At 67.7% G+C, this 222,969-nt stretch carries 208 protein-coding genes, 6 tRNA genes, 1 other RNA gene and 1 pseudogene (1 of these 216 only partly in view); 109 read left to right on the top strand and 107 right to left on the bottom strand.

Annotation, left to right across the window (positions count from 1 at the left end):
- Positions 1 to 644, top strand: partial view of a pyruvate dehydrogenase (acetyl-transferring) E1 component subunit alpha gene (gene pdhA / locus G524_RS0101075; protein WP_027442044.1) — the 3' portion only. 442 nt of this gene lie to the left of the window's left edge; only the last 644 of its 1,086 coding nucleotides appear in the window; its start codon lies beyond the left edge, outside the window; its stop codon occupies positions 642 to 644.
- Between the two features lie 3 nt (positions 645 to 647).
- Entirely contained in the window at positions 648 to 2,024 is a 1,377-nt protein-coding gene (locus G524_RS0101070; protein ID WP_027442043.1) for a pyruvate dehydrogenase complex E1 component subunit beta, read from the top strand.
- Between the two features lie 30 nt (positions 2,025 to 2,054).
- Here G524_RS0101070 and G524_RS14600 read toward each other — a convergent pair whose 3' ends face one another.
- From G524_RS14600 to G524_RS0101055, 3 genes are read right to left on the bottom strand one after another with little or no spacing between them, the layout of a single operon-like run.
- Positions 2,055 to 2,762 carry a TadE/TadG family type IV pilus assembly protein gene (locus G524_RS14600; protein ID WP_245561250.1) on the bottom strand — a complete coding sequence of 236 codons (708 nt, stop codon included), beginning with the start codon at positions 2,760 to 2,762 and terminating at the stop codon, positions 2,055 to 2,057.
- Positions 2,762 to 3,373 carry a TadE/TadG family type IV pilus assembly protein gene (locus tag G524_RS0101060; RefSeq protein WP_027442042.1) on the bottom strand — a complete coding sequence of 204 codons (612 nt, stop codon included), beginning with the start codon at positions 3,371 to 3,373 and terminating at the stop codon, positions 2,762 to 2,764. The genes G524_RS14600 and G524_RS0101060 overlap by 1 nt, the downstream gene beginning before the upstream one ends.
- On the bottom strand, positions 3,370 to 5,358 hold the full coding sequence (locus tag G524_RS0101055; protein WP_027442041.1) for a Tad domain-containing protein: 1,989 nt from the start codon (positions 5,356 to 5,358) through the stop codon (positions 3,370 to 3,372). The genes G524_RS0101060 and G524_RS0101055 overlap by 4 nt, the downstream gene beginning before the upstream one ends.
- A gap of 211 nt (positions 5,359 to 5,569) precedes the next feature.
- Between G524_RS0101055 and G524_RS14595 the strand changes: the two genes are divergently transcribed.
- Positions 5,570 to 6,232, top strand: coding sequence for a hypothetical protein (locus G524_RS14595; protein WP_156893971.1), 663 nt, complete (start codon positions 5,570 to 5,572; stop codon positions 6,230 to 6,232).
- Positions 6,233 to 6,278: 46 nt separating this feature from the next.
- Positions 6,279 to 6,740, top strand: coding sequence for an EF-hand domain-containing protein (locus G524_RS0101045; protein WP_027442040.1), 462 nt, complete (start codon positions 6,279 to 6,281; stop codon positions 6,738 to 6,740).
- 4 nt (positions 6,741 to 6,744) lie between these two features.
- Here the strand turns inward: G524_RS0101045 and trmFO are convergent, their stop codons facing one another.
- The gene (gene trmFO, locus G524_RS0101040) at positions 6,745 to 8,130 is read right to left on the bottom strand and encodes a methylenetetrahydrofolate--tRNA-(uracil(54)-C(5))-methyltransferase (FADH(2)-oxidizing) TrmFO (protein WP_027442039.1); all 1,386 of its coding nucleotides are present in this window, start codon (positions 8,128 to 8,130) and stop codon (positions 6,745 to 6,747) included.
- A gap of 75 nt (positions 8,131 to 8,205) precedes the next feature.
- Between trmFO and G524_RS0101035 the strand changes: the two genes are divergently transcribed.
- On the top strand, positions 8,206 to 8,871 hold the full coding sequence (locus G524_RS0101035) for a lysoplasmalogenase family protein (RefSeq protein ID WP_027442038.1): 666 nt from the start codon (positions 8,206 to 8,208) through the stop codon (positions 8,869 to 8,871).
- Here G524_RS0101035 and gyrA read toward each other — a convergent pair.
- Entirely contained in the window at positions 8,864 to 11,629 is a 2,766-nt protein-coding gene (gene gyrA, locus G524_RS14590; protein WP_051220808.1) for a DNA gyrase subunit A, read from the bottom strand. The genes G524_RS0101035 and gyrA overlap by 8 nt on opposite strands.
- 317 nt (positions 11,630 to 11,946) lie before the next feature.
- Between gyrA and G524_RS0101025 the strand changes: the two genes are divergently transcribed.
- The 3 genes from G524_RS0101025 to G524_RS0101015 all read left to right on the top strand — a co-directional run bounded on the left by G524_RS0101025 (position 11,947) and on the right by G524_RS0101015 (position 14,829).
- Positions 11,947 to 13,281, top strand: a complete 1,335-nt coding sequence (locus G524_RS0101025; RefSeq protein ID WP_156893970.1) for a hypothetical protein — start codon at positions 11,947 to 11,949, stop codon at positions 13,279 to 13,281.
- Positions 13,282 to 13,408: 127 nt separating this feature from the next.
- Positions 13,409 to 14,368: a lipoyl synthase gene (gene lipA, locus G524_RS0101020; RefSeq protein ID WP_027442036.1), complete on the top strand. Its 960-nt coding sequence runs from the start codon at positions 13,409 to 13,411 to the stop codon at positions 14,366 to 14,368.
- Positions 14,368 to 14,829 carry a type II toxin-antitoxin system RatA family toxin gene (locus tag G524_RS0101015; RefSeq protein WP_027442035.1) on the top strand — a complete coding sequence of 154 codons (462 nt, stop codon included), beginning with the start codon at positions 14,368 to 14,370 and terminating at the stop codon, positions 14,827 to 14,829. The genes lipA and G524_RS0101015 overlap by 1 nt, the downstream gene beginning before the upstream one ends.
- Here the strand turns inward: G524_RS0101015 and G524_RS0101010 are convergent.
- The 3 genes from G524_RS0101010 to G524_RS0101000 are packed head-to-tail and all read right to left on the bottom strand — an operon-like array spanning position 14,790 to position 17,031.
- On the bottom strand, positions 14,790 to 15,302 hold the full coding sequence (locus G524_RS0101010) for a CinA family protein (protein ID WP_027442034.1): 513 nt from the start codon (positions 15,300 to 15,302) through the stop codon (positions 14,790 to 14,792). The two genes, G524_RS0101015 and G524_RS0101010, sit on opposite strands and share 40 nt — an antisense overlap.
- Entirely contained in the window at positions 15,302 to 15,862 is a 561-nt protein-coding gene (locus G524_RS0101005) for a hypothetical protein (RefSeq protein WP_027442033.1), read from the bottom strand. The genes G524_RS0101010 and G524_RS0101005 overlap by 1 nt, the downstream gene beginning before the upstream one ends.
- Before the next feature lie 11 nt (positions 15,863 to 15,873).
- Positions 15,874 to 17,031, bottom strand: coding sequence for a bifunctional 2-C-methyl-D-erythritol 4-phosphate cytidylyltransferase/2-C-methyl-D-erythritol 2,4-cyclodiphosphate synthase (locus G524_RS0101000; protein WP_051220807.1), 1,158 nt, complete (start codon positions 17,029 to 17,031; stop codon positions 15,874 to 15,876).
- 79 nt (positions 17,032 to 17,110) lie between these two features.
- On the opposite strand from G524_RS0101000, the gene dusB reads away from it, so the two are divergent.
- The 7 genes from dusB (at position 17,111) to hflX (ending at position 26,491) form a co-directional block, all read left to right on the top strand.
- Positions 17,111 to 18,127, top strand: coding sequence for a tRNA dihydrouridine synthase DusB (gene dusB / locus G524_RS0100995; RefSeq protein WP_027442031.1), 1,017 nt, complete (start codon positions 17,111 to 17,113; stop codon positions 18,125 to 18,127).
- 3 nt (positions 18,128 to 18,130) lie between these two features.
- Entirely contained in the window at positions 18,131 to 19,237 is a 1,107-nt protein-coding gene (locus G524_RS0100990) for a two-component system sensor histidine kinase NtrB (RefSeq protein ID WP_027442030.1), read from the top strand.
- 4 nt (positions 19,238 to 19,241) lie between these two features.
- Positions 19,242 to 20,672, top strand: a complete 1,431-nt coding sequence (locus G524_RS0100985) for a sigma-54-dependent transcriptional regulator (RefSeq protein ID WP_027442029.1) — start codon at positions 19,242 to 19,244, stop codon at positions 20,670 to 20,672.
- Positions 20,673 to 20,757: 85 nt separating this feature from the next.
- Positions 20,758 to 22,995 carry a HAMP domain-containing histidine kinase gene (locus G524_RS14585; protein WP_051220806.1) on the top strand — a complete coding sequence of 746 codons (2,238 nt, stop codon included), beginning with the start codon at positions 20,758 to 20,760 and terminating at the stop codon, positions 22,993 to 22,995.
- A 45-nt stretch (positions 22,996 to 23,040) separates the two neighbouring features.
- Complete coding sequence (gene ntrX, locus G524_RS0100975) at positions 23,041 to 24,423, top strand: nitrogen assimilation response regulator NtrX (protein ID WP_027442028.1); 1,383 nt, start codon at positions 23,041 to 23,043, stop codon at positions 24,421 to 24,423.
- Positions 24,424 to 24,572: 149 nt separating this feature from the next.
- Entirely contained in the window at positions 24,573 to 25,169 is a 597-nt protein-coding gene (gene hfq / locus G524_RS0100970; protein WP_027442027.1) for an RNA chaperone Hfq, read from the top strand.
- A gap of 26 nt (positions 25,170 to 25,195) precedes the next feature.
- A complete protein-coding gene (gene hflX / locus G524_RS0100965) occupies positions 25,196 to 26,491 on the top strand; it encodes a GTPase HflX (protein ID WP_027442026.1) in 1,296 nt (431 codons plus the stop codon).
- 6 nt (positions 26,492 to 26,497) lie between these two features.
- Here hflX and mazG read toward each other — a convergent pair whose 3' ends face one another.
- Genes mazG through G524_RS0100920 form a run of 9 tightly spaced genes read right to left on the bottom strand, consistent with a single transcriptional unit; the run spans position 26,498 to position 34,472 of the window.
- Positions 26,498 to 27,283, bottom strand: a complete 786-nt coding sequence (mazG, locus tag G524_RS0100960; protein WP_051220805.1) for a nucleoside triphosphate pyrophosphohydrolase — start codon at positions 27,281 to 27,283, stop codon at positions 26,498 to 26,500.
- A 27-nt stretch (positions 27,284 to 27,310) separates the two neighbouring features.
- Positions 27,311 to 27,514, bottom strand: coding sequence for a hypothetical protein (locus G524_RS14580; RefSeq protein ID WP_036857048.1), 204 nt, complete (start codon positions 27,512 to 27,514; stop codon positions 27,311 to 27,313).
- Positions 27,511 to 28,293, bottom strand: a complete 783-nt coding sequence (locus G524_RS0100950; protein ID WP_027442024.1) for an MBL fold metallo-hydrolase — start codon at positions 28,291 to 28,293, stop codon at positions 27,511 to 27,513. The genes G524_RS14580 and G524_RS0100950 overlap by 4 nt, the downstream gene beginning before the upstream one ends.
- The gene (locus G524_RS0100945) at positions 28,290 to 29,066 is read right to left on the bottom strand and encodes a TatD family hydrolase (RefSeq protein ID WP_027442023.1); all 777 of its coding nucleotides are present in this window, start codon (positions 29,064 to 29,066) and stop codon (positions 28,290 to 28,292) included. Before G524_RS0100945 ends, G524_RS0100950 begins: the two co-directional genes overlap by 4 nt.
- A gap of 9 nt (positions 29,067 to 29,075) precedes the next feature.
- Positions 29,076 to 30,635 (bottom strand): methionine--tRNA ligase, encoded by a 1,560-nt coding sequence (gene metG / locus G524_RS0100940; RefSeq protein ID WP_027442022.1) that lies wholly within the window; start codon positions 30,633 to 30,635, stop codon positions 29,076 to 29,078.
- Positions 30,628 to 31,584, bottom strand: a complete 957-nt coding sequence (locus G524_RS0100935) for a DNA polymerase III subunit delta' (protein WP_027442021.1) — start codon at positions 31,582 to 31,584, stop codon at positions 30,628 to 30,630. The genes metG and G524_RS0100935 overlap by 8 nt, the downstream gene beginning before the upstream one ends.
- Complete coding sequence (gene tmk, locus G524_RS0100930) at positions 31,581 to 32,228, bottom strand: dTMP kinase (RefSeq protein ID WP_027442020.1); 648 nt, start codon at positions 32,226 to 32,228, stop codon at positions 31,581 to 31,583. The genes G524_RS0100935 and tmk overlap by 4 nt, the downstream gene beginning before the upstream one ends.
- Positions 32,225 to 33,376, bottom strand: coding sequence for a D-alanyl-D-alanine carboxypeptidase family protein (locus G524_RS0100925; RefSeq protein ID WP_036857045.1), 1,152 nt, complete (start codon positions 33,374 to 33,376; stop codon positions 32,225 to 32,227). The genes tmk and G524_RS0100925 overlap by 4 nt, the downstream gene beginning before the upstream one ends.
- Positions 33,377 to 33,434: 58 nt before the next feature.
- Entirely contained in the window at positions 33,435 to 34,472 is a 1,038-nt protein-coding gene (locus tag G524_RS0100920) for a lytic murein transglycosylase (RefSeq protein WP_027442018.1), read from the bottom strand.
- Between the two features lie 234 nt (positions 34,473 to 34,706).
- Here G524_RS0100920 and G524_RS0100915 point away from each other — a divergent pair.
- A tRNA-Ser gene (locus tag G524_RS0100915) sits at positions 34,707 to 34,796 on the top strand.
- Between the two features lie 22 nt (positions 34,797 to 34,818).
- Here the strand turns inward: G524_RS0100915 and G524_RS0100910 are convergent.
- From G524_RS0100910 to G524_RS0100900, 3 genes are all read right to left on the bottom strand, one after another.
- Positions 34,819 to 35,673 carry a class I SAM-dependent methyltransferase gene (locus G524_RS0100910; protein ID WP_027442017.1) on the bottom strand — a complete coding sequence of 285 codons (855 nt, stop codon included), beginning with the start codon at positions 35,671 to 35,673 and terminating at the stop codon, positions 34,819 to 34,821.
- Positions 35,673 to 37,085 carry a dihydrolipoyl dehydrogenase gene (gene lpdA / locus G524_RS0100905; RefSeq protein ID WP_027442016.1) on the bottom strand — a complete coding sequence of 471 codons (1,413 nt, stop codon included), beginning with the start codon at positions 37,083 to 37,085 and terminating at the stop codon, positions 35,673 to 35,675. The genes G524_RS0100910 and lpdA overlap by 1 nt, the downstream gene beginning before the upstream one ends.
- An 84-nt stretch (positions 37,086 to 37,169) precedes the next feature.
- A complete protein-coding gene (locus tag G524_RS0100900; RefSeq protein WP_027442015.1) occupies positions 37,170 to 38,615 on the bottom strand; it encodes a 2-oxo acid dehydrogenase subunit E2 in 1,446 nt (481 codons plus the stop codon).
- Between the two features lie 150 nt (positions 38,616 to 38,765).
- On the opposite strand from G524_RS0100900, the gene G524_RS0100895 reads away from it, so the two are divergent.
- On the top strand, positions 38,766 to 39,218 hold the full coding sequence (locus G524_RS0100895; RefSeq protein ID WP_027442014.1) for a universal stress protein: 453 nt from the start codon (positions 38,766 to 38,768) through the stop codon (positions 39,216 to 39,218).
- Between the two features lie 7 nt (positions 39,219 to 39,225).
- Here G524_RS0100895 and rnr read toward each other — a convergent pair whose 3' ends face one another.
- The 9 genes from rnr to radA all read right to left on the bottom strand — a co-directional run bounded on the left by rnr (position 39,226) and on the right by radA (position 50,385).
- Positions 39,226 to 41,517 (bottom strand): ribonuclease R, encoded by a 2,292-nt coding sequence (rnr, locus tag G524_RS0100890; RefSeq protein WP_027442013.1) that lies wholly within the window; start codon positions 41,515 to 41,517, stop codon positions 39,226 to 39,228.
- A 45-nt stretch (positions 41,518 to 41,562) separates the two neighbouring features.
- Entirely contained in the window at positions 41,563 to 42,909 is a 1,347-nt protein-coding gene (locus G524_RS0100885) for a M28 family peptidase (protein ID WP_036857041.1), read from the bottom strand.
- A 51-nt stretch (positions 42,910 to 42,960) separates the two neighbouring features.
- Positions 42,961 to 44,505 carry an aminoacyl--tRNA ligase-related protein gene (locus G524_RS0100880; RefSeq protein ID WP_027442011.1) on the bottom strand — a complete coding sequence of 515 codons (1,545 nt, stop codon included), beginning with the start codon at positions 44,503 to 44,505 and terminating at the stop codon, positions 42,961 to 42,963.
- A 62-nt stretch (positions 44,506 to 44,567) separates the two neighbouring features.
- The gene (gene phaR, locus G524_RS0100875) at positions 44,568 to 45,137 is read right to left on the bottom strand and encodes a polyhydroxyalkanoate synthesis repressor PhaR (RefSeq protein WP_027442010.1); all 570 of its coding nucleotides are present in this window, start codon (positions 45,135 to 45,137) and stop codon (positions 44,568 to 44,570) included.
- Between the two features lie 84 nt (positions 45,138 to 45,221).
- The gene (gene alr / locus G524_RS0100870; RefSeq protein WP_051220803.1) at positions 45,222 to 46,307 is read right to left on the bottom strand and encodes an alanine racemase; all 1,086 of its coding nucleotides are present in this window, start codon (positions 46,305 to 46,307) and stop codon (positions 45,222 to 45,224) included.
- Complete coding sequence (locus G524_RS0100865) at positions 46,300 to 47,931, bottom strand: MFS transporter (RefSeq protein ID WP_027442008.1); 1,632 nt, start codon at positions 47,929 to 47,931, stop codon at positions 46,300 to 46,302. Before G524_RS0100865 ends, alr begins: the two co-directional genes overlap by 8 nt.
- A gap of 58 nt (positions 47,932 to 47,989) precedes the next feature.
- Positions 47,990 to 48,433: an iron-sulfur cluster assembly scaffold protein gene (locus G524_RS0100860; RefSeq protein WP_027442007.1), complete on the bottom strand. Its 444-nt coding sequence runs from the start codon at positions 48,431 to 48,433 to the stop codon at positions 47,990 to 47,992.
- A 6-nt stretch (positions 48,434 to 48,439) separates the two neighbouring features.
- The gene (locus G524_RS0100855) at positions 48,440 to 48,994 is read right to left on the bottom strand and encodes a CvpA family protein (protein ID WP_027442006.1); all 555 of its coding nucleotides are present in this window, start codon (positions 48,992 to 48,994) and stop codon (positions 48,440 to 48,442) included.
- Between the two features lie 11 nt (positions 48,995 to 49,005).
- Complete coding sequence (gene radA / locus G524_RS0100850) at positions 49,006 to 50,385, bottom strand: DNA repair protein RadA (RefSeq protein WP_027442005.1); 1,380 nt, start codon at positions 50,383 to 50,385, stop codon at positions 49,006 to 49,008.
- 73 nt (positions 50,386 to 50,458) lie between these two features.
- Here radA and G524_RS0100845 point away from each other — a divergent pair, with 73 nt between their 5' ends.
- On the top strand, positions 50,459 to 52,774 hold the full coding sequence (locus G524_RS0100845) for a patatin-like protein (protein ID WP_027442004.1): 2,316 nt from the start codon (positions 50,459 to 50,461) through the stop codon (positions 52,772 to 52,774).
- 80 nt (positions 52,775 to 52,854) lie between these two features.
- Here G524_RS0100845 and dnaJ read toward each other — a convergent pair whose 3' ends face one another.
- Positions 52,855 to 54,006, bottom strand: a complete 1,152-nt coding sequence (gene dnaJ / locus G524_RS0100840; protein ID WP_027442003.1) for a molecular chaperone DnaJ — start codon at positions 54,004 to 54,006, stop codon at positions 52,855 to 52,857.
- A 91-nt stretch (positions 54,007 to 54,097) separates the two neighbouring features.
- Positions 54,098 to 56,020, bottom strand: a complete 1,923-nt coding sequence (gene dnaK, locus G524_RS0100835; protein ID WP_027442002.1) for a molecular chaperone DnaK — start codon at positions 56,018 to 56,020, stop codon at positions 54,098 to 54,100.
- A gap of 187 nt (positions 56,021 to 56,207) precedes the next feature.
- On the opposite strand from dnaK, the gene G524_RS14575 reads away from it, so the two are divergent.
- Together G524_RS14575 and G524_RS0100825 are read left to right on the top strand one after the other, a co-directional pair.
- Positions 56,208 to 56,738: a copper chaperone PCu(A)C gene (locus tag G524_RS14575; protein ID WP_051220802.1), complete on the top strand. Its 531-nt coding sequence runs from the start codon at positions 56,208 to 56,210 to the stop codon at positions 56,736 to 56,738.
- Positions 56,739 to 56,794: 56 nt separating this feature from the next.
- Positions 56,795 to 57,226, top strand: a complete 432-nt coding sequence (locus tag G524_RS0100825; RefSeq protein ID WP_245561249.1) for a vgr related protein — start codon at positions 56,795 to 56,797, stop codon at positions 57,224 to 57,226.
- A 27-nt stretch (positions 57,227 to 57,253) separates the two neighbouring features.
- On the opposite strand, the gene G524_RS0100820 is transcribed toward G524_RS0100825, so the two are convergent.
- Both G524_RS0100820 and hrcA read right to left on the bottom strand, forming a co-directional pair.
- On the bottom strand, positions 57,254 to 57,865 hold the full coding sequence (locus G524_RS0100820) for a nucleotide exchange factor GrpE (RefSeq protein WP_027442000.1): 612 nt from the start codon (positions 57,863 to 57,865) through the stop codon (positions 57,254 to 57,256).
- 16 nt (positions 57,866 to 57,881) lie between these two features.
- Positions 57,882 to 58,925, bottom strand: coding sequence for a heat-inducible transcriptional repressor HrcA (hrcA, locus tag G524_RS0100815; RefSeq protein ID WP_027441999.1), 1,044 nt, complete (start codon positions 58,923 to 58,925; stop codon positions 57,882 to 57,884).
- 82 nt (positions 58,926 to 59,007) lie between these two features.
- On the opposite strand from hrcA, the gene rph reads away from it, so the two are divergent.
- Genes rph through G524_RS0100795 form a run of 4 tightly spaced genes read left to right on the top strand, consistent with a single transcriptional unit; the run spans position 59,008 to position 62,407 of the window.
- Positions 59,008 to 59,721, top strand: coding sequence for a ribonuclease PH (gene rph / locus G524_RS0100810; protein WP_027441998.1), 714 nt, complete (start codon positions 59,008 to 59,010; stop codon positions 59,719 to 59,721).
- Positions 59,718 to 60,359, top strand: a complete 642-nt coding sequence (gene rdgB / locus G524_RS0100805) for an RdgB/HAM1 family non-canonical purine NTP pyrophosphatase (protein ID WP_027441997.1) — start codon at positions 59,718 to 59,720, stop codon at positions 60,357 to 60,359. The genes rph and rdgB overlap by 4 nt, the downstream gene beginning before the upstream one ends.
- 9 nt (positions 60,360 to 60,368) lie before the next feature.
- A complete protein-coding gene (gene hemW, locus G524_RS0100800; RefSeq protein ID WP_027441996.1) occupies positions 60,369 to 61,520 on the top strand; it encodes a radical SAM family heme chaperone HemW in 1,152 nt (383 codons plus the stop codon).
- Complete coding sequence (locus tag G524_RS0100795) at positions 61,517 to 62,407, top strand: tyrosine recombinase XerC (RefSeq protein WP_027441995.1); 891 nt, start codon at positions 61,517 to 61,519, stop codon at positions 62,405 to 62,407. The genes hemW and G524_RS0100795 overlap by 4 nt, the downstream gene beginning before the upstream one ends.
- Here the strand turns inward: G524_RS0100795 and G524_RS0100790 are convergent.
- The 4 genes from G524_RS0100790 to rsmI are packed head-to-tail and all read right to left on the bottom strand — an operon-like array spanning position 62,404 to position 65,321.
- Positions 62,404 to 63,030 carry a DedA family protein gene (locus G524_RS0100790; RefSeq protein ID WP_027441994.1) on the bottom strand — a complete coding sequence of 209 codons (627 nt, stop codon included), beginning with the start codon at positions 63,028 to 63,030 and terminating at the stop codon, positions 62,404 to 62,406. The two genes, G524_RS0100795 and G524_RS0100790, sit on opposite strands and share 4 nt — an antisense overlap.
- Before the next feature lie 36 nt (positions 63,031 to 63,066).
- Complete coding sequence (gene gshB / locus G524_RS0100785; RefSeq protein ID WP_027441993.1) at positions 63,067 to 64,035, bottom strand: glutathione synthase; 969 nt, start codon at positions 64,033 to 64,035, stop codon at positions 63,067 to 63,069.
- Positions 64,036 to 64,056: 21 nt separating this feature from the next.
- A complete protein-coding gene (locus tag G524_RS0100780; protein WP_245561248.1) occupies positions 64,057 to 64,434 on the bottom strand; it encodes a YraN family protein in 378 nt (125 codons plus the stop codon).
- Positions 64,431 to 65,321: a 16S rRNA (cytidine(1402)-2'-O)-methyltransferase gene (gene rsmI, locus G524_RS0100775; RefSeq protein ID WP_027441991.1), complete on the bottom strand. Its 891-nt coding sequence runs from the start codon at positions 65,319 to 65,321 to the stop codon at positions 64,431 to 64,433. Before rsmI ends, G524_RS0100780 begins: the two co-directional genes overlap by 4 nt.
- Before the next feature lie 161 nt (positions 65,322 to 65,482).
- Between rsmI and G524_RS14570 the strand changes: the two genes are divergently transcribed.
- The 8 genes from G524_RS14570 (at position 65,483) to G524_RS0100735 (ending at position 73,645) form a co-directional block, all read left to right on the top strand.
- The gene (locus tag G524_RS14570; protein WP_051220857.1) at positions 65,483 to 66,571 is read left to right on the top strand and encodes a penicillin-binding protein activator; all 1,089 of its coding nucleotides are present in this window, start codon (positions 65,483 to 65,485) and stop codon (positions 66,569 to 66,571) included.
- A gap of 58 nt (positions 66,572 to 66,629) precedes the next feature.
- Entirely contained in the window at positions 66,630 to 68,630 is a 2,001-nt protein-coding gene (parE, locus tag G524_RS0100765) for a DNA topoisomerase IV subunit B (protein WP_027441990.1), read from the top strand.
- On the top strand, positions 68,623 to 68,991 hold the full coding sequence (locus G524_RS0100760) for a hypothetical protein (RefSeq protein ID WP_027441989.1): 369 nt from the start codon (positions 68,623 to 68,625) through the stop codon (positions 68,989 to 68,991). Before parE ends, G524_RS0100760 begins: the two co-directional genes overlap by 8 nt.
- A 73-nt stretch (positions 68,992 to 69,064) precedes the next feature.
- A complete protein-coding gene (locus tag G524_RS0100755; RefSeq protein WP_027441988.1) occupies positions 69,065 to 69,589 on the top strand; it encodes an RNA polymerase sigma factor in 525 nt (174 codons plus the stop codon).
- Positions 69,586 to 70,179, top strand: coding sequence for a hypothetical protein (locus tag G524_RS14565; protein ID WP_051220800.1), 594 nt, complete (start codon positions 69,586 to 69,588; stop codon positions 70,177 to 70,179). Before G524_RS0100755 ends, G524_RS14565 begins: the two co-directional genes overlap by 4 nt.
- A gap of 30 nt (positions 70,180 to 70,209) precedes the next feature.
- The gene (locus G524_RS0100745) at positions 70,210 to 71,532 is read left to right on the top strand and encodes a serine hydrolase (RefSeq protein ID WP_027441987.1); all 1,323 of its coding nucleotides are present in this window, start codon (positions 70,210 to 70,212) and stop codon (positions 71,530 to 71,532) included.
- A gap of 95 nt (positions 71,533 to 71,627) precedes the next feature.
- Positions 71,628 to 72,488 carry an AAA family ATPase gene (locus tag G524_RS0100740; protein ID WP_027441986.1) on the top strand — a complete coding sequence of 287 codons (861 nt, stop codon included), beginning with the start codon at positions 71,628 to 71,630 and terminating at the stop codon, positions 72,486 to 72,488.
- 95 nt (positions 72,489 to 72,583) lie between these two features.
- On the top strand, positions 72,584 to 73,645 hold the full coding sequence (locus G524_RS0100735) for a hypothetical protein (protein ID WP_027441985.1): 1,062 nt from the start codon (positions 72,584 to 72,586) through the stop codon (positions 73,643 to 73,645).
- Positions 73,646 to 73,774: 129 nt separating this feature from the next.
- On the opposite strand, the gene G524_RS0100730 is transcribed toward G524_RS0100735, so the two are convergent.
- Together G524_RS0100730 and G524_RS0100725 are read right to left on the bottom strand one after the other, a co-directional pair.
- Positions 73,775 to 75,175 (bottom strand): methyl-accepting chemotaxis protein, encoded by a 1,401-nt coding sequence (locus tag G524_RS0100730; RefSeq protein ID WP_027441984.1) that lies wholly within the window; start codon positions 75,173 to 75,175, stop codon positions 73,775 to 73,777.
- Positions 75,176 to 75,252: 77 nt separating this feature from the next.
- Positions 75,253 to 76,644, bottom strand: a complete 1,392-nt coding sequence (locus tag G524_RS0100725; RefSeq protein ID WP_036857034.1) for a methyl-accepting chemotaxis protein — start codon at positions 76,642 to 76,644, stop codon at positions 75,253 to 75,255.
- Positions 76,645 to 76,776: 132 nt separating this feature from the next.
- Here G524_RS0100725 and G524_RS0100720 point away from each other — a divergent pair, with 132 nt between their 5' ends.
- Both G524_RS0100720 and G524_RS0100715 read left to right on the top strand, forming a co-directional pair.
- Positions 76,777 to 77,961 carry a vWA domain-containing protein gene (locus G524_RS0100720; protein WP_027441982.1) on the top strand — a complete coding sequence of 395 codons (1,185 nt, stop codon included), beginning with the start codon at positions 76,777 to 76,779 and terminating at the stop codon, positions 77,959 to 77,961.
- The gene (locus tag G524_RS0100715) at positions 77,958 to 78,809 is read left to right on the top strand and encodes a DUF817 domain-containing protein (protein WP_027441981.1); all 852 of its coding nucleotides are present in this window, start codon (positions 77,958 to 77,960) and stop codon (positions 78,807 to 78,809) included. Before G524_RS0100720 ends, G524_RS0100715 begins: the two co-directional genes overlap by 4 nt.
- Here G524_RS0100715 and G524_RS0100710 read toward each other — a convergent pair.
- Both G524_RS0100710 and G524_RS0100705 read right to left on the bottom strand, forming a co-directional pair.
- The gene (locus G524_RS0100710; RefSeq protein WP_027441980.1) at positions 78,806 to 80,101 is read right to left on the bottom strand and encodes a spinster family MFS transporter; all 1,296 of its coding nucleotides are present in this window, start codon (positions 80,099 to 80,101) and stop codon (positions 78,806 to 78,808) included. The two genes, G524_RS0100715 and G524_RS0100710, sit on opposite strands and share 4 nt — an antisense overlap.
- A gap of 93 nt (positions 80,102 to 80,194) precedes the next feature.
- Positions 80,195 to 81,394: an exo-beta-N-acetylmuramidase NamZ family protein gene (locus G524_RS0100705; RefSeq protein WP_027441979.1), complete on the bottom strand. Its 1,200-nt coding sequence runs from the start codon at positions 81,392 to 81,394 to the stop codon at positions 80,195 to 80,197.
- A 97-nt stretch (positions 81,395 to 81,491) separates the two neighbouring features.
- Here G524_RS0100705 and G524_RS0100700 point away from each other — a divergent pair, with 97 nt between their 5' ends.
- Entirely contained in the window at positions 81,492 to 81,992 is a 501-nt protein-coding gene (locus tag G524_RS0100700) for a TspO/MBR family protein (protein ID WP_027441978.1), read from the top strand.
- Here G524_RS0100700 and G524_RS0100695 read toward each other — a convergent pair.
- A complete protein-coding gene (locus G524_RS0100695; protein ID WP_036857166.1) occupies positions 81,989 to 82,492 on the bottom strand; it encodes a DOMON-like domain-containing protein in 504 nt (167 codons plus the stop codon). The genes G524_RS0100700 and G524_RS0100695 overlap by 4 nt on opposite strands.
- Positions 82,493 to 82,581: 89 nt before the next feature.
- On the opposite strand from G524_RS0100695, the gene tyrS reads away from it, so the two are divergent.
- From tyrS to G524_RS17275, 5 genes are all read left to right on the top strand, one after another.
- Positions 82,582 to 83,823 (top strand): tyrosine--tRNA ligase, encoded by a 1,242-nt coding sequence (tyrS, locus tag G524_RS0100690; RefSeq protein ID WP_027441976.1) that lies wholly within the window; start codon positions 82,582 to 82,584, stop codon positions 83,821 to 83,823.
- A 121-nt stretch (positions 83,824 to 83,944) separates the two neighbouring features.
- On the top strand, positions 83,945 to 84,283 hold the full coding sequence (locus tag G524_RS0100685) for a PilZ domain-containing protein (protein ID WP_027441975.1): 339 nt from the start codon (positions 83,945 to 83,947) through the stop codon (positions 84,281 to 84,283).
- Positions 84,284 to 84,349: 66 nt separating this feature from the next.
- The gene (locus tag G524_RS14560; RefSeq protein WP_036857031.1) at positions 84,350 to 85,618 is read left to right on the top strand and encodes an MFS transporter; all 1,269 of its coding nucleotides are present in this window, start codon (positions 84,350 to 84,352) and stop codon (positions 85,616 to 85,618) included.
- Positions 85,615 to 86,535 (top strand): cysteine synthase A, encoded by a 921-nt coding sequence (gene cysK, locus G524_RS0100675; protein ID WP_027441974.1) that lies wholly within the window; start codon positions 85,615 to 85,617, stop codon positions 86,533 to 86,535. Before G524_RS14560 ends, cysK begins: the two co-directional genes overlap by 4 nt.
- Before the next feature lie 246 nt (positions 86,536 to 86,781).
- On the top strand, positions 86,782 to 87,327 hold the full coding sequence (locus G524_RS17275) for a hypothetical protein (protein ID WP_051220798.1): 546 nt from the start codon (positions 86,782 to 86,784) through the stop codon (positions 87,325 to 87,327).
- A gap of 49 nt (positions 87,328 to 87,376) precedes the next feature.
- On the opposite strand, the gene G524_RS0100665 is transcribed toward G524_RS17275, so the two are convergent.
- The 4 genes from G524_RS0100665 to G524_RS14550 form a co-directional block, all read right to left on the bottom strand.
- Positions 87,377 to 89,182: an acyl-CoA dehydrogenase C-terminal domain-containing protein gene (locus G524_RS0100665; RefSeq protein ID WP_027441973.1), complete on the bottom strand. Its 1,806-nt coding sequence runs from the start codon at positions 89,180 to 89,182 to the stop codon at positions 87,377 to 87,379.
- A gap of 59 nt (positions 89,183 to 89,241) precedes the next feature.
- A complete protein-coding gene (locus G524_RS0100660; protein ID WP_027441972.1) occupies positions 89,242 to 89,721 on the bottom strand; it encodes a MerR family transcriptional regulator in 480 nt (159 codons plus the stop codon).
- A gap of 30 nt (positions 89,722 to 89,751) precedes the next feature.
- Entirely contained in the window at positions 89,752 to 90,201 is a 450-nt protein-coding gene (gene hisI / locus G524_RS0100655; protein ID WP_084624994.1) for a phosphoribosyl-AMP cyclohydrolase, read from the bottom strand.
- A 283-nt stretch (positions 90,202 to 90,484) separates the two neighbouring features.
- Positions 90,485 to 91,225, bottom strand: coding sequence for a ComF family protein (locus G524_RS14550; RefSeq protein ID WP_051220797.1), 741 nt, complete (start codon positions 91,223 to 91,225; stop codon positions 90,485 to 90,487).
- 56 nt (positions 91,226 to 91,281) lie between these two features.
- On the opposite strand from G524_RS14550, the gene G524_RS0100645 reads away from it, so the two are divergent.
- On the top strand, positions 91,282 to 92,049 hold the full coding sequence (locus G524_RS0100645) for a methyltransferase domain-containing protein (RefSeq protein WP_027441970.1): 768 nt from the start codon (positions 91,282 to 91,284) through the stop codon (positions 92,047 to 92,049).
- Here G524_RS0100645 and ppdK read toward each other — a convergent pair.
- The 3 genes from ppdK to G524_RS0100630 form a co-directional block, all read right to left on the bottom strand.
- Positions 92,046 to 94,727: a pyruvate, phosphate dikinase gene (gene ppdK / locus G524_RS0100640; RefSeq protein ID WP_027441969.1), complete on the bottom strand. Its 2,682-nt coding sequence runs from the start codon at positions 94,725 to 94,727 to the stop codon at positions 92,046 to 92,048. The genes G524_RS0100645 and ppdK overlap by 4 nt on opposite strands.
- Before the next feature lie 72 nt (positions 94,728 to 94,799).
- Positions 94,800 to 96,812, bottom strand: coding sequence for a glycine--tRNA ligase subunit beta (gene glyS, locus G524_RS0100635; protein ID WP_027441968.1), 2,013 nt, complete (start codon positions 96,810 to 96,812; stop codon positions 94,800 to 94,802).
- Positions 96,812 to 97,777 carry a glycine--tRNA ligase subunit alpha gene (locus G524_RS0100630; RefSeq protein WP_036857029.1) on the bottom strand — a complete coding sequence of 322 codons (966 nt, stop codon included), beginning with the start codon at positions 97,775 to 97,777 and terminating at the stop codon, positions 96,812 to 96,814. Before G524_RS0100630 ends, glyS begins: the two co-directional genes overlap by 1 nt.
- A gap of 187 nt (positions 97,778 to 97,964) precedes the next feature.
- Here G524_RS0100630 and G524_RS0100625 point away from each other — a divergent pair, with 187 nt between their 5' ends.
- The 10 genes from G524_RS0100625 to ychF all read left to right on the top strand — a co-directional run bounded on the left by G524_RS0100625 (position 97,965) and on the right by ychF (position 105,043).
- Positions 97,965 to 98,339 (top strand): hypothetical protein, encoded by a 375-nt coding sequence (locus G524_RS0100625; protein WP_027441966.1) that lies wholly within the window; start codon positions 97,965 to 97,967, stop codon positions 98,337 to 98,339.
- 4 nt (positions 98,340 to 98,343) lie between these two features.
- Complete coding sequence (locus G524_RS0100620) at positions 98,344 to 98,547, top strand: helix-turn-helix transcriptional regulator (RefSeq protein WP_027441965.1); 204 nt, start codon at positions 98,344 to 98,346, stop codon at positions 98,545 to 98,547.
- Positions 98,544 to 98,996 carry a hypothetical protein gene (locus tag G524_RS0100615; RefSeq protein ID WP_027441964.1) on the top strand — a complete coding sequence of 151 codons (453 nt, stop codon included), beginning with the start codon at positions 98,544 to 98,546 and terminating at the stop codon, positions 98,994 to 98,996. The genes G524_RS0100620 and G524_RS0100615 overlap by 4 nt, the downstream gene beginning before the upstream one ends.
- A 77-nt stretch (positions 98,997 to 99,073) precedes the next feature.
- Positions 99,074 to 99,991, top strand: a complete 918-nt coding sequence (locus G524_RS0100610) for a TraB/GumN family protein (RefSeq protein WP_027441963.1) — start codon at positions 99,074 to 99,076, stop codon at positions 99,989 to 99,991.
- Positions 99,992 to 100,008: 17 nt separating this feature from the next.
- Positions 100,009 to 100,968, top strand: coding sequence for a TraB/GumN family protein (locus G524_RS0100605; RefSeq protein WP_084625014.1), 960 nt, complete (start codon positions 100,009 to 100,011; stop codon positions 100,966 to 100,968).
- A 109-nt stretch (positions 100,969 to 101,077) separates the two neighbouring features.
- Positions 101,078 to 101,686: a 50S ribosomal protein L25/general stress protein Ctc gene (locus G524_RS0100600; protein ID WP_027441961.1), complete on the top strand. Its 609-nt coding sequence runs from the start codon at positions 101,078 to 101,080 to the stop codon at positions 101,684 to 101,686.
- Positions 101,687 to 101,773: 87 nt separating this feature from the next.
- Positions 101,774 to 102,355 (top strand): aminoacyl-tRNA hydrolase, encoded by a 582-nt coding sequence (pth, locus tag G524_RS0100595; RefSeq protein ID WP_027441960.1) that lies wholly within the window; start codon positions 101,774 to 101,776, stop codon positions 102,353 to 102,355.
- A gap of 119 nt (positions 102,356 to 102,474) precedes the next feature.
- Positions 102,475 to 102,738: a PEP-CTERM sorting domain-containing protein gene (locus G524_RS16175; protein ID WP_051220795.1), complete on the top strand. Its 264-nt coding sequence runs from the start codon at positions 102,475 to 102,477 to the stop codon at positions 102,736 to 102,738.
- A gap of 141 nt (positions 102,739 to 102,879) precedes the next feature.
- A complete protein-coding gene (locus G524_RS0100585) occupies positions 102,880 to 103,875 on the top strand; it encodes an SDR family oxidoreductase (protein WP_051220794.1) in 996 nt (331 codons plus the stop codon).
- Positions 103,876 to 103,942: 67 nt separating this feature from the next.
- Positions 103,943 to 105,043, top strand: a complete 1,101-nt coding sequence (gene ychF, locus G524_RS0100580) for a redox-regulated ATPase YchF (protein WP_027441957.1) — start codon at positions 103,943 to 103,945, stop codon at positions 105,041 to 105,043.
- Between the two features lie 9 nt (positions 105,044 to 105,052).
- Here ychF and mutL read toward each other — a convergent pair whose 3' ends face one another.
- A complete protein-coding gene (mutL, locus tag G524_RS0100575; protein WP_027441956.1) occupies positions 105,053 to 106,942 on the bottom strand; it encodes a DNA mismatch repair endonuclease MutL in 1,890 nt (629 codons plus the stop codon).
- Between the two features lie 204 nt (positions 106,943 to 107,146).
- Here mutL and G524_RS0100570 point away from each other — a divergent pair, with 204 nt between their 5' ends.
- From G524_RS0100570 to G524_RS14540, 9 genes are all read left to right on the top strand, one after another.
- Positions 107,147 to 108,190 carry a rod shape-determining protein gene (locus G524_RS0100570; RefSeq protein WP_027441955.1) on the top strand — a complete coding sequence of 348 codons (1,044 nt, stop codon included), beginning with the start codon at positions 107,147 to 107,149 and terminating at the stop codon, positions 108,188 to 108,190.
- Positions 108,191 to 108,241: 51 nt separating this feature from the next.
- Positions 108,242 to 109,213 (top strand): rod shape-determining protein MreC, encoded by a 972-nt coding sequence (gene mreC, locus G524_RS0100565; RefSeq protein WP_027441954.1) that lies wholly within the window; start codon positions 108,242 to 108,244, stop codon positions 109,211 to 109,213.
- A complete protein-coding gene (gene mreD / locus G524_RS0100560) occupies positions 109,210 to 109,767 on the top strand; it encodes a rod shape-determining protein MreD (RefSeq protein WP_245561247.1) in 558 nt (185 codons plus the stop codon). Before mreC ends, mreD begins: the two co-directional genes overlap by 4 nt.
- Complete coding sequence (mrdA, locus tag G524_RS0100555) at positions 109,767 to 111,902, top strand: penicillin-binding protein 2 (RefSeq protein WP_027441952.1); 2,136 nt, start codon at positions 109,767 to 109,769, stop codon at positions 111,900 to 111,902. The genes mreD and mrdA overlap by 1 nt, the downstream gene beginning before the upstream one ends.
- Positions 111,899 to 113,032: a rod shape-determining protein RodA gene (rodA, locus tag G524_RS0100550; protein WP_027441951.1), complete on the top strand. Its 1,134-nt coding sequence runs from the start codon at positions 111,899 to 111,901 to the stop codon at positions 113,030 to 113,032. The genes mrdA and rodA overlap by 4 nt, the downstream gene beginning before the upstream one ends.
- Positions 113,033 to 113,153: 121 nt before the next feature.
- Positions 113,154 to 113,229: transfer RNA gene (locus tag G524_RS0100545), tRNA-Lys, on the top strand.
- A 134-nt stretch (positions 113,230 to 113,363) separates the two neighbouring features.
- Complete coding sequence (gene ribB, locus G524_RS0100540) at positions 113,364 to 114,611, top strand: 3,4-dihydroxy-2-butanone-4-phosphate synthase (RefSeq protein ID WP_027441950.1); 1,248 nt, start codon at positions 113,364 to 113,366, stop codon at positions 114,609 to 114,611.
- 5 nt (positions 114,612 to 114,616) lie between these two features.
- Entirely contained in the window at positions 114,617 to 115,036 is a 420-nt protein-coding gene (gene ribH / locus G524_RS0100535) for a 6,7-dimethyl-8-ribityllumazine synthase (RefSeq protein ID WP_027441949.1), read from the top strand.
- A gap of 587 nt (positions 115,037 to 115,623) precedes the next feature.
- Entirely contained in the window at positions 115,624 to 116,022 is a 399-nt protein-coding gene (locus tag G524_RS14540) for a MarR family winged helix-turn-helix transcriptional regulator (protein WP_051220793.1), read from the top strand.
- Positions 116,023 to 116,072: 50 nt separating this feature from the next.
- On the opposite strand, the gene eno is transcribed toward G524_RS14540, so the two are convergent.
- Positions 116,073 to 117,359 carry a phosphopyruvate hydratase gene (gene eno / locus G524_RS0100525; protein ID WP_027441948.1) on the bottom strand — a complete coding sequence of 429 codons (1,287 nt, stop codon included), beginning with the start codon at positions 117,357 to 117,359 and terminating at the stop codon, positions 116,073 to 116,075.
- 180 nt (positions 117,360 to 117,539) lie between these two features.
- On the opposite strand from eno, the gene G524_RS0100520 reads away from it, so the two are divergent.
- The 6 genes from G524_RS0100520 to G524_RS0100495 all read left to right on the top strand — a co-directional run bounded on the left by G524_RS0100520 (position 117,540) and on the right by G524_RS0100495 (position 120,486).
- Positions 117,540 to 118,169 (top strand): hypothetical protein, encoded by a 630-nt coding sequence (locus tag G524_RS0100520; protein WP_036857025.1) that lies wholly within the window; start codon positions 117,540 to 117,542, stop codon positions 118,167 to 118,169.
- A gap of 41 nt (positions 118,170 to 118,210) precedes the next feature.
- The gene (locus tag G524_RS14535) at positions 118,211 to 118,645 is read left to right on the top strand and encodes a hypothetical protein (RefSeq protein WP_051220792.1); all 435 of its coding nucleotides are present in this window, start codon (positions 118,211 to 118,213) and stop codon (positions 118,643 to 118,645) included.
- Complete coding sequence (locus G524_RS0100510; protein ID WP_027441946.1) at positions 118,642 to 119,082, top strand: hypothetical protein; 441 nt, start codon at positions 118,642 to 118,644, stop codon at positions 119,080 to 119,082. Before G524_RS14535 ends, G524_RS0100510 begins: the two co-directional genes overlap by 4 nt.
- Positions 119,079 to 119,657 carry a hypothetical protein gene (locus G524_RS16170; RefSeq protein WP_051220791.1) on the top strand — a complete coding sequence of 193 codons (579 nt, stop codon included), beginning with the start codon at positions 119,079 to 119,081 and terminating at the stop codon, positions 119,655 to 119,657. The genes G524_RS0100510 and G524_RS16170 overlap by 4 nt, the downstream gene beginning before the upstream one ends.
- Positions 119,658 to 119,764: 107 nt before the next feature.
- Positions 119,765 to 119,995: a DUF4170 domain-containing protein gene (locus G524_RS0100500; RefSeq protein WP_036857149.1), complete on the top strand. Its 231-nt coding sequence runs from the start codon at positions 119,765 to 119,767 to the stop codon at positions 119,993 to 119,995.
- A gap of 8 nt (positions 119,996 to 120,003) precedes the next feature.
- Positions 120,004 to 120,486: a GNAT family N-acetyltransferase gene (locus G524_RS0100495; protein WP_027441944.1), complete on the top strand. Its 483-nt coding sequence runs from the start codon at positions 120,004 to 120,006 to the stop codon at positions 120,484 to 120,486.
- A gap of 108 nt (positions 120,487 to 120,594) precedes the next feature.
- Here G524_RS0100495 and G524_RS14525 read toward each other — a convergent pair whose 3' ends face one another.
- The 5 genes from G524_RS14525 to carA all read right to left on the bottom strand — a co-directional run bounded on the left by G524_RS14525 (position 120,595) and on the right by carA (position 126,589).
- Positions 120,595 to 120,867 (bottom strand): hypothetical protein, encoded by a 273-nt coding sequence (locus G524_RS14525; RefSeq protein WP_156893969.1) that lies wholly within the window; start codon positions 120,865 to 120,867, stop codon positions 120,595 to 120,597.
- A gap of 33 nt (positions 120,868 to 120,900) precedes the next feature.
- A complete protein-coding gene (gene greA / locus G524_RS0100485; RefSeq protein ID WP_027441943.1) occupies positions 120,901 to 121,377 on the bottom strand; it encodes a transcription elongation factor GreA in 477 nt (158 codons plus the stop codon).
- Positions 121,378 to 121,485: 108 nt separating this feature from the next.
- Positions 121,486 to 124,812, bottom strand: a complete 3,327-nt coding sequence (gene carB / locus G524_RS0100480; RefSeq protein WP_027441942.1) for a carbamoyl-phosphate synthase large subunit — start codon at positions 124,810 to 124,812, stop codon at positions 121,486 to 121,488.
- Positions 124,812 to 125,390, bottom strand: coding sequence for a hypothetical protein (locus tag G524_RS0100475; RefSeq protein ID WP_027441941.1), 579 nt, complete (start codon positions 125,388 to 125,390; stop codon positions 124,812 to 124,814). Before G524_RS0100475 ends, carB begins: the two co-directional genes overlap by 1 nt.
- Positions 125,391 to 125,407: 17 nt before the next feature.
- Complete coding sequence (gene carA / locus G524_RS0100470) at positions 125,408 to 126,589, bottom strand: glutamine-hydrolyzing carbamoyl-phosphate synthase small subunit (RefSeq protein WP_027441940.1); 1,182 nt, start codon at positions 126,587 to 126,589, stop codon at positions 125,408 to 125,410.
- 143 nt (positions 126,590 to 126,732) lie between these two features.
- On the opposite strand from carA, the gene G524_RS0100465 reads away from it, so the two are divergent.
- From G524_RS0100465 to rpoD, 3 genes are all read left to right on the top strand, one after another.
- On the top strand, positions 126,733 to 127,185 hold the full coding sequence (locus tag G524_RS0100465; protein ID WP_027441939.1) for a GatB/YqeY domain-containing protein: 453 nt from the start codon (positions 126,733 to 126,735) through the stop codon (positions 127,183 to 127,185).
- Between the two features lie 105 nt (positions 127,186 to 127,290).
- Complete coding sequence (gene dnaG / locus G524_RS0100460; RefSeq protein ID WP_036857020.1) at positions 127,291 to 129,183, top strand: DNA primase; 1,893 nt, start codon at positions 127,291 to 127,293, stop codon at positions 129,181 to 129,183.
- 70 nt (positions 129,184 to 129,253) lie between these two features.
- Positions 129,254 to 131,152 carry an RNA polymerase sigma factor RpoD gene (gene rpoD, locus G524_RS0100455; RefSeq protein ID WP_027441937.1) on the top strand — a complete coding sequence of 633 codons (1,899 nt, stop codon included), beginning with the start codon at positions 129,254 to 129,256 and terminating at the stop codon, positions 131,150 to 131,152.
- 30 nt (positions 131,153 to 131,182) lie between these two features.
- Here the strand turns inward: rpoD and G524_RS0100450 are convergent, their stop codons facing one another.
- Entirely contained in the window at positions 131,183 to 132,334 is a 1,152-nt protein-coding gene (locus G524_RS0100450) for a sterol desaturase family protein (protein WP_084624992.1), read from the bottom strand.
- A gap of 118 nt (positions 132,335 to 132,452) precedes the next feature.
- Here G524_RS0100450 and G524_RS0100445 point away from each other — a divergent pair, with 118 nt between their 5' ends.
- From G524_RS0100445 to G524_RS0100415, 7 genes are all read left to right on the top strand, one after another.
- Positions 132,453 to 132,932, top strand: a complete 480-nt coding sequence (locus G524_RS0100445; protein ID WP_027441935.1) for an RpiB/LacA/LacB family sugar-phosphate isomerase — start codon at positions 132,453 to 132,455, stop codon at positions 132,930 to 132,932.
- Entirely contained in the window at positions 132,929 to 134,257 is a 1,329-nt protein-coding gene (glyA, locus tag G524_RS0100440) for a serine hydroxymethyltransferase (RefSeq protein ID WP_027441934.1), read from the top strand. The genes G524_RS0100445 and glyA overlap by 4 nt, the downstream gene beginning before the upstream one ends.
- 8 nt (positions 134,258 to 134,265) lie before the next feature.
- Positions 134,266 to 134,484, top strand: a complete 219-nt coding sequence (locus G524_RS0100435) for a hypothetical protein (protein ID WP_027441933.1) — start codon at positions 134,266 to 134,268, stop codon at positions 134,482 to 134,484.
- Between the two features lie 8 nt (positions 134,485 to 134,492).
- Positions 134,493 to 134,954, top strand: a complete 462-nt coding sequence (gene nrdR / locus G524_RS0100430) for a transcriptional regulator NrdR (RefSeq protein WP_027441932.1) — start codon at positions 134,493 to 134,495, stop codon at positions 134,952 to 134,954.
- 7 nt (positions 134,955 to 134,961) lie between these two features.
- Positions 134,962 to 135,720, top strand: coding sequence for an RNA methyltransferase (locus tag G524_RS0100425; RefSeq protein WP_027441931.1), 759 nt, complete (start codon positions 134,962 to 134,964; stop codon positions 135,718 to 135,720).
- A 178-nt stretch (positions 135,721 to 135,898) separates the two neighbouring features.
- A complete protein-coding gene (gene rpsD, locus G524_RS0100420; RefSeq protein ID WP_027441930.1) occupies positions 135,899 to 136,513 on the top strand; it encodes a 30S ribosomal protein S4 in 615 nt (204 codons plus the stop codon).
- 115 nt (positions 136,514 to 136,628) lie between these two features.
- A complete protein-coding gene (locus G524_RS0100415; protein WP_027441929.1) occupies positions 136,629 to 137,267 on the top strand; it encodes an NAD(P)H-dependent oxidoreductase in 639 nt (212 codons plus the stop codon).
- On the opposite strand, the gene G524_RS0100410 is transcribed toward G524_RS0100415, so the two are convergent.
- From G524_RS0100410 to G524_RS0100365, 10 genes are all read right to left on the bottom strand, one after another.
- Positions 137,257 to 137,571 (bottom strand): chorismate mutase, encoded by a 315-nt coding sequence (locus G524_RS0100410; RefSeq protein WP_027441928.1) that lies wholly within the window; start codon positions 137,569 to 137,571, stop codon positions 137,257 to 137,259. The two genes, G524_RS0100415 and G524_RS0100410, sit on opposite strands and share 11 nt — an antisense overlap.
- Before the next feature lie 3 nt (positions 137,572 to 137,574).
- A complete protein-coding gene (tgt, locus tag G524_RS0100405) occupies positions 137,575 to 138,705 on the bottom strand; it encodes a tRNA guanosine(34) transglycosylase Tgt (RefSeq protein WP_027441927.1) in 1,131 nt (376 codons plus the stop codon).
- 105 nt (positions 138,706 to 138,810) lie between these two features.
- Entirely contained in the window at positions 138,811 to 139,353 is a 543-nt protein-coding gene (locus G524_RS16165) for an outer membrane beta-barrel protein (protein ID WP_051220790.1), read from the bottom strand.
- 168 nt (positions 139,354 to 139,521) lie between these two features.
- Positions 139,522 to 140,292, bottom strand: a complete 771-nt coding sequence (locus G524_RS0100395) for an ABC transporter permease (RefSeq protein ID WP_027441926.1) — start codon at positions 140,290 to 140,292, stop codon at positions 139,522 to 139,524.
- Entirely contained in the window at positions 140,289 to 141,230 is a 942-nt protein-coding gene (locus G524_RS0100390; RefSeq protein ID WP_027441925.1) for an ABC transporter ATP-binding protein, read from the bottom strand. The genes G524_RS0100395 and G524_RS0100390 overlap by 4 nt, the downstream gene beginning before the upstream one ends.
- A 9-nt stretch (positions 141,231 to 141,239) precedes the next feature.
- Positions 141,240 to 142,277 carry a tRNA preQ1(34) S-adenosylmethionine ribosyltransferase-isomerase QueA gene (queA, locus tag G524_RS0100385; RefSeq protein ID WP_027441924.1) on the bottom strand — a complete coding sequence of 346 codons (1,038 nt, stop codon included), beginning with the start codon at positions 142,275 to 142,277 and terminating at the stop codon, positions 141,240 to 141,242.
- Positions 142,278 to 142,318: 41 nt separating this feature from the next.
- Positions 142,319 to 143,056, bottom strand: coding sequence for a peptidylprolyl isomerase (locus G524_RS0100380; RefSeq protein ID WP_027441923.1), 738 nt, complete (start codon positions 143,054 to 143,056; stop codon positions 142,319 to 142,321).
- An 80-nt stretch (positions 143,057 to 143,136) separates the two neighbouring features.
- Positions 143,137 to 143,649, bottom strand: a complete 513-nt coding sequence (coaD, locus tag G524_RS0100375) for a pantetheine-phosphate adenylyltransferase (RefSeq protein WP_027441922.1) — start codon at positions 143,647 to 143,649, stop codon at positions 143,137 to 143,139.
- 35 nt (positions 143,650 to 143,684) lie between these two features.
- Positions 143,685 to 144,599 carry a polyprenyl synthetase family protein gene (locus tag G524_RS0100370; RefSeq protein ID WP_027441921.1) on the bottom strand — a complete coding sequence of 305 codons (915 nt, stop codon included), beginning with the start codon at positions 144,597 to 144,599 and terminating at the stop codon, positions 143,685 to 143,687.
- Positions 144,600 to 144,602: 3 nt separating this feature from the next.
- Positions 144,603 to 144,872 carry an exodeoxyribonuclease VII small subunit gene (locus tag G524_RS0100365; RefSeq protein ID WP_027441920.1) on the bottom strand — a complete coding sequence of 90 codons (270 nt, stop codon included), beginning with the start codon at positions 144,870 to 144,872 and terminating at the stop codon, positions 144,603 to 144,605.
- 86 nt (positions 144,873 to 144,958) lie between these two features.
- Between G524_RS0100365 and G524_RS0100360 the strand changes: the two genes are divergently transcribed.
- From G524_RS0100360 to purL, 3 genes are read left to right on the top strand one after another with little or no spacing between them, the layout of a single operon-like run.
- A complete protein-coding gene (locus tag G524_RS0100360; RefSeq protein WP_027441919.1) occupies positions 144,959 to 145,378 on the top strand; it encodes a DUF2177 family protein in 420 nt (139 codons plus the stop codon).
- A gap of 1 nt (position 145,379) precedes the next feature.
- Complete coding sequence (locus G524_RS0100355) at positions 145,380 to 146,054, top strand: hypothetical protein (protein WP_027441918.1); 675 nt, start codon at positions 145,380 to 145,382, stop codon at positions 146,052 to 146,054.
- A gap of 32 nt (positions 146,055 to 146,086) precedes the next feature.
- Positions 146,087 to 148,327: a phosphoribosylformylglycinamidine synthase subunit PurL gene (gene purL, locus G524_RS0100350; RefSeq protein WP_027441917.1), complete on the top strand. Its 2,241-nt coding sequence runs from the start codon at positions 146,087 to 146,089 to the stop codon at positions 148,325 to 148,327.
- A 7-nt stretch (positions 148,328 to 148,334) separates the two neighbouring features.
- On the opposite strand, the gene G524_RS0100345 is transcribed toward purL, so the two are convergent.
- The 4 genes from G524_RS0100345 to serB form a co-directional block, all read right to left on the bottom strand.
- The gene (locus G524_RS0100345) at positions 148,335 to 149,132 is read right to left on the bottom strand and encodes a Coq4 family protein (protein WP_027441916.1); all 798 of its coding nucleotides are present in this window, start codon (positions 149,130 to 149,132) and stop codon (positions 148,335 to 148,337) included.
- Positions 149,133 to 149,145: 13 nt separating this feature from the next.
- Positions 149,146 to 149,991 carry a Coq4 family protein gene (locus G524_RS0100340; protein WP_027441915.1) on the bottom strand — a complete coding sequence of 282 codons (846 nt, stop codon included), beginning with the start codon at positions 149,989 to 149,991 and terminating at the stop codon, positions 149,146 to 149,148.
- 117 nt (positions 149,992 to 150,108) lie between these two features.
- The gene (locus tag G524_RS14515) at positions 150,109 to 151,977 is read right to left on the bottom strand and encodes an acyltransferase family protein (protein ID WP_051220788.1); all 1,869 of its coding nucleotides are present in this window, start codon (positions 151,975 to 151,977) and stop codon (positions 150,109 to 150,111) included.
- Positions 151,977 to 152,861: a phosphoserine phosphatase SerB gene (gene serB, locus G524_RS0100330; protein WP_027441914.1), complete on the bottom strand. Its 885-nt coding sequence runs from the start codon at positions 152,859 to 152,861 to the stop codon at positions 151,977 to 151,979. The genes G524_RS14515 and serB overlap by 1 nt, the downstream gene beginning before the upstream one ends.
- Between serB and miaA the strand changes: the two genes are divergently transcribed.
- The 11 genes from miaA (at position 152,854) to G524_RS0100275 (ending at position 164,880) form a co-directional block, all read left to right on the top strand.
- Positions 152,854 to 153,810: a tRNA (adenosine(37)-N6)-dimethylallyltransferase MiaA gene (miaA, locus tag G524_RS0100325; RefSeq protein WP_027442354.1), complete on the top strand. Its 957-nt coding sequence runs from the start codon at positions 152,854 to 152,856 to the stop codon at positions 153,808 to 153,810. The two genes, serB and miaA, sit on opposite strands and share 8 nt — an antisense overlap.
- A 168-nt stretch (positions 153,811 to 153,978) precedes the next feature.
- Positions 153,979 to 155,772, top strand: a complete 1,794-nt coding sequence (gene ilvB, locus G524_RS0100320; RefSeq protein WP_051220787.1) for a biosynthetic-type acetolactate synthase large subunit — start codon at positions 153,979 to 153,981, stop codon at positions 155,770 to 155,772.
- Positions 155,773 to 155,787: 15 nt separating this feature from the next.
- Positions 155,788 to 156,303, top strand: coding sequence for an acetolactate synthase small subunit (ilvN, locus tag G524_RS0100315; protein ID WP_036857014.1), 516 nt, complete (start codon positions 155,788 to 155,790; stop codon positions 156,301 to 156,303).
- 38 nt (positions 156,304 to 156,341) lie between these two features.
- On the top strand, positions 156,342 to 157,361 hold the full coding sequence (ilvC, locus tag G524_RS0100310; protein ID WP_027441911.1) for a ketol-acid reductoisomerase: 1,020 nt from the start codon (positions 156,342 to 156,344) through the stop codon (positions 157,359 to 157,361).
- A 91-nt stretch (positions 157,362 to 157,452) separates the two neighbouring features.
- Positions 157,453 to 158,106, top strand: a complete 654-nt coding sequence (locus G524_RS0100305; protein WP_027441910.1) for a YceI family protein — start codon at positions 157,453 to 157,455, stop codon at positions 158,104 to 158,106.
- Between the two features lie 45 nt (positions 158,107 to 158,151).
- Complete coding sequence (locus tag G524_RS0100300) at positions 158,152 to 159,300, top strand: alpha-hydroxy acid oxidase (protein WP_027441909.1); 1,149 nt, start codon at positions 158,152 to 158,154, stop codon at positions 159,298 to 159,300.
- Between the two features lie 94 nt (positions 159,301 to 159,394).
- Positions 159,395 to 159,871, top strand: coding sequence for a hypothetical protein (locus G524_RS0100295; RefSeq protein WP_027441908.1), 477 nt, complete (start codon positions 159,395 to 159,397; stop codon positions 159,869 to 159,871).
- 213 nt (positions 159,872 to 160,084) lie between these two features.
- Positions 160,085 to 161,773, top strand: coding sequence for a 2-isopropylmalate synthase (leuA, locus tag G524_RS0100290; RefSeq protein ID WP_027441907.1), 1,689 nt, complete (start codon positions 160,085 to 160,087; stop codon positions 161,771 to 161,773).
- A 75-nt stretch (positions 161,774 to 161,848) separates the two neighbouring features.
- Positions 161,849 to 162,658 (top strand): DUF2189 domain-containing protein, encoded by an 810-nt coding sequence (locus G524_RS0100285; RefSeq protein WP_084624991.1) that lies wholly within the window; start codon positions 161,849 to 161,851, stop codon positions 162,656 to 162,658.
- Positions 162,659 to 162,736: 78 nt separating this feature from the next.
- Positions 162,737 to 163,783: an amidohydrolase family protein gene (locus G524_RS0100280; protein WP_027441905.1), complete on the top strand. Its 1,047-nt coding sequence runs from the start codon at positions 162,737 to 162,739 to the stop codon at positions 163,781 to 163,783.
- Between the two features lie 92 nt (positions 163,784 to 163,875).
- Positions 163,876 to 164,880 carry an NAD(P)H-dependent flavin oxidoreductase gene (locus G524_RS0100275; RefSeq protein ID WP_027441904.1) on the top strand — a complete coding sequence of 335 codons (1,005 nt, stop codon included), beginning with the start codon at positions 163,876 to 163,878 and terminating at the stop codon, positions 164,878 to 164,880.
- Between the two features lie 16 nt (positions 164,881 to 164,896).
- Here G524_RS0100275 and G524_RS0100270 read toward each other — a convergent pair whose 3' ends face one another.
- From G524_RS0100270 to G524_RS0100260, 3 genes are all read right to left on the bottom strand, one after another.
- Complete coding sequence (locus G524_RS0100270) at positions 164,897 to 165,412, bottom strand: AHH domain-containing protein (RefSeq protein ID WP_027441903.1); 516 nt, start codon at positions 165,410 to 165,412, stop codon at positions 164,897 to 164,899.
- A complete protein-coding gene (locus tag G524_RS16160; protein WP_156893968.1) occupies positions 165,413 to 166,123 on the bottom strand; it encodes a hypothetical protein in 711 nt (236 codons plus the stop codon).
- 184 nt (positions 166,124 to 166,307) lie between these two features.
- On the bottom strand, positions 166,308 to 166,796 hold the full coding sequence (locus G524_RS0100260; protein ID WP_027441901.1) for a flavodoxin family protein: 489 nt from the start codon (positions 166,794 to 166,796) through the stop codon (positions 166,308 to 166,310).
- Between the two features lie 82 nt (positions 166,797 to 166,878).
- On the opposite strand from G524_RS0100260, the gene recJ reads away from it, so the two are divergent.
- The 8 genes from recJ (at position 166,879) to phoB (ending at position 175,286) form a co-directional block, all read left to right on the top strand.
- The gene (gene recJ, locus G524_RS0100255; RefSeq protein ID WP_036857011.1) at positions 166,879 to 168,681 is read left to right on the top strand and encodes a single-stranded-DNA-specific exonuclease RecJ; all 1,803 of its coding nucleotides are present in this window, start codon (positions 166,879 to 166,881) and stop codon (positions 168,679 to 168,681) included.
- A gap of 96 nt (positions 168,682 to 168,777) precedes the next feature.
- Positions 168,778 to 168,852, top strand: a tRNA-Glu gene (locus tag G524_RS0100250).
- A 129-nt stretch (positions 168,853 to 168,981) separates the two neighbouring features.
- A complete protein-coding gene (locus G524_RS0100245) occupies positions 168,982 to 170,253 on the top strand; it encodes a sensor histidine kinase (RefSeq protein WP_027441899.1) in 1,272 nt (423 codons plus the stop codon).
- Between the two features lie 112 nt (positions 170,254 to 170,365).
- The gene (gene pstC / locus G524_RS0100240; protein ID WP_027441898.1) at positions 170,366 to 171,751 is read left to right on the top strand and encodes a phosphate ABC transporter permease subunit PstC; all 1,386 of its coding nucleotides are present in this window, start codon (positions 170,366 to 170,368) and stop codon (positions 171,749 to 171,751) included.
- Positions 171,748 to 173,040 carry a phosphate ABC transporter permease PstA gene (gene pstA / locus G524_RS0100235; RefSeq protein ID WP_027441897.1) on the top strand — a complete coding sequence of 431 codons (1,293 nt, stop codon included), beginning with the start codon at positions 171,748 to 171,750 and terminating at the stop codon, positions 173,038 to 173,040. The genes pstC and pstA overlap by 4 nt, the downstream gene beginning before the upstream one ends.
- Positions 173,041 to 173,057: 17 nt before the next feature.
- Positions 173,058 to 173,825, top strand: a complete 768-nt coding sequence (gene pstB, locus G524_RS0100230; RefSeq protein WP_036857009.1) for a phosphate ABC transporter ATP-binding protein PstB — start codon at positions 173,058 to 173,060, stop codon at positions 173,823 to 173,825.
- Complete coding sequence (gene phoU, locus G524_RS0100225; protein ID WP_027441895.1) at positions 173,825 to 174,493, top strand: phosphate signaling complex protein PhoU; 669 nt, start codon at positions 173,825 to 173,827, stop codon at positions 174,491 to 174,493. Before pstB ends, phoU begins: the two co-directional genes overlap by 1 nt.
- 103 nt (positions 174,494 to 174,596) lie before the next feature.
- The gene (gene phoB, locus G524_RS0100220) at positions 174,597 to 175,286 is read left to right on the top strand and encodes a phosphate regulon transcriptional regulator PhoB (RefSeq protein WP_027441894.1); all 690 of its coding nucleotides are present in this window, start codon (positions 174,597 to 174,599) and stop codon (positions 175,284 to 175,286) included.
- Between the two features lie 29 nt (positions 175,287 to 175,315).
- On the opposite strand, the gene G524_RS0100215 is transcribed toward phoB, so the two are convergent.
- The 7 genes from G524_RS0100215 to G524_RS0100185 form a co-directional block, all read right to left on the bottom strand.
- The gene (locus tag G524_RS0100215; protein WP_027441893.1) at positions 175,316 to 178,768 is read right to left on the bottom strand and encodes an error-prone DNA polymerase; all 3,453 of its coding nucleotides are present in this window, start codon (positions 178,766 to 178,768) and stop codon (positions 175,316 to 175,318) included.
- On the bottom strand, positions 178,769 to 180,208 hold the full coding sequence (locus G524_RS0100210; RefSeq protein ID WP_027441892.1) for a UdgX family uracil-DNA binding protein: 1,440 nt from the start codon (positions 180,206 to 180,208) through the stop codon (positions 178,769 to 178,771).
- Positions 180,205 to 181,458 carry a putative DNA modification/repair radical SAM protein gene (locus tag G524_RS0100205; protein WP_027441891.1) on the bottom strand — a complete coding sequence of 418 codons (1,254 nt, stop codon included), beginning with the start codon at positions 181,456 to 181,458 and terminating at the stop codon, positions 180,205 to 180,207. The genes G524_RS0100210 and G524_RS0100205 overlap by 4 nt, the downstream gene beginning before the upstream one ends.
- Before the next feature lie 91 nt (positions 181,459 to 181,549).
- Positions 181,550 to 181,882 (bottom strand): PilZ domain-containing protein, encoded by a 333-nt coding sequence (locus tag G524_RS0100200; protein WP_245561246.1) that lies wholly within the window; start codon positions 181,880 to 181,882, stop codon positions 181,550 to 181,552.
- Positions 181,883 to 181,938: 56 nt separating this feature from the next.
- A complete protein-coding gene (locus G524_RS0100195; RefSeq protein ID WP_281170481.1) occupies positions 181,939 to 183,477 on the bottom strand; it encodes a DUF6504 family protein in 1,539 nt (512 codons plus the stop codon).
- Positions 183,440 to 184,198: a recA-like protein gene (locus tag G524_RS17120; RefSeq protein ID WP_245561245.1), complete on the bottom strand. Its 759-nt coding sequence runs from the start codon at positions 184,196 to 184,198 to the stop codon at positions 183,440 to 183,442. The genes G524_RS0100195 and G524_RS17120 overlap by 38 nt, the downstream gene beginning before the upstream one ends.
- Positions 184,199 to 184,313: 115 nt before the next feature.
- On the bottom strand, positions 184,314 to 185,876 hold the full coding sequence (locus tag G524_RS0100185) for an amino acid permease (RefSeq protein WP_027441887.1): 1,563 nt from the start codon (positions 185,874 to 185,876) through the stop codon (positions 184,314 to 184,316).
- 227 nt (positions 185,877 to 186,103) lie between these two features.
- On the opposite strand from G524_RS0100185, the gene panB reads away from it, so the two are divergent.
- Together panB and G524_RS0100175 are read left to right on the top strand one after the other, a co-directional pair.
- A complete protein-coding gene (gene panB / locus G524_RS0100180; RefSeq protein ID WP_027441886.1) occupies positions 186,104 to 186,976 on the top strand; it encodes a 3-methyl-2-oxobutanoate hydroxymethyltransferase in 873 nt (290 codons plus the stop codon).
- A gap of 44 nt (positions 186,977 to 187,020) precedes the next feature.
- A complete protein-coding gene (locus tag G524_RS0100175; protein WP_211219258.1) occupies positions 187,021 to 188,073 on the top strand; it encodes a DUF475 domain-containing protein in 1,053 nt (350 codons plus the stop codon).
- Here the strand turns inward: G524_RS0100175 and G524_RS0100170 are convergent.
- The 6 genes from G524_RS0100170 to G524_RS14490 all read right to left on the bottom strand — a co-directional run bounded on the left by G524_RS0100170 (position 188,070) and on the right by G524_RS14490 (position 196,871).
- Positions 188,070 to 189,026: a bile acid:sodium symporter family protein gene (locus G524_RS0100170; protein WP_027441884.1), complete on the bottom strand. Its 957-nt coding sequence runs from the start codon at positions 189,024 to 189,026 to the stop codon at positions 188,070 to 188,072. The genes G524_RS0100175 and G524_RS0100170 overlap by 4 nt on opposite strands.
- A gap of 53 nt (positions 189,027 to 189,079) precedes the next feature.
- Positions 189,080 to 190,561, bottom strand: coding sequence for a tetratricopeptide repeat protein (locus G524_RS16155; RefSeq protein ID WP_051220785.1), 1,482 nt, complete (start codon positions 190,559 to 190,561; stop codon positions 189,080 to 189,082).
- Positions 190,545 to 191,909 (bottom strand): PEP-CTERM-box response regulator transcription factor, encoded by a 1,365-nt coding sequence (prsR, locus tag G524_RS0100160; protein ID WP_027441883.1) that lies wholly within the window; start codon positions 191,907 to 191,909, stop codon positions 190,545 to 190,547. Before prsR ends, G524_RS16155 begins: the two co-directional genes overlap by 17 nt.
- Positions 191,909 to 194,017: an XrtA/PEP-CTERM system histidine kinase PrsK gene (gene prsK / locus G524_RS14495; protein ID WP_051220784.1), complete on the bottom strand. Its 2,109-nt coding sequence runs from the start codon at positions 194,015 to 194,017 to the stop codon at positions 191,909 to 191,911. Before prsK ends, prsR begins: the two co-directional genes overlap by 1 nt.
- Entirely contained in the window at positions 194,017 to 195,402 is a 1,386-nt protein-coding gene (locus tag G524_RS0100150) for a TIGR03013 family XrtA/PEP-CTERM system glycosyltransferase (RefSeq protein ID WP_027441882.1), read from the bottom strand. Before G524_RS0100150 ends, prsK begins: the two co-directional genes overlap by 1 nt.
- Before the next feature lie 122 nt (positions 195,403 to 195,524).
- Positions 195,525 to 196,871: a helix-turn-helix domain-containing protein gene (locus G524_RS14490; protein WP_036856999.1), complete on the bottom strand. Its 1,347-nt coding sequence runs from the start codon at positions 196,869 to 196,871 to the stop codon at positions 195,525 to 195,527.
- Positions 196,872 to 197,046: 175 nt separating this feature from the next.
- Here G524_RS14490 and G524_RS0100140 point away from each other — a divergent pair, with 175 nt between their 5' ends.
- Both G524_RS0100140 and G524_RS0100135 read left to right on the top strand, forming a co-directional pair.
- Entirely contained in the window at positions 197,047 to 198,645 is a 1,599-nt protein-coding gene (locus G524_RS0100140; RefSeq protein ID WP_027441881.1) for an isocitrate lyase, read from the top strand.
- A gap of 95 nt (positions 198,646 to 198,740) precedes the next feature.
- Entirely contained in the window at positions 198,741 to 198,923 is a 183-nt protein-coding gene (locus G524_RS0100135; protein WP_027441880.1) for a hypothetical protein, read from the top strand.
- A gap of 148 nt (positions 198,924 to 199,071) precedes the next feature.
- Here the strand turns inward: G524_RS0100135 and G524_RS0100130 are convergent, their stop codons facing one another.
- The 5 genes from G524_RS0100130 to efp form a co-directional block, all read right to left on the bottom strand.
- The gene (locus G524_RS0100130) at positions 199,072 to 200,394 is read right to left on the bottom strand and encodes an amidohydrolase (protein WP_027441879.1); all 1,323 of its coding nucleotides are present in this window, start codon (positions 200,392 to 200,394) and stop codon (positions 199,072 to 199,074) included.
- A 61-nt stretch (positions 200,395 to 200,455) separates the two neighbouring features.
- Positions 200,456 to 202,291 (bottom strand): SLC13 family permease, encoded by a 1,836-nt coding sequence (locus G524_RS0100125; RefSeq protein WP_027441878.1) that lies wholly within the window; start codon positions 202,289 to 202,291, stop codon positions 200,456 to 200,458.
- Positions 202,292 to 202,358: 67 nt separating this feature from the next.
- Positions 202,359 to 202,443 (bottom strand) — tRNA-Leu (locus tag G524_RS0100120).
- 157 nt (positions 202,444 to 202,600) lie between these two features.
- The gene (locus tag G524_RS0100115) at positions 202,601 to 203,419 is read right to left on the bottom strand and encodes an inositol monophosphatase family protein (protein WP_027441877.1); all 819 of its coding nucleotides are present in this window, start codon (positions 203,417 to 203,419) and stop codon (positions 202,601 to 202,603) included.
- Positions 203,420 to 203,433: 14 nt separating this feature from the next.
- Complete coding sequence (gene efp / locus G524_RS0100110; protein WP_027441876.1) at positions 203,434 to 203,997, bottom strand: elongation factor P; 564 nt, start codon at positions 203,995 to 203,997, stop codon at positions 203,434 to 203,436.
- Positions 203,998 to 204,178: 181 nt separating this feature from the next.
- Between efp and G524_RS0100105 the strand changes: the two genes are divergently transcribed.
- Entirely contained in the window at positions 204,179 to 204,583 is a 405-nt protein-coding gene (locus tag G524_RS0100105; protein WP_036856994.1) for a hypothetical protein, read from the top strand.
- A gap of 51 nt (positions 204,584 to 204,634) precedes the next feature.
- Here the strand turns inward: G524_RS0100105 and G524_RS0100100 are convergent, their stop codons facing one another.
- The 9 genes from G524_RS0100100 to tkt form a co-directional block, all read right to left on the bottom strand.
- Complete coding sequence (locus G524_RS0100100; RefSeq protein WP_169447822.1) at positions 204,635 to 206,746, bottom strand: TonB-dependent receptor; 2,112 nt, start codon at positions 206,744 to 206,746, stop codon at positions 204,635 to 204,637.
- A 126-nt stretch (positions 206,747 to 206,872) separates the two neighbouring features.
- Entirely contained in the window at positions 206,873 to 207,292 is a 420-nt protein-coding gene (locus G524_RS0100095; protein ID WP_027441873.1) for a DUF2946 family protein, read from the bottom strand.
- Positions 207,293 to 207,305: 13 nt separating this feature from the next.
- Positions 207,306 to 207,983, bottom strand: coding sequence for a thiamine phosphate synthase (gene thiE / locus G524_RS14485; RefSeq protein WP_051220852.1), 678 nt, complete (start codon positions 207,981 to 207,983; stop codon positions 207,306 to 207,308).
- A gap of 31 nt (positions 207,984 to 208,014) precedes the next feature.
- Positions 208,015 to 208,416: a hypothetical protein gene (locus tag G524_RS0100085; RefSeq protein ID WP_156893967.1), complete on the bottom strand. Its 402-nt coding sequence runs from the start codon at positions 208,414 to 208,416 to the stop codon at positions 208,015 to 208,017.
- Positions 208,417 to 208,498: 82 nt separating this feature from the next.
- The gene (locus G524_RS0100080; RefSeq protein WP_027441871.1) at positions 208,499 to 209,386 is read right to left on the bottom strand and encodes a fructose bisphosphate aldolase; all 888 of its coding nucleotides are present in this window, start codon (positions 209,384 to 209,386) and stop codon (positions 208,499 to 208,501) included.
- 124 nt (positions 209,387 to 209,510) lie between these two features.
- The gene (locus G524_RS0100075; protein ID WP_027441870.1) at positions 209,511 to 209,963 is read right to left on the bottom strand and encodes a PaaI family thioesterase; all 453 of its coding nucleotides are present in this window, start codon (positions 209,961 to 209,963) and stop codon (positions 209,511 to 209,513) included.
- On the bottom strand, positions 209,960 to 211,177 hold the full coding sequence (locus G524_RS0100070; protein WP_027441869.1) for a phosphoglycerate kinase: 1,218 nt from the start codon (positions 211,175 to 211,177) through the stop codon (positions 209,960 to 209,962). The genes G524_RS0100075 and G524_RS0100070 overlap by 4 nt, the downstream gene beginning before the upstream one ends.
- Positions 211,178 to 211,269: 92 nt before the next feature.
- Positions 211,270 to 212,277, bottom strand: a complete 1,008-nt coding sequence (gap, locus tag G524_RS0100065) for a type I glyceraldehyde-3-phosphate dehydrogenase (protein ID WP_027441868.1) — start codon at positions 212,275 to 212,277, stop codon at positions 211,270 to 211,272.
- A gap of 15 nt (positions 212,278 to 212,292) precedes the next feature.
- Positions 212,293 to 214,239, bottom strand: a complete 1,947-nt coding sequence (gene tkt, locus G524_RS0100060; protein ID WP_245561270.1) for a transketolase — start codon at positions 214,237 to 214,239, stop codon at positions 212,293 to 212,295.
- Positions 214,240 to 214,520: 281 nt separating this feature from the next.
- Between tkt and G524_RS0100055 the strand changes: the two genes are divergently transcribed.
- From G524_RS0100055 to G524_RS0100040, 5 genes are all read left to right on the top strand, one after another.
- Positions 214,521 to 214,766 carry a hypothetical protein gene (locus G524_RS0100055; protein ID WP_027441866.1) on the top strand — a complete coding sequence of 82 codons (246 nt, stop codon included), beginning with the start codon at positions 214,521 to 214,523 and terminating at the stop codon, positions 214,764 to 214,766.
- Entirely contained in the window at positions 214,763 to 215,245 is a 483-nt protein-coding gene (locus tag G524_RS16150) for a cell division protein ZapA (RefSeq protein ID WP_051220783.1), read from the top strand. The genes G524_RS0100055 and G524_RS16150 overlap by 4 nt, the downstream gene beginning before the upstream one ends.
- An 11-nt stretch (positions 215,246 to 215,256) precedes the next feature.
- A non-coding RNA gene (ssrS, locus tag G524_RS16450) (6S RNA) lies at positions 215,257 to 215,428 on the top strand.
- A gap of 120 nt (positions 215,429 to 215,548) precedes the next feature.
- Positions 215,549 to 216,127, top strand: coding sequence for a 5-formyltetrahydrofolate cyclo-ligase (locus G524_RS0100045; protein ID WP_027441865.1), 579 nt, complete (start codon positions 215,549 to 215,551; stop codon positions 216,125 to 216,127).
- Positions 216,127 to 216,378 (top strand): DUF2842 domain-containing protein, encoded by a 252-nt coding sequence (locus G524_RS0100040; RefSeq protein WP_027441864.1) that lies wholly within the window; start codon positions 216,127 to 216,129, stop codon positions 216,376 to 216,378. The genes G524_RS0100045 and G524_RS0100040 overlap by 1 nt, the downstream gene beginning before the upstream one ends.
- A 39-nt stretch (positions 216,379 to 216,417) precedes the next feature.
- Here the strand turns inward: G524_RS0100040 and G524_RS0100035 are convergent.
- From G524_RS0100035 to thyA, 5 genes are all read right to left on the bottom strand, one after another.
- Positions 216,418 to 216,494 (bottom strand) — tRNA-Asp (locus G524_RS0100035).
- Between the two features lie 117 nt (positions 216,495 to 216,611).
- Complete coding sequence (locus tag G524_RS0100030; protein WP_027441863.1) at positions 216,612 to 217,916, bottom strand: dihydrolipoamide acetyltransferase family protein; 1,305 nt, start codon at positions 217,914 to 217,916, stop codon at positions 216,612 to 216,614.
- 8 nt (positions 217,917 to 217,924) lie between these two features.
- Complete coding sequence (locus tag G524_RS0100025) at positions 217,925 to 218,995, bottom strand: alpha-ketoacid dehydrogenase subunit beta (RefSeq protein WP_027441862.1); 1,071 nt, start codon at positions 218,993 to 218,995, stop codon at positions 217,925 to 217,927.
- A complete protein-coding gene (locus G524_RS0100020; RefSeq protein ID WP_027441861.1) occupies positions 218,992 to 220,302 on the bottom strand; it encodes a 3-methyl-2-oxobutanoate dehydrogenase (2-methylpropanoyl-transferring) subunit alpha in 1,311 nt (436 codons plus the stop codon). The genes G524_RS0100025 and G524_RS0100020 overlap by 4 nt, the downstream gene beginning before the upstream one ends.
- Before the next feature lie 119 nt (positions 220,303 to 220,421).
- On the bottom strand, positions 220,422 to 221,390 hold the full coding sequence (thyA, locus tag G524_RS0100015) for a thymidylate synthase (RefSeq protein WP_027441860.1): 969 nt from the start codon (positions 221,388 to 221,390) through the stop codon (positions 220,422 to 220,424).
- Positions 221,391 to 221,503: 113 nt separating this feature from the next.
- Between thyA and G524_RS0100010 the strand changes: the two genes are divergently transcribed.
- A tRNA-Pro gene (locus G524_RS0100010) sits at positions 221,504 to 221,580 on the top strand.
- Between the two features lie 207 nt (positions 221,581 to 221,787).
- On the opposite strand, the pseudogene G524_RS14475 reads toward G524_RS0100010, so the two are convergent.
- Positions 221,788 to 222,969: pseudogene (locus G524_RS14475) on the bottom strand (IS5 family transposase); the annotation flags it as partial.

Genomic DNA, 222,969 nt, shown 5'->3' with positions numbered 1-222,969 from the left:
TTTACGGCGGGCACGGCATCGTCGGCGCGCAGGTGGCGCTTGGCGGGGGCCTCGCGCTCGCACACAAATACAACGAGGATGGCGGGATCTGCCTTGCCTATTTCGGTGATGGCGCGGCCAACCAGGGGCAGGTCTATGAGACCTTCAACATGGCCGCCTTGTGGCAATTGCCAATCGTCTTCGTGGTCGAGGACAACCAGTATGCCATGGGCACGGCCACCCGGCGTTCCTCGGCCGAAACCCGCTTCTATCGCCGCGGCACCGCCTTCCGCATCCCGGGCATGGAGGTGAACGGCATGGACGTGCTCGAGGTGCGCGCCGCGGCAGAAGTCGCCTTTGCCCATGTGCGCGCCGGCAAGGGGCCGGTACTGATGGAGTGCAATACCTATCGCTACCGCGGCCATTCGATGTCCGACCCGGCCAAGTATCGCACCCGCGAGGAGGTGCAGGAACAGCGCGAGCTGCACGACCCGATCGAGGGCCTGAAGAAGGTGCTGCTCGCCGCTGGCAAAAGCGAGGAAGATCTCAAGGCGATCGACAAGGCGGTGCGCGCCGAAGTCGCTGCCGCAGCCGATTTTGCCGAAAGTGCGCCAGAACCCGATCCGTCCGAACTCTACACCGACGTGCTGGTGGGGAGCTATTGAGCCATGGGAATCGAACTGAAGATGCCGGCGCTGTCGCCGACGATGGAGCGCGGCACGCTGGCGCGCTGGCTCAAGCAGGAGGGTGATCGGATCGAGCCGGGCGACATCATCGCCGAGATCGAGACCGACAAGGCGACGATGGAATTCGAGGCGATCGACGAGGGCGTGCTCGAGAAAATCGTCGTGCCCGCCGGCACCGAGGATGTCGCGGTCGGGGCGGTGATCGCCTTGATCGCGGGAGAAGGGGAGGCAGCGGCCGCGCCTGCCCCTGCCATTGCCGCCACCAGCGCGCCCGAGCCGGTGCGCGCAGCGGCTCCCACGCCGGCGCCTGCGCGCCCGGCCCAGGCAGCTGCGGCTGCTCCCGCCGCTGCGGACCCGGCAATTCCGGCAGGCACGGCCCTTGTCAGCACCACCGTGCGCGAGGCGCTGCGCGATGCCATGGCCGAGGAGATGCGCCGCGATCCGCGGGTCTTCGTGATGGGCGAGGAGGTGGCCGAATACCAGGGCGCCTACAAGGTCACGCAGGGCCTGCTTGCCGAATTCGGCCCCAAGCGGGTGATCGACACTCCGATCACCGAATATGGCTTTGCCGGGATCGGCACCGGCGCGGCGATGGGTGGCCTCAGGCCCATCGTCGAGTTCATGACCTTCAACTTCGCCATGCAGGCGATCGATCACATCATCAATTCGGCCGCCAAGACCAATTACATGTCGGGCGGGCAGATGCGCTGTCCGGTGGTGTTCCGCGGGCCCAATGGTGCGGCGAGCCGGGTGGCGGCACAACATTCGCAAAACTTTGCCCCCTGGTATGCCAATGTGCCGGGGCTGATCGTGATTGCGCCCTATGATGCGGCTGACGCCAAGGGCCTGCTCAAGGCGGCGATCCGATGCGAGGATCCGGTGGTCTTCCTCGAGAACGAATTGGTCTATGGCCGCAGCTTCGATGTGCCACAGGTCGAGGACTATGTGCTTCCCATCGGCAAGGCCCGGATCGTGCGCGAGGGGCGCGATGTCACCATCGTGAGCTATTCGATCGGGGTGGGCCTTGCGCTCGAGGCCGCAGGGATGCTGGCGGGGGAGGGCATCGATGCCGAGGTGATTGACCTTAGAACCCTGCGCCCGCTCGACAAGCAGGCCGTGCTCACCAGCCTTGCCAAGACCAACCGCCTCGTCATCGCCGAGGAAGGCTGGCCGACCTGCTCGATCGCCGCAGAGATCATGGCACTATGCATGGAGGAGGGTTTTGACCACCTCGATGCCCCGGTGCTCAGGGTGTGCAACGAGGATGTGCCGCTGCCCTATGCCGCCAACCTTGAAAAGCTCGCGCTGATCGATGCTGACCGCATCGCCGCGGCGGTGCGCAAGGTGTGCTATCGCTAGGCCGGCACGCGGCGGCGCCCCGATCCGCGATCAGGTCGGGCGCGCCGCCGAATAGACGTTGCAGCGGGCGACCGGCCCGCCGGTGTAGAGCCCGTTCCCATCCGGCCCGCCGGTGAGGTCGCGGTTGTCGCGCACGTTGAAGGCGGCGGTGTAGGTAAGCGTCTTGCCTTCAAAGATGTTCACCGGCGTGAGCGAGCGATAATCATAGGCGACCTCTACGAACATCACCGCGGTGCCCGGCGCTGCGGTGACCTGCCGGCCCGGCTCGCCCATGCCGGGAAAGCCCGTGCCGGTCTTGCCGTCACCCTCGCGGCCATAGGCCGAGTTATAGACCTTGGCCCCGCGGCAGCGCTGCCAGGCGATCCACTGCCCGCCCTGGGCATTGCGCTGCAGGCTCGAGATGATGACGCGGCCTTGCTCAAAGATGCTGATCCCCTCGCCCAGCTTTTCCGCACCGATCAGGGTCTCGGCAATGTCGCGCTCATAGACCTTGCGGGCCGAAAGCATGGTGTCGTCACCAACGCGCGAGGCATTGTCAGCAACCTGCATGGCCAGCTGGCTCACCTGCATGTGGGTGACCACCAGAAACGCTGTCTCGGCGCCCATCAGCCCGGCGGTCAGCACGATCGGCATGGCGAAGGCAAACTCGATCATCGCCACGCCGGATCGGTTTCGCGCAAGCCGACCGAGCAGGCCGCGGCGACGCTTCACGGTGGAAGCCTGGGCTGCCATCATCATCAGCAATCCCTCTCGATGGTGGAGCGATCCTGCTCGTCATAGGGCTGGTTGCGCAGCACCGTGGAGGCGCGAAGCGTAACATCGCGCGGCATTCCCGCCAGTGCGAAGACGGGAAACAGCCGCGGATAGGTGACATTTGCCGTATAGAGCACCGCGTCGCGCGCCCCGCCGATGCCGGTCTTCCCGCGGTCTGCCTCCCATGCGCCCGATTCATTGATATCGACGTAACGCTCGCCCGGGTCGCAGCGGTTATTGCCGTTGTCGCCAAGGATCGGCTCGGGTTCTCCGATGTCGGCAAAGTCGAAGTGCGACAATTTCTCGAAGGTGATGGTGGCGCCGGCAGGGACGACCACCTCGAGCTTGTCACGCACCCGTGCATCGATGTCGGCCTGACGTGTCAAGGCACTTTCAAGCGTCATGTCCCGCCCGGCCTTTTGCAGCGCGCCGTTCAGCATCGCGTTGGTGAACTGGGTGTGGGCCATGTCGAAGACGCCCAGGATCAGCAGGATCAGCACGGGGGCGACAAAGGCGAACTCCACAATCGTCGCACCCTCGCTTTCACGGGTGAGGCGCCGCAGCAAAGCGGCGCAAGGCGTGAAACGCGGCATCATGACGTCAGCCTCAATGCTGCAATCTTCTGGGCAATCTCCTGGAACCGCGCGTTAAGCGTGGCGCTGTCATTCGCCTGGAACGCACGGCCCGGGGAAGCACAGTCGATCAGGTTTTGCGTCAGCGTCGTGCCGAAGGCCACGACCCACACGGTGATATTCTCCTGCTTCGCCGCCCGGCAGATGGCCTGCAGGCGCGCCGCCCGGCGGTTGAATTCGCGAGTGCTGTTGCCATCGCCGGTGATCCGCCGATCCCACCACTCGATCCCGTGGGTCGAGTAGTTCTCGACATTGTTGACCTGCGCACCGTCGGTCATGAACACGATGTGCCGAGCGATCGCATCACCATTGGGAGCGCTGGTGTTGTCGGCCGCGAACATGCCGCGCGGCGAGATGAACCGTGCGCCCCACAGCATACCGATATCATGATAGGTATTGCCGGTGGCGACCAGCGCGTTGACATAATTGACCACATCGGTGCGGCTCATTTCTGCCAGCCGGCGGGCCGGGCGCGGACATGACCAGCCTGGTCGGTCCTGCGTCGTCGAGCGGCCAGCAGCGATGCGCTCGGAATCGGTGACCGGATTTGTCGTGCGGTTGTTGGCCCCGTCGCGCCGCTCCCATACGGCCGAATTGAGCGAGGGCTTCCAGCGCTGCGCCTCGGTGGTAGGGACGAGATTGATGTTGATGTCATGGGCGCCTGGCGGGATCGGATCATAAGTGTCGGTCAGAACCGTCGCCGCTTCCTCGATGCAGCCGGTCCATGTCTGGGTGGTCATCGCACCGTTGGTGCCCACCGGGATCTGCAGCGTGTTGTTGGTGTAGATATCGGCAAGGTTGACCGATTCCCATCCAGGCGGGCTGTTGGGCGGGTTGACCACCCCGCAGGGGTTGGCCTCGCCCGGTGTCACCTGGCAATAGACCCACTCGCGGAACTTGGGAGTGACATCGGCGCTGGTGAGCGTACGGGTCTTGCGCACGCGGCCACGGCAACCAGCGCGGTTGTTGGAAGACCCACCCGACCATTGGTTCAGCACGATCTGGGGCGTGGGAAAGACCTGCCAGGTCTGCGGCTTGCCCCCGACCGTGACGGTGTAGGTGCCAGGCAAACTGCTCTGACAGAAATTGCGTGCCGTGGTGCCGGCCGAGCCATCCGTGCGGAAGCGATAGTGATCGACGTTGGTCGAATTGAAATTCGAGGTCGACCGCGGGAGCCATTCTTCCTGATCGGAAATCAGAATGACATCCCCCTCCTGGTTGTTGGGGAAATCCGCGGGGTCATAGCGTGCGACGCGCGATTGATAGGAGTGGGTGCTCGCCATGTAGGCACGGGGGATCTGGAAGCCCACGTTGACCTGCTGTGAATAGGGCACAAAGCCATAGCGCACCTGCGCGCTGTCTGAAGTCGCAGCATCGACGGTGTCGTAGAAATTGATCACGGCCTGACGCAGCGCCACGATCTTGGAGCCAGGGCCCGAGCTGCACGGCGTGCCATCGGGGCACTCGGCCATCGATCCAGTCGTGTCGAGCACGAACATGATGTCGGAATTCGATATGTTGATCTCGGCGGTGCAGCTTACCGCGATTTCAAACGAGTCGAAGCCGAAAATCTGCATGATGCTGGTGGGAAGGGTTCCGCTTGCCTGACCGATCACCACGCCTTTGCCGTCGCTGGTGTAATCACGGGTGCGATCCTCCAGACCGAACATGCCCTCCTCGAAATTCTGATCGAAGAAGCTCAGCCCGATCTGGCGGTGGGCGGTGGTGAAGGTGTCGTTGGTCATTGCCTGGCGGGCGGCAAGGGCGCCGGAGTCGCAGGCCGCCTGAAGGCGCGAGGCCGCCATGTAATAGCGGCTGGCATCAATGCCGCTGCCAACCATGGCGATAATCGGAAACATCGCTGCGGCGGAGATCGCCAGCGTGTTCGCGGTCCGGTCATGCAGCAGCTTGCGCATGAAGGTCGCGTGCTTTTGCCGTTCGTGCTCCATCGGATCGATGCCTTTCCCCCGCTGGCGAGCGCAGGCATGCGCCGCCATCCCGGATGCAACTTCCGCGCATAGGCCAGTCTGGTAAGCGGAACGCGAAAGATCATGGTTGACAGAGGGTTAAAGTAGGCAAACCAAGCCCTTGTGCCGCCGCTGTCCCGCCACAGGACAGTTTGCTTGCCAAACCTATATGGGCATCACTAAAGGCTGCGCCGTGCATTCCCCCAGTCTTGAACCCCTGCCGCCCGAGGCCCGGATGGCGCTCGCCTGGAGCCCGCCGCCGCTGCGCGCCCGGCTCGTTACCGCCCTTGCGCTTGATCGGCGTCTGGCGCGCATCGCGATGCGCACACGCGAGCCGATGCTGGGGCAGATGCGCCTTGCGTGGTGGCGTGAGGCGCTCGGCAAGCCGGTCGCCGATCGCCCGCGCGGCGATCTCGTGCTTGATAACGCCGGCCAGCACTGGGCCGGGCGCGAGGCGGGGCTGATCGCGCTGGTCGATGGCTGGGAGGTGCTGGTGAGCGCCCCGCGCATCGGAGCGGATGAGGCCGAGGCCTTCGCGCGCCAGCGCGCCGCCTTCTTTGCCCTGTTGCCGAACGAGGCGGCGCCGCCGGCCGTGGCCGAAGCGGTGGCGGCAGCGGCACGGGTGTGGGCGCTGGCCGATGCCGCCGCCGCGGTTTCCGATCCGGCCGAACGCGCGGTGCTGGTGGCCGCGGGACAGACAGCGGCTGCGCGGCCGGCGCGCCTTCCTGCCGCGCTGCGCGGCCTTGCGGTGCTCGCCGCGCTGGGGCGCCGCGCGCTGGCACGGGGCGGGCGCCCCCTGATGGAAGGCAGGGCGGCCGCGCTGAGCGCGCTCAGGGGCGCTATCTTTCTGAGGTGATTGCGGTTATTCAAGAAACCTCGTCAGCAACGCGGGGAGCAGAGCGATGCGGCAGGCCGTGCTGGGAGCATTGGGAGCGCTGGTGCTGGTGGGCATCGGGTTGTTCTGGTGGCAGGGCCGCGCCAGCATCGAGAGCCGCGCCCCGCCGCCACCGCCCGCCGCGCCCATCACCGATCCCGAGGTGTTGCCGATTGCCGATCCGGGCACGATGAAGGGCCCGGCGCCGCCCGAGGTGAGCGAACTATCGCGCGAGGAACAGCGCTTCTTCCGCTATGATCGCAATCGCGACCGGGTGATCTCGCGCAACGAGATGCTCTCCACCCGCACCGCGGGCTTTCGCGCACTCGATGTCGATGGCAACAACCTCCTGACCTTCGAGGAATGGGCGGTGACCACGGTGAAGCGCTTCGAGGGTGCCGACAAGGACGGCGACGGGCGCCTGACCCCACAGGAGTTTGCCACCACCGCGCCCAAGCCCGCCCCGAAGAAACCGGCCTGCAAGTGCTGAGGCTTCAGGCGGGCACCACCTCGCGGTTGGCGGCGATCCAGCGCGCCAGATCGGCCTTGGCCCGCGCGGTATAGGCTTCCTTGCGCGCCTTCTTGCCGATCTCGTGCAGCGGCGGGAACAGGCCGAAATTGATGTTCATGGGCTGGAAGGTCTCCGCTTCGGCATCGCCGGTGATGTGGGCGAGCATGGCGCCAAGCGCGGTGGTTGGCGGGAGCGGCTGCCAGGCGCGCCCGGCCAGCTCAGCTGCTGCCATCAGCCCGGCGACAAGGCCGACCGCGGCGCTTTCGACATAGCCCTCGCAACCTGTCACCTGCCCGGCAAAGCGGATATGCGGCGCGGCCCTCAGCCGCAGCTGGCGATCGAGCACCAGCGGGGAGTTGAGGAAGGTGTTGCGGTGCAGCCCGCCGAGCCGGGCAAACTCGGCCTTCTCCAGCCCCGGAATGGTGCGGAACAGGCGGATCTGTTCGGCATATTTGAGCTTCGTCTGGAAGCCCACCATGTTCCACAAGGTGCCAAGCTTGTTGTCCTGCCGCAGCTGCACCACCGCATAGGGCCAACGGCCCTGCGGATATTCGGGCGTGCGGTCGAAGGGATTGTCGAGCCCCACGCCCTTCATCGGCCCGAAGCGCAGCGTATCGACCCCGCGCTCGGCCATCACCTCGATCGGCATGCAGCCTTCAAAATAAGGCGTGTCCTTCTCCCACTCGCGAAAGCTGGTCTTTTCCGCTTCGAGCAAGCCCTTGTGGAAGGCGAGATATTGCTCCCGCGTCAGCGGGCAATTGATGTAGTCGCCGCCATCGTTCGAGGCATGGGTGGTCTTGTTCCAGCGCGACTGCACCCAGCATTTGCTCATGTCGATGCTGTCACGATAGACGATCGGCGCGATCGCATCGAAGAAGGCGAGCCGCTCGGCCCCCGTCACCCTGACGATGCTGGCGGCAAGGCTTTCCGCAGTGAGCGGGCCGGTGGCGATGATCGTCGGGCCTGCAGCGGGCAGGGCATCGATGCGCTCGCGCACGATGGTGATATTGGGATGTTCGCTCAGAGCCCTTTCCACTTCGGCCGAGAACACCTCGCGATCAACCGCCATGGCGCTGCCCGCCGGCAGGCGCGCGATTTCGCCCGCGCGCATCACCAGGCTGCCGAGCATCCGCATCTCGTGATGCAGGAGGCCGACGGCGTTGCTGGTGTCATCATCCGAACGGAAGGAATTGGAGCACACCAGTTCGGCAAGGCCATCGGTCTGGTGCGCAGGGGTTGTGGCGCCGCTGCCACGCATCTCGGAAAGGCGCACGCGAAAGCCACGCTGCGCCAGTTGCCAGGCCGCCTCGCTGCCAGCGAGCCCGCCGCCGATGATGTGGATGTCGTGCACAGATGATGCTGGCGCCATGGCGGGGCAGGTAATTGCATGATAGCGCCGCGGCAAGCCCTGCAGGGCCGCAGGAAGGGGAGGAGAGCGCGCAAGATGGCACACCAGGCGCTGATCGAGCGCAGACCGTGGCTGCTCGCCAGCATCATCGCGGCGAGCGCCTATTATGTGCTCAGCGACAATCCGGTGTTCGAGGGCCTGTGGGGGCTGATCGCCAAGGGGTCGGCCGTGGGCCTGCTCGCAATATATGTTTTGCTGCGCGTGCCAGCGGGCCGCCACCGTGCCGACGGGCTGCTGCTGGCAGGCGCGCTCGCCCTTGCAGCGGCGGGCGATGTGGCGATCGAACTCGATTTTCGCGCCGGCGGCGCGCTCTTCGCCGCGGCGCATGTGGTCGCGGTGGTGCTCTATCTCAGGAACCGCCACCCGCGCCCTTCACCGATGCAGAAGCTGATCGGGGCGGGCCTGCTGGTCGCCACCCCGCTGGTAAGCTGGCTGCTGAGCGCGCGCAGCGAGGCGGCGATCTATGCGCTGTTCCTCGGCGCCATGGCTGCGACGGCGTGGATGAGCCACTATCCCCGCTACCGCGTGGGCAGCGGGGCGGTGTTGTTCGTGGTGAGCGACTGGCTGATCTTTGCGCGCATGGGCGCCTTCGATCTGGCTCCGCTGCCCGATCTGCTCATCTGGCCGCTCTACTATGCCGGGCAGGTGATGATCGCCACGGGGATCGTGCAATGCCTGCGCGGCGAACAGCCGGTCAGGTAGAGGGCGGGGCGCTCGCGCTTTCGGGTGCCTCGTCCGCCTCGTCCGCATCGATCAGTGCTGCGCCGACGATGTGCTCACCCTCGGCGACGTTGAACAGGCGGATCCCCGAGGAGGCGCGGCCCGAAATCGCGATACCCTTGGGAGGCTGGCCAAAACCGCCTTCGACAAGGTGGCGCAAGTCGATACTGAGGCGAATGAGCTTGGCCTGATCGGTCACCAGCATCACCTGCGCGCCGTGGCGCACCGGGAAGCTCGCCACCACGGGGCCATTGCGATCCGGGTTGCTCTCGGGCACGCCGATATTGGTGATGCCCTGTCCGCCGCGTGCAGTGACGCGATATTCATAGGCCGAGGAGATCTTGCCATAGCCATTGGCGGTGACGGTGAGGATGAACTCCTCGGCTGCCGCCATCGCTGCCATCTGCTCGGGCGGCAGGGTGGGGGCGGCATCATTGTTCTTCCATGGCGCTGCGCGCAGATAGGCCTCGCGGGTTTCGAGATCGGCGGTGAAAGGCTCGAGCACCGCCATCGAGACCACCTTGCCGCCTTTCTTGAGGCTCATGCCGCGCACCCCGATGCCGGTGCGGCTCTTGGTCTCGCGCGCCTCGGTCGCGGCAAAGCGGATCGCCTTGCCGCTGTCGCTGGCAAGGAAGATGTGCTGATCTTCCCGGAGCAGCGCCACCCCCACGAGCCGGTCACCCGAACCCTCGACAAAGCCCATGGCATATTTGCCCGCGGTGGGGATGTTTGCAAAGGCATCCATGGCGTTGCGCCGCACCATCCCCTGCTCGGTGGCAAAGACGATGTGGAGCCGCGCCCAAGAGCTTTCATCCTCGGGCAGGGGCAGCACCTTGGTGATCCGCTCCTCGGGGCCGAGCGGCAGCAGGTTGACCATCGGGCGCCCCTTGGTGGCCGGCCCGCCCTCGGGCAACTTCCAGACCTTGAGGCGATAGACCCGCCCGGTGTTGGTGAAGAACAGCACCGGATTGTGGGTGGAGGTGACGAACAGCTCGGCCACCGCATCCTCATCCTTGGTGGCCATGCCCGAGCGGCCCTTGCCGCCGCGGCCCTGGGCGCGGAAGGCGGCAAGCGCGGTGCGCTTGATATAGCCATCGTGGGTGACGGTGACGACCATCTCCTCGCGCTCGATCAGGTCTTCATCCTCGAAGCCTTCGACCGGCGGGGCGATCTCGGAAACCCGCGGGGTGGCGTAGGTCGCCTTGATCTCGGCAAGCTCGGCACGCATCACCTCGTAGAGCCGCGCGCGGTTGCCGAGGATCGCCAGATATTCCTCGATCGCGCGGGCAAGCCCGGCAAGCTCGTCGCCGATCTCGTCGCGCCCCAGCGCGGTGAGGCGGTGGAGGCGCAGCTCGAGGATCGCCCGCACCTGCCGCTCGGACAGGCGATAGGCGCCGCCAAGTTCGGCCGCGCTCGGCTCGATCGCCTCGACAAGGCGGATATAGGGCGCGATCTCGCCGATCGGCCATTCCTTGGCCAGCAGCCGGGCGCGCGCCTCGGCCGGGTTGGCCGCCCCGCGGATCATCGTCACCACCTCGTCGAGGTTGGAGACCGCCACCACCAGGCCAAGCAGGATATGCGCCCGTTCGCGCGCCCGGGCGAGCTCGAACTTCGTGCGGCGGGTGATCACTTCCTCGCGGAAGGCGATGAAGGCGCTGATGCAGTCGCGCAAGGTCAGCACCTCGGGCCGCCCGCCGCGAATCGCCAGCATGTTCGCCGGGAAGGAGGCCTGGGCCGGGGTGTGGCGCCAGATCTGGTTGAGCACCACTTCGGGCGTGGCATCGCGCTTGAGGTCGATCACCACCCTGACGCCCTCACGCGAGGATTCGTCGCGGATGTCGGCGATCCCCTCGATGCGCTTGTCCTTGGCCGCCTCGGCGATCTTTTCCACCAGCGTCGCCTTGCCGACCTGGTAGGGGATCGAGGTGAAGACGATGCTCTGCCGCTCGCCCCGGCCGGTCTCGATCTCGTGACGGCAGCGCATCAGGATCGACCCGCGCCCGGTGGTGTAGGCCGCCCGCGCGCCCTGGGTGCCAAGGATCAGCGGTGCGGTGGGAAAGTCGGGCCCGGGGATATGTTCGATCAGATCTTCGGAGGTGATGTCCGGATTGTCGATGAAGGCAAGGCAGGCATCGATCACTTCCCCCAGATTGTGGGGCGGCACGTTGGTGGCCATGCCCACCGCGATCCCGCCCGCGCCGTTGACAAGCAGGTTGGGAAAGCGCGCCGGCAGCACCGTCGGTTCCTTGCGGCTGCCGTCGTAATTGTCCTGGAAATCGACCGTGTCCTTGTCGAGATCGTCGAGCAGCGCGCTTGCCACCCGGGCAAGGCGCGCCTCGGTGTAGCGCATCGAGGCCGGGGGATCGGGGTCCATCGAGCCGAAATTGCCCTGGCCGTCGATCAGCGGCAGGCGCATCGACCATGGCTGGGTCATGCGTGCGAGCGCATCATAGATCGCCGCATCGCCGTGCGGGTGATAATTGCCCATCACGTCGCCGACGATCTTGGCGCTCTTGCGATAGGGACGCCCGGCGACAAAGCCGCCTTCCTGGCTGGCAAAGAGGATGCGGCGATGAACCGGCTTCAACCCGTCGCGCACATCGGGAAGCGCCCGGGAGACGATCACGCTCATCGCATAGTCGAGGTAGCTCGACTTCATCTCATCGACGATGTCGATGCGTTCGAAGGCGCCCATCGGGGCAGGGGCGGGGGAATCGAGGATATCGGTATCGTCGCTCAAGGCTGGGGCCGTTTCTGTTCGTGTTCGATGCGCCGCGCTGCGGCGCCAAGCGGCCGCGAGCGGCCGGGTCCCCCCCCATTTAGGAGCTTGGCCGTGATTTCGCCACTAGAGCCACGGAACAGGCCGCGAACGCTGCCAATTTTTCCACATATGCGCTGATGCGGCGCTGCCTGCGCCGGGCGGCCATTCAAAGCCGGTTCAGCACCGCCCGCCTAGCGGCGATTGCAAATTGGCCGTGAGCCGTTCAAAGGCTGCGCCATGGTTGTGGCAGGAGGCGCCCTCAGGGTCTTTCTGCCGGGTATTTGCTGGAGGACCCCGTGATCAAGCCCACTTCGCTTCGCCGCCGCTCGGCCGGTCTTGCTCGTCACTTCGCTCTGGCGCTTGCGCTTGCTGCGGGCGGAGCGGTGCTGACTGTGCCCGGCCTTGCCGATCCTGCCATGGCGCAGAAGAAGAAGGACGAGCCCAAGGGCGCGGCCAAGCCTGTCATTTCCAAGGAGTTTCTTGCTGCCTATCAACCGCTGAACAAGGCGCTGGAGGCTCCCGGTGCGGATATTCCTGCACTCAAGCCGCAGCTGCTGGCACTCAAGCCGCTGGCCCAGTCGGCAGACGAGAAGCAGGCGCTTGGCGCAATGATCTTCAATGCCGGGATCACCGCCAAGGACGAGGATCTGGAGATCGAGGGCATCGACCTGATGCTGTCCAGCGGCAAGTTGGCCCAGGCCGAAGCGGCCCGCTTCAACGTCGTCGGCTTCCAGATCGCGACGGGGCGCAAGCAATTTGATCAGGCACGCGCCTATCTCCAGGCCGCGATCGACCTCGGCTTCAGCTCGCCCAATGCCTCGACCGACGATCTCAGGCTCAATTATGCCGAGCTTTATTTCAGCGAGGAACGCTATGCCGATGGCCTCACCTACCTTGCTGATCTGATTGCCGCACGCAAAGCTGCCGGCAGCGAGGTGCCGCTGAAGTGGTATCGCCGCGCGGTCTCGGTCGCCTACACCAACGAGATCGTGCCGCAGGTCTATGAGTTCGCGGCGGGCTGGGTGACGGACTATCCCTCGCCCGAAAGCTGGCGTGATGCGGTCAACCTCACCCGCAACCTCAACGAGTTCGAGTCCCAGCCGCTGCTCGATCTGCTGCGCCTCGGGCGCAAGATCGGCACCTTCAAGGGCAAGAACGACTACATCGCCTATATCGAGTCCGCCGATGCGCGGCGCCTGCCGGGTGAAGTGAAGGCGGTGATCGAGGAGGCCTACGCCAATGGGACCATCCCGCGCGGATCGGACAGCTTCGTCGATGACCAGTATCGCCTCGCAAGCGACCGGGCCGGGGCCGAAAGAGCGGAGATGGTCGGGCTCGAGCGCGATGCCAATGCAGCAAGCGCCCAGTTGCGCACGGTGGTGGCCGCCGGCGATGTGTTTCTGAGTAATGGCGAGAATGCCAAGGCCGCGGGCTTCTATCAGAAGGCGCTCGGCATGGCCGGGGTGGACCGCGATCACGTGCTCACCCGGCTCGGCATGGCGCTGATCGGCACCGGTGACATCGCCGGGGCGCGCGAGGCGCTCGCCAATGTTGGCGGCGCGCGGCTGCCCGTGGCGCGGCTGTGGGCGGCCTATGCCGCACAGCAAGGCGCTGCGGCCTCCGGCGGCTAAGCAACCGCTTTACCGCTTCACGACAAGGCGCGCGTCGGGGCGATCCGGCGCGCGCCTTCGCTTGTGGGGGTAGGGCCTTGATGGAAGGCGCTGCGCCGCGCTTGCGGCAGGGCGGCTTGGCGCCTAAATGGCACCCATGAACGATCTTGCCAGCACGCCGCCACCCGCAGCGCGCCCCGCGCGCCAGCGCAAGCCCGACTGGATCCGCGTGCGCGCTCCGGTGAGCGAGGGCTATCACCAGACCCGGCGGCTGATGCGCGAGCTCAATCTCAACACCGTGTGCGAGGAGGCCGCCTGCCCCAATATCGGCGAATGCTGGAGCAAGAAGCACGCCACGGTGATGATCCTTGGCGATGTCTGCACCCGCGCCTGTGCCTTCTGCAACGTGAAGACCGGGATGCCGCGCGCGGTCGATCCGCTCGAGCCCGAGCATGTCGCCATCGCCGCAGCGCGCATGGGGCTCGAGCATATCGTCGTCACCTCGGTTGACCGGGACGACCTGCCCGATGGCGGCGCTGCGCAATTCGTCAAGGTGATCGAAGCGCTGCGCCGCACCACGCCGACGACCACGATCGAGATCCTCACCCCCGATTTCCGCGGCAAGATGCGCCGCGCGGTGGAGATGATCTGCGCGGCGGGCCCGGACGTTTACAACCACAATCTCGAAACCGTGCCGAGGCTCTATCCGACGATCCGCCCCGGCGCGCGCTACTATGCCTCGCTGCGCCTGCTCGAGGAGGTCAAGGCGCACAACCCGCTGATCTTCACCAAGTCGGGGATCATGCTTGGCCTTGGTGAACAGCGGCTCGAGGTGCACCAGGTGATGGACGACATGCGCAGCGCCGATGTCGATTTCATCACCATGGGCCAATATCTCCAACCCACGCCGCGGCACGCCAAGGTCGAGGAATTCGTCACCCCCAAGGCCTTTGCCGCCTATGGCGTGATCGCGCGGGCCAAGGGATTCCTGCAGGTCGCCTCGAGCCCGCTCACCCGCTCGAGCTATCACGCGGGCGAGGATTTTGCCCAGATGCGCGCGGCGCGCGAGGCCAAGCTGGCGCGCGGCGGAGCCATGGCAGGCGCCTGATGCCAGGCATCCGCGAGACCCGCCGCCTGCCCTACAGCGCCGAACAGATGTTCGACCTCGTGGCGGACGTCGGGCGCTACGCCGAGTTCCTGCCCTGGGTGATCGCCACCAGGGTGCGCAGCAATTCGGACACCGAGATGCTGGCTGACATGGTGGTGGGCTTCAAGGCGATCCGCGAAAGCTTCACCTCGCGGGTGAAGAAGACCTGCCCGCGTGAGATTGATGTCCACTATGTCGATGGGCCACTCAGCGATCTCGACAATGTCTGGACCTTTCGGGCGATCGATGCGCATAGCTGCGAGATCGACTTCATGGTCGATTTCACTTTCAAGAACCGTCTGTTTGAAAAGCTCGCCGGGCAATATTTTGACAAGGCCTTCCGCAAGATGGTGGAGGCCTTCGAGGCGCGCGCGGCGCAGCTTTACGGCAGCAGCAGCTCGAGCGCGCAGAGCGTTGCCTGACGGCGGATCGCGGCGCGGCCATCGGGGCCTTCGCCGCCGGGGAAGAACCTGAGCTCGCCCTCGGGCTCGGCCTCGCCCTCGCGGGTGACGCGGGCAAAGACCACCGTTCCGACCGGCTTTTGTGCGGTGCCGCCGCCGGGCCCCGCAATCCCGCTGATCGCCACGGCGACATCGGCCTTCGAGCGCTCGAGCGCGCCCTTGGCCATCGCCCAGGCGCAGGCCACCGAGACCGCGCCGAAGGTCTCGATAATGTCTGCGGCAACGCCCAGCAGCTCCATCTTGGCCTCGTTCGAATAGGTCACGAAGCTGCGATCGAGCACCGCCGACGAGCCGGCGATCTCGGTCAGCGCCGCGGCCACCAGCCCGCCGGTGCAGCTTTCGGCGAGGGTCACCACGCGCCCGGCGGCGGCATTCTCGGCAATCACCCGTCCGGCAAGAGCGGCGATGTCGTCAGGCAGAAGGTGAGCCGCCATCACTTCCTCGGCGCGCCAGCAGCGGTCGGGCAGATCGAGGGGTTCTTGAGATCGGCCATTTCGGCAATGAAGGCGACGAGGCCACCGACATTCTCGATCGGCAGCGGGCTGATCAGTTCCACCCCGCGCTCGATACGGCTGCAATCATCGCCCTTGATCTCCTCGGCGATGACCTGGCCGATCATAGCATCGACGAAGGGCCGCAGCGCATCCTCGGGCATCGACGAGAGCATGGCGAGCATATCCGGCCCGCCATTGCCGGCATTCTTGGGATCGCTCGCCATGAAGGTCTTGAGTAGACGGAAGGCGCCGGGCCAGGCCGCGTCCTGCCGGGCCCTGAAGGGCGTGATGAAGCCTTCGCCGCGGGCGCTGATGAAGCCATCGCGCGCAAGCCGATTGGCGCAGGCGCTGCGCACCGCCTCATAGGCAATCGGCATGGCATAGACCACGCCGTCGCCGAGATCGGCGGGCGCGACACAGGCCTGGGTTTGTGCCGCAGCAGCCTCGCCGGTGAGCAGTGCGGCAAAGGCAAGCACGGGGGCAAGGAGCGATCGGGTCATGGCAGGGTCCCTCAGGTTGTGCGCAGAAGCATGACGATGGCCTGGGCGGCGATGCCTTCGCCGCGGCCGGTAAAGCCGAGCCTTTCGGTGGTGGTCGCCTTGATGCTGACCGCAGGCTCATCCACGCCCATCAGGCGCGCCAGCTCGGCCCGCATCGCAGGGCGGTGGGGGCCGATCTTGGGCGCCTCGCAAATGAGCGTCAGATCGACATTGCCCACCGCATAGCCCGCCGCGCGGGCAAGGCCCAGGGCATGTTCGAGAAAGCGCCCGGAACGCGCACCCTTCCACTGCGGATCGCTCGGCGGAAAGTGGGTGCCGATATCGCCCGCCCCGATCGCACCCAGCACCGCATCGGTAATGGCATGGAGCGCGACATCGGCATCGGAATGGCCGACAAGCCCTCGATCATGAGGAATGCGCACCCCGGCAAGCCACAGTTCCTCGCCCGGGGCAAGGCGGTGCACATCAAAGCCCTGACCGATGCGGCAGGGGGGAAGGGCGCTCTCGTCCATCAGGTCCTCGGCGAAGGTGATCTTCTTGAGCCGCTCGTCCCCCTCGACCAGCGCCACCGCGCCCCCGGCCGCGCGCAGCACCTGAGCATCATCGCCGGCATCGGCCGGGCCCTGCCAGGTGCGGTGCGCGGCGAGGATCGCATCATAGCGGAAGGCCTGCGGGGTCTGCACCCGGCGCAGGCGCTCGCGCGGGGCGCTGCCCGCCATCAGCCCGCCCTCGTCGCGCGCGAGGCTGTCCACCACCGGCATCACCGGGATCGCCCCGGGATGGTGCGCGAGCGCGGCGAGCAGGCGGGCGATAACGCCATGGGGCAGATCGGGGCGCGCGGCATCGTGGATCAGCACACGCGCGGGCGCGCTCGTCGTCAGCGCCTCAAGCCCGGCGCGCACCGATTCCTGCCGGGTCGCCCCGCCACGAACGATCCGCACGCCCGGCGTGCCCGCCAATACCTGGCGCGCGGCATCCTCATGCTCTGGGCTGACCACCGCCACGATCACATCGGCGCCCGCCCGTGCGAGGCTGTCGATGGACCACAGGAGCACAGGCCTCCCGCGCAACATCCTGAATTGTTTCGGGGTCTCTCCGCCAGCGCGCAGGCCTTTGCCGGCCGCCACGACCACGGCGGCAAAGGCGGGAAGGGGGGCGGCGGTCTCCATCGCAGCGGCTCGCTTAGGGTCTGGACGGGCCTTGGGCAATCCATTATGCGCCTGCCCATATTTTAGGCAAGCTTCCACCATGACCGCGCTTCCCGCCCCTCCGCCCCTGCGGCCCATCGCCATCGGCCCGGTGTGCGTGGCCGAGCCGGTGCTGCTTGCGCCGATGACGGGGGTGACGGACCTGCCCTTCCGCACCCTGGTGCGGCGCTATGGCTCGGGCCTCAATGTCACCGAGATGGTGGCGAGTGAGGCGGCGATCCGCGAAACCCGCCAGTCGCGCCAGAAATCCGCCTGGGACCGGATCGAGGAGCCGGTCTCGATGCAGCTGGTCGGCTGCGATCCCAACAGCATGGCCGAGGCGGCCAAGCTTCAGGAAGGCAATGGCGCGGCGATCATCGACATCAATTTCGGCTGTCCGGTGCGCAAGGTGGTCGGCCAATATGCCGGCAGCGCGCTGATGCGCGAGGTGCCGCTGGCGATCCGGCTGATCGAGGCGACGGTGAAGGCGGTCAAGGTGCCGGTGACGGTCAAGATGCGCATGGGCTGGGATCATGACAGCCTCAACGCGCCCGAGCTTGCCCGCATCGCAGAGGATCTCGGGGTGCAGATGGTCACCGTCCATGGCCGTACCCGCAACCAGATGTACAAGGGCCATGCCGATTGGGCCTTCGTGCGCAAGGTCAAAGAGGCGGTGCGCATCCCGGTGATTGTCAATGGCGATATCTGCACCATTGCCGATGCCGCCCGCGCGCTAGAGCTTTCGGGCGCGGACGGGGTGATGATCGGGCGCGGCGCCTACGGCAAGCCCTGGCTGCTTTCGCAGGTGATGCATTGGTGGCGCACCGGCCAGGCGCTGCCTGGCCCAAGCCTCGAGGAGCAATATCGTCTGGTGGTCGAGCACTATCAGCGGATGCTCGATCACTATGGGCGCGAGACCGGGGTGAAGATGGCGCGCAAGCACCTGGGCTGGTACACCAAGGGGCTGTACGGTTCGGCCGAGTTTCGCAACCGAGTCAATTTCCTCGAGGATGCGGGCGCGGTGCTGGAGGAGATCGCGCGCTTCTACGAACCCTTCCTGCTGCGCGAGGCGGCCTGAGCCTTGGCGACCCATCCGGCCGAACCGCCCGAGGCACCTGAGGCAGCGCACCCCGATGCCCGTGCGCAGATTGCCGGGCTGATCTTCGCCCTGCTGCTGATTGACGATGAGGGCCGTATCCGTGAGGTCAACCACGCTGCCGAGGATCTGATCGGTACCAGCGCCAGCCGCCTCATCGGCACCCGCCTCATCGACCGGCTCGGTCCGCTCGACCCGCGGGTCGAGGCGCGCCTTGCGGCGGGCGAGGAAGGCCTCGTGGTGCGCGATCTTGCCGTGCGGCTCTCGGGCAACGAGCTCAGGGTCAACCTCACCGTTTCGCCCCTGCCGCACCATCCGGGCTGGCGGGTGGTGACGCTTTCGCAGCTGGGGCACGATGACAGCGCGCCCCCGGGCAGCGGTGAGGCGATGCTCGGCGCCCCGGCGGTGCTGGCGCACGAGATCAAGAACCCGCTCGCCGCCATCCGCGGCGCCGCGCAGCTGGCTGCGCGCAAGCTGCCCCATGTCGATCGCAAGCTGGCGCGGATGATCACCGACGAGGTTGACCGCATCGCCCGCCTGATCGATCGGATGCAGCAGCTGGGCAGCACCCGCACCGGGCCGGTTGCCCCCTGCAACCCTCATGAGGCGGTGCGCACCGCAGTGGCGACGCTGCGCGCCGCGGAGGCCGCAGGGGAGGCGATCGAGATCCGCGAAGAGTTCGATCCCTCGCTCCCCCCGGTGCTGGCCAATCGCGACGCGCTCGAACAGGTGCTTATCAATCTGCTCTCCAATGCCCGCGACGCGGTGCGCGGCGAGGGCGGCGCGGGCTTGATCACGGTGCAGACGCGCTTTGTCAGCGGGCTGGCCTTCAGCGCTATCCGCAATGGCCGGGCGGTGCCGTTGCCGATCGAGATCACCGTCACCGACAATGGCCCCGGGATCGATCCGGCGCTGCGCGACCACGTGTTCGAGCCTTTCGTCTCGTCCAAGCCTTCGGGCCAGGGGCTGGGCCTGTCGCTGGTGCGCAAGCTGGTGCGCGACATGAACGGCAATGTCAGCCATGAACGCGATGCGCGCGCCGGGCTTACCCATTTCCGCCTGCACCTGCCGCAGGCACCCGCGGCGGCCTGAGCCCATGCCCAACCGTCTGCCGATCCTGCTGGTCGAGGACGATCCGGCGATTGCCACGGTGATCATCGCCGCGCTCGAGGACGAGGGCTTTGCCATCGCCCATTGCACCAGCATCGCGGCGCGCGACCAGCAATTGGCGCAGCGCGAATTCGGGGTGATGCTGACCGACGTCATTCTCGAGGATGGCGATGGGCTGGCGAGCCTTGCCGCGGTGCGCGCACGCGCGCCCGAGATGCCGGTGATCGTGCTTTCGGCGCAGAACACGCTCGACACCGCGGTGCGGGCGAGCGAGAGCGAGGCCTACGAATATTTCCCCAAGCCTTTTGACCTAGACGAGCTGGTGCAGGCGGTGCGCCAGGCGGCCGGGGCGCGCGCGCATGGGGGCGAGCCGGGCGAGGCGGCCGTGGGCACGGGCGAGACCATGCCGCTGGTCGGGCGCAGCCCGGCGATGCAGACGGTCTATCGGATGATCACCCGGGTGCTGCGCAATGATCTTACCGTGCTCATCACCGGGGAGAGCGGCACCGGCAAGGAGCTGGTGGCCGAGGCGATCCACGAGCTTGGCAACCGCCGCACCGGCCCATTCGTTGCGGTCAACACCGCCGCGATCCCTTCCGATCTCATCGAAAGCGAGCTGTTCGGCCACGAGAAGGGCGCCTTCACTGGCGCCATCGCCCAGGCGATCGGCAAGTTCGAGCAGGCCAATGGCGGTACGCTGTTTCTCGACGAGATCGGCGACATGCCGGCCGAGGCCCAGACCCGGCTGCTGCGCGCGCTCCAATCGGGGCGCATTCGCCGGGTGGGCGGGCGGCAGGAAATCGCGGTCAATGTGCGCATCATCGCCGCCACCAACCGCGATCTGGCGCCAATGATCGCCGCCGGTACCTTCCGCGAGGACCTGTTCTATCGCCTCAACGTGGTACCGATCCACCTGCCGCCCCTGCGCGAGCGGCGCGAGGACATCGCCGCGCTGGCCCAGCACTTTCTCATCAAGGCCGCCGAGGATGGGCTGCCGCGCCGGCACCTGACCGCCGATGCCATCGCCCTGCTCGAGGCCCGCAGCTGGCGCGGCAATGTGCGCGAGCTGCGTAATGTGATCTATCGCCTGGCGCTGATGGCGCGCGAGGAGCGGATCGATGCCGCGGCAGTGAGCGACATCATCGGCCCGGAAATCGCTCCCGCCGGCCAGCCGGGCGAGCCCGCCAGTGGCTTTGGCGCGGCGCTCAGCGCCTGGCTTGCCGCCGAAGCACCGCCGCCGGGTGCAGTCTATCACCGGGCCCTTGCCGCCTTCGAGAAGCCGCTGATCGAATACGCCCTCGGGCGCACCGGGGGCAACCAGCTTCGCGCGGCCCAGCTGCTCGGGATCAACCGCAACACCCTGCGCAAGCGGATCGGCGAGCTTGGGCTCGAGCCCGATCGTTTCGCCTCGTCCTGAGGCACCGCGCATCGGCACGGCAGGGGCGGGCAGGCAACACTTTGCCCTTGCATGAATGCCACACCGCTGTTGTAAAGTAGCAACGATGCATCGCTCTGCTCCCAGCGCGCCCACTCCGCCCACCCGGCACCCGCCGCGTTGGTGGCGGCGTGCGCTGGTGGCGGCACGCCGGGCCAATGTCTTCCTCTGGCTTGAAGTTGCCTGCGTGGTGGCGCTGGTGGCGGCGGTGGCGGCGACCTATGCCGCCTACGACCGCTCCGCCCGGCCCGACGATCTCCTGCCGACGATGCAGGTCTCGGTGCTGCTGATGGCAACGCTGGTACCGGCAATGACGCTGCTGGTGCTGATCGGACGTCGTCTCGCGCTGCGGCGCGCCGCGGGCAGCACTGCGCGGCTGCATGTGCGCCTGGTGTTCTTCTTCTCGCTGGTGGCGGCGGTGCCCACCCTGCTGGTGGCGGGCTTTGCCGCCTTCCTGTTCCAGTCGGGTGTCGATTTCTGGTTTTCCGATGAATCGCGCGGGCTGATGGAAAACGCCAATGCCCTGGCGCAGAACTATTATGACGCCAACCAGCGCGATGTCGAACAGAACACCATCACCATGGCCACCGACATGCGCGACATCCTTGCGCGGGTGCCGATCACCGATCCCGATTTTCCCGATTTCTACGCCTATCAGGCCCAGGCGCGCGAGATCTCCGAGAGCGCCATTCTCCAGCGCATGGGCGATGGCTCCCTGCGCACCGCGGCGATCCTCAACCTCACCAAGGACAACAGCCCGCTGGCCTTCAGCCGCGCCGCGCTGCCGCGGCTCGACAAGGGGGAGTTTGCCGTGGTCGTGGGCAGCCCCGAGCGGATCGAGGCGCTGGTGCCGATCGATCCGGTGAGCGGGATCTACCTCTACAACGCCCGCACCACCGAAGAGACGATGTTCAATTCCTGGTCGCGCGCGCAATCGATCGTCGCTGCTTATAATCGGCTCACCGGAAGCGCGCGCACTTTGCAGCTGCGCTTCAACATCGCGCTGGTGGCGGTCAGCCTGCTGCTGGTGGGCCTGGCGATCTGGTTTGCGCTGCGCTTTGCCGACCGCCAGGTCGAGCCGCTCACCAATCTGGTCGCCGCGGCGCGCAAGGTGGGGCAGGGCAATTTCGCGCTGCGGATCGATGGGCGCACCGGGGCTGACGAGATCGGGCTGTTGAACCGCGCCTTCAACCGCATGACCGCGCAGCTCGAAAAGCAGACCCGGGCGCTCATGAATGCCAACCGCCAGATCGATGATCGCCGCGCCTTCACCGAGGCGGTGCTCGAATCGGTCAGCGCCGGGGTGATCTCGGTCAACGCCGCGCGCGAGGTGACGCTGATGAACTCCTCGGCCCAGCGGCTGCTCGGGCCGGAGGACAGCCCGGCTTCGAGCGGTGAGATGATCGGCCAGTCGCTCGAGACGCTCTCGCCCGAACTTGCCCGCTTGATCAGCGAGGGCAAGGAGCGCGCAATCATCACCCATGCCAAGGGCAGCGAACTGCTGACCCTGGCGGTCAAGGTGGCTCCGGGAAGCGAGGGCCAGGTGATCACCTTCGAGGATATCACCCGCCAGCTGCTCGACCAGCGTCAGGCGGCCTGGTCGGATGTGGCGCGGCGGATCGCGCACGAGATCAAGAACCCGCTCACCCCGATCCAGCTCGCGACCGAGCGGCTCAAGCGCCGCTATCGCACCCAGGTGGACGCGGCCGATCAGGCGCTGTTCGACGACCTTACCAACACCATCGTGCGCCAGGTGGGGGACCTCAGGAAGATGGTCGACGAGTTCTCCTCCTTCGCCCGCCTGCCCAAGCCGGTGTTCCGCGACGAGGACGTGCTCGATCTCGTGCGCCAGGCGGTGTTCCTGCAGGAGGTCGCGCATACCGGCATCGCCTTCAGCGTGAACGCTTCGGGCTTGTCGAACCGCGAGATCCGTTGCGATCGCCACCAGTTCGGTCAGGCCATGACCAACGTGCTCAAGAACGCGGTCGAAGCGGTCGAGGCGCGCTCCGCCGAGGCCAAGGGCGCCTATGCCGGCGAGATCGCGGTGAGTTTGAGCGATCATGGCGATGCGATCAGCGTGACGATCGAGGACAATGGCATCGGCCTTCCGGCCGACCGTGAGCGGATCGTCGAGCCCTATGTCACCACCCGCGAAAAGGGCACGGGGCTGGGCCTCGCGATCGTCAACAAGATCGTCGATGAACATGGCGGTGACATGAGCTTTGCCAGCGCGCCGAGCGGCGGCACCCGCGTCACCTTGCGCTTCGCCCGCAATCCCCAGCCTCCCGAGGCGGGTGCCGCATGAGCGCGCGTTGTCCCACAACCTTCCACGCATCCGAGGAATGAGCCGATGGCGCTTGAAATCCTGATCGTCGATGATGAGCGCGACATTCGCGAACTGGTCGCAGGCGTGCTCAGCGATGAAGGCTATGTCTGCCGCACCGCGGGTGACAGCACCGCCGCGCTCGCCGCGATCGACGAGCGCCGGCCGAGCCTGGTGCTGCTCGATGTCTGGCTCCACGGCAGCCCGATGGACGGGCTCGAACTGCTCGATGCGATCAAGGCGCGCGAGCCCAACCTGCCGGTGATCATCTTCTCCGGCCACGGCAACATCGACACCGCGGTTGCCGCGGTCGGACGCGGGGCGATGGACTTCATCGAGAAGCCCTTCGAGGCCGAGCGCCTGCTGCTGCTGGTCGCCCGCGCCACTGAGACCGAGCGGCTCCGGCGCGAGAACAGCCGGCTGCGGGAAGGCAGCTGGGGCAATGCCGAGTTCACCGGCAATTCGCCTGCGATCAACGCCGTGCGCGCGACCTTGAAGCGCGTGGCCGGCACCGGCAGCCGGGTGCTGATCTCCGGCCCTCCCGGCGCCGGCAAGGAAGTGGCGGCGCGCCTGCTCCACGCCTGGAGCCCGCGGGCCAACAATGCCTTCGTGCTGGTCAATTCCGCCCGGATCACCCCCGAGCGCTTCGAGCAGGAGCTGTTCGGCGAGGAATCGGGTGGCAAGCTGGTGCGCCCGGGCCTGCTCGAACTGGCCGACGGCGGCACGCTCTATCTCGACGAGATCGCCGACATGCCGCTGTCCACTCAGGCGCGCATCCTGCGCGTTCTGACTGACCAGAGCTTTGTGCGGGTGGGGGGCACCCGCCAGATCGGGGTCGATGTGCGCGTGGTCTCCTCCACCACCCGCGATCTCAACGTGGAGATGGCGGAAAAGCGCTTCCGTGAGGATCTGTTCTACCGGCTCAACGTGGTGCCGGTGTCGATCCCCTCGCTCGCCCAGCGGCGCGACGATATCCCCGCGCTCGCCGAGCATTTCTTCACCCGCTATGCCACCGACCAGGGCCTTGCTCCGCCCGAACTTTCCGCCGAGGCGATCGCCGCGCTCCAGGCCTATGACTGGCCCGGCAATGTCCGCCAATTGAGGAACGTGGTCGAGCGCACCATCATCATGACCCCGCGCGAGAAGCTGGCCAGGATCGAGCCGGACATGCTCCCGCCCGAGATCATCGGCGGTCAGATCGCGCTTGCCAGCGAAAGCCTCTCGGCGATCATGGGCGTGCCGCTGCGCGAAGCGCGCGAGTGCTTCGAGCGCGAATATCTGGCGATCCAGATCCGCCGCTTTTCGGGCAATATTTCCAAGACCGCGAGCTTCATCGGGATGGAGCGCTCGGCGCTGCACCGCAAGCTCAAGCTGCTCGGCATGGCCGATCGGCGCGACGGCGAGGGGTAAGCGCGCAGCGCCGCGCGGCAAAGTCGCGGCAAAATCACACCTTGTCGCAGCCGGCTCGAGTCGCCATTATGCAACTCTGGCGGGCTTGGTGGACGGCTCGCCTGACCTGCGGACCGCAAGGGCGGCCGCCAAGAACAGGAGCTTAGACGATGGCCAGCGGACGAACGCTCTCTCCCCGTCCGGTTGCGCGTGCCGCGGCACCGGCCGAAGCGCGCCCCATCCCCGGGCCCGGCACCAGCGGCCCCGGCGCGCGGCCCGGCAACCTGCAGGACGCCTTTCTCAACCTGCTGCGCAAGCACAAGGTGCCGGTCACCATGTTTCTGGTGAAGGGCGTGAAACTGCAGGGGATCGTCACCTGGTTTGACAATTTCTCGATCCTGCTGCGCCGCGATGGCCAATCGCAGCTGGTCTATAAGCACGCGATCAGCACGATCATGCCCGGCCAGGCGCTCGATCCGGCGCAGTTCATCGTCCCGGCAGGCGGGAAGAAACAGCGGCTGCTTCAGGACGTGTTCCTGAGCCGCGTCGCCGAGGCGCAGGTGCAGGTGACGATGTTCCTCGTCAACGGCGTGATGCTCCAGGGCCGGATTGTCGCCTATGACCTGTTCTGCATGTTGCTCGAGCGTGATGGGGCTGTGCAACTGGCCTACAAGCACGCCGTCTCGACCATTCAGCCCGCAGCGCCGGTTGATCTCACCGTTGCCGATGATGACGCGCCGGCGAGCGATGATGGGGCCGGCGACTGAGCTTTTCCGCCGACCACGCCAATGAGGTGACCCGCGGGGCGCGGGCCCTGGTGCTGTGCCCGGATATCCGCACCCAGCACCATGACCTTGCGCCCGCCGAGCGCCTCGCCGAGGCCGAGGGGTTGGCGCGGGCGATCGGCCTTGTCATTGCCCATGCGGCGATCCTGCCGGTGCGGCGGGTACAGCCCAACACCCTGTTCGGTTCGGGCCAGGTGGCCAATATCGCGGCCTGGTGTGAACTCCACGCAGCCGAACTGGTGATCGTCGATGGCGCGCTCAGCCCGATCCAGCAGCGCAATCTCGAGGATCGGCTGAAACGCAAGGTGATCGACCGCACCGGCCTCATCCTCGAAATCTTCGGCGAACGCGCCGCCACCGCAGAAGGGCGCCTGCAGGTGGAACTGGCGCATCTCGACTATCAACAGAGCCGCTTGGTGCGCAGCTGGACCCACCTTGAGCGGCAGCGCGGCGGCTTCGGCTTTCTCGGCGGGCCGGGCGAGACCCAGATCGAGGCCGACCGGCGAATGATCCGCCAGCGCATGGCGCGTCTGAGGCGCGAGCTTGATCAGGTGCGCAAGACCCGCAAGCTCCACCGCGACCGGCGCGAGCGGGCGCCCTGGCCGGTGATTGCGCTGGTTGGCTATACCAATGCCGGCAAGTCCACCCTGTTCAACCGCCTCACCGGCGCTCAGGTGATGGCAGAGGATTTGCTGTTCGCCACGCTCGATCCGACCATGCGGGCGATCAGCCTGCCGGGGGTGGAGAAGGCGATCCTCTCCGACACCGTGGGCTTCATCTCCGATCTGCCGACGCAATTGGTCGCGGCCTTCCGCGCCACGCTCGAGGAGGTGACCGCCGCCGATGTGATCTGCCACGTGCGCGACATGGCCAACCCGAGCCACGCAGCGCAGAAGAAGCAGGTGATCGAGGTGCTCGCCGATCTTGGCGTTGCCGACCGCGAGACCGGGGCGGGTACGGTTCCGATCCTCGAGGTGTGGAACAAGTGCGATCTTCTGCCACCTCCGGCCCGGGCGGAACTGGCCGAGGCCGCCGCGGGGCAGGGGGCGGTGATGGTCTCGGCGGCAACGGGGGAGGGGGTGGAGCGGCTCGAGGCCGAGCTTGCGCGCCTGCTGACCGGCGCGGCGCGCGAGGTCAGTCTCACGGTTCCGCTTGCCGATGGCCGACGGATCGCCTGGCTTCACGCCCATGGCGAAGTGCTGGCCGAGGAGGATGCGGGGGAGAGCGACACGCTTGGCCCCTTGCGCCGCCTGCGGGTGCGGCTCAAGCCCAAGGAATTGGGGCAGTTCTCAAGACTTTCCTGAAGGTTCTCAGGCTTTCTTGACCCTCTGCCACAATTCTTCCTGGGCCTCGAGCGAAAGCTTCGGGAAAGCCTCGGGTCCGGCAAGGCCTTCCATCGCGCGGAAGCGGCGTTCGAACTTGGCATTGGCGGCGCGCAGCGCGTCCTCGGCGCTGATGCCGTGGGCGCGCAGGAAATTGACCACAGCAAAGAGCAGATCGCCGGCTTCCTCGAATTTTTCGAGATCGCTGCCTGCCGCCTTCAGCTCGGCGAGTTCCTCGGCGATCTTGGCCTCGGCGCCCGAGGGATCCGGCCAGTCAAAGCCGGTGCGTGCGGCGCGCTGCTGCAATTTCTGCGCGCGCAGCAGCGCGGGAAGCGCAAGTGCGACGCCATCGAGCGCGCTCGTCGTGCCCTTGGCGGCGCGTTCGCGGGCCTTGAGGTCTTCCCAGCGCGCGCTGTCCATGCTGCCGCCTTCGGTGCCGAAGATGTGGGGGTGGCGCGCTTCCATCTTGTCGCTGATCGCTGCGGCCACATCGGCAAAGGCAAAGTGGCCGGCTTCCTCGGCAATGCGGGCGTGGAACACCACCTGGAGCAGCAGATCGCCAAGCTCGTCCTTGAGATCGGCCATATCGCCGCGGGCGATGGCATCGGTTACTTCGTAGGCTTCCTCGATCGTGTAAGGCGCAATGCTGGCAAAATCCTGCGCCAGATCCCAGTCGCAGCCGCTTTGCGGATCGCGCAGCCGGGCCATGATCGCAAGCAGGCGGGCAACCGCACCCGTGGGCGCATCAGGGGATTGGGAGGGGTGCGCGTCCATGACGATCCTCAAGATGGATAATATATATTATGTTAAATATGCCAGGGCAGAAGAACGGCCCGGCGGCGCCGCGACCGCCTCCACCACCAGCAGCAGCCCGAGAAAAATCGCGATCCACACCAGCGCCATGCGCGCAAGCTGGCTCCAGCCGAGCCGATAGGACGCGAGCGCGCTCGCGGCGAAGAACAGCCAGGCAAGCCCGGTGATGATGGTGAGCACCTCGCCGCTCACGCGACCAGCTCCAGCCCATCGTGGCCGACGATCACGAAATCGGGCACCTCAGCGCACAGGGTGCGATAATCCATGCTCTTGTCGAGGTGGCTCAGCACCAGGCGGCGGGCCCGCGCGCGCGCGCCCAACTCGATCGCCAGCGCCAGATGCGCATGGGTGGGATGCGGCTCGCGCCGCAGACAATCGCTCACCAGAATGTCAACACCGGCGAAAAGATCCACCATTTCGGGCGTAATCGCGCTGTAATCCGTGGCATAGGCGATGGACTTGCCATCGGCTTCGAAACGATAGCCGGTGGTCTCGCCCGAGCCATGGGGCATCTGGCACCAGTCCACCGCAAAGCCGGCGATCACCTTGAGCCGATCGAGCGTGTCGAGCGTGCAGATTGCCTGATAGCCATCCTGCGCGGCAAAGACATAGCCGAAGCGCTGGCGCAGCCGCCGCACGGTTTCCGCCGAGGCGAAACCCGGGATCGGCGCGGCGCGGCCATAGCGCAGCACCCGCAAATCGTCGATCCCATGGCAGTGGTCGGCATGATCATGGGTCCAGAACACCGCATCGATGCTGGCGATGCGGTTGGCGAGCAGCTGCGCGCGGCAATCGGACGAGGTATCGACCAAGAGCCGCCGTCCCTCGGCGCTTTCGACCAGGATCGACACCCGGGTGCGGCGGTTGCGCGGCTCGGCCGGGTCGCAGGCCCCCCAGTCGCCCGCCCCGTCAGGTCCGCCGACCCGGGGCACCCCGGTGGACGTGCCCGAGCCGAGCATCACCAGCTTCACGCCCGCGCCTTTCCGAACAGGGCGAAGAAATTGGCGCTGGTCTGCGCTGCCAGGGTCTCCGCATCGGTCCCGCGCAGGGACGCGAGAAAACGGGCGGTGTCAGCCACATAGGCCGGCTCGCACACGCGGCCCCGATGCGGCACCGGCGCGAGGAACGGACTGTCGGTCTCGATCAGCAGCCGATCTTCAGGAATGATCTTCGCGACTTCCTGCAAGGCCTTGGCATTCTTGAAGGTGACGATGCCCGAAAGCGAAATGAACAGGCCCAGCGCCAGCACCTTCTCGGCAAAGTCGGCCGAGGCGGTGAAGCAATGGATCAGCGCCGGAAAGGCCCCTTCGCCCTGCTCCTCGGCGAGGATCGCATAAGTGTCCTCCTCGGCATCGCGGGTGTGGATGATGAGCGGCAGGCCGGTTTCCCGTGCAACCGAAATATGCATTCGGAACAGAGTCTTCTGCGCCTCTCTGTCGGAATGATCGTAATAATAGTCGAGCCCCGTCTCGCCGATTGCGATCACCCGCGGATGCTGCGTGGCGGCAAGCAGCGCGCCGCGCCCGAGATCGCGGTGGGCATCGGCCTCGTGCGGGTGAATGCCGACGCTGGCATAGACATCCGCCTCGCGCGCCGCGGTGGCGATCACCTGGTCCCATTCGCTCTGGCGGGTGGAGATGTTGAGCATCGCCCCCACGCCTGCGGCCCGGGCGCGTGCGAGCACCCCCGCCTGATCCTCGATGAGACCCTTGTATTCAAGATGGCAATGGCTATCGACCAGCATGGCTGCGGCTCATGCTTCTTCCGGTGCCAGTTCGAGCCTCGGGAACAGCGGCGTCGGCGGGGCAATCACGTGGCCGCTGCCTGTCAGATCGCTATACCAATCGGCGGCGATCCCCCCAAGGCTGCGCGCCGCCTCGGGCACGCCCAGCATGTCGAGCAACCTCGTGCTGCTCGCCGGAATCACCGGGCTGATCGCCATCGCGAGGCGGCCGATGGCGATGCACAGCGTCGCCAGCACGCTCTCCATCCGCGCCGGATCGGTCTTGCGCAGGGTCCACGGCGCCTCGGCATCGATATAGGCATTGCAGGCAAAGACCGCCTGGAGCCAGGCCTCGACCGCCTGTTGCAGCGCCAGCGCCGCGAAGGCCTCCGGCATCTCGCTCTCGGTCGCCCGTGCCACCGCATCGAGGAGCGCGAGATCCGCCGCGCTTTCCGCCCCGCGCTTTGGCAGCCGCCCATCGAGGTTCTTGGCGATGAAGCCGAGCGTGCGCTGCGCGAGATTGCCAAAGGCATTGCCCAGCTCTCCATTGGCCCTTTGCACAATGGCTTCGGGCGAATAGCTGCCATCCTGCCCGAAGGCGACCTCGCGGATGAGGAAGTAGCGCAAGGCATCCACCCCGAAGCGCTCGGCCAGCGCCAGCGGATCGGTGACATTGCCGAGCGATTTTGATTCCTTCTGCCCACGGTTGAGCAGAAAGCCATGGCCGAACACCTTCTGTGGCAAGGGCAGCCCTGCACTCATCAGGAAGGCCGGCCAATAGATGGTGTGAAACCGCACGATATCCTTGCCGATGAGATGCAGGCTCGCCGGCCAGAAGCGCGCCATCAGCTCGGTCTCGTCGGGATAGCCCAGCCCGGTGAGGTAGTTGGTGAGCGCATCGACCCACACATACATCACATGGCCATCGCTGCCCGGGACTTTCACCCCCCAATTAAACGAAGTGCGGCTGACCGACAGATCGCGCAGCCCCTGTTCGACAAAGGCGATCATCTCGTTGCGCCGGCTTGCCGGTTCGAGAAAGCCGGGCTGCTTCAACAATTCAAGCAATTGGCCTTCATACTTCGAAAGGCGGAAGAACCAGCTTTCCTCCACCGTCCATTCCACCGGCGTGCCTTGCGGGGAGAGCTTCTCGCCCCCCTCGCCCGTGACCAGCTCGGTCTCGTCATAGAAGGCCTCGTCGCGCACCGAATACCAGCCCTCGTAGCGATCGAGATAGAGATCACCGTTTGCCGCCATCGCCTGCCACAAGGCCTGGCTGGCGCGGTGATGATCGGGCTCGCTGGTGCGGATGAAGCGATCATAGGAGACGTTCAGTCGATCGCACATCTCCCTGAAATAGGATGACATCTCATCGGCCAACTGGCGCGGGGCCAGACCCTGCTCGGCGGCCTTGCGCGCCATCTTGAGGCCGTGTTCATCGGTGCCGGTCTGGAACCGCACCGGCCTGCCGGCGAGGCGGTGGTAGCGCGCGATCACATCGGCGGCGATCGCTTCATAGGCATGGCCGATATGCGGCCTGCCATTCGGATAGCTGATCGCGGTGGTGATGTAGAAGGGGGTGTCAGCCATGGGCCGGTTCGCTAGCCGGGGCGGCTGCGACAAGCAAGCCGCCGATCTCGAAGGCAAGCAGGCCGGGATCAAAATTGGCGGTGGGCGCCTCGGCCGCGAGCCTCACCAGCGCCGCATGGGTCTCGATCAGCTTCAGGCGGTGGGCATCCTCGGCAGTGGCGCGCGCCCGCGCGGCGACCAGCGCCTGGGCGAGCTCGAGCACCGCCTGCACCCGCTCGCGCGCGGGGCGCGGGCCGATCAGCCGGGCAAATTCGCCGCGCCCCTGAAGGCCCGTATCCCCGCTGCCGATCAGCGCGTCGATCACGCGCGCCACCGGGCCAAGCCCCTCCTCGGCAAAGCGCCGCGCGGCGCCGAAGGAGCCTTGTGCGGCAGCGATCGCCTGCGGATCGGCACCCAGCCCCTCGGCTTCGAGCATCGCCGCCAATTCCTGCGCGCTCAAGGTGGGAAAGCGCAGCATCCGGCAGCGCGAGCGGATGGTCGGCAAGAGCCGGGCCGGGCGGTGGCAGACAAGCAGGAAAAAGGTGCCTGCGGGCGGCTCCTCGAGGCTCTTGAGCAGGGCATTGGCTGCGGGCTTTTCGAGATCATCGGCCGGATCGATGATGATCGCCCGGCGGCTGCCCAGGCTCGGGCGGGTGACGAGCCGCCGCTGCATTGCGCGGATCTGGGCAATGCGGATCGAGCGGGCGCGCTCGAAGGGCTTGCCCTCGGCCATGTCGCGCGCGGCCTTGTCGTCCTTGGGGCCATAGGTGAGGGTGATGATATCGGGATGCTCGCCCTGCGGCTGCGGCACTCCCGGCTCGGCCACCAGCGCGCGGGCAGCGGCAAGGGCAAAGTCGCGCTTGCCCAGCCCCTCCTTGCCCGCAAGCAGCCACGCATGGTGCATCCGCGCGCCGGCAAGCGCCTCGCGCCACTGCCGCCAGGGCTCGGCATGGTTGGGCCAGGCGCTCACGCTTCCTCTGCGCCGATGAGATCAGCGAGCGCGGCGAGCACCCGGGCATGGACCTCCTGGGGTGAGCCGCTCGCGTCGATTCGGGCAATGCCGGAAGGATCGCGCGCCGCCATGGCATGGAAAGCCGCGGCCACTTTGCGGTGATAGGCGAGAGGGCGCCCGCCGATGGCATCGCTGCGTGCCCCGTCGCGCGCGGCAAGCCTTGCGGCGAGCGCGGCCTCGTCGGCCTCGAGCAGGATCACCCGATCGGGCCGCAGGCCGCCGCTGCCAAAGGTGTGGAGCGCACAGATCGCCTCATCACCAAGCCCGCCCGCCGCGCCCTGATAGGCCCGGCTCGAATCGACGAAGCGATCGCACACCACCACCGCGCCGCGTCCCAGCGACGGGCGGATCAGCCGCGCGACATGATCGGCCCGGGCGGCTGCAAAGAGCAGCGCCTCGGCCTCCCTCCCCCAGCCCTCACCGGGGGGCGCGAGCAGCAGGGCACGGATCGCCTCGGCTCCCGGCGTGCCGCCCGGCTCGCGGGTGAGGACGACCTCGCGCCCACGCGCGCGCAGCGCTTCGGCCAACAGGCGCGCCTGGGTGGACTTGCCTGCCCCCTCCCCACCTTCAAAGGCGATGAAGATCCCGCGCGCTGCGCTCATGCAAAGGGCTCCAGCAGCGCGTTGCGGATGCGCGCCAGCGGCCCGGCCTTCGCAACCGCTTCGGCGGCGACAAGCGGAATGCGCGCGGGAGGAAGGCCGGGGCCGGTGATCTCGAGCACCGCGATCTCCTCGCCCTTGGCAATCGGCGCGCGCAGCGGCCCGTCATAGCGGATCACGGCGCTAAGCGACGGGCTTTGCCCGCGCGGCAGGTTGATCGCCACCGGCCCGCGCGCCACCAGCCTCACATGGCGGGCCGCCCCATCCTGCACCCGCGCGCTGCCCACCACGCTGCCGGGCGCAAACAGGTGCTTGCGATCAAATGCGGCAAAGCCCCATTCGGTGTAGGCACGCGCGAGGCGCGCGCGCAGCCTGGCGCTTTCCACCCCGGCGAGCACCAGCACCAGCCGCTGGCCATCGCGCACCGCGGTGCCGAGATAGGTGAAGCCCGCCTCGTTGGTAAAGCCGGTCTTGATCCCGTCCGCCCCCGGTACGCGGCCGATCATGGGATCGTGATTGACCTGCGCGATCCCCTTGTAAGCAAACCCGGCGCGACCGACGTAATAGCCGAAAGCGTCCGGATGGCGCGTCACCAGCGCGCGGGCAAGCGTGACGAGATCGCGCGCGGTGGTGAAGGTGCGCCCTTCATCGGGCCAGCCATTGGGCGAAGCGAAATGGCTGCCATGCATCCCCAAGGATCGGGCGGTGCGGTTCATCGCCGCAGTCCAGGCGGCAATCGAGCCCGCCGCGCCCTCGGCCAGCACAACCGCGCCATCATTGGCCGAGACATTGGCAATGCCGAGCAGCAGATCGTGCACCCGCACCGGCTCGCCCGGTTCGAGAAACATGGTCGAACCCTTGCGCCGCCAGTCGCGTGCCAGCGCCGGGCTCATGGCAAAGACCTGGTCAGGATCGAGCTTGCCCGCCGCGATCTGCTCGAAGGCGAGATAGAGCGTCATCACCTTGGTAACCGAGGCCGGGACGAAGCGCCGATCGGGATCGCGCGCGTGCAGCACTTGGCCGCTGGACAGATCGACCAGCATGGCCACGGGCGCCTCCTGTGCCGTGGGAACGGCCGGCGCAGCGCGGGCGGGCACCGCGAGAGCGGCAAGGGCAAGCAAGGGGGCAAGCAGGCGCAGGATCACGGGCATGTCAGACACGCGCCCGCTATATCGCCGCAGCGGTGCCTTGGCGAGGCACGCGCCGGGCTTAATCCCGAATGGCATCGGCGAGCAGGCCGACGCTCAACGCATAATAGCTCGAGCAGTTGTATTCGAGAATGGCGCGGAAATTGCCGGTGAGCAGCCAGGCGGGCTGGCCCGGCCCATCGGGCTGAAACAATGAGGCCATGACGTCATCGCCAATGCCGGCCATGGGCTCGATGCCAAGCGCGCGCCACTCGGCAATGGTGCGCCAGCGGCTGAAGCGCTCGTGCACCCGCGGGCATTGGGGAGCGACGAGCCGGCTGCGTTGGCCCGCCAGATCGAAGCCCGGTGGCACACGCGCACGCACACCCCAGGGCTCACCGGTGCGCCAGCCGGCATCGCGCAGATAGTTGGCGATCGAGGCGAAGGTATCGGCCCGGTTGGTGAAGATGTCGGCCCGCCCATCACCATCCCCATCACTGGCAAGGCGCAGATAGACGCTGGGCAGGAACTGCGGATTGCCGAAGGCCCCGGCATAGGAGCCGACCAGCTGCGCGCGGTCATAGCCCTTCTCGGCCACCTTCATCAGCGCCACGAATTCCCCCGCGAACAGCTCGCGCCGCCGCCCCTCCCAGGCAAGCGTGGCAAGGCTGCGGGCGAGATCGAAATCGCCCTTCACCCGGCCATAGCTGGTCTCGTGCCCGAAGATCGCCACCAGGATCGACCCCGGCACGCCATAGCGCGCCTCGATTGCGGCAAGCGTGCTCTGGCTCTGGGCATAGACCGCCCTGCCCCCGGCGATCCGTGCGGCATCGACATGGGTGCGGATATAGTCGGCCATCGGCGGATAGCCGCGGGTGGTGGCACTGCCGGGCTGGTTCTGATCGAGCGCGATCACCCGCGGATTGGGGGTGAGCCCGGCGGTCATGCGTTCGATCGTCGCCTCGCTCACACCTTCGGCCCGGGCGCGGGCCTTTAGCAGCTCGAGATAGGCATCGAAGGGCAGATCAGCAGCCGCCTGCGCGGTGACGGGCGCCGAGAGGGACGGCGCGGTGGGCGCAGCAAGGGCCAGCGCGATGGCGGGAAGCAGCCGGGGAATCATGGCCCAAGGGATGTCACAGCTTGGCTGATTTCCCAACAGCCGGATTGCGCTTGTCACCCCTTGGAGAGCAAAGACGGATGACAATGCCGCGGCATCGCGCTAGCGGCGCTGGGGCGCATGGGCAGGGGGCCGAGTGCTTCCAAGGCAGCGGCCTTGGAGTCGCAGGCGCGCATGCGCCGGAGATGTCACCGCAGGTGACAATACCGCCTTCTGGCGTTAGCCAGCCGAGGCACAGGACAGGTGGCCGAGTGGTTTAAGGCAGCGGTCTTGAAAACCGCCGTAGGTGCAAGCCTACCGTGGGTTCGAATCCCACCCTGTCCGCCAGCCCGGCTTTCGCGGCCAAGGTTCAGGCCCTCGCCCGCACCAGCCAGGCCTTGCAACCCAGCATCACCCCCTCGCCGGGCCGGTGATGGCGGGCGAACATGGCTTCAAGGTCGGCGCGCGCCGCGGCAAGCACCGCCTCGCCCTGTTCGGCAAGCAGCTGGCCCGCGGCCATCGAGGCAAGCGCGAAGGCGGTGGCTTCTTCCGGCGTCGCGCCCGGGCCACCGACAGCCTGCACGCCCTGATGTGCCTCGGCCTCGAATGCGGAAAAGCCCGCAGCAGTCAGCACTTCTTCGAGATAGCCAAGATCCTCGAAGGCAAAGGGCCCGGGCGCGCGCGGCACGGCGGGGGGCACCTCGACATGGGCGCGCACAACGCCCATAATCTCCATCATCCAGACATTGTCACGCGGGTGCGCCCAGACCGCAAGGTCGATGCGCGCCCCGGGCGCAAGCATGGCCCTGAGGTTGGCAAAAGCGGGCACGGGTTCGGGGAAGAACATCGCGCCAAAGCGCGAGAACAGCCGGCCGAAGGGCGGCCCATCGATCCGGACGGTGGCCGCATCGGCGCAGACGAAGCGCGCCCTGCTTCCCGCGGCCGCGGCGCGCTCCTCAGCCGCCGCGATCAGCATCGGGGCGATGTCGAGGCCGAGCGCCTCGCCCTCCGGTCCGACCGCCTCGGCAATCGCCAGCGTGGTCGCGCCGCCGCCGCAGCCAAGGTCAAGCACGCGCTCGCCGGGCTGGTAATCCGCCCGTGCCAGCAGCGCCGCGCCGATGGGGGCGATCATGCCTTCAAAACGATCAAGATTGGCGAGCCAGCGCGCGCCCATCTCGCCGGCCCAGTCTTCACCCTGCAGGGCCTCGGGGGAAGCCTCGCCCATCAGAAGTGCAGCGTCCGCCCAAAGGCATCGAGCACGCTTTCGTGCATCATCTCCGAGAGCGTCGGGTGCGGGAAGACCGTCTGCATGAGTTCGGCCTCGGTGGTCTCGAGGGTCTTGCCGATGGTGTAGCCCTGGATCAGCTCGGTCACTTCCGCGCCAATCATGTGCGCGCCCAGAAGCTCGCCGGTGTTGGCGTCGAACACGGTCTTGATGAAGCCTTCCGCCTCGCCCAGCGCGATGGCCTTGCCATTGCCGATGAAGGGGAAGGTGCCGACCTTGACCTCATGGCCGGCCTCGCGCGCCTTGGCCTCGGTGAGACCCACGCTGGCGATCTGCGGGTGGCAATAGGTGCAGCCCGGGATGTTGCTGCGGTTGAGGGGGTGCGGGTGGACTTCGGAATTGCCGAGTTCCTGCGCGATCGCCTCGGCGCAGGTGACGCCCTCGTGGCTCGCCTTGTGCGCCAGCCAGGGCCCTGGGGTGCAATCGCCGATCGCCCACAGCCCCGGAGTCCTGGTGCGGCCATAGGGATCGATCTGGATGAAGCCGCGCTCCATCTCGACGAGGCCCTCAAGGCCGATCCCTTCGGTGTTGGGCACAATGCCGATGGCGACGATCACGTGGGTGAATTCGCTCGTTGTGCTGGTGCCCGCCTTGTCCTTGATCGTGGCGGTGATGCCGGTATCCCTTACCTTGATCGCCTCCACCCCGGCACCGGTCAGCACCTTGATGCCTTGCTTCGTGAGGCTCTTTTCCAGGAAGGCCGAGACGTCCGCATCCTCCACCGGCACGATCCGGTCGAGCATTTCGACCACCGTCACCTTGCTGCCGAGATCGTTGTAAAAGCTCGCAAACTCGATTCCGATCGCGCCCGAGCCGATCACCAGCAGCTTCTCGGGCAGTTCGGCCGGGGTCATGGCATGGCGATAGGTCCACACCCGCTTGCCATCGGCAGGGGCAAAGGGCAGCTCGCGCGCGCGCGCGCCGGTGGCGATGATGATGTGCTTGGCCGAAAGGCTCTCCTCGCCCTTCTCCCCCTTCACCGCCAGGCTGGTCGGGCCGGTGAGCCGCCCCTCGCCCATGTGCACGGCGATTTTGTTCTTTTTCATCAGGTGCGCAACGCCCTGGTTGAGCTGTTTCGCCACCCCGCGGCTGCGCTTGACGATCGCGGCAAGGTCCGCCTCGATCGCGCCGGCGACCTTGAGGCCATAATCGCCCGCATGGCGCATGTAGTGGTAGATCTCGGCCGAGCGCAGCATCGCCTTGGTCGGAATGCAGCCCCAGTTGAGGCAGATGCCGCCGAGGCTCTCGCGCTCGACGATCGCGGTCCTAAGGCCGAGCTGGGCGCAGCGAATCGCCGCGACATAGCCGCCGGGGCCGGAGCCGAGGACGATCACATCATAGGTGGCAGACATGTGGATGATCCCTTGTTTGGCACGCGGTGAGGGGGAATGGCGACGGTGTCGGGCAAGCCCGCACGGGGCCTTGCCCGGCAGTGCTCACACCACCAGCCCCAGAGGGTTTTCGATCAGCTGCTTCAGGGCTTCCATCAGCTGCGCGCCGTCCGCCCCGTCGATCGCGCGATGATCGAAACTGCCGGTGGCGTGCATCACTGTGGCGACCTCGACCGCGCCATCGACCACATGGGGCTGATGCTGGCCCGCGCCCACGGCCAGGATCATGCCCTGCGGCGGGTTGATCACCGCGTCGAACTGCTTGATCCCGTACATGCCAAGGTTGGAGAGGCTGGCGGTGCCGCCCTGATATTCATGCGGCATCAGCTTGCCCTCGCGCGCCTTGGCGGCGAGCGCCTTCATCTCGGTGGAAATCGCGGCGAGGCCCTTGGTGTCGGCCTCGGTGATCACCGGGGTGATGAGGCCCGAGGGCGCCGCCACCGCCACCGAGATATCGGCGCGGGCATATCGGCGCAGGGTGTCGCCATGATAGCTGACATTGCACTGCGGCACCCGCATCAGCGCCCGCGCCAGGGCCTTGATCAAAAGATCGTTGACCGACAGCTTGACCCCATCGGGCTCGAGCGAGGCGTTGAGCTGGCTGCGCAGCGCCAGCAGCGGATCGAGGCGGATGTCGATGGTGAGATAGAAGTGCGGAACAGTCTGCTTGCTCTCGGTCAGGCGCCGGGCGATGACCTTGCGCACATTGGAAAGCTTCTCCTCCGTGAAGGGCGCGCCGCCTTCTCCCACGGAAGCCGGTGCGGGCGCGGGTGCAGGTTCAGCGGCGCTCGCCGCAGCCGCCGGAGCCGCAGCCGGCGCAGCAGCGACACCGGCGGCAAAGGCTTCGACATCCGCCTTGATGATCCGCCCATTGGGGCCGCTGCCCTTGACCTGCGCCAGATCAATCCCCTTGTCCGCCGCGATACGCTTGGCAAGCGGCGAGGCAATGATGCGCGCTCCCGATGCTACGGGCGCGGGCGCGGGCGCTGTCGCCGGGGCAGGAGCGGGCGTTGCCGCAAGCGCGGCGCTCGCGGCAGACACGCCCTTGCCGCCGGCGATTGCCGCCTCGACATCTTCCTTGGTGATGCGCCCCTTGGGACCGGTGCCGGCAAGCGCGGCAAGATCAATGCCATGGGCCTCGGCGAGCTTGCGCGCAGTGGGCGTGGCCGAGGGGCCTTCCGTGCCGGCGGGGGCCGGGGCCGCAGCCGCCAAAGGCTGGGCAGGCGCGGGGGCGGGCGCAGCGTCCTCGCCTTCGACCGCGAGGCGCGCGATCACTTCGCCGACCTTCACCCCCTCGCTGCCCTCGGGCACGAGGATCTCGGCGATCACGCCTTCATCAACCGCCTCGAACTCCATCGTCGCCTTGTCGGTCTCGATCTCGGCCATCACGTCGCCCGCCGCGATGGTATCGCCGACCTTCACCAGCCAGCGCGCGAGCGTGCCTTCCTCCATCGTCGGCGAAAGCGCGGGCATCCTGATGTCCAAGGGCATGATCGGCTTTAACCTCCCGTGTGTGATCCCTGGCCGGTTCTCTGGCCAATTCGCGTGGCCCGGGCAAGGCCCAGAATTGCGGATCGACGCGCCCTCTTGCCAATCCATACGAATGCATTGATAGCGCCAAGGGCAACGGGGCCTTTTGGGATGCGCACATTCCTGGTGATCATCGACGAGACCGAGGAAGCCAGCGCCGCGCTGCGCTATGCCGCGCGCCGCGCGGTGGCCGTGGGGGGCGCGGTGCACCTTCTGGCGCTGGTGCCACAGCAGAACTTTTCCGCCTTTGGCGCGGTGCAGGCGACGATCGAGGCCGAGGCACGCGACCGGGCCGAAATGCTCGCCCACGGGGTGGCGGGCAACCTCCTTGCCACCAGCGGGATCATGCCGACCATCTCGGTCAAGATCGGCCCCGGGCAGAAGATCGTCAGCGAGTTTCTGGCCGAGCACCGCGAGGTCGCCGCGCTGGTGCTGGGCGCGGCCAAGGGCAACAATCCCGGGCCGCTGGTCACCCATTTCTCGAGCGCCGCCGGCTCGCTGCCCTGCCCGCTCTACATCATCCCGCCCGATTACGACGAGGCTGCGAACGAACTGCTCGCCTGAGCCGCGCCTATTTGCGCCGGCCCTGGTGGCGGATATTGGCCGGTCGGCCGCGTTTGCCGACGAGGTATTTGCTCTTGCCCCCCGGCGCAGTGCTGCGGCGGCGCGGCGCCGGTGGGGCGCCGCGCGGCTCGATCACTGCACCATCGGTCTCGGGCAGCACGAATTTGAGCGCGCCCGTGAGCGGATTGGCCTCGGCCAGGCGCAGCCGCAGGCTGTCACCCACGGCATAGGTGGTGCCGCTCTCGCTGCCCACCAGCGCTTGCGCGGCCTCCTCGTGACGGAAATACTCGCTCCCCAAGGTCGAAATCGGCACCAGCCCATCGCCACCAAGCCCGATGATGGTGGCAAAGAAGCCGAAGGCCTGCACCCCGGTGATGCGGGTCTCGAACACCTCGCCCACCCGGCCTGAAAGCCAGGCGGCGACATAGCGATCGATCGTCTCGCGCTCGGCCTCCATCGCCCGCCGCTCGGTCTGGCTGATCGCCTCGGAGACCTGTGAGAGCGAGGCACGGTCACGCTCGGAAAGGCCGGTCGTGGTCGGCAGACCGCCCGGCGGGGCGGGCTGTTCCAGCCCATAGGCATCGACGAGGGCGCGGTGCACCAGCAGGTCGGCATAGCGCCGGATCGGCGAGGTGAAATGGGCATAGGAGCCGAGCGACAGGCCGAAATGCCCGGCGTTGACGGGGCCATAATAGGCCTGGGTCTGGCTGCGCAGCACCGCCTCCATCACCAGCGCCCGCTCGGCCTCATCACCAATGTCCCTCAGCATCCGGTTGAACAGGCCGGGAGTGACGACCTGGCCGAGCGCCAGCTTCTTTCCCATCGTGGCAAGATAATCGCGCAGCGCGATCAGCTTCTCCCGGCTTGGTGGCTCGTGGATGCGATAGACCACCGGGGCCGCACGCGCCTCGAGGGCCTTGGCCGCCGCGACATTGGCCGCGATCATGAAATCCTCGACCACGCGGTGGGCATCCAGCCGTTCGCGGATGGCGATGGCAGCAATGCGTCCCTCCTCGTCGAGCACCACCCGGCGCTCCGGCAGCTCCAGCTCGAGCGGATCGCGCGCCGCCCGCGCCGCGGCAAGCGCGCGCCAGGCGTCCCAGAGGTTGGCAAGGTGCGCGGGCGCCTCGCCGGCATCGATCAGCGCCTGTGCTTGCTCATAGGCGAGGTTCTGGGCGATCCGCACCAGCGCGCGGGTAAAGCGGAACTGCGTGACCTTGCCTTCGGCGTTGATGTGCAGATGGCAGGCCATCGCAGCGCGATCCTCGCCTTCCTTGAGGGAGCACACATCCGCGCTCAGCACCTCGGGCAGCATCGGCACCACCCGATCGGGGAAATAGACCGAATTGCCGCGCTTCCTTGCCTCGCGGTCGAGCGCCGAGCCAGGACGGACATAGAAAGACACATCGGCAATGGCGATGATCGCCCTGAAGCCGCCTTCACCATCCGGCTCGGCCCAGATCGCATCGTCATGATCGCGCGCATCGGCCGGATCGATGGCGATGATCGGCAGGTGGCGCAGATCCTCGCGGGTCTTTTCGGAGAGCCTGAGCCGCGCCGCCCGAGCGGCCTCGTCAAGCACTTCCTCCGGAAAGATGTGCGGAATGCCGTGCCTGGCGATGGCGATGAGGCTGAAGGCGCGCGGGGCGAGCGGATCGCCCACCACTTCGATCACCTTGACCCCTGAGCGTTCGGAACGCCCGATCCGCTCGGCAATCACCAATTGGCCCGCCTCGGCGGCGCCGAGATCGGCAATCGGGGCGGCCTGACGCACACGCTTGTCAACCGGCGCGAGCCAGGCCCTGCCCGCTCGGTCGATCTCGACAATCCCCATCAAGCCTTCGCTGCGTGCTGGCAGCTTCTTCATCGGATGCGCGATCCAGCCCGCCGCGCTCTCCTCGGTGCGGGCAAGGATGCGATCGCCGCGCTTCAAGGCCGGGGGACGCCTGCCGCCGCGCGGCTTGGGCTCGCGCACGGTGAGACGCGGCGGTCTGCCGGGAGCCTCAGGGTCCCAGGTGTCAGGCTCGGCGATGGCTTCGCCATCCTCGATCGCCACGATCCTGAGGACTGTCACCCGCGGCAGCCCGCCCATGCGGTGATAGGCGCTTTTCTTGCCGTCGATCAGCCCTTCCTCGGCCATGTCCTTGAGCAGGGCCTTCAATCTGATCTTCTCCTGCCCCTTGAGGCCAAAGGCCTTGGCAATCTCGCGCTTGCCTGCGGGCGTGTCCGAGGCCTGAATGAAGTCGAGCACCTGCTCGCGCGTAGGCATTCCCTGGGGGCGTTTGGGTGGCTTGGACATGGACGTATGCCCTATGGCGCCGCGCGCGCCGTGTCGAGCAATGGTTCAGCGCTGCTGCACCGGCCCGAAGGCGCCGCCGGGCACGGCGCTTGCCACGGGCGAGCAGACTTCCCCGGCACAAGCCGCCACGCCAAACAGGTAATCATCCCCGCGCCGGGCAATCACCGCCGCCTGCTCGCCATCCCCCACGGTCTGGCCACCGGCAAGGGTCTCGTCTGACCACTTTGCCGCGTCGGTGGCGCGCACCTTGATGCGGAAGGATTGGGCACCATCGGGCACGCTCCAGCGCAGCAGACTGTCGCGCCGCACCGCCGCCTCCACGCGCACACTCGGCGGCATCGGTGCGCGGGCAAGCGCATCGAGCGCGCGGACATTGAGCCGCGTCACCCGGGCAAGATAGGCAAAATCCATTTCCTCGATGGTATCGCCATAGGTAACGCCGTTCTCGACGCGGATGTCCTGGTGCTGGTGGTCGTAATCCTCGACCCCGACAGTGAAGCGGATCGCCGGAAAGCCTCTCTCGAGGAAGGGCACCTGGTCGCCGCCGCGGCCCATGCGATCGGTGCGCCAGATCTGCCGCACCTGGATATCGTCCGGATGCTGCTCAGCCAGCTCGGCGACCCAGCGCGAAAGATTGCGCGAAGGGCTGTCATTCTCACCGCCAAAGCGGGTCTGCGCCGCGCGCAAGCTATCGTTGAGATCGGCGCGGGGGCCTTCGGAAAAGACCCGCACGATCATCGGCTCGCAATAGCCCTCGCCGCTGCAGGAATTGCCGACGATGTCGTTGTTGAGCACCGCCTTGACGGTGAAGCCCTGGGCGGCGGCCCAATCGGCAAGGATGCGCCCGCCAAATAGCCCCTGCTCCTCGCCCGAGAGCAGCGCATAGATGATGGTGGAGGGATATTTCCGGCCCGCAAGCACCCGGGCCGCCTCGAGCACCAGGGCGCTGCCCGAGCCATCATCATTGGCGCCGGGGGCATCGCTGGTCGCATCCATCACGTCGGAGACGCGGCTGTCGATATGGCCCTGCACGATCACGACCTCGTTCGGCCGCGCGCTGCCGCGCTGGATCGCGACGGCATTGCGCACCAGCGTCGGCGCCGGAATACGGCGGCCATCGGGCGCGATCACCTCGGCCACGGGCAGCACCTCGAGGCACCCACCACAGGTGGCGCCGATCCGCCCGAACTCAGCGAGCGCCCAATCCACCGCCGCGCCGATCCCGCGCCTGGGATCGGTCTGCGAGGACAGGGTGTGGCGGGTGCCAAAGCTCACCAGCGCCTCGACATCAGCGCGCAGGCGCTCGGCTGAAACCTTGTCGGCCGGGTGATCCTCAGCGGCGAGCGGGGCGGCGATGAGCGCGGCGGCGAAGAAAGCGAGGCGGGTGATCATGCCCCGCTGTCTGCCCGCACGAACCTGTTGGGGCAAGCCCGGACGCGCGGATCAGTAAGCCCGCGCGACGATAATCCGCTCGACCGCCTTCTCGCCGGTGAAGATGCAGGTGCCGCCCGCCGGCTCGGCCCCGCACGGCACGTTGCGGATGGTGAGCTTGGCCGCCTTGAGCTGCGCGACCACCTGCTCCAGCGCCGCGCCGCTGGGCCGCGCCCATTCGACCTCGACCCAGCCCGGATATTTGCCGCCCTGCGCGAAATGATCGACCACCGCGCGCCAATCGGTAAGCGCACGAGTGATATTGGCATCGCGCCGCGCGCGGGCCTCGGCAAAGAGGCCCTGCTGGATCGCCTCGAGCAGCGCGCCGGCCCCGGCAACGAAGTCGTCGAGCGCCGGATAGGTGAAGGCAGGCTTGCCGCTCTCGGCGTTCCACAGCCGGTCACGCCGAAGCACCGCCAGCTTGCCCTCGGCCATGTCGCGCGGGCCAACCTCGATGATCACGGGCGCGCCTCTCCTCACCCAGTCCCAGCGCTTGGCTGCGGCCTTGCCGGGCTTCACATCGAGCAGCACCCGCAGCCGTTCGCCAAAGGCGCTGTGCTGAGCAAGCTCGGCGCGCGCACGCTCGCAATAGGCGATGAGTTCGGCGTCCTCGGGTGCCTCGCGCAGCATCGGGATGACGACGATCTGCTGCGGCGCGATCTTCGGCGGCACGCGCAGCCCGTCATCATCGCCATGGGTCATGATCACCCCGCCGATGAGGCGCGTCGAAACCCCCCAGCTGGTGGTGTGGGCATATTGCTGGGTGCCCTCGCGATCCTGGAACTGGATGCCGGCGGCGCGGGCGAAATTGGTGCCGAGGTAGTGGCTGGTGCCGGCCTGCAGCGCCTTGCCGTCCTGCATCATCGCCTCGATCGACCAGGTCTCGACCGCACCCGGGAAACGCTCGTTCTCAGGCTTCTCCCCGGCGATCACCGGCAGCGCCAGATCCTCCTCGGCACAGGCGCGATACATCTCGAGCGCGCGGTGGGTTTCAGCGAGGGCATCCTCGCGGGTCTCGTGCGCGGTATGGCCTTCCTGCCAGAGGAATTCGCTGGTGCGCAGGAACATGCGGGTGCGCATCTCCCAGCGCACCACATTGGCCCATTGGTTGGTGAGCAGCGGCAGATCGCGCCAGCTCTGCACCCAGCGCGCCATGGCATCGCCGATGATCGTCTCCGAAGTTGGACGCACCACCAGCGGCTCTTCGAGCTTGGCGGCGGGATCAGGGATCAGCCCGCCCTTGCCATCGGCGATCAGGCGGTGGTGGGTGACGACCGCCATCTCCTTGGCAAAGCCTTCGACATGCTCGGCCTCGCGGGTGAAATTGGCGAGCGGAATGAACAGCGGGAAATAGCAGTTCTGCACGCCTGCGGCCTTGATGCGCTCATCCATCAGCCGCTGGATGCGCTCCCAGATGCCATAGCCCCAGGGCTTGATCACCATGCAGCCGCGCACGCCCGATTCCTCGGCCATGTCGGCAGCCGCGATCACTTCCTGATACCAGCTGGCAAAATCATCGGCGCGCCTGGTGGAGAGCGCGTGGCGGATCTGGGACACTTGGGGTGCTTTCCTGAAAATGCTCGAGAGGCAGCGCCGAGGCGCGGGGACGTGCCAAAGCGCTATTTGCCGAGTTCGTCCAGCCGCTTTTGCATCGCCGCCATCTGCGCGCGCAGCTCGGCCAGCTCATCAGCTGGCGGCGGCGGTGCCGGCTTGTCCTTGGGCTTGGACATGGCGGGCAGGAAGACATCGGCCGCGGCGCGCATCATCGCCATGTTGGTCTCGTGCAGCGCAGCGAGCGGCCCCGCGCTCATACCCTTTTCAAAGGCCTCGCGGATCTTGGCCTGGTTCTCGCGGAAATTGTTCATGCTGGCTTCGAGATAGGACGGCATCAGCGCCTGCATCGAATTGCCATACATGCCGATGAGCTGGCGCAGGAAGCTCACCGGGAGCATCTGCCCGCCATTGGCTTCCTCCTCCATGATGATCTGGGTGAGGATCGAATGGGTGATGTCATCCCCGCTCTTGGCATCGAGCACCTGGAACTCGACATTCTCGCGCACCATCCGGGCGAGGTCTTCAAGCGTGATGTAGCTCGATGACGCGGTGTTGTAGAGCCGCCGGTTGGCGTATTTCTTGATGATGATCGCTTCGCCTTCAGCGCGCGATGCTGCCTTCGCCTTTCCGACCATTGACCCGCGATCCTTGTTATGTCTCCCCGGAACTCCGCCTTTAGCACCCGCACAAGCTGCAGCGCAATAAGCGGCCCGGTGAAACTAACAGCGGCGCAGGCGTGGCCCGATGGTGGTGAGCAGCTCGTAAGGCGAAAGCCCGCCGGCCTGCCCTGCATCGGCAAGGTTCCACGGCACCTCCACCCATTCACCCGCGGCAAGATCAGGCGCAGGCCCGAGATCGACCACCACCATGTCCATCGACACCTTGCCAAGGATCGGCAGGGCGCGGCCCTGATGCAGGAGGGCATTGCCCGGCCCGCGCTGGCGCAGGAAGCCATCGGCATAGCCGATCGCCACCGTGCCGATGCGCATCGGCGCCGCAGCGGTGAAGGCGGCGTTGTAGCCCACGCTCTCGCCCGCGCCGATCTCGCGGCATTGCAAAAGCTGCGCCTCGATCCGGGCGACGGGGCGGATGTGGGGGGCAAGCTCACCCCGCGGCACACCGCCATAGAGCGCAAGCCCCGGCCGCGTGAGATCGAAGGCGAAGCGCTCGCCCAGCGCGATCCCGGCGCTGTTGGCAAGGCTCACGCGCCGATGGGGGATCGCCGGGGCGAGCGCGCGCAGCAGCTCGGCTTGCCGCGCGTTCATGGCGCTGTCCTCGTCGGCGCTGGCAAGGTGGCTCATCAGGATATCAATCTCGAGCGCGGCGATCGCCGGATCGCCCGCCTCGGCCGGGGCAATGCCGAGCCGGTTGATCCCGGTGTCGATCATCAGGTGGCAGCGCCCACCCCCCGTGGCGTTCCACAGCCGCGCCTGATCGAGCGAATTGATCACCGGCACCGCGCCGCACGCGCGGGCAAAGGCGCAGTCCGCCGCGCTCATCGGACCGTGGAGGACCGCGATTGCCTCTGCCGGGACGTGGGCCGCAAGCGCGCGCACCTCGCTCCAATGGGCAACAAAGAAGCTGCGGCACCCCGCTGCAAGGAGCACGGGCGCGCAGGTGTCGATGCCAAGGCCGTAGCAATCGGCCTTGACCGCCGCCCCGGTCTCGGCCCGCCCCGAAAGCGCGGCCAGCGCGCGCCAGTTTGCCGCAAGGGCCGCCTGATCGACAATGAGGCGCAGCTGCGGCGGCGGCACGGCCAGATCCGCTGCTGTCGCAGAGGGGCACGCGCGGCGCAGCTCAGTCATCGGCAAAGTCTCGCGGCGGCCCGCCCGGAATGCCCCACCAGGCCACCACCACCCCGAAGGCGACCACCGCCCAAGTGTACCACAGCCCGGCATAAATATCCCCGGTGCTCGCCACGATTACCCCGGCGATCAGCGGCAGGAATCCGCCAAGGTAGCCCGCGCCGATATGATAGGGGATCGACATCGAGGAATAGCGGATCTTGGCCGGGAACATTTCCGAAAGCAGCGCGGCCACCGAGCCATAGGTGAGCGCCGAGAGCATCCCCAGCACCAGCAGCACCGCGATGATCCCGAGCACATTGGCCAGCGCGGGGCGCTGCTTGGAAAAGTCAAAGCCATGCGCGGCAAGCGCGGCCTGCACTCCGGCCTTGCGCGCGGCAGCATCGGCAAACCAGGCCGGATCGATCGCAACCGGCTCGCCGCCGACGGTGAGCGAGAGTTCATCACCCGGGGTCAGGCTGTAGGCCACGCCCGAGGCGGTGAGGGTTTCGAGCAGCTTGCCGCAATCGGTCTGCTCACGCTGGAACAGCTCGGCAAAGGGATCGGTCTCGCAGGCCGGGCCGCTCACCGCCACCGGGGCGCGGCGCGCGGCTTCGGCAAGGCCGGGATTGGCAAGACCGCCCAGCGCCCAGAACAGCGGGAAAAGCAGCACCAGCGTCAGAGCCGCGCCGATGATGATCGGCAGCTTGCGCCCCACCCGGTCTGACCACTTGCCCACGACAAGGTAGAAGCTCATCGCAATCAGGCCCGAGATCAGCAGCACCCATTCGACGGTCAGGTCATCGACATGCATCGGCCCGCGCAGGAAGCTCATGCCGGAGAAGAAGGCGGTGTACCAGATCGTGGTGAGCACCCCGGTGATGCCGAAAAGCGCAACGAAGATGCGCTTCTTGTTGCCGGGATAGGTGAAGCTTTCGACAAAGGGGTTGCCGCTGGTTTCGCCCGCCGCCTTCATCGCCTGGAACACCGGGCTTTCGGACAGCTTGAGGCGCATCCACAGCGATATGCCGAGCAGGATCAGCGAGAGCAGGAAAGGCACGCGCCAACCCCAGGCGGCAAAGGCCTCGGCCGGGATCAGCGCCCGGCAGGCGAGCACCACCATGATCGAAAGGACAAAGCCCCCGGCGACGCTCGCTTGGATGAAGCTGGTGTAAAAGCCGCGCTTTTCGGGCGGGGCATGCTCGGCGACATAGATCGCCGCCCCACCATATTCCCCGCCCAGCGCCAGGCCCTGGATCACCCGCAGGCAGATGACAATGATCGGGGCGGCCATGCCGATCGTGTCCACCGTGGGGATGAGACCGACGCCCGCGGTAGCAATCCCCATCAGCGTGACAGTGACAAGAAAGGTGTATTTGCGCCCCAGCCGGTCACCCAGAAAGCCGAACAGGATCGCCCCCAGCGGGCGAAAGGCAAAGCCGACCGCGAAGGTTGACCAGACGAGGAGCAGGCCCAGCGTCTCGTTGTCGGTGGCGTAGAAGGCGTCCTTGAGGATGTAGGCCAGCGTGCCGTAGATGAAGAAATCATACCATTCAAAGATCGTGCCCGCGCTCGAGGCGGCGATCACCAGCCGGATTTCCTGTTCGCTCGGCTCGCGGGTGCCGAGCGCCTCAGCCTGTGCCATGCGTGTCTTTCCCCTTTGCACGCGCAGCAGCTGCGCTGCGCGAGACTTTCCCGCTTCCCTAGCCGCCCGCTGCCGGGCAGGAAAGCGCCTGCGCCGCCGCCTTCCACGGCAGCAGCAGCGCCTCGTGCCGCCCGGGATGTTCGCGCGCCGGTGCCAGCGCGGCAAGCCCCGGCCAATCAGGCAGCGGAGCATCACCGCCAAGCCAGGCGGCAAGCTGCGCGCCGGTGGCGGTGATCGCCGCAGCGCCTTGCCCGATCGCGCCGCGCGCCATGAGCGCGGCCGAGGCCTGGCCGATGGCGCAGGCCGAGACCATCATCCCGATCCGCTCCACCAGCCCCGCCCCATCGCAGGCAAGGCCAAGCGCGATCACGCTACCGCAGCTGCGCGAACGCGCCTCGGCCCGCAGTGGCAGGGCCGGATCGAGGGGATAAGCGGAAAGCTCGGCTGCAAGCGCGAGCAGCCCCGGGCTGTAGAGCCGTGCCGCAGGACTGGGCCTTGCCATCCCCGCTCAGCCGCCCTTGCCCCCGGCGCGCGCGGCTGCGGCATCGCGCGTCTCGGCCTCGCGCCGCAAGCGCTCACGCTGCACCGCGATCGCCGGGATCAGCTGACGCGAGAAGGCATCGGCAGCCGCATAGGTGCGCGCACCGGTGATCCATTGCGGCCTGCCGCGATATCCCCAGCTCTGATCGAAGCCGATCGCCAGCAGGGCAAAGGCAAAGACCGCGATCAGCGCGCCCTTGACCGCGCCGAAGCCGAAACCGAGCACCCGATCGATCGGGCCGAGCACCGCCCCGTCCGAGGCGCCGCTCGCAGTGCCGGTGATCACCTTCATCGCCGCATAGGGAATGAGCAGCAGGAGCACGAAGGCCAGCAGCGAGACCGCCGGCTCGGCGCGATAGACGTTGCGCAACGCCTCGGTGAGGTAGGGGTGCAGAAAGTGCAGCGCCAGCGCCGCCATCACCCACGAGGCAAGCGAGAGCACTTCCTGCACCAGTCCGCGGGTGAAGCCGCCAACTGCTGCAACGCCGACGATGATGATAATGATGATGTCAAGCCCGGCCATGGCCAGCTTGGTTATGCGCTGCCCATCACCTGGTCAACGAGGTTCGCAAGCGCGCCAAGCTCGCGGTAATCGGCCCCGCCTCCCTCGCGCCCGGCCCCGGCGAGCGCGCCGGGCGGGCCATAGCAGCGGGCAAAGCCGAGCTTGGCCGCCTCGCGCAGCCGCACCGGGGCATGGGCCACGGCGCGGATCTCGCCCGCAAGGCTCACCTCGCCGAACCAGGCGGTCTTGTCGGGCAAGGGCCGGTCCGCCAGCGCCGAGACCAGCGCCGCGGCCACGGCAAGATCGGCCGCCGGATCGGTCAGGCGATAGCCCCCGGCGACATTGAGATAGACCTCGGCGGCCGAGAAATTGAGCCCGCAGCGCGATTCGAGCACCGCAAGCAGCATTGCCAGCCGCCCGCTGTCCCACCCCACCACCGCGCGGCGCGGCGTTGCGCCCGATTGCAGCCGCACGATCAGCGCCTGGATCTCGACCAGCACCGGACGGGTGCCCTCGAGCGCAGGGAACACCGCGCTTCCCGCCACCGGGCGTTCGCGCCCGGAAAGGAACAGCAGCGAGGGGTTGGCCACCTCCTCCAGCCCCTCGCCCGCCATGGCAAAGACCCCGATCTCGTCCACCGCGCCGAAACGGTTCTTGAGCGCGCGCAGGATGCGATACTGGTGCGAGCGTTCGCCCTCGAAGCTCATCACCACATCGACCATGTGCTCAAGCACCCGCGGCCCGGCGATGCTGCCATCCTTGGTGACATGGCCAACGAGCACCAGCGCGCAGCCGCTCTCCTTGGCGTAGCGGATAAGCTCGAGCGCGCAGCCGCGCACCTGGCTGACCGTGCCGGGGGCACCCTCGATCATGTCGGCGTGCATGGTCTGGATCGAATCGATCACCAGCAGCGCCGGGGGCGGCCCTTCGGCCAGCGTGGTGAGGATGTCGCGCACCGAGGTTTCCGCCGCCAGCCGGATCGGCGCTGCCGCCACCCCCATGCGCGCCGCGCGCAGCCGCACCTGGCCGGCGGCCTCCTCGCCGCTGACATAGACGACATCAAGCCCGCTGCGGGCGATGCTGGCCGCGGTCTGGAGCAGCAGGGTGGACTTGCCGATACCCGGATCGCCGCCCAGCAGCACCGCCGATCCCGGCACCAACCCGCCGCCCAGCGCCCGATCGAACTCGGCAAGGCCGCTCGAGGTGCGCTGCGGCAGCGGCGCCGGCGCATCGAGCGGCTCGAAGGCCACGAGCCGCCCACCCTGCGAGAGATCGTGCCTTTGCGCAAAGACGCTTGCCGGCACATCCTCGACCAGCGTGTTCCACGCCCCGCAATCGCCGCATTGCCCCTGCCAGCGGTGCGCGACCGCCCCGCATTCCTGACAGACATAGCGGCGCTTGGGTTTTGCCATGATCACCTGCCTTAACCGGAACAGATGCTGAACGCAATTGCATCGCGTGCCGCTTGGCCGCTAGGGATTGTCCATGCGCCAGAAGGAACTGCGCCTTGCCCTTGTCTGCTATGGCGGCATCAGCCTTGCGGTCTACATGCATGGCATCACGAAGGAAGTCTGGCATCTTGCCCGCGCCAGCCGCGCCTTTCATCACCCTTCGGCGGTGCGGCTCGAAGGCGCGGCCGCGGCCTATCTTGATGTGCTGGCGATGATCGAGCGCGAGCACGCCATGCGCCTGAGGGTGCTGCCCGACATCCTCACCGGGGCGAGCGCGGGGGGCATCAACGCGGTGTTCCTGGCCCAGGCGATCCATGCCGGCCACAGCCTCGAGCCGCTCACGGATCTGTGGCTTGCCAATGCCGATGTCAGCGCGCTCACCGATCCCGAGGCCGAGCCCTTGTGGCGCTATGCCAAGTTCTGGGCGCAGCCGATCGCCGAATGGTTCCTCTCGCGCCCCGACAATGGGGTGAGCGCCACGGTCTCGCCCGAAACGCGCGCCGAGGTGCGGCGAAAGGTCTCGCGCTTCGTGCGCGGGCGCTGGTTTGAACCGCCCTTCTCGGGCACGCGCTTTTCCGCCATGCTCTACGAGGCGCTGGCGCGCATGGCCGAGGAGGGCGACGGCGCGCCGCTGCTACCGCCAGGCCACCCGGTCGATCTGGTGGTGACGGCGACCGATTTTCGCGGCCATCCCGAAACCCTGCGGCTCCACTCTCCCCCCGAGGTGGAGGAGACCGAGCACCGCCTGCCGATCTGCTTTCGCGCCTCGGTTGGCGCCGACCCGCCGCAGGTGCTGGCCGACCGGCTCGAACTGGTGCTGGCCGCGCGCGCCACGGCCAGCTTTCCCGGCGCCTTTCCGCCGCTGACCCTGGCAGAAATCGACGCCCTGGCTGAGGCTCAGGGGCACATCTGGCACAGCCGTGAGACCTTTCTGGCCCGGACCATGCCCGCCCATGTGCGTGCCGGCACGCTCGATCAGGTGGCGCTGATCGACGGAGCGGTGCTGGTCAACGCCCCCTTCGGCGCCGCGCTCGGGGCGCTGCACGGGCGCCCGGCGCAGCGCGAGGTCGATCGCCGCTTCGTCTATCTCGACCCGCGCCCGGAAGGCAGCGGCCCTGCCCCCGGCACGCGGCGGCGCGAGGTCGGCTTCTTCGGTGCGATCTTCGGCTCGCTTTCGACCATCCCGCGTGAACAGCCGATCCGCGACGATCTCGAACGCATTGCCCAGCAATCGCGCGAGGCGGCGCGGCTGAGGCGCATCGTCATGGCGTTGCAGCCCGATATCGACCGCGCGGTGGAACGATTGTTCGGCTATACCTTCCTGCTCGATCGGCCGACGCCCAAGCGGCTTGCGGCCTGGCGGGCCAAGGCGCAGCAGGCCGCGGCCGAGCGCGCCGGCTATGCCTTTGCCGCCTATGCGCTGACCAAGTTCGAGGCGATCCTCGATCAACTCGCCCGGCTCACGCTCAAGGCAGCAGGAACGCCGATGGCCGATCCTGCCGAGTTGGTCAGCCGGCTGCGCGCTGCGCTGGCCGAACGCGGGCTGACCGAGCTGACCGACAGCAGCGGCGGGGCAAGCGCGCAGGCGATCGCCTTTTTCCGCGCGCACGACACCGGCTTTCGCATCCGCCGCCTGCAATTGCTGACGCGCAAGCTGGCGCGCGATTGGGAGCTTGATCCGGCCATCCCTGATGAGGCGCTTGACCGGGGGCGCGACCGGATTTTTGAAATCATCGCGCTTTATCACAAGGCCGACGAGGAGGTGCTGCAATCGCCGCGCTTTGCCGCACTGGCCGCGCGTGCCCACGACGCTCCGGACGCGGTGCTCGATTTCCTCGCCACTGAAAGGCTGCTGCCCGCGACCGACCTTGCAGCCGAGGAAATGCTGATCGCCGCGCTGGAGGACAGTCCCAAGCTCCTCAAGCGACGGATGCTGCTCACCTATCTCGGCTTTCCCTTCTACGATGTCGCCACCCTACCGCTGACCCGGCGCGAGGGGCTGGATGAGTTCAACCCGGTCAAGATCGATCGCATCTCGCCCGAGGATGCGCGCAGCATCCGCGAGGGCGGCACCGCGGCGACCTTGCGCGGCATCGAGTTCTACAATTTCGGCGCCTTCTTCAGCCGCGACTACCGCGAGAATGATTATCTGTGGGGCCGGCTGCACGGGACCGAGCGGATGATCGACCTCATCGCCTCGACCGTGCCCGGGGGCGTGCCGCCCGCCAGCCTGCGCGCGGCCAAGCGCGCGCTGTTCCTCGCCGTGCTCGAGGAGGAGGAAATCGCCGGGCGCTGCGCCATGGGCCTGCTCACACAGATCCGGCGCGAGGTGCACGAAAGGCTCGGTTGACCATCGGTTGCCGTTGCGTGGGGCGGCCTGCCGAGGCCATCACGCCAAGACCCGACAAGGCGCGCCCGCGCCCGCCCCCATCAGCCGCCGAAAGCTTCCTTGAGCTTGGCAAAGAAACTGCGGCTTTCGGGGCATTCCTCGCCGGTTTCGGTGGTGCGGAACTCCTCGAGCAGCTCGCGCTGGCGGCGGGTGAGGCGGGTCGGGGTCTCGACCACGATCTCGGCCACCAGATCGCCGCGCCCGCGCCCCTGAAGCATCGGCATCCCGGCCCCGCGGATGCGCAGCTGCTTGCCCGACTGGATGCCCGGCGGAATCTCGAGTCGGTTCACCCCGCCGCCAAGATCGGGGATCTCGACGCACCCACCGAGCGCCGCGGTGGTGAAGCTGATCGGCACCCGGGTGGCAAGCGTGGTGCCATCGCGCTCGAACAGCGGGTGCGGCTTTACATGGAGGAAGATGTAAAGATCGCCCGCCGGCGCGCCGCGCTGGCCGGCCTCGCCCTTGCCGGCAAGACGGATGCGGGTGCCGGTATCGACCCCGGCGGGAATATCGACCTTGAGGGTCTGGGGCTTGTCCACCCTGCCCTCGCCCCGGCACACCCGGCAGGGGTTCTCGATCACCGTGCCGCGGCCCGAACAGGTGGGGCACGGGCGCTCGATTACGAACAGGCCCTGCTTGGCGCGGACCGAACCCATGCCATGGCAAAGGTTGCAGGTGCGCTCGCTGGTGCCGGGGGTGGCGCCGGTGCCCTCGCAGGTCTCGCACGGGGCGCTGACCTCGATCTCGATCTCGGTCGACTTGCCGTGGAAGGCCTCCTCGAGGCTCACTTGCAGGTCATAGCGCAGATCGGCCCCGCGGCGGCTGTGCTGGCGCTGCGCCCCGCCGGTGCCAAAGGCGCTGCCGAAGATGGTCTCGAAGATGTCGCCGATATCGGCAAAGTCGCCGCGCGACCCGAAGCCGCCGCCAAAGGGCCCCGCACCGCCGCCGCCGTTCATCCCCTGGGTGAAGGCCTCGTGGCCGTAGCGGTCATAGGCGGCGCGCTTTTGCGGGTCCTTGAGGCAGTCATAGGCCTCGTTGATCGCCTTGAACTTGGCCTCGCAGCTGGCATCGCCCGGATTGCGGTCCGGGTGATATTTCATTGCCAGCTTGCGATAGGCGCGCTTCAGGGTCTCGCCGTCGGCGTCACGGCTGACCTCGAGCGTCTGATAGTAATCGAGCTGGGCGCTGGACATGAGGCTGACCTAATCCGCATCGCCGGTCGCCGCCGACGGGCCGGAAAGGGGAACCGGGCCCGCCGACGACGATAGGGTTGGCATCGGGGCTTTAGCCCTTCTTGTCTTCGTCGACCTCGGAGAATTCGGCGTCGACCACGTCCTCGGCCGGCGTTTCGGGAGCCGCGGCGCCATCGCCCTCGGGCGCGGCGGAAGCCTGCTGGGCCTCGTAGATCTGCTGACCCATCTTCATCGCCGCCTGGGTGAGCGCCTGGGCCTTGGCGTTGATCTCGTCGGCATCGCCGCCTTCAAGCGCGGTCTTGACCGCCGCGATCGCGGTTTCGACCTCGGCCTTGGTGGCCGCATCGATCCGCTCGCCATGCTCGGCAAGCTGCTTTTCGGTGGCGTGCACCAGACTATCGGCCTGGTTGCGCGCCTCGGCCGCGGCCCGGCGCTTCTTGTCCTCCTCGGCAAAGCGCTCGGCATCCTTGACCATCTGCTCGATGTCGGCCTCGCTCAGCCCGCCCGAGGCCTGGATCTTGATGGTCTGCTCCTTGCCGGTGCCCTTGTCCTTCGCGCTGACCGAGACGATGCCGTTGGCGTCGATGTCGAAGGTCACCTCGATCTGCGGCACCCCGCGCGGCGCCGGGGGAATGCCGATCAGGTCGAAATTGCCGAGCAGCTTGTTGTCGGCCGCCATCTCGCGCTCGCCCTGATAGACCTTGATCGTCACCGCGTCCTGGTTGTCCTCGGCGGTGGAGAACACCTGGGTCTTCTTGGTCGGAATGGTGGTGTTGCGGTCGATCATGCGGGTGAACACGCCGCCCAGCGTCTCAATACCGAGCGAGAGCGGGGTCACGTCGAGCAGCAGCACGTCCTTGACATCGCCCTGCAGCACGCCCGCCTGGATCGCCGCGCCCATGGCGACGACTTCGTCCGGGTTGACGCCGGTGTGCGGCTTGACGCCAAAGAACTGCTCCACCACCTCACGCACCTTGGGCATGCGGGTCATGCCGCCCACGAGGATCACCTCGTCAACCTGATCCTTGGTGATGCCGGCATCGGCCAGCGCCTTCTTGCACGGCTCGAGCGTGCGCTGGATCAGGTGATCGACCAGGCGCTCAAGATCGGCCCGGGTGATGGTTTCAACCAGGTGCAGCGGCGTCGTCACCCCGCCTTCCATGCGCGCGGTGATGAAGGGCAGGTTGATCTCGGTGGTCGCCGCGCTCGAAAGCTCGATCTTGGCCTTCTCGGCCGCCTCCTTGAGGCGCTGGAGCGCGAGCTTGTCGGCCTTGAGATCCATGCCTTCCTTCTTCTTGAACTGCTCGGCAAGATATTCGACGAGGGCGCTGTCGAAGTCCTCGCCGCCCAGGAAGGTGTCGCCATTGGTGGACTTCACCTCGAACACGCCATCACCGATCTCGAGGATCGAGATATCGAAGGTGCCCCCGCCAAGGTCATAGACCGCGATGGTCTTGCCATCCTGCTTGTCGAGACCATAGGCGAGCGCCGCCGCGGTCGGCTCGTTGATGATGCGCAGCACTTCCAGCCCAGCGATCTGCCCGGCATCCTTGGTCGCCTGGCGCTGGGCATCGTTGAAATAGGCCGGCACGGTGATCACCGCCTGGGTCACCGGCTCGCCCAGATAGCTCTCGGCGGTCTCCTTCATCTTCTGCAGGATGAAGGCGGAGATCTGCGAGGGGCTGTAATCCTCGCCCCCGGCGTGCACCCAGGCATCGCCGTTCTTGCCCTTGACGATCTTGTAGGGGACGAGCTCGGCATCCTTCTTGGTCATCGGATCGTCGAACCGGCGACCGATCAGGCGCTTGACCGCAAAGATCGTGTTGTCGGGGTTGGTCACCGCCTGGCGCTTGGCCGGCTGGCCGATGAGGCGCTGGCCATCCTTGGTGAAGGCGACGATCGAGGGCGTGGTGCGCGCCCCTTCGGAATTCTCGATGACCTTGGGCTTGCCCCCATCCATCACGGCCACGCAGGAATTGGTGGTGCCGAGGTCGATACCGATTACTTTACCCATGTTTTTCCCATCCATCTGGACAATTGTTGGACACCGCTGCCGTCGGCTTCCCGGATCGCGGCAAAGCACTTTGGCGGCTCGTTTGTGAGGGCGATATAGGTGCGGATTTGCTTGGCACAAGGGACGCGCGGCACTAGACGGGCGCAGCTTGTGAAACCTTCGATGTCACTGCGAAAGGCCCCTTGCGATGCGCCTGTTCCCCCTTGCCGCCAGTTCCCCTGCGGGCGCGGGCGTTCTTGCCCTGCTCGCCGCCTGCGCGCCCGAGGCCGGCGCGCCCGAAGCCAGGAGTGAAGCGGCAAGCGCCCCTGCCGCCTCCCCCGCCCCTGCTCCCGCTGATGCCCCTCAAGGCCTTGCCATTGCCAATCCCCGGATCGTGCTTTCCCCCGTGGCCGGCAATCCGGCGGCGCTCTATTTCGATCTTTCCTACCGCGGCGCGGGCAGCCTAACGCTTGATGAGGTCACGATCGAAGGGGCTGGCATGACGATGATCCATCAGACCATCGAGAAGGACGGGGCGCGGATGATGGTGGGGGCCGATCCGGTGCAGCTCAGCGATGGCGTCAGGGTCAGCTTTTCTCCGGGCGGGCTTCATGTGATGGCGATGCAGCCGGCGCCCGACTGGAAGCCTGGCCAAAGCGTGATGGTGACGCTGCGCTTTGCCGATGGCACCACGCACAGCTTTGCCGCGCCGCTGCGCGCTGCGGGAGAGGCGCGCTGAGCGGCGCGGCGCCTGCCTGCCCGGTCGGCGGTGCGCGCGCGCTGACCGCGGGCGAGGTGGCGCTGGCGCGCAGCATCTTCGGCGATGCGATTGACTACGGCGCGGTGACCATCCGCCGCCGCACCTTCGTGCCCTTCCAACCACGCGGGGTGACGATGGCGCCGCGCGGGCATCTCCACTTCCACCCCGAGGCGCGCCACTATTGCGATGATTTTGCCGCCGCTGCGCTCAGCCTCCAGGGCCATTTCATCCACGAGATGGTGCATGTCTGGCAGGCGCAGCGGCACGGGCCGTGGTTCCTGCTGCTGCGCCGCCATCCCTGGTGCCGCTATGCCTACACGCTGAGGCCCGGCTGGAAACTCGAGCAATACGGGATCGAGCAGCAGGCCGAGATCGTGCGCCACGCCTTTCTGCTGCGCCGCGGCCGGCAGGTTGCCGGGGCCGCCCCGCTTGCCAGTTACGAGGCGATTCTGCCCTTTCGGGCCTGAAGCGCGCGGGTGCCTGGCCCGCTTGGCCTATTGTGCCGTTTGATCAGGCGCTGGCTCGCCTTCGGGCGCGACCGCCTTGGCCACCGCCACCATCGCCGCGCGCAGCAGGCGGTCCTTGATCATCCAGCCGGATTGCAATTCCGACACCACCGTGCCCGGTTCGTGTTCGGCGCTCGGCACCTCGATCATTGCCTGGTGGCGATTGGGATCGAGCGGCAGGCCGACCGCGGCAATCCGGGTGATGCCGTGGCTGGCAAAGACCTTTTCCAGCTCGCGTTGGGTCGCCTCGAGTCCGGTGATGAGGCCCTTCATGCTCTCATCCTCGCGCAGGGACTGCGGAATCGCTTCGATCGCGCGTGCGAGGTTGTCAGCCACGCTCAGGATATCGCGGGCAAAGCCAGTCGCGGCATAGGCCCGCGCCTCCTCCTTCTCGCGTTCGAGCCGGCGGCGCACGTTCTGGGTTTCGGCCTGGGCATAGAGCACGTCCTGCCGCGCAGCCTCAAGATCGCGCTTGAGGCTTTCAAGCGCTTCGTTGAGCGGCGCGGTTTCATCCGCCGCGGCGCCCTCGCGCAGTTCCTCGGGCACGCCCTGCAATTCGGCTTCCGCCGCCTGGTCGAGCGGCTTGTCGTTCTCGTTCATGTCTTGCTGCTTTCCCTCAAGCGATAAGCTTGCCCAGCGATCGGGCAGTCAGATCCACCATGGGGACAACCCGGGCGTAATTCAACCGGGTTGGCCCGATCACCCCGAGCACGCCCACCACCCGGCCCTCGCGATCGCGATAGGGCGAGGCGATCACCGCCGAGCCGGTGAGCGCAAACAGGCGGTTCTCGCTGCCGATGAAGATCCGCGTCGCCTCTGCCTCGCGCGCGCTTTCGAGCACTTCGGCGATCGCCTGCTTGTTTTCAAGGTCCTCGAGCAGCATCCGCACCCGCTCGACATCGCCAAGCGCGGCCTCATCGAGCAGGTTGGCCGCGCCGCGCACGATCAGCACCGGGCGGCGCGCGGCATCCTCGCTCCACACCGCAAGGCCCCGCTCAACGAGGTCGCGGCTGGCATCATCGAGCTGCGAGCGCCCGGCGGCGATCTCGGCACGCATAGCCTGGGCCGCTTCGGCAAGGGTGCGGCCTGCCAGCCGGGCGGTGATGAAGTTCGAGGCCCGCTCGAGCGCGCCAGGGGCGATTGCGCCGCCGAGCGAGATGATGCGGTTCTCGATCCCGCCATCCTCGCCCACCAGCACCGCCAAAGCCCGCCCCTGGCCGAGATCGACGAGGCTGAACTGGGCGAGGCGCTGCTCGCGCGGGGCGACCAGCACCATCCCGGCCGCGCCCGAGAGATCGGAGAGGATCGCGCTCGCCTGGTGCAGCGCCGCCTCGAGCGGCCCGGCCTCGGCGAGGCGCGCCTCGATCGCCGCCTGCTCCTCGCGGGTCGGCTCGGCGACGCGCATCATGCCATCGACGAAGATCCGCAGGCCCGCATCGGTGGGCATCCGCCCGGCGCTGGTGTGCGGAGCGGCGAGCAGGCCCAGCGCCTCGAGATCGGCCAGCACCGAGCGGATCGAGGCGGGCGAGAGATTGAGCGTGCCATCAGCCGCGAGCGTCTTCGAGCCCACCGGCTGGCCATGTTCGAGATATTCCTCAACCACGCGGCGGAAGATTTCGCGCGCGCGGGCGGTCAATTCGGTGACAGGCGGCGCATTCATCACTTCCCACCATAGTGTTTGCGCTTGCCGCGACAAGGGGCCGGTGCCTAAAGGCGCGCCAGTTCCCATACGGAGTTGCCCCATGCGCCCATCCGGACGCGCGCCCGATGAAATGCGCGCCATCACCATCGAGACCGGCTTTACCCGGCATGCCGAAGGCGCGTGCCTCATCGCCTTTGGCGATACCAAGGTGCTGTGCACCGCGAGCGTCGAGAAGAACGTGCCGCCGTGGCTCAGGGGCAAGGGCGAAGGCTGGGTGACGGGGGAATATGCGATGCTCCCGCGCGCCACCCACAGCCGTACGGCGCGCGAGGCGGCCAAGGGCAAGCAATCGGGCCGTACGCAGGAAATCCAGCGGCTTATCGGCCGTTCCTTGCGCGCGGTGGTCGATCTCAAGAAGCTTGGCGAGCGGCAGATCACGCTCGATTGCGATGTGCTCCAGGCCGATGGCGGCACCCGCACCGCGGCGATCTCGGGCGCCTGGGTGGCGCTGCGCCTCGCGGTCAATGGCCTGATCGCTTCGGGCGAGCTGCGCGAGGATCCGATCATGGCGCAGGTGGCGGCGGTGTCCTGCGGGATCTTCCAGGGCACGCCGGTGCTCGACCTTGATTACGATGAGGATTCGCGCGCCGAGGCCGATGGCAATTTCGTGCTGCTTTCCGGCGGGCAGATCGCCGAAGTGCAGGCCACCGCCGAGGGCGCAACCTATGACGAGGAGGCGCTGCTGCGGCTCTTGCGCCTCGCCCGGATCGGGTGCGAGCGCATCTTTGCCGCCCAGGCCGAGGCGGTGCGATGAGCGCCGATGCCGCCCGTCGCCTTGGCGCGGGCCGGTTGGTGATCGCCACCCACAATGCCGGCAAGCTCAAGGAAATCAGCGCGCTGCTTGGCCCCTACGGAGTCACCTGCCTGTCCGCCGGGGCGCTGGGCCTGCCCGAGCCGGCCGAGACCGGGCGCAGCTTTGCCGAAAACGCGCTGATCAAGGCGCGCGCCGCGGCAGAGGCCTCGGGGCTGGCTGCGCTTGCCGATGACAGTGGGCTGAGCGTTGCGGCGCTTGATGGCCGCCCCGGGGTCTATACCGCCGACTGGGCCGAGCGGCAGTGGTTTGAAGGCCCGCCGGGGCGCGATTGGTATATGGCGATGGGCAAGGTCGAAGGGATGCTGGCCGAGCGCGGCCCAGACGTCGACCGTTCCGCCGCCTTCCACTGCGCGCTGGCGCTGGCCTGGCCCGATGGCGACTATGCCATCTATGAAGGCACCTGCGCGGGGCGCCTCACCTGGCCGCCGCGCGGCACCCTGGGCTTTGGCTATGATCCGGTGTTCGTGCCGCAGGGAAGGACTGAGACCTTCGCCGAGATCGCGCCGGAAGAAAAGCACGCGATCAGCCACCGCGCTGCCGCCTTTGCCAAGCTGGTCGCCGCGCAGTTCGCCGGCTAGACTGCGCGCATGGCCCGCGCGCTCTATATCCATTGGCCCTTCTGCGCCAGGAAGTGCCCCTATTGCGATTTCAACTCGCACGTGCGTGGCGGGGTGGACGTGGCCGCCTGGCAGGCGGCGCTGATTGCCGACATGCGCTTTGAGGCGCAGCTTGCCGCAACCGGCCCGCTCACCTCGATCTTCTTCGGCGGAGGCACGCCTTCGCTGATGCCGCCCGATCTGGTCGCCGCATTGATCGCTGAGGCCGAGCAGCTGTGGGGCCTTGACCGGAAGATCGAGATCACGCTCGAGGCCAATCCCTCGTCGGTCGAGGCAGGCCGCTTTGCCGATCTCGCCGTGGCCGGGGTCAACCGCATCTCGCTCGGGGTGCAAGCGCTCGATGACGGTGAGCTTGCCTTTCTCGGAAGGCTGCACGGGGCAGATGAGGCGCTGCGCGCGCTCGAGACCGCGCAGGCCCATTTTGGCCGGGTCAGCTTCGATCTCATCTATGCCCTGCCCGGCCACACGCCCGCCTTGTGGGAGCAGCAGCTCAAGCGCGCGCTCGGCTTTGGCACCGCGCATCTGTCGCTCTACCAGCTCACCATCGAGCCGGGTACGCGCTTTGCCGCCGAGGTGCGGCGCGGGCGCTTGAGGCCGCTCGATGATGATGTGGCGGCCGAGCTTTTCGGCATCACGCAAGACCTGTGCGCGGCTGCGGGCCTGCCTGCCTACGAGATCAGCAACCATGCCCGAGCCGGGCAGGAGAGCCGCCACAACCTCACCTATTGGCGCTATCAGGACTATGTCGGGATCGGCCCCGGCGCCCATGGGCGGCGCGGCGGCGTGGCAACGGTGCGGCACAAGAAGCCCGAAAGCTTCCTCAAAGCCGTCGCCGCCCAGGGCCACGGGATCGCCGAGGCGCGCGCGCTCAGCGCCGAGGAGCAGGCCGCCGAGGCGCTGCTGATGGGCCTGCGTCTTGTCGAGGGCGTCGATCTTGCCGCGCTGGCCGCACGCTTTGGCCTTCCCCCGGAAGCGCTGGTTGACGCGGGCGCGCTCGCCCGGCTCGCACGGCTCGGGCTTGTCTGGCGCGCGGGTGCGCGCATCGGGGTGGAGCCGCAAGGCCGCAGCGTGCTCGATGCCGTGCTGGCCGAACTGGTCGCCGATGAGCTGGTGGCGGCATGAGCGGGGCCGATCTTCTCGCCGCCTGGCGCGCGCATCTGGCCGACAATCTGCGCCGCTCGCCCCACACGGTGCGCGCCTATGTCGCCGCCGCAGCGCGGCTGGTGGCGGCGCAGGCCTGCCACGACTGGGACAGCCTCGCGCGGATCGAGGCGCATCACCTGCGTGCCTTCCTCGCCGCGCGCCGGGCCGAGGGCCTTGCCAATACCAGCGCCGCGCGCGAGCTTTCGGCGCTCAAGGCCTTCATCGCCTTTGCCCGCGGCCAGGCGGGCGATCCCGATCCCGCCGCGCCGCGGCTGCGCGGGCCGCGGCTCAAGAAGGGCCTGCCCCGTCCCGTCACCCCGGACGAGGCGGTGAGCCTGGCCGAGACGGTCGAGGAAAGCGCGTCAACCGAGTGGATCGGGGCGCGCGACCGGGCGGTGCTGCTGCTGCTCTATGGCTCAGGCCTGCGGATTGCCGAGGCGCTGGCGCTCAAAGGCGGCGATCAGCCGCTCGGCGAAGTGCTGCTGGTGCGGGGCAAGGGCGGCAAGCAGCGGCTGGTGCCGGTGCTGCCGATCACCCGCGCCGCCGTGGCAGACTATGTGCGGCAGTGCCCCTGGCCGCTCACGCGCGATGCGCCGCTGTTTCGCGGCGCCAAGGGCGGGCCGCTCTCACCAGGCATGGTTCAGCGCGCCGTTGCCGCCGCGCGCCGCGCGCTCGGCCTGCCCGAAAGCGCCACCCCGCACGCGCTCAGGCATTCCTTCGCCACCCACCTGCTCGGCGCCGGGGCGGATCTGCGCGCGCTTCAGGAACTGCTCGGCCACGCTTCGCTCGGCTCGACCCAGATCTACACCAGGGTCGATGCCGCCCAGCTGCTCGACCAGTATCGCAAGGCCCATCCGCGCGGCTAGGCGCCGCTGTCCCCGCCCTCATGCGCCTTCACCGGCTTCCAGGTGATGACGCGGTAGAGATAGAACAGCACCCCGCCGAGCACGATCGCCACCACCACATAGCCGGCGAGTTTCTCGTAGCGGGTGATCAGCCCGGCCAGCGCCTGTCCGCCGAGGATGAGAAGGCCATTCCAGATCAGCGAGCCGAGGAAGGTGAAGAGGCAAAAGCGCCACAGCTTCATCCGCGCCAGGCCCGCCGGCAGCGAGACGATGGTGCGCAGTATCGGCGAAAACCGCAGGGTGAAGACAATCCCGTCCCCATATTTGCGGAACATCCGCCGGGCGGAGAGGAACTCGTCCCATTCGAAGGTAAGCCAGCGGCCCCAACGGTCGATCACCCGCTTCAGGGTCTCCTCGCTCCAGCGCGCGCCGAGCCAGAACCAGAACAGGTTACCCGCCAGCGTCCCCGCGGTGGCGACGATCCACAGGAGATAGGCGTCCATCCGCCCCTGCTCGACCAGCGCCCCCGCCCCCACGAGGATCACCTCCGAAGGGATCGGCGGAAACACGTTTTCGAGGATCATCAGCACGAAGATGCCGAGATAGCCGCCCTTGTCGAGCAGGCTGAGGAGAAACTGGGTCATGGCGCGGGGGCTTTTTGGGTTGTCTGGGCAAAGGCGTTAGGCGGCCTTGGCACGCGCGGCAAGGCGGCGTTCGATCGCGTCCCAGATCCTGCCCGCGGTATCAGTGCCGTTGAAGCGATCGATGGCGACAATGCCGGTGGGCGAGGTGACATTGATCTCGGTCAGCCACTTCTCCCCGATCACGTCGATGCCGACGAAGATGAGGCCGAGGCGCTTGAGATCGGGCCCGAGCGCGGCGCAGATCTCCTGCTCGCGCTCGGTCAGCGTGGTTGGCTGGGCGCTGCCGCCCATGGCCAGGTTGCTGCGGAACTCGCCCGCGCCCGGCAGGCGGTTGATCGCGCCCGCAACCTCGCCATCGACGAGCACGATGCGCTTGTCGCCTTGTGCCACCTCGGGAAGGAAGGGCTGCACCATGTGCGGCTCGGGCCAGGTCTGGTTGAACACCTCGAACAGGGCCGAGAGGTTCTCGCCGTTTTCGGGCACGCGGAAGATCGCCTTGCCGCCATTGCCGTGGATGGGCTTGACCACGATCGCCCCGTGCTCGGCCATGAAGCGCCGCACCTCGGCCACGCTGCGCGTCACCAGTGTGGGCGGCATGAAATGGCGATAGTTCAGCACCATCACCTTTTCCGGAGCATTGCGCACGCTCACCGGATCGTTGACCACCAGCGTCTCGTGGCGGATGCGCTCGAGCAGGTGGGTGGCGGTGATATAGCCCATGTGGAACGGGGGATCCTGGCGCATCAGCACCACATCGACATCCCGGCCAAGATCGAGCCGAACCCTCTCGCCGCGGCGGAAGTGATCGCCCTCGACGCGCTGCACGGTGACGGGCCAGGCCTCGGCATGGAGGCGATCATCGGCATCGAGCGTGAGGCTTTCGACCTGATATTCATAGAGCCGATAGCCGCGCGATTGCGCGCTCAGCATCAGCGCGAAGGAACTGTCGCCAGCGATATTGATGCTCTCGATCGGGTCCATCTGGACAGCGACGCGCAGGCTCATTGGGCAAGCTCCGTTAGGGGATCAGCAAAAGGGCATCCAGGCATTGGCGATGTGGGCGGGCTTGCGGCCGGGCGCAAGCAGGATCACGTCGATGCGGATATCCTCGCCCTCAGTCACGTAATCCTGCCACACCAGCTCGACCGCCGCGGCGACCCGCGCGAGGCGGCGCTCGTCGATCGCCTCGGCGAGCGCGGCGGCGCGGGCGCGCCACTTGACCTCGACAAAGGCGACAAGGCCGTCGCGCCTGGCGATGAGGTCGATCTCGCCTGCCCTGGTCTTGACCCGCTCGGCGAGGATCTGCCAGCCCTGCCCAGCGAGCCACAGCGCCGCCTCCGCCTCGCCCTCGCGGCCCCGGCTGTCGGCCTCGCGGCGCATCTCGGGTGTGCGGGGCGTGCTCATTCGCCCTTGAGTTCCAGCGCCCGGGCGTAGAGCGCCGCGCGGTCAAGCCCCGTTGCGCGCGCGACCTTGCCCGCCGCCTTGCCCGGCCCGGCATGGGCGAGCGCGGCGCGCAGGAGCGCGTCGGTATCCGGCGCGCTGTCGGCATGCGCGCCCGGCGCCGGGGCTTCCTGGGCAGCAGGCGGGCCGACGATCAGCACGATCTCTCCCCTTGGAGGATGGGCGGCGTAGTGCTCGGCAAGGGCCGCCGCGCTGCCGCTGCGGCATTCCTCGTGCAGCTTGGTCAGCTCGCGCGCCACCGCCACCTCCCGCCCGGGCCAGAGCGCCGCGATCGCCTGCAGGCTCTTCAAGAGCCGCGGGGCGGTCTCGTAGAAGACGAGGCTGGCAGCCACCCCCGACAACTCCTCGAGCACGGCGCGCCGCGCCCCATCGCGCGGGGGCAGGAAGCCGGCAAACAGGAAGCGGTCAGACGGCAGCCCGGCGATCGTCAGCGCGGCGATCGCAGCGCAGGGGCCGGGCACGGCGATCACCGGCACCCCCGCCGCGCGCGCCTCGCGCACCAGGCGAAAGCCGGGATCGGAGACGAGCGGCGTTCCCGCATCGCTCGCCAGCGCCACCGGGGCACCCCGTGCCTCGTCGATCACCCGGGCGCGCACTTCTGCCGGGGCATGATCGTCAAGCCGCTGGAGCCGCGCCTTGATGCCGAAATGGTTGAGGAGGCGTCCCGTCACCCGCGTGTCCTCGCAGGCCACCAGCGCCGCGCCCCGCAGCACCGCAAGCGCGCGCAGGGTGATGTCGCCAAGATTGCCAATCGGGGTGGCAACAATATAGAGCCCGGGGGTAAGCGGCTGCGCGGCAAGCGGGAGCGAAGGCAGGGCTGCAGGTGTCACGGCAGGTTCCATGGCGCAAGGGTGAGGGGTCGGCAAGAATGAAGCATCAAGGCACAACACAATCCCGGGGCTGGCGCGGCTGGCTCCAAACCTGGCGCGCGCGCCTTGGCGGGCGCAGCCTCGCGCTTGCAGGGGGAGCGCTGCTCGCAGCAGGGTGCCAGATGATCCCCAAGAGCGAGGTCGCCACTGCCCCGCCTGCCCCGACGCCCGAGCCTTCGGCCACTGTGCTTCCTACCGACAGCGGTCGGCATCGCATTGCCCTGCTCGTGCCGATGAGCGGCGAGGCCGCGCCGGTCGGCCAGGCGATCGCCAATGCCACCACCATGGCGCTGCTCGACACCAGCGCCGAGAACCTGCGCATCACCACCTATGACACCGCCACCGGCGCTGCCGAGGCCGCGCGCCAGGCGATCGCGGATGGCAACAAGCTCATTCTCGGGCCGCTGATGGCCGATGCCGTGCCGGCGGTGGCAGCGGCGGCGCGGCCGGCGCGGGTGCCGGTGATCGCCTTTGCCAATGACAGCAGTATTGCCGGGCCCGATGTCTTCGTGCTTGGCCAGCTGCCAGAGCAATCGATCCGCCGCAGCGTCGCCTTCGCCCGCGCGCGCGGTGCGAACCGCTTTGCCGCGCTGGTGCCCGAGGGCGATTATGGCACGCGCGCCGCCGCCGCGCTCGAGAGCGCGCTGCGCGAACTCGGCGGGGTGATGGTGCGGCGCGAGACCTATGCCCGCGGCAACACCTCGATCGTCAGCGCCGCCGCCCGGCTGCGCGCGGCGGGGGGCTATGATGCCGTGCTGATCGCCGACAGCGCCCGGCTCGCGCTCGAGGCGGCGGGCGAGCTGCGCCGCGGCGAGCGGGGTCGCGCGCGCCTGATCGGCACCGAGCTGTGGAGCGGCGAGGCGGCGCTTGCCAAGTCTGCCGCTGCCGAGGGCGCGCTGTTCGCCGCCGTGTCCGACCAGCGCTACCGCCGCTTTGCCGACAGCTATGCCGCGCGCTTCGGCGCCCAGCCCCACCGGGTGGCAACGCTGGGCTATGATGCGGTGCTGCTCACCTTGCGCGTGGCGCGCGACTGGAAGGTGGGCAGCCCCTTCCCCAAGGGCGAGCTGTTCGACAAGGGCGGGTTTCTCGGGGTTGATGGCCCTTTTCGCTTTGCCCGCAACGGCGTGGCCGAGCGCGCGTTCGAAGTGCGCGAGGTGGGCCGCGGCGAGGTGCGCGTGGTCGATCCGGCGCCAAGCGGCTTTGGCGGCTGAGCAAAACCGCGCCCCACAGCTTGTTCGGGGGCCGGGCGCGGGCCTATAGGCTTGCCCCATGGCCGATACCACTCCCGACGATCTGTTTGCCAACACCCCTGCCTCGAGCGGGGATTATGATGCCAGCGCGATCGAGGTGCTCGAGGGGCTGGAACCCGTGCGCCGCCGCCCGGGCATGTATATCGGCGGCACCGATGACCGCGCGCTCCACCACCTTGCCGCCGAAGTGCTCGACAATGCCATGGACGAGGCGGTGGCCGGCCATGCCACCCGCATCGAGATGCGCCTCGAGGAGGGCAACCGCCTCACCATCGCCGATAATGGCCGCGGCATCCCGGTGGAAGAACATCCCAAGTTCCCGGGCAAGTCGACGCTCGAGGTGATCCTTTCCACGCTCCATTCGGGCGGCAAGTTCTCGGGGAAGGCCTATGCCACCAGCGGCGGGCTGCACGGCGTGGGGGTGAGCGTGGTCAACGCGCTTTCGGCCCATACGCGTGTCGAGGTGGCGCGCGATCGCCAGCTCTATGCCCAGGAATTTGCCCGCGGGGTGACGCTGGGGCCGCTCCAGCAGCTTGGCCCCACGCCCAACCGGCGCGGCACCACGGTGAGCTTCACCCCCGATCCCGAGATCTTCGGTGATCGGCAGTTCAACCCCAAGCGGCTGTTCCGCCTCGCCCGCTCCAAGGCCTATCTGTTTGCCGGGGTGGAAATCCGCTGGAAATGCGCCCCCAGCCTCGCCAGCGAGGAGGTGCCAGCCGAGGCGGTGTTCCGCTTTCCCGGCGGGCTTGCCGATCACCTGGCCGAACAGCTTGCAGGGCGCGAATGTGTCACCGCCCAGCCCTTCACCGGCAGCCAGGAATTTCCGGCTCTGGACGGGGTGCCGCAGGGGCGGGTGGAATGGGCGATCGCTTGGCCGCTCTACTCCGATGGGGCAACGAGCTGGTATTGCAACACCGTGCCCACGCCCGATGGCGGCACCCACGAACAGGGCCTGCGCAGCGCGCTGACGCGCGCCTTGCGCGCCTTTGGCGAGCTGGTCGGCCAGAAGAAGGCCAAGGACATCACCGCCGATGACGTGATGACCGGCGCCGAGGTGATGCTCTCGGTCTTCATCCGCGATCCGCAATTCCAGTCGCAGACCAAGGACCGCCTGACCTCGCCCGAGGCCGCGCGCCTCGTCGAGAATGCGGTGCGCGACCATTTCGACCATTTCCTTGCCGACAATATCGAGCGGGGCAAGGCGCTGCTCGGCGAGGTGATGGAGCGCATGGACGAGCGCCTGAAGCGCAAGGCCGAGCGCGAGATCAAGCGCAAGAGCGCGACCAACGCCAGGAAGCTGCGCCTGCCCGGCAAGCTCACCGATTGTTCGGGCGAAGGCGGGCGCGAGACCGAGCTGTTCATCGTCGAGGGCGACAGCGCCGGCGGCAGCGCCAAGCAGGCGCGCGATCGCAAGAGCCAGGCGATCCTGCCGATCCGCGGCAAGATCCTCAACGTCGCCTCGGCCAGCGCCGACAAGATCCGCGCCAATTCCGAAATTGCCGACCTCGTCCTCGCGCTCGGCTGCGGCACGCGCAAGGACTGCAACCCGGATAACCTGCGCTATGACCGCATCATCATCATGACCGATGCCGATGTCGATGGCGCCCACATTGCCACCTTGCTGATGACCTTCTTCTTCCAGGAAATGCCCGAGGTGGTGCGGCGCGGGCACCTGTTCCTGGCTCAGCCGCCGCTCTACCGCCTCACCGCGGGCAAGGAGAGCCGCTATGCCCGCGATGATGCCCACCGCGCCGAGCTGGAAGCCACGGTGTTCAAGGGCAAGAAGGTCGAGGTCGCGCGCTTCAAGGGCCTGGGCGAGATGAACCCGCAGCAATTGCGCGAAACCACCATGGCGCCCGAAACCCGCAGCCTCATCCGCATCACTCTGCCGGCCGAGTACGAGCAGCGCGCCAGCGTTGCCCGGCTGGTCGATGAGCTGATGGGCCGCAACCCGGAGCACCGCTTCAACTTCATCCAGAACCGTGCCGCCGAGATCGATCCCGAGCTGATCGATGCCTGAGCGGCGCTTTCCCGATCCGCGCAAGGAGGACATCCTTGCCGGGGATCGGCGCCTCTCACGCCCCGATGCCTCGCTGCCCGATTGGGAAGTGCCCGACAGCGCCTATCGCCCGGTGCCGATCGTGTGGTTCACCGCGGCGATGATCGTGCAGGCGCTGGTGCTGGGCGGCCTGTTCGTGCTGCTGCTGCGCGCGAGTGGCATCTACACCATCGCGCTCGGCGGGTTGGCGAGCGGGTTGATCGCAGGCTGGACCTGGCGGCGCGGCATGGCCGGGGCCGCGGCGGCCTGGCGCTGGGCGACGATCATCATGCTGGGCTTGCAATTCACCCTCGTGCTGCTGGCCGTGACCCCGCGGCTCTAGGAATTGGCAGGGCCGGCGCGATTTTTCTTCGAGGCGGCGTAAGATTGGCGCCGCCGCGCCGACTAAAGGGAGCATGACGCCCACCCGAGACCAGCTCTATCGCGAGGCCGGAGCCGCTTTTGCCCCGGCGCTCGCGCGCCTTGCCCGCACGGTCGAGCGCGATCCCGAGCGAGCGCGCGATCTCGAACAGGAGATGCACTGCGCGCTGTGGGCCAGCCTTGCCCGCTTCGACGGGCGCGCCGCGCTCAAGACCTGGGTCTATCGTGTCGCCCACAATGTCGCAGCCGATCACGTCGCCCGCGCGGTGCGCGGCCCGCGGCGAGTGGCGCTCGAGGAGATCGCCGATCTGCCCGATCCCGGCAATGTCGAGGCCAAGACCGCCGAGGCGCTCGCCCTTGCCCGGCTCGGCGCGCTGATCCGGCGCCTGCCCCCGCCCGACATGCAGGTAATCGTGCTGTGGCTCGAAGGCGAAAGCGCCGCCGCCATCGCCGAGATCACCGGCCTTTCGCCGGGTGCGATCAATGTCCGGGTACACCGGATCAAGGCCCTGCTCGCCCGCCATTTCAACTTTCCCGAACAACCGGAGCAAGACCGATGAGCAGCCCTCCCCTGCCGCTGTGGCACGCCGCTGCTGGCGATGCGACCTTCACCGATCCGGCCGCCTGCGCCGCGCGTGCCGATGCCTTTGCCCGCCAGATCGCGCGGCGCAACCGCCGCGAGCGCTGGGCCGCCTATGTGCAGCTGCCGGTGTGGGGTGCGCTGGCGGCCTTCTTCGCTGCCCGGGGCGAAGCGCTGATCGCTGCCGCCCTTGTGCTGATCGCGCTCGGCCTTCTTGCCGTGCTCGCCAATCTTGCCCGCCGGGCGACGAACCTGCCCGCCCTGCCCGAGGAGCCGTGCCTTGCCCATCTTGCGCGCCAATATCGCCGCCAGCACGCCGCGCTGCGGGCGGTGCCGCGCTGGTATCTTGCCCCGCTGCTGCCCGGCATTGCCGGCTTTTATGCCGCGGTCACCGCCCGCGTGGCCGAGCGCGCGGGCTGGAGCGCGGCGCTGGAGGGCGTGCTGTGGCCCTTTGCCGTCACCTTCGGCCTCTTTGCGATCGTCCTCGTGCTCAATCGCCTCGCCGCGCGCGCACTTGCCGCGGAACTTGCCCGGATCGAGGCGCTTTGCTCGCCCCCGCCTTCGCTCTAAACCAGTGCCCAGCCCCAAGGAGACCTGCCGATGATCCCCCGTGCCCTGTTTGCCGCCGCAGCGCTCGCGCTTGCCTTGAGCCCCGCCGCGCTCTGGGCTGCGCCCGCTCCGCCCGAGCCTGCGCCGGCCGAGGCCACCGATGCTGCCAAGACCCCGCTTGCCGCCCGCGCCGAGGAGGTCGTCGCGCTGCTCAACGGCAAGGTGGAACCCGAGGCGCTGTTCACCGCGGGCTTCCTCAGGGCCGTGCCCCCCGCCCAGCTCAAGGGCCTCATCGCCAGCCTCACCGCGCAGTTCGGCCCGGCGCTTTCCGTTGCTGAGCTGACCCCGCGCGAAGGCGCCCGCGCCGCGCTCGCCATCCGCTTCGCGCGTGGCCTCGCCAAGGGCGGCATCGCGATCGATCCGGGTGAGGACAACAAGGTGAGCGAATTGCTCTTCACCGCGATCGAGCCGGTCGCCGTGGCGGGCGACACTCCCGAGGCGATCGTGGCCGAGCTTGCCGCCCTGCCCGGCAGCGTCAATGCCTGGTTCGCCCCGCTCGATGGTGGCGCCCCGGTGATCGCGCACAATCCCGACACGCCCCTCGCGCTCGGCTCGGCCTTCAAGCTCTATATTCTCGCCGCGCTGGCCGAGGAGGTGAAGGCGGGCCAGCGCAAGTGGAGCGACGTGGTGAGGCTCGGGGCAAGGAGCTATCCCAGCGGGCGCTTGCAGGACTGGCCGGGGGGCGCGCCGCTCACGCTCCACACGCTTGCCAGCCTGATGATCTCGGTCAGCGACAACACTGCGACCGACCAGCTCATCGCCACGCTGGGCCGTGAGCGCATCCTCAAGGCGATGAAGGACAGCGGCCATGCCAATCCTTCTGCCAATGATCCCTTCCTCACCACCCGCGAGCTGTTCCTGCTCAAGAGCCTCAAGAACGAGGAGATCGCCGGGCGCGGCGCCCGCGCGCTGCTGGCCGATCCGGCCATTGCCACCTTTCTTGCCAGCGGCGATCCGCCGCTCGAGACGATCACCGCCGGCTTCGCGCAAGGCCCCAAGGCGCTCCAGCTCGAATGGTTTGCCTCGCCCGCCGATCTTGCCCGGCTGTTTGCCCACATGCGCCGGACCGCCGATCCGGAGGCCTTCCGCATCATGGCGATCAACCCCTCAGCCAGCCCCGGCATCAAGGCGCGCTGGCCCTATATCGGCTTCAAGGGCGGGAGCGAGCCGGGGGTGCTCAACCTCACCTGGCTGCTTCGCGACGAGGCCGGGCGCGACTGGGTGCTGAGCCTGGGGTGGAACAATCCCGCAGCAGCGGTTGATGAAGGCAGGCTCGAGGGCATTGCCCAGCGCATCCTGCTTTTGCCTCGCTGATCTGCCCATCAGAAAAGGGGAGGCCATCCCCCCTTGCGCCGCTCGGCCGGCGCCCCTATCGCTGGCGGCCAAATTCAGTCTCCAAAGGAAACCCGATGAGCGAGCAGCAGCAGCGTTTCGAAGGCACCTCCTCCTACATCGCCACCGAGGATTTGAAGGTCGCGGTCAATGCCGCCGTCACCTTGCGCCGCCCGCTGCTGGTCAAGGGTGAGCCGGGCACCGGCAAGACCGTGCTGGCGCACGAGATCGCCAAGGCGCTGGATGCCCCGCTGATCGAATGGAACATCAAGTCCACCACCAAGGCGCAGCAGGGCCTCTATGAATATGACGCGGTCGCCCGTCTGCGCGATGGCCAGCTGGGCGATGAGCGGGTGCACGACATCCGCAATTACATCAAGAAGGGCAAGCTGTGGGAAGCTTTCACCTCGGAAAAGCTCCCCGTGCTGCTGATCGACGAGATCGACAAGGCCGATATCGAGTTTCCCAATGACTTGTTGCAGGAGCTCGATCGGATGAGCTTCGACGTTTACGAGACGCAGGAGCGCATCGAGGCCAAGGAGCGCCCGATCGTGGTCATCACCTCGAACAACGAGAAGGAACTGCCCGACGCCTTCCTGCGGCGCTGCTTCTTCCACTACATCCGCTTTCCCGATCGCGAGACGATGCAGGCGATCATCGATGTCCACTTCCCCGGCATCCAGAAGGCGCTGGTGAAGAAGGCGATGGACATCTTCTATGATCTGCGCGAGGTGCCGGGCCTCAAGAAAAAGCCCTCGACCAGCGAATTGCTCGATTGGCTCAAGCTCCTGCTCAACGAGGACATGCCGCTCGAGGTGCTGCAAAGCAGCAATCCGGCGAGCGCAATTCCCCCGCTCCACGGCGCGCTGCTCAAGAACGAGCAGGATATCATGCTGTTCGAACGGCTCGCCTTCATGGCCCGGCGCAATCCGAGCTGAGGGCTAACGAGACTGATCTCCGCCAGGTCCACAGGCGCCCCTTGCCCTGCGCGCGGCCCAATATATGGTCGGGGCGGGACTGGAGAGGGCCGATCATGCAGAATTTCCATCGCTTTGCGCTGACCTTGGGGCTGGCGGGCGCGCTTTTTGGTGGTGCGCCGGTCGTTGCCGAGGACAATGGGTCGGCGGCGCGTCCGGTGGCGACCTGGAGCCATGATCGTTCCGGCCTGACCCTGCCCGCGGCGCTGGCCGGGTTCGAGCGCGGCGACAGCGAGCAGTTCGACGAAGACGGCTACAATATCGGCATCGCCTTTGGCGATCCGGCAACGGGCAGTTGGGCAGACCTCTACATCTACCGCGCCGCCCCTGCCTCGGTCGCGGTGTGGGCCGACAGGGCGGCGGCGGGGATGTTTGCCAACCCGATCCTCGGCGATGTCAATGTGAACGCGGTCAAGGTGACACGCTTCACCCCGCCCAATCGCGCGGGCGAGAAAAGCGGCCTCAGGATCGTGACGCCCACCAAAGGCGATCTCACCGCCAGCGGCCTGGCACTGTGGCTGCACGATGGCTGGCTGGTGAAGCTCAGGATGAGTTCCAAGACGCTTGAGGCCGCGGCGCTAGAGGCGCGGATGGTGCAATTCATCAACCTCGTGGCTCTGCCCGATGCCGCCCACCCCGCCCCGGGCTTTGCCGAGATCGCGGACTGCACGGCACCCATGGCGCCGGGCAAGAGAGCAAGGCCGATCAAGCTCGACATGACGGGGAGCATCATGCTCGGCGCAATGCTCAAGGTGGCGCGCGACAAGGAGGCCAAGGCACCGGCAGGCGGAGACGCCGTGTGGTGCCGCGATACCGCCTCGCAGCCGCAATTCGGCATCTACCGCCGCGAAGGGCAGGCCGATCATTACCTGATCGCGCTGGGCGACAGCGGCACCAGCCTATGGGTGAAGGCCTATGACATGGGGCCGCTGATGAAACCGTCCAAAGGCTTTCTGGTCACGCAATCGAACGGGGTGACCGAGGCCGCCTATCCGCCTTTCGACCGGCTGCCCACGCCTCAGCAGGTGCTTGGCCTTCCGGGCAGGGTTGCCCCGATTTATTCGGCAGGGCTGCTGGAGGAGAACCAGGGCACGACGATCACTGTGCCATCCAATTAGGTGGCCTTAGGGGCCTGAGCCCCCGCCAGGCCCGGCCAAGACCCCGATCCAGCCCCCACCTCTGCGGAGCGTCAATGGCAATGTTTCACGTGAAACATTGCAAGAACGTCGCGCGATCGCGGCCAGGCGTCAATCGAAGCTGTAAGCCAGTTCGAAATCGCCCCACCGGCGCCCGCCGAACACCAGCGGGACATAGACATTGCGCACCACCTGATAGGTCTGCCCATCGCCCTCCTGGCGATAGACCGCCATCATGAAGGGCGCGGTGCTGGCCTTGGCCTTGCGATCGATCGCCTCGAACATGATCCGTCCGTTGCGGCAATATTGCGTGTCGTGGGCAAGATCGCCGGTGGGCCGGCGCGAACGTTCGGTAAGGTGGGTGGGCAGAAAGCCGTTCATGTCGGTGCAGGCCGCGGCCAATACGCGGGCATCGCTGGCCTTGGCGCGATCGAGGAAGGGGCGCCATTCGGCATCGGCCCAGTCCGACAGGCGGGTGCGATAGAGCTGCGGATTGGTGCCGGGCACCGGGACATAATCGGTGTCGAACAGCGCCGCCATGGTAAGCGTCCCGCTGGCCAGCGCCGCTTCGGTATGGGCGCGCAGCGCCTGCATGATCTCCTGCGCCTGGGCCACCATCGCGCTGTCCTCGGGCGAGAGGCCGGCCTGGACGATGCGGTCGAACATCTCGCTCGCGGTAATCTCCAGCTCCTCCATCTTGCGATGGGCGCCGTGGAGCCGATCCTCGTTGGCACGCGCGGCGGCATCGAAGCTGGTAAGCACCCGCTGAACCTTGTCGACATGGCCGCTGATCGTGCCGGTGGCGCGGGCGATGAGATCGTTCTGCCGGTCAACCTCCTCAACCAGGGCGCCGACCTTGGTGATCGTGCTTTCGATCTGCCCGACCGAGGCGCGCGCCTCGCCGCTGGCCTTCGAGCCAGCCTCGATCCGCCCGATCACCTCGGCCGCCTCGCTGCCCAGTGCATCGATCGTGGCGGCGATCTCCTCGGTTGCCTTGCGGGTATCCCCGGCAAGGCTTTTGACCTCGGCGGCGACCACCGCGAAGGTGCGCCCGGCCTCGCCCGCGCGCATCGCCTCGATCGTGGCATTCAGGGCAAGGATGTTGGTGGTCTCGGCAATCGCGTCGATATCCTGGGCGCTGCGGCGCACCTGCTCCATCGCCGCGGCAAAGCCGGTGACGTGCTGGCCAAGCGCATCGACCAGTTCGATCAGCCCGGCGATCTGCGCCAGCGAAGACTGGATCAGCGCAGTGCCCTCGCCGAGCCGCTCGATCGCGCGTTCGGAGAGCAGCCGGGCCTCGTCGCTCGCCTCGGCCACCTTCGCCTGATCGGCCTCGAGCGCGCGCACGGTTTCGGCCAGCGCCTCGTGCTCGCTGCGCAGCGCGCGCGAGGAGGCGATCACCGCTTCCACCACCCCGGCCACATCGGTGCAGCCCACCGTCACCGCACCGCAGCTCTCGGGGATCATGCCCAAGGCCCGGGCATTGGTGGTATCGATGGTGATCTCTTTCATGCGGCGCGCCCCTTGTGGTTGCGCTGCAGGCTAGAGGGCGTTTGGTTACCGCCGGGTAAATGCGGCGCCGGCCCAGGCTAGATCACGTAGGAGATCTCGAACTCGCCCCAGCGCCGGCCGGCCAGCACCAGCGGCACGCTGACGAGGCGCACCACGCGGTAATGCGCGCCGTCGCCCTCGTGGCGATAGACCGCCATCGAAAAGGGTTTGGTTGCCTGCTTCACCCACTTGTCGAAGGGCGTGGTGATGATCCGTCCGTTCCGGCAGAATTGCAGATCGTGGGTATAATCGCCGGTCGGCTGGCGGCTGCGGGCGGTGAGATGGGTAGGCATGAAGCCGTTGCGATCATCGCACACCGCCGCGATGATCGCCCCATCGCGTTCCATGGTTGCATCGAGCAGCGGGCGCCAGTGGCGATCGGCCCAGTCGGAAAGGCTGGTGCGAAACAGCTGCGGATTGGTGCCGGGGACGGGGCGGTAATCCTCGTCGAACAGCATCGCCGGGGTGAGCGTGCCATCGGCGAGCGCCGCCTCGGCAATCCGCCTGGCCTCGGCAGCGGCTTCCTCGGCGATCGCCACGATGGCGCTGTCGCGCGGGGAGAGGCCGGCGCCGACGATGTGATCGAACATCACGCTCGCCCGGTCCTCAAGCTCGGCCACCTTGGCATGGACACCGTGGAGCTTGTCCTCATCGGCCTCGCTGGCGCGCTCGAAGCGCACGAGCACATCGTGGACCCGGCCCACATGCGCGCTGATCGTGCCGGTGGCGCGGGCGATCTGGTCGTTCTGACGATCGACATCGCGCACCAGCTCGGCCACGGTGCCGATGGTCTGCTTGATCGCATCGACCGAGGCACGGGCCGAATCGCTCGCCCGGGCGCCCTCGTCGATGCGGGCGATCACCTGTTCGGCCTCGCTCCCCAGCGCCTCGATGGTGCGCGAGATCTCCTCGGTGGCCTTGCGGGTGTGGCCGGCCAGTTGCTTGACCTCGGCAGCCACCACCGCGAAGGTGCGCCCGGCCTCGCCCGCGCGCATCGCCTCGATCGTGGCGTTCAAGGCAAGGATGTTGGTGGTCCCGGCGATCGCGTCGATATCCTTGGCCGAACGCTGCACCTGGGCCATGGCAGCGGCAAAGCTGGTGACATGCTCGGCCAGCGCGCCCACCAGCGCGAGCAGATCGGCGATCCGCGCGAGCGAGGATTCGATCTGCGCCGTGCCCTGTTCGAGCCGGTGGATCGCCTCGGCCGAGATCAGCCTTGCCTCATCGCTCGCCTCGCGCACCCGCTGCTGATCGGTCTCGAGCGCGGCGAAGGTCTCGGCCAGCATCCGGTGCTCGGTGCGCAGCGCGGCGGAGGAATCGATCACCTGCCGCACGATGCCGGCGACATCGCTGCACCCGATCACCACCTCGCCGCAGCTGGCGGCGATGGCGCTGCTGTCGGGCGAGACAACTTTTGCTGCGATATTCATTGGCGATGCCTGCTCCCCCACTATGGCCCCTTCTCCAAAAGGTAGCGCTACCATGCAATTCTTAACGCAAGCCTTGTCCCCTCGCAATTGCGCGGCTGGAAAGGCGCCCCGGCTTGCGCTAGGCCCAGCTCCATGTTCTTCAATTTCGTCGATGAGCTGCGCGCTGCCGGGATCCCGGCCTCGTTCAAGGAGCACCTCACCCTGATCGAGGCGCTCGACCGGGACGTGATCGAGCAGACGCCCGAAGCCTTCTACTATCTCTCCCGCGCCACCTTCGTGAAGGACGAGGGCCTGCTCGACCGCTTCGACCAGGTGTTCAACAAGGTCTTCAAGGGGATCATCTCCGACTATGGCCAGAACCCGGTCTCGATCCCGGAAGACTGGCTCAAGGCCGTGGCCGAGAAGTTCCTCAGCCCCGAGGAGATGGAGAAGATCAAGTCGCTGGGCAGCTGGGACGAGATCATGGAGACGCTGAAAAAGCGTCTGGCTGAGCAGGAAAAGCGCCACCAGGGCGGCAACAAGTGGATCGGCACCGGGGGTACATCGCCCTTCGGCAATTCGGGCTACAATCCCGAAGGCGTGCGCATCGGCGGAGAGAGCAAGCACGGCCGCGCGATCAAGGTGTGGGAAAAGCGCGAGTTCAAGAACCTCGACAACACCCGCGAGCTTGGCACCCGCAACATCAAGATGGCGCTGCGCCGCCTGCGCCGCTTTGCCCGCGAGGGCGCGGCCGACGAGCTTGACATTCCCGGCACGATCGAAGGCACCGCCAAGCAGGGCTGGCTCGACATCAAGATGCGGCCCGAGCGCAGGAATGCCGTCAAGCTGCTGCTCTTTCTCGATGTCGGCGGCTCGATGGACCCCTTCATCAAGCTGGTCGAGGAACTGTTCAGCGCCGCCACCAGCGAATTCAAGAACATGGAGTTCTTCTACTTCCACAACTGCCTTTATGAAGGGGTGTGGAAGGACAACCGTCGGCGCTGGCAGGAGCGCACCAAGACCTGGGACGTGCTCCACAAATATGGGCACGACTACAAGACCATCTTCGTCGGCGACGCGGCGATGAGCCCCTACGAGATCACGCATCCGGGCGGCAGCGTCGAACACATGAACGAGGAAGCCGGCGCGGTGTGGCTGCAGCGCGTGGTCAACACCTATCCTGCGACCGTGTGGCTCAATCCCGTGCCCGAAAAGCAGTGGGGCTATTCGCAATCAACCAAGATGATCAAACAGATCATGAATGATCGCATGTATCCGCTGACGCTCGAGGGCCTTGATGATGCGATGCGCGAGCTGAGCCGCAAGCACGGGGCTTGAGCATAGGCACAAGAGCGCCCCACACCCGCTTCGAGGCCGTCCGCCTTCGGCTCGAAGCCTTCGATCCGGGGACGGGATGGCGGCTTTGGATTTATGAGTTACTCCTTTTCGGCTTCAAGCAAGGCTGGGCCTGCCTGTTCGGCGGCCTGCTGCTGGCGCTGCTGCTGGGCACGCACCTGTTCTATCCCGAAGGTGCCGCGCTCCACCGCTATGATTTCCTGACCCTCGCCGCGCTTCTCATTCAGACCGGGATGCTCGCCTTGCGGCTGGAGACCTGGCGCGAGGCGCGGGTGATCCTGATCTTCCACCTCGTCGGCACGGTTATGGAGCTGTTCAAGACGCAGGCCGGATCATGGACCTACCCCGAGGCGAGCGTGCTGCGCATCGGCGCGGTGCCGCTGTTCTCGGGGTTCATGTATGCGGCGGTGGGGAGTTACATCGCGCGGGTGTGGCGGATCTTCGACTTCCGCTTCACGGGTTACCCGCCTGCGTGGATGACATGGGTCTTGGCGGCGGCGATCTACATCAACTTTTTCACCCACCACTATACCATCGACATCCGCTGGGGGTTGTTCGCCGCCACGGCCGCGATCTTCTGGCGCACCCGTGTCCACTTTCGCAACTGGCGCGCGCATCGCTGGATGCCGCTGCTGGTCGGCTTCGGGCTGGTCGCGCTGTTCATCTGGTTTGCCGAGAACATCGCCACCTTCGCCAATGCCTGGAACTATCCCGGGCAGGAAAAAGGCTGGCGCATGGTCAGCCTCGCCAAATTTGGGAGCTGGTATCTGCTGATGCTGATCAGTTTCGTGCTGGTTGCGCTGGTGCAGCCTGTCCGCGAGCCGGATTAGGCGCCCTTGCGGTCCAGCTCGGCATCGAGGTGCAGGCTGCAGCGCCAGAAGAAGAACGCCGGCACCAGCCCCAGCACCGCTGCGCCATAGAGCACATAGCGCACCGAATCGGCCCCGAAGGCGGGTTGCAGCAGGTCTGACAGGACGCCGAAGAACAGCGGCCCCAGCCCCAGCCCGATGAGGTTCTGGAAGAACAGCAGCGCGGCGGCCGCGATCGCCCGGGCCCTCAGGGGCACCAGCCCCTGCGCGGCGGAATAGGTGGGGCCGTAATAGAGGGAGTTGAACACCGTCGGCAGCAGCAGCAGCGCGAGGGCCAGCGGCCAGCTCGGCGCGTGATAGGCCGCGATCGCGAGCGGCACGGCCAGCGCCATGCCGATCGCCGGGGCGCTGAGCACGTGGCGGCGGTTCTTCGCCCCGAAACGGTCGGCCAGATAGCCCCCGGCCCAGGTGCCGAGGATCCCGGCGAGGCCGCCCAATAGGCCGAACCACAGCCCCACCTCGCCAGGGGTGAGATCATGGGTGCGCTGGAAGAAGATCGTCGTCCAGGTGGTCTTGCCATAGGAGAGGAACGAGGCTGCAGAACCCGCACAGACGAGCAGCACGAAGGCGCGCGAGCGCATCACCTCGGCAAGCGCGGCACCCAGCGGCAGCGCCGGGGCATCGCTGCGCGCCCCAAGGGCTGCGGCGGCATCGGCATGGCGCGGGTCGCGCAGCACGAACCACACCACCAGCGCCAGCGCCACGCCGGGCAAGCCCACCACCACGAAGGCCTGGCGCCAGCCGAGGAAATCGGCGAGCAGCCCGCCGATCACCATCCCCATCAGCGAGCCGATGGGAATGCCGAGCGAATAGAAGGCCAGCGCCGAGGCGCGCCTTTCGGGCGGCACCAGATCGCTGATGAGCGAATGGGCCGGCGGGGTGCAGCCAGCCTCGCCCACCCCCACCCCGATGCGCGCCAGCAGCAGGTGCCAGAAGCTGTGCGCCAGACCGCAAAGCGCCGTCATCCCCGACCACAGCGCCAGCGCAAGGGCGATGAGGCGCGGGCGATGGGTGCTCGGACGGTCGGCCAGGCGGGCGATGGGAATGCCGAGGAAGGTGTAGAACAGCGCGAAGGCCAGCCCCGTCATCAGCCCGATCTGGGTGTCGGAAAGCTTCAGTTCCTGCGCGATCGGCTCGGCAAGGATGTTGACGATCTGGCGGTCGATGAAATTGAAGATATAGACCGTGAGCAGCAGCCACAAGGTCAGCCTGACCGAAGGCAGAGGGCGCGCAGGCGCTGCGGTGGTGGCCATGCCGTCATTCTCTCCCGTCTGCGGCGGCCATGTTTTGGCCCGCTCTCATATTGTCCGCCCGATCCCGCGCGCCGTGCGCAGGCGTGACGCCAATCAGTAAAGCAGGTGCGCGCGCACCTCGGCAACCCATGCCGCCTCGTCATGCGCCGCCATGGCGTCAAGATCCTCGGGGCGTGCCGCCGGATCGTCCACCCATTCGCGCAAACCCGGCCCGCCATTGATGACGTCGATGGCAAGGCGATCAAACTCGTATTCATAGGCAAAGTCACGCCACAGCGGATAGGCGGGGTGGATGAGGCGGATCGCCTTGAAGGCCAGCGCCTGGAGCCGCCACGGCTTGAAGGCATGGTGCTGGTAGAAGGGCCCTTCGGCATGGATCATTAGGGCATTGCACAGCTTTCCTTGATGCTTGTGGAAGGTCGGCTCGAACCAGCAATCGCGCAGGGCGCAGCCATCCAGCCACTCGGGCGCAAGCCGCCGCATTGCCGCCATGACGTCAGCTGCCACAAGATCAGGCGCGCCGAAGAGCACCTCGAGCGGGCGGGTGGTGCCGCGCCCTTCGGACAAGGTCGTGCCTTCGAGCATCACCGTCCCGGCATATGCGCGCGCCATGTTGAGATTCGCGGCGTTGGGCGAAGGGTTGATCCACACCCGCTCGGGCGGCCAGCCCCAGCCCGGGCCCTCGTCCGGCCGCCAGCCCTCCATCGGCACCACCCGATAGGCAAGATCGAGCCCGAAATGGGCGATGAACCAGTGCCCCATCTCGCCCATGGTCAGCCCGTGGCGCATCGGCATGGGCGCGGCGCCGACAAAGCTCTCCTGTCCCGGCACCAGCAGCGTGCCCTCGACCGGGCGTCCGGCGGGATTGGGCCGATCGAGCACCCACACCTCCTTGCCGGCTTTGGCCGCCTCCTCGAGCAGATAGAGCAGCGTGGTGACAAAGGTGTAGATGCGGCAGCCCAGATCCTGAAGATCGAACAGGAACACATCGGCGCTGTCCATCATCGCCGCGGTCGGCCGGCGCACCTTGCCATAGAGCGAGAAGATCGGGATGCCGTAGCGCGGATCGATCTCGTCGGCGGTCTCGACCATGTTGTCCTGCTTGTCGCCCTTGAGCCCGTGCTGCGGGCCAAAGGCGCTGGTGATCGGCACGCCCGCGGCGATCAGCGCATCGAGGCTGTGGACAAGCTCGGCGGTGAGGCTGGCCGGGTGCGCGACAAGGGCGACCCGCCGGCCCTTGAGCTGGCGCAGGAGCTGGGGATCGGCGAGCAGCCGGTCGATACCATTCTTCATGGCCCAAGCGTTGGAACAGCGCCGGGGCAAAGGCAATCCCTTGAGATGGCACGGACGGGAACGATGCTGCAGCGGCGCGGGTTGCATGGGCATGGAAATGGACATCAACTGGGCCAGCGCGCTGGTGGCGGCGTTGTGGGCGATCATCCTTGGCCTTGCCGGGGGCGCGCTGACCGAGATCGGCCCCTGGTATCGCGCGCTCAGGAAACCCGCCTGGCAGCCGCCCGACTGGCTGTTCGGCCCGGCCTGGACGGTGATTCTCGGCCTTGCCGGGTGGAGCTTCTATCTCGGGCTGGAAGGGGCGCCGAGCGCCTCCGCGCGCGCCGGGGTGTGGGCGCTGTTCGGTGCCAATTTCGCCGCGCATTTCGCCTGGTCGCCGCTGTTTTTCAAATGTAAGCGGCCCGATTGGGCGCTCATGGAAGGGGTCGCGCTGTGGCTCAGCGTCGCCGGGCTGGTGGCGGGCCTGCCGCGGCTGGTTGGCGACAGCTTTCCGGGTTGGCTCAACGTGCCCTATCTTGCCTGGGTGAGCTTTGCGCTGGTGCTCAACGCCCGGATCGTGGCGCTCAACCGGCCCTTCGGCAGGGATGGGGCAGCCTAACGTGCGATGATGAGGGTGCGGCCCGCCTCGGCGTGGAAATCAGGCGCCCCCGGGGGAAAGGCGAGCGCCCAATATTGCTTGCGCCCATCGGCTAGCTCGATCACGGCGCTTAAGCCCACCTGCGCCGGGCACTCCAGCGTGGCGGCGATGCTGGCCTCAAGTTCAAGCGCCCCAGCATCTTGCGCGCAGGCGATGGTGATCGCATCGAGGGGTGCATCGCGCATCCCTTCCCGCCAGGAATCAAAATCATAGGCGGCAAAGGCGCCAGAGGGTGAGAGGTTGAACTCGCGATAGGCGCTACCCCCCAGCGGCTGCCAGAAGATCTCGCAGCAGGTGGTCTGCCACAGGCCATCGCGCCGGGCCGGCGGTGCAGGCGGAGGCACGGCGATGGCCTTGATCTTGCCTTCGATCCGGAAGCGTGCCGCGCAGCCTTGCGCGCTCGACATGATCGTCGCGGTCACCGCCCGGACAGGGCCGACATCGCAGCTGCTATGGAGCATCAGCGGGTGCATCGCCGCTTCCTGCCCCCGCCCGCGCGCTGCGGCAAGCCACTTCCCGTCGCGCCCCCGCGCTGATAGGGCCGCGCCCCATGAGCACTGCCAAAGCCCGTTACGAATCCGATCTGCTGCGCCTGCTCGACGAGCGCGGCTATATCCACCAGCTCACCGATGCCGCAGGGCTCGATGCGCTCGCGGCCCGGCAGATCGTGCCCGGCTATATCGGCTTTGATGCCACCGCCCCTTCGCTCCATGTCGGCAGCCTGGTGCAGATCATGATGCTGCGCCGGTTGCAACAGGCCGGGCACAAGCCGGTGGTGGTGATGGGCGGCGGCACCACCCGCATCGGCGATCCTTCCGGGCGCGATGAGAGCCGCCGGATGCTGAGCGACGAGACGATCGAGGCCAATATCCAATCGATCTTCACAGTCTTTTCCAAGCTGTTGAAGTTTGGTGATGGACCTACCGATGCGGTGATGGTGAACAATCATGATTGGCTCGCCCGCCTCGGCTATATCGAGCTGCTCCAGGAAGTCGGCACCCACTTCACCATCAACCGGATGCTGAGCTTTGATTCGGTGCGCCTGCGGCTTGAGCGCGAGCAGCCGCTGACCTTCCTCGAATTCAATTACATGATCCTTCAGGCCTATGATTTCAGGCACCTGGCACGCGAACTTGGCGTGCGCTTGCAAATGGGCGGATCGGATCAATGGGGCAATATCGTCAACGGCATCGAGCTTGCCCGGCGCAGCGACGGGACCGAGCTGTTCGGGCTCACCACCCCTCTGCTTACCACCGCCGACGGGGCCAAGATGGGCAAGACCGCGGCGGGCGCCGTCTGGCTCAACGAGGATCAGCTGCCGGCCTATGATTTCTGGCAGTATTGGCGCAATGTCGATGACCGCGATGTCGGCCGCTTCCTGCGCCTGTTCACCGATCTGCCGCTTGACGAGATCGCCCGGCTCGAGGCACTCGAGGGCGCTGAGATCAATGCTGCCAAGGTGGTGCTGGCCAACGAGATCACCGCGCTGGTGCGTGGGACCGAAGCTGCCGCCCGGGCCGAGGCCACCGCGCGCGAGGCCTTTGCCGGCTCGGGCGCGGGCGCCGATCTGCCCAGCATCGCCACCGGGCCGGAAGGCATGCGCATCGCTGCGCTCCTCACCGAAGTGGGGCTGACCGCTTCCAACGGCGAAGCCAAGCGCAAGCTGGCCGAGGGCGCGGTGAAGCTCGAAGGCACGGCGATCACCGATCCAGCCTTCCTGGTGCTGCCCGCCGAGGGCGAAACGCTGCGTCTCAGCCTCGGCAAGAAGCGCCACGCGCTGGTGCGTCGCTAGCCCCCGGCCCACCCTTGCCCTCCGCACACGCCCGGGGTGGGCCGCGTGCGTTTTACCAATTGTCAGCCTTTCTGCGGCATTGGCCTTTTACATGCCGATACGGAGGGAAGGACTGCATCGCGTGGCTGGCGGAGCAAACCTCAGCGTGACCGAAATGCGCCGCGCGGCGCGCCATCCGGTCAACTATTCGGCGCTGGTGGAGCACTTCGCCCACGGCGACATGCACCTGCATGTGTGCAACCTTTCGGCCCACGGCTTCATGGTCGACAATGCCGAAAGGCTCCAGCGCGGCGACAGGATCATGATTCGCCTGCCGATCGTGGGGCGGATCGAGGCCTATGTCATCTGGACGCGCGACGTGCGCGCCGGCTTCCAGTTCGAACGGATCATCCGGCTCGACGATTTCCTTGCCATCATCGACCAGCTCCAGCCCAATCCGCGTCTGCGCCGCCCGCGATAGGTCAGCCTTGTCCACGCCAAGTTTCGCCTGCTTGGCAGCGGCGCGTCCGCCTGCCATGGGCGCACTGTGACCGATCCCACCTCCCCGCTCAAGATCGCCGATTACCGCCGCTACTGGCTCGCCCGCTTCCTCGCGGTGTTTGCGACCATGGCGATGGTGGTACTGCTGGGCTACCAGCTCTACGAGGTGGCGCGCGCCGATTATGGCATGAGCGTGGCCGAAGCCTCGTTCCAGCTGGGCCTTCTGGGCCTGGCGCAATTTGTGCCGCTGCTGGTGCTCACCCCCATCGCGGGGCTGGCCGCCGACCGCTTTGACCGCCGCCACGTTGCCGCCTTTGCCAATGCCATCGATGCGGCAGTCGCCGGACTGCTGGCGCTGCTGACCTGGCAGGACGCGCTGACGCTGCCGATCCTCTTTGCCTTGTCCGCCGCGCATGGCACGGCGCGGGTCTTCGTCGGCCCGGCGATGAGCGCGATTGCCCCCAACATCGTGCCGGCTGCGCTCTTGCCGCGGGCGATCGCCTTTTCCTCGATCGCCTGGCAGAGCGCGAGCGTGATCGGCCCGGCGGTGGGCGGGCTGATCTTCGCCCAGAGCGCCTGGCTGCCCCACGCGCTTTCGGCCGGGCTGCTGCTCGCGGCGGGAGGCCTGATCCTCACCGTGCGCCCGATCAGGGCCGCGCAGGAGGGGCCGCCCCCCAAACCGCTGCGCCAGATCATCGAGGGGCTGGCCTATGTCTGGCGCGAGCGCTTCCTGCTCGGCTGCATCACGCTCGACCTGTTCGCGGTGCTGCTCGCCGGGGCAACCGCGCTCTTGCCGGTGTTCGCGCGCGACATCCTCCATGTCGGGCCGGAAGGCCTGGGGCTGATGCGCGCCGCCCCGGCGCTGGGCGCGGCCGCCGTGGCGCTGTGGCTTTCCTTCCGCCCGCTCACCCGCGGGGTCGGGGCCAAGATGCTTTGGGCGGTGGGGGCCTTCGGCGCGCTCACCATCGCCTTTGCCTTCTCGCGCCACTTCCTCCTCTCGCTCGCCATCCTCGCAGCGCTCGGGGCGGTGGACATGGTCTCGGTCTTCATCCGCAGCTCGCTGGTGCAATTGTTCACCCCCGATGACCGGCGCGGGCGGGTCTCGGCGATCTCGGGCCTTGCGATCTCGGCCTCGAACGAGCTGGGCGAGCTGCAATCGGGCCTTGCCGCGGCCCTGCTCGGCGCGGTCGGCGCGGTTGTCTTCGGCGGCGCAGGTGCGATAGTCGTCACCCTGATATGGGCATGGTATTTCCCCGAATTGCGCCGGGCGACCAGCTTTGAACCCGAGGCGCTCAAGCAAGAGGTATCGACATGAAGGCTGACAGCATCCTCGCCACCATTGGCGGCACCCCGCATATCCGCCTTGCGCGGATGTTCCCCGATCACGAGGTGTGGGTGAAGTCGGAGCGGGCCAATCCGGGCGGCTCGATCAAGGATCGAATTGCGCTCGCCATGGTCGAGGATGCCGAGGCGAGCGGCGCGCTCAAGCCCGGAGGCACGATCATCGAGCCGACCAGCGGCAACACCGGGATCGGCCTTGCCATGGTCGCCGCGGTCAAGGGCTATCGCCTGATCCTGGTGATGCCCGAGAGCATGTCCATCGAGCGGCGGCGGCTGATGCTCGCCTATGGCGCGCGCTTCGATCTCACCCCGCGCGAGAAGGGCATGCGCGGGGCGATCGAACGCGCGCAGGAACTGCTCGAGGAGATCCCCGGCGCGTGGATGCCGAGCCAGTTCGACAATCCCGCGAACCCCGCCGTCCACGCCCGCACCACCGCGCGCGAGATCCTCGCCGATTTCGCCAAGGCCCCGATCGACGTGCTGATCACCGGGGTGGGCACCGGCGGGCACCTGACCGGCTGCGCCGAGGTGCTGAAGGAGCATTGGCCGGCCATGAAGGCCTATGGGGTCGAGCCGGAACTCTCGCCGGTGATCAGCGGCGGCCAGCCCGGCCCGCACCCGATCCAGGGGATCGGCGCGGGCTTCATCCCCGGCAATCTCCACACCAATGCCATCGACGGCGCGATCACGGTCGGCGCCGAGGAAGCCAAGGAGATGGCCCGCCGCGCCGCGCGCGAGGAAGGGATGCTGGTGGGGATCTCAAGCGGGGCGACGCTGGCGGCGATCGCGAAAAAACTGCCCGAGCTTGCCGCCGACAGCAGGGTGCTGGGCTTCAACTACGATACCGGCGAGCGCTACCTCTCGGTGCCCGATTTCCTGCCCGTAGAGTAGTCCGCACCAAAGCCGGGCTGGCGCGGGGCGAGAGCCTTTGCGCCCACCCGGCGTGCCCTTTTCCTTGCCCCCACGCGCGCGCGCGTCTGGCACAAGGGGGGCTGCGGCTCCCCGCCAAGGCCGGCAGCGCAGGGTGCAAGCGCAGGAGATTCGCCCCGGCGCGTAAACCCTTTGCTTATCCGATCGGGCTAGACCCTCGGCCACGCCCTGCGGCGCTTGCCTGCTCTTGCGGAAAACCTTGCGACCATGAAGTTCATCAAGCTCGAATCGCGTGGCGGAAACTACCTCGTCGTGGCCGAGAACGTCGCTTGGCTGCGCAGCGCCGAAAACGGCCAGACCAGCGTCGGGATCAAGGGCGGGCAGCCGCTGCTGGTGGTCGGCTCGATCGAGGAAGTGGCGGCCAAGCTGCTGGCCGGGGCCGCCGAGGGCGAAGCGCCTGCGCCAGCCGTAACTCCTGATGGGGCCGCACGCACCCCCGCGCCTGCCCCGACAGCCGAGCCGCTGACAACGCAGCCCGCCCCAGCGCCGGCCCCAGCGCCTGCGCCCGTTGCGCAGCCAGTTGTCGCACCTGCCGCCAAAGCGCCGCCAATAGCCGAAACGCCACCTGTCGGCCCGTCGGATGCTGCACCCTCGCCGCCACCCTCCCCTGGCCCGGGCGAGCCGCGCCCTGCCCCGCCTGCCCGACCGCGCCCGGCGCGCAGCCACGGCATGAGCCTTGCCGACCGGGTGGCGCGCGCCGCCGCTCCCAAGGTGAGGCAGGAAACCCAGCGCTTCATGGGCCTTGCCGACTAGCGCTGGCGCGGCGCCGCCTGGCGCGCTGCCAGGCGGCGCCTTTCTTGCATCAGGCGGCGGTGGCGAAGGCCTCGGGCGGCAGCTTCATCATCACCTCGCTGCCCGCCTCGAGCTTGCGCCGCAGCGCCCCGGCATCGGGGAGGAAACGCTCAGCATAGTAATCGGCCGAGACCAGCTTGGCCTCGTAAAAGGCCTTGTCCTCTGGGTTGCCGGACAGCTTCTCCAGCGCCACCTTGGCCATCTTGAGCCAGAAGAAGCCGAGCGTGACGATCCCCATGATGTGCATGTAGTGATGCGCACCCGCGCCGAGGTGGTTGGGGTTGGCAAGCGCGTTCTGCATGAACCACATGGTCGCCGCCTTCTGTTCGCCCAGCGCTTTTTCAAGCCGCTCGGCAATCGGCTTCAGGCGCTCGTCCTGCTTGGCCGCAGCGATTTCCTCATCGATCATGGCAAAGAACAGCTGGATCGCCTTGCCCCCGCCGGCGGGCAGCTTGCGGCCGCACAGATCCATCGCCTGCACGCCATTGGTGCCCTCGTAGATCATGGCGATGCGGCTGTCACGCACGAACTGTTCCATCCCCCATTCGCGCACATAGCCATGCCCGCCATAGACCTGCTGCATGTTGGTGGCGATCTCATAGCCCTTGTCGGTGCCATAGCCCTTGATCACCGGGGTCATCAGGCCGATGAGCAGATCGGCCTTCTCGCGCTCCTCGGCCGTGGGGGCCTTGTGGGTGAGATCGACCTGGAGCGCGCCCCACAGGCACAGGGCGCGCATGCCCTCGGTGAAGACCTTGGCGTCCATCAGCATCCGCCGCACATCGGGGTGGACGAAGATCGGATCGGCCTTGGCCTCGGGATCGGCCGGCCCGGTCAGCGCCCGGCCCTGGCGCCGCTCGAGCGCGTAGCGCACCGCGTTCTGATAGGCGACCTCGGCCTGGGCATAGCCCTGGATCCCCACCCCGAGCCGCGCGGCGTTCATCATGATGAACATGGCGGCAAGGCCCTTGTTCTCCTCGCCCACCATGTAGCCGGTGGCGCCATCGTAATTGAGCAGGCACGTGGCGTTGCCGTGGATGCCCATCTTCTTCTCGATCGAGCCGCAGGTGACGGCATTGCGCTTGCCCGGATTGCCGTTCTCGTCGAGCAGGAACTTGGGCACGATGAACAGCGAGATGCCCTTGGTCGAATCGGGCGCGCCCGGAGTCTTGGCCAGCACCAGGTGGATGATGTTGCTGGTGAGGTCATGCTCGCCGGCGGAAATGAAGATCTTGGTCCCGGTGATCGCATAGGTGCCATCGCCATTGGGCACGGCCTTGGTGCGGATCAGCCCAAGATCGGTGCCGCAATGCGGCTCGGTGAGGTTCATCGTGCCCGACCATTCGCCCGAGACCATCTTGGGCACATAGGTCTTCTTCTGCTCTTCAGAACCCTTGGCGAGGATCGCCGCGATCGCCCCGTTGGTAAGGCCGGGATACATCGCAAAGGCCTGGTTGGCGGTGCCGGTGTATTCCTCGAGCACGAAGGCGAGCACATGCGGCAGGCCCTGCCCGCCGAACTCCTCGGGCTGGGCGAGCGTGCCCCAGCCGCTCTCGACATAGGCCTTGTAAGCCTCCTTGAACCCCGGCGGGGTGGTGACCGAGCCATCCTCGTGCCGGGTGCAACCATGCTCGTCACCGATCTGGTTGAGCGGCGCGAGCACCTCGGCGCAGAACTTGCCGGCCTCGTTGACGACGCTGTCAATCACGTCTGGCGTGGCGTTCTCGAAGCCCGGAAGATTGCCGTAGCTGGCAAGGTCGAGCAGTTCGTTGACAACAAACCGGGTGTCGCGGGTGGGCGCGGTGTAGGTCGGCATGGTTCGTTCCCTTGAATGAACAGGCTGAAATGCTTGGCAGGCGAAGATGCAGCGATGGACTAGGCCGAGGGCGCAGGCCCCAGCTTCTCGATCATCGCCACGAATTCGGTGAGTTCCTTGATCGAGGAATCGATGTCGTCGCGCTGCTTCTTGAGCTTGGCGATATGCGCGCGGCATTTCTCGATGGTGACACGACGCTGCTCGACTCGGCCATCGCCAAGGTCATAAAGATCGATCATCTCGCGGATTTCGTTGAGCGAGAAGCCGACGTTCTTGGCGCGCATGATCCAGGCCAGCCGGGCGCGGTCGCGCTTGGAATAGACCCGGGTCAGCCCCACCCGCGCCGGGCTGATCAGCCCCTCGTCCTCATAAAAGCGCAGCGCCCGGGCGGTGCAGCCGAATTCCGAGGTGAGATCGGAAATGCTGAACTGCTCGCGCGCGTGCTTGTCGGGCCGATCAAGGTGGGCACCGTGGTGGAGCGGTTCGGCAGGCGCGCTGGCCTTGCCGGGGGTATCGTCTTGGGCGGGAGCACTGGCCATGCCTCCCCTTACCTTCCCTTTACGTGAGCGTCAAGTTTTGACCTTTACGAGAACAGGCCCCTCCGCGCGCTGCACAAGCGCGCGGTAGAAGCAGCTTGCCGCACCCGTGTGGCAGGTCGGTCCGGCCGCGCGGGCGCGGATCACCAGCGCGTCCTGATCGCAATCGACGAGGATCGATTCGACCACCAGCACATGGCCCGAGGTCTCGCCCTTCATCCACAGCCTGCCGCGCGAGCGCGACCAGAAATGCACTCGCCCGCTCGCCAGCGTTGCCTCCAGCGCCTCGGCGTTCATGTGCGCCACCACCAGCACTGCGCCCGAGGCATGGTCGGTGACGACCGCGGTGATCAGCCCGTTGGCATCGAACTTCGGGGCAAAGACGCTGCCCTGCTCGCGCTCGGCTGTGGTCAAGGGATGATCGCTCACCTTCCGGCTCCCCGGCTCCTCGTTGCGGCGCACCTGCCTTAAAGCACCGCTCATGCGCGGATTGTTGCAGCTTCACAACAGCGCGCGCAAAAAAATCCGCGAAGCTTCGTAGCTCTCTTTCGTGATCGTGCTGTCGGTGAAACAAGAGCATCAGAACCTTCGCAAGGGGTTCTCCACCAGACACAGGCACCGCCCGGTGCCAGGTTCAGGGGGTGATCGGCGGCCAGATGGCAGCGGGGTGCCAACGGCGCTGATCGAACGATGAGGGACACGATCCCGGTGGCCAAGTTAGGGGGTGGCCACCGAGGCCCGGCAAGGGCGGATCGGCTCTGTTTCGTCACGTCGCGCCCGGGGTCTTGATGGCCCCGGGCGTTGTGTTTTGCGAAAAGCCCCCATCCACCCCCGCCTCGACCCGGGCAAAACAGGCCACCGCGATGCGCGCCGGGCCTGCCGCGCGCAGCGCGGCGATGCAGGCGCGGCTGGTGGCGCCGCTGGTGAGCACGTCATCGACGAGAATCACCGCCCGGCCGGCCACCCGATGCGCCCGGCGCGGCGCGAGCCGGATCGCGCCGTCAAGCGCCTCCGCGCGCGCAACGCGTCCCAGCCCGCCAAGGCGCGGGGTGCGGCGCGGCCGCTCGAGCGCGTCTAGCAGCACCTCGCCCTTGCCGAGCCGCGCCAGCTCGCGCGCCAGCAGCGCCGCCTGGTTGAACCCCCGCTGCCACAGGCGCCAGCGATGGAGCGGCACCGGGATCAGGAGCGGCGGAGCCTCGCCGGGAGGCACCAGCGGCAGGCGCGCCGCGATCAGCTGCGCGAGCAGCCGCGCCAGGGCGGTGCGCCGGCCGTGCTTGAAGGCCAGCACCAGGTGCCGCGCGGTCGGGTTGTAGAGCGTGGCGGCATAGACGGGCACGCCTTCCCCGCCTTCCTCGAGCGGGCCGCCGGGCAGATCGAGCAGGGCCCAGCAGGCGGCGCACACCCCCACCTGGCTGGCGAGCGCCTCTCCGCAGCAAGGGCAGCGCGGCGGATAGACGAAGTCCACCAGCGGAGCGAGCGCCTCGGCAAGATCGGCGATCGTGGCCATGGCGCAAGCTCTCGCATGGCTTGCGCCGCGCTGGCAAGCGCGGCAGGGCGGCTTTGATGACCACGCCGCACGTGCCGCAGATCTTTGCCGAACGCCGCCGCCAGGCCCGGCTGGCGCGCGCCGCGGCGCGCCAGCGCCAGCGCGGCGATGCGGCGCGCTTCCTGATCGAGGAGATCGGCGCCGACATGATCGAGCGCCTCTCCTTCCTGCGCTTTGCGCCCATGCGCGCGCTGGTGATCGGCCCCTACCCCGCCCCGCTTGCGGCCTATCTTGCGCAAGGGGGCACGCCGCCGCTGATCGCCGAGCGGGCCGATCCTGCCCAGCCGCTGGAAGGCGGGCCCTTTGATTTCATCGGCGTGGTGGGCCAGCTTGATGCCGTCAACGATCTTCCCGGCGCGCTCATCCAGATCAACCGCGCGCTCGCCCCCGGCGGGCTGGCGATCGCGAGCTTCCTCGGCGGGCAGAGCCTTGCGACACTGCGCGCGGCGATGCTGGCCGCCGAGCCGGAGCGGCCCGCCGCCCGGCTGCACCCCATGGTCGATGCCCGCGCCGCCCCCGCCCTGCTCCAGCGCGCCGGATGGAAGGATCCGGTGGTTGACAGCCACGTGCTGGCGGCGCGCTATGCCAGCCTCGAACGGCTGGTTGCAGACCTGCGCGATCAGGGGCTCGGCAATGCCCTTGCCTACCCGGCCGCGCCGCTTGGCCACGCCGCGTTTGCCCGGGCGCGCGCCGCCTTTGCCGCCCGGGCCGAGGCCGATGGCAAGGTGCGCGAGACCTTCGAGATCATCACGCTGACCGGGCGGCGTTCGCGCGCCGGCACCTAGCCTGCTGCCAGCGCCGGCGCTTCAAGTGCTGCTTGGGCTGCCGCCAGCCGCGCAATCGGCACCCGATAGGGCGAGGCGCTGACATAATCGAGCCCGACCCGCTCGCAGAAGGCGATGCTCGCCGGATCGCCGCCGTGCTCGCCGCAGATGCCGAGCTTGATGTCGGGCCGGGTCTTGCGCCCGCGCGCTGCCGCCAGTTCCACCAGCTGCCCCACCCCTTCGACATCGAGGCTGACAAAGGGATCGCGCGGGAAGATGCCCTTGTCGACATAGACCGAGAGGAACCGCGCCGCATCATCCCGGCTCACGCCCAGCGTGGTTTGGGTGAGATCATTGGTACCGAAGGAAAAGAACTGGGCTTCCTCGGCGATCTCGCCGGCCATCAGCGCCGCGCGCGGCAGCTCGATCATGGTGCCAACGAGGTAATCGACGCGGGTGCCGGTCTCGGCAAAGACCGCTTCAGCTTCCCTCGCCACCAACGCCTTGAGGAGCGTCAGCTCGCGCCGCGTGGCCACCAGCGGGATCATGATCTCAGGGAGCGGCGCCGCACCGCTCGCCTGCTTGACCGCGCAGGCCGCCTCGAAGATCGCGCGGGCCTGCATCGCGTAGATTTCGGGGAAGGTGATCCCCAGCCGGCAGCCGCGGTGGCCGAGCATGGGGTTGAACTCATGCAGCTCCGCCGCCCGGCGCTTGAGGTGATCCACTCCAAGGCCGGTGGCATCGGCAAGCTCGGCAAACTCCTCGTCGGCATGGGGCAGGAATTCGTGCAGCGGCGGATCGAGCAGGCGGATGGTGCAAGGCAGGCCCGCCATGACTTCGAAGATGGCGATGAAATCGCCGCGCTGCTCGGGCAGCAGCTTGTCGAGCGCGCGCCGCCGGGCGGCCTCGTTCTCGGCCAGGATCATCTGCCTTACCAGCGAGATGCGCGAGGCTTCGAAGAACATGTGTTCGGTGCGGCACAGGCCGATCCCCTCGGCCCCGAACTGGCGCGCCATGCGGCAGTCCTCGGGCGTCTCGGCATTGGTGCGCACCTTCATCCGGCGGATCGCATCTGCCCAAGCCATCAGTGTGCCGAAATCGCCGGCCAGCTCCGGCTCGACCGTGGGGACGATCCCGAGCATCACCTGCCCGGTGCCGCCATCAAGCGTGATGGCATCGCCTTCCTTGAGCTCGGTGGTGCCGATCCTGACGGTGCGGGCGGCGCGATCGATCGAGACAGCGCCCGCGCCCGAAACGCAGGGGCGGCCCATGCCGCGGGCGACCACCGCCGCGTGGCTGGTCATCCCCCCGCGCGCGGTGAGGATGCCCTGGGCGGCGTGCATTCCGTGAATGTCCTCGGGGCTGGTCTCGACCCGCACCAGGATCACCTTCTCGCCGCGGCCCGCCCATTGCTCGGCGGTATCGGCATCGAGCACGATGCGCCCCGCCGCCGCCCCCGGTGAGGCGGGCAGGCCGGTGGTGAGCACCTGGCGTTCGGCCTTGGGATCGAGAGTCGGGTGAAGCAGCTGATCGAGCGCCATGGGATCGACCCGCCGCACCGCCTCGCGCTGGTCGATCAGGCCCTCGTGCACCATGTCCACCGCCATCTTGAGCGCTGCCTTGGCGGTGCGCTTGCCCGAACGGGTCTGGAGCATCCACAGCTTGCCGCGCTCGACGGTGAACTCGATGTCCTGCATGTCGCGGTAGTGGCGTTCGAGCAGGTCGAAGACGCGGGCGAGTTCGGCATAGGCCTCGGGCAGCGCCTCCTCCATCGAGGGCGCCTTGGCCCCCGCCGCCTCGCGCGCCGCCCGGGTGAGGTATTGCGGGGTGCGGATGCCGGCGACCACGTCCTCGCCTTGGGCGTTGATGAGATATTCGCCGTAATAGGCGCGCGCGCCCGTAGCGGGATCGCGGGTGAAGGCAACCCCGGTGGCGCTGGTCTCGCCCATGTTGCCGAACACCATCGCCTGCACGTTGACCGCCGTGCCCCAATCGCCGGGAATGTCGTTCAACCGCCGATAGACCTTGGCGCGCTCGGAATCCCAGCTTTCGAACACCGCCCGGATCGCGCCCCACAGCTGCGCGTTCACGTCCTGCGGAAAGTCGTGGCCCAATTCCTCGGCAACGATGCGCTTGTAGGCGCCGACGAGGGCCTGCCAGTCCTCCGCCGCCATCTCGGTATCGTTGATGAACCCCTTGTCTTCCTTGGCGATCTCGAGCGCTTCCTCGAACAGGCCGTGATCGATCCCGAGCACCACGTCGCCATACATCTGGATGAAGCGGCGATAGGAATCCCAGGCAAAGCGGGCATCGCCCGAGGAGGCGGCAAGGCCCTCGACCGTCGCGTCATTGAGGCCGAGGTTGAGCACCGTGTCCATCATCCCCGGCATCGAGACCCGTGCGCCCGAGCGCACCGAAACGAGGAGCGGGTTGGCCGGATCGCCAAAGCGCTTGCCCACCGCGGCCTCGATATGGGCCATGGCGACGGCGACCGCATTCTTGAGGCTATCCGAAAAATCGCCCCTGTCCTTCAGATAGGCAATGCATTCCTCGGTGGTGATGGTGAAGCCCGGGGGCACCGGCAGGCCGATGCTGGCCATTTCGGCAAGGTTGGCGCCCTTGCCGCCCACCACGGCCTTGTCCTTCTGGCGCGGATCGGAATGGTCGGCATTGCCGCCGAAGGGATAGACGGTCTGCACTTCACCTCATCCTGTCCTGCCCCGCGCCCGGCCCCGCGCGATGGGCGGGGAAGGACAGGGGAAACGCGAAACTCATCCCTCGATGCGGCTGAAATCGGCAACCCGGTGCACCGCATCGCGGAAACGGGCGAGCAGGGCAAGCCGCGCCGCGCGCTTGCTGGCATCGGGATCGTTGACGGTCACCTCATCAAAGAAACGGTCGATGGGCGCGCGCAGGGTGGCCAGCGCGGCCATGGCCTCGGTGAAGCGCTCAGCCGCTACCGCCGCCTCGGCGCGGGGCGTGGCGACAGCGAGCGCGTCGATCAGCGCCTGTTCGGCCGGTTCGGGGGTGTAGGCGACAGCAGCTTCAGCGCCTTCGGCCTCGAAGCCTTCCTTCTTGAGAATGTTGGCGGCGCGCTTGTAGCCAGCGAGCAGGTTTGCCCCGTCCTCGGTGGCGATGAAGTCCTGCAGCGCATGGACGCGGGCGAGCAGGCGGACGAGATCGTCCTCGCCGCCCAGCGCGAACACGGCGTCGATCAGATCGTGACGGACGCCAGCCTCGCGCTGCTGCACCTTGAGGCGATCGGCGAAGAAATCGAGCAACTCGCCTTCGGCCACCGACATCCTGAGGCCGTTTTCGGTGATGAGACGAATGATGCCCAGCGCCGCGCGGCGCAGCGCGAAGGGGTCCTTCGATCCGGTAGGCTTCTCGTCGATGGCAAAGAAACTTTTGAGCGTATCGAGCTTGTCCGCGAGGCTCACCGCCACCGTCACCGCGGCGGTCGGCACCTCGTCACCCTGGCCGACCGGCTTGTAGTGATCGCGGATCGCTGCGGCGACTTCGGCGGGCAACCCCTCTTTCGCCGCATAATAGCCGCCCATCAGGCCCTGAAGTTCGGGAAACTCGCCCACCATCTCGGTGACGAGATCGGCCTTGGCGAGGCGCGCGGCCTGTTCGGCCAGATCAGGATCGGCCTTGACGATCCCCTCCTCGCACAGCCAACGCGCCAGTTTGGCCACCCGCTCGACCTTGTCGGCAAGCGTGCCGAGCTTCTCGTGGAAGGTAATGCGCGAGAGCTTCCTGGCATGTTCGGCAAGCGGGGTCTTCTGATCCTGCTCCCAGAAGAAGCGCGCATCCGAAAGCCGCGCGGCGAGCACCTTGCGGTTGCCGTCCACCACCACCGCCGGATCGCGCGCGGCGATATTGGCCACACACACGAAGGCATCGGCAAGCCCGCCCTCGGGGCGCTCGCAGACGAAATATTTCTGGTTCACCCGCGCGGTGAGCTGGATCACCTCGCCCGGCACCTCGAGGAAGGCGGGATCGAAACGCCCGAGCAGCGGCACCGGCCATTCGGTCAGCCCAGCGTTCTCGACCACCAGGCCCTCATCCTCGACGAGCGTGAGGCCCGCCGCAGCCGCGGCGGCGCGCGCGCCTTCGCGGATGAGGCTTTGCCGCTCCTCATGATCAACGATCACATGGGCCGCGCGCAGCGCCGCGGGATAATCGCCAACCCGGGCGATGGTGATGGGGCCGGGCGCATGGAAACGGTGGCCCAGCGTGGTGCGCCCGGCGACAATGCCGCCGACCTCGCAGGGCACCACCTCGTCATCGAGCAGGGCCACGATGCCCGAAAGCGGGCGCACCCAGCGCAGCGAATCGGGCTTGAGTGATGCTGCCCCCCAGCGCATCGACTTGGGCCATGAAAAATCGCGGATGATCGCCGGGATCGCTTCTGCCAGCACCGCAGCGATCGGAAGCCCCGGCCGATCGATCACGGCAAACCAGGTCTTGCGGCCCTTGACCTCGCGCAGCTCGAGCGCGTCGCGGGCGACGCCCTGCTTGCGGCAGAAACCCTCGATCGCGGCATCGGGCGCGCCTTCGGGCGGGCCCTTGGCCTCCTCGCGCACTGCTTCGGTGGCAAGCGGCAGAGCGCGCGCGATCAGCGCCAGCCGCCGCGGGGTGGACCACACGGCAAGATCGCCGGGCACAACGCCGGCAGCCTCGAGTGCGCGCCGGAACAGCCTTTCGAGTTCCGCACGCGCACCGGCCTGCATCCGCGCCGGGATTTCCTCGCACAGGAGTTCGAGCAGGAAATCGGCCATCACACGAGGCTCCAGCCCGGGTGGCGCGCCTGCCATTGCGGCGCCATCATGCTGGCATAGGCCTCGCAGCTTGCCCGGGCGAGATCGCGCACCCGGCCCATGTAGCTGGCGCGTTCCTGCACGCTGATCACCCCGCGCGCCTGCAACAGGTTGAAAATGTGGCTGGCCTCGACCGCCTGTTCATAGGCCGCGATCGGCACGCCCGCGGCCAGGGCATTGCGGCATTCGGTCTCGGCCATGGCGAAGGCCTTGAACAGCCCCTCGGTACCGGCGACCTCGAAGTTCCACTTCGACATCTGCCGCTCGTTCTCGAGGAACACGTCACCATAGGTGACGAGTCCTTGTTGGCCAACCGCTTCGCCACTTGAGGCCGGAGGGCTACTAAAAACAAGGTCATAGACGTTATCGACGCCCTGGAGATACATCGCCAGGCGTTCAAGCCCATAGGTCAGCTCGCCCGAGACCGGCTTGCAATCGAACCCGCCCATCTGCTGAAAGTAAGTGAACTGGGTGACTTCCATCCCGTCGCACCACACTTCCCAGCCCAGCCCCCAGGCGCCGAGCGTGGGGCTTTCCCAGTCATCCTCGACAAAGCGGATATCATGCGCCAGCGGATCGATGCCGATCGCGGCGAGGCTTTGCAGATACAGATCCTGAATGTCCGGAGGCGAGGGCTTCAGGATCACCTGATACTGGTAATAGTGCTGCAGGCGGTTGGGGTTTTCGCCATAGCGCCCGTCGGTCGGGCGGCGGCAGGGCTGGACGAAGGCGGCGTTCCAGGCTTCCGGACCAAGCGCGCGCAGCGTGGTGGCGGTGTGGAAGGTGCCCGCCCCCATGCGCATGTCATAGGGCTGGAGAATGAGGCAGCCCTTAGCGCTCCAGAAATCGTGCAGCGTCAGGATCATGTCCTGGAACGAACGCGCTGGATCGCGGGCTGGCGGGGCAAAGGCTGGCAGGGCAGTCATGGCGGCCCGCCATGGCGCAAGGGTCGGCAAGCGTCAATGATGCAGCGCAGCACAAGGCGGGGAGTGCGCCACCCCCGCGTCACGTTGGAGCGACAAAATGTCAGGTGCGCTTGACATAGTCAGCGAATCGCGACATATAGTCATGTAAACCTGACACCAAGTCGCATTGACCTGACGGAGGTGCCCGATGCCCTACAACCCCAAGGCCTTCACACAGGACGACCGGACCTGGTCCTATAACGCCCTGTGGCTGGGGCTGCCCTTATCGATGCTGCTGCTGGCGAGCATGCATTTCGAGGCCCTGTCTTTCCTCACCACGATTACGGGAGGCTTTGTTTGCGGCACACTTATCGGAGCGGTCTTTGCCGGTTCGCAAGACGAGGTCTTCCGCGCCGAGGTTGCATTTGGCGCTAATTTTGCGCTCGCCTTTGCCGGGCTCGCCCTGTTTGTGCAGATCGTGCCGTGGACCCGCGATTATGTCTACGACCCGAGCGTGATGCTCGCGATCATGGCGCTGATCTTTCATGTGGCGATCGCCTATCGCCGAATCCGGGACCGTTGAGCGCATGAAGAACCGCCTCAAAGTCCTGCGCGCCGAACGCGACTGGAGCCAGGCGGAACTCGCCGGCCGGCTCGATGTGTCGCGCCAGGCGGTCAACGCCATCGAGACCGGCAAGCACGATCCCTCCCTCCCCCTCGCCTTCCGCATCGCCCGGCTGTTCGGCCTGCGGATTGAAGACATTTTCATCGATGATGGAGACACCCCATGATCCTCCGCAGGCCTGAGGGCCTTGGCCCCGGCGAGGTGCGCAGCCGCCAGCGCGCCCGGCGCCAGCTCGCCTATCTCATCACCGCCGGCGCTGTCGGCGGCGTGATCGGCCTCATCACCGGGGCCTTCGACGAGGGTGATGGCAACCTGTTTGCCGGGAACTGGGCCGCGCTTGCGCTCGATCCGGCGGTGGCCATCCTGCTCGCGGTGCTGCTCGCCTTCGGCTTTGTCGCGCTGCCGCTCTATGGCTTTCGCACCATCGATGAGCTCAAGCGCGCGCAGAGCCTGATCGGCTTTACCGGCGGCGTCCTTGCGGTGCTGGCGGGCTTTCCGATCTGGGCGGTGCTACACGCCGGGGGGCTTGGCGCTGCGCCCCATCCTTTCGGCGTATGGCTGCTTGCCTTTGTCGGCATGGGCCTGTCCTATCTCTACGCGCTCTGGCGGCATTGACCGCAAGAATGCCACCTTCCCTGTTTCACCTGCCCGTCCCTCCCACCCCCCAAGCCCGATTGCTGAAAGGAACTGCCATGAAACTGCGCCACCTGCTCGCCCTTGCCGCCGCGCCCTTCGCCCTGCTCGGCGCGCCCCCGATCCTTGCCGAGACGCCCGCGGCCACCGCCACCGCCAGCACCACAGCCACGCCGGCGCGCGGGCCGGCGCTGTGGCAGGTCGCCGACGAGGACACCACCATCTACCTGTTTGGCACGGTGCACGTGCTGCCCAAGGACACCGAGTGGTATGACCCGGCGATCGCCACCGCGCTCGAAGGCTCGGACATTATCATCACCGAGATTCCGATGGACGGCGAAACCCAGGCCAAGGCCCAACAGCTCACCATGGCGATGGGTCTGCTGCCGCCGGGCACCACCCTGCGCGCGCTGCTTTCCCCTGAACAGAACGAGGCCTACGCCGCAGCCCTGGCCAAACTCGGCGTGCCGGCAGAAGCCTTCGATCCAATGAAGCCCTGGCTTGCGGGGCTGACCCTTTCGATCCTGCCGCTGATGCAGCAGGGCTATGATCCCAACGCCGGGGTTGAAAAGGTGCTGCTCGACAAGGTGCCCGAAAAGCCGCGCGGGGCGCTCGAGACGCTCGAGTTCCAGCTCGGCATCTTCGATCAGATGCCGCAGGAGGCGCAGATCGCCTTCCTGATGGAGGCGGCCAATGGCATCGACGAGGCCAAGCCGATGCTCGATCGCATGGTCGCCGAATGGCTCAAGGGCGATGCCGATGCGCTGGCCGAGGTGATGAACGAGGGGCTTGACGATCCGGCGGTGGCCGAGGCGCTGCTCTACAAGCGCAACGCCACCTGGGCCGAATGGATCGATGGCCGACTCGATCTGCCGGGCACGGTGTTCATTGCGGTTGGCGCCGGGCACCTGGCTGGCCCCAAGAGCGTGCAGGATTACCTTGCCGCCAAGGGGATCGCCACCGCCCGGGTGAAGTGAGCAAGGCCGCGCCCGCGATGACCGCATGGCGCCGGGGCGGGTGGATCGCGGCGGCCCGGCGGGGGTTGCGCGCCCTGCTCGCCCATCCCCTCCGCGCGTCGCTGGCCCGCGCCCTCGCCCCAGCCCTCGCGCTCGCGCTTGCCGGGTGCAGCGGCGCTCCGGCGGGGGGCACCGCCGATGCCCCGTCGGCAAGCCCGCTGCTCTACGAGCTTGCCGCAGCCGATGGGAAGGTCGAGGGCTGGATGATCGGCACCATCCACGCCCTACCCCCCGGCACCGCGTGGCGCACCCCTGCGATCGGCCGCGTCATCGACGCGGCCGATCTGCTCGTTGTCGAGATCGGCCCGCCCTCTCCTGGCGACCGCGATGCCTACGGCGCGCTGGCGCAAAGCCCAGGCCACCCGCCGCTCGCTGCGCGCCTTCCGGCCGAGCTGCGCCCTGCACTGGCCGCGCTGCTGGAGCGCGGCGGGTTTGATGCGGATGGCTTTTCCACCGAGGAGACCTGGGCCGCGGCGCTGGCGCTTGCCCGCATCGATGCGCCGGGCGATCCGGCGCTGGGGGTGGACCGGGCGCTGATCGCAGATTTCGCCGGACGCCCGGTGCACGAACTTGAAGGCCTGCGCGGCCAGCTTGCGATCTTCGACCGCCTGCCCGAGGCGCAGCAACGCGCGCTCCTTGCCGGCGTGGTGCGCGAGAGCGCGCGCCCCGGGCGCGATCCCGAGCGACTCCAGCGCGCCTGGATCGCGGGAGATGCCACCGCGATCGAACAGGCGACCCGCGAGGGCTTTCTTGCCGATCCGGCGCTGCGCGAGGCATTGCTGGTGGCGCGCAACCGCCGCTGGGCCGAGGCGATCGCGGCGCTGCTGCAAGAGCCCCCGCGCCCCCTGATTGCGGTTGGCGCTGCCCATCTGGTCGGGCCGGAGGGGCTGGCCGCTCTGCTCGAGGCCAAGGGCTATCGCGTCCGCCGCCTGCCCTAAAGCGGTTGCCTTGGCGGCCATCTGCCTCTAAGGGGCCGCGCTTCGGCGTTCCGGTCATCCCTGGAGGCGGTTCGCCGGCTTCATCAACCCGCATTCGAAAGGCACACGTATGAGCGAGACTCTTACCCTGCCGGCCGAAGCGCGCGAACGGGCTGGCAAGGGAGCCTCCCGAGCACTTCGCCGCGAAGGCCGCACGCCCGCCGTGATCTACGGCGGCAAGGAAGAACCCACCCTGATCCATGTCGAGCAGAAGGAACTGGTCCGCCTGCTGATGACCGGGCACTTCATGAACTCGATCGTCAATATCGAGATCGGCGGCAAGACCATCCGCACCCTGCCCAAGGACGTGGCCTTTCACCCGGTGACCGACCGGCCCACCCATGTCGATTTCCTGCGCCTGACGGGCGATGCCAAGGTGGAAGTCGCGGTGCCGGTGGTGTTCATCAACGAGGACAAGTCGCCCGGTCTCAAGAAGGGCGGCGTGCTCAACATCGTGCGCCACGAGCTTGAACTGGTGTGCCCGAGCGATGCCATCCCCGACGAGATCCTCATCGATGTCACCGGCAGGGACGTGGGCGATACCATCCACATCAGCGATGTGACCTTGCCCGCGGGCGTGACCAGCGCGATCACCGATCGCGATTTCACCATCGCCACGCTGGTGGCCCCCTCGGGCCTCAAGAGCAGCGAGGCCGAGGCCGAGGCGGCATCGGAATAACCTCGCCGCGCCGCAACGCGATAAGCGCCGGGCTTCGCCAGAGGCCCGGCGTTTCGTTTTGCGGAGCGCAAGGCTAGAAGGCCAGTCATGCAGCTGTGGGTCGGCCTCGGCAATCCCGGACCGCGCTATGCGCTCAACCGGCACAATGTCGGCTTCATGGCGCTCGACGTGATCGCCGAGATGCACGGTTTCGGCCCGGTGCAGACCCGGTTTCAGGGCTGGGTGCAGGAAGGGCGCATCGCCGGGCACAAGGTGCTGCTGCTCAAGCCCGCCACCTTCATGAACGAGAGCGGCCGCAGCGTCGGCGAGGCGCTGCGCTTCTACAAGCTTGCCACCCAAGCGCTCACCGTGTTCCACGACGAGCTCGACCTGGCGCCCTTCAAAGTCAAGGTGAAGCAGGGCGGCGGCCATGCCGGGCACAATGGCCTCAAATCGATCGACCAGCACACCGCCAGTCTCGGCGCGCCGGCCTATCGCCGCGTGCGCATCGGCATCGGCCATCCGGGGCACAAGGACCGGGTGACGGGGCACGTGCTCGGCAATTTTGGTCGCGACGAACAGGACGATCTGGCCGCCATGCTGGGCGCAATCGCGGCCGAGGCCGAATGGCTGGCCAAGGGGGATGAGGCGCGCTTCATGAGCGATGTCGCGCTGCGCTTGCAGGGATAGGCCTTGCGTCCCGGACTGCCCCAGCCCGGGACAGGGACAGACAAGGCCCGTTCGCCGGCGCGGCCCTTGGCTTAGCGTGCCAGGTCACAGCTTGTGATCGATCGGGGACACTGCCAGCCATGCGCGCCATTCTTGCCAATGCCTCCCGCACCGCGCTTCTGGGCGCGCTCGCGCTCGGCGCTTTCGGCCTTGCCGCTGCGCCCGCCCAGGCGATGAAGGAGCCGCCCAAGGAACCGGTGAGCAGTAGCAGCTCGTCGGGCGGATCTTCGGGCGGCAGCTCGGGCGGCACGGCGGTGCCTGAACCTTCGAGCATGATGCTCTTCGGCGCCGGGGCGGCGGCCTTCATGATGGCGCGCCGCCGCCGCGCCGCAGCCAGGGCCTGATCGCCCGCTGACCAGCACGGCCGGCGCGGCGCCTTGAGCCACGCGCCGGAACCTTGCCCGCTCCTGCCGCTTGAGGCTTGCAGATCGGCGCCGAGCCAATAGGCTTGGCGCCGTCTTGCCGTTGCCCAAGGGATCTGCCGCATGAGCCTTGATCGTCGCACCCTGCTTGCCGGTGCCGCCGCCACCTCTGCCCTGTTCACCGCCGCGCGCGCCCGCGCGGCCGAGCCGGTCTATCGCCCCGATCTCGACCTTTCCGGCAAGAGCGTGCTCATCACCGGCTGTTCCTCTGGCTTCGGGAGGCTGGCCGCCGAACTGCTCGCACGCCAGGGCGCCAAGGTCTTTGCTACCATGCGCCGCCTGCCCCGCAGCGAGGCCGACGCTCTTCGCATCCTTGCGCTCAACGAGCGGCTCGATCTTCAGGTGATCGAGATCGATGTCACTTCCGATGCACAGGTGGCAGAGGGCGTAGCCCTGGCCGAGCAGGCCGCCGGCGGCGCGATCGACGTGCTCGTCAACAATGCCGGGATCGGCATCACCTCGCCGGTCGAGGTGCAGGACATGGAGGCAACGCGGCTGATCTTCGACACCAATGTCTTCGGCCCCCACCGCATGGCCCGCGCGGTGCTGCCCGGGATGCGCAGAAAGGGCGCGGGGCAGATCATCCAGATCTCGAGCCAGCTTGGCCGGGTGATCACGCCCTATTCGGGGCATTATTCGGCCACCAAGTTCGCATTGGAGGCGATGAGCGAACAGCTCGCCTACGAACTGGTGCCGCACAAGATCGACGTCTCGATCATCGAGCCGGGCGGCTATCCCACCAGGGTGTGGGTCAACCGCAATGCCTATTCGCAGGCGCTCAAGGACAGGGCCGAGGCGCGTCACACCGAGGGCTATCCGCAGCAGGTCGCCGCGATGGGCACCGAGGATGGCTCGGGCCGCAGCAATGATCCGATGGACGTGGCCCGCGCCATCGCCGCGCTGCTTGCCCTTGCCCCCGGCAGCCGGCCGCTGCGCCTGCCGGTCTCGCCCGGCAACAAGCCGCAGGTGCCGATCAACGAGGTCAGCGCCCGGGTGCAGACCGAATGGCTCGGCCCCTCGCGCGCCGGGCCGCTGGTGCGCGCGGTCCACGAGCGCTGAGGCACTAGCCAGCCCGCAAGCCCGCCGCTAAGGGGCTGCGCTTTGCCACCAGCCAAGAGTTTCGATCATGGGATTCCGTTGCGGGATCGTCGGCCTGCCCAATGTCGGCAAGTCCACTTTGTTCAATGCGCTCACCGAGACCCAGGCTGCCCAGGCGGCCAATTACCCCTTCTGCACCATCGAGCCCAATATCGGTCAGGTCGCCGTGCCCGATGAGCGCCTCCACAAGATCGCCGCGATCGCCAAGAGCGCCAAGGTGATCGCAACGCAACTCGGCTTTGTCGACATCGCCGGCCTCGTCAAGGGCGCGAGCAAGGGCGAAGGGCTTGGCAACCAGTTCCTCGGCAATATCCGCGAGGTCGATGCCATCGTCCATGTGCTGCGCTGCTTCGAGGATGATGACATCCAGCATGTCGCCAACAAGGTCGATCCGCTTGCCGATGCCGAGGTGGTCGAGACCGAGCTGATGCTCGCCGATCTGGAGAGCCTCGAAAAGCGCGTGCCCGCCGCGGCCAAGCGCGCGACCGGCGGTGACAAGGAAGCCAAGGCCATGGCCAGCGTGCTCGGCCAGGCGCTCGAACTGCTGCGCGCGGGCCGGCCTGCGCGCCTGACCGAACCGAAGGACGATGAGGAAGCGCGCCTCCTGCGCCAGGCCCAGCTGCTCACCGCCAAGCCCGTGCTTTACGTCTGCAATGTCGGCGAAGCCGATGCGGCGAGCGGCAATGCCCTTTCGCAACAGGTCTTTGCCAAGGCCGCAGCCGAGGGCGCCGAGGCGGTGGTGGTCTCGGCCGCGATCGAGGCCGAGCTTGCCGCCATGCCCGAGGCCGAGCGGGGCGAGTTTCTCGAGGCCCTCGGCCTTGCCGAAAGCGGGCTTTCGCGCGTGATCCGCGCCGGATACAAGCTTCTGGGCCTCAAGACGTTCTTCACCGCCGGCCCCAAGGAAGCACGCGCCTGGACGTTCCCGGCAGGGGCCAAGGCCCCGCAATGCGCCGGCATCATCCATTCCGATTTCGAGCGCGGCTTTATCCGCGCCGAGACGATTTCCTACGAGGATTACATTGCCTTCGGCGGCGAGGCGGGCGCGCGCGAGGCCGGCCGGCTGCGGCAGGAAGGCAAGGACTATGTGGTTGAGGACGGCGACGTGATGCTGTTCCGCTTCAACGTCTGAGCCTCGCGCTCAGTGCCGCCCGAACAGCTTTTCGACGTCTGCCATCGACAGCTTCACCCAGGTCGGGCGCCCGTGGTTGCACTGGCCTGAGCGCGGTGTGGCTTCCATCTCGCGCAAGAGCGCGTTCATCTCGGCGACGCTCAAGGCCCGCCCGGCCCGCACCGAGCCGTGGCAGGCCATGGTGGCGAGCACGTGATCGAGCCGCTCGGCGAGCAGCAGCGCACCGCTGTCTTCCTGCGCGCCGTGCCGGGCAATGTCATCGGCAAGATCGCGCAGCAGCCGAGCGGAATCCGCCTCGGCGATCGGCGCGGGCAGCGCGCGCACCAGCATCGCCGCGGGGCCGAAGCGCTCGATCACCAGGCCATAGCGCGCCAGCCCCTCGGCAGCTTGCTCGAGCCGGTCGCAATCAAGCTCGTCCAGCTCGACCACATCGGGCACCAGCAGCGCCTGGCTGCGGCGCAGGGCTGCGTCCGCGCCGGCGGCGCGCAGGCGTTCGAGCACCAGCCGCTCGTGCGCGGCGTGCTGATCGACCAGCACGAGCCCATCGGCCGCCTCGGCGATGATATAGGTGTTGGCCACTTGCCCGCGGGCGATGCCGAGGGGGTATTGGCGCGCCTCCTCAGGCAGCGGCGCGGACGGTTCGGCACGGCCCTGCGGCGCTGCCGCCGCGAGCGGTGCCGGCGCCTGCCAGGCCGGGCGGGCCTCGCCCACTCCGGGGCGCGCCGCGCTCCAGTCGCGGCCCGCAAAGATGCTCTGGAGCACCGGCGCCCCAGCCGCTGACGCCTCCTGTGCCGCCGGCGCCTCCTGTGCCACCGGCTCGGCCTGCCAGCGCGCCATTGCCGCACGGTCAGGCCCCTGGGCGCTGCGCCGGTCGCCGGTGGCGAGCGCCTGCCTTAGCCCCGAGACGATGAAGCCGCGCACGCCGGCGGCATCGCGGAAACGGACCTCGGTCTTGGCCGGGTGGACATTGACATCGACATCCTCGGGCGGAAGCTCGAGAAACAGCGCCAGCACCGCGTGGCGATCACGCGCCAGCATGTCGGCATAGGCCCCGCGCACCGCCCCGGCGAGCAGGCGGTCCTTGACCGGGCGGCCATTGACGAACAGATATTGGTGATCGGCAACGCCGCGGTTCCAGGTCGGCAGTCCGGCAAGGCCCGAAAGGCGCATCACCCCGTGCGGGGTTTCGCGGGTGCATTCAATGGCAAGCGCATTGTCCTTCATCTCGGGCGCGACGATCCGGGCGATGCGGGTGGCCATGTCCTCGCCCGCCTGCAGCGCCAGCACCTTGCGCCGCGCGCCCTCGGCCAGGGTTTCAAGGGCAAAGCCGATCCCGGGACGGGCCATGGCAAGGCGCCGCACCACATCGAGGCAGGCGGCATATTCGCTGCGGGCCGAGCGCAGGAACTTGCGCCGCGCGGGCACCTTGGCGAACAGCTCCTCGACCCGCACCCGCGTGCCCGGGGGCACACCGGCGGGGCCATCAAAGACCAGCGCGCCGTGATCGACCACCCGGCGCCAGCCCTCGCCCGCCCCGGCCGGGCGGCTTTCGATGGTGAGGCGCGCAACGCTGGCGATGCTGGGCAGCGCCTCGCCGCGAAAACCGAGGCTCATCACCCGCTCGATCGCGCCGTCCGCGCCGATCAGCGAATCGGGGAGCTTGGAGGTGGCATGGCGCTCGAGCGCGAGGGCGACCTCGCCAGGCGCCATGCCGCAGCCGTCATCGACCACCTCGATCGCGCCAAGCCCGCCTTCGGCCAGCACCACCCCGATTCGCCCTGCACCGGCATCGATGGCGTTCTCGATCAGCTCCTTGAGCGCCGCGGCCGGGCGCTCGACCACCTCGCCCGCGGCGATGCGGTTGACCAGATGGACAGGAAGGCGGCGGATTTCGGGCATTTGTCGCACGCTAACGCGCACCTGCCGCGATTTCGAGGGCAGGCGGGCGGAAATCACCAGCGCGATGGACAAATATTTTGGCGTTTTGCGCGCGGATTCGCTAGGCGCGGCGCTTGATGCAACCACCGGGCCGGATCTCCCGCCGCCGCCGCCTCGGCACGCGGGAAGCGGCCCCACCCTGCCACCACCGGAACACCACCCAAGATGAGCTTCCTTTCCAATCTCTTCAAGTTTCGTTCCCACAACCTCGCGATCGATCTCGGCACCGCCAACACGCTCGTCTATGTCCAGGATCAGGGGATCGTGCTCAATGAACCGAGCGTGGTCGCGATCGAGACGATCAACGGCATCCGCCGCGTGAAGGCCGTGGGCGATGATGCCAAGATGATGATGGGCAAGACCCCGGACAGCATCGAGGCGATCCGCCCGCTGCGTGACGGGGTGATCGCCGACATCGAGGTCGCCGAGCAGATGATCAAGCACTTCATCCAGAAGGTGCACGGCAAGAAGAGCATGTTCCGCTATCCGGAAATCGTGATCTGCGTGCCTTCGGGCTCCACCTCGGTCGAGCGCCGCGCGATCCGCGATGCCGCCTCCAACGCCGGGGCTTCGAACGTGCATCTCATCCTCGAGCCGATGGCCGCGGCGATCGGGGCGGATATGCCGGTGACCGAGCCGGTGGGCTCCATGGTGGTCGATATCGGCGGGGGCACCACCGAAGTCGCGGTGCTCTCCTTGCGCGGGCTTGCCTACACCACCTCGGTGCGCACCGGGGGTGACAAGATGGACGAGGCGATCGTCTCCTACGTGCGCCGCCACCACAATCTCCTGATCGGCGATGCCACCGCCGAGCGGATCAAGAAGGATTACGGCATTGCCGTCACCCCCGAGGACGGGGTGGGCGAGACCATCACCTTGAAGGGCCGCGATCTCGTCAATGGCGTGCCCAAGGAAATCACCATCAACCAGGCGCATATTGCCGAGGCGCTGTCCGAACCGATCGGCGCGATCGTCGAGGGCGTGCGCATCGCGCTCGAGAACACCGCACCCGAGCTGGCTGCCGACATCGTCGATCAGGGCATCGTGCTCACCGGCGGGGGCGCGCTCATCCGCCGGCTCGACGAGCACCTGCGCGAGGAGACGGGCCTTCCCGTCTCGGTCGCCGAGGATCCGCTCACCTGCGTTGCCATCGGCACGGGCCGGGCGATGGAAGACCCGGTCTATCGCGGCGTGCTGATGACCGCGTGAGCCGGTTCGGCAATGAGGCCGGGCTGATCTGGCAGAAGGGACGACAAGGCCATGGCGCCCCCCGCTAAGCGCCTTTCGGGCTTTTCGAAGAAGGCACAGTTCTCGCTGTTCACCGGCTATCTCATGGCCGGTGCGGGCGCCTTGCTGGGCCTGGTGCTGCTTGCGCTCTCGCTGTGGCAGCCGGCCGCCTTTGCCCCCTTGCGGAGCGCCGCGCGCGATGTGGTCGCCCCCGCCGGCGAGGTGAGCGCGGCCACCCGCGGCGGCGCGCAGGGACTTATCGCCGGCATCGCCGCCTATCTTGACGCCGGGCGCCAGAACGCGCGCCTACGGGCCGAGGTGGAACTTGCCCGGGTGCGCCTCGCCGAGGCCGAGGCGATCAAGGCCGAGAACCGGCGCCTCAAGGGCCTGCTGGGCCTTGCCGACGATCCGGTGCGCCCCGTGGCGACCGCGCGGCTCGTCGGCTCGAGCGCCACCAGCGCCCGGCGCCATGCCTATCTGGGCGCAGGCTCGCGCCAGGGGGTTGCGCCGGGAATGCCGGTGGTCTCCGATCGCGGCCTCATCGGGCGGGTGCTCGAGACCGGGCTGATCTCCGCGCGGGTGCTGCTGCTCACCGACAGCGAGAGCGTGGTGCCGGTGCGCCGCGCCCGCGACGATGTGATCGCCTTTGCCGAAGGGCGGGGTGACGGGATGCTGCGGATCCGGCTGGTCAATCTCGGGGTCAACCCCCTGAAGCCGGGCGACCTCATGGTGACGAGCGGTGCCGGCGGCTATTACCGGCCCGGGGTGGCGGTGGCGGTGGTGGCGCAGCTCACCCCGGATGGCGCGATCGCCCGGCTGGTGGCCGAACCTGCCGCGACCACCTATGTCGCGGTCGAACCGATCCATCAGCCCGCCGCGGTGGCGGTGCTCTCCGGCGCCCCGCTCAGCGCTGCCGATGCACCGCAGACCCCGCCGCGCCCGGCCTCATCGCCCGCAAGCGGCGCGGGGTCTGCGCCCCCATCGGCAGAGGCGGCCGGGGAATGATGGCCACGCGTGGCCCACGGGCGCGGGGCACCACCTATCGCCAGCAGATCAACCGCGCGCCCTCACCCTGGCGGGTGCACAGCGTGCCCTATCTCTCGATCATGCTCGCCTCGGCCCTGCCGGTGCTGCTGATCGCCGACGTGATGCCGCTTGCCCCCCCGCTCGGCTTCATCATGCTGCTGGCCTGGCGCCTGGTGCGCCCCGGCCTGCTGCCGCTGTGGGCCGGGCTGCCGCTCGGCGCCTTTGACGATCTGCTGAGCGGCCAGCCCTTCGGTAGCGCCATCCTGCTGTGGTCGCTCGCCATGATCGCGATCGAGCTGATCGAGGCGCGCTTTCCCTGGCGCGACTTCTGGCACGACTGGTTCACCGCCGCGGTGCTGCTTGTGGCCTATTGGCTCGCCTGCCTGCTGCTGTCGGGCGCGCCGGTGACCAGGGAAATGCTTGAAGTGGCCTGGCCGCAGGCCTTGCTGTCGGTGCTGCTCTATCCAATATTGGCGCGCATGGTCGCCCGTCTTGACCGCTTCCGCCTCGCCCGGGCACGCAGGATCGACTGATGAAGATCCCGTTCCTGTCGCGCGGAGCCGAGCGTCCCGCCCGCCATGTCAGTGCCTCGATCCTGCGCAGCAGTTTCGAGCGTCGCGCCGTGCTTATCGCCGGGATCCAGGGCGGGATCGGGGTGCTGCTGGCGCTGAGGCTCGGCTATCTCGCGGTGGCCGAGAACGAGAAATACCGGCTGCAATCCGAAAGCAATCGGGTCAACCTCACCCTGATCCCGCCGCGGCGCGGCTGGATCCTCGATCGCAACGGCGCCCCGCTCGCCTCCAACCGCGCCGATTTCCGCGTCGATGTCATCCCCGAGCGCCTGAGCGACCCGGAAGGCACGATCGACCAGCTCGGCGAGCTCCTCGCGCTGGCGCCCACGCGCATCGCCGACATCAAGCACAAGCTCGCAAGCGCGCGCGGGTTTCAGCCGGTCGAGGTGGCAAGCGGGCTTGATTACGAAAAATTCGCCGCGCTCAGCGTGCGCCTGCCCGATCTGCCGGGGGTGGTGCCCCAGCGCGGCTTCTCGCGCTTCTACCCCACCGCCTCGAGCGTCGGCCACCTCATTGGCTATGTCGGCCCGGCCTCGGCCGAGGAATACGAGAAGGACCCCAATCCGCTGCTCTACACACCGGGCTTCAAGATCGGCAAGGATGGGCTTGAAAAGCAGTTTGAAAAGCAGCTGCGCGGCATCCCCGGCGCGCGCCGGGTTGAGGTCACGGCGGGCGGGCGGATCGTGCGCGATCTTGAAACCCGCGAGGACGTGCAAGGCAAGGCGGTGCGCCTGACCATCGATGGCCCGCTGCAGGACTATGCCGCGCGCCGCATCGGGCTTGAAAGCGGCTCGGTGGTGGTGATGGACTGCAACACCGGCGACCTTCTGTGCATGGCCTCGATGCCGAGCTTTGATCCCAATTCCTTCTCCGACGGGATCGGCGGGGTGGAATATGCCATGCTGCGTGAGGACGAGCGGGTGCCGCTGCGCAACAAGGTGTTGAAGGGCCTCTATCCCCCCGGATCGACGGTCAAGCCGATGGTCTCGATGGCGCTGATGGAAGCCGGCATCGATCCGGAGGAAACCGTGTTCTGCGGCGGCGGGCTCAGGGTCGGCAACCGGGTGTTCGGCTGCTGGAACCGGCGCGGCCACGGCCAGGTCAACATGGCCAAGGCGATCTACCAGAGCTGCGATGTCTATTTCTACGCCATGGCCCAGCGGATCGGCATGGACCCGATCGCGGCGATGGCGCGGCGCTGCGGGCTTGGGCAGGAATTTCCCTTGCCCGTGATCAGCCAGTTTTATGGCACCGTGCCCGATCCGGCCTGGAAGCTGAAGAAATGGGGGCGCGAATGGCAGACGTTCGACACGGTCAACGCCACCATCGGCCAAGGCTACATGCTTGCCAATCCGCTGCAATTGGCAGTGATGGCGGCGCGCCTTGCCACCGGCCACCACGTGATGCCGCGGCTCACGCTCGACACGCGCCCCAAGGGGTTCGACACCATCGACTTTCCCGCCGAGCAGGTCGCCTATGTCAGGAAGGCGATGAGTGACGTGGTCAACGGTCCGGGCACCGCGGGGCGGGCGCGCCTGCCGATCGAGGGGGTGCAGATGGCGGGCAAGACCGGCACCGCGCAGGTCGTCTCGCTGTCGATCTCCAACGGCAAGTCGGGCCCGTGGAAATACCGCGACCACGGGCTGTTCATCTTCTTCGCGCCCTATGACAATCCGCGCTATGCCGGGGCGGTGGTGATCGAGCACGGAGGCGGATCGGGCGCGGCCTATCCGATCGCGCGCGACGTGATGACCTTCATGTTCGATCCGGCCAAGGGGCTCGAGGCGCTGCGCGCGCTCGAGCAGCAATGGGGCGGCACCGCGCAGCAGCGGCTCGAGGCGCGCTATGCTGCCTATGCCGCCGCGCGCGGGGCGACCATCATCCGCCCGCCGCGGCGCGAGCAGGAGATCTTCGATCGGGTCGAGGCCGAGGCGCGGCTTGCCGCGGCCCAATCCGAGGCGATCGCCGAACAGGTGATCGCGCCGCGGCCCGAGGCCAATCCTGCCGCCTCGCCCCAGCCGGGCGAGCCTGCCCCTGTGGCCGAGGCCACGGCCGCAGCCCCCTCCCCGTCCCCGCCTGCGGAGGGCAACCGATGAGCACCCTTGCCGCGCGCGGCATCGTGCCCGAGCCGATCGCCCGCCAGCCGTGGGAGATGCTGATCCCGCTGCTGCTGCTCACCGGCTTTGGCGGGCTGGTGCTCTATTCGGCCGGGGGCGGGGCGATGATGCCCTTTGCCCTGCCGCATTTCCTGCGCTTTGCCGTGTTCGCGGTGATGGCCGGGGTGATCGCCGCGCTCTCGCGCCCGACGATCGACATGCTTACCTATCCGGCCTATCTCGCGGTGCTGCTGATGTTGCTCGCGGTCGAGATCGTCGGCGCGGTTGGCGGGGGAAGCCAGCGCTGGCTCGAGGTCGGGCCGATCCGCATCCAGCCTTCCGAGCTGATGAAGCCCGCGGTGGTGCTGGCGGTGGCGCGTTTCTATGCAATGCTGCCCGCCGGGATGATCGGCACCTGGCGATCGGTGGTGCCCGCCGGGGTGCTGATCGCCCTGCCGATCGGCCTGGTGCTGATGCAGCCCGATCTCGGCACCTCGGTGGCGATCGCCTTTGGCGGGGTGGTGGTGATGTTCCTTGCCGGCCTGCCCCTGTGGTGGTTCCTGCTCGCCGGCGGCGCGGCGGTGGCAGCAGCGCCGCTCCTCTATTTCTTCGCCCTCCACGATTACCAGCGCGCCCGGGTGACCACCTTCCTCGACCCCGAGAGCGACCCGCTCGGCGCGGGCTATCACATCGCCCAGTCGAAGATCGCGATCGGCTCGGGCGGGATCTTCGGCAAGGGCTTCAACAACGGTACCCAGAGCCATCTCGACTATCTGCCCGAACCGCACACCGATTTCGTCTTTGCCACGATGGCCGAGGAATGGGGGCTGGTGGGCGGGCTGTTCGTGCTGGCGATGTATGCCTTGATCTTGAGGTGGGGATGGAAGGTGGCAGGCGAGGCGCAGGACCGCTTCAGCGCGTTGCTTGCCGCCGGGGCAACCGCGACGATCTTCTTCTATATCGCCATCAATCTGCTGATGGTGATGGGCATGGCCCCGGCCAAGGGCATCCCGCTGCCGTGGATGAGCCACGGCGGTTCCTCGATGATGACCAACATGATCTGCATCGGCCTCTTGATGATGGTCAACCGCTGGAACCGCGAGGCCCCGCGGCGCGGCCTTGTGACGTGATCGGGCAAAGCGGCGAATAGCCCCTTGCCATCGCGCGGCAAGGCGCTAAATGCGAGCGCCTCACGCGAATCGGGCTTGGCGCCGCGGCGCCGGCCCTCGCGCTTTCCGACCGGATCGGAATGGACGCATAGCTCAGTTGGTAGAGCAGCTGACTCTTAATCAGCGGGTCCTAGGTTCGAGCCCTAGTGCGTCCACCATCCGCACCCAGCCTCTCCCCTCAACCTTGCCAGTCATCGCTGCGCAGAACGCGCTGTGGTGCGCGGCGTCCGGCGCATGCGAGCGTGGCGCTCACCCGCCTTGTCATCACACCCCAATGTGATATGGCCGTTCCATGAACACATCGGTCATCACACGCATTCGCGATCTCGTCACATCGGGCAGCATGACCCGCGCCGGGCTCGCGCGCGCTGCCGGGCTTCATGCCAACACCTTGCGCGATTGCACCGAGCCGGGCTGGAATCCCACCGCCGAGACCCTCGCCAAGCTCGAGGCGTTTCTCGAGGCCACCAGCGATCGTCCGGTGCTCGCCAGCATCGAGGAGATCATCGACGAGGCGCGCAACGGGCGGATGTTCATCCTCGTCGATGACGAGGACCGCGAGAACGAGGGCGACCTTGTCATCCCGGCGCAGATGGCCACGCCCCAGGCGATCAACTTCATGGCCACCCACGGGCGCGGGCTCATCTGCCTTGCGCTCACCCGCGAGCGGGTCGAGCAGCTCGCCCTCACCCCGATGAGCCGCACCAACCGTGAGGCGATGCAGACCGCCTTCACCGTCTCGATCGAGGCGCGCGAGGGGGTGACCACCGGCATTTCCGCGGCGGACCGGGCGCGCACCATTTCGGTCGCGATCGATGCCAGCAAGGGCCCGGATGATATCGTCACCCCCGGCCATGTCTTCCCGCTGATGGCGCGCGACGGCGGCACGCTGGTGCGCGCCGGCCATACCGAGGCGGCAGTGGATATCTCGCGCCTCGCCGGGCTCAACCCCTCGGGCGTGATCTGCGAGATCATGAACGAGGATGGCACCATGGCGCGGCTCGATGATCTCATCAGCTTTGCCCGCAAGCACGATCTCAAGATCGGCACCATCCGCGATCTCATCGCCTACCGGATGCGCCACGACCACCTCGTCGAGCGCCTGTCCGAGCGCGCCTTCACTTCGGACTATGGCGGGCAATGGCGGCTCATCACCTATCGCAACCGGATCGAGGGCAACGAGGCCTATGTGCTGCAGAAAGGCCATGTCGTGCCCGGCGAGCCCACCCTCGCCCGTGTTCACCCGATCTCGGTCTTCGATGATGTGCTCGGCCGGCCCGGACCGAGGAAGCGCACGCTCCAGCGGGCGATGCAGGCGATCGGCGCGCATGGCTCGGGGGTGATCGTGATCCTCACCGGGCGCATCGGCACCGGCGAATGGCAGCCGGGCGAGGAACAGCGCAACATCGGCATCGGCTCGCAGATCCTTGCCGATCTGGGCGTGACCGAGATGATCCTGCTTTCCAACAGCCGTCCCGATCTGGTGGCGCTTGAAGGCTATGGCCTTGCCATCAAGGACTTCCACCCGATTCCGGAGTAACCCCAATGGCCGATATCCTCATCGTCGAAGCGCGCTTCTATCCCCACCTCAACGATATGCTGATCGCCGGGGCGCGCGGCGTGCTCGAGGCCGAGGGGCACACAGTCGAGGTGCTCACCGTGCCCGGCGCGCTCGAGATCCCGGGGGCGATCGCGCTCGCGGCCGAGGCCGATCGCTATGATGCCTTCGTTGCCATCGGGGTGGTGATCCGCGGCGAGACCTATCATTTCGAGATCGTCGCCGGTGAAAGCGCGCGCGCGATCATGGCGCTGACGATGGACGGCATCGCCATCGGCAATGGCATCCTCACGGTCGAGAACGAGGCCCAGGCGCTGGTGCGCGCCGATCCGGCGCAGAAGAACAAGGGCGGCGAGGCGGCCAGGGCCGCTCTGGCGCTCATGGCGCTGCGCGAACGCTTCGGCTGAATGCCTATCCCTGATTCTCTTTACGCAGGCGTTGAGGGTAACCCCCATTCCTGTCATTCACGGCCTGTAAGGATTAGCGATCTAAGTTAATCGATACCTTCTATGTTCCCACCGCAGTTGGATGCCAAACAGGTGGTGTGTCTGGGCGAGGGGGGAAGTTGTCATGGTCGACAGAGAAAACCGACGATTGGCCCTCAAGATTGCCACGATCCTCGAGCAACAACTCGCGGCGCTTGACGCAATTGGTGCGCATGTTCCAGCGGCTTACGTCGATGCAGCCATCCAGCACCTCCATCGGAATCACATAAAGCGTTAATTTCGCGGATGAACCAGAGCTATATCGTCGATCAGCTCGGCCGAAAACTGGATCAGTATTTTTGCTTAGTTAGCTTGGACATTGCCTTCGATGGGAGCGAGGTTCTACAATTAGACCGAGTGGACGGGGCAGCTGTGGGAGCGCAAGCATGGATATCTCCGACCAAGAGCAGTTCGGCCTTGCATCGGCGAACGCATCAGAAACCAATTTCTCCTACGAGCCCTTAATCACGGAGTTGCTGGACATCGCAGAACGACTGCGTGAGGCAAGTATGGCTGGAGCATCATCGTCGCGCCCAACTGCTGCTCGGCAGGAATCTGGGGCGCAGTCTTCGCTCCTCGTCCTTGCCCGCAAGCTCTATGCGCTCAGGCGCAAGCGCGCGGCGATCTTCGGCGAGGCCGACCTCTTCGGCGAGCCGGCCTGGGATATCCTGCTCGATCTTTACATCGCCCATGGCGAGGGCAAGCCGGTCTCGGTCTCGAGCGCCTGCATCGGCTCGGCTGCACCCTCGACCACCGGGCTGCGCTGGCTCGGCATCCTTGTCGATGCCGGGCTGGTGCTGCGCGAACACGATCCGGCCGATCAGCGCCGGGTGCTGGTGCGCCTCAGTGCGCGGGGGCACACAGCGATGGAGCGCTTCCTCGCCGCTGCCGCCGCCGCGCTCGGCTAGGGCGCGCCCCTCGGCAGCGCCGCTCCCTCGCTCCCTCGCAAGCCAGCCCGTCAGGCGCGCGCGCCGAAGCAGGCCCGCCCGGCATAGGCGGCGCTGTCGCCCAGCTCCTCCTCGATACGGATCAGCTGGTTGTACTTGGCCAGCCGGTCCGACCGGGCCAGGCTGCCGGTCTTGATCTGGCCGCAATTGGTGGCCACCGCCAGATCGGCGATGGTGGCATCCTCGGTCTCGCCCGAACGGTGGCTCATCACGCAGGTATAGCCCGCCCGGTGCGCCATATCGACCGCGGCGAGGGTTTCGGTGAGCGTGCCGATCTGGTTGACCTTGACCAGCAGCGAATTGGCAAGGCCGCGCGCGATCCCCTCCTTGAGCCGCGCCGGATTGGTGACGAACAGATCGTCGCCGACGAGCTGCACCTTGCTGCCGAGCCGGGCGGTCAGCGCGGCCCACCCGGCAAAATCATCCTCGCTCATCCCGTCCTCGATCGAGCGGATCGGATAGTCGGCGCACAGCTTGGCAAGATAATCGGCCATCTCCTCGCCCGTGAGGCTCAAGCCCTCGCCCGCGATCGCGTAGCGGCCCTCGCGGTAGAACTCGGTTGCCGCGCAATCGAGCGCAAGCACGATATCCTCGCCCGGGGCAAAGCCGGCCTTGGCGATGCTTTCCATGATGAGGTCGAGCGCGGCGCGGGTGCTGGCAAGGTTGGGGGCAAAGCCGCCCTCATCCCCCACGCTGGTCGAAAGCCCCTTTTGCGCCAGGCCCTTCTTGAGCGTGTGGAACACCTCGGCGCCCCAGCGCACCGCCTCGGCCAGGCTCTCGGCCCCCACCGGCATGATCATGAATTCCTGGATGTCGATGGGATTGTCGGCATGCTCGCCGCCGTTGATGATGTTCATCATCGGCACCGGCAAAAGGTGCGCCGACACCCCGCCGAGATAGGCATAAAGCGGCAGGCCCCGGGCATTGGCCGCGGCCTTGGCCACCGCAAGGCTGGTGCCGAGCAGGGCATTGGCGCCGAGGCGCCCCTTGTTGGGCGTGTCGTCGAGCGCGACGAGGGCAAGGTCGATGTCGCGCTGGTCCTCGGCATCGAAATGGCCGGTGAGCAGATCGCGGATCTCGGTGTTGACCGCCTCGACCGCGCGCAGCACCCCCTTGCCGAGATAGCGCGCCGGATCGCCATCGCGCAGTTCCACCGCCTCGTGCGCGCCGGTCGAGGCGCCCGAGGGCACCGCCGCCCGACCGAAGCTGCCATCCTCAAGCAGCACATCGACCTCGACCGTGGGATTGCCGCGGCTGTCGAGGATCTCGCGGGCGTGGATGTCAATGATGGCGGTCATGTTTGGCTCCCGCAGGAATGTGTTGTAGGGTTCTAAGACACTTTGGACGCTGCGATTCTGGGATCGCCCGCGCGCGCGCCGTCCCTATGCGCCGCCACGCCGGCGCGCAAGCGGGGGGTGCATCCGGGTTCCCGCGCGGGGATCGGCAGCGCCCGCCACAACCGGATAGAGGAGAAGCCCATGGCCGAGACCACCCCCGAAACGCCCCCTGCCCCCAAGCGCCGCAAGCGCGCCGACAGCCCGGCCAAGGGCACCCCCGCCACCGCAGGCAAGCGCGCCGCCAAGGCCGATCCGCTCAAGACCGGGGCGGCCGCCAAGTCGGCCGATCCGGCCCCGGTGGCCGAGGCCAAGGGCCGCTTCAGCGCCGCGCTCGAGGAAGCCAAGGCCGGCGCCGCAGCGCTCAGGGCCGAGGCCGAAAGCCGGCTTGCCGCGGTGAGCGGGGAAGCGCGCGAGAAGGGCAGCGATCTCGTCGGCGAGGCGCGCGCCTATGGCCAGCAGGCGCTCGGCAAGGCCGGGGAACTGGCGCAAGAGGGCAAGCAGGTGGCAAGCGATGCCATCGCCTCGATCGGCAAGGTGGTGGGCGAGGTTGCCCCCCAGCTCGACGAGAAGGTCGGCGAGCAATTTGGCGACTATGCCCGCAAGACCGCGCGCGCGCTGCAGGAAACCTCGGCCAAGCTCGAGGCCAAGAGCGTCGAGGAACTCGGCGAGGATGCCCGCGCGCTGGTGCGCAAGAGCCCCGGGATCGCGGTCGGCTTGGCAGCGGTCTTCGGCTTCTTCCTCGCCCGCCTGCTGGGCGGGCGGCGCGGCTGAGCGCTGCCTTGCTGAAGGCTGGACGGGCAGGCAGCGAGGCGATGCACGAGAGCGAGCCCGGCGCGGCCCCCACGCCGCAGGAGCATGCCGCCGAACCCGACCCCGAAGCGCTGGGGCAAGCGGCGTCGCCTGAGGCCGAGGCAGGCGGGCTGCGCGCCGATCTTGCCGCGCTCGTCGATGATGCGCGTACCTATGCCGAGGCCGAGATCGCCTTCCAGAAGACCCGCGCCGCGCTTGCCGGCAAGGCGGTGGGGCGGGCGCTCACCGCGCTGGTGCTGGCGCTGCTGATGCTCAACCTCGCGCTGATTGCGCTGGCCGTGGGAGTGATGATCGCGCTCGCCCCGCTGGTGACGATCTGGGGCGCGATCGCGATCGTCGTCGGGGTGCTGCTGCTGGGGGTTGGCGGGTTGCTGTGGGCGGCCTTGCGCGATGGACGGCTGCTCGCCGCGCTGTTCGGCCCGGGAGAGGCGCCGTGACCCGCCTGCCCAAGAGCTTCATCGAGGACCGGCGGCTGCGCGATGCCGCGCGCGCGGTGCTGGCCGACGATCTGGCCCGGCTGCGCGCGGCGCTGGCCGAACAGGGGATCGCAGCGCGGATTTCGGCCGAGGTGCGCGCGACCATCGGGGCGCGCATCGCCGCCGGGGCGCGCGACGTGCTCGACGAGGCGCGCAGCCTCGCTGGGGACCGCAAGGGGGTGCTGGCGCTCCTCGTGGGGGCGCTGGTGCTGTTCCTCGCACGCGGGCCGATCGCGCAATGGCTGTTCGGACCCGAGGATGAGGAAGCCGAGGGCGACGAAGCCAACGCACTCGCGGATGAAGGCGCAGCGCCCCCGGCCCCGGCCGCGCCTGCCGCGCCTGCCGAGCCCCCCGCTCCCGCGCCAGCCACGCTTGCACCAGAAGGAAACCCCGCATGAACGTGCCCACCCCCCTTCCCGCCGATCACCGCCGTGACGCGCTGCGCGCCCGGATCGAGGCGGCCGAACGCCGCAATGCCGCGCGCAGCCTTGCCGATCAGGCCCGCGCCGCTGCCAGCGCCGCGGCTGACTATACCCGCGCCCATCCGCTCACCGTGATCGGCGGGGCGCTGGCGCTCGGGCTCGCACTTGGCCTCATCACCCGCCCGGGGCGCACTCTTGCGGCAAGCGCGCTGGCCGGCACCGGCAAGGCGGTGCGCGGGGCCGGAAGCGGTGCGGCAAGCAGCGTGCGCCGCGCGGCTTCCTCCACCGGCAGCAGGCTCGGTCGGCTGCTGGGTGAGGCGGCGATGGCATGGGTGCTTGCGCTGATCGACGAGGCCATGGCCGCCGGGCGCGAGGGGCAGGAGCGCGCCGAGGCCCTCGGCGCGGCAGCCAGCGCCAAGGCCCAGGCGCTCGGCGCGGAGGCCGCCGCCGCGGCTCGAGGGACCAAGAGGCGCGGCGCGGCCCTTGCCCGCCATGCCCGCAGCGCCGCGCGGCGCGCCGCCCGCGAGCTTGCCGCCAAGCGGCAAGGCTGAGCGGCAGGGCGAGGACTTGCGGCGGCGCGCGCCTGCGGCTAGGGGCGCCGGCGCAAATCCTCCACCAGAAATCCCCCCTCCCAAAAATCCTCCCCAAGGTGAACAAGATGGCAGTAACCACCCCACCCCAGCAGCTGCACCTGGTGATGGGCGGCCGGGTCAAGGACCCGCGCGGCTATGAATTCCAGGATCCCGAGAGCATCCACGTCGTCGGCGTGTTCAGTTCCTACGAGGCCGCGGTCGATGCCTGGCGCGCCCAGGCGCAGCGCACCGTGGATGATGCCGAGATGAAATATGTGGTGGTCCCTATCCACAAGCTGCTGACGCCCGAGGACTGAGCCGGCCCATGGCGGTCACGCGCGGCTATCGGGAGGGTGATGCACCCGCGATTGCCGCGCTGACGCTGGCGGCGATCGGGCAGACCGCGCTGGCGGCCTATTCGCCCGATCAGGTCGCGGCATGGTCGGCGCGCTATTCGCCCGAGCGGCTGGTGGCAGGCGCGGCGAAGGGCGATATCATCCGCGTCGCGGTTGATGGCGGGGACATTCCCATCGCCTATGTCGTGCTGGAGCCGGACGGGCATCTCGACATGCTCTATTGCCACCCCGATCACACCGGCACCGGCCTTGCCAGACACCTCCTGAACGAGGTCGAGCAGGCGGCGCGGGCGCTCGGCCTGACGCGGATCCTCACCGAGGCGAGCGAGCTGGCAAGGCCCGTGTTCGAACGGGCCGGATACAGCCTTCTCCACCGCCGCGATTTCATGATTCCGTTCGAGGGCCGCGAGGTCGCGATCCACAATTATGCGATGGAAAAGCGCCTCGCCTGACCAGCGCAATGTTTCACGTGAAACATAAGGAGAACGGGTAAAGCCCGGGCAAAGCTGCGCCAGAGCGCGGGCAAGGCGCGGCCAAAGCGCGCGAGGCCGAGCCCCTCTCTAGCGCAGCGCCGCGATCGCCGCCGCCACGCCCACCGCAAGCAGCGCCGCCACCGCCCGGGTGCGGCGATCGGAACGGCGCGCGCCCCAGCGCGTCTCGTCGAGCCACCAGCGGCCCTGCCCGTCGGTGCGCAGCACATCGGCGCCCTTGAGCCGGGCAAAGGCGCGCGCGTCAGCCGCGCCCCTCGGGGCATAGGCGATCGCATCGGCCATGCTCACCGCCCCGGCGGCACGGAAATGCCGCGCGAGGCGCCTTTCGGCGAATGGCCGCATCGGCGGGAGCGCCATCGACCCTTGCGCGCGCCTTCAGATGAACTCGATCTTCTCGACGACGTAGAACTTCTCACCCGAAGGCACGGTGACCTCGATCTCGTCGCCCACCTGCTTGCCGATCAGCGCGCGCGCCAGCGGCGAGTTGTAGGAGATGCGCCCCTTCTTGGCATCGGCCTCGGTCTGGCCGACGATCTGGTAGCGCACCGGCTTGTCGTCCTCATCAAGCAGGGTGACGGTGGCGCCGAAGATGATCTTGTCGCCCGAAAGCGTGGTCGGATCGATGATCTGCGCCCGGCTGACCTTGTCTTCAAGCTCGGCGATCTGCGCCTCGATCTGGCCCTGGCGTTCCTTGGCGGCGTGGTATTCGGCATTCTCGGACAGATCGCCATGGGCGCGGGCTTCCTCGATCGCCTCGACGATCCTGGGGCGCTCCTCGCGCAGCGCCTTGAGATCGGCGGTGAGCCGCTCGTAGCCCTCGGCCAGCATCGGGACCTTTTCCATCGTCGCCATAATCATGCCTTCTCGTCTGTCGCGAACACCCCCGCCGCGCCGGACAAAGCCCGCGCTGCCGCCCGATCACGGCGGTAAGCGCTGCCTGCCGATGGGGGGAAGTGTCAGTCAATTGCCATAATAGTCCTGCAGGCTGCACACTTCAAGCTGATCGGGGCGGATCGCCGCGATCGCCGCGGCCACCGCCAGCGAGGCCGCCGCGGTGGTGTAATAAGGCACCTTGCCAGCCAGCGCCGCCTGGCGGATCGACTGCGAATCGCGCAGCGACTGCCAGCCTTCGGTGGTGTTGAAGATGAGCGCGATCTCGCCATCGATAATCTTGTCAACAATGTGCGGCTGGCCCTCGGCCACCTTGTTGATCCGTTCCACCGCCAGCCCCTGCTCGGCCAGATAGGCTTGCGTGCCGCCCGTGGCGATCACACGAAAACCGTGTTCGATCAGCCGCTTGACCGCCGGCACGATGACCGGCTTGTCGCTGTTCTTGACGCTGACGAAGACCGTGCCCGATTGCGGCGGCACCATCCCGGCGCCAAGCTGCGACTTGAGGAAGGCGGCCTCGAAGCTGGTGTCGATCCCCATCACCTCGCCGGTCGATTTCATCTCCGGGCTGAGCACCGGATCGGCGCCGGGAAAGCGGCTGAAGGGGAACACCGCCTCCTTCACCGCCATATAGGGCAGATCGCGGCGGAACGGCGGGAAATTGCTCAAGGGCTCGCCCGCCATCACCCGCGCGGCGATCTTGGCCACGGGCTGGCCGATCGCCTTGGCGACGAAGGGCACGGTGCGGCTGGCGCGGGGGTTGACCTCGATGAGATAGACAGTCCCGTCCTTGACCGCGAACTGGATGTTCATCAGCCCCTTGACGCCAAGGGCAAAGGCCATCGCCTCGGCCTGGCGCTCCATCTCGGCGACGATATCGCCTGGCAGCGAATAGGGCGGCAGGGTGCAGGCGCTGTCGCCCGAATGGACCCCGGCTTCCTCGATATGCTGCATCACCCCGGCGATGCGCACCTCCTTGCCATCGCACAGGGCATCGACATCGCACTCGATCGCATCGCGCAGATATTGGTCGATCAGCACCGGGGAATCCCCGGAAACCGTGACCGCGGTGGCGATGTAATCATCGAGCTGGGCTTCGGAATCGACGATCTCCATCGCCCGCCCGCCGAGCACGTAGGAAGGCCGCAGCAGCACCGGATAGCCAATGCGCGCGGCCACCGCGGCGGCCTCGTCACGGCTGCGGGCAATGCCGTTTTCGGGCTGCCTGAGCTTCAATTTGCTCACCAGCTTGGCAAAGCGCTCGCGGTCCTCGGCAAGGTCGATGGCATCGGGCGAGGTGCCGAGGATCGGGATCCCGGCATCGGCGAGCGCCTGAGCGAGCTTCAACGGCGTCTGCCCGCCGAACTGGACGATCACCCCAACGAGCTCGCCGCGCGCCGCCTCGACCCTCAAGATCTCGAGCACGTCCTCGGCGGTGAGCGGCTCGAAATAGAGCCGGTCGGAGGTGTCGTAATCGGTCGAGACGGTCTCGGGGTTGCAATTGACCATGATCGTCTCGAACCCCGCTTCAGCCAGGGCAAAGCAGGCATGGACGCAGGCATAATCGAACTCGATCCCCTGGCCGATGCGGTTGGGCCCGCCGCCGAGGATCACGATCTTGCGGCGATCGGAGGGCGCGGCCTCGCACTCGGGTGCACCGAAGCTCGGCGCCTCGTAGGTCGAATACATGTAAGGCGTGATCGCCTCGAACTCAGCGGCGCAGGAATCGATGCGCTTGAACACCGGGAACACCCCGAGCCGGTGGCGCAGCGCGCGCACCTCGGCCGCGCTGGTGGCCCCGGCCATGGCGACCAGCGCATCGTGGAGCAGGCCGGAACGCCGCGCCTGGGTTTCGGCCAGGCCGCCGGCCACCCCCACCGAGCGCACCGCGAGCGTGGCGAGGCGCCGGTCGGAAAACCCCATGGCCTTAAGGCGCCTGAGGCCCGCCGCATCGATCGGCAGGCCCTCGCGCTGCACCTCCTGTTCGGCGGCGATGATCTCGGCGATCTGGCGCAGGAACCAGGGATCATAATGGGTGACCGCGGCGATCTCCTCGACGCTCAGCCCCTCGCGGAAGGCCTGGCCGACCTTGAGCAGCCGATCGGGGGTGCGCCGGGCAAGCGCGGCGGTGATCACCTCGCGCGGCTGGCCCTCAAGCTCGGGCACGCGGTTGAAGCCATCAAGCCCCGTTTCCAGCCCGCGCAGCGCCTTTTGCAGGCTTTCCTTGAACGAGCGCCCGATCGCCATCACCTCGCCCACCGATTTCATCGAGGTGGAAAGATCGGTGGGCGTGCCCTTGAACTTCTCGAAGGCAAAGCGCGGGATCTTGGTGACGACATAGTCGATCGTCGGCTCGAAGCTCGCCGGGGTCGCCCCGGTGATCTCGTTGGTCAGCTCATCGAGGGTGTAGCCCACCGCCAGCTTGGCGGCGATGCGGGCGATGGGAAAGCCGGTGGCCTTGGAGGCGAGCGCCGAGGAGCGGCTGACGCGCGGGTTCATTTCGATCACGATCAGCCGCCCGTCCTTGGGGTTGACGGCGAATTGCACGTTGGAGCCGCCAGTCTCCACCCCGATCTCGCGCAGCACCGCGATGCTGGCCGAGCGCATGATTTGATATTCCTTGTCGGTGAGCGTCAGGGCCGGGGCGACCGTGATCGAATCGCCGGTGTGCACCCCCATCGGATCGACATTCTCGATCGAGCAGACGATGATGGCATTGTCCTTGGCATCGCGCACCACCTCCATCTCGAACTCCTTCCAGCCGAGAAGCGATTCCTCGATCAGGACTTCATTGGTGGGCGAGGCGGCGAGGCCCTCGGCGACGATGCGGTCGAACTCGGCGCGGTTATAGGCGATCCCGCCGCCGGTGCCGCCGAGGGTGAAGCTGGGGCGGATGATCGCCGGAAGGCCGGTGCGCTCGAGCACGGCGCGGGCCTCCTCGAGCGTGTTGGCGACGCCCGAGCGCGCGCTTTCCAGCCCGATCTTGTCCATCGCCTCGCGGAAGCGCTGGCGGTTTTCGGCCTTGTCGATGGCATCGGCCTTGGCCCCGATCATCTCGACCCCGTATTGGGCGAGCACGCCCATTTCATCGAGCTTGAGCGCGCAATTGAGCGCGGTCTGCCCGCCCATCGTGGGCAGCAGCGCATCGGGCCGTTCCTTGGCGATGATCTTGGCGACGATCTCAGGGGTGATCGGCTCGATATAGGTGGCGTCGGCAAACTCCGGATCGGTCATGATCGTGGCCGGGTTGGAGTTGACGAGGATGACGCGGTAGCCCTCCTCCTTCAGCGCCTTGATCGCCTGAGTGCCGGAATAGTCGAACTCGCAGGCCTGGCCGATGATGATCGGGCCGGCGCCGATGACGAGGATCGAGGAAATGTCGGTTCTTTTGGGCATCAGGTGTCCTGCTCGGCAAAAGCGAAGGAGAGGTGGGTGTAGCGGTTGACGAGCGGCAGCACGTCGGGGCGCGAGGCGGCGCTGCCGAAGATGAAGGTGCAGTTGCGGCGGATGTCGATGAGCCGCGCGCCATCGCGGGCCATGACATAGGAAAGCACGTAATAGCTGCGCGGGGAATCGCGCCGCCCGATGACATCGAAGGTCTTGATCTGCCCGCGCGAAGCGGCGCGGGTGTCGCTATCGATGAAGCCCTCATCGCGGCGCTGGCGGGCAACGGCGCGGTGGCGCGCGGCGGGATCGAAAGCGGCTTCCTCGAAGGGGCCTTCGCTCGCAGCGATGCGGCAATCCATGCGCCCGGCAACCGGATAGCGCGAGGCCTCGTCATGGAGCACCGGGCGCCAGAAGCTGACGAGCGGCAGCCCGCTTTCGCCCGAAGGCTCGACCCGCACCGCACCATCGCCCTGAAAGGCAACCCCGGGGACAAGCTCGACCCCGGGCCATTCAGCGAGCGGACGCGGCGTCATCGCCGGGTTCTGGGCAAGCGCGGGGGCAGCGAGGATGAGCGCAAGCAAGGCCAAGGCGGTGCGCCTGTTGCTCACCCCAGCATCCCCACGAACTTCTCGAACAGGTAGAAGCTGTCCTGCGGGCCGGGCGAGGCTTCGGGGTGGTATTGCACCGCAAAGGCGCGTTTGCCCTTGATCGAAATGCCGCAATTGGTGCCGTCGAACAGGCTCACATGGGTCTGCTCGACATGTTCAGGCAGGCTTGCCGCATCGACGGCAAAGCCGTGGTTCATGCTGGTGATCTCGACGAGGCCGGCGGTCTCCCCCCACCCTTCCCCGACACGCTGCACCGGGTGGTTGGCGCCGCGGTGGCCCTGGTGCATCTTGATCGTCTTCGCGCCCGCGGCGAGCGCCAGCAACTGGTGGCCAAGGCAGATGCCGAACAGCGGCACATCCGCCTCGAGCAGGGCGCGGATCACCGGCACGGCATATTCGCCCGTCGCCGCCGGATCGCCCGGGCCGTTGGAGAGGAACACCCCGTCGGGCTTCAAGGCCATGATCTCGTCGAAGCTGGTGCGTGCGGGCACCACCGTCACCCGCGCCCCGGCACGCGCGAGGTTGCGGAAGATATTGTCCTTGGCGCCATAATCGATCGCCACCACGTGCGGGCGGGAATCGAAGGCCGCCCGGCCATAGCCCTTGCCGAGGCGCCACGGCCCGCCCTCCCAGCGCTCGGGCGCCTCGCGGGTGACGCGGATGGCAAGGTCCATGCCCTCCAGCCCCGGCCATTCGGCCGCGCGCTTCACCAGCGCCGGGATATCGAACATGCCATCGGGCGCATGAGCGATCACCGCATTGGGCGCGCCCGAAAGGCGGATGCGGCGGGTGAGCGCGCGGGTATCCACGCCCGAAAGGCCGATCTTGCCCTGGCGCGCCATCCATTCAGTAAAGCGCTCGATGCTGCGGAAGTTGGACGGCTCGGTTACCTCCTCGCGCACCACGCAGCCCACCGCGCCCTCGACCCGGCTTTCGATATCCTCGGGATTGGCCCCGACATTGCCGATATGCGGGAAGGTGAAGGTGACGATCTGCGCCGCATAGCTGGGATCGGTCATCACCTCCTGATAGCCGGTCATCGCGGTGTTGAAGCACACCTCGCCCACGGCGCTGCCATGAGCGCCGAAGCCGCGCCCCCAGATCACCGTGCCATCGGCCAGAACGAGGACTCCGGTCGCGCCCGGGGGCTGCGCAAGCGAAGATGCGGGGTCGGCCATGGGGCGCTCCGTTACAGGTGATCCGGCGATGGTGCTAAGTTTTGTCCGCTAGGCGCCGCTGCCCGCCCCGTCAACCTAGGCTTGGCCGGCGCTTTGCGTTAGAGGCGCACGCCAGCACAGCCTTCCACAGGAATGAGACAAGCATGATCAGGGATGACATCAAGGCCGCCACGATCGCGGCGATGAAGGCCGGCGACAAGGCGCGCACCGCGGCGCTGCGCCAGATCGCCGCCAAGATCAAGGACCGCGACATCGAGGAACGCACCGCCGCCAAGCCCACCCCCGATGACGCGCTGGTGACGGGCGTGCTCCAGAAAATGGCCAAGCAGCGGCGCGAATCGATCGAGCTCTACGAGGCCGGAGGGCGCCCCGAGCTGGCCGCGGCCGAGCGCGCCGAACTCGCTGTGATCGAGGAGTTCCTGCCGCGGATGATGGACGAGGCCCAAACCGCCGCCGCCATCGCCGCGATCAAAGAGGAACTGGGCGCCACCAGCATCAAGGACATGGGCGCGGTGATGGCCGCGCTCAAGGAGCGGCACGGGGCCGTGCTCGATGCCCGGCTGGCGAGCAGCCTCGTCAAGGCGGCGCTCGCCTAGATCGCGGGCGCCAAAGCCACCCCGGCCGGCGCCGGTCGGCCAAAGCCACAGAGCCTTCCACAGCCGGCGCTTGCAAGCGCCGCCCAGCGCGCGCAACCTGTGCCCATGGCCATCACCCCGCAATGGAAGGACGAGCTGCGCGCGCGCCTCACGCTCTCGGCGCTCGTCCAGCGCAGCGTCAAGCTGACGCGGGCGGGGCGCGAGTGGAAGGGCTGCTGCCCGTTCCACGAGGAGAAGACCCCGAGCTTCTATGTCAATGATGCCAAGCAGTTCTATCACTGCTTCGGCTGCGGCGCGCATGGCGATGCGATCAGCTGGATGGTCGATCATGTGGGCCTCTCCTTCCTCGATGCGATCAAGGAACTTGCCAGCATGGCGGGGATGGAAGTGCCCGCCCCCGATCCTGCCGCCGCGAGGAAGGCCGAAGCGCGCGCCAGCCTCATCGATGTGACCGAGGCCGCCCAGCGCTTCTTTGCCGAGAGCCTGGCCGCACCCGGCGGGGCGGCGGCACGCGCCTATCTCGCGCAGCGCGGCTTTGCGCCCGAACTTTGCCGCACCTTCGGCTTTGGCTGGGCGCCCGATGATCGCCACGCGCTGGGCCGCGCGCTCGGCCATTTCGGCGAGCCGATGCTCGAGGCGGCCGGGCTGCGCGCCGCGAGCGAGGCGGGCGAGCGCTATGACCGCTTCCGTGGCCGCCTGATGCTGCCGATCCACGATCCGCGCGGGCGGGTGATCGCCTTTGGCGGGCGCATCCTCACCCCGCGCGAGGGCCTCGCCAAGTATCTCAATTCGCCCGACACCGAGCTCTTCGACAAGGGTCGCACGCTCTACAATCTCCACCGCGCCGCCCCGGCGGTGCGCCAGAGCGGCCGGGTGGTGGTGGTGGAAGGCTACATGGACGTGATCGCGCTCGCCAGCGCCGGGATCGCCGAGGCGGTCGCCCCGCTCGGCACCGCGCTCACCGAGATGCAGCTCGAACTGCTCTGGCGCCTCGCCGAGGTGCCGCTCTTGTGCTTCGATGGCGACAGCGCTGGCCAGCGCGCGGCGATGCGGGCGATCACGCGGGCGCTGCCGCTGCTCGCGCCGGGCCGCTCGCTGGCCATCGTGCGCCTGCCCCGGGGACAGGATCCAGACGATCTGGTGCGCCAGCAGGGCCGCACCGGGATCGAGCGGCTGCTCGAAGCGCCGCTCAGCCTGATCGAGGCGCTCTGGCAATTCGAGCGCGATGCGGCGCCCCTTGCCACCCCCGAGGCCAAGGCCGGGCTCAAGGCGCGGCTGATGGCGCATGTCGAGACCATTGCCGACCCCGAGATCAGGGCGCTTTACCGCCGCGAGCTGTCGGATCGCTTCTCCGCCTTTGCCTTTCCCCCGCGCCCGCCGCGCGCTGCGCGCACCGCCTCTGAGGTCGGGCGCCGGGGCGCAGCCAAGGGCACATGGCGCGGCGCGCCGGTGCCCCTGCCGGGCCTCACCCCCGAAGCACGCAGCCGGCTTGGCGCGCTCACCTTGGGCGGCCAGCGTCAGGGCCTGCTCGAGGCGGTTCTGGCAGGGCTAGCGCGCCATCCGCAGGAGATTGCGCGCCACGCCGAGGCGCTCGCCCGCCTCGCCCGCAGCGAGCCGGCTGCCGCGGCGCGCATCGAAAAGCTCTTCGAGCTTGCAGAAACGCTTGATTCGCGCGCGCCAGACGCCATATGCAGCGCGCAAGGCCAACCCGCCCCGTCGGCAGACATCCGCTACGCCTTTCTCGATGAAGGCACCGATCCCGACGATGCGTGCGCGCAACTGGCCGAGGCTGTGTCGCTGCTGGTCGAAAGGCCGGCGCTCGAGGCTGCGCTTGCGGCCACGATCGCGCGTTTCGACAGCGATCCGGAAGGATCGTTTGCCGAACAGGCGCGTTTGCGTACACGGCTCATGGCAATCGAGGAACGCCTCAAGGCCTTCGGACGCCGCAAGGCAGCGGCCCCGGATGCGCCCGGGGCATCGGGTGACGCGGCCGCCTGACAGGCGGGCATGGGATCAATCGGCGGCCTCGCTCAGCAGGCCGCCCGGCAATGGACAGACACGAAAGATTATGGCCGAAAAGGAAGACGCCCCGCTGATCGATCTCAACGAGGCTTCGATCAAGAAGCTCATCAGCAAGGCCAAGAAGCGTGGCTATGTCACCTATGACGAATTGAACGAGGCGCTGCCCTCGGGCGAGATGAGCCCCGACCAGATCGAGGACATTCAGACCGCGCTGGCCGACATGGGGGTGCAGATCGTCGAGAGCGACGAGGAGGCCGAGGCCGAGGCCGAGGAGGGCGAGGCCGACGAGGTGATCGTCGATGAGGACGATGAGGAGGACGAGGACGGCGAGAAGAAGGGCCCGGCCCGCGATGCCCGCGCCGGCAACAAGAAGATCGCCGCCGGTGAGCGCACCGACGATCCGGTGCGCATGTATCTGCGCGAGATGGGCGCGGTCGAACTGCTTAGCCGCGAGGGCGAGATCGCCATTGCCAAGCGCATCGAGGCGGGCCGCGACATGATGATCATGGGCCTGTGCGAAAGCCCGATCACCTTCCACGCCATCATCCAGTGGTCCGAGGCGCTCAACAACGGCGACATGCAGCTGCGCGAGATCCTCGATCTTGACGCCATGCTCTCCAAGGAACCCCCGGCCGACAAGATGGCCGAGGGCGCCGAGAATGATGATGATGACGACAACACCTTGAGCCTCGCGCAGATGGAAGCCGCATTGAAGCCCGAGGCGCTCGAACGCTTCGCCCGCATCACCCGGCTGTTCAAGGATTTCGAGAAGCTCCAGGCCGAACGGGTGGCAACCCTTGCCGCGGGCAACACCTTCCCCGCGGCCAAGGAGGCGCGTTACGAACAGCTGCGCGAGGAGCTGACCGCCGAGGTCGAAAGCGTGCAGTTCCACGCCACCAAGATCGAGTTCCTGGTCGACAATCTCTATGCCTTCAACCGCCGCCTGACCACGCTGGGCGGGCAGATGCTGCGCCTGGCTGAGCGCCACAAGATCAAGCGCGCCGATTTTCTCGAGGCCTATGTCGGCAACGAGCTTGACGATGGCTGGATCAAGGAGCGGGCGAAGAAGGACAAGAAATGGGCCGCCTTCCTCGAGCGCGAGGGCGAGGCGATCGAGCGCATCCGCGCCGAGATCGCCGATATTGCCGCGCAGACCGGCATGAGCCTTCCCGAGTTCCGCCGCATCGTCAACATGGTGCAGAAGGGCGAGCGCGAGGCGCGCATCGCCAAGAAGGAAATGGTCGAGGCGAACCTGCGCCTGGTTATTTCCATCGCCAAGAAATACACCAATCGGGGGTTGCAATTCCTTGATCTCATTCAGGAAGGCAACATCGGGTTGATGAAGGCGGTGGACAAGTTCGAATACCGCCGCGGCTACAAGTTCTCCACTTATGCGACGTGGTGGATCCGCCAGGCGATCACCCGTTCGATCGCGGACCAAGCCCGCACCATCCGCATTCCGGTGCACATGATCGAGACGATCAACAAGCTGGTGCGCACCAGCCGCCAGTTCCTCCACGAGGAAGGCCGCGAGCCGACGCCAGAGGAAATGGCCGCGCGCCTCTCGATGCCGCTCGAGAAGGTGCGCAAGGTGATGAAGATCGCCAAGGAGCCGATTTCCCTCGAAACCCCGATCGGGGACGAGGAAGACAGCCACCTCGGCGATTTCATCGAGGACAAGAACGCGGTGATCCCGGTGGATGCGGCGATCCAGGCCAACCTCAAGGAAACCGTCACCCGCGTGCTCGCCAGCCTCACCCCGCGCGAGGAGCGCGTGCTGAGGATGCGCTTCGGCATCGGCATGAACACCGATCACACGCTCGAGGAAGTCGGCCAGCAGTTCAGCGTGACGCGCGAGCGCATCCGCCAGATCGAGGCCAAGGCGCTGAGGAAGCTCAAGCACCCGAGCCGCAGCCGCAAGATGCGCTCGTTCCTCGATCAATAGGGAGCGAAGGCCCCGCTTCGGCGGGGCCATTCACGCGCGGCGGCGCAAGGGCCAGACCAGTTGGCGCGCCCAACCCTCGGGCGCGCGTTCATCGGCAAGGCCGTAGCCCTCCGGCCAGCGCCCTTCCGGCATGTGACAGGTGCCGAACCAGCGGTCGATCATCGGCAGGTGAACGGCAAAGTTCACATCGCGCGCCTCGGCCTCCCGGGCGTGGTGCCAGTGGTGGAAGCGCGGCATGGCGACCCAGCGTTCGAGCCACCCCCATCTCGGCGCGAAATTGGCGTGGATGAACACCGCGTGGAAGCTGACGAGCGCGAGATAGGCATAGACCACGCTCTCGGCAAAGCCCGCCACCAGCAGCGCCAGCAACACAAGGCCGCGCGTGACGATCACGTCAACGAGGTGCAGCCGCGATCCGGCGAGCCAGTCCATCGCCTCGACCGAGTGGTGTACCTTGTGAAAGCGCCACAAGAGCGGCACCGCATGAAAGGCGCGGTGGACGCCATATTGCGCAAGGTCAGCCACCAGCACGCACATCGCCCATTGCACCAGCCACGGCAGGCCCTCCACCGCCGCCTGGGCCTGCGGCAGCGCCAGCACCGCGCCCAGCGCCACCGCCGGCGCAAGCACCGCCACGCTCATCACCTGCGCCAGTACGTGGCTGGCGAAGAAATATTGCGTGTCGGTGAGCCAGCCCCTGCGAAAGACCCCCTGACCACGGCGCAGCGGAAAGGCGCGCTCGAGCGGCACGAACAGCGCCGCGGTGGTGATCACCCCGAGCACGAACCAATCGAGCGCAAGATAGATGCGGGCCTCGCCCACGCGCGGGATCTCAGCGCCCCCCGCGCCCAGCGCCAGCGCCGCGCCGGCAAGGGCAAGCCCCGCCACCCCGAGCGCCTTCTTGCGCCGCAAGAGCAGCGACAGGCCCGACAGCGCCATCCCCGCGAGCAGCCCCACGTCGATCGCAAGCCGCACCAGATCGAGCGGATAGCGGCTGCGCAATTCGGGCAGGGTGAGGTATTGCGGGAAGTTGAGGCACAGCACCGCAAGGAGCGCGAGCAGCCCCAGCACGATCCCGAGGATGCCGCTGATCCAGCCCGTGCCCACATGGCGCGGCGCCGCATCGGCAAAGACGCGCGCGAGCCATTGCTCGGCAGACAGGCGGGGTGTGGGCGGCGGCATGGCAAGCGACAATAGCCCTGCCCCCCTTTCGCCCCGGTAAAGCGCAGGCCATGGCGCTGGTCGAAAAACCCGCCGGCAAGGGGTGGAGAATCCGCGTCCATGCGATTATGGCACGCCCATGCGCATCGCCATCGCCTCCGATCATGCCGCGGTCGAACTCAAGGCCGACCTTGCCGAATGGCTCATCGAGGAAGGCCACGAGGTCGCCGATCTCGGGCCGCCGCCGGGGGTGAGCGTCGATTACCCCGATTACGGCTATCGCCTCGCCGAGATTATCGCCGAAGGCACGGTGGAATATGGCATTGCCCTGTGCGGCAGCGGCATCGGCATCTCGATCAGCGTCAACCGCCACCCGCAGGTGCGCTGCGCGCTGGTGAGCGAGCCGCTCTCGGCCGCGCTCGCGCGTGAGCACAATGATGCCAATTGCATCGCTTTGGGCGCGCGGCTCGTAGGTCTGGAGATGGCCAAGGCCTGCATCGCCACCTTCCTCGATACCGAATTTGCCGATGCCGGCGATCCGGCCGGGCGCCACCAGCGCCGGGTCGGCAAGCTGTCACAGCCGCCCTTCCTGCCCGACCATATCGAGACCCACCAATGAGCACCGCCCCTCTCGACTTTGCCGCCCGCGCCGCCGCTGCCGATCCGATGCACGGCTTCTGGCACCATGATCTTGCCGCCGCCGATCCCGAGATCGCCGCAGCCATCGCCAAGGAACTTGCGCGCCAGCGCGACAAGATCGAGCTGATCGCAAGCGAGAACATCGCCAGCCGCGCGGTGCTCGAGGCGGCGGGCAGCGTCTTCACCAACAAATATGCCGAAGGCTATCCGGGCAAGCGCTATTACGGCGGCTGCGAATATGCCGACGTGGTCGAAACCCTGGCGATTGAACGCGCCAAGCAGCTGTTCGGCTGCAACTTTGCCAATGTGCAGCCCAATTCCGGCTCGCAGATGAACCAGGCGGTGTTCCTCGCCCTCCTCAATCCGGGCGACACCTTCATGGGGCTCGATCTCAATTCGGGCGGGCACCTCACCCATGGCTCGCCGGTCAATGTCAGCGGCAAGTGGTTCAATGTCGTCTCCTATGGCGTTTCGCGCGAGAGCGAGACGATCGACATGGACGAGGTGGCCGCCAAGGCGCGCGCGCACCGGCCCAAGCTCATCATCTGCGGCGGCACCGCCTATTCGCGCACCTGGGACTTTGCCGCCTTCCGCGCCATTGCCGATGAGGTGGGCGCGGTGCTGCTGTGCGACATGAGCCATATCTCGGGCCTGGTTGCCGGCGGCGCGCACCCCTCGCCCTTCCCGCATTGCGACATCGTCACCTCCACCACCCACAAGTCCTTGCGCGGGCCGCGCTCGGGCATCATCCTGTGGAACGACGAGAAGTTCACCAAGCCTTTGAACATGGCGGTGTTCCCCGGGCTTCAGGGCGGGCCCTTGATGCACATCATTGCCGCCAAGGCGGTGGCCTTCAGGGAAGCGCTCGATCCCTCCTTCCGCGACTATGCCCGGCGCATCGTCGAGAACGCCCGGGCGCTGGCGGCAAGCCTTGAGGAAAGCGGCCTCAGGATCGTCAGCGGCGGCACCGACAACCACTCGATGCTGGTCGATCTCACCGCCAAGGGGGTGACGGGCAAGGATGCCGAAAAGGCGCTCGATCGCGCCTTCATCACCTGCAACAAGAACTCGATTCCCTTCGACACCCGCTCGCCCTTCGTCACCAGCGGCATTCGCCTCGGCACCCCGGCGGGCACCACCCGCGGCTTTGGCCCCGAGGAGTTTGGCACCATCGGCCGGCTGATCGCCGAAGTGGTCGAAGGGGTGGCCAAGAACGGCCCCGAAGGCGATGCGCAGGTGGAAGAAAGTGTGCGCGCGCGGGTTGCTGAGCTGTGCGCGGCCTTCCCCGTCTATCCGGGCATGTGAGGCAGGCGATGAACCACGATCCGCAAAGGCCGCAGGACCTTATCGAGGACGCCAAGGCCGAGATCATCGGCATGGGCAAGGAAGGCCTCAATCACCCCTCCACCGCCCCGGTGCTCACCGGCGCGGCGATCGGCGCGCTTGCCGGGGCGCTGCTCCCGGTGGTGTCCTGGCCGGTCGGCCTCATCGCCGGTGCGGGCTTCGCGCTCTATCAACGCATCCGCAAATAAGCCCCTGAATGCGCTGCCCTTTCTGCGCCCACGATGACACCCAGGTAAAGGACAGCCGCCCGACCGAAGATGGCACGGCGATCCGGCGGCGGCGGCAATGCTCCTCCTGCGGCGCGCGCTTCACCACCTTCGAGCGGGTGCAGCTGCGCGAGGTGGTGGTGATCAAGTCGGGCGACCGGCGCGAGCCCTTCGACCGCGCCAAGCTCGAACAATCGATCGCGCTGGCCTGCCGCAAGCGCGGGATCGATCAGGAGCGGCTCGATCAGCTGGTGAGCGGGATCCAGCGCCAGGTCGAAGCCTCCGGCGAGGCCGAGGTGCCCTCGAGCCATATCGGCGAATTGGTGATGGAAGGGCTGCGGCAGATCGATTCGGTCGCCTATATCCGCTTTGCCAGCGTCTATCGCGATTTCTCCGAGGCGCGCGACTTCGAGAAATTTGCCAGCACCGTGCAGCAAGCCGCGAAAGATTAGGGCGAAGATGGCAGAGGATCCCAATCGGCCGGTGATCGTGCTGGTGCGCCCGCAACTGGGCGAGAACATCGGCAAGGCGGCGCGCGCCATGCTCAATTTCTCCCTTACCGAGCTGCGCCTCGTCGCCCCGCGCGATGGCTGGCCCAATCCCGCCGCCGGTCCGGCGGCCTCAGGCGCGGACGAGGTGCTCGCCGGCGCCAAGGTGTTTGACACCACCGCCGAGGCCGTCGCCGATTGCCAGCATGTCTATGCCACCACGGTGCGAAAGCGCGGCGTCACCCGCCCGGTGATTGGCCCCGACGACGCCGGGCGGCTGGTGGTGACTCAGCCCGGTCGCCACGCGGTGCTGTTCGGGCCGGAGCGCTCGGGCCTCGAGACCGAGGATGTCGCTCTTGCCCGCGCGATCCTGACCATCCCGATCAATCCCGAGTTCGGCTCGCTCAATCTTGCCCAGGCGGTGGTGCTGGTGGCCTATGAATGGTCGCGCATGGCGCGCGAACTCGGCGCGGCGAGCACCGCCACGCTGGCCCAGCCCACTGCTGAGGAAGCCCTGCCCCCTGCCCCGCAAGCGGAGCTAGATGCGCTGATCGCCCATTTCGAGGCACTGCTCGCCCCGCGCGGCTATTTCCTGCCCGAAACCCGCGCCGAGGCGACCCGGCGCACGCTGCGCGGCATCCTCACCAAGCCCGGCTGGAACCACCTCGAGGTGCGCACCCTGCGCGGCGTGCTGAGCGCGCTCGAGCGTCCGCCGCGCGGCGAGGAATAGGCCCGCGGCAGCCCCGGGGCTTGACCGCGGCGGCGTTCCTGCTATGCGCGCGCCTTCGCAAATGGGCCCTGCACCCCGGTGAAGCAGTGGCCGCATCCGCCCCCTTGCGGGCGGATGGTGCGAAGCCGGGTGGAATGGTTGCCACAGGGGCAATCCAGCACATTGAAGGACAAGGCACATGTCGAAGCGCAAGAGCGCCAAGTACAAGCTTGACCGCCGGATGGGCGAGAACATCTGGGGTCGCCCCAATTCGCCCGTCAACAAGCGGTCCTATGGCCCCGGCCAGCACGGCCAGCGCCGCAAGGGCAAGATGAGCGATTATGGCCTGCAGCTGCGCGCCAAGCAGAAGCTCAAGGGCTATTATGGCGATGTCACCGAAAAGCAGTTCAAGCGCACCTATGCCGAGGCGGCGCGGATGAAGGGTGACACCAGCCAGAACCTCATCGGCCTGCTCGAGCAGCGGCTCGACATGGTGGTCTATCGCGCCAAGTTTGCGCCCACCATCTTCGCCGCGCGCCAGCTGGTGAGCCACGGGCATATTTATGTGAACGGGCAGAAGTGCAACATCGCCTCGCGCCGCGTGGCGGTGGGCGATGTCATCAGCCTCGGGGCCAAGGCCAAGGAAATGGCCCTCGTGATCGAGGCGCAGAGCCTGGCCGAACGCGACATTCCCGATTATGTCATGCCCGACGGCACCGACAAGGTGGTGTTCACCCGCGTGCCCAAGCTCGACGAGGTGCCCTACCCGGTGACGATGGAACCCAACCTGGTGGTCGAATTCTATTCGCGCTGATCGCAAGGCGCAGTTCCAAGGCAAAGAAGGGCGGCCCTGTGGGGTCGCCCTTTTCTTTTGCGCAGGCCTCAGCCATCATCGCCGCGACTGCTGACAGCTGGGGCCGGCTTCACCGATGAAAGTGCTGCTGCTCGACGGGCACCCCGACAAGGCCCGGCTGACGAGCCATCTGCTCGATATCTATGCCGCCGCCTTGCCTTCAGCGGTCGAGATCACCCGTGTGGCAGCGCGCGATCTCGCCTTCTCGCCTGTGCTCCGCCACGGCTACAAGCGCTGCACCGAATGGGAAGCGGATCTTGCAAATCTGGCGGTGCAACTTGACGCCTGCGATCATCTGGTGGTGGCCTTCCCGATGTGGTGGGGCGCCGAACCGGCCGAATTGAAAGGCCTGATCGACCGGCTGTTCCTGCCGAAATTCACTTTTGCCTATCATGTCGGCGATCCCTGGTGGGACAGGCTGATGCAGGGCCGCTCGGCCGATCTGATCGTCACGATGGACACCCCGCCCTTCGTGCTCAAATGGTATTACGGCAACCCGGTGATCCGGCGCTGGAAGGGGCAAATCCTCGGCTTTTGCGGCTTTGCACCGGTGCGCACGCTGTCGCTGGGACCGGTGGGTGAAAACACCCCGCCGCGCAATATCGCCAGGTGGGAAGCCAAGGTCGCAAGGCTCGCGCGATCGATCCGCCAGAAGGCACCGCAGAAGAAACAGCCGCGCCTCGCCGCCTTTCTCGGGGAAAAGGTCAGCCCCTGATCCGATCCCACTCGGCAAATTCGTAAGCGATCGAGCCTTCGACGAGGCGCTCCCAGATCTCGGCGATCACATCGCCGGGCAGGCCGCGGGCCTCGGCTGCGGCCACCGCGGCGGCGATCACCCGCGCCTTCCTCGCCTCGTCGCGCACCGCCTCGCGGCTTTCCTTGATCCGGGCGGCGGCGCGCATGTAGGCAAAGCGCCTCGCCAGCAGCGCCACCAGTTCGGCATCGAGCGCATCCACCCCGGCGCGCACTTCGGCCATGGTGGTGCAGTCTTCGGGGGCTTTGGCAGCGCGATCGGTCATCAATCAGGATCGTCCCAGGTAATCGCGCCGGAAGCGGGCGGCAAAATCGGGGAAGGTGCCCGAGGCAATGGCACCGCGCATCCCCTCCATCAAGGCCTGATAGAAGCTGAGGTTATGCTCGGTGAGCAGCATGGCGCCGAGCATCTCCCCCGATTTGACGAGGTGGTGGAGATAGGCGCGGCTGTAATCGCGGCACACCGGGCAGGTGCAGCGCGGATCGAGCGGGCCGCTATCTTCGGCATAGCGCGCGTTCCTGAGATTGAGCGGCCCGTTCCACGTAAACGCCTGCCCGTTGCGGCCCGAGCGCGTCGGCAGCACGCAATCGAACATGTCGATGCCCCTCTCGACCGCGCCGACGAGGTCATCGGGCTTGCCCACCCCCATGAGATAGCGGGGCTTGTCGGCCGGGAGCATGTCGGGCGCATAGTCGAGCACGCCGAACATCGCCTCCTGCCCCTCGCCCACGGCCAGCCCGCCCACGGCATAGCCGTCAAAGCCGATGTCGATCAGGCGCTCGGCGCTGATGCGGCGCAGGTCCTCGTGGAGCGCGCCCTGCTGGATGCCGAACAGGGCGGCGCGCGCGGCGTGCTCTGCCCCGGCATCAAAGCCATCGCGGCTGCGCCGCGCCCAGCGCATCGACAGCTCCATCGAGGCGGCGATCTCGTCGCGCGGACGATCGGCCCGGGGGCATTCGTCAAAGGCCATGACGATGTCCGCGCCGAGCAGGCGCTGGATTTCCATCGAGCGCTCGGGGGTGAGAAGGTGGCGCGAACCATCGAGGTGGCTCTTGAACTCCACCCCCTCCTCGCTGAGCTTGCGCAAGGCGCTCAGGCTCATCACCTGATAACCGCCGCTGTCGGTGAGGATCGGGCGCGGCCAGTTCATGAAGCGGTGCAGGCCGCCGAGGCGCGCCACCCGCTCGGCCCCGGGGCGCAGCATCAGGTGATAGGTGTTGCCGAGGATGATGTCGGCCCCGGTGGCGCGCACGGCCTCGGGCTTCATCGCCTTGACCGTGGCCGCCGTGCCCACCGGCATGAAGGCGGGTGTGCGGATCTCGCCGCGCAGCATGCGGATGGTGCCGGTGCGCGCCTTGCCGCAGGTGGCGTGAAGGGTGAAGAAGAAGCGCTCGCTCATCAGGCGTGCGGCCCTAGCGCCGCCGCGCCGCGCTGTCACCCACGCAGCAAAAAAGGGGGCAGGCGCCGCGCGGCCCCTGCCCCCGGGTTTGTGCCGCAAGGCGCCTTAGAACTTGTAAAGCACCCCGATGCTGGCACGGGTGGTGTCGAAGGAGATCGTGTCGATCCCGGCGCGGAAGTTGATCGGGCTGTCACCCAGGCCAAACTCGACCCCGGCGCCGACGAGGTAATCCCCATCGCTGTTGTCCACGCCCGGCGGGGGGTTGCCGCCGAGGATGTTGACGAGGTCAAGCTCGACTTCCTGGTAGCCACCGCGCACGAAGACCTTGCCGGTCTTGCCCACGCGCACCCCGGCGCGGGCGGCGATGCCATATTCCTGATCGATCGGGCCGTCACCGAAGTGGAAATTGCCCTCGGCGCCGACGAAGAAGGTCTCGCCGACCGGGACATCGACCCCGGCGAGAACGCCGTAGATGCCGCCATCGTCATTGGGCGCGCCGATGCCCAGATCGTGGATCCCGATCGAGGCGCCGACATAGGGTTCGACCGTCGGCGTGTCGCTGCTCTGGGCCTGGGCCATGCTCGGCAGGGCCAGCGCGCCAATCGCGGCGCCGATCATGGCAGGCTTGGTGAATGCGAGGTTTCTCATGGGTAATGGTCCTTGTTCTTGACCGGTTGCAGGGGGCGCAGCCGGTGCGCAAGGGCCTAGAAATGCCTCACTTTCGCGGCCATGAACGGGCGGACAAGCTGCGGTTAAGCTCGGCCCAACGACAAACCTCACTCGACCAAGGCCGCTCGCCGAGCGGGCCTGCGCGCCTCATTCGCGCAGCCGCCAGCCGGTGCGGAAGATCACCGCGATCACGATCACGCAGGCGAGAAGGAAGCCGAGCGTCAGGCCCAGCGACAAGGCGAAGGGCACGTCCGCGGTGCCGTAGAAGGCGTGGCGCAGCCCGCTCACCAGAAAGGCGATGGGGTTGGCGAGCGCGATCCTGTCCCACGGCGCGGGCAGATCGCGGATCGAATAGAAGGTGCCGCCGAGGAAGGTGAGCGGGGTGAGCACCAGCACCGGGATGATCCCGAGCTTTTCAAAACTGTCGGCCCAGATGCCGAGGATGAAGCCGAACAGGGCAAAGGCGGCGGCCACCAGCATGATGTAGATCACGGCAAGGAGCGGATCGGCGATGGTGTAATCGACGAACAGCCGCGCGGTCAGAAGGATGATCGCGGCAAGGATCAGCCCCTTGGTCATCGCCGCCCCGACAAAGCCAGCGAGCGTCTCGGCCACGCCCACGGGGGCAGAAAGCAGTTCGTAGATCGTGCCGGTAAACCGCGGCATGTAGATGCCGAAGCTCGCATTGCTGGTGGTCTCGCCCAGCATCGTCAGCATCACGAGGCCGGGGATGATGAAGGCGCCATAGGGCACGCCCCCCACCGGCTCCATGCGGGTGCCGATCACCGAGCCGAACACCACGAAATAAAGCGCGGTGGTGAGCACCGGGGCGATCAGCGACTGGAAAGCGGTGCGAAAGGCGCGCGCCATTTCGCGCCGGTAGATCGCCAGCGCGCTCGTCAGGTTGAAGGGGATCATGCCGCCTCCTCGCGCCCGAGCAGATCGACGAAGATGTCCTCGAGCGAGGAATCGCGGATATCGAGGCTGACATAGGCGATGCCCGCCTGCACCAGCGCCTGGGTGAGCCGGGCGACCTCGGCCCTACCCCCGCCCGCGCCGGTGCCGCCGCGATAGACCAGCCGGGTGCGATCGGGCGAAAGCTCTAGGTGGAAGCGCCCGAGCGCCGCCGGCATCGCCGCGAGCGGCGCGGCCAGATCGATCACCGCCTCGGTGGTGCCGAGCCGCTCCATCATCGCCTCCTTGTCATCGACCATCAGGATGCGCCCACCGCGGATGATGCCGACCCGGTCGGCCATCAGCTCTGCCTCCTCGATGTAATGGGTTGTCAGGATGATCGTCACCCCGCGCTGCTTGAGCGCGGCGATCTGTTCCCACATGCCCTTGCGCAGTTCCACATCGACCCCGGCAGTGGGCTCGTCGAGGAACAGGAGGTCAGGCTCGTGCGCCAGCGCCTTGGCGATCAGCACCCGGCGCTTCATCCCGCCCGAGAGCGCGCGGATCTGCGCGTCCTTCTTGTCCCACAGAGAAAGCGCCTTGAGGATCGCCTCGAGCCGCTCGGGATCGCGGCGCCTGCCGAACAGGCCTTGCGAATAGGAAACCGCGCGCCACACGGTCTCGAACATGTCGGTGGCCAGTTCCTGCGGCACCAGCCCGATGCGCGCCCGCGCCGCGCGCCAATCGCGCGCAAGGTCAAGCCCGAAGGCGTGGATGCTGCCCGCGCTCGGGCGCACCAGCCCGCAAACCGCGCCGATCAGCGTGGTCTTGCCCGCGCCATTGGGCCCGAGCAGCGCGAAGATCTCCCCCCGGCGGATGTCGAGATCGACCCCATCGAGCGCGCGGGTGCCGCCGCGATAGGTCTTGGCAAGGCCGCGGATGGACAGGATCGGATCGCTCACCGCCACCGCTTAGGGCAGCAGCAGCGAGGAGTCACCATAGGAATAGAAGCGGTAGCGCTGGGCAATGGCATGGGCATAGGCGGCCAGCATCCGCTCGCGCCCCATCAGCGCGCTCACCAGCATCATCAGGGTCGAGCGCGGCAGGTGGAAATTGGTCATCAGCCCATCGATGGCGCGGAAGCGGTGGCCAGGGGTGATGAAGATATCGGTGTCCCCGGCGAAGGGGTGGATCACCCCGGCCTCATCCACCACGCTTTCGAGCAGGCGCAGCACGGTGGTGCCCACCGCGATGATCCGCCCGCCGGCAGCCCGCGCGGCGTTGAGCCGATCTGCCGTGGCCTGTGAGATGCGGCCGAACTCGGCGTGCATCCGGTGGTCATCGGTATCCTCGGCCTTGACCGGCAGGAAGGTGCCCGCCCCGACATGGAGCGTGAGCACCGCCCGGCCGATCCCGGCGGCATCGATCGCATCGATGAGGCGTGGGGTGAAATGGAGCGAGGCGGTGGGGGCGGCAACGGCGCCATCCTCGCGCGCGAAGATGGTCTGGTAATCCTCGCGGTCCTGTGCATCGACCCCGCGTTTGCTGGCGATATAGGGCGGTAGCGGCATGGTGCCGGCGCGGGTCAGCAGCACCTCGACCGGCTCGTCCCCCTCGAAGAACAAGGTGAACGAGCCATCCTCGTGGCGCTCCTCGGCCCGCGCGCTCACCCCACCGCCAAAGATCAGCCGGTCGCCGATCTTCACCCGCCTGGCGTTGCGCAGGAATGCCTGCCAGCGGCGCAGATCAACCCGCTTGTGCAGCGTCGCCCCGATCCGCGCCGCGCCATCGGCCCGGCGGCCTTCGAGCTGGGCCGGGATCACCCGCGTGTCGTTGAACACCAGCACATCGCCGGGGGCCAGCAGGCGCGGCAGATCGCGCACGCCGCAATCCTCGAAAGGCGCATCGCCCCCGCGCACCACCAGCATCCGCGCCGCATCGCGCGGGCGCACTGGGCGCAGCGCGATCAGCTCCTGCGGGAGGTCGAAATCGAACAGGTCCACCTTCATCGCCCCCGCGCCCTAGCGGCCCTGCGGGGCGGCGCAAACCCCTAGCGCATCGGGGCGCTGAGCATTTCGGCGGTGATCGGCCCCTCCTGCGCGGCTGCCGGGGGCGGCGGGGGCGGCAGGTTGTCGCTCCCCAGCGAGGCCTGGAGGATATAGGTGGGGTTGGCCGGCGGCTCGCCCCGGGCAATCGCGTCCACCCCTTCCATGTTCTCGATCACCCGGCCGAAATTGGTGTAGCGCTTGTCGAGGCTGAAGCGCGGATAGAAGACGATGAAGAACTGGCTGTTGGCGCTGTCCTCATCCGCGGCGCGGGCCATCGAGACAGAGCCGCGCACATGCGGCATGGGATTGAACTCGGCCTTGAGATCGGGAAGCTGGCTGCCGCCCTGCCCGGTGCCGCTGGGATCGCCGCCCTGGGCCATGAAGCCCTCGATCACGCGGTGGAAGGGAACCCCGTTGTAGAAGCCCATGCGGGTCAGGGTCTTGATCCGCTCGACATGATTGGGCGCCCAATCGGGCATGAGGCGGATCTTGACCCGCTGGCCGTTCGACAGATCGAGCACCCAGACATTTTCCGGATCGACCGCCGGATCGAAATTGACCGGCGCATAGGTGCGCATCGGGGCGGGGGCCTCGTCCTTGTCAGCCTTGGTGGCGTTTTCGCCAAAGGCCACGGGCGGGGTGTCATCGCGCTGCTTTTGCGCTGCGGCCGGGCCAGCGGCACAGACCAGCGCCGCAGCGCCGAGAGCAAGAAGGGCAGGAGCAAGCTTGGCTTTGATCATGGTTTCATCCGGTTTGGCGGCGAGGCTTACCCGCGGCGGGCTGACACTGCAATGAATGTTCGTCGCCGCGCCCCCGGCCCCTAGTAATCGCCCCTGAGGCCCCTCTCGCGCACCCGGCCATTGACCTCGGCGCACACCTGCGGGCTGACGAAAGGCGCAATATCGCCGCCATAGAGCGCGATCTCCTTGACCAGCTTGGAAGCGATCGGCTGGAGCGAGACATCGGCCATCAGGAACACCGTCTCGATTCGCTCGTCGAGCTGCTGGTTCATGCCCGCCATCTGGTATTCATATTCAAAGTCGGCCACCGCGCGCAGCCCGCGGATGATTACGCTTGCCCCCTGCTTCTGCGCGAACTTGACGAGCAGCGCATTGAAGCCGACCACCTCGACATTGCCAAGGCCCAGCGCTGCCACCTCGCGCGTGACCATGCGCAAGCGCTCCTCGGTGGAGAACATCGGATCCTTCGATGGATTGGTGGTCACCCCGATGATGAGGTGATCGACCAGCTTGGCGCCGCGCCGGATGATATCGGCATGGCCCAGCGTGATGGGATCGAAGGTTCCGGGATAGATCCCGACGCGGCGTGTCATGATCCTGTCCTCTCCTCGGCGGCCTGTGCCGGCCCCTAGTGATCGCGTTCGACGATGTAGCGGGCGAGCGCGCGCAGCACATCGGCCTCGCTGCCATAGGAGGCGAGGCGCAGCACCGCCTGATCGACCAGCGCCCGGGCCTGTTCGCGCGCCCGCTCGGCCCCGAGCAGGGTGACGAAGGTCTGCTTGCCCTGCCCGGCATCCTTGCGCAGCGCCTTGCCCGCCTTTTCGGCATCGCCCTCGACATCGAGCAGATCATCGGCGATCTGGAAGGCAAGGCCGATGTCGCGGGCATAGGCGCGCAAATGCGCACGCCCCGGCGGGGGCACCTTGCCGAGGATCGCCCCCATCTCCACCGCCGCGGCGAGCAGCGCCCCGGTCTTCAACTGTTGCAGCCGGGTGATCGCGGGCAGATCATAGGTGATGCCCTCCTCATCGGCGACCATGTCCATCATCTGCCCCCCGGCCATGCCGTTCATCCCGCTGGCCTGGCCGAGCGTGAGGATCAGTTCGGAGCGGGTGAAAGGATCCTCGCTGGTGGCATCCTCGGCGAGGATCTCGAAGGCGAGCGCGTGGAGCGCATCGCCGGCGAGGACCGCGGTCGCCTCGTCGAAAGCACGGTGCACGGTGGGCTTGCCGTGGCGCAGATCGTCATTGTCCATGCACGGCAGATCATCGTGGATCAGCGAATAGACATGGATCGCCTCGATCGCCGCGCCCGCGCGCAGCGCCGCGTTGCGGGCCACGCCGAAAAGGCTGGCGGTGCTCACCACCAAGAGCGGGCGCACCCGCTTACCCCCGCCGATCGCGGCATAGCGCATCGCCTCGACCAGCCGCGCGCTGGTGTCTTGGGGAACGGGCAAGAGGGCATCGAAAAGCGAATCGATCTCCGCCTGCACCCGGCCGATCGCCTCGGCGAGCACGTCGCTCCCGGCCTGGACCAGCTCCATCGCCTAGCTTTCCGCGTCGAAGGGGAGGGTGGCAGCGGCGCGGCCATCGGCGGCGGTGACGATCCGCTCGATCCGCGCCTGGGCGGCATCGAGCCGCTGCTGGCAGGCCGCGCGCAGCGCCTCGCCGCGTTCATAGAGGCTGATCGACTGGTCGAGCGGCACGTCCCCGCGTTCGAGCTGCTGCACGATCCGCTCGAGCGCGGCGAGCGCCTCTTCAAAGCTCATCTGCGCGATCTCCGGCGCATCGGCCGGTGCTGGGGTGCCCTCGTCCATGGCGCGGAGCATTGACGGGGCGCAGCGGTGCGGTCAAGGCTGGCGGTGACAAAGCCAGCCACCGATTTGGGGAACCAGCACCCGCCATGCTCAAATGGATCATCGCCTATGGCGTTGCCGCCGCCTCCTTTCTCGCGCTCGATGCGCTGTGGCTGCGCTGGGCCTCGGTCAATCTCTACAAGCCGGTGATCGGGGAGATCATGGCGAGCGAGGTCAATTTCGGCGCGGCGGCGGCCTTCTATCTCATCTACATCGCCGGGATCTGCTGGTTTGCGGTGCGCCCCGGGATCGAGGCGGGCACGCTCCAGGCGGCGATGCTCAACGGCATTCTCCTGGGCGCCCTGTGCTATGCCACCTTCGACCTCACCTCGCAGGCGGTGATGAAGGTGTGGGCCACCCATGTGAGCGTGCTCGATATCCTCTGGGGCGCCTTCGTCACCGGCGCGGCGAGCACCGCGGCGACCTGGGCGGTGCTGCGCCTTGCCCCGGCAGCGCCCGCGGCGTGAGATGTTCATCGGCCACTTCGCCCCGGCCTTCATCGCCGCCGCCGCGATCCCCGAGCGGCCGCGCCTGGGCACCATGTTCGTGGCGGCACAGCTGGTCGATTGGGGCTTCTTCACGCTCGCGCTGATCGGGGTTGAAAGGATGCGGATCGACCCCGGGGCAAGCGTGATGGTGCCCTTCGATCTTTATCACATGCCCTATACCCACAGCCTTGCCGGCACGGCGATATGGGCGGCAGCGTTCCTGCTGGTGGTGGCGCTGCACCAGCGCAGCTGGCTTGCCGGGCTGCTCGCCGGGCTGGTGGTGGCCTCGCACTGGCTGCTCGACTTCATCGTTCATGTGCCCGATCTGACGCTCGCCGGCGCGCCGCCGAAGCTTGGCCTTGGCCTGTGGAACCATCCATGGGCGGCGATGCCGCTCGAACTCGCCCTCACCGCGCTCGCGCTTGGCCACTATCTCAAGCGCACCCGCGGCCCGGCCGGGCCGCCGCTGGTGCTGGCCGGGGTGATGCTGCTGTTTCAGCTGGTCAACTGGTTTGCGCCCCACCCGGCCGAAGCCGGGGCATTGCTCTATCTCCAGGCGCTCCTTGCCTTTGCCGTGCTGAGCGCGCTTGCCGCCTGGGTGGGCAAGAATCGCTGGCCGCGCCAACGCGGCGGCTTGGCCTTGTCGGCGCGGTGATCTAGGGGGCGCGCGCAAGGAGCACGCCTTTCATGACCACCATCACCCCCGAGATCGTCGAACAGCACGGCCTGACCCAAGAGGAATATGCCCGCGTCCTCAAGGCGCTGGGGCGTGCGCCCAATCTGGTGGAACTGGGGATCTTCTCGGTGATGTGGTCGGAGCATTGCTCCTACAAGTCCTCGCGCATCCACCTGAAGAAGCTGCCGACCGAGGCCCCTTGGGTGATCTGCGGCCCGGGCGAGAATGCGGGCGTGATCGATATCGGCGATGGCCAGGCCGCGATCTTCAAGATGGAGAGCCACAACCACCCCTCCTATATCGAGCCCTATCAGGGCGCGGCGACGGGCGTGGGCGGCATCCTGCGCGATGTCTTTACCATGGGCGCGCGCCCTGTTGCCAATGCCAATGCGCTGCGCTTTGGTCGCCCGGAACACCCCCGCATGAAGCATCTGGTTGAAGGCGTGGTCGCGGGGATCGGCGGCTATGGCAATTGCGTGGGCGTGCCCACGATCGCGGGCGAGACCAATTTCCACCCCGCCTATGACGGCAATATCCTGGTGAACGCCATGACCGTGGGCATCGCCGATGCCGACAAGATCTTCTATTCGGCCGCCACCGGGGTGGGCAATCCGATCGTCTATGTCGGCTCCAAGACCGGGCGCGATGGCATCCACGGCGCGACCATGGCGAGCGCCGATTTCGGCGAGGATGCCGAGGCCAAGCGCCCCACCGTGCAGGTCGGCGATCCCTTCACCGAAAAGCTGCTGATCGAGGCCTGCCTCGAATTGATGGCGACCGATGCGATCGTGGCGATTCAAGACATGGGCGCGGCGGGCCTTACCTCCTCGAGCGTCGAGATGGCCTCCAAGGGCGGCGCCGGCATCCGGCTCGACATGAACAAGGTGCCCTGCCGCGAAGAAGGCATGACCCCTTACGAGATGATGCTCTCCGAAAGCCAGGAGCGCATGCTGATGGTCTTGAAGCCCGGCCGCGAGGCAGAGGCCGAGGCGATCTTCAGGAAGTGGGAGCTCGATTTCGCGGTGATCGGCGAGGTCACCGATACCGGGCGCATGGTGCTCGAATGGAACGGCGAGGTGGTGTGCGACATCCCGCTTGCCCCGCTCGCCGATCAAGCCCCGCTCTATGACCGGCCCTATCTCTCCAAGGAGGAATATGCCGCCTGGGCGGGCGTCAAGCCGCTGGGCGAAGTGCCGCAGAGCGATGACGTGGCCGCTGACCTTATCACCTTGATGGCCTCGCCCGATCTTGCCTCGCGCCGCTGGATCGCCGAGCAATATGATTCGCAGGTCGGCGGCGATACGCTCCAGACCGGGGGCGATGCCGGGGTGGTGCGCGTGCATGGCACGAACAAGGCGCTGGCGATCACCACCGATTGCACCCCGCGCTATGTCTTTGCCGATCCCTACGAGGGGGGCAAGCAGGCGATTGCCGAGGCCTACCGCAACCTCATCGCGGTGGGCGCCAAGCCGCTGGCGGTGACCAATTGCCTCAATTTCGCCAATCCCCAGCGGCCCGAGATCATGGCCCAGCTCGTCCATGCGCTCGAAGGCATGGCCGATGCCTGCCGTGCGCTCGATTTCCCGATCGTCTCGGGCAATGTCAGCCTCTACAACGAGAGCAAGGCCACCGGCGGCGGCAGCGCCATCCTGCCCACCCCGGCGATCGGCGGGGTCGGCCTCATCGCCGACAGCGCCCGGATGATGACCATGCATTTCAAGCAGGCGGGCGATGCCATCTATCTCGTCGGGCCGGAATATTGGGCGAGGCCCGATCCCACCCGTTCGCACCTTGGCCGTTCGCTGTGGCTGCGGGTGGTCAAGGGGATGGAAGCCGGGCGCACCCCGCCCACCGATCTGGTGATCGAGCGCGCCGCCGGGCAGATCATCCACGAGCTGATCGCCGATGGCCTTGTCAACGCGGTGCACGACCTTTCCGACGGCGGGCTTGCCGTGGCGCTGGCGGAAATGGCGCTGGCGGGCAATCTCGGGGCCGAAGTCGATGTGCGCGGCAACCCCGCCTACACGCCGGCGCAATGGTGGTTCGGCGAGGATCAGGGGCGCTATCTTGTCACCGTGCCCGATCCCGAAGCGCTCAACCGCGCGCTCGCCAAGGGCACGCGCAATGACGAGACCGCGCAGATCGGCTTCCAGCGCATCGGCACGGTCGGCGGCGATGCCGTCCTCGGCGTGTCGCTGGCGCGTTTGCGCGCCGCGCATGAGCGCTTCTTTGCCGAGTGGATGGAGCGCTGAGCGCGCCTCAGGCCGCCTGCGCCCCCGCCCCGCCCAAGGTCAGTTGCTCGCGCGCCTTGCCCTCGCCCTCGAGGATGGCAAGGCACTGGTGGTAGATCTCCGGCTTGCCGATCCCGAGCCGGGCGCGGGCAGCCTCGATATCCTCGCGCATCAGGGCGGCAATGTCCTGGTGCGCAATGCGCCTGGCGGCGCGACCCAACCGCCGGCCTTCCTTGATCGCGGCATAGAGCGGGGCCTTGGTGCCGGTCACCTTCTTGATCTGCCGCGCGCCGGCATAGGCGATGAACAACAGGCCCTTGTTCAGGTTCTGCTCGTAGGTGAAGCCGAGCAAGCAGGCCTCGCCCAGTGCGTCACGGCCATAGCCGGTGAGCACGTGGAACAGATCGTGGGTGTCGCGCAGGCGATCGAAATACCACTGGGTCTGGTCTTTCGGCAGGCTTTCGGGCGGCGCCCACTTGTGGCTTTCGGCCACCAGGCCCGCTGCCGAGAGGCCTTCGCGCTTCATGAAGGCGATGTAATGCGCCGCAACCGTATTGGGCCCGCAATCGGCCCAGCGCGCGTGATCATCGAGCATCGCCGGCAGATCGCAATCCTCGGCCATCATCCGCCGGCCCTCGGGCGAGCGCAGGAAATCCCAGGCAATGCGGTGGCTGGCCTTGCCCTTGGTCGCCTCGATGATGTGGAAGACCTGCTCGGTGTCCTCCTTGTTTTCGACCAGCTTGCCGAAGTGATGCAGCGCCTTGAGCGGGCGGATGCGCGAGATCCGGCGTTCGGGGGCAACCAGCGGCAGATCGGTCACGGCCATGGCGCGTGTTCCCTCAGACGGCCAGCAGTTCCGGCGCGGCCGGCTGGCGCGCGGCGAGCAGGTCATAGGGATCGATCCCCTCGGCCCGCCAGATGCGGTGGCATTCGCGATAGAGCCGCGGCTCGGGGATGCGCAGCGCGGCGCGCACCTCCTCGATCGGGCGCGGCAACAGATCGCGGATCGATTGCTCGATCAGCGGCGGGGCGCCCTTGCCGGTGCGATGGGCCTCGCGCACCGCGCCGAACACCGGCGCCTTGCTGCCCTGCACCTTCTTGCGGATATTGGCCGCCCCGGCATAACCGATCAAGAGGTGCCCCTGGCTCGGCGCCTGGCCATGGGTGAACAGCAGCACGCATTGTTCGCCCAGCGCATCGCGGCCATAGCCGGTGAGCACGTGGAACAGATCGTGGGTGTCGCGCGAGCGGTTGATGAACCATTCGACAAGATCGGGATAGCGCGGACGCCCGGCGCGCTCATATTCGGCCACGAGGCCAGCCGCCGAAAGCCCTTCAGCCTCCATGAAATCACAGTAGGCATGGGCAAGGCTGCCCTTGGGGGTGCGGCGCAGCGCGGCGTGATCATCGAGGATTTCGGGCAGGAAAGGCTCCTTCGCGCGCAGCTCCTCACCCTTCTCCGACAGGGCAAGGCGCTCCACCCGCGGGAGAAAATCGCGCGAAGGGAGCGATTCGAAGATCTTGAACACCAGCGCGGTGTTCTCCTTGTCCTTGATGAGCTTGCGGAAATTGTTGATGGCGCGAAACGGGCGATAGCGCGCCGGGGGCCGCTCGGGATGGAGCAGCACCGTGCCGTCAGCGGCAAATTTCTGCGTGTAGTCACCTCTCGTTGTGCTCATGTCCATTCTCGCCTGCGATTCCCGTGCGCCAAGCTTATCGGCAGGGATATTAACAAGAGTGTAAATAGATCATCGGCGCGCCCGTCGCAATCCCCGCCAGCGCGCCTCTGCCGCCGCGAGCGATCACTTCATCACGCCCGCGGCGCGGATCGCCTCGGCGACGATCCGGCTGCCCTCGGCGGTGAGGTGGGCATCATCGATGATGAGCGGATAGCCGCTCGTTCCAAGATAGCGGCAATGCGGCGCGCACAGCGCATCGAGCGGCGAGAAATAGGCCGCCCCGCGGCGCCGGGCGATCCTTGCCATCGCTTGATCGAGCGCGCGCCGATCGGGTTTCAGGAAGCCATCGGGCAGGCGCGGATCGCCGCGCGCCGCGCCGAGCGCGAGCAGGCGCGGCACGAACTTCTCGAAGGCCGGGAAAGGCCCCACCACCAGCGCCTTCTGCCCGCGCTCGGCAAGGCGCGCGAGGCTGGCATCGAGCGCGCTTAGATCGCCTTCCTCCCAATAGCCCGCCAGCACCACCAGATCATAGCGCCCAGGCCCGATGCGGCGGGCATAGGCCTCGTCGATCAGGCGGTGGCAGAAGAAATAGCGCTCGGCCCTGGCGCCCGTCACCGGACGGCAGCCGCCGGCGGTGATCTGGCTTATCGCGCTATCCGGAAAGGCGGCCTTGAGGCCCGGCACCAGCATCGCCGCGTGGCTGTCCCCCAGCACCAGCACCTGGCGGCGGCCATCGCTGGGGAGCAGGCAGGCGGCCTCGTCGAGCCGCTGGCTGCGGTGGTGGATGAAGCACTGGCCCGAACGGAAGACCGGATCGATCGGATAGTCGAGCGCGCCCGCCAGCGCGCGCACGCGCGCATCGAAGCGCCCGGGCCAGCCGCCGCTTGCAATCATGCTTGCGCCCGCCAGCCCCAGCGCCAGCGCCGCCCCGCCGCAATAAAGCGCGAGGCGGCGGAAGGGCAGGCCCGGCCGCCGCGCCGGTTCCTCGACGAAGTGGGTGGTGAGCGCTGCCAGCCCCAGCGCGATCAGGCTCGCTGCGACCTGCAGCGGCGCATCGAGCCGCGGTGCCGGCAGGCCCAGCACCAGGAACACGATCACCGGCCAGTGCCACAGGTAAAGCGCATAGGAGATGCGTCCGAGATAGGTGGCTAGCGGCAGGGACAGCGCCCGGCCCACCAGCGTCGGCCCGGCCCGCCCGGCAAGGATGATCGCCGCCGCGCCCGCGCAAGGGACCAGCGCGCGCCAGCCGGGAAAGGGATCGGCGGTGTCAAAGAGGCCCACCGCCGCCGCGATCAGCCCCAGACCGGCAAGCGCCAGGGCCTCGCGCAAGGCCCGAAAGCGCAGGCCCGGCAGCGGGGTAATGACGCACAGCACCCCGGCGACAAACTCCCAGACCCGCGCCGGCAGCAGGTAGAAACTCGCCTGCGGGAAGGCGAGCGAGGCCGCGGCCGAAAGCAGGGCCACACCCACAAGCCCAAGCCACAGCCCCACCCTGCGCCAGCGCATCAGGCCGAGAAGCAGCAGCGGCAGCAGCAGGTAGAACTGCCATTCGACCCCGAGGGTCCACAGGTGCAGCAGCGGCACATCGCCGCTCTCGCCATATTCGAACTGCCCGCGGTGGAAATGGATGTTGGCAGCAAACACCAGCGCGGCGATGAGGCTCTTGCCATAGGCGGCAAGCTCGGCCGGAAGCAGCAGCAATGCCGCGGCGAGCGTGCTCGCCACCAGCACCACCAGCAACGCCGGCACCAGCCGGCGCACCCGGCGGGCAAGGAAGGCGGCATAGGTGAAGCGCCCGGCCTCGTGATCGCGCAGCACGATGCCGCCGATGAGGTAGCCCGAGATCACATAGAACACGTCCACCCCGACAAAGCCGCCGCCAAAGGCGGCAAGCTCGAGGTGGAACAGCAGCACCGCCACCACCGCGATGGCACGCAGGCCCTGGATATCGGGCCGGTAGGCTTCCCGGGCCGGCAGCGCGGGGTTTGGCATCAATCCGCGCGCCAGTCCGCCCGTGCAATGCCGAGCAGGCGCAGCACCGCGGTGAGATCGGCAGTCTCGATCCTGCCATTGGCCGCGGCGCGGGCGCGAGGCTTGGCGCGATAGGCAAAGCCGTAGGTCGCCGCCTCGATCATCGGGATATCATTGGCGCCATCGCCGGTGGCAAGGCTGAGCGCATCGGGGCCGGCAGCGGCCATCTCCTCGAGCAGCGCTGCGGCCTTGACCTGGCTGTCGGTGATCGGGCCGACCAGCCCGCCGGTGAGCCGCCCGCCGGCCACCTCGAGCCGGTTGGCCACCACCCGGTCAAACCCGAGGCGCTCGGCCAAGGGATCGGCGAAGTGATGAAAGCCCCCGGTCACCAGCACGCTGCGCGTGCCCAGCGCCCCCAGGGTTGCCACCAGCGTGCGCGCGCCGGGGGTAAGGGTGATGCGCTCGGCCAGGCAGGTGGCGATCACCGCCTCATCGAGGCCAGCGAGCAGCGCCACGCGCGCGCGCAGCGCCGCGGCAAAATCAAGCTCGCCGAGCATCGCGCGCTCGGTGATCGCGGCGATCTGCTGCTTGATGCCGGCATAATCGGCAAGCTCGTCGATGCATTCCTGCCCGATCATGGTCGAATCCATGTCGGAGACGAAGACCTTCGGCAGGCGGATCGGCGCCGCGCTCACCAGCACATCGACCGGGCCGAACACCGCATCGATCACCGCCAGCACCTGTCCCGGATCGCCTGCCGCAAGCTCAAGCTCGATCACCTCGGGCAGCGCGGCGAGGCGGCGCTTTCCGGCAAGCGCCATCCCCGCCCCGGCGAGCGCCGCGGCCAGCGCATCGAGACGTGTTTCACTTGCCTGCGTCTCTGCTATCAGCCGGGCGATGAGCATCCTGTCTTCTCCATTGCAGCCGGTCGCGCTCATTGCAGGGCCGACCGCCAGCGGCAAGAGCGCGCTTGCGGTGGCGCTCGCGCTGCGGTTGGCAGAGCAAGGCCGCCACGCGGTGGTGATCAATGCCGACAGCGCCCAGGTCTATGCCGATCTGGCCGTGCTTTCGGCCCGGCCGAGCAAGGCCGAGATGCAGGGCGTGCCGCACCGCCTGTTCGGCGCCTGGGACGGGGCCGAGGCGTGCTCGGCCGCGGCCTGGGCGGCGCGGGCGCGCGCGGAGATCGCCGCGGCCCATGCCGGCGGGGCGGTGCCGATCCTGGTGGGCGGCACCGGGCTCTATCTCAAGGTGCTGCTCGAAGGGATCGCGCCGATCCCGGCGATCGATCCCGAGGTGCGCGCCATGGTGCGCAGCCTGCCCGAAGGCGAGGCCTGGCGCCTGCTCCAGCTCGAGGATCCCGAGCGGGCTGCCCTGCTCGATCCGGGCGATCGCCAGCGCATCGCCCGCGCGCTCGAGGTCAAGCGGTCAACCGGAGTGACCCTTGCCGATTGGCAGCAGGCCAGATCGGGCGGGATTGCCGAGGACGTGGCGCTCCACCCGCTCATCATCGAACCCGAGCGCACCTGGCTCTACCGCCGCTGCGATGCGCGCTTTGCCGCGATGCTCGAAGGTGGCGCGATCGCCGAGGTCGAGGCGCTGCTTGCCCGTGGGCTCGATCCGGCACTGCCGGTGATGCGCGCGATCGGCGTCCCCGAGATCGCCGCATATCTTGCCGGCGAGATCACCCATGAGGCGATGGTCGCCGCCGCCAGCCAGGCAACGCGCAACTATGCCAAGCGCCAGCTGACCTGGTTCCGGCGCCAGCCGCCTGCCGATTGGCCGCGCGCCGCGATCGGCGAGGGATATGAAAATATCGACATTGAGGCTCATTTTGCATCTTTATTGCGCGATTAGTTCTTGACTTGTCAGATTGTAACCTCTAGCGCGCCCCTCACGCGGCCCGGTGCACTTCTGCCTGCATCGGGCCGGTTTGCTTGTTATGGGCCTTGCGCCTTGGTGCGATGCCCGCCTGCCCTTCCCCCCGTGCCTTCGCAGGGTGCGGGCCAATGATGGAGTGATCCCGTGCCCGGCCAGCCGGACCATGCCCCGCCCACCAACGGCGCCCCCGCGCTCAGCGGGGCGGCGATCCTGGTGCAATGCCTGATCGAACAGGGGGTGGAATATGTCTTCGGCTATCCCGGGGGCGCGGTGCTGCCGATCTATGACGAACTTTTTGGCGATGAGCGCATCCGCCACATCCTCGTGCGCCACGAGGCCGGCGCGGCCCACGCCGCCGAGGGCTATGCCCGCGCCACCGGCAAGCCGGGGGTGGTGCTGGTCACCTCGGGCCCGGGGGCGACCAATGCCATCACCGGGATCGCCGATGCCTGGATGGATTCGATCCCGCTGGTGGTGATCACCGGGCAGGTGCCAACCACGCTGATCGGCACCGATGCCTTCCAGGAAGCCGATACCATCGGCATCACCCGCCACTGCACCAAGCACAATTATTTGGTGAAGGACCCGGCCGATCTGGCCGCCACGATCAAGGAGGCCTTTCGCATCGCCACCACCGGTCGGCCCGGCCCGGTGGTGATCGACATTCCCAAGAACGTCCAGATCGCCGTGCCTTCAGAGCGCCGCGCGGTGGTGCGTGCCGGCACCCACCGCTATGCCCCGCAGATGGTGGCGCCGCCCGAGCAGATCCTCGAGGCGGTGGAGATGATCGCCGCGGCCGAGCGCCCGATCCTCTACACCGGCGGCGGGGTGATCAATTCCGGCCCCGCGGCAAGCGCGCTGCTGCGCCGGTTCCAGGATCTGACCAGCGCGCCGGTGACCTCGACCCTGATGGGGCTTGGCGCCTTTCCGGCGAGCCATCCGGACTGGCTCGGGATGCTGGGGATGCACGGCACCTATGAAGCCAACATGGCGATGAACCAGTGCGACGTGATGGTGTGCATCGGCGCGCGTTTCGATGACCGGGTGACGGGCAGGCTCGATGCCTTTTCGCCGGGTTCGAAGAAGATCCACATCGATATCGACCGCTCCTCGATCAACAAGACCGTGGCGGTCGATCTGGGGATCGTGGGTGATTGCGCCACGGTGCTCGAACAGCTGATCGCCGCCTGGGGCACGCGCACGGCGCGCAACCTCGGCGAATGGAAGGCGCGGATCGCCGGCTGGCGCGCGCGCGAGTGCCTCGCCTATCCCGAACGCAGCGCCAAAAACCCGGGCATGATCATGCCGCAACGCGCGGTCGAGCGGCTCTATGCCCTCACCCGGGCGCGCAATCCGATCATCACCACCGAGGTGGGCCAACACCAGATGTGGGCGGCGCAATATTTCGGCTTCGAGGAGCCGAACCGGTGGCTCACCAGCGGCGGTCTGGGCACCATGGGCTATGGCCTGCCCGCCGCGATCGGCGCGCAGCTGGGCCACCCGCACGCACTGGTGATCGACATTGCCGGCGAAGCCAGCATCCAGATGAACATCCAGGAACTGGGCACCGCCTCGCAATATCGCCTGCCGGTCAAGGTCTTCATCCTCAACAACGAATACATGGGGATGGTGCGCCAGTGGCAGGAGCTGACCTACGAGAGCCGCTATTCCAATTCCTATTCCGACAGCCTCCCCGATTTCGTGAAACTGGCCGAGGCCTATGGCTGGAAGGGCATCCGCATCCACGAGGAGCGCGAGCTTGACGATGGCATCATGCGGATGCTCGATCATCCCGGCCCGGTGATGGTCGATTGCCTCGTCGCGCCCGATGCCAATTGCCTGCCGATGATCCCCTCGGGCGCGGCGCATACCGACATGCTGCTCTATGGCGATGCGATGGGCGGCACCATGGACGATGAAGCCAAGGCGCTGGTCTAGGAACGCCCCATGCCGATGAAGATTGCCGAAAGCCCCTCCGAGCGGCACGTGCTCACCGTGATGGTGGACAACGAGCCGGGGATCCTGGCCAAGATCACCGGGCTGTTCACCGCGCGCGGCTACAATATCGACAGCCTCACGGTGGCCGACATCACCGAGGATCACGCGGTCAGCCGCATCACCATCGTCACCAATGGCCCGCCGCAGGTGATCGACCAGATCGAGGCGCAGCTCGAGAGGCTGGTGCCGGTGCACAAGGTGATCGATCTCACCACCGCAGGCCCGCATGTCGAGCGCGAACTGGCGCTCATCAAGGTGGCCGGGGTGGGCGAGAAGCGGGTCGAGGCGCTGCGCCTTGCCGATATCTTCCGCGCCCGGCCGGTCGATACCACCACCGAGAGCTTCATCTTCGAGATCACCGGCCCACCCGACAAGGTGGACAGCTTCATCGCCCTGATGCGCGAGCTGGGCCTCGTCGAGGTCGGGCGCACCGGCATCGTCGGGATGATGCGCGGGGCGCAGGGTATCTGAACAATCCCCGATAATTCAAACCACAAGAGAGACAAGTGATGAAAGTCTATTACGACGCCGACGCCGATCTCAACCTCATCAGGCCCAAGAAGATCGCGATCCTCGGCTATGGCAGCCAGGGCCATGCCCATGCCCAGAACCTGCGCGATTCGGGCGTGGCCGAAGTCGCGATCGCGCTGCGCGAAGGCTCGGCCACCGCGAAGAAGGCTGAAAGCGCCGGGTTCAAGGTGCTCTCCAACACCGCCGCGGCGCAGTGGGCCGATATCCTGATGATCCTCGCGCCCGACGAGCATCAGGCGGCGATCTGGGAGAATGACCTCAAGGGCCACATGAAGCCGGGCAGCGCGCTCGCCTTTGCCCACGGGCTCAACATCCATTTCGGCCTGATCGAGCCTCCGTCCGATATCGACGTCATCATGATCGCGCCCAAGGGCCCGGGCCACACGGTGCGCAGCGAATATGTCAAGGGCGGCGGGGTGCCCTGCCTCATCGCCGTGCACCAGGATGCGAGCGGCGCGGCGCATGATATCGCGCTTGCCTATGCCAGCGCCGTGGGCGGTGGGCGCAGCGGCATCATCGAGACCAATTTCCGCGAGGAGTGCGAGACCGACCTGTTCGGCGAACAGGCGGTGCTGTGCGGCGGGATCACCCACCTCATCCAGGCGGGTTTCGAGACCCTGGTCGAGGCCGGCTATGCCCCCGAAATGGCCTATTTCGAGTGCCTGCATGAAACCAAGCTGATCGTCGATCTGCTTTATGAAGGCGGCATCGCCAATATGCGTTATTCCATCTCGAACACCGCCGAATATGGCGACATCACCACGGGCCCGCGCATCATCACCGCCGAGACCAAGGCCGAGATGAAACGCGTGCTCGCCGACATCCAGTCGGGCCGCTTCGTCAAGAACTTCGTGCTCGACAACCGCGCCGGCCAGCCCGAACTCAAGGCCGCGCGCAAGGCCGCCGCGGCCCATCCGATCGAGCAGACCGGCGCCCGGCTGCGCGCGATGATGCCGTGGATCGCCGCCAACAAGCTGGTGGACAAGGAGAAGAACTGAGGCGGGCAGCGCCGCGCTTGGGGACAGTCCGGGGAACGCGGGTGCGGGCTTGAGGATTGGAGCGGTGCACCAGGAAGGAGGGCCTTTGCCGATGCACCGCTCTTACGCCATTGCCGCCGCCGCACTCGCGCTCGTTGCCGGGACCGCGGCCTTTGCCCCGGCGCTCACCGCGCAAGGCGCGCCTGAGCTTCCCGGCGCGCCTGATCCGGCGCGCGTGGTTGCCGGAACCTACACCGCCGACCCGGCCCATTCGCTCATCGCCTTCGAGGTCAACCACTTCGGCTTCAACGACTATTACGGCCTCTTCGGCGATGTTGCCGGCACGCTCACGATCGATCCGGCCAATCCCGATGCCGCCAAGGTCGATGTCACCATCCCCATCGCCAGCGTCACCACCGCCAGCAAGGGGCTGACCGAACACCTGCTGCGCCCCGGCAAGGAGGGCGCGGCGCCCGATTTCTTCGGCCCGGCGCCTGCCCCGGCGCGCTTCGTTTCCACTTCGGTCAAGGCCGAAGGAATGACGGCGGTGATCACCGGCGACCTCACGCTCAACGGCGTCACCAAGCCCGTCACCTTCGTGGCCGAGTTCACCGGCGCGGGCACCAATCCCTTCAACAAGAAGGCGACCATCGGCTTCGAGGCCGAGACCAGCATCAAGCGCTCGGACTTCGGGGTCAATTACGGCATTCCCTTTGTCAGCGACGAGGTCGAACTCGATATCAGCGTGGCTTTCGAGAAGCCCTGAGCCCTCTCGACAGCGGGCCGGCAATGCGGCAGGCGAGGCGCTGCCATGCGCCTAGCCGATTGCCACAATATCGAGGATTTCCGCGCCCTCGCCCGCGCCCGCCTGCCCTTTCCCGTGTTCGACTATATCGACGGGGCGGCCGATGACGAGATCACCAGGGCGCGCAACACCGCCGCCTTTGCCGAGGTCGATCTGGTGCCCGACGTGCTTGCCGGGGTGGAACACATCGACACCTCCTGCACCATTCTCGGGCGCCGCTCGCCGCTGCCGCTGATGCTCTCGCCCACTGCGGTGCAGCGCGCCTTCCACTGGCAGGGCGAAACCGCGGTGGCCCGCGCCGCGGCGAAGTTTGGCCTGTGGTTCGGCATCTCCAGCCTCGCCACCCGCTCGATCGAGGAAATCGCCGCGCTCACCAGTGGCCCCAAGCTGTTCCAGCTCTATGTCCACAAGGACAAGGGCCTCAATGATCACATGATCGCGCGTTGCAAGGCAGCGGGCTTCGATGCCCTGGCGCTGACGGTGGACACCATCGTTTCGGGCAAGCGCGAGCGCTGCCTGCGCTCGGGCTTCACCACCCCGCCGCGCTTCACCACGCGGGCGCTGTGGAGCTATGCCACCCGCCCGCGCTGGACGCTCGACTATCTCCTGCGCGAGAGATTCCGCCTGCCCAATCTCGAAACCCACGTCGCCGAAGGCACCCGCAAGGCGGTGAGCATTGCCGAATATTTCAACACCATGCTCGATGTCTCGATGGACTGGGAGACCGCCGCGCGCATCCGCGAGAACTGGGGCGGAACCTTCGTGCTCAAGGGGGTGATGAGCGCGGGCGATGCGCGCCGCGCGGTCGAGATCGGGGCCGATGCGATCATGATCTCGAACCACGGCGGGCGCCAGCTCGACGGCAGCCGCGCGCCGTTTGACCAGCTTCCGGAGATCGTTGATGCGGTGGGCGGCAAGATCGAGATCATCTGCGATGGCGGCATCCGCCGCGGCACCCATGTCTTGAAGGCGCTGTGCAGTGGCGCCAGCGCGGCCTCTGGCGGGCGGCTCTATCTCTACGCCCTCGCCGCCGCGGGAGAGGCCGGGGTCGCGCGCGCGCTGGCCATCCTCAAGGACGAGATCGAGCGGGGGATGCGGCTGATGGGGGTGAAGCACATCGCCGAGCTCACCCCCGATCGGCTGCGGCGCCGCTGAGCCGCGCGCGCCCCGGGCGGGGGCGGGCCTGTCATAAACCGGTAACGCAAGGGGCGCTTGGAGGCGGCGCGATTCTGCGAGGGAGCCTTCCGCCATGACCAGCCTTGCCCCGTCCTTGCGCCTTCTGTCGCTCACCGCTGCGGTGCTGGCGCTGGCAGCCTGTGGGAGCGCGCCCGAACAGCCGGGCAATGATGCCGAGAGCTTTGCCGCGCGCATCGGCCAGGCTGGTGCCACCCCCGCCACCGGGGCAAGCGCGGTCCCCACCCCGCTCGCCACCGCCACGCCGGTTGTCGCCAAGCCCCTGCCCGGCGCCGCGCCCGGGCCTTTTGCCCGCGGCACCCTTACTGATCCTGCCGCGCGCACCTGCGGGGCGCCGCTGATGGGTCCCTTCATCGGCAAGCCGGCGGACGCGGCCACCCGGGCCGAGATCGTCAAGGTACTGGGGCGCAGCGACAACCTACGCTTCGTGGCCTATGGCACGCCGGGCTTCGTCAACCCCGATCCCACCAATCCGCGCCTCTCGATCATGCTCGATGCGCAGAACATCATCCGCGACGCGCGCTGCGGCTAGCCGCCCCCTTCCCGCGCCCCCGAGCGATTCCGCCCTTGCGCGCGCCGGCAAGACTCGGCAAAGAGCCTGCCCATGAACCGCACCGGCCTTGCGCTGCTTCGACTTATGCGCCCTTGGGCGTAGGCCGCCGCGTGCGTGAAATGGCGCGGCGCCCCGCCCAAGGGTCACCGCCGCAGCCTTTCCCGCCTCGATAACGCGACGAGCTTTTCTCCCATGCCGATGCTCACCGATCCTTCCGCCAAATATCGCCCCTTCGGCCAGATCGACCTTCCCGATCGCCAATGGCCCAGCCGGGTGATCACCAAGGCCCCGCGCTGGCTTTCCACCGATCTGCGCGATGGCAACCAGTCGATCATCGATCCCATGGACGCGGTGAAGAAGCGCCGCTTCCTCGATCTCTTGGTCGAGATCGGCTTCAAGGAGATCGAGATCGGCTTTCCCAGCGCCGGGGCAACCGAGTTCGATTTCATTTCCGGCCTGGTGCGCTCGGGCGCGATTCCCGATGACGTGATCGTCCAGGTGCTCACGCAAAGCCGCGAGGATCTGATCCGCACCAGCTTTGCCAGCCTCGAAGGGGCGCGTGCGGCGATCGTCCACCTCTACAACGCGGTCAGCCCGGCCTGGCGCGAGATCGTGTTCCGGATGAGCAAGGACGAGGTCAAGGCCATTGCCGTTGCGGGCGCCAAGGTGATGCGCGACGAGGCGGCGCGCTATCCGGGCACGCAGTGGCACTTCCAGTACTCGCCCGAGACCTTCTCCACCGCCGAACTCGATTTTTCCATCGAGGTCTGCGCCGCGGTGATGGAGGTGCTCGCGCCCACGCCCGAGCGCCCGATCATCCTCAACCTGCCGGCCACGGTCGAGGCGGCAACCCCCAACATCTATGCCGACCAGATCGAATATTTCTGCCGCCACCTGCCCAATCGGCAAAGCGCGGTGATCAGCTTGCACACCCATAATGACCGCGGCACCGGCGTGGCGGCGGCGGAACTCGGCCTGATGGCCGGCGCAGACCGGGTCGAGGGCTGCCTGTTCGGCAATGGCGAGCGCACCGGCAATTGCTGCCTCGTCACCATGGCGCTCAACCTCTACACCCAAGGGATCGCCCCGGGGCTCGATTTCTCGGATATCGACCGGGTGATCGAGACGGTGGAATATTGCAACGCCATCCCCGTCCATCAGCGCCACCCCTATGGCGGCGAGCTGGTCTATACCGCCTTTTCCGGCAGCCATCAGGATGCGATCAAGAAAGGCTTCGAGGCGCGCGAGCGGCAGAACGATGGCACCTGGCGCGTGCCCTATCTGCCGATCGATCCGGCCGATCTCGGGCGCACCTACGAGGCGGTGATCCGGGTCAATTCGCAATCGGGCAAGGGCGGCTTTGCCTGGGTGCTGGAGAAGGACCAGGGCCTCAAGCTGCCCAAGAAGATGCAGGCCGATTTCTCCCGCCATGTCCAGCGGCTGGCCGACGAGTTGGGGCGCGAGCTGGCCGCGGCCGACATCTGGGATGCCTTCCGCCGCGCCTATCACGTCAAGACCCATCCCAAGCACTTCCAGCTGGTGCGCTACGAGGAAAGCCGCGCGGCTGACGGCACCCGCATCTTTGCCGGCACGATCGCGGTCGATGGCCGCGAGCAATCGGTCTCGGGCCGCGGCAACGGGCTGATCTCGAGCGTGATCACCACGCTGCGCGAGGCCTTCGGCGTCACGCTCGAAGTGGTGGACTATACCGAACATGCCCTGGGCGCCGGCACCGATGCGCGCGCCGCTGCCTATCTCGAATGCCGCGATGCGGCCGGACGCACGATCTGGGGCTGCGGGATCGACGAGGATGTCGCCACCGCCAGCGTGCGCGCGGTGCTGAGCGCGGCCAACAGTGCGGTGGCCCTCGCCGAAGCCTGAGGCGGTCGCGCCCGCTTGCACCAGCGCCCATTTGCGCGCAGATTTGCCCCACACACGGCAGGCGGGGAGGCGCGCATGGCAGTGTCAGGCACGGATGACGCGGCAGGGCTGGCGCAAGGCGCGGGGCTTGCCCCTGTGCCGCAGGTGGCAGGCAGGCTCGCCCTTGGCGATCTTGGCGCGGCGCTCAAGGCGGGCGCGCAAGATTTTGCGGCGATGCCGCGCTTCGGCCTCTTCTTCGGCGGGGTCTATGTGCTCGCAGGGCTACTTATCGGCTGGGCCAGTCTTGCTGGCGGCGAACCAAGCTGGCTGATCCCGGCGATCGCGGGCTTCCCGCTGGTGGCGCCCTTCGTCGCGGTCGGCCTTTATGAAGCCAGCCGCCGGCGCGAGCGCGGCGAGCCGCTGGTCTGGCGCGCGGTGCTAGGGGCGCTCAAGGGCCACGGGGATGACCAGATCCTCTCGATGGGGGTGATCGTGTTTGTCGCCTTTGCCTTCTGGATGATCATCGCCCATGCGATCTTCGCGATCTTCATGGGCACCAGCGGCATGGGTGCCAGTCCGACCGAGGCGCTGGCGGTGCTGCTGGCACCATCTGGTCTAGCTATGCTGGCGGTGGGCAGCGCGGTCGGCGGGGTGCTGGCGCTCGCCTTCTATGCCATGACGGTGGTGAGCCTGCCGCTGCTGGTTGACCGCAAGGTCGATTTCCTCACCGCGATCATCACCAGCCTCAAGGTGGTGCGCACCCACCCCGTGGTGATGCTCGCCTGGGCGGGGCTGATCGCCGCGGTGCTGCTCGCCGCGCTGATCCCGGCCTTTCTCGGACTCATCATCGCCCTGCCGGTGCTGGGACACGCCACCTGGCACCTCTATCGCCGGGCGGTTGTCTGATTGTGGAATGACGCGGGCCCTCGCACGGGTTAGGTCTTGGGCCAGACACGCACCGCAAGAGCGCGCAAGGGAGAGCCCATGACCGAAGAAATCCTCGAACCCGATCTGCCGATCATCGATCCGCACCATCACCTGTGGGATCTGCGCCCGCTGATGCCGATGTTCCCCGAGCCGCGGCACCCCTTCATCGCCGCGCTGGTGGACAATGCCTATTACACCTTCGACCAGCTCCACGCGCACCTTTCGGAGAGCGGCCATAAGATCCTCGGCACGGTGTTCATGGAATGCGGCGCCTTCTACAACGGCGCCTATGGCGAGGCATTGAAGCCCGTGGGCGAGGTCGAATATGTGAACGGCGTCGCCGCCCAGAGCGCGAGCGGGCTCTATGGCCCGCAAGCTTACTGCGCCGGGATTATCGGCCATGCCAATCTCCTGCTCGGCAGCGGCGCGGGCGCGGTGCTCGATGCGCTGCAGGAGGCCGCCCCGCGCCGGTTCCGCGGGATTCGCCACCAGGGCGCCTGGGATGCCGATCCCGAAGTGCTCGGCCCGCCCTTCCACGCGCCCGAAGGCCTTTACCGCGATAGCGCCTTCCGCGCCGGCTTTGCCGAGCTGGCGCGGCGCGGCCTCACCTTCGATGCCTGGGTGCTCGAGCCGCAATTGCCCGATGTGATCGACCTTGCGCGCGCCTTTCCCGATCAGCCGATCTGCCTTGACCATTGCGGCACGCCGCTGGGCGTTGCCAGCTACAAGGGCAGGCTGCACGAGCGTTTCGACATCTGGCGCCGCAACATCCACGAGCTTGCGCGCTGCGAGAACGTGGTGGTCAAGCTCGGCGGGCTGGCCATGGCCTTTTGCGGCCTGCCCGAGGATGGCCCTGCCGCGGGCCACGGCTCGGAACATCTCGCCGCGCTCTGGCGCCCCTATATCGAGACCTGCATCGAGGCCTTCGGGCCAGACCGGGCGATGTTCGAGAGCAACTATCCGGTTGACTATTGGGGGGCCGATTACGCGGTGCTGTGGAATGCCTTCAAGCGCCTCACCCGCGCGATGAGCGCCGAGGAGAAGGCCGCGCTCTATGCCGGCACCGCGGCGCGCTTCTATGGCCTCGAGGAGCTGCTCGCCTGAGCCTTGGCTTCCCATCAAAAACGCGCTTGGCAGGGGCGGAACCGGCGCTTTAGAGGCGGGTTGAAGCCGAAACACGTTTTGAGGAGAAACCGATGCCGCTTCCCGCTCCGTTTGATCGCCTGCGCCTGCCGCTGATCGGCTCGCCGCTGTTCATCGTCTCGGGGCCGGAACTGGTGATTGCCCAGTGCAAGGCCGGGATCATCGGCAGCTTCCCGGCCCTCAATGCCCGGCCGCAATCGCTGCTCGATGAATGGCTCCATCAGATCACCGAGGAGCTGGCCAAGCACAACCGCATGCACCCCGATCGCCCGGCGGCGCCCTTTGCCGTCAACCAGATCATCCACAAGACCAATGACCGGGTCGAGGCCGACATGGCGACCTGCGAGAAGTGGCAGGTGCCGATGATCATCACCTCGCTCGGCGCGCGCGAGGAGGTCTATCAGGCGGTCAGGAACTGGGGCGGGATCACCATGCATGATGTGATCAACAACCGCTTTGCCGAAAAGGCGATCGCCAAGGGCGCCGATGGCCTCATCCCGGTGGCCGCCGGGGCGGGTGGCCATGCCGGCGCGCTCTCGCCCTTCGCGCTTATGCAGGAAATCCGCGAATGGTTCGATGGGCCGGTGGCGCTCTCGGGCGCGATCGCCCACGGCGCCTCGATCCTTGCCGCCCAGGCGCTGCGCGCCGATTTTGCCTATGCCGGAAGCGCCTTCATCGCCACCCGCGAGGCCAATGCCGCCGAGGCCTACAAGCAGGCGATCGTGGAAGGGACGGCCGAGGGCATCGTTTACACCAACCTCTTCACCGGGGTGCATGGCAATTACCTGCGCTCCTCGATCGTGGCCGCCGGGCTCGATCCCGACAACCTGCCCGAGAGCGATCCGAGCAAGATGAACTTCGGCAGCGGCGGCAACACCAAGGCCAAGGCGTGGAAGGACATCTGGGGATCAGGCCAGGGGATCGGCACGATCAAGCAGGTCGGCACGGTCGAAGATCTGGTCGCCCGGCTTGAGCGCGAATATCACGCCGCCAAGGCCGCGCTGCTGGCCAAGTCCGACTTCACCCCCTGGGCGGCGCTGGCCGAGGCGGCGGAATAGGCGCCCTTCCCCGCGCCTATTCGGCGGCCCACAGCGCCTCGGCCATGGCGTCAAGCTCGGCAAAGTCGAAGCCGGCGCCAAGCGGGTCCTTGCGGCTGAGCACCAGGCGCCGCTGCTGGTCGAGCAGCTGGCGCCTGAGCGCGGCCTGAAGCAGGCGCAGCCGCTCCAGCGCCTCGATGAGCGCAGCGGCCTCGTCGCGGAGGCGGGCCTGCTGCCAGCGCGCCTCGATCCGCCCGACCCGGGCGATCACCACCTCGTTGTAGCGCCGGTGCGGGCCGCGGTGGAGCGGCATGCCGGTGCGCAGGCTCGCCGCCTCGGTGGCGGGCAGCAAGAGACCGTTGGCGCGGAAATCGTCAAACCCCACCCGCTCGCACCCGATCGCGGCGAAGAGGCCGGCAAAGCAGCGCTGCGAGAGCAATTGCCGGGGCAGGAGATGATGGCGTTGCAGCCCGGGATCATAGCCCGCCGCGCCCGGGCAGTTGACGGCCCGGAAGGCGATCGCCGGGCGGCATGAACGCCCCTTCTTGCGCATCTATTCGCGCCACACGCTGATGCGGCCCCGCTGGCGCGCCGGGCGCAGCAGCAGACGGGTGCCGTCAGGCGCGGTGATGCGCTCTTCCTCGGCGAGGCCGCCGCTCAGCACCAGGTGATTGACCAGCCTGATGCCGAGCCGGGTTGCCGCGACCTGATCGGCCGCGAGCGGCGGCTCGATCCGCAGCTCCTGCCCGATCCAGAAATCGAGCCCGATGGTCTCGAGCGCGCCATCGATACTGGCGACGAAGGAGGTAAGCCCCAGCGCCGGGAACGGCCCGCCATCGAGCCAGGCGGCGGTGACCGATTCGAAGAAGCGCCGCCCGATGGCGCTGCGCGCCGGGCCCCAGGCGAGCGCCTCGAGAGCCTCGAACTGGCGCACCAGATGGCAGCCAAGCGCAAGCAGCGCGCGCATCACCGGCATGCTCGCGCCCCCCGGGGCGAGATGCGGCCCGGGGCGCAAGGTCAAGGCCTCGTGGCTGGCCGGGCCGGGCAGGCTGGAAAGGTCGAAGCGGTGCTCGATCACCGGGAAGGGGCAAGAGGGGCCCGGGGCAAGCCCGGCAAGATCAAAGGTGAGCCCATCGCTCAAGAGTTCGATCCACAGCGGCTGCCCGGGCCAGGCGGGTTCCTCGGCGACCCCCCGATCGCTCGCTGGCGCGTGGCTGATGCTGAGACCCGGCAGCGTAGCGGCAAAGCGCCGGAGGGCAGGCAAATCCGGCCGTTTGCCCGCGACAAACAGCAGGTGCAGATCGGCATCTTCAGCGCGCCGCGACGGTGAAATTGGCAAAGACCCTCTGCTATTGCCCGCAGGCACCGAACCTCGTGCAAACATTGGCGCTTTTGCCGGTGAGCGTCGAGTCCCCAAAGGGGTGGATTGTCCCTTTTCGGGGCAATCTCTAGAAGATGCCAAGCCGCAGCCCTTCGGCCAGCGCCGCGCCGAGATCGCGGCATTCGGCCAGCACCCTTTGGGGTACCTGCTTGGGCGCGGCGATCTCCTCGGGGGTTTGCGCGGCAAGATTGGCGATCAGCCCCGGGGCCACGCGCCGCAGCCGCCAGCCGGTGACGATCCGGTCGATCTGGCGCTCGGCCCCGGTGCCGTCCGATCCGGCGGCGATGAGCGTGGCATAGGGGCGCCCCGCGATCCGCCCGAGCAGCGGATAGTAGCAGCGGTCGAACATCTCCTTCATCACCCCGCTGGTGGTGCCGAGGTTTTCCGGGCAGCAGAAGATGTAGCCTTGCCCTTCAAGCAGCAGCGGCGGATCGGCGGCCTCGGCCCGCACCAGCCGCGCCGCTGGCCCCGCCCCTTCGGCCGCGGCGCGGGCCATCGCCGCGGCGGCGCCGGTGCGGCTGTGCCAGAGGATCAACAGGCTGGGCGCAGCATCCATCCATCGCTCGCTGGCCGCTTTGCCTGTCGATTGTCAACGCCGCGCGCTGTCAGCCGCGGCGCGCTTGGGCTAAAGCAGCGCCATGGCCACCCACCCCCTGCCCCCGCGCGGGCCTGCCCCGGCGCTTGGCGTTGCCGCCTCGCTTTCGGGCAAGGCCTGGCGCTGGCGCGGCGGCAACATGGAAATCGAGGGCGATCCGCGCGGTCTGGCGCGCTCGATCACCGAGCAGTTGCTGCTCACCCGCGGCGTCGCGCCCGCCGATCTGGCCCGCCACATGCGGCCCACCTTGCGCGCCTTCCTGCCTGATCCCTCGATCTTCCGCGACATGGACGCGGCGGCAGAGCGGCTCGCCGATTGCGTCATGGCCGGCGAGAGGGTGACGATCTATGGCGATTATGATGTCGATGGCGCCACCAGCGCGGCGCTGCTGATCGATCTGCTGCGCCAGCTTGGGCACGAGGCCGATCATTACATCCCCGATCGCCTGCTCGAAGGCTATGGCCCTTCGGGCGAGGCGCTGGTGCGCCTTGCCGAGCGCGGCACGCGGCTGATCGTCACCGTCGATTGCGGCGCCATGGCGCACGAGGCGCTGGCGATGGCGCGCGAAGCCGGGGTCGAGGTGATCGTGGTCGATCACCACAAGTGCCCGCCCGAGCTGCCCCCGGCGCTGGCGCTGGTCAATCCCAACCGGCTCGACGAGAGCGACGCCGCCGCGGCCCATGGCCACCTTGCCGCGGTGGGCGTGGCCTTCCTCCTTGCGGTGGCGCTGGTGCGCACCCTGCGCGCCAGGGGCTGGTTCGCGCAGCGGCCCGAGCCCGATCTCATCGGCCTGCTCGATCTCGTCGCGCTTGGCACGGTGGCCGATGTCGCCGCGCTCCATGGCCTCAACCGCGCCTTCGTGGCCCAGGGCCTCAAGGTGCTCGCCAGGCGCGCGCGGATCGGCATGGCGGCGCTGATGGATGCCAGCCGCCTCACCCGCGCGCCGCGCTGCAGCGACCTTGGCTTTGCCCTCGGCCCGCGCATCAACGCCGGGGGGCGGATCGGCGAGGCCACGCTGGGGGTGCGGCTGCTCACCACCGCCGATCCCGAGGAAGCCCGCGCCATCGCCGCGCAGCTCTCGCAGCTCAACGAGGAGCGCCGCGCGATCGAGTCGGCGGTGCAGGAGGCGGCCGAGGCGCAGCTTGCCGGGCAGCACAACATGGCAGTCCAGGTGCTGGCCGGGCATGGCTGGCATCCCGGGGTGATCGGGATCGTCGCCGGCCGCATCAAGGAAAAGACCGGCAAGCCCGCGATCGTGATCGCGCTCGACGAGGCTGAGGGCCAGGGCAAGGGCTCGGGCCGCTCGATCAGCGGGGTCGATCTCGGCGCCGGGGTGATCGCCGCGCGCGAATCGGGCCTGCTGGTGGCAGGCGGCGGGCATGCCATGGCCGCGGGGCTGACGATCGAGACCGCGCGCCTTGCCGATTTTGCCGGCTTTCTTGATGAGCGCCTCGCCCGCGAGGTCGATCGCGCCCGCGCCGATCAGGCGATGCTGCTCGATCTTGCGCTTGCCCCCGGCGGGCTGACAGCCGAGCTGGTCGAAACGCTCGAGGCCGCCGGGCCCTATGGGGTCGGCTGGCCCGCCCCGCGCGTTGCCATCGGCCCGGTCAGGATCGTCAAGGCCGATGTGGTGGGCAAGGATCACCTGCGCCTCATTGCCAGCGGGCCGGATGGCCGCAGCCTCAAGGCAATCGCCTTTCGCGCGGCCGAAAGCGAACTCGGCCAGACCCTGCTCCACCGCCACCAGGGCCGCCGCTTCTACCTGGCCGGGCGGGCGCGGCTCGATGACTGGGGCGCGCGGCCAGCGGCGGAATTGCAACTGGAAGATGCCGCCTTTGCCGATTGATGAGGCCGCGGGCTGATGATTTTTGCCATGGCCGCCGCAGGCAGGGCTTGACCATGGCAGCACGCCCCCCTAAAGGCGCGCTCTCGCAACCGCGGCGGCCCCTTCGTCTAGCGGTCAGGACGCGGCCCTTTCACGGCTGAAACACGGGTTCGATTCCCGTAGGGGTCACCATCCCCGGTTGAGACAGAACAAGGGCGGCAGGCTTGTCCTCGCCGCCCTTTTTCGTGCCCGGTTTCGCGCGGGTGTGCGGTTCGCGCCGCCCTTCCCACGCCTGCCGCTTGCCTGTAAGGCAGGCGCGCCATGCCGAGCGGCCAGAACATCCCGATCGCGGGCATCCTGCTCGCCGCGGTGACCTTCGCCGTGATGCTGGCGGCAGGGGTCGATGCGGTGATTGCCCTTGCAGTGCTGACGGTGTGGGTCGGCTCGCTGCTCGTCGCCGCGGGCCGCCCGCCCGAGCCGCCCAAGGTCAAGGAGCAGAAGCGCTTCACCCTCGATGCGATTCGCGATCTCATCGAGAACTCCTCCACTCCGCTGATGATCACCGAGCGCGGCACCATCGCCATTGCCAATCGCGCCGCGCGCCGAATGCTGGGGCCGCATGTCGTGGGCCAGGATGCACGGGTGGCGCTGCGCCAGCCCGAGGCGATCTCGCTGCTCAACAAGAACCGCGAGGGCGAGGCGATCGTGCGCGGCCTGGTGCGGCGCGGCGATGTCTGGCAGATCAACCGCCAGGCGATCGACGAGCGGCTGGCGATGCTCGAGTTCATCAACCAGACCGCCGAGGCCGACATCAGCCGCGCCCACACCGATTTTGTCGCCAATGCCAGCCACGAGCTGCGCACGCCGCTCGCCGCGATCCTCGGCTATGTCGAGACCCTGCAGGAAGGCGATGGCAAGCTCGACACGCCCACCGCGCGCAAGTTCCTCGGGATCATCGAGCGCGAGGCCAAGCGCCTCCAGGCGCTGGTGAGCGATCTCATGAGCCTGTCGCGGGTCGAGGCGGAAAAGCACGATCCGCCGACCGAGCGGATCGATCTGGCCTCGCTGGTCGAACGGGCGGCGCGCGATGCCGCCGGGCCGGACCGGGCCGAGCGCCTGATCTTCACCATCGAGGCCGAACCGGTGGTGCTGGGCGATCTGCAACAGCTCGAACAGGTGGTGCGCAATCTCGTCGACAATGCGCTCAAATATGGCGCGCCCGATCGTCCTGTGACGGTGGCGCTCGATCTGGCGCAGGGCGATCTGGCGCGGATCGCGGTGATCGACGAGGGCGAAGGCATCGCGCCCGAGCAGATCCCGCACCTCACCCGGCGTTTCTACCGCACCGATCCGGGGCGCAGCCGCGCCTCGGGCGGCACCGGGCTTGGGCTGGCGATCGTCAAGCACATTGTTGATCGCCACCGCGGGCGGCTCGACATCACCAGCGAATTGGGCAAGGGCACCCGGGTGGTGGTGCGCATCCCGCTGGCCAAAGCCGAGGAGGCGCAAGCCGATGCGTCCGGCGCCGGCGAGACGGGCTCGGACACAGGCCCTGATGCCGCGCACCCGGCGCAAACCGAGCAATTGTCATAGCTGTGTCTTATTTCTTCAACATGCGCGCGCCATGGCACGATCGGGCAAAGGCATCGGCCTTGCCTTGCCATGCAGCCGTGCCGCGCTCCTGCGGGATGAACAGGTCTCTTTGATGTCGCCGATCACGCTGATCCTGATTGCGATGGGCCTTGCGCTCGCGGGCTGGCTCGCCGGTCGGGCCAAGGCCTGGAGCTTCCAGTCCGCCGATCCGGCGCGCCGGCCGGTGTCGCGGCCGATCTACCATGCCTGGTATGTGGCGCTGTGGGTGATCCTGCCGGTGCTCGGCTTTGTGGCCCTGTGGGCGGTGATCGCCCCGCAGCTGGTGCTGCAATCGGTGCTGGCCTCGAGCGCGGCGAGCGCGCTTCCCGCCAGCGGGTTCGAGCGCGATGCCTTCCTCGGCGAAGCCCGCGCCGTGGCGCTGGGGCTGGCGCCGGGGGTGTTCAACGACGAGGCCGAGCCGCTGGTCGCCCCGTTCCGCGCCGCGATCGCGCATTACAACACCATCGGCATCATCATCACCGTGCTGATTGCGATTGCCGGGGGGGCGCTCGCCTTCCTGAGGCTGCGCCCCGAGTTCAGCGCCCGCACGCGGGTGGAACGCACGGTGATGATGATCCTGCTCGTCGCTTCGCTGGTGGCGATCCTCACCACGCTCGGCATTTTTGTCAGCCTGGTGTTCGAGACTGTGCGCTTCTTCCGCATCGTCTCGCCGGCCGATTTCCTGTTCGGCACGGTCTGGGGGCCGGACACCATGGCCAGCCCCGATCGCGTCGATCCCTCGCGCTATGGGGCGGTGCCGCTGTTCTGGGGGACGATCTTCATCGGCGCGATCATCGCCATGATCGTTGCCATTCCGCTCGGGCTGATGAGCGCGATCTATCTCACCCAATATGCCGATCCTCGCCTGCGCGCCTGGGTCAAGCCGCTGCTCGAGATCCTCGCCGGGGTGCCCACCGTCGTCTATGGCTACTTCGCCGCGCTCACGCTGGCTCCGCTCATCCGCGACGCGGCGGTGGCGGTGGGGATCGCCAATGCCTCGACCGAGAGCGCGCTCGCCGCGGGCATCGTGATGGGGGTGATGATCATCCCCTTCGTCTCCTCGATGGCCGATGATTCGATGGCCGCGGTGCCCAGCGCCATGCGCGATGGCAGCCTGGCCATGGGGGCCACCAAGTCCGAGACCATCCGCCGCGTGCTGTTTCCGGCGGCGCTGCCCGGGATCATCGCCGGGATCATGCTGGCGGTGAGCCGCGCCATCGGCGAGACCATGATCGTGGTGATGGCGGCCTCGCCCGCGGCCAATCTCACGCTCAACCCGCTCGAGCCGATGTCCACGGTGACGGTGCAGATCGTCAAGCTCCTGACCGGCGAGCAGAGCACCGATCATCCCGCCACGCTCAGCGCCTTTGCGCTCGGCTTTGTCCTGTTCATGGTCACGCTCGCGCTCAATTTCATCGCGCTGCGCGTGGTCAAGCGCTTCCGGGAGGCTTACGAATGAGCAGCGCCGCCCTGCCCACGGCCGCGGCCGCCGCCGAGCAATCGGCGCCCGCTGGCCCCACCCGCACCGCCGCCTTCCAGAAGCGCCTCGCCCGGCGTTACCGCGCCGAGCGCAATTTCCGCCTGCTCGGGCTTGGCGCGGTGGGCTTTTCGGTCGCGGTGCTGATCTTCCTGCTCGGCAACATGCTGATCAACGGGATTGCCGGGTTCCAGCGCACCGAACTGGCGGTCACCATCGATTTTCCCGCGAGCGGGATCACCGGCGATGAGGTCTCCCTGCGCGCGCCGAGCGCGATGCAGACGCTCGAACTGCAAGGCCTGCCCGATGTCATCACCTTTTTTGCCGAGCAGCAGCTCGGGGCCGAGGCCGCGCGGCAAATCACGCCGGATGCCTGGCGCGACGTCGCCGCGGCGCTGGCTGACGATCCCTCGCTCATCACCCGCAGCGCAACGCTGAACCTGCCGGTCTCCTCGGCGCTCGCCGCGGGGCTCGAGGGCGAAGGCTCGCCCGAAATGCAGGCGCTCGCCAAGCGCCTTGCCGCTGAGGGCAAGCTGGCGCGCAACTGGGACTGGGGTTTCCTTGCCCGCTCGGATGCCACGACCCCGCAAGCGGTGGGGATCTGGGGGGCGCTCAAGGGCACCATGCTCACCATGCTGGTGACGCTGGTGCTGGCCTTCCCGGTGGGGGTGCTAGCGGCGCTCTATCTTGAGGAATATGCGCCCCGCAACCGCTGGACCGATCTCATCGAGGTCTCGATCAACAACCTTGCCGCCGTGCCCTCGATCATCTTCGGCCTGCTCGGCCTGGCAGTGTTCCTGGCGCTGTTCCCGAGCCTGCGCTCGACCCCGCTCGTCGGGGGCATGACCCTGGCGCTGATGACCATGCCGGTGATCGTGATCTCGGGCCGCAACGCGATCAAGGCGGTGCCGCCCTCGATCCGCGACGGGGCGCTGGCGATCGGCGCCTCCCCGGTGCAGGTGGTGTTCCACCACGTCTTGCCGCTGGCGCTGCCGGGGATGCTCACCGGCACCATCATCGGCATGGCCCGCGCGCTGGGCGAGACCGCGCCGCTGCTGCTGATCGGTATGCGCGCCTTCATCGCCACCCCGCCCGATGGCTTCACCGCCCGCGCCACGGTGCTGCCGATGCAAATCTTTCTGTGGTCTGACGAGATCGATCGCGGCTTTGTCGAGCGCACCAGCGCGGCTATCATCGTGCTGCTCGCCTTCCTGCTCGCGATGAACGGGCTTGCCATCTATCTGCGCAACAGATTCGAGAAACGCTGGTGACTGTAATCCATCCCAACATGACCGACGCGAACGCCAAGATCCGGGCGCGCGACGTGTGTGTCTATTATGGCGACAAGCTGGCGATCGATCATGTCTCGATCGACATCTCGCCCGATTATGTCACCGCCTTCATCGGCCCTTCGGGCTGCGGCAAGTCCACCTTCCTGCGCTGCTTCAACCGCATGAACGACACCATCGGCGCGGCGCGGGTGACGGGCAGCATCGAGCTGGAAGGGGTGGACATCCATTCGGGCGCGATGGACGTGGTGCAGCTGCGCGCGCGCGTGGGCATGGTGTTCCAGAAGCCCAACCCCTTCCCCAAGTCGATCTACGAGAACATCGCCTATGGGCCAAAGATCCACGGCATTGCCGAAAAGAAGGCCGATCTTGACGTGATCGTCGAGCGCTCGCTCACCCGCGCCGGGCTGTGGGACGAGGTCAAGGACCGGCTGGGCGATCCGGGCACCGCGCTGTCGGGCGGGCAGCAGCAGCGCCTGTGCATCGCCCGGGCGATCGCGGTCGATCCCGAGGTGATCCTGATGGACGAGCCGGCCTCGGCGCTCGATCCGATCGCCACCGCCAAGATCGAGGAGCTGATCGACGAGCTTTCGGGCCGCTATGCGATCGTGATCGTCACCCATTCGATGCAGCAGGCCGCGCGCGTCAGCCAGCGCACCGCCTTCTTCCACCTCGGCAAGATGGTGGAATATGGGCCAACCTCGGAAATCTTCACCAATCCGATCGAGGAACGCACCAAGGACTATATCACCGGGAGGTACGGGTGATGGCCGAGCATACCGTCAAGGCCTTCGACGAGGACATCACCCGCCTGCGCGGGCTTATCGCCGAGATGGGTGGCTTGGCCGAGGTCGCGATCGCCGAATCGCTCGATGCGCTGGTGCGCGGCGATGAGGCGCTCGCCGATCAGGTGGTGGCGCGCGACAAGCGCCTCGATGCGCTCGAGACCGAGGTCGACAAGCTCGCCGTGCGGATCATCGCCCTGCGCGCGCCGATGGCCGACGATCTGCGCGAGGTGATCGCCGCGCTCAAGATCGGCGGGGTGCTCGAGCGCATCGGCGATTATGCCAAGAACATCGCCAAGCGCACCGGCATGATCGAGGGCCGGGCGCGGTTCGAGCCGCTCACCCTGCTGCCCACCATGGGCGAACTGGCCGGCGAGATGGTGCACGACGTGCTCACCGCCTATGCCGCGCGCGATCCTGATCTTGCCCGCGAGGTGATCGCCACCGATGCCAAGGTCGATGGCTTCTACAATTCGATCTTCCGCAATCTGGTGAGCTACATGGTCGAAAATCCTTCGACCATTTCGAGCGCAGCGCAGCTCTTGTTCGTGGCCCGCAACATCGAGCGCATCGGCGATCATGCCACCAATGTTGCCGAGATGGTGCATTTCGCCGCCACCGGCACCTATCCGCCCGAAACCGATCGCTAAAGGCCGCTTCTTCCGCAATCGCGTTTCATCAAATTGTCGCGTAAATGAAACATAGGCCCGAAAAGGCGCGCTCCAGGGGGACGCGCGAGGAGGCATAGAGCGCATGTCCGCTGCCAAGTTGCTGCTGGTCGAGGATGACCCGGCCCTGTCCGAACTGCTCGAATACCGCTTCCAGAACGAAGGCTATTCGGTGCGCTGCACCGGCGATGGCGATGAGGCGCTGGTGCTGGCGAGCGAGGAGGTCCCCGATCTCATCATCCTCGACTGGATGATCGAGGGCACCAGCGGCATCGAGGTGTGCCGCCGCCTGCGCCGCGACAAGGAAACCGCCCACGTCCCGATCATCATGCTGACCGCGCGCGAGGCCGAGGATGACCGGGTGCGCGGGCTGGAGACGGGCGCGGATGACTATCTCACCAAGCCCTTCTCCCCGCGCGAGCTGCTCGCCCGGGTGGCGGCGGTGATGCGGCGCATCCGTCCGGCGCTCGCCGGCGAGGTGATCGAGGTGGGCGATCTGAGGCTCGATCCGGTGGCGCACAAGGTGCAGCGCCGCGGCCGCGCGCTCCAGCTCGGGCCGACCGAATACCGCCTGCTCAAGTTCTTCATGGAAAGCCCGGGCCGGGTGTTCAGCCGCGGCCAGCTGCTCGACGGCGTGTGGGGCACGGGTTCGGATATCGAGCTGCGCACCGTGGACGTGCATATCCGCCGCTTGCGCAAGGCGATCGGGATCGAGGGCGCGAAGGACCCGATCCGCACCGTGCGCTCGGCCGGTTACGCGCTCGAGGCAAGCTGAACGCGCCTTTCGCGGCGCGCTGCCACGGCTCAATGAAAATCGCGTGAGCGCGGCAGGATGCGCTGATCGCGCGGATGGTCCGCCGTGCCTGGGCCAGGCCGCCCCAGATCGTGCAGCGCCAGCGGCCTTGGCCCGGTGAGCGGGGTATTGACGTGATCGGCACGGGCGAGCGGGGTTTCGAGCAGATCCTCCGAAAGCGCGTGGAGCGCATGAGTGGCATCGACAAGGTGCGCGGCGATCACGTGGATCACCGCATCATCATGTTCCACCCGCCCGCGCACCTCCATCAGCCGCGCGCCCATCACCACCTTGCGCAGCCGTTCCTTGAGATCGGGCCAGACCACGAGGTTGATCACCCCGGTCTCATCCTCAAGCGTGATGAAGGTCACGCCCTTGGCCGATCCGGGGCGCTGGCGGATCAGCACCACGCCTGCGACCTTGACCATGCTGCGGAATTTGCGCTGCTTGAGGTCGCAGGCGCGCACGAAGCCGCGCGCGGCAAGATCGGCGCGCAGGAAGGCCATGGGGTGCGCCTTGAGGCTGAGGCGCGTGGTCTGGTAATCGGCCACCACCTCCTCGGACAGCGGCATGGCCGGCAGGTGGATGGCGGCGCGCTCGGGCCCGTCGGGACGCACCCCGGCGGCGCGGAACAGCGGCAGATCGGGCGCGGCGATCAGGCTTCTTGCCTGCCACAGCGCCGCGCGGCGGCTGAGGCCGAGCGAGCCGAAGGCATCGGCGCTCGCCAGCCGCTCGATCTGTGCCGGTGACAGGCCCGCGCGCTGCTGCAGTTCGGCAAGATCGCCAAAGGGCCCGCCTGCTGCCCGCGCGCTCACCAGCGCGGCGGCGACATGTTCGGGCAGGCCATCGATCTGGCGCAGGCCGAGGCGCAGGGCGAAGGGCTCGCCTTCGCCCTCGAGGGTGCAGTCCCAGGCCGAATGGTTGACATCGACCGGCAGCACCCGCACCCCATGTTCGGTCGCATCGCGCACGATCTGGGCCGGGGCGTAAAAGCCCATCGGCTGCGAATTGAGCAGCGCGCAGGCAAAGGCCGCCGGATAGTGGCACTTGAGCCAGCTCGAGACATAGACCAGCTGGGCAAAGCTCGCCGCGTGGCTTTCGGGAAAGCCATATTCGCCAAAGCCCCTGATCTGGTTGAAGCAGCGCTGGGCAAAGTCGCGGTCATAGCCGCGTGCCACCATGCGCTCGACCATCATGTCCTGCAATTCATCGACCATGCCGCGGCTGCGGAAGGTGGCCATGGCCTTGCGCAGGCGGTTGGCCTCGCGGCTGGTGAACCTGGCCGCATCCAATGCGATCTTCATCGCCTGTTCCTGGAAGATCGGCACGCCCAGGGTGCGGCCAAGGATGCTGGTCAGCTCATCAGGCGGACCGTGTTGGGGCGCGGGCGCGGGGATGGTGACCGGCTCCTCGCCGCGGCGGCGCTTGAGATAGGGATGCACCATGTCGCCCTGGATCGGCCCGGGCCTGACGATCGCCACCTGGATGACAAGATCGTAGAACTCCCTCGGGCGCAGGCGCGGCAGCATGTTCATCTGCGCCCGGCTTTCGACCTGGAACACGCCGAGCGAATCGCCCCGGCGCAGCATGGCATAGGTGTCCGGATCCTCGCGCGGCACTGTGGCCAGCGTCAGCGCCCGTCCGTGGTGCCTTTCAAGCAGATCAAGGCACTTCCTGATACAGGTCAGCATCCCCAGCGCCAGCACATCGACCTTGAGGATGCCCAGCGCCTCGATGTCATCCTTGTCCCATTCGATGAAGGAGCGTTCGGGCATGGCGCCGTTGCCGATCGGCACGGTCTCGCTGAGCGGGCCTTGAGTGAGCACGAAGCCGCCGACATGCTGGCCAAGGTGGCGCGGCATCCCGATCAGCTGCCGGGTGAGTTTGAGCACCCGCCGGAGGTGCGGATCGCTCAGATCAAGCCCGGCTTCGGCCACGTGCTTCTCGCCGATTTCGCGCCCCCACCCACCCCACACGGTGCGCGCCAGCGCGCTGGTGACATCTTCGGACAGGCCCATGGCCTTGCCCACCTCGCGGATCGCCATGCGCGGCCGATAGTGGATCACCGTCGCGGCGAGGCCGGCGCGGTGGCGGCCATATTTGCGATAGATGTACTGGATCACCTCCTCGCGCCGCTCGTGCTCGAAATCGACGTCGATATCGGGCGGCTCTTTCCGTTCCTCGGAGATGAAGCGATCAAACAGGAGCTGGTGCTTCGCCGGATCGACCGCGGTGATGCCCAGCACATAGCACACCGCCGAATTGGCCGCGCTCCCCCGCCCCTGGCACAGGATCGGCGGATCCTGGCTGCGGGCGAAATCGACGATATCCTTGATGGTGAGGAAATAGCGCGCCAGATCAAGCCTGGCGATCAGCGCCAGCTCGCGCAGCAAGGTCTCGCGCACGCTCTCGGGCACCCCCTCAGGGTAACGCCGCGCTGCCCCGGCCCAGACCTCGGCCTCCAGATATTGCTGCGGGCTCTGGCCTGCGGGGATGATCTCCTCGGGATATTCGTAGCGCAATTCCTCGAGGCTGAAGCGGCAGCGATCGGCCACCTGTCGGGCAGCGGCAAGCGCATGGGGCCAGCGCGCAAACAGGCGCTGCATCTCGGCCGGAGACTTGAGATGGCGCTCGGCATTGGGGTGGAGCAGGTGCCCGGCTGCTGCCAGGGTGGTCTTGTGGCGGATCGCGGTCATCACGTCGTGCAGCGGGCGGCGGCAGGGGGCGTGGTAGTGGACATCATTGGTAGCCAGCAGGCCAAGGCCATGGGCGCGGGCGAGATGGTCGAGCCGTTCGATCCGGGCGATGTCATCACCGCGATAGAGGTAGCTTGCGGCAATGTGCTCGAGGCCGGGAAGCTGGCTGACAAGCTGCGGGAGAAGCTCCTCAAGGCCTGCGCACAGCCGGTTTGGGGCGCTCTCCGGCACCGCCGCCCCGCCGTGCAGCGGCACCACATTACTCGGCACGGAGATCGCGCAAGGCGCATCGAGATCCGCGGGCGGCAGCAGGATCAGCTGCACCCCTTCGGCATGGGCGGCGAGCATGGGAAGCGTGATCTGGCACACGCCCTTTTCCTGCCATTGCCCTTCCGGGGTGTGCATCCGCCCGGCGCTGATCAGCCGGGTGAGGCGGCCATAGGCAGCACGATCCTCGGGATAGGCGAGGAAGGCGAGGCCCTCGACCGTCTCGATCCGGCAGCCGATCACCGGGCGCAGCTTCATCGCCCTTGCCTCGGTGTGGAGCCGCACCACCCCGGCCATCGAATTGACATCGGCAATCCCGATCGCGTCATAGCCCTGGGCATGCGCGGTCAGCACCAGATCGACCGCGTCCGAGGCTCCGCGCAGGAAGCTGAAGGGGCTTATCACCCCCAGTTCGACAAAGGGGGCGCGCGGCGGGGCGGCACAGGCCTCGGGATCGCGCGCCAGGGTGCGCCGATCGGGGGTGAGCGGCGGCTCGGGCACCTAGGCCGCCTCCAGCCGCGCCCGCACCAGCGCCAGATCCTGCGCGAACAGCGCCGCCTGGCGCGCGCGCGCCTCGCCCTCGAGCCGCAGCAGATAGGAAGGGTGGAGCGTCACCCACAGCTCGGCCCCATCCTCGAGCGCGATCGCCCGCCCGCGCGCGCGGGTGACGCTGACCGTCTTGCCCAGCAGCGCGCGCGCCGCGCTGGCCCCCAGCGCCAGCACGATCCGCGGGCGCACCAGGGCGCGCTCGGCCTCGAGCCACCAGCGGCAGGTGTCGATCTCCTTGGCGGTGGGCGACTGGTGCAGGCGCTGCCGGCCCCTCGCCACGAACTTGAAATGCTTGACCGCATTGGTGACATAGGCCGCGCCCCGCGCGATCCCGGCGGCTTCGAGATACTGGTCGAGCAATTGCCCCGCCGGGCCGACAAATGGGCGCCCGGCGATGTCCTCCTGATCGCCCGGCTGTTCGCCAAGGATCATCAGCCGGGCCCGGGGCGGCCCCTCGCCTGCCACCGCCCGGGTGCCGCAAGCCGCGATCGGGCAATCGCGGCAGGCGGCGATGCCCTGCGCCAGCTCGGCCAGCGATGAAGGCCGTGGCCGCTCGCTGCGCGTGCCTGCCGCCACCATCGCCGCCGCGCGCGCCTGGGCCGTGGCGACGAGCCCGGGGATGAGCGCGGCCTCGGGCAGGTTCTTCCAGTATTTCCTGGGCATTTCCGAGAGCATCGCGCCGACCTTCAGCCGCGCCGGGTTGAAGATCGAGGCATAGTAGGAGCGCCACAAGGCTTCGACCGGATCGTCCCCGGGCGCATCCTCTCTCCGGGCGGGCGGGCCTTCGCGCATGGTCTCGCCGTCCCAGTGAATGCTCCCGCGCGGGGTGAGGATCGACCAGCGCATATTGGCAAAGCGGCGCATGAAGAAGCCCGCCTCGGCGCGCAGGATGTGGTGATCAGGCTCGAACCAGGCGACGAAATGGGCGGTGCCATCGGCCTCCTCGACCTCGCGGAAGCGGACGAAGGCGTGCATCTTGTGCGCATCGCGGCGCACCGCCTTGGCGAGCTGTTCGAGCCGGCGCACCTCGGGATCGGCGCTGTCCTCCATCAGCCGAGGCTGGCGCTGCAGCCGCCAGAGCACCTGATAGAGCAGCGCGAAGCGGGCCGGATCGCGGTTGAGCGCGGCGCTGCGGGCGATGGCAAGGAAGCGCTGGCTGGCGCGCACCGGCGGCGCATCGGCCAAGGGCTGCGGCAGGCGCGCACTGCCGCGCGCCGCACCTCCGGCAAAGAGATCGCCGGTTGCGCCTGGCTCCACCCAGCTCACCCGGTCGGGCGGGACTTCGGCCTGCACCAGCGCGCGGGCGCGGGCGCGCCAGAATTCGAAATCATCCGGCGCGGGCAGGTGAACGGCGTAATGCGCCCCGAAACCGGCCTTGCCCATCGCCGTCATCCGAACAGCTCGAGCTGCTGCGCGCGCGGGGTGAGCAGCTGGCGCAGATCAGCGCGGTCGGTGAGCATGGTCGGGCGCCAGTCGCTCGTGGCGATGAAGGGGCGCACCTTGGCAAGCGAGGTGGTGAGGCGCGCGACATCCTCGAGCCGCAGCCGCCGGTGGCGCCGGACGCTGAGGATGCGCGCCACCGCCCTGGTGCCCAGCCCCGGCACCCTGAGCAACATCTCGCGTGGGGCGCGGTTGATATCGACCGGAAAATGCGCGCGGAACTGCAAGGCCCAGGCCAGCTTGGGATCAATATCGAGCGGCAGGTTGCCATCGGCCCCGGCGGCGGCGGCCACCTCCTCCGGGGCAAAGCCATAAAAGCGCATCAGCCAGTCGGATTGATAGAGCCGGTGCTCGCGCAGCAGCGGCGGGCGCTGGAGCGGCAGCACCGCGGAAGCATCGGGGATCGGCGAGAAGGCGCTGTAATAGACGCGCCTGAGGCCGAAATTGTCATAGAGCCGGCGCGCCTTGCCAATGATCGCGGCATCGCTGGCCCCGTCGGCACCGATGATCATCTGGGTCGATTGGCCCGCCGGGGCAAAGCGCGGGGCGTGGCGGAAGCGCCGGCGCGCCTCGCGCGCCTCGGTGATGCGCGTGCCGGTATGCGCCATCGCCTGCTCGATGCGCGCCTCGTTCTTGTCAGGGGCGAGCCGGGCCAGACCGGCGCGGGTGGGCAGCTCGACATTGATCGAGAGCCGATCGGCATAAAGCCCGGCCTGGTGGATAAGCTCGGGATCGGCCTCGGGAATGGTCTTGAGGTGAATGTAGCCGCGAAAATCATGCTCCTCGCGCAGGCTGCGCGCGACCTCCACCAATTGCTCCATGGTGTGATCGGCGCTCTTGACGATGCCCGAGGAGAGGAACAGCCCCTCGATATAATTGCGGCGGTAGAAATCGAGCGTGAGCGCGACCACTTCGGGCGGGGTGAAGCGCGCCCGGGGGGTGTTGGCGCTCTTGCGGTTGATGCAGTAGTGGCAATCGAAGATGCAGTGATTGGTCAGCAGGATCTTGAGCAGCGAGATGCAGCGGCCATCGGGGGCATAGGCATGGCAGATGCCCATGCCTTCGGTCGAACCGATGCCGCCCCTTCCCTTTAGCCCGCCGAGCGAATGCTTGCGCGCGGTGCCCGAGGAAGCACAGGAGGCATCATACTTGGCGGCATCGGCAAGGATCTCGAGACGCTGGCGAAGGGTCTGCTGGGCCATGGGACTTTGGGAAGCCTAAAGAACATGGGGATATGTTCCTTATATGTTCCTGAAATCGTCCTGCCAAATGCAAAGCTTGCAAGCCCAAGGATCAGATCATGCGGCGCAGCTGCGGGGCGGCCTCGCGCGTCTGCTGCTGGCTGCACAGATAGTCGATCACTGCCGGGTGCATCGTGCCTTCAAAAGCCACCCCGGCAAGCCCGCCATCGACCCAGGCGATGCTGCCGAGCGGGGCGTTGATGCCGGCCACCTTCATCGTCACCCGGTCGCCCACCTGGGCAAAGCCCGGCTTTGCGCGGATCTTGCAGCCGCCTTCGGACAGATCGACAAGCTCGACATAGACCACGCGCGAGCGCACCCGGCTCTTGACCGTGAGGCTCATCGGTCGCCGCTGGGAGGCACGGGTGATCGAGTGCATGCTCATGCGCGCAAGAATCGCACAGAGCGGTAAAAAAACCCTGAGCAAGGGGGCGCGGGCGATCAGGCAAACAGCCCGTGCAGGAACCAATCGGGCGGCCCGCCGCGCCCGTCGCCGGCGATCCCGCGGCGATAGATCCAGTAGCGCCGCCCGGCCTCGTCCTCGATCCGGTAATAGTCGCGCAGCCGCGCGCGGCCCCCTTCGCGCCACCATTCAGGGGCGATGCGCTCGGGCCCTTCCACCCGCACCACCGCGCGCACCGCGCCGCGCCAGCCGAAGCGCTGCGGCACCCCGTCGGGCGCGGCGTGGAGCACCGCGATCGGCTCGGGCCGGTCGAGCAGCTTGAGCGGCCGGGCATGGAAGGCCAGCCCCGCCTGGCTGGGGGCCAGCGGGGCGAGCGGCGGCTGCCACTCCTGGGCGCGTTCGGGGATGTGGCTGGCGCGCGGCACCGGGCGGGTGACAGCGCCCCTGCCCAGCCGCATCACCAGCCGATCGATGCAGGCGGCAAGCGCGGTGCCATGCTGTTCGGCAGCGGCCTCGAGATCGGCCTGGGACAGCGCCAGCGGCTCGCTCCAGCTGGCACGCAGCTGCACCAGCTCGATCCCGAAACCGGCCTCGACATCCTCGAGCCGGCTTGCCAGCAGGCGGGCGAGGTGCCCGGCCTCGCGGGTGGCGGCCGCAAGTTCGACGCGGCGTTCGAGCACCGCGCCATCGAGCCGCCAGAGCATCAGTTCGAGCCGCCTTGCCCCCTCGCTGCGCGCCTCGAGCGCGCGCACCATGGCCTCGGCCAGCTCTGCCACCACCCGATCGAGCTGGCTGCGGTGGCGCAGCGGTTCGCACAGGCGGTGCTGCACCAGCGGCACCAGCCGGGCGCGCACCGGCAGCAGCGGCTCGGGCACCTTGCCGAGCAGCTGGTCAAGACGCAGCAGCGGGTTGGCCGCGGGCGTGCGGTGATGGTGGAAACGGCGGGCGAGCGCATCGCGCATGGCCGCCTCTGCGCCCGCCCCTGCGCCCGCGCCGCCAAGCCCGGCAAGCTGGCCAATCCGCTTGATCCCGAGCCGCCGGAGCACCGCCAGCACATCCGCATCGAGCCGGAGCGCTGCCACCGGCAGATCGCCGAGCAGCCGCAAGGGATCATCCCCGGGAGCAAGGATCGCCTGAGCCGGCCCATGGTGCGCAAGCGCCCAGGCAGCCCCCGCGGTGGGGGCGAGCGCGGGGCGGGCGAGGAGCCCGCGCCCGGCAAAGGCGCGCACAACCTCGCCAAGCAGCCGCTCCTCGCCCCCGAACAGATGGGCCGCGCCGGTGACATCAACAAGGAAGCCATCGGGCGGATCGATCGCGCTCCACGGCCCCCAGCGCTGGGCCCACAGGGCCAGCCGCTCGAGCAGCGCCAGATCGCCCGCCGGATCGGCCGGCACCGCCGCCAGATCGGGGCACAGCGCGCGGGCATCGGCCAGCCGCATTCCCGGCCGCGCCCCGGCAGCAAGGCCCGCATCATTGGCGGCGGTGATGCGCGGCCCCTGCGCGGTCTCGGCGATCAGCGCGGTGGGCCGGGCCGCAGCCTCAGGCGGGCAGGCGCGCTGCCAGCGATCGACCGACAGTCGCGCGAGCCATACCGAAAGGATCCGGCGCTGTGGCGGCGGGAGCGTCTGAAGCGGTGCGATCGGACTGGAGGCGCAAGGTTCCATCGTCATCGCAAAGCATCCATTCACCCGGCAGATGGGCGCGGGCGCGGAACAGCCGGGCGTGCCAGGTCGCAGGGCCGGGAGCCGCCGGGTTCCAGCGCGGGGCGGCCGAGGGCGCGGCGCGCACCTGCCAGCGCATCCGGGCCGAGGAAAGGTCAGCCGCCGCATCGAGGCGCACCAGCCACAGCTGCACACCGTGGCGCTCGGCCGTGAGGCTGAGGCGGCGCGAGGCGGTGAAATCGAGCGCGCGCGGATTGCCCGCGATCTCGCCGATCACGCCGGCAAGATCGCGGCATCGCACCCCTTCCTCGAGCGCGAAGAGCGCATCGGCGGGGGTGCGGGCGGCGACATGGATCAGGCGGTGGCGCAGATCGGGGGGAAGTCCGTGGAGGAACGGCCGCCCCCCGAGGCGGATCGCGGCGCGATCCTGCACCCAGAGCACCTGACGCGTCTCATCATCCCCGCCCGCCGCGGCAAGGGCATCGCAGGCGAGCGCCAGCGCCAGCCCCGCCCCGCTCGCCTCATGCGCGGGCGCGAAGATTTCGGAATGGAACGGCTGCGCGATGAGGCCCGGGCGCCAGCGCGCATCGGCGAGGCGGGCAGGCGCGGCACAGGCCACGAAGGGACGAGAGGACATGCGGGAACGACTCATTTGTTCCCATTATGTTCCAACATCGCCGTGCTTGCAACGAAAAGGGCGCGGGAGAAGCCCCCGGCTCCCCCGCGCCCCCTGTCGCATCAGGATGGGTGGCTCAGTCGCCCACCACCGGCCCGGGAAATTCGCCCATGTCGGGGGCCTCGTCCTGCCCCTCGCCGTGCTGGAGGTTGGAATTGCGCATCCCGTAGAGGAAGTAGAGCACCACCGCCCCCAACAGATACCACAGGAAGAACTGCAGCACCGACCACGGCACAGTGGAGATCAGATAGACGCAGGAGAGAATCCCCAGCACCGGCAGCACCGGATAGAACGGCACCGAAAAGCCGCGCGGCAGCTCGGGCGCGGCACGGCGCAGGTAGATCACCGAAAGGCACACGATCGCAAAGGCCGCCAGCGTGCCGACCGAGGTGACATCGCCGAGCACGTTGATGTCGAAGAACCCGGCCGCCACCGCCGTCACCAGCCCCACCAGCAAGGTGTTGATCGCCGGGGTCTGGAAGCGCGGATGCACCCGGCTGAACACCTTGGGCAGCAGCCCGTCGCGCGCCATGGTGTAGAAGATGCGGGTCTGGGCATACATCAGCACCAGCACCACCGAGGTAAGGCCAACGATCGCGCCGACCTTGATGATCTTGGCAAGCCAGCCCCATTGCGGGCCGAAATTGTCCACCACCACCGCCACCGGGTCGGGCACGTTGAGCGTCTGGTAAGGCACCAGCAGGGTCATCACCGCGGCGACCAGCATATAGATCACCGTGCACACCACCAGGCTGCCGATGATGCCGAAGGGCATGTCGCGCGCCGGGTCCTTGGCCTCCTGCCCCGCGGTCGAAACCGCCTCGAAGCCAATATAGGCGAAGAACACGATCGAGGCGGCGCGCATGATCCCGTCGATCCCGAACTTGCCATCGCCCTGGTTCTCGGGGATGAAGGGCACCCAGTTGGTCGCGGCAAGCTCGGTGAAATTGCCGAGCACGATCGCCCCGCCCACGAGGATGAAGGCGGCAAGCACGCTCACCTTGATGGCCACGATGATGTTGTTGACCTTGGCCGATTCCGACACCCCCACCACCAGCAGCGCCGCCAGCAGGGCGCAGACGAGGAAGGCGGGCAGGTTGAAAAGCGTCGTCACCGGCGCGCCATCGACCAGCACCGGCACCCCGTCGCGCACCAGCGGATAGCCGGTCGGCCCGGTCAATTGCGGCGGGATCACCACGCCGAAATCAGCCAGCAGGCTGACCACATAGCCCGACCAGCCGACCGCCACCACCGAGGCGGCAAGACCATATTCGAGCAGCAGCAGCGCCCCCATCACCCAGGCGACGAATTCGCCCAGCGTGGTGTAGCCATAGGTATAGGCCGAGCCCGAGACCGGCAGGGTCGAGGACAGCTCGGCATAGCACAGGCCGGCAAAGGCACAGACGATGCCGGCAACGACGAAGCTCAGCAGCACCGCCGGCCCGGCATGGAGCGCCGCGGCGCTGCCGGTGCGCACGAAGATGCCCGCCCCGATGATGCAGCCGACCCCGAGCAGCAGGAGGTTCCACTTGCCGAGCGAACGCTTGAGCTCGCTCGTCTGGGTCTCGCGCTGCACCTGGGCGATCGATTTGCGCGCGAACATGCGCTGGGCGATGGTGCGGTTGGGTGCGCTTGCCATCAGAGCGCTCCTGCGCCGATCAGGCGCTGCCGCCGCGCCGCCGCCGCGATGCGGCAGCGGGCTTGCCGTGTCATCCTGTCACAAATCATGTGGGTTTTATCTCCTCCTGATCGCGCATGGACCCCCGCACGATCATCCGGGGGCCGACGCTAGCGCAACGCCAGCGCAACACAAGCACCAATGCACGGGCTTTCCCCCGGCGCGCCCAGGCGCTAGAGCCTCGCGCCATGTCCACCACCTTCCAGCTCGACACCAGCACCAGCCGCGCCAACCCCACGCCGGCACCGATGCGGCGGCTGACCGTGCCGGCGATCCGCGCGCGCAAGCAGGATGGCCGCACCGCCGAGCCCCTGGTGATGCTCACCGCCTACACCGCCCGCCAGGCCCAGCTGCTCGATGCCCATTGCGATCTCTTGCTGGTGGGCGATTCGCTCGGCCAGGTGATCTATGGCCTGCCCTCGACCGTGCCGGTCACGCTCGAGATGATGGCCAATCACGGCGCGGCGGTGGTGCGCGGCTCCTATCACGCCGTGGTGGTGATCGACATGCCTTTCGGCTCCTACGAGGCCTCGCCCGAAAAGGCCTTTGAAAGCGCCGCCTTCCTGCTCAAGGCCACTGGTGCTGCGGCGGTGAAGCTCGAAGGCGGCGAGGCGATGGCCCCCACGATCGCCTTCCTCAGCCAGCGCGGCATTCCGGTGATGGGCCATGTCGGCCTCACCCCGCAGGCGGTCAACGTGCTCGGCGGCTATGGCGCGCGCGGGCGCAGCGAGGCCGAGGCGGCCAAGATCCTCGCCGATGCAAAGGCGCTCGATCAGGCCGGGGCCTTTGCCATGGTGATCGAGGGCGTGCTCGAGCCGATCGCGGTGGCGGTGACCGAGGCGGTCTCCTGCCCCACCATCGGCATCGGCGCCTCGGCCCGGTGCGACGGGCAGGTGCTCGTCACCGAGGACATGCTCGGCATGTTCGAGCGCGTGCCGCGCTTCGTCAAACGCTATGAAGACATTGCCGGGGTGATCGATCGCACCGTGGCGCGCTATGCCGCCGAGGTGCGCGCGCGCGCCTTTCCCGGCCCCGAACAAACCTATCAGCCCAAGGGCTGAGCGCCTCTCACCGCGCCGCCCCGATCCAAGGCTTGCCCCGCACCATGCAGACGCTGCTTCGCTACTACACCTTCTCGCTCGTCTTCACCCTCATCTGCCTTGCCCTTGCCGCCTGGTATGGACTGTCGAGCAGCGGCACGATCATGGGCATGGCCGAGGTGCTGTGGATCGTCATCATCCTCTCGGTCCTCGAGGTCTCGCTCAGCTTCGACAACGCCGTGGTCAATGCCTCGGTGCTCAAGGAGATGGACGCGGTGTGGCAGCGCCGCTTCCTCACCTGGGGGATTGCCTTTGCGGTGTTCGGGATGCGGATCGTCTTCCCGCTCGCGATCGTGGCGATCGCGGCAAATATCGGCCCGATCGAGGCGCTCCACCTCTCGCTCAATCGGCCGGATCAGTATGAGGCGCTGGTCAGTTCGGCCCATGTCGGCATTGCCGGCTTCGGCGGGGCCTTCCTGGCCATGGTGGGGATGAAGTTCTTCTTCGACGCCGACAAGGAGGTGCACTGGATCGCCAGCATCGAACAGGCGCTGGCGCGGGTCTCGAACCTGCCGGCGATCGAGATCGCCATCCTGCTGCTTGGCATGTGGGGCATCTCGAGCCTCATGCCGGTGGAGGAGGCGCACACCTTCCTCGTTGCCGGGATGCTCGGGCTTGTCACCTTCATCGCCGTCGAGGCATTGAGCCACTGGCTCGAGCTGCGCGAGGCCGCCGCGCGCGCGGCGGGCGCGGTGGTGCGCAGCGGGCTTGGCGGGTTTCTCTATCTCAACATCCTCGATGCAAGCTTCAGCTTCGACGGGGTGATCGGGGCCTTTGCGCTGTCCAACAACATGATCGTGATCGCGCTTGGCCTGTCGATCGGGGCGATGTTCGTGCGCTCGATGACGGTGCACCTCGTGCGGCAGGGCACGCTGGCCGAATATCGCTATCTCGAGCACGGGGCCTTCTGGGCGATCGTGGTGCTGGGCGCGATCATGCTGGTCTCGGCGGTGTTCCACATCCCCGAGACCATCACCGGGCTGATCGGGGCGATCCTCATCGGCCTGTCCTTCTGGTGGTCGGTGCGCCACGCCCGGGCCGAACGCGCCGCGGCCTAGCCCTGCGCGAGCCGCGCTGCGAGGGGTACGGCGATCACCAGTTGGGCGAGGTGATAGAGCAGCAGCGGGGCGATGATGAACCCGGCGCTCGCCGCGGGGAACAGGATCGCCGCCAGCGGCGCGCCTACCGCGACGCTCTTTTGCGAAGCGGCAAAGACAAAGGCGATGCGGTCGGGCCGGGCAAGGCCGATGAGGCCGCCAAGGCTCCAGGCCGCCGTCAGCGCCAGCGCCAGCAGCGCCAGCACCAGCCCCACCAGCACCACCCAGTCGCGCGGGGCGAACATCTGAGCCAGGCCCTGCTCGACCGCGCCCGAAAAGGCGACATAGACCGCAAGGCCGATCACCCCGCGATCGAGCCAGGCGATCCGCGCGCGGTGCTGCGCCAGCTGCCCGATCACCAGGGGCTGGACGATCTGCCCGAGCACGAAGGGAAGCACGAGGATAAGGCCGATGCGCATGATCGCCTCGCTGCCGATCGTGCCTGCCCCGCTGCCACCGAGAAGGGCAAAGAGCGGCGCGCTCACGAACACCCCAACAATGTTGATCAGCGCCGCCCCCACCACCGCGAGCGCCACATTGCCCCCGGCAAGGCTGGTGTAGGAAGTCGCCGACTGCACCGTAGAAGGCAGGCAGCCGAGATAGACAAAGCCGAGCGCCACCAGCGGCGGCAACAGCGCCCCGCCGATCGCGGCCAGCCCCAGCCCCGCGAGCGCCATGGCCCCGAAGACGAAGGCGAGCAGCGGGCCGAAATAGCGCGCATTGGCAAGCGCCCGGGCGATCTCGCCGCGCGGCAAGCGCATCCCGTTGACGAGAAAGAGCACGAAGATCCCGCCATTGCTGATGAGGCTCACCAGCGCGCGCGTCTCGCCGCTGGCGGGCAGCAGCAGGGCGAGCAGCGTGGCGATCACCAGCACGGCGATCATCGGATCGGAGAGGAACGGCAGTCTCGGCATGATCGCGGCGCCCTGCCCCGAACGCGCGCGCTTGTCGAGCCGCGGCGCGAAGGCTAGCGCGCGGCGAGCGGCGCCGGGCGCACCTCGGCGATGCGGGCGGCAAGGCGCGCCGCGGCCTCACGGTCCCCCATCGCGCGGGCGGCATCGCGGCGCAGCGCCAGGAGGGCAGGATCGTGCCCGGCGCCAAGCGCGATGGCGTGATCGAGCAGCAACGCCGCGCGGCGCCAGCCACCGCGCCGCGCTTCGGCCTCGGCGAGCGCGACAAGCCCGCTCGCGCCATCGGGTTCGCCGGCGACATGGCGGGCGAGCAGGGTCAAGGCCGCGGCCTCGTCACCTTGCGCGCGCGCGGCGAGCACCGCCTTGCGGGTAAGCGGCCAGGGGCGCTTCACCCGCGCCGCCCGGGCATAGGCGGCGAGCGCGCCCCCCGGATCCTTGCCCGCCAGCGCGGCATCGCCAACCAGACTGGCGACATCGGCCGAGGCGGGAAAGCGCGCCGCCAGCCGCGCGGCCTCGGCCGCCAGCGTGCCTTGCGCCCCCCTGGCTGCCGCGGTGCGCAGCGTTATGGTCGGCTGCGGCAGGCCCTCGCGCGGGGCCAGCACCGCCAGCCGCGGCCTTGCCCCGGCGTAGGCGCGCGCCAGCAGCGGCGCTGCGGCGGCGCGATTGCCGAGCTGTTCCTGCGCCCGCGCCACCACCATCACCAGATAGGGCGACGCCTCGGCCAGCGCGGCTTCGGGCCCGAATCGCGCCGCCACCTCCCCCGCCCGCCCGCTCTCCAGCAGCGCGCGGGCGAGCAGCTCGCGCAGCCGCGCATTGGCAGGCTGGTGCGCGGCCAGCCGGGCGAGCGCCTCGGCGGCGCTGTCGGGATTGCCTTCCTCGAGGCTGATGAGCGCATCGAGCAGCACCGCCGCGGGCACTCCGCGCGCGGCAAGGCCGCTCCTGTCCAGCAGGCTGCGCGCCAGCCCCAGTTCTCCGGCGCGCGCGGCGAGCACCGCCTGGAGATAGAACACCCGCGGATCGCCGGGCGCGAGTTCGGCGAGCCGCCGCACCGCTGCCAGCATGGCGCCGGCCTCGCCCCCGTCGCCAAGGCTTGCGGCATATTCGGCCCAGGCATCGGCGCTGTCGGGATCGGCGGCCAGCGCCGCGACGAACCAGGGGCGCGCCGCGGCAAAGCCATGGACATCGCGCACCATTAGCGCGCGCAGCAGCAGCCCCGAGGCATGATCCGGACGCAGCGCGAGCGCGTGATCGGCCGCCTCGAGCGCGGTGAGGTGTTCGCCCCCGCGAAAGCGCAGCCGCGCAATCGCCACCCACAGGTCGGGATCCTCGGGCGCGCGCGCCAGCGCCGCATCGAGCGCTTGGGCGGCCTCGCCGAGCGCGCCGCTGGCCATCGCCGCCTCGGCCTTGCCGAGCAGCGGCGCGATCGCGGCGGAAGGGTCAGGGGGCGGCGGCGCGCGCTCCGCCCCGCCGCAGGCAGCCAGCATCAGCGCAAGGCCCAGCGTTGCGAGAAGCGCGCGGCCCTCAGGCCTGCAGGTCATACTGCTTGAGCAGGTCATAAAGCGTCGGGCGGCTGATCCCGAGCAGCTTGGCGGTGCTCGAGATATTGCCCTGGCTGCGGGCCAGCGCGTGGCGGATCACCCGGCGATCGGCGGCCTCGCGCGCGGCCTTGAGGTTGAGGAGGTGGGCATCGGCCTCGTCCTGCCGTGCCAGATCAAGGTCCTCGGGCTGCACCAGCTTGCCATCGGCCATGATCACCGCGCGCTTCACCCGGTTTTCCAGCTCGCGGACATTGCCCGGCCAATCATGCGCATCGATCGCGGCGAGCGCATCGGCCGAAAAGCCGCTCACCGCCGGGTTCATCTCGGCGGCAAAGCGCTTCAAGAAGGCCTTGGCCAGCAGCACCGGATCGCCGGGGCGTTCGGCCAGCGCCGGGATGCGCACGACGATCTCGGCAAGGCGGTAGAACAGATCCTCGCGGAAGCGGCCCTCACGGATCATGGCTTCCAGATCCTGGTGGGTGGCGCACACGATCCGGGTGTCCACCGCGATCGCGCGCCGCCCGCCGACCCGTTCGATGGTGCGCTCCTGCAGGAAGCGCAGCAGCTTGACCTGCAGCGGCAGCGGAATGTCGCCCACCTCATCAAGAAACAGCGTGCCCCCGTGGGCGCTCTCGATCTTGCCCTCGGTGGTCTTCACCGCCCCGGTAAAGGCGCCCTTCTCGTGGCCAAACAGTTCGCTTTCGAGCAGGGTTTCGGGGATCGCGGCGCAATTGATCGCGACAAAGGGGCCCGCGGCGCGCTCGCTCGCCTCGTGCAGGCCCTGGGCAAGCAGTTCCTTGCCGGTGCCGCTGGCGCCGAGCAACATCACCGAGACATTGGTGCGGGCGACGCGCTCGATCGTGCGGGCGACCTTCACCATCTCGGGCGCAGCGGTGATGAGGCGGCCGAGCACGGTCTTGTCGGCGCTGCTCGCGCTCTGGAGACGGCGGTTCTCCTGCTCGAGCGCGCGCACGTGGAAGGCGCGGCGCACGATCAGGCCGAGCGTGTCAATGTCGATCGGCTTCTGGTAGAAATCCCAGGCCCCGCGCGCGATCGCGGCAATCGCGCTCTCGCGCGCGCCATGGCCCGAGGCGACGATCACCTTGGTATCGGGCTTTAAGGCCATGATCGCATCGAGCACGGCAAAGCCCTCGCTCACCCCATCGGGATCGGGCGGCAGGCCAAGATCGAGCGTCACCACCTCCGGCGTATCGGCGCGCAGGGCAGCGATGGCGCTGTCCCGGTCGCCCGCGATCACGACGGCAAAATCGTCATAGGCCCATTTGAGCTGGGCCTGCAGGCCCGGATCGTCCTCGATCACGAGCAGCACCGGCTTCTTCTCGGCCATCAGGCGACCTCCTCTCGGGGATCATCGGGAACATCCTGCACGGCGCGCAGCCGTGCCGTTTCCGCGAGGGGCAGGGTCACGACGAAGCGGGTGCCCAGCCCCTCGCGGCTTTCCACCGCAACTCGCCCGCCCATCGCGCGCACCAGCTCGCGCGCCTCGAAGGCGCCGATACCAAAGCCGCCCGGCTTGGACGAGACGAAGGGCTTGAACAGCCCGCTGCGCACGAATTCGCTGCTCATGCCGCAGCCCTGATCGACCACTGCGATGCTGGCATGCAGGCGCTCGGCCACGACATCGAGCAGCACCGGGGTTTCGGCGGGGCTGGCATCGATGGCGTTCTGGACAAGGTGGATGAGCGCCTGTTCCAGCGCCTCGCGGTTGCCGATCACGCTGACCGGCGCCTCGCGGGTGAGCAGCACCGGGTGGAGCGGGCCAAAGCGCGCGGCCACGTCGCGCGCCAAGGCAGTAAGGTCAAAGGGCGCAAGGCCCGCCACCTGCCCGGTGCCATAACGCCCGAGCCGCGCCAGCAGCGCCGAGAGCTTCTCGGCCGAATTGCGCAAGGTCACCAGCATGTCGGCACGGAAGGCGGGATTGTCGGCGTGCCTTTCGGCATTGGCGGCAAGCAGCGAAAGCTGGCTGGCCAGGTTCTTGATGTCGTGCATCACAAAGGCGATGCGGCGGTTGAACTCGTCAAAGCGGCTCGCTTCCATCAGCGCCTGCTGCCCGGCCTGTTCGGCAAGGTAGCTGGCCAGCTGCTGGCCGGCGACGCGCAGGAGATCGAAGTCCTCCCAGTCGAGCTGGCGCGGGCTGCGCGGGCGGGCGAGCACGATCGCAGCCACCAGCCGATCGAAGTGGAGCAGCGGCACCAGCGCCCAGGCATCCTCGGCCTCGCGCAGCCAGGCGGGCACTTCGGCGGCCTCGCCGTGGTGATCGATCCCGCGCCGCACCTCGTCGAGCGCGAGGATGAGCCCGTGCTGCTCGAGCAAGGCGGAAAGCCGGAAGTCACCCGCCACCGCCGGCACCTCGAGCGTCGGCCAGTTCCAGCGCGCCACCAGCTCAAGCCGCGCATCCTCGCCCGGCATCAGCAGCAGCCCACTCGGGCTCTCGGTGATATCCGCCAGCGCCTGGATCGCGCGTTCCTCGAGGCTCGCGCTGCCGCTCCCGGCCCGGCCGATGGTGCGGGTGAAGCGCAGCCATTCCTCGCGGTAGTCGTAGCGGTGCTGGAACAGGTGCTTGCTCGCCACCACCCTGAGCCAGCCGCGCAGCCGCGGCGAGACGAGCAGCAGCGCCGCGGCCAGTGCCGCCGCCAGCGCGAAGAGCAGCTCGCCCGCACGGGCAAGATCGCCACCAATCAGCGCCAGCGAGCGGGTGACCAGCGCCATCGCCGCAAGATAGCCGCCGATCAGCACCAGCGAGAGGGTGCGGAACGTCACCGTGCGCGAGGGACTGAACTGCAGGCGCGGCCCGCGTGCATTCATGCCGAGGGCCAAGAGCGCCGCCATCGCCCCGGCGAACAGCCCGCGCAGATCGGCCAGCAGCGCCGGCTCCTCGCCGCCCAGATAGGCGAGCGCAGCGAGGTTGAGATCATAGGCGAAGATCCCGGCGAGCGCGATGCCGGTCCAGCGCAGCAGCGGGCGCAGGCCGCTCGCCGCGCCGGCATAGAGATTGTGCAGCAGCAGCAGCGCCCCGATCGCCACCAGCATGTCGATCAGCACCCGCGCCTCGAACGCCGCCCCGCCCGCGCCGCGCCCGCCGATCAGCAACACCAGCGGCTGGAGCAGCTGCACCAGCACCAGGGCGATGATCACCGGACGCACCGGCCGCAGGCTGGCGCTGCGCCCATCGGCGCCAAACAGGCCGAAGATCGCCGCGATCAGCGCGAGGTTGCGGCCCGTTACCGCCAGCGCCGCGCCGGGGTGCTCCGCCCCGAGCGCGGCTGCCAGCGCGCACCACAGCGCGCTCGCCCCGGCCGCGGTGATCAGTGCGAGGCGATCGGGCCGGGCGCGCTCGCCGTGGCGCAAGGTCCACACCAGCGCAGCCACGCTGAGCGCCGCCCCGAAGGTCCAGGCAAGCTGCGCCGCCAACGGCCACAAGCCCTGCCCACCCATCAGCGTGCTCCCTCGGGCCAGAGGATCACCCGCAGTGTCTGCAACAGGATCACGAAATCGAGGAAGGGGGTGTAATTCTTGGCGTAATAGAGATCATATTCGAGCTTGGCGCGGCTGTCCTCGACCGAGGCGCCGTAGGGATAGTTGATCTGCGCCCAGCCGGTGATGCCGGGTTTCACCATGTGCCGCTCGGCATAGAAGGGGATCTGCTCCTCGAGGCTCTCGACAAAGCTCGGCACCTCGGGCCGCGGGCCGACAAAGCTCATGTCTCCCTTGAGCACGCTCCAGGTCTGCGGCAGCTCGTCGATCCTGACCTTGCGGATGAAGCGCCCGATGCGTGTGATGCGCGGATCGTCCTTTTCGGCCCACTTGGCCCCGTCCTTCTCCGCATCGACGCGCATCGAGCGCAGCTTAATGAGCGTGAACGGCTCCCCATAAAGCCCCACGCGCTTCTGGCGGAAGAAGGCCGGGCCCTTGCTGTCGAGCTTCACCAGCGCGGCAAAGAGCACGATCACCGGCAGGGTCAGGGTGAGCAGGATGAGGCTCGCGGCAATGTCGAAGATGCGCTTGACCGCGCTCGAAAACATCCGCCCGCTGGAAAAGCCGTCGGAGAAGATCAGCCAGCTGGGATTGGCCGTGTCGAGATCGACGCGCCCGGTCTCGCGCTCGAGAAAGCTCGAGAAGTCGTTGACATGCACGCCCTTGGTCTTGATCCGCAGGAGATCCTTCAGGGGCAGGGCGTTGCGTCGCTCCTGCAGCGCCAGCACCACCTCGGAGACCCCGAGATTCTCGACGAAGCGGCCAAGATCGTGGATCGCGCTGTGCGGGATCGCTTCCTCGACCACGCGCGCATCCTCGCTCATGGCGATATAGGCGACGATGGCAAAGCCGGTCTCGGGCCGCTCGGCGAGCGCGCGCAGGCGCTGCGCCCGATCGCCCGCGCCGAGCACCATCACCCGCCGACGAAAGGCCGAGGAACCGAGGAAGGAATTGAGCAGCAGGCGATCGGCCATCAGTACCAGGATCGCAAGGCCCATGGTGTAAAGCAGGGTCGAGCGCCAGAACAGGTCGGTGGGGAAGATGAAATCCACCACCGCCAGCGCAATGATCCCGAGGCTGATCGCCACCAGCACCCGCGCCCCGGCAAAGCGCAGCGAGCGCAAGGCGTGGGGGCCATAGACCCCGACCGCGATCATCGCCAGCCAGATCACCAGCGCGGTGCCGACCAGCGCGATCCCGCGATGCGCCACCGCGCCGATCTCCATGCCGATCTGCGCGGCGCGCAGCTGCCAGGCGAGTTCGCTCGCCATCACCAGCAGCGCAAGATCGAGCAGCCCGAGCAGCAGCACGGCATGGGGGATGTAGTGCTTGAACAGGCGGATCATCGCGCGGGCGGGCCTTTGCTGGACGTGGGCCACCTTCTAGGCGCGAGAGTTTAAGTGTCGGTAAATCTTACACCGCCTGTCGGCGCCCGGGGTTTTCGCGGGATTGCACGGTTAACGGCGCGTCAGGATCGCGGGCGCGGCAGGGTGCTTGCCAGCCGCGCCGGAGCCGGGGTGAGGCACTCGCGCCTGCCGCAACGCCCACAGGGGGTGCCGAGCGGCACCGCATCGAGCCGATCGAGCGAGACCCCGCGGGCATGGGCAAGCTCTCCGGCAAAGCGCGCCTCGATGCCCAGCACCACCGCCCGGCGGGCCGCGCAGGTGACCCCGTCGCCATCAACGGTGCGGGTGATGATGAACCAGTGCCGCGCTGCCGCCTCGCCCTCGCCGAAGGTGACCGCCTGGGTCAGCAGCGTGCCCGGTCGCTCGAAGGCGGAATAGGAGATGAAGGCGGGGGCACGCGCGGCCTCGAGCACGCCGAGCGCGCCGCTGCCCCCGGCGGTGTAGCTCACCACCTGCCCGGCGCGGTCGATCATCGCCATGAAGAAGGGCAGGCCGCGCTCGCCCACCCGGCCAAGCGTGGTGAGGCGCTGCGCGACCTGATCGAAACTCACGGCAAAGCGGCGCTGGAGCACGAACAGATCATAGCCGGTGGCCTCGCAGGCGCGCAGGAAGCGGCGATAGGGCAGCAGCAGCGCGCCGGCGAGATAATCGGTGACATGCTCGCGAAAGGCGTTGCGCGCTTCGGCAGCGGCAAGGCCCGATCCGGCCACGAGGGTATCGATCTCCTCGCGCATCTCGAGCGCGCCGACCTGGCGGGCGATCTGGAAGCGCCGCGCCGCACCGGGCAGCATCTCGGACAGTTGCAATTGGCGGGCGTGGAGATCGAGGCGGCGGGCCTGGCCCGGCATGACCTCGGCGGGCAGGATGCGCACCTGCAACTGGTGGCGTTCGCGCAGCCGCTCGGACAGGGCGGCGCTGATCTCCCCGCGCGAGAGGCGCAGTTCATCGGCCAGCGCCTCGGCGGCATGATCGAGATCGGCAAAGTGGTTCTGCCAGCGCTCGACCGCGCGGCGCACCGCCACGGCACTGTCCTCCTGCGCGTGCGGCTGCGCGCCGCTGCTGTCATAGAGCCGCACGAAGGCGGCCGCGATCTGCGGCGCGGCGGCGAGGAACTCCTGCATTTCCTCGCGGTCGATGCCAAGATCGGCAAAGCGACGGTCGGCCAGCCGGCGCGCGAGCCCGTCGATCCCCCCGATCGCCTCGTCCTCGCGCAGCGAGCGCGGGTCGAAATCGAAGCGCTCGATCACCTGCACCAGCACCCGCGCCGACAGCGGGCGCTGATTGCGCTCGATAAGGTTGAGATAGGACGGCGAGATGCCGAGCATCGCCGCCATTGCCGCCTGGGTGAGGCCCTCGCACTTGCGCAAGCGGCGCAGCGCGGGGCCGGCAAGGATGTTGGTCTCGGCCATGGCACTTTGTAAACTTATTTACGTATTGACACAACATCTTTGGGAAATGTGGGCATAGCGACACGATTTTCTGTAAGTTTTTCTGTTTCCGCGCCTCGCCTTGCGTCACAGCGATGCCAACGCCCGCGGCGAGTCCTTCCCCCGTAAGGCCCGCCCAGACGCACAGGAGATGCACATGACCTACCAGAACACCATCGCCCGGCTGCAAGGCGTGATCGGCGCCAATGGGCCGAGCTGGGCCGCGATCGACCCCGAGAACGCCGCCCGCATGGTGATCCAGAACCGTTTCCGCACCGGGCTCGACATCGTCCGCTACACCGCCGACATCATGCGCGCCGACATGGCCGCCTATGATGCCGACCCGGCGCAATACACCCAGTCGCTCGGCTGCTGGCACGGCTTCATCGCCCAGCAGAAGCTGATCGCGATCAAGAAGCATTTCGGTTCGACCAAGCGCCGCTATCTCTATCTCTCGGGCTGGATGGTCGCGGCGCTGCGCAGCGAGTTCGGCCCGCTGCCCGACCAGTCGATGCACGAGAAGACCAGCGTGCCCGCGCTGATCGGCGAGATCTACACCTTCCTCAAGCAGGCCGATGCGCGCGAGCTGGGGCTGATGTTCCGCGCGCTCGACAAGGCGCGCGAGGCGGGTGATGCGGTCGAGGCCAAGCGGATCGAGAACGCCATCGACAATTACGAGACCCACGTGGTGCCGATCATCGCCGATATCGATGCCGGTTTCGGCAATGCCGAGGCGACCTACCTGCTCGCCAAGAAGATGATCGAGGCCGGGGCCTGCGCGCTCCAGATCGAGAACCAGGTCTCCGACGAGAAGCAGTGCGGCCACCAGGACGGCAAGGTCACCGTGCCGCACGAGGATTTCCTTCAGAAGATCCGCGCCATCCGCCACGCCTTCCTCGAGCTTGGGGTGGACAATGGCATCATCGTCGCCCGCACCGATTCGCTTGGCGCCGGACTGACCAAGCAGATCGCCTATTCCAAGGAGCCGGGTGACCTTGGCGACCAATACAACAGCTTCCTTGATTGCGACGAGGTCGATCCAGCCAATATCACCAATGGCCAGGTCTTCATCAGCCGCAACGGCAAGCTGCTGGCGCCCAAGCGCCTGCCCTCCAACCTCTACCAGTTCCGCCCTGGCACGGGCGAGGACCGCGTGGTGCTCGACTGCATCACGTCCTTGCAGAACGGGGCCGATCTCCTGTGGATCGAGACCGAGAAGCCCCACGTGGAACAGATCGCCGGCATGGTCGATCGCATCCGCGCGGTGATCCCCAACGCCAAGCTCGTTTACAACAATTCGCCGAGCTTCAACTGGACCTTGAACTTCCGCCAGCAGGTCTATGACAAGTGGGTGGCCGAGGGCCGCGATGTCTCGGCCTATGACCGCGCGAAGCTGATGAGCGTCGACTATGACGGCACCGAGCTTGCCGCCGAGGCCGACGAGAAGATCCGCACCTTCCAGCGCGATGCCTCGGCCCGCGCCGGGATCTTCCACCACCTCATCACCCTGCCGACCTATCACACCGCGGCGCTCAGCACCGACAACCTTGCCCGCGAATATTTCGGCGAGGCGGCGATGCTGGGCTATGTCAAGAACGTCCAGCGCGAGGAAATCCGCCAGGGCATTGCCTGCGTCAAGCACCAGAACATGGCCGGCAGCGACATCGGCGATGACCACAAGGAGTATTTCGCCGGTGAAGCCGCGCTCAAGGCCGGCGGGGTGCACAACACCATGAACCAGTTCGAGGCAGCCTGATCCCGGGGAGGCAACCGGAAGGTCGGCAAGTGCAGCCTTCCGGTTGCCGCCAAAGCCGATTAAGGCTGGCGGCACGCACCCGAGGAGAATGACCGATGAGCGATACCGAGACCCCCACCAATCCCGAACCTGCCCGCGCCCGCGCGCTGCTGTCCACTGCCGACATGAAGCTGCTGCGCCGCGCGCTGGAAAGCTATGCCCGCGCGACCGAGGACCGCGAGGAGCTGGCCCGGATCAACGCCCTGCACCACAGGCTCGGCACCTACGTGCCCTCCTGAGGCGCGCGTCACACAGTTCTCCTGGGGAGGAGAAACGGCCGCTGGAATGTGCCCCGATGGGGTGCCGTCCGGCGGCCGGATTTTTTGGCCCTGCCGCTGCGCTGCTTGAGTGAGTCCTTGTTGCCCTGCCGCTGCGCTGCTTCAGGGCTTAGCCCTTCTTCATCAGTTCCAGCGCCGCTGCGGTCAGCGCCTCGGTGGCGGTGGCGATCACCACCGGGGCATCGGGCGCCCAGAAGGGCGAATGGAGCGAGGGCAGTTCGATCTCGCCCTTCTGCGCCTTTTCCCATTGCTCGGCCCTCACCCCGCCGACCCAGAAGATCAGCGATTGCACCTTCTCGCGGTCGGCCCGGTAATATTGGCTGAAATCCTCGCCCCCCATCACGCTCGGCGTTTCGGCCACCCGATCGGGAAAGCGCGCCTTGAGCAGCGCCATCACCTGATCGGTGAAGGCGGGGGTGTTGTAGGTCGCCGGGGTATAGGGTTCCTGCACCGTCACGCGCGGCAGCCGATCCTCGGGCATCCCGGCGGCGAGCGCCTCGGCCCGGGCGATGCGGGCGATCCCGTCGAGCAGGTGTTGGCGGGTTTCATCGGCATAGCTGCGCACGGTGATCTGCAGGCGCGCCTCATCGGGAATGATGTTGTGCTTCGAACCGGCCTGAAAGCTGCCAACCGTGACCACAGCGGGCTCCTGCGGATCGAGTTCGCGGCTCACCAGCGTTTGCAGCCGGGTGACGATATGCGCCGCGATCACGATCGGGTCCTTGGCGGTGTGGGGATAGGCCCCGTGCCCGCCCACCCCCGGCACCACCACATCGACCGAATCGACATTGGCCAGGGCAAAGCCCTTGGTGTAGCCGATCATCCCGGCCGGGGCCTGTGCGGCATCGTGAAAGGCCAGCACGTAATCGGGCTTGGGAAAGCGGGTGTAGAGCCCATCATCGAGCATCGCCTTGGCGCCCTCGCCGATCTCCTCGGCCGGCTGGAGGATCATCACCAGCGTGCCCGACCATTGGTCGCGCCGCTCGGCAAGCAGCTTGGCGGTGCCGAGCCAGGCGGCCACGTGGGTATCGTGCCCACAGGCGTGCATCACCCCGGTCTCGATCCCCGTGGCGGGCACGGCGCGGCGCTTGGAGGCAAAGGGCAGCCCGGTCTGCTCGATCACCGGCAGGCCGTCCATGTCGGCCCGCAGCATCACCGTGGGGCCGGGGCCGTTCCGCAGCACCGCGACCACGCCGGTGCGCCCCACCCCCTCGGTCACCTCGAAACCGAGCGCACGGGCACGCCCCGCGAGCTTGGCCGCGGTCTCGAACTCCTGGAAGCTGAGTTCGGGATTGGCGTGGAGATCCTGGTAGAGTTCGACGAGCGCCGGCAGTTCGGCCGCCACCGCCTCGCGCAGCCCATCCGCCCGCGCCGGCCCCGCCGCCACCAGCGCCAGCAACCCCACCGCACCTGCAAGCCTCACCATCCGCATCGCCCGTTTCCTTGTCATTGTGCCGCAGCAATGCCCAAGAGGGCGCCCGCCGCAAGCGCTGCTAAAGCCCGTACCACACCACCAGCAGCACCGAGAGCAACATCACCATCAACGCCACCAGCGGCCCCCCGGCGCGCAGGTAATCGCCGAATTCGTAGCCGCCTTCCGACATGATCAGGAGGTTGGTCTGATAGGCAATCGGGGTGGCATAGCACAGGTTGCAGCCGAACAGCACCGCCAGCACCAGGGGTTCGGGCGGCAGGCCAAGCTCACTTGCGATGCTGTAGGCGATCGGGGTGCCGATGGTGGCGGCGGTGGCGTTGGAGGCGAAGTTGGTGAGCAGGGTGACGAACAGCATGATCGCCGAAAGCACCAGCGCCGGGGGGAGATAGGCAAGCCCGAGCGCCAGCGCCTCGCCGAGCCAGGCCGCCGCCCCGCTGGCATCGATCACCCGCCCGATCGCAAGGCTCGCCGCGATCAGCACGATCACCTTGGCTGACAGCGCCCGGCCCACCCGGTCGAACTTCACGCAGCCGGTGACGAACATCAGGATCGCGCCCGCCAGCGCCGCGATCGCGATCGGCAGCTTGATCGGGGCATAGCGCATCCCGTCAAACCACGGCAGGCCGAGCGAGGCGGTGGCGATGGCGCCGAGCATGATCGCACCGGCCAGCGCCGCCTTGGAGCGGCGCGGCAATTCGCGCGCGCCCTCGAGCCGCAAGAGGCCATCATTGCGCGCGAAGTTCTGCAGGTCCTCCTCGATCCCCATCACCAGCAGCACATCGCCTTCAAGGATCCTGAGATCGCCCGCCTCGGTATAGGTGTCGCGTACGCCGAGGATGCGGTTGGGCCGGTGAATGCCGAGCACCGCCACCCCGTAGAGATCGGCGATCCCGGAACTGGCGAGCGTGCGGGTGACGAGGCGCGAATCCGAGGTGACCGTCATCTCCACCGCGACGATGTCCTCGCCCTGGGCCTTGGAGATGCGGCGGATGCGGTCGAGCACCCAGGAGGGAGCAAGCTCGCCCTTGAGCACCCGGGCGGCTTCCTCGAGCGCCTCGTGGGTGCCCGAGATGTGCAGGCGCTGCTCGGGCTGGAGCGGGCCAGCCGGCACATCGTGGAAGGTGATCCCCTCGGGCAGCTTGCTGCGCACCGCCGCGATCTCCGCACCGGCAAGCAGGCTGCTGCTGCCCACGCGCAGGCGGGTGTGGAAGGTGCGGCGCAGATTGTCGGGCAGCACCGAATTGTCGCGCAGCATCCGCGGCATCACCAGCCACAGATAGGGCAAGGCGATCAGCCCGGCGATCAGCACGATCGGGGTGAACTGGAACACCCCGATAGCGGGCATCCCGAGATCGGCCGCGATCGAGACCACGAGGATGTTGGTCGAGGTGCCGATGGTGGTGGCCATCCCGCCGATCAGCACCGCGGTGTTGACCGGCATGAGGATCTTGGAAGAGGCCATCAGCCCCTTGGCCGCGATCGCCACGATGATCGGGATCAGCAGCACCATCACCGGGGTGTCATTGACGAACATCGAGAGCGTGAAAGCGACCATCAGGGCGGTCAGCAGGCCAATCTGCGGGTTGGCGCGGAACACGCCTTCGAGCATCCGCGCGAAGGGCTCGAGCGCGCCGGTCACCACCAGCCCGCGGCCCATGATCATCAGCGCGCAGATGGTGATCAGCGCCTGGTGGCCAAAGCCGCCAAAGGCAATCGCCAGGCCGTCGGTGGGCTTGGTGCCCTCGAGCGGGGCGAAATAGAGCCCCACGCCGATCACCGCGATGGTGACGAGCGAGATGATCTCCTCGGGATAGCGCCCCCGGGCAAAGGCGATGAACATGGCGATGGTGACCGCCATGGCCGCTATCGCGTGATAGGAAGGAGCTTCGAGCATGGCGCAGCCCAAGGGCTAACCAATCATGGCCGGCCAAGACAAGCGCTTTATCGCAGGCGCGCGCGGCTGGTGCCCCTGGCCAGACTCGAACTGGCACGGATTTCTCCAACCGATTTTGAGTCGGTCGCGTCTACCAATTCCACCACAGGGGCGCCTGATCGGGTGCTTCGCGCTGTTAGCGAGCATCGCCATTACTGGCAAGCGCTGCAATCAGTGCGCAGCGCTGCAAGGCCGAACGGCAGCCCGCAGCGATGCAGCCTTCAGGCCGCATGAGCAGGGATATCGCAGCCCGGAGGGGCTGCGGAAGAATCAACGCAGCGCTCCGGCGAGCAGTTTGTGCAGCTTGGAATGAAGGGCATCATTGGCGGCGAGCACCTCGGCCGCCGGGATCGCCTCGCTGCGCCCGCGATAATCGGTGACAAAGCCCCCCGCCTCGCGCACCAGCAGGCAGCCGGCCGCCGTGTCCCACGGGGAAAGGCCGCTTTCCCAGAAGCCATCGAAACGCCCCTGCGCGACATAGGCAAGATCAAGACTGGCCGCGCCAAAGCGGCGGATGCCGGCCACCTCCGGCCCCACCGCCGCGAAGATGCGGTGCCATTCGTCGAAATCGCCATGGCCGAAATAGGGCGCGCCGGTTGCCACCAGCGCATCGGCAAGGCGCCGGCGCGCCGAGACCCTCAGGCGCGCATCGTGCAGCCAGGCCCCGCGCGACTTTTCCGCCCAGAAGGTCTGGTCGGTGATCGGCTGATAGACCACGCCGGCCACCACCTCGCCCCAACCCTTGCCATCGGCGCGCGGCTCCTGCACCGCGATCGAAATGGCAAAATGCGGGATGCCGTGAAGGAAATTGCTGGTGCCATCGAGCGGATCGATGATGAAGCGCGGCGCCCCCGGCTCGCCCGCGATCTCGCCGGCTTCTTCGAGCAGGAAACCCCAGCCCGGGCGCGCGGCGGCAAGCTCGTCATAAAGCGTGCGCTCGGCGCGCATGTCGGCCTTGGAGACGAAATCGGCCGGGCCCTTGCGCGAGACCTGCAAGTGCTCGACCTCGCCGAAATCGCGCCGCAGGCGCGCACCCGCCTTGCGCGCGGCGCGCTCCATCACCCGGATGAGGCCGGAAATCGCTGCCATGTGCCCCTCAGCCCTCAGCCGGCCTTGCCGACATAGGTCTGTTCATAGACATCGACGATGATGCGCGTGCCGGCCTCGATATGCGGCGGCACCATGATGCGCACGCCATTGTCGAGCACCGCGGGCTTGTAGCTCGAGGAGGCGGTCTGGCCCTTCACCACCGCATCGGCCTCGACGATCGTCGCTTCGACCTGCTGCGGCAGTTCGACCGAGATCGGCTTTTCGTCCCACATCTCGAGCATCACCTCCATCCCGTCCTGCAGGAAGGGCCGGGCATCGCCTAGCAGGTCGGACGGCAGGGTGATCTGCTCGTAGGTGTCCTTGTCCATGAACACCAGGCTGTCGCCATCCTCATAGAGGAACTGGAAATCCTTGGTGTCGAGCCGCACCCGCTCGACCGTGTCGGCGCTGCGGAAGCGCACATTGGTCTTGCGCCCGTCCTGCAGGTTCTTCATCTCGACCTGCATGTAGGCCCCGCCCTTGCCGGGCTGGGTGTGCTGGATCTTGGCGACCTTCCAGATGCCGCCTTCATATTCGAGGATATTGCCGGGGCGGATATCAACGCCGCTGATCTTCATGGGGCTGTGGGCCTTTGTGTGGAGGTGGAAAGAGCAAGGCCGCGCAGCCGGGCCTCATCAAGCCCCGCCGCCGCGCAGCGCCCGGCGCCCATAGCCGAGGCCTGCGCGCCCGGCAAGCGCGCAAGGGGTCGGCGCGCAAGGCCATGGCCTTGCAGCGGCAAGGCTGATAGAGGCGCGGGCGATGAAGACCCGCACCATCCTGCTCATCCTGCTGTGCGCCGCGGCGCTGGCGGCCTATCTGCCCGCGGGCGCGGCCGGGCAGATGCGCGATCGCGCCGCTCCCTCGACCAGCGGGATGCTCGGCATCCTCCAGCACGGCGAATGGCAATGCGCGCTGCCCGGCGATGCCGCGGGTGCGGCCTTTGTGCCGGTGCCGGAAGAAAGCTTCCGCATCGCCGCCGCCTCGAGCTATGTCAGCCCCGCCGGGCGGGGCATCTATCTCATGCGCGGCGCGGAGGTGGTGTTCACCCGCGGCCCCAAGAAGGACCAGCGCTTCCGGGTGCTGGGGGAAAACACCCTGCAAAAGCTCAACCCCGATGGCAGCCTGAGCAAGCTGATCTGCACCCGTGTGGGCAGCGCGGGCTGACCGTAACCGGCGAACAAGGCGCCGGATGCGGCCAGCCTTCACGCTTTGCGCTCAGAACTGCGCCTTCACCCGCACCCAAGCGCCGCGTCCCGGCCCCGGCAGGCGTGCGCCCACCGGCACGTCAGAAGCGCCCACGCGGCTACGCCCGGCAAGGTGCGGGGCATAGGCCTCGTCGGTCAGGTTCTCGATCCCCGCTTCGAGCGCGAGGCCTTCGCTGAAGGCGTAGCGCGCGAACAGGCCGAGCGTGATGTAGCCATCGCTGGGAGGCTCGCTGTTGGTGAGCGAGACGCGGTTTTGGTCCGCCGCCGCGAACACCTCGGCCCCCAGCAACAGATCGCCGGTGGCCCAGGTGGCAGAAAGGCGCAGATTGGCCGGGGGGATGCGGTAGAGATCATCGGCAATGTCGCGCCGCTCCCCGCGCACCACACTCGCCGTGCCGGCAAGTTCAAGACTGGCGAGCGGGCGCAGAACGAAGTCGAGATCAAGCCCGTAGAGCGCGGCATCGGTGTTGCGGAACATGAGCGGGGTGGGATCGCCGTTCATGCCCGCCACCATCTCCACCGGCGTGTCGATCACCCCGGGGGTGGCATCGAAGGGCGTACCCTGGATGAAGTCTTCGATCCGCCGATAATAGACCGTCGGGCGCAGCGTCAGCCAGTCATTGACAAAGTCGAACCCGGCCTCGGCAATCCACGCGACTTCGGGCGCAAGCGCCTGATTGCCAACATAGATATTGCCATCGGCAAGGCCATAGCTGGCCTCGGTCGGCAGCCAGGCAAAGCGCTCGAGTACGCTTGGCACCCGGGTCTTGCGCGCGAGCGACAGGCGCGGGACCAGGGCGCCGCCCGGGCGCCACAGCCGCACCGCCGCATCGAGAGTGGTGTCCTCGGCCTTGCGTGCCGAGGCGACAAAGGCTGCCGCCAGACCGCGGGGGCCCATCGGTACGGCGGCCCCCAGTTGCGGGATCCCCACCGATTGCTCGATCCGGTCGATCCGTCCGCCCAGCTCGAATTGCGCCGCGCCCAGTTGCCCGCGCCATTGCAGGTAGCCGCCGATCCGCTCGGCCTGAACATTCGGCTGCGACTGGATAAAGAACGCCGGATTGGTCGGATTGGTGATGGTGACGAAGCGGTCGTGCAGCTCCGCATCCGCGCCCACTTCGAAATAGGCGCTGTTGCCGCCGAATCGCAGCGCGGCCTCGGCCGTCACCGTGTCGGCATCGGCAAAAGTCGCGCGCGCCTGCATCGGCGCGGCGGCGGGCTGGCGCAGCGTCTGGTTGTCCATCAGGTGCCGCACCGCGACATGGCCCAGCCGCACGGTCAGCCCGACATTCTCGGCAATCTGCCCGCGAAATCCGCCCTGCACGAAGTCGGTGTTGAAATAGACGATGTCGAGCGCAAACGGCGGGTTGCCCGAAGGGTCGGTCTCGCTGCGGCGATATTCGACGAACAGTTCGCCCGCGCCGGTCTGGAAGCCCGCGTGGACGCCGTAGAGGTTGCGTTCGAACGAGGTGCCGACCGCCTTGCCGCCGGGGAAGCGGTAGTCATCGCCCTCCTCGCGGCTGGCGATGAGGCCGAAGCGCCAGCGCTCGCTCGCGAGCGCCGCAAGGCCGCCGACGGCATGGCTGTCGTCGACGCTGCGATACTGGCTCGCCATGCGCACTTGCGGCGTGAGGGTGGGCCTGTCGGCGAATTGCGCCTGCACCAGTTCTGCATTGGCAGCCCCGCCAAGCGCCGGGCCTTGCGAAACCGGGGCCACCCCGCGGGCCACCTCGATGCGCTCGATGAGGATCGCAGGGGCATAGTGGTGCGGCGGATCCATGGCATTGGGCCCGCCGGTGGCAAAGCGCTGGCCATTGACCCGGCCGAGCACGCGCTCGCCGGCAAGGCCGCGATAGCTGAACTGGCCCGAAAGCGCGCCATTGCCATAGATGTTGCCCCCGGCAACGCGCGCGGCGATGGCGGCAGCATCGGCGGGCAACGCCACCTGGTGCGGGAGGGCAAGCGAATCGCTGGCGATCGCCTCGCGCCGCGTGGCCCTGGCAGTGACGATAATGGTATCGGTAAGGGGCGCCTCGCGGGGATTTGCAGGGGCAGCCGTTTGGGCCAGTGCAGGCGGCGCGGCCGTGAGCGTGCATCCGGCCAACAGGCCGGCGCGGATCATGGAAGCAAGGTGCATTGTCTAGGTCCGGTATCGGTGGAAAAGGCGCGGCCGGCCTCGGCCTGCCGCGGCACAGGCGCCCGCCCGCCCCGCCGCCAGCAGGCGGCAGGGCGCAAGCGGCGCTGAGGATCAGGCGGTGGGAAGCGGCGGGCCGCGCAGCGGCGGGCGCAGGAAGGCGGGCACGCGCCGCAGCGGCGCGCGCGTGGGCGAAAGGCCCAGCAACAGCACGAAGGAAAGTGCCGCAGCCAGCAGCAGCGGATCGGCCCCGCCAAGCGCCGCCTTGCCCAGAGCCGCAAAGGCGCAGGGCTGGTGCTTGTCTGCCGCCGCGCCATGCTCCTTGGCCCCGGTGTCCTTGCGCACCGGAACCGCGATCGTGATCTGCCGCGGCGCGCCGCTGGCATCGGCGCAGATGGTGACGGTAAGCAGCCGCTCACCCGCCGGCGCCAGCATGGTGCCCGCCGGCAGCAGCGCCTTCATCGCCAGCACCAGCGCCAGCAGCGCCAGCACCGTGCGGGCGTGGCGGCAGAGGAAGGCGCGCAGGCACATCATCGCAGGCGCGCGCCTAGCCGGGATCGGCGGCGCTATCACCCTTGCCGTGGGGCTCGGGCCGCAGCACCCGAGCGAAGGCCTCGATCGCCGCGACCTCGTCCCCGCCCCACACCGCGTGGCTCACCGCAAGGAAATCGGCCCCTGCCTCGACCAGCGGCCGGCAATTGTCAGGGGTGATCCCACCGATGGCAACGCAGGGGATCTCGAACAGGCGCACCCACCAGGCAATGAGTTCGGGCGTAGGCCGCGCGGCCTCGCCCTTGTCCTTGGTGTGCGAGGGGAAAAAGGCCCCGAAGGCGACATAATCGGCCCCCGCCTCGCCTGCTTCCATGGCAAGGTGCTTCGAGGCATGGCAGGTGACGCCGATCTGCGCCTGGTGGCCGAGCGCGGCGCGGGCATCGCGGGGTGAGCCATCCTCCTGGCCCAGGTGCACCCCATCGGCCTTCAAACGCTTGGCCAGCGCGATCGAATCATTGACGATGAAGGCCACATCATGCGCGGCGCAGATTTCCTGCAAGGGCGCGGCAAGCCGCGCGGCCTCGTGGCTGTCCACCCCTTTCACGCGAAACTGGAAGGCGGTGACGAGATCGCCATGCCGCCGCGCGCCCGCGGCGAGCGCGCGCTCGAGCCGCTGGGGAAAATCGCCGCCAACCTCGAGCGGCGAGATGAGATAGAGCTGCGTCGGGATCATGGAGCGCGCATAGAGGCTTGGCGCGCCGCGGTCACCCCTCTTGGGGCTGGCCAGCGCCATGCGGGAAGCTGCGCCCCATTCCCCAGGCGCCAAACCCACCTGCTGCCCCTGCCACGAGCGGCAGCAGCGCAGGCTCGTAGCCAAGCCCGATCACGCCCGCCATCAATCCACCCGTCACGAGCGGGATGAGCGCGGCAAAACGGGCGGTGGAAAGCCGGTCTGCCGTGGGCCGCCACGCGGTCCCCAGCCACTGCGCCGCGATCAGCCCCATCGTCGATGCGAGGGCACCATTGATCACCGTGATCGTGCTCGCCCCAGCGCGCGCCTCAGGTTGGAGCCAGCCGATCATGGTTGCAGTAAAGTCAAGCAGCGCCCAGCCGAGGCCAAGGAGGCCCAGCGCACCGACAATCAAACCGATCCGACCTGCCAACATCTTGCCCTTCCTCACGGCTTTGCTGCGCCGTGCTGTCACGCGGCCAAGGCCAATGGCAGCGCGGATCGCTGGAGCGCGCGCGTCAATCGACGGATGCCGCCGCGATCTGGTCGATCGCCTTGGCGAGCACCGCGTTGAATTCCTCGTCCGACTGGTCGCGGCGCAGATCCTGCAACAGGCCGCGGCTGAAGCTGGCGATCATCCCCGGGTTCTGCGCGAGGCGCGCGCAGGCCTCGTCGGTCGAATAGCCGCCCGAGAGCGCGACCACGCGCAGCACCTTGGGGTGGCTGATGAGCGGCGCACAAAGCCCGGCACGCGCCGGGATCGAGAGCTTCAGCATCACCTGCCGGCCTTGGGGCAAGGCCTCGAGATGCTTGAGGATTTCGCCAAGCAGCAGTTCCTCGCCCGCCTCGCGATCGGCGGCGGTGATGTCATATTCAGGTTCGATGATCGGCATCAGCCCGGCGGCGAGAATCTCGTCAGCGACGGCAAATTGCTGCGCCACCACCGCGGCGATGCCAGCAGGGTTGGCAGCCTTGATCACCGAGCGCATCTTGGTGCCGAACATGCCCGCAGCCACCGCCTTGTCGAGCAGCGCTGCGAGCTTGCCCATCGGCTTCATCAGCTGGACGCCATCGGCCTCCTCGGCGAGGCCCTCGTCCACCTTGATGAAGGGCACAATCCCGCGGGCCTTGAGCGCCTCGGCGGTGGGGCGGCCATCGACCTCGCCATCCATGGTGCGCTCGAACAGGATCGCCCCGATCACCTTGCCGCTGGCAAAAGCGGGCGCGGTGATCACCCGGGCGCGCATCGCGTGGATGAGGGCGAACATCTCCTCCTCGCTCGCCCATTCGCTGTCCGCCACGCCATAGCCCCTGAGCGCCTTGGGGGTGGAGCCGCCCGATTGATCGAGCGCGGCGATGAACCCCTGTCCGGTGGCAATGCGTTGGGTCATTTCCTCAGTGTTCATCGCAAAAGCTCTCCAAGTGGCTCGGAATGGCTGAATTGCGGCCCCTTGCCGCCTTTGCATACCTATGCATTGCGCGGCCGGCCTGCCCTTAGCGAGGCGCCCGCGATGCTGCAACCGCGAAGGCTCAGCGCCTCGAAATGCGGCGGATGATCCCGGAAAAGCTGAGCGCCGGCTGGCCATCGCCGGTGACAAGGCCGCGCACGAAGATGGTCTTACCGCCACCGCGGGTGACTTCGCCGCGCGCCTCGACCAGCGCCCCGGCGCTGATCGGGCCGAGAAAATCGCCCGAAAGGTTGAGCGTCACCGCATGGTCGCCGGCCAGCGCATCGGTGGCGATGGCAAACAGCGCGAAATCGGCAAAGGTCATCAGGCAGCCGCCGTGCATGAAGCCGCCGCCGTTCATATGCCGCGGCTCGGCGCGAAAGGCGCTCACGTAGGAGCCATCATCCTCGCGGCGAAAGAAGAACGGGCCGGAGCGGGTCTCGAAGGGATCGCCCTGCCAGAAGCGCCAGCCGGCAAATTCGCCCTCCTGCATCACCGTAAGGGCACCGTAGCTGGATTCGACCGCCTCGCTCATGCGCCCCCGCCCGCCGCGATCAGCGCCGCAACGCCCGGCAGTTCGCGTCCTTCCATCCATTCGAGGAAGGCCCCGCCGGCGGTTGAAACATAGGAGAAATCCTGCGTCACCCCGGCAGCGGCAAGCGCCGCCACCGTGTCGCCACCGCCAGCAACGCTGGTGAGCGAGCCTTCGAGCGTCAGCGCTGCGGCGGTGCGTGCGAGAGCCACGGTGGCCGCTTCGAAAGGCGGGGTCTCGAAGGCGCCCAAGGGCCCGTTCCACACCAGCGTGCGGCAGGTCTTGAGCACATCGGCGAGTGCCTCGACCGCCTGGGGGCCAAGATCGAGGATCATCTCGTCATCGGCCACCTCATGGACATTGCACACCCGCAAGGAGGGCGGGTTGGCGGCAAATTCCTGGGCCACCACCACGTCATAGGGCAGGTGGATGGTGCAACCGGCGTGATCGGCCTCATCCATGATCCGCGCCGCGCTCGCAGCAAGCTCGTGCTCGCACAGGCTCTTGCCCACCTTCACCCCGCGCGCGGCAAGGAAGGTGTTGGCCATGCCCCCACCGATGATGAGATGCTGCACCTTGCCGACGAGGTTCTCAAGCACGGCAAGCTTGGTCGAGACCTTGGCCCCGCCCACCACCGCAGCCACCGGCTGCTCAGGCTTGCCGAGCGCCGCGTCGAGGGCCTTGAGTTCGGCCTCCATTGCCCGGCCGGCATAGGCCGGGAGCAGGCGCGCGAGGCCCTCGGTGCTGGCGTGGGCGCGGTGCGCGGCGGAAAAGGCATCGTTGACGTAGAAATCCCCGTGCGCAGCGATGGCCTTGGCAAGCTCGGGATCGTTCTTCTCCTCGCCCGGCCAGAAGCGGGTGTTCTCGAGAAGGCCGATGTCGCCGTCCCGCAGGATGCCGATCGCCTGGGCCACCACCGGCCCGGCGATCTCGGGAATGAACATCACCTCGCGCCCCAGCACGCGCTCGACATCGCCCACGACCATGCTGGTCGAAAGCGTGGAAGAACGCCGCCCCTTGGGCCGCCCGAAATGGGCAAGCAGCAGCACCTTGGCACCGCGGCCAGCAAGCTCGAGAATGGTGGGCCTCACCGCCTCGACCCGCGTCACATCGCTCGCCGAGCCATCCTTCATCGGCAGGTTGAGATCGACCCGCACCAGCGCGACCTTGCCGGCAAGGTCGGCGGGCAGATCGTCGAGCGTCCTGAACTTGGCCATGAGTTTCCCGTCCTTGTGACGAAGGTGCAGGCCCGCCGGGGCCCGCCACCGCCTTTCACGCCCCGGCCCCGCGCCGGGCTGGCGAAAATCGCTTACAGGAGCTTTGCCATCACCCCGGCGGTGTCGATCATACGGTTGGAAAAGCCCCATTCGTTGTCATACCAGCTGACCACGCGGGCAAGCTTGCCTTCCATCACGCTGGTTTCCAGCGCATCGACGGTGGAAGAGGCCGGGTAGTGGTTGAAATCGCTCGAGACCAACGGCTCCTCGGTATAGTCGAGCACGCCCTTCATCGGTCCTTCGGCAGCGGCCTTGAGCGCTGCGTTGATCTCCTCGGCGCTGGTCTCGCGGCTGGGCACGAAGACCAGATCGACCATTGAGACATTAGGGGTAGGCACCCGCACCGAGGAACCATCGAGCTTGCCCTTGAGTTCGGGCAGCACCAGGCCGACAGCCCGCGCGGCGCCGGTGGTGGTGGGGATCATGTTCTGCGCCCCGGCTCGGGCACGGCGCAGATCCTTGTGGATCTGGTCAAGCATCCTCTGGTCATTGGTGTAGGAATGGATCGTGGTCATGAAGCCGCGCTCGATCCCGATCACATCATTGAGCACCTTGGCCACCGGCGCGAGGCAATTGGTGGTGCAGCTGGCGTTGGAGACGATCACGTCATCGGCGGTGAGCGTCTCGTGGTTGACCCCATAGACGATGGTCTTGGAGACGCCCGTGGCCGGCGCCGAGATCAGCACCCGCCGCGCGCCCGCGGCAAGATGCGGGCGGCTCGCCTCGTCCGACTGGAAGAAGCCGGTGCATTCGAGCACGATATCAATCCCCATGGCGCCGTGGGGAAGCTTGCCCGGGTCCTTCTCGGCCGTCACCGCGATGCGCTTGCCGTTGACGATGATGGCATCGCCCGCGGCCTCGACCGTGCCGGCAAAGCGGCCATGGATCGAATCATAGGCAAACAGCAAGGCATTGGACCGCGCATCGGCCAGATCGTTGATCGCAACGAGTTCAAGATCATGGTCATCGCGCTCGAGGATCGCGCGCGCAACCAGCCGACCGATCCGGCCGAAGCCGTTGATGGCAACCTTGGTGGCCATGAATAATTCTCCTGCCTATGCCTTGAGTTTGTTCAGGATTTGCGGGACGATCGCGTCCGCGGTGAAGCCGAAATGGGCAAACAGATCGCCCGCCGGGGCCGAAGCGCCGAAGCGGTCAATCCCGATGTTGAGCCCGTCCCTGCCGGTATAGCGCTCCCAGCCGAAGGTGCTGCCCGCCTCGATCGAGACGATCAGCGCATCGCGCGGAAGGATGTCGGCACGATAGGCCGCATCCTGCCGGTCAAACAGTTCGGTGCAGACCATCGAGACCACATCGGCGCCGATCCCCTGCTCCTCGAGCCGTTCGGCGCATTGACAGGCGAGCGCCAGTTCCGAACCGCTCGCCACCAGCACCACCTGCCGCGGCGCGCTGGCGGCGCGCAGGCGATAGCCGCCGCGTTGCACCTCGCCCAAATGCTCCGGCCCGAGCAATTGCGGCACATTCTGGCGGGTGAGCACCAGCACGCTCGGCGTCTCTTCGGCGCGCAGCGCCAGCTCCCAGCACAGCGCGGTCTCGACCGCATCGGCCGGGCGCATCACCAGGAGATTGGGCATGGCGCGCAAGGAGGCCAGATGCTCGATCGGCTGGTGGGTCGGCCCGTCCTCGCCCAGCCCGATCGAATCATGGGTCATCACATAGATCACGCGGCAATGCTGGAGCGCCGAGAGGCGGATCGCCGCGCGGGCATAGTCGGTGAACACCAGGAAGGTGCCGCCATAGGGGATCACCCCGCCATGCAGCGCCATCCCGTTCATCGCCGCGGCCATGCCGAACTCACGAATGCCATAATAGACATAGCGCCCGGCATAGTCCTCACGCGTCAAGGCAGTGATCCCGCCCGCGAGCGTGTTGTTCGAGCCAGTGAGATCCGCGCTGCCGCCAATCGTGTCGGGAAGCTGCGGGTTGATCGCGGAGAGCGCCAGCTCGCTGGCCTTCCGGGTCGCCACCTGCTGCGGCTTGGCGAGCAGCGCCTCGACATGGGCCGTGAGGCTGAAGGTGCCCGGAAGATCACCCGCCATGCGCCGCGCGAACTCGGCCTTGTGCGGGCTTGCCGCCAGCCGCCCGGCCCAGGCGCCATGCGCCGCGCGCCCCGGCTCGCCGGCCATGCGCCAGTCGGCAAGGATCGCCTCGGGGATCTCGAAGGGCGGATGCGCCCAGCCCAGCGCCTCGCGCACCGCCGCGGCCTCGGCAGCACCCAGCGGGGAACCATGCACGCCACTGGTGCCCTGCTTGTTGGGCGCCCCCTTGCCGATCAGTGTGCGGCAGGCGATGAGCGAGGGACGCGGATCAGCCTTGGCCTCACCCAGCGCGCGGTCGATATCGGCAAAATCATGGCCATCGCAGCTGGCAACGTGCCAGCCGGTGGCGGCATAGCGGGCGAGGATATCCTCACTGGTCGACAGATCGGTGGCCCCGTCGATGGTGATGCGGTTGTCATCCCACAGCACGATCAATCGCCCAAGCCCGAGGTGCCCGGCAAGGCCGATCGCCTCGTGGTTGATGCCCTCCATCAGGCAGCCATCGCCGGCGATCACCCAGGTGCGGTGATCAACGAGGTCGTCCCCGAAAACGGCGTTTAGATGCCGCTCGGCCATTGCCATGCCCACCGCCATGGCAAGGCCCTGCCCCAGCGGCCCGGTGGTGCATTCCACCCCTTCGAGCAGGAAGTTTTCCGGGTGCCCGGCACAAGGGCTGGAGAGCTGGCGAAAGGCGCGGATGTCGGCGATCGTCGGGCGCGCATAGCCGGTGAGGTAAAGCAGGCTGTAGATCAGCATCGAGCCGTGTCCGGCCGAAAGCACGAAGCGATCGCGATCGGGCCAGCGCGGCGCTGAAGGATCGAACTTGAGGTGCCGGGCAAAGAGCACCGTGGCGACATCGGCCATGCCCATGGGCATGCCCGGATGGCCCGAATTGGCCGCCTCGACCGCGTCCATCGCAAGCACACGGATGGCATTGGCCATGGGCTGAAGCCGGGCGGGATCGAGGCTGATCGGCACGAAAATCTCCTGCGGCGCACCGGGCCGGATGGGGCGCCCGCGCTGGCACATGCGCGATTCGACCCCTGCCCCGGTGCGCCGTGCCATTGCCGAGCGGCCCCGAGAGGTCAACCTTGCGCAGCGCTGCTGCGGCAGTGGCGGCCCGTGCCTCGTCCCGCCGCAGCCCCCGGCTGGCCTCGTCCACTTATCAACAGCCCCGCCCAAGCCTTTGCGCGCAGCCCCTTCTCTTGGTATCCCTCACGCCCATGGACGCCGCGAGGATCGAGAGCGCGCTCAAACGGATCGAGGCCGCCATGGCGCGGATCGCGGCGGCGCGTGCGGGGCTGGCCGCGGCGGGCCCGCACACCGGGGCAGGTGGCGGCGCAATCCCGGGTGGCGGATCGGCGCGGGTGGTCGAACTCGTCAATGCCCATGAAAAGCTGCGCGAGCAGGTGGCCGAAAGTCTGCGCGAGCTTGATGCCGTGCTTGCCAGCCTCGAGGAACAGGCATGAGCACGGTCACGCTCACCATCGGTCCCAAAAGCTACGCGGTCGCCTGCGCCGACGGGCAGGAGCCGCAGCTCGAGGCGCTGGGGGCGATGGTGGCCGAGAAATATGCCCAGATCGGCGCGGCGCGCGCCCCGCTCGAGGCGCAGAACCTGCTGTTTGCCGCGCTGTTCCTGGCTGATGAACTCAATGAATTGCGCAGGCGCGCAGCCGCGCTCGAGGCCGTGCCGCGGCTCGAGGCCGAGGTCGCCCGGCTCGAGGCCGCACTGGCCGAAGCGCAACAGGCCGCCGCGGCGGCTGCACCCGCGCCCGCGCCGGAGCCGGCAGCCGCAGCGCCCCCCGCCCCTGCCGCGGCCATGCCGCCCCAGGGCGATCTCTTCGCCTCGAGCGCGCCGTTTGCTGACCTTGCCGAGCGGCTCGAGGCGCTCGCCGCCGAGGCCGAGGCCAGCGCGGCTGCGCTTGAAGCGCTCATCCCCAGCGCCTAAGTAGGTCCGCGGCGGGACTGCCCGGCACGAGCCGACAGAATATCCCTGAGGCTATAAGCAATCCATGGGAGCTGTCCCTGCCCCTGTCTGCCGGTTCGCCCGGAAGGCTCGGGTATATGGCGCCCACCTGACGTTACTGGCGTCAGAGGATTTCGAGCGCAACCGACCCATGGTGGTTCCGCCACGTTCTTGATTGTCGCGGCCCATCCGGGCTGCGATCCGCGCGGCCATGCGTTGCATGGTGGAGGGACGCGGCGCCCTTGCCCTTGTCGCCCATTGGTCGGAAGGCTACCCCCTCGCCCAATGACAGCGCCCACGAAATCCGACCTGCGCCGCGCCTTGCGCGCTGCGCGCCGCGCCCATGTTGCCGCCCTGCCCGAGACGGTGCACGCGCTGGTGTTCCACCGCCCACCCGCAGCGCTCCTCGCACGCATCGGCGATGAGGCGGTGATCGGGCTCTACCACGCCGCCCCGGACGAGGCGCCCTCGGCCGCCTATGCGCGCTTTTTCCTCGAGGCCGGGCACACCATCGCCTTGCCCCATTTCAGCGCCCGCACCGCGGCGATGTGCTTTCGCCGCCACACCGATCCCTATGGCGAGAGCGATCTGGTGCCCGGCCCCTTCGGCGTGCTCCAGCCCGCAGCCGATGCCGAGGCGCTGGTGCCCGACGTGCTGATCGTGCCGCTCTTGGGCTTCACCCCCTCGCTGATGCGGCTTGGCCAGGGCGGCGGGCATTATGATCGCTGGATCGCGGAACATCCGCCGCGCCTTGCGGTTGGCCTGGCGTGGGATGTGCAGCTGTGCGAGGCCCTGCCCACCGAGCCGCATGACCGCCCGCTCGATGCCGTTGTCACCCCTACCCGTGTCTATGGACTGGATTGATGCGCGAGACCCCGACCTGGCGAATCCCCTTCGGCATCCTTGCCCTGCTGATCGCGCTTGGTGCCTATGGCCTGGTGATCGCGCGCTATGCCCCGGGGCTGATCGGCACCTGGCCGGGCCTTGCCCAAAGCGCAGTCTATCTGGTGCTGGGCCTCATCTGGCTGCTGCCCTTGCGGCGTTTCCTGATCTGGATGGAAACCGGGCGCTGGAACCCGCACCGAAAGGGCGATGGGGATACCGGGGCTGGCTGAAACGTTCTGGAAGCACACCCTTCCCGCTTCTGGGGAAAGTGGCGCGAGTGACGGGGCTCGAACCCGCGACCTCCGGCGTGACAGGCCGGCGCTCTAACCGACTGAGCTACACCCGCGCATGGGCTTCCCGGACTGGGCAGCGGCGCCGCCCGTGTCCCGTGGAGCAGCGCCCTTAGGCTTGGGCGGGCGGGCTGTCAACGCCCTCATCGCCCGTCGCGCCGCAATATTTTTCCCTAATCGGCGATGATGAGCGCCGGGCTTTCGATCAGGCGCTTCATTGCCTGAATGAAGCTCGCCGCATCATGGCCATCGACCACCCGGTGATCGCAGGAAATCGAGACGTTCATGAGCTTGCGCTTGGCCACGCGCTCGCCGCCCAGCCCGTCGGGGACGAACATCGGCCGCTCGATAATGCGGTTGGGGCCGATGATGGCCACTTCGGGCCGGTTGATCACCGGGGTGGTGGCAATTCCGCCCAAGGGCCCGAGCGAGGTGATCGTGAGCGTCGAGCCAGAAAGCTCCTCCGATGTCGCCTTGCCGGTGCGCGCGGCCTCGGCCAGCCGGGCGATCTCGCGCGCCAATTGCCACAGGTTGAGGCTCTGCGCGTTGCGAATCACCGGCACCATCAGCCCGGCCTCGGTCTGGGTGGCCATGCCCATGTGCACCGCGCCGTGGCGGGTGACGATCCCCGCCTCGTCGTCATAGCGGGCGTTGATCATAGGATAATCGGGCAGCGCCTTGCAGATCGCGCGGATCAACAGCGGCAGCAGGGTGAGCTTGGGCCGCTCGCCGCGCCCGGCATTGAGCTGCGCGCGCAAGGCCTCAAGCTCGGTGACGTCGCATTCCTCGACATAGGTGAAATGCGGGATGTGGCGCTTGGCCGCGGCCATGTTCTGGGCGATGCGCTTCCTGAGGCCGATCACCCGCACCGCCTCGTCAGGCCGCGCCGCGCCCGCCGGGGCAAAGCCGCCTCCCGCATTATAGAGCAGGAAGGCATCAAGATCGGCATGGCGGATGCGGCCATCGGCGGCGGGCTTCACCTGCGCAAGATCGATCCCGAGATCGCGCGCACGCTGGCGCACCGCGGGGCTGGCAAGCACCTTGGATGCTGGCGCCGCCGGCCCGGGCGGCGGGGCCGAGGCTGCGGCGGACGCCTCCCGAGCAGGTTCGGGCGCGGGCGTTGGCGTTGGCGCGGGTGCAGGCGCCGACTCCTGGGCCGATGTGGCATCCGCACCTGCCTCTGCGATCTCGTCTGCCGCCGGCTCGGCGGGTCCGGATTGCCCCCCCGGGGATTCCTCGGCGGTCTCGATCACCAGCAGCATCGCCCCGATGGCGATGCTCTCGCCCACCTCTCCGGCAAGTTCGGTGACCACGCCTGCCACCGGGCTTTCGATGTCGATCGTCGCCTTGTCGGTCATCACATCGACAAGGTGCTGGTCTTCCTCGACCCTGTCCCCGACCTTGACATGCCAGGCGACAATCTCCGCTTCGGCAACGCCCTCGCCCACGTCGGGCATGTTGAATATGAACCTGGCCATGGCGCGGATCAGTCCTTGAGCAGCGTGTCGATCGCCTCGCCGATGCGCACGGGCCCAGGGAAATAGGCCCATTCGAGGCTGTGGGGATAGGGCGTGTCGAAGCCGGTGACGCGCACAATCGGGGCTTCGAGGTGATAGAAGCAGCGTTCGGCAACGAGCGCGGCAAGCTCGGCACCGAAGCCGCTGGTGCGGGTTGCCTCGTGCACGATGAGGCAGCGCCCGGTCTTGGCGATCGAGGCCTCGATCGTCTTGATGTCGAGCGGCACCAGGGTGCGCAGATCGATGATCTCGGCATCGACGCCCTTGGCGCGGCACACCGCCTCGGCCACGTGCACCATGGTGCCATAGGCGAGCACGGTGAAGGCCTCGCCCTCGCGCACCACCCGCGCGCTGCCGAGCGGGATGCGGTAATACCCCTCGGGCACGAGGCTGTCGGGATGCGTCTTCCACGGCGCGACCGGCTGGTCATAATAGCCCGAGAATGGCCCGTTGTAGATGCGCTTCGGCTCGAAGAAGATCACCGGGTCATTGTCCTCGATCGCGGCGATCAGCAGCCCCTTGGCATCGTAAGGGGTCGAGGGGATCACGGTCTTGAGGCCCGCCACATGGGTGAACAGCGCCTCTGGCGACTGGCTGTGGGTCTGACCGCCGAAGATCCCCCCGCCGAAGGGCGAGCGCACGGTGAGCGGGGCGGTGTAATCCCCGGCCGAGCGGTAACGCAGCCGTGCGGCTTCCGAGATAAGCTGGTCAAGCCCGGGATAGATGTAATCGGCAAACTGGATTTCGGGCACGGGCCTCAGGCCATAGGCGCCCATGCCCACCGCCACGCCGATGATGCCGCATTCGGAAATCGGGGTGTCGAACACCCGGGTCTTGCCATATTTGGCCTGAAGCCCGGCGGTGGCGCGGAACACCCCGCCGAAATAGCCCACGTCCTCGCCCATCACGATCACATCGGGATCGCGCGCGAGCATGATGTCAAGCGCCTCGTTGATCGCCTCGATCATGTTGAGGCGGCGTTCCCCCTCGGCCGCGGTCGCGGCAGCGGCGCTCTCCACGGTGTTGGTCTCGGCGCTCATCCGAAAGGCCTTTCGCTGCCGAACTTGGCGATGCGCTCGCGGATCGCCTGTTCGGCCTGTTCCTGCAGGTGCCAGGGCAGCTCCTCGTAAACATCCTCGAACATGGTGTGGAAGGGGTGGTGCAGACCATGACCGAGGATACCGTTCTTCTCGGCCTCCTTGGTGGTGGCCTTGACCTTCTCGGCGCAGGCAAGATCCATCGCCGCGTGGCGCTCCTCGTCCCATTCGCCGATGGCGATGAGATGCTGCTTCAGGCGGTTGATCGGATCGCCCAGTGGCCATTCCTCGCGCTCCTGGGCCGAGCGATAGGCACTGGGATCGTCCGAGGTCGAATGGCCCTCGGCGCGGTAGGTGAAATATTCGATGATGGTCGGTCCGTGGTTGCCGCGCGCGCGCGCGGCCGCCCAGGCCGCGGCGGCATAGCAGGCGAGCGCATCATTGCCATCGACCCGGAGCGCGGCAATGCCATAGCCGAGGCCACGCGCGGCAAAGGTGGTGCGCTCGGCCCCGGCAAAGCCGGAAAAGCTCGAGATCGCCCACTGGTTGTTGATGACGTTGAGGATCACCGGCGCGTTATAGACCGCGGCAAAGGTGCAAGCGGCGTGAAAATCGCCCTCGGCGGTGCTGCCCTCTCCCACCCAGCTTGCCGCGATCCGGCTGTCGCCGCGCATCGCGCTCGCCATCGCCCAGCCCACCGCCTGCGGGCACTGCGTGGCAAGATTGCCCGAAATCGAGAAGAAGGAATGGGCCCGGCTCGAATACATGATCGGCAGCTGGCGGCCCTTCAACTTGTCGGCGCGGTTGGAATATATCTGGTTGATCATGTCGATCAGCGGATAGCCGCGCGCGATGAGTATGCCCTGCTGGCGATAGCTGGGGAACACCATGTCGTCGCTCGCCAGTGCCATGGCCGTGGCCACCGAGGTCGCCTCCTCGCCGGTGCACTTCATGTAGAAGCTGGTCTTGCCCTGGCGCTGGCCGCGGAACATCCGCTCGTCAAAGGCCCGCACCAGCGCCATGTGGCCGAGCATGGTACGCAAGGTTTCCGGATCGAGCCGCGGGTTCCACGGTCCATGGGCATGGTGATCCTCACCCAGCACCCGGATCAGCCCGAAAGCGAGATCGTGGATCGCGCTGGGGTGCACGCTTTCGTCAGGGCGCGGCTGCGCGCCCGCCGGCGGTATCTCGAGATGCGAGAAATCGACCTTGTCCCCCGGGCGGTATTTGGGCTCGGGCACGTGCAGCGCCAGCGCCGGACGGTTGGGCTTTGCCGGCGCTCGCTCGCCCGGTGATCGCGGTTCGGCCATGGCTGCGCTCTCCCCCGCTGGCGGGCGGCACGGCGCCGGCCCGTTGGTGCAATCATTGCTTGATCGGGTATTTTTATTTCAAGCTCGGCGGGCGGTCAAGCGCGCCGCGCCGCGCCGGCTCACACCGCAACCGGGGCGCTGATCGGCGGCCACGGGGTGTAATCATGCACCACGAAATCCTCGATCCGGTGATCAAAAATTGTTTCGGGGCGCCGCAGGATCTCGAGCCTGGGGGTGCCGCGCGGCTGGCGCGCCAGCTGCTCGGCGACCAGCGCGGCGTGGTTCTCGTAGAGGTGGACATCGCCACCCATCCACACCAGCTCGCCCGGCTGCATATCCACCTGCTGGGCGATCATCGCGGTGAGCAGCGCCGCCGCCCACAGATTGAAGGGCAGGCCCAGCGCGACATCGCAGCTGCGCTGGTAAAGCAGGCAATTGAGCCGCGCCTCGGCGCCCGCGCCGGCGACATGGAACTGATAGGTCTTGTGGCAGGGCGGCAGGGCCATGCGGTCAAGCTCAGCGACGTTCCAGCCCTCGATGATGTGGCGGCGGCTGCCGGGATCGCGGCGCAGGCTTTCGATCAACTGCGCAACCTGGTTGATCGGCGTGCCCGGCTCATAAAGCCCATCCGGGCGGTAGCGAAAGGTGGGCCAGGCCGTCCATTGCTTGCCATAGACAGGCCCCAGCTCGCCCCAGCGCCGGGCGAAGTCCTCATCCTGCGCGATTCGCGCAGCGAAGTCCTCAAGGCTGATGGCATCACCGGTCTCGCGTACATAGCGCGCGTGCGGCCATTCGTTCCAGATCTTCACCCCCTGGAGCACCAAGGGGCGGATATTGGTGGAGCCGGAGAGGAACCACAGCAACTCGCGCGTGGCGGTTTTCCAATAGACGCGCTTGGTGGTGATGAGAGGCATGGCGCCGCCCGCAAGATCGAAGCGCAGCATCGCCCCGCAGATCGAGCGCGTGCCCACGCCGGTGCGATCACACCGCGCGCTTCCCGTCTCCCAGATCCGGCGCATCAGATCGAGATATTGCTGCTCGGGATGGGGCGGCGTGGGATGGTTGCGGGGAATCGCGCTGCTGGCCATGACAAGGTGACTATAGGGCGCATTTGCCCGCTTGCCACCCCGCCCGCGCGCGCCTATAGGGCCCGCCTTGCCTCGACCCGCGCGGGCCATCACCAGCGCGGGAACGACACGGTCGGGGAGTAGCTCAGCCTGGTAGAGCACTGTCTTCGGGAGGCAGGGGCCGGAGGTTCGAATCCTCTCTCCCCGACCAATTTCGGCACTTCAGCCCTTCAAATCGCTGTTTTTGCAGGATTTTCCCAAACCTGAGGAAATTGGACACCTCGAAGACCCCGCTATTTTCGGTCTGACGGCGGCGCGAAGGGTCTGATCGCGGTCTTTGGTCGGTGAGGTGTGGCCGTTTCGGCCTTGCTTCCTTGGTTTTCCGGGCCGGAGGGCCGCTTGGCGGCCCGTTTTCCTGCTACGCGGGCACACCTCGCCCCTCGAGCCAGGCGAGACGCTGGAAGTTATAGGCGAGGTTGGCCATGCCGATCTTGATCCGGGCGCGGCCGATACCGATGGTGCGGATGAACAACCCCATGCGGTGGTTGACGCCATTCGGGCGTCGCCTTCGGCTCTGACCGGCGAACACGTGTTCGACCGCCGAGCGGATGGCGGAGCGCTTCGCATTGGCCCGGGCAATGTGCTCGGGCAGCGGCCGGCGCGGCTTACGCCGCTGATGGATGTTGCTCTTGAACATGCCGCGCTCGAGGAACGCCTCGTTCTTCTTGGAGCGATAGGCCGTGTCGGCCCATACGCCCGAACCGGTGTTTTGCTTGCTGATGAGCTGCGGCAGCCGCGCCCCGTCATGGGCATTGGCCGCGCTGGCATCCCAGGTGCGGATCAGCCCATGCGCCCGGTCGATGCCGATGTGGGCTGCGCGCCTCGCCTGTCCCCCGGACAGGCTCGTGTGCTCGCTGTAGCCGAACATCGGGATGACAAGGTCGACCGGCTTGAAGCCCTTGGGTTGGGATCGGCACCCTCCCTGACCTTCGCCTTGGAGTATTTGACCGTCCAGCGGGCATCGCGATCTTTCTGGCGGATCTTGGCGGGCTTCTCTTTCCAGCGCTCCGGGATATTGCCCTGCTTGATCGCCGCGTTACCGCCCTTCGGGCGTTGCCTTCGGCCCTCCTCTTCGGTGTTGCGCTGCTTGGGTGCAGGCCCCACGGTTGCATCGATGATCTGCCCGCCCATCGCGAGATAGCCACGATCGGTCAGGGCAGCATCGAAGCGCGCGAAGAGCTTGTCGATCGCCTTGGCCCGCACCAGCCTCTCCCGGAACAGCCATACCGTGGTGGCATCGGGCACCCGGCCATCGAGCCCCAGGCCCAGAAACCGCTGGAACGACAGACGGTCCTTGATCTGGAACTCGCATCCCTCGTTGGAGAGCGAGTAGAGCGCCTGCAGCACCAGGATCTTGAACATCATCACGGGGCAAACGGCGGTCGCCCGCCTTTGCCCCGCTCGCTGCGCCGAAGTGCCACGATCAATGGCCCGCGCAACACTTCAAAATCCACCACCGACGCCAAACGCTCCAGCCGATCACCCGCCGCGCTCAGCGCCGCATACCGATCCGACAGATCAAAGAAACCAGGCTGACCCA

It is taken from the genome of Erythrobacter cryptus DSM 12079, from assembly GCF_000422985.1.
Lineage (GTDB): Bacteria > Pseudomonadota > Alphaproteobacteria > Sphingomonadales > Sphingomonadaceae > Erythrobacter > Erythrobacter cryptus.
This window is presented reverse-complemented; position numbering and strand designations above follow the sequence as displayed.

What these genes read in the sequence shown, in the direction of transcription:
- G524_RS0100175 (WP_211219258.1), top strand. Translation starts at nt 187,021, where the DNA reads ATGCAGACGCTGCTTCGCTACTACACCTTCTCGCTCGTCTTCACCCTC.
- G524_RS0101000 (WP_051220807.1), bottom strand. Translation starts at nt 17,031, where the DNA reads ATGGAGACCGCCGCCCCCCTTCCCGCCTTTGCCGCCGTGGTCGTGGCG.
- G524_RS0100415 (WP_027441929.1), top strand. Translation starts at nt 136,629, where the DNA reads ATGAAAGTGCTGCTGCTCGACGGGCACCCCGACAAGGCCCGGCTGACG.
- rph (WP_027441998.1), top strand. Translation starts at nt 59,008, where the DNA reads ATGCGCCCATCCGGACGCGCGCCCGATGAAATGCGCGCCATCACCATC.
- G524_RS0100795 (WP_027441995.1), top strand. Translation starts at nt 61,517, where the DNA reads ATGAGCGGGGCCGATCTTCTCGCCGCCTGGCGCGCGCATCTGGCCGAC.
- G524_RS16155 (WP_051220785.1), bottom strand. Translation starts at nt 190,561, where the DNA reads ATGACCTGCAGGCCTGAGGGCCGCGCGCTTCTCGCAACGCTGGGCCTT.
- G524_RS0100730 (WP_027441984.1), bottom strand. Translation starts at nt 75,175, where the DNA reads ATGAAAGAGATCACCATCGATACCACCAATGCCCGGGCCTTGGGCATG.
- G524_RS0100055 (WP_027441866.1), top strand. Translation starts at nt 214,521, where the DNA reads ATGGACGCCGCGAGGATCGAGAGCGCGCTCAAACGGATCGAGGCCGCC.
- G524_RS0100205 (WP_027441891.1), bottom strand. Translation starts at nt 181,458, where the DNA reads ATGGCCCAGCAGACCCTTCGCCAGCGTCTCGAGATCCTTGCCGATGCC.
- G524_RS0100185 (WP_027441887.1), bottom strand. Translation starts at nt 185,876, where the DNA reads ATGGCAAGCGCACCCAACCGCACCATCGCCCAGCGCATGTTCGCGCGC.
- G524_RS0100080 (WP_027441871.1), bottom strand. Translation starts at nt 209,386, where the DNA reads ATGAACACTGAGGAAATGACCCAACGCATTGCCACCGGACAGGGGTTC.
- G524_RS14515 (WP_051220788.1), bottom strand. Translation starts at nt 151,977, where the DNA reads ATGCCAAACCCCGCGCTGCCGGCCCGGGAAGCCTACCGGCCCGATATC.
- alr (WP_051220803.1), bottom strand. Translation starts at nt 46,307, where the DNA reads ATGACTGAGCTGCGCCGCGCGTGCCCCTCTGCGACAGCAGCGGATCTG.
- G524_RS0100495 (WP_027441944.1), top strand. Translation starts at nt 120,004, where the DNA reads ATGGCGGTCACGCGCGGCTATCGGGAGGGTGATGCACCCGCGATTGCC.
- phaR (WP_027442010.1), bottom strand. Translation starts at nt 45,137, where the DNA reads ATGGTCGGAAAGGCGAAGGCAGCATCGCGCGCTGAAGGCGAAGCGATC.
- G524_RS14600 (WP_245561250.1), bottom strand. Translation starts at nt 2,762, where the DNA reads ATGATGATGGCAGCCCAGGCTTCCACCGTGAAGCGTCGCCGCGGCCTG.
- G524_RS0100720 (WP_027441982.1), top strand. Translation starts at nt 76,777, where the DNA reads ATGTTCTTCAATTTCGTCGATGAGCTGCGCGCTGCCGGGATCCCGGCC.
- tmk (WP_027442020.1), bottom strand. Translation starts at nt 32,228, where the DNA reads ATGAGCGCAGCGCGCGGGATCTTCATCGCCTTTGAAGGTGGGGAGGGG.
- G524_RS0100740 (WP_027441986.1), top strand. Translation starts at nt 71,628, where the DNA reads ATGAGCGAGCAGCAGCAGCGTTTCGAAGGCACCTCCTCCTACATCGCC.
- G524_RS0100520 (WP_036857025.1), top strand. Translation starts at nt 117,540, where the DNA reads ATGGCCGAGACCACCCCCGAAACGCCCCCTGCCCCCAAGCGCCGCAAG.
- G524_RS0100340 (WP_027441915.1), bottom strand. Translation starts at nt 149,991, where the DNA reads ATGGACATGAGCACAACGAGAGGTGACTACACGCAGAAATTTGCCGCT.
- G524_RS14585 (WP_051220806.1), top strand. Translation starts at nt 20,758, where the DNA reads ATGCATCGCTCTGCTCCCAGCGCGCCCACTCCGCCCACCCGGCACCCG.
- G524_RS0100585 (WP_051220794.1), top strand. Translation starts at nt 102,880, where the DNA reads ATGAGCCTTGATCGTCGCACCCTGCTTGCCGGTGCCGCCGCCACCTCT.
- phoB (WP_027441894.1), top strand. Translation starts at nt 174,597, where the DNA reads ATGTCCGCTGCCAAGTTGCTGCTGGTCGAGGATGACCCGGCCCTGTCC.
- G524_RS0100755 (WP_027441988.1), top strand. Translation starts at nt 69,065, where the DNA reads ATGACGCCCACCCGAGACCAGCTCTATCGCGAGGCCGGAGCCGCTTTT.
- hisI (WP_084624994.1), bottom strand. Translation starts at nt 90,201, where the DNA reads ATGAGCGGTGCTTTAAGGCAGGTGCGCCGCAACGAGGAGCCGGGGAGC.
- rpsD (WP_027441930.1), top strand. Translation starts at nt 135,899, where the DNA reads ATGTCGAAGCGCAAGAGCGCCAAGTACAAGCTTGACCGCCGGATGGGC.
- G524_RS0100270 (WP_027441903.1), bottom strand. Translation starts at nt 165,412, where the DNA reads ATGCGCAAGAAGGGGCGTTCATGCCGCCCGGCGATCGCCTTCCGGGCC.
- G524_RS0100705 (WP_027441979.1), bottom strand. Translation starts at nt 81,394, where the DNA reads ATGAAGAATGGTATCGACCGGCTGCTCGCCGATCCCCAGCTCCTGCGC.
- G524_RS0100295 (WP_027441908.1), top strand. Translation starts at nt 159,395, where the DNA reads ATGACCAGCCTTGCCCCGTCCTTGCGCCTTCTGTCGCTCACCGCTGCG.
- rdgB (WP_027441997.1), top strand. Translation starts at nt 59,718, where the DNA reads ATGAGCGCCGATGCCGCCCGTCGCCTTGGCGCGGGCCGGTTGGTGATC.
- cysK (WP_027441974.1), top strand. Translation starts at nt 85,615, where the DNA reads ATGAAGGCTGACAGCATCCTCGCCACCATTGGCGGCACCCCGCATATC.
- ribB (WP_027441950.1), top strand. Translation starts at nt 113,364, where the DNA reads ATGAACACATCGGTCATCACACGCATTCGCGATCTCGTCACATCGGGC.
- hrcA (WP_027441999.1), bottom strand. Translation starts at nt 58,925, where the DNA reads ATGAATGCGCCGCCTGTCACCGAATTGACCGCCCGCGCGCGCGAAATC.
- mrdA (WP_027441952.1), top strand. Translation starts at nt 109,767, where the DNA reads ATGAAGATCCCGTTCCTGTCGCGCGGAGCCGAGCGTCCCGCCCGCCAT.
- G524_RS0100665 (WP_027441973.1), bottom strand. Translation starts at nt 89,182, where the DNA reads ATGCCGACCTACACCGCGCCCACCCGCGACACCCGGTTTGTTGTCAAC.
- lipA (WP_027442036.1), top strand. Translation starts at nt 13,409, where the DNA reads ATGGCACCCATGAACGATCTTGCCAGCACGCCGCCACCCGCAGCGCGC.
- G524_RS0100130 (WP_027441879.1), bottom strand. Translation starts at nt 200,394, where the DNA reads ATGCGGATGGTGAGGCTTGCAGGTGCGGTGGGGTTGCTGGCGCTGGTG.
- G524_RS0100280 (WP_027441905.1), top strand. Translation starts at nt 162,737, where the DNA reads ATGACCGAAGAAATCCTCGAACCCGATCTGCCGATCATCGATCCGCAC.
- G524_RS0100500 (WP_036857149.1), top strand. Translation starts at nt 119,765, where the DNA reads ATGGCAGTAACCACCCCACCCCAGCAGCTGCACCTGGTGATGGGCGGC.
- G524_RS0100040 (WP_027441864.1), top strand. Translation starts at nt 216,127, where the DNA reads ATGCGCGAGACCCCGACCTGGCGAATCCCCTTCGGCATCCTTGCCCTG.
- G524_RS0101005 (WP_027442033.1), bottom strand. Translation starts at nt 15,862, where the DNA reads ATGACCCGATCGCTCCTTGCCCCCGTGCTTGCCTTTGCCGCACTGCTC.
- G524_RS0100355 (WP_027441918.1), top strand. Translation starts at nt 145,380, where the DNA reads ATGTTCATCGGCCACTTCGCCCCGGCCTTCATCGCCGCCGCCGCGATC.
- prsK (WP_051220784.1), bottom strand. Translation starts at nt 194,017, where the DNA reads ATGGGTGGGCAGGGCTTGTGGCCGTTGGCGGCGCAGCTTGCCTGGACC.
- G524_RS0100275 (WP_027441904.1), top strand. Translation starts at nt 163,876, where the DNA reads ATGCCGCTTCCCGCTCCGTTTGATCGCCTGCGCCTGCCGCTGATCGGC.
- G524_RS0100605 (WP_084625014.1), top strand. Translation starts at nt 100,009, where the DNA reads ATGACCGCATGGCGCCGGGGCGGGTGGATCGCGGCGGCCCGGCGGGGG.
- G524_RS0100450 (WP_084624992.1), bottom strand. Translation starts at nt 132,334, where the DNA reads ATGCCGCCGCCCACACCCCGCCTGTCTGCCGAGCAATGGCTCGCGCGC.
- mazG (WP_051220805.1), bottom strand. Translation starts at nt 27,283, where the DNA reads ATGGACGCGCACCCCTCCCAATCCCCTGATGCGCCCACGGGTGCGGTT.
- greA (WP_027441943.1), bottom strand. Translation starts at nt 121,377, where the DNA reads ATGGCGACGATGGAAAAGGTCCCGATGCTGGCCGAGGGCTACGAGCGG.
- coaD (WP_027441922.1), bottom strand. Translation starts at nt 143,649, where the DNA reads ATGACACGCCGCGTCGGGATCTATCCCGGAACCTTCGATCCCATCACG.
- G524_RS0100305 (WP_027441910.1), top strand. Translation starts at nt 157,453, where the DNA reads ATGCACCGCTCTTACGCCATTGCCGCCGCCGCACTCGCGCTCGTTGCC.
- G524_RS0100085 (WP_156893967.1), bottom strand. Translation starts at nt 208,416, where the DNA reads ATGTTGGCAGGTCGGATCGGTTTGATTGTCGGTGCGCTGGGCCTCCTT.
- G524_RS0100025 (WP_027441862.1), bottom strand. Translation starts at nt 218,995, where the DNA reads ATGAGCGCCGAGACCAACACCGTGGAGAGCGCCGCTGCCGCGACCGCG.
- mreD (WP_245561247.1), top strand. Translation starts at nt 109,210, where the DNA reads ATGATGGCCACGCGTGGCCCACGGGCGCGGGGCACCACCTATCGCCAG.
- phoU (WP_027441895.1), top strand. Translation starts at nt 173,825, where the DNA reads ATGGCCGAGCATACCGTCAAGGCCTTCGACGAGGACATCACCCGCCTG.
- G524_RS0100710 (WP_027441980.1), bottom strand. Translation starts at nt 80,101, where the DNA reads ATGGCCACCACCGCAGCGCCTGCGCGCCCTCTGCCTTCGGTCAGGCTG.
- pstB (WP_036857009.1), top strand. Translation starts at nt 173,058, where the DNA reads ATGACCGACGCGAACGCCAAGATCCGGGCGCGCGACGTGTGTGTCTAT.
- hfq (WP_027442027.1), top strand. Translation starts at nt 24,573, where the DNA reads ATGGCCAGCGGACGAACGCTCTCTCCCCGTCCGGTTGCGCGTGCCGCG.
- G524_RS0101015 (WP_027442035.1), top strand. Translation starts at nt 14,368, where the DNA reads ATGCCAGGCATCCGCGAGACCCGCCGCCTGCCCTACAGCGCCGAACAG.
- G524_RS0100045 (WP_027441865.1), top strand. Translation starts at nt 215,549, where the DNA reads ATGACAGCGCCCACGAAATCCGACCTGCGCCGCGCCTTGCGCGCTGCG.
- queA (WP_027441924.1), bottom strand. Translation starts at nt 142,277, where the DNA reads ATGAAGGTGGACCTGTTCGATTTCGACCTCCCGCAGGAGCTGATCGCG.
- G524_RS0100780 (WP_245561248.1), bottom strand. Translation starts at nt 64,434, where the DNA reads ATGAGCACGCCCCGCACACCCGAGATGCGCCGCGAGGCCGACAGCCGG.
- G524_RS0100020 (WP_027441861.1), bottom strand. Translation starts at nt 220,302, where the DNA reads ATGGCCGAACCGCGATCACCGGGCGAGCGAGCGCCGGCAAAGCCCAAC.
- G524_RS14565 (WP_051220800.1), top strand. Translation starts at nt 69,586, where the DNA reads ATGAGCAGCCCTCCCCTGCCGCTGTGGCACGCCGCTGCTGGCGATGCG.
- G524_RS0100365 (WP_027441920.1), bottom strand. Translation starts at nt 144,872, where the DNA reads ATGGACGAGGGCACCCCAGCACCGGCCGATGCGCCGGAGATCGCGCAG.
- purL (WP_027441917.1), top strand. Translation starts at nt 146,087, where the DNA reads ATGACCACCATCACCCCCGAGATCGTCGAACAGCACGGCCTGACCCAA.
- G524_RS0100610 (WP_027441963.1), top strand. Translation starts at nt 99,074, where the DNA reads ATGAAACTGCGCCACCTGCTCGCCCTTGCCGCCGCGCCCTTCGCCCTG.
- G524_RS0100070 (WP_027441869.1), bottom strand. Translation starts at nt 211,177, where the DNA reads ATGGCCAAGTTCAGGACGCTCGACGATCTGCCCGCCGACCTTGCCGGC.
- G524_RS14490 (WP_036856999.1), bottom strand. Translation starts at nt 196,871, where the DNA reads ATGGCCGAGACCAACATCCTTGCCGGCCCCGCGCTGCGCCGCTTGCGC.
- G524_RS0100735 (WP_027441985.1), top strand. Translation starts at nt 72,584, where the DNA reads ATGCAGAATTTCCATCGCTTTGCGCTGACCTTGGGGCTGGCGGGCGCG.
- G524_RS0100260 (WP_027441901.1), bottom strand. Translation starts at nt 166,796, where the DNA reads ATGGATGCTGCGCCCAGCCTGTTGATCCTCTGGCACAGCCGCACCGGC.
- G524_RS0100570 (WP_027441955.1), top strand. Translation starts at nt 107,147, where the DNA reads ATGAGCTTCCTTTCCAATCTCTTCAAGTTTCGTTCCCACAACCTCGCG.
- ntrX (WP_027442028.1), top strand. Translation starts at nt 23,041, where the DNA reads ATGGCGCTTGAAATCCTGATCGTCGATGATGAGCGCGACATTCGCGAA.
- prsR (WP_027441883.1), bottom strand. Translation starts at nt 191,909, where the DNA reads ATGGCCGAGAAGAAGCCGGTGCTGCTCGTGATCGAGGACGATCCGGGC.
- rpoD (WP_027441937.1), top strand. Translation starts at nt 129,254, where the DNA reads ATGGCCGAAAAGGAAGACGCCCCGCTGATCGATCTCAACGAGGCTTCG.
- ychF (WP_027441957.1), top strand. Translation starts at nt 103,943, where the DNA reads ATGGGATTCCGTTGCGGGATCGTCGGCCTGCCCAATGTCGGCAAGTCC.
- G524_RS0100345 (WP_027441916.1), bottom strand. Translation starts at nt 149,132, where the DNA reads ATGGCCGTGACCGATCTGCCGCTGGTTGCCCCCGAACGCCGGATCTCG.
- G524_RS14525 (WP_156893969.1), bottom strand. Translation starts at nt 120,867, where the DNA reads ATGCGGCCATTCGCCGAAAGGCGCCTCGCGCGGCATTTCCGTGCCGCC.
- leuA (WP_027441907.1), top strand. Translation starts at nt 160,085, where the DNA reads ATGCCGATGCTCACCGATCCTTCCGCCAAATATCGCCCCTTCGGCCAG.
- G524_RS0101070 (WP_027442043.1), top strand. Translation starts at nt 648, where the DNA reads ATGGGAATCGAACTGAAGATGCCGGCGCTGTCGCCGACGATGGAGCGC.
- G524_RS0100885 (WP_036857041.1), bottom strand. Translation starts at nt 42,909, where the DNA reads ATGATCACCCGCCTCGCTTTCTTCGCCGCCGCGCTCATCGCCGCCCCG.
- G524_RS0100425 (WP_027441931.1), top strand. Translation starts at nt 134,962, where the DNA reads ATGGCAGAGGATCCCAATCGGCCGGTGATCGTGCTGGTGCGCCCGCAA.
- G524_RS0100920 (WP_027442018.1), bottom strand. Translation starts at nt 34,472, where the DNA reads ATGATTCCCCGGCTGCTTCCCGCCATCGCGCTGGCCCTTGCTGCGCCC.
- G524_RS0100925 (WP_036857045.1), bottom strand. Translation starts at nt 33,376, where the DNA reads ATGCCCGTGATCCTGCGCCTGCTTGCCCCCTTGCTTGCCCTTGCCGCT.
- G524_RS0100105 (WP_036856994.1), top strand. Translation starts at nt 204,179, where the DNA reads ATGAAGACCCGCACCATCCTGCTCATCCTGCTGTGCGCCGCGGCGCTG.
- G524_RS0100360 (WP_027441919.1), top strand. Translation starts at nt 144,959, where the DNA reads ATGCTCAAATGGATCATCGCCTATGGCGTTGCCGCCGCCTCCTTTCTC.
- pth (WP_027441960.1), top strand. Translation starts at nt 101,774, where the DNA reads ATGCAGCTGTGGGTCGGCCTCGGCAATCCCGGACCGCGCTATGCGCTC.
- glyA (WP_027441934.1), top strand. Translation starts at nt 132,929, where the DNA reads ATGAGCACCGCCCCTCTCGACTTTGCCGCCCGCGCCGCCGCTGCCGAT.
- G524_RS0100135 (WP_027441880.1), top strand. Translation starts at nt 198,741, where the DNA reads ATGAGCGATACCGAGACCCCCACCAATCCCGAACCTGCCCGCGCCCGC.
- G524_RS17120 (WP_245561245.1), bottom strand. Translation starts at nt 184,198, where the DNA reads ATGTCCTCTCGTCCCTTCGTGGCCTGTGCCGCGCCTGCCCGCCTCGCC.
- G524_RS0100395 (WP_027441926.1), bottom strand. Translation starts at nt 140,292, where the DNA reads ATGATCCCCTTCAACCTGACGAGCGCGCTGGCGATCTACCGGCGCGAA.
- tkt (WP_245561270.1), bottom strand. Translation starts at nt 214,239, where the DNA reads ATGGCCAATGCCATCCGTGTGCTTGCGATGGACGCGGTCGAGGCGGCC.
- G524_RS0100630 (WP_036857029.1), bottom strand. Translation starts at nt 97,777, where the DNA reads ATGACTGCCCTGCCAGCCTTTGCCCCGCCAGCCCGCGATCCAGCGCGT.
- trmFO (WP_027442039.1), bottom strand. Translation starts at nt 8,130, where the DNA reads ATGGCGCCAGCATCATCTGTGCACGACATCCACATCATCGGCGGCGGG.
- G524_RS0100095 (WP_027441873.1), bottom strand. Translation starts at nt 207,292, where the DNA reads ATGATGTGCCTGCGCGCCTTCCTCTGCCGCCACGCCCGCACGGTGCTG.
- dnaK (WP_027442002.1), bottom strand. Translation starts at nt 56,020, where the DNA reads ATGGGTAAAGTAATCGGTATCGACCTCGGCACCACCAATTCCTGCGTG.
- efp (WP_027441876.1), bottom strand. Translation starts at nt 203,997, where the DNA reads ATGAAGATCAGCGGCGTTGATATCCGCCCCGGCAATATCCTCGAATAT.
- gap (WP_027441868.1), bottom strand. Translation starts at nt 212,277, where the DNA reads ATGGCCACCAAGGTTGCCATCAACGGCTTCGGCCGGATCGGTCGGCTG.
- G524_RS0100435 (WP_027441933.1), top strand. Translation starts at nt 134,266, where the DNA reads ATGAACCACGATCCGCAAAGGCCGCAGGACCTTATCGAGGACGCCAAG.
- G524_RS0100615 (WP_027441964.1), top strand. Translation starts at nt 98,544, where the DNA reads ATGATCCTCCGCAGGCCTGAGGGCCTTGGCCCCGGCGAGGTGCGCAGC.
- serB (WP_027441914.1), bottom strand. Translation starts at nt 152,861, where the DNA reads ATGCTCATCGCCCGGCTGATAGCAGAGACGCAGGCAAGTGAAACACGT.
- nrdR (WP_027441932.1), top strand. Translation starts at nt 134,493, where the DNA reads ATGCGCTGCCCTTTCTGCGCCCACGATGACACCCAGGTAAAGGACAGC.
- G524_RS0100410 (WP_027441928.1), bottom strand. Translation starts at nt 137,571, where the DNA reads ATGACCGATCGCGCTGCCAAAGCCCCCGAAGACTGCACCACCATGGCC.
- G524_RS0100985 (WP_027442029.1), top strand. Translation starts at nt 19,242, where the DNA reads ATGCCCAACCGTCTGCCGATCCTGCTGGTCGAGGACGATCCGGCGATT.
- G524_RS0100125 (WP_027441878.1), bottom strand. Translation starts at nt 202,291, where the DNA reads ATGCTCGAAGCTCCTTCCTATCACGCGATAGCGGCCATGGCGGTCACC.
- hemW (WP_027441996.1), top strand. Translation starts at nt 60,369, where the DNA reads ATGGCCCGCGCGCTCTATATCCATTGGCCCTTCTGCGCCAGGAAGTGC.
- carA (WP_027441940.1), bottom strand. Translation starts at nt 126,589, where the DNA reads ATGGCCGACCCCGCATCTTCGCTTGCGCAGCCCCCGGGCGCGACCGGA.
- G524_RS14540 (WP_051220793.1), top strand. Translation starts at nt 115,624, where the DNA reads ATGGCTGGAGCATCATCGTCGCGCCCAACTGCTGCTCGGCAGGAATCT.
- G524_RS0100700 (WP_027441978.1), top strand. Translation starts at nt 81,492, where the DNA reads ATGGACATCAACTGGGCCAGCGCGCTGGTGGCGGCGTTGTGGGCGATC.
- rnr (WP_027442013.1), bottom strand. Translation starts at nt 41,517, where the DNA reads ATGTCCAAGCCACCCAAACGCCCCCAGGGAATGCCTACGCGCGAGCAG.
- mutL (WP_027441956.1), bottom strand. Translation starts at nt 106,942, where the DNA reads ATGCCCGAAATCCGCCGCCTTCCTGTCCATCTGGTCAACCGCATCGCC.
- G524_RS0100075 (WP_027441870.1), bottom strand. Translation starts at nt 209,963, where the DNA reads ATGAGCGAGGCGGTCGAATCCAGCTACGGTGCCCTTACGGTGATGCAG.
- G524_RS0100210 (WP_027441892.1), bottom strand. Translation starts at nt 180,208, where the DNA reads ATGACGGCGATGGGCAAGGCCGGTTTCGGGGCGCATTACGCCGTTCAC.
- carB (WP_027441942.1), bottom strand. Translation starts at nt 124,812, where the DNA reads ATGCCCAAAAGAACCGACATTTCCTCGATCCTCGTCATCGGCGCCGGC.
- tyrS (WP_027441976.1), top strand. Translation starts at nt 82,582, where the DNA reads ATGAGCACTGCCAAAGCCCGTTACGAATCCGATCTGCTGCGCCTGCTC.
- G524_RS0100900 (WP_027442015.1), bottom strand. Translation starts at nt 38,615, where the DNA reads ATGCCCTTGGACATCAGGATGCCCGCGCTTTCGCCGACGATGGAGGAA.
- panB (WP_027441886.1), top strand. Translation starts at nt 186,104, where the DNA reads ATGTCCACCACCTTCCAGCTCGACACCAGCACCAGCCGCGCCAACCCC.
- G524_RS0101035 (WP_027442038.1), top strand. Translation starts at nt 8,206, where the DNA reads ATGGCACACCAGGCGCTGATCGAGCGCAGACCGTGGCTGCTCGCCAGC.
- G524_RS0100300 (WP_027441909.1), top strand. Translation starts at nt 158,152, where the DNA reads ATGCGCCTAGCCGATTGCCACAATATCGAGGATTTCCGCGCCCTCGCC.
- rodA (WP_027441951.1), top strand. Translation starts at nt 111,899, where the DNA reads ATGAGCACCCTTGCCGCGCGCGGCATCGTGCCCGAGCCGATCGCCCGC.
- G524_RS0100760 (WP_027441989.1), top strand. Translation starts at nt 68,623, where the DNA reads ATGCCTGAGCGGCGCTTTCCCGATCCGCGCAAGGAGGACATCCTTGCC.
- G524_RS0100150 (WP_027441882.1), bottom strand. Translation starts at nt 195,402, where the DNA reads ATGATCCGCCTGTTCAAGCACTACATCCCCCATGCCGTGCTGCTGCTC.
- G524_RS0100855 (WP_027442006.1), bottom strand. Translation starts at nt 48,994, where the DNA reads ATGGCCGGGCTTGACATCATCATTATCATCATCGTCGGCGTTGCAGCA.
- G524_RS0100600 (WP_027441961.1), top strand. Translation starts at nt 101,078, where the DNA reads ATGAGCGAGACTCTTACCCTGCCGGCCGAAGCGCGCGAACGGGCTGGC.
- G524_RS0100465 (WP_027441939.1), top strand. Translation starts at nt 126,733, where the DNA reads ATGATCAGGGATGACATCAAGGCCGCCACGATCGCGGCGATGAAGGCC.
- G524_RS16170 (WP_051220791.1), top strand. Translation starts at nt 119,079, where the DNA reads ATGAACGTGCCCACCCCCCTTCCCGCCGATCACCGCCGTGACGCGCTG.
- gshB (WP_027441993.1), bottom strand. Translation starts at nt 64,035, where the DNA reads ATGAGCCTGCGCGTCGCTGTCCAGATGGACCCGATCGAGAGCATCAAT.
- G524_RS17275 (WP_051220798.1), top strand. Translation starts at nt 86,782, where the DNA reads ATGAAGTTCATCAAGCTCGAATCGCGTGGCGGAAACTACCTCGTCGTG.
- G524_RS0100170 (WP_027441884.1), bottom strand. Translation starts at nt 189,026, where the DNA reads ATGCCGAGACTGCCGTTCCTCTCCGATCCGATGATCGCCGTGCTGGTG.
- G524_RS0100645 (WP_027441970.1), top strand. Translation starts at nt 91,282, where the DNA reads ATGACCACGCCGCACGTGCCGCAGATCTTTGCCGAACGCCGCCGCCAG.
- tgt (WP_027441927.1), bottom strand. Translation starts at nt 138,705, where the DNA reads ATGAGCGAGCGCTTCTTCTTCACCCTTCACGCCACCTGCGGCAAGGCG.
- ribH (WP_027441949.1), top strand. Translation starts at nt 114,617, where the DNA reads ATGGCCGATATCCTCATCGTCGAAGCGCGCTTCTATCCCCACCTCAAC.
- G524_RS0100745 (WP_027441987.1), top strand. Translation starts at nt 70,210, where the DNA reads ATGATCCCCCGTGCCCTGTTTGCCGCCGCAGCGCTCGCGCTTGCCTTG.
- G524_RS0100725 (WP_036857034.1), bottom strand. Translation starts at nt 76,644, where the DNA reads ATGAATATCGCAGCAAAAGTTGTCTCGCCCGACAGCAGCGCCATCGCC.
- G524_RS0100445 (WP_027441935.1), top strand. Translation starts at nt 132,453, where the DNA reads ATGCGCATCGCCATCGCCTCCGATCATGCCGCGGTCGAACTCAAGGCC.
- G524_RS0100380 (WP_027441923.1), bottom strand. Translation starts at nt 143,056, where the DNA reads ATGATCAAAGCCAAGCTTGCTCCTGCCCTTCTTGCTCTCGGCGCTGCG.
- G524_RS0100100 (WP_169447822.1), bottom strand. Translation starts at nt 206,746, where the DNA reads ATGATCCGCGCCGGCCTGTTGGCCGGATGCACGCTCACGGCCGCGCCG.
- G524_RS14550 (WP_051220797.1), bottom strand. Translation starts at nt 91,225, where the DNA reads ATGGCCACGATCGCCGATCTTGCCGAGGCGCTCGCTCCGCTGGTGGAC.
- G524_RS16165 (WP_051220790.1), bottom strand. Translation starts at nt 139,353, where the DNA reads ATGAGAAACCTCGCATTCACCAAGCCTGCCATGATCGGCGCCGCGATT.
- G524_RS0100895 (WP_027442014.1), top strand. Translation starts at nt 38,766, where the DNA reads ATGCGCACATTCCTGGTGATCATCGACGAGACCGAGGAAGCCAGCGCC.
- miaA (WP_027442354.1), top strand. Translation starts at nt 152,854, where the DNA reads ATGAGCATCCTGTCTTCTCCATTGCAGCCGGTCGCGCTCATTGCAGGG.
- G524_RS0100370 (WP_027441921.1), bottom strand. Translation starts at nt 144,599, where the DNA reads ATGGAGCTGGTCCAGGCCGGGAGCGACGTGCTCGCCGAGGCGATCGGC.
- ilvN (WP_036857014.1), top strand. Translation starts at nt 155,788, where the DNA reads ATGAAGATTGCCGAAAGCCCCTCCGAGCGGCACGTGCTCACCGTGATG.
- ilvC (WP_027441911.1), top strand. Translation starts at nt 156,342, where the DNA reads ATGAAAGTCTATTACGACGCCGACGCCGATCTCAACCTCATCAGGCCC.
- G524_RS0100910 (WP_027442017.1), bottom strand. Translation starts at nt 35,673, where the DNA reads ATGGGCGAGGCTTCCCCCGAGGCCCTGCAGGGTGAAGACTGGGCCGGC.
- dusB (WP_027442031.1), top strand. Translation starts at nt 17,111, where the DNA reads ATGACCGCGCTTCCCGCCCCTCCGCCCCTGCGGCCCATCGCCATCGGC.
- parE (WP_027441990.1), top strand. Translation starts at nt 66,630, where the DNA reads ATGGCCGATACCACTCCCGACGATCTGTTTGCCAACACCCCTGCCTCG.
- thyA (WP_027441860.1), bottom strand. Translation starts at nt 221,390, where the DNA reads ATGGCCAGCAGCGCGATTCCCCGCAACCATCCCACGCCGCCCCATCCC.
- eno (WP_027441948.1), bottom strand. Translation starts at nt 117,359, where the DNA reads ATGACCGCCATCATTGACATCCACGCCCGCGAGATCCTCGACAGCCGC.
- G524_RS0101060 (WP_027442042.1), bottom strand. Translation starts at nt 3,373, where the DNA reads ATGATGCCGCGTTTCACGCCTTGCGCCGCTTTGCTGCGGCGCCTCACC.
- G524_RS0100660 (WP_027441972.1), bottom strand. Translation starts at nt 89,721, where the DNA reads ATGGCCAGTGCTCCCGCCCAAGACGATACCCCCGGCAAGGCCAGCGCG.
- dnaJ (WP_027442003.1), bottom strand. Translation starts at nt 54,006, where the DNA reads ATGTCCAGCGCCCAGCTCGATTACTATCAGACGCTCGAGGTCAGCCGT.
- G524_RS0100820 (WP_027442000.1), bottom strand. Translation starts at nt 57,865, where the DNA reads ATGAACGAGAACGACAAGCCGCTCGACCAGGCGGCGGAAGCCGAATTG.
- G524_RS0100695 (WP_036857166.1), bottom strand. Translation starts at nt 82,492, where the DNA reads ATGCTCCATAGCAGCTGCGATGTCGGCCCTGTCCGGGCGGTGACCGCG.
- G524_RS0101010 (WP_027442034.1), bottom strand. Translation starts at nt 15,302, where the DNA reads ATGGCGGCTCACCTTCTGCCTGACGACATCGCCGCTCTTGCCGGACGG.
- G524_RS0101055 (WP_027442041.1), bottom strand. Translation starts at nt 5,358, where the DNA reads ATGGAGCACGAACGGCAAAAGCACGCGACCTTCATGCGCAAGCTGCTG.
- G524_RS0100620 (WP_027441965.1), top strand. Translation starts at nt 98,344, where the DNA reads ATGAAGAACCGCCTCAAAGTCCTGCGCGCCGAACGCGACTGGAGCCAG.
- thiE (WP_051220852.1), bottom strand. Translation starts at nt 207,983, where the DNA reads ATGATCCCGACGCAGCTCTATCTCATCTCGCCGCTCGAGGTTGGCGGC.
- G524_RS14575 (WP_051220802.1), top strand. Translation starts at nt 56,208, where the DNA reads ATGCGCCTGTTCCCCCTTGCCGCCAGTTCCCCTGCGGGCGCGGGCGTT.
- lpdA (WP_027442016.1), bottom strand. Translation starts at nt 37,085, where the DNA reads ATGTCTGCCACCTATGATGTGATCGTCCTCGGCTCCGGCCCCGGCGGC.
- glyS (WP_027441968.1), bottom strand. Translation starts at nt 96,812, where the DNA reads ATGGCCGATTTCCTGCTCGAACTCCTGTGCGAGGAAATCCCGGCGCGG.
- G524_RS0101045 (WP_027442040.1), top strand. Translation starts at nt 6,279, where the DNA reads ATGCGGCAGGCCGTGCTGGGAGCATTGGGAGCGCTGGTGCTGGTGGGC.
- G524_RS0100845 (WP_027442004.1), top strand. Translation starts at nt 50,459, where the DNA reads ATGCGCCAGAAGGAACTGCGCCTTGCCCTTGTCTGCTATGGCGGCATC.
- G524_RS14570 (WP_051220857.1), top strand. Translation starts at nt 65,483, where the DNA reads ATGATCCCCAAGAGCGAGGTCGCCACTGCCCCGCCTGCCCCGACGCCC.
- G524_RS16150 (WP_051220783.1), top strand. Translation starts at nt 214,763, where the DNA reads ATGAGCACGGTCACGCTCACCATCGGTCCCAAAAGCTACGCGGTCGCC.
- G524_RS16175 (WP_051220795.1), top strand. Translation starts at nt 102,475, where the DNA reads ATGCGCGCCATTCTTGCCAATGCCTCCCGCACCGCGCTTCTGGGCGCG.
- G524_RS0100200 (WP_245561246.1), bottom strand. Translation starts at nt 181,882, where the DNA reads ATGAGCATGCACTCGATCACCCGTGCCTCCCAGCGGCGACCGATGAGC.
- mreC (WP_027441954.1), top strand. Translation starts at nt 108,242, where the DNA reads ATGGCGCCCCCCGCTAAGCGCCTTTCGGGCTTTTCGAAGAAGGCACAG.
- metG (WP_027442022.1), bottom strand. Translation starts at nt 30,635, where the DNA reads ATGGCTGACACCCCCTTCTACATCACCACCGCGATCAGCTATCCGAAT.
- G524_RS0100625 (WP_027441966.1), top strand. Translation starts at nt 97,965, where the DNA reads ATGCCCTACAACCCCAAGGCCTTCACACAGGACGACCGGACCTGGTCC.
- dnaG (WP_036857020.1), top strand. Translation starts at nt 127,291, where the DNA reads ATGGCCATCACCCCGCAATGGAAGGACGAGCTGCGCGCGCGCCTCACG.
- G524_RS14535 (WP_051220792.1), top strand. Translation starts at nt 118,211, where the DNA reads ATGCACGAGAGCGAGCCCGGCGCGGCCCCCACGCCGCAGGAGCATGCC.
- pstA (WP_027441897.1), top strand. Translation starts at nt 171,748, where the DNA reads ATGAGCAGCGCCGCCCTGCCCACGGCCGCGGCCGCCGCCGAGCAATCG.
- G524_RS0100245 (WP_027441899.1), top strand. Translation starts at nt 168,982, where the DNA reads ATGCCGAGCGGCCAGAACATCCCGATCGCGGGCATCCTGCTCGCCGCG.
- G524_RS0100030 (WP_027441863.1), bottom strand. Translation starts at nt 217,916, where the DNA reads ATGGCCAGGTTCATATTCAACATGCCCGACGTGGGCGAGGGCGTTGCC.
- pstC (WP_027441898.1), top strand. Translation starts at nt 170,366, where the DNA reads ATGTCGCCGATCACGCTGATCCTGATTGCGATGGGCCTTGCGCTCGCG.
- G524_RS0100285 (WP_084624991.1), top strand. Translation starts at nt 161,849, where the DNA reads ATGGCAGTGTCAGGCACGGATGACGCGGCAGGGCTGGCGCAAGGCGCG.
- G524_RS0100860 (WP_027442007.1), bottom strand. Translation starts at nt 48,433, where the DNA reads ATGGCAAGGCCCAGTCCTGCGGCACGGCTCTACAGCCCGGGGCTGCTC.
- radA (WP_027442005.1), bottom strand. Translation starts at nt 50,385, where the DNA reads ATGGCAAAACCCAAGCGCCGCTATGTCTGTCAGGAATGCGGGGCGGTC.
- G524_RS0100140 (WP_027441881.1), top strand. Translation starts at nt 197,047, where the DNA reads ATGACCTACCAGAACACCATCGCCCGGCTGCAAGGCGTGATCGGCGCC.
- G524_RS0100945 (WP_027442023.1), bottom strand. Translation starts at nt 29,066, where the DNA reads ATGCTGGTCGATAGCCATTGCCATCTTGAATACAAGGGTCTCATCGAG.
- G524_RS0100865 (WP_027442008.1), bottom strand. Translation starts at nt 47,931, where the DNA reads ATGGCACAGGCTGAGGCGCTCGGCACCCGCGAGCCGAGCGAACAGGAA.
- recJ (WP_036857011.1), top strand. Translation starts at nt 166,879, where the DNA reads ATGGCCACCCACCCCCTGCCCCCGCGCGGGCCTGCCCCGGCGCTTGGC.
- G524_RS0100115 (WP_027441877.1), bottom strand. Translation starts at nt 203,419, where the DNA reads ATGGCAGCGATTTCCGGCCTCATCCGGGTGATGGAGCGCGCCGCGCGC.
- G524_RS0100790 (WP_027441994.1), bottom strand. Translation starts at nt 63,030, where the DNA reads ATGACCCAGTTTCTCCTCAGCCTGCTCGACAAGGGCGGCTATCTCGGC.